Origin of the sequence: Streptomyces sp. NBC_00576, from assembly GCF_036345175.1 — a bacterium.
Lineage (GTDB): Bacteria > Actinomycetota > Actinomycetes > Streptomycetales > Streptomycetaceae > Streptomyces.
This window is the reverse complement of record NZ_CP107780.1, coordinates 7871956-8102641: the sequence shown is the minus strand read 5'-3', so window position 1 is coordinate 8102641 and position 230686 is coordinate 7871956. Positions and strand designations below refer to the sequence as shown.

At 69.2% G+C, this 230686-nt stretch carries 204 protein-coding genes, 1 tRNA gene, 1 other RNA gene and 7 pseudogenes (2 of these 213 running past the window's edge); 113 read left to right on the top strand and 100 right to left on the bottom strand.

Annotated features, from left to right (window positions below; translation table 11 throughout):
- The 4 genes from OG734_RS35280 to OG734_RS35270 all read left to right on the top strand — a co-directional run.
- Nucleotides 1-721: the 3' portion of a DUF262 domain-containing protein gene (locus tag OG734_RS35280; RefSeq protein WP_330291473.1), read on the top strand. Its footprint begins 1130 nt before the window's first position; 721 of the gene's 1851 nt are visible here — the last part of the coding sequence; the start codon falls outside the window, past its left edge; it ends in the stop codon at nt 719-721.
- 19 nt (nt 722-740) lie between these two features.
- The gene (locus tag OG734_RS48125) at nt 741-914 is read left to right on the top strand and encodes a hypothetical protein (RefSeq protein WP_443064979.1); all 174 of its coding nucleotides are present in this window, start codon (nt 741-743) and stop codon (nt 912-914) included.
- Nucleotides 915-1206: 292 nt separating this feature from the next.
- The gene (locus tag OG734_RS35275; RefSeq protein WP_330291472.1) at nt 1207-1599 is read left to right on the top strand and encodes a hypothetical protein; all 393 of its coding nucleotides are present in this window, start codon (nt 1207-1209) and stop codon (nt 1597-1599) included.
- 5 nt (nt 1600-1604) lie between these two features.
- On the top strand, nt 1605-2273 hold the full coding sequence (locus OG734_RS35270; RefSeq protein ID WP_330291471.1) for a nucleotidyl transferase AbiEii/AbiGii toxin family protein: 669 nt from the start codon (nt 1605-1607) through the stop codon (nt 2271-2273).
- A 281-nt stretch (nt 2274-2554) separates the two neighbouring features.
- On the opposite strand, the gene OG734_RS35265 is transcribed toward OG734_RS35270, so the two are convergent.
- Together OG734_RS35265 and OG734_RS35260 are read right to left on the bottom strand one after the other, a co-directional pair.
- Complete coding sequence (locus tag OG734_RS35265) at nt 2555-3100, bottom strand: hypothetical protein (protein WP_330291470.1); 546 nt, start codon at nt 3098-3100, stop codon at nt 2555-2557.
- Nucleotides 3097-4278 (bottom strand): ImmA/IrrE family metallo-endopeptidase, encoded by a 1182-nt coding sequence (locus tag OG734_RS35260; RefSeq protein ID WP_330291469.1) that lies wholly within the window; start codon nt 4276-4278, stop codon nt 3097-3099. The genes OG734_RS35265 and OG734_RS35260 overlap by 4 nt, the downstream gene beginning before the upstream one ends.
- Nucleotides 4279-4361: 83 nt before the next feature.
- On the opposite strand from OG734_RS35260, the gene OG734_RS35255 reads away from it, so the two are divergent.
- The 3 genes and pseudogenes from OG734_RS35255 to OG734_RS35245 all read left to right on the top strand — a co-directional run.
- Complete coding sequence (locus tag OG734_RS35255) at nt 4362-4613, top strand: type II toxin-antitoxin system Phd/YefM family antitoxin (RefSeq protein ID WP_330291468.1); 252 nt, start codon at nt 4362-4364, stop codon at nt 4611-4613.
- Entirely contained in the window at nt 4610-5038 is a 429-nt protein-coding gene (locus tag OG734_RS35250; protein ID WP_330291467.1) for a PIN domain-containing protein, read from the top strand. The genes OG734_RS35255 and OG734_RS35250 overlap by 4 nt, the downstream gene beginning before the upstream one ends.
- Before the next feature lie 311 nt (nt 5039-5349).
- Nucleotides 5350-5418, top strand: a pseudogene (locus OG734_RS35245) (adenylyl cyclase); the annotation flags it as partial.
- 111 nt (nt 5419-5529) lie between these two features.
- On the opposite strand, the gene OG734_RS35240 reads toward OG734_RS35245, so the two are convergent.
- Nucleotides 5530-7185, bottom strand: a complete 1656-nt coding sequence (locus OG734_RS35240; protein ID WP_330291466.1) for a serine/threonine-protein kinase — start codon at nt 7183-7185, stop codon at nt 5530-5532.
- Nucleotides 7186-8399: 1214 nt separating this feature from the next.
- Here OG734_RS35240 and OG734_RS35235 point away from each other — a divergent pair.
- The 6 genes from OG734_RS35235 (at nt 8400) to OG734_RS35210 (ending at nt 13088) form a co-directional block, all read left to right on the top strand.
- A complete protein-coding gene (locus OG734_RS35235; RefSeq protein ID WP_330291465.1) occupies nt 8400-8744 on the top strand; it encodes a hypothetical protein in 345 nt (114 codons plus the stop codon).
- 1 nt (nt 8745) lies between these two features.
- A complete protein-coding gene (locus tag OG734_RS35230; protein WP_330291464.1) occupies nt 8746-10917 on the top strand; it encodes an FG-GAP repeat domain-containing protein in 2172 nt (723 codons plus the stop codon).
- Nucleotides 10918-11064: 147 nt separating this feature from the next.
- On the top strand, nt 11065-11460 hold the full coding sequence (locus tag OG734_RS35225; RefSeq protein WP_330291463.1) for a hypothetical protein: 396 nt from the start codon (nt 11065-11067) through the stop codon (nt 11458-11460).
- 177 nt (nt 11461-11637) lie between these two features.
- Nucleotides 11638-11847, top strand: coding sequence for a hypothetical protein (locus OG734_RS35220; protein WP_330291462.1), 210 nt, complete (start codon nt 11638-11640; stop codon nt 11845-11847).
- A gap of 324 nt (nt 11848-12171) precedes the next feature.
- Nucleotides 12172-12522: a type II toxin-antitoxin system Phd/YefM family antitoxin gene (locus tag OG734_RS35215; protein ID WP_330291461.1), complete on the top strand. Its 351-nt coding sequence runs from the start codon at nt 12172-12174 to the stop codon at nt 12520-12522.
- On the top strand, nt 12519-13088 hold the full coding sequence (locus OG734_RS35210) for a Fic/DOC family protein (RefSeq protein WP_330291460.1): 570 nt from the start codon (nt 12519-12521) through the stop codon (nt 13086-13088). The genes OG734_RS35215 and OG734_RS35210 overlap by 4 nt, the downstream gene beginning before the upstream one ends.
- Before the next feature lie 466 nt (nt 13089-13554).
- Here OG734_RS35210 and OG734_RS35205 read toward each other — a convergent pair whose 3' ends face one another.
- The gene (locus tag OG734_RS35205; protein ID WP_330291459.1) at nt 13555-13995 is read right to left on the bottom strand and encodes a MarR family winged helix-turn-helix transcriptional regulator; all 441 of its coding nucleotides are present in this window, start codon (nt 13993-13995) and stop codon (nt 13555-13557) included.
- Nucleotides 13996-14065: 70 nt separating this feature from the next.
- Here OG734_RS35205 and OG734_RS35200 point away from each other — a divergent pair, with 70 nt between their 5' ends.
- Together OG734_RS35200 and OG734_RS35195 are read left to right on the top strand one after the other, a co-directional pair.
- A complete protein-coding gene (locus tag OG734_RS35200) occupies nt 14066-14440 on the top strand; it encodes a cupin domain-containing protein (RefSeq protein WP_330291458.1) in 375 nt (124 codons plus the stop codon).
- Nucleotides 14441-14606: 166 nt separating this feature from the next.
- Entirely contained in the window at nt 14607-14750 is a 144-nt protein-coding gene (locus tag OG734_RS35195; protein WP_330291457.1) for a hypothetical protein, read from the top strand.
- A gap of 41 nt (nt 14751-14791) precedes the next feature.
- Here the strand turns inward: OG734_RS35195 and OG734_RS35190 are convergent, their stop codons facing one another.
- The gene (locus OG734_RS35190) at nt 14792-15778 is read right to left on the bottom strand and encodes an AraC family transcriptional regulator (RefSeq protein ID WP_330291456.1); all 987 of its coding nucleotides are present in this window, start codon (nt 15776-15778) and stop codon (nt 14792-14794) included.
- Between the two features lie 158 nt (nt 15779-15936).
- Here OG734_RS35190 and OG734_RS35185 point away from each other — a divergent pair, with 158 nt between their 5' ends.
- Entirely contained in the window at nt 15937-16497 is a 561-nt protein-coding gene (locus tag OG734_RS35185; protein WP_330291455.1) for an NADPH-dependent FMN reductase, read from the top strand.
- Nucleotides 16498-16760: 263 nt separating this feature from the next.
- Here the strand turns inward: OG734_RS35185 and OG734_RS35180 are convergent, their stop codons facing one another.
- Together OG734_RS35180 and OG734_RS35175 are read right to left on the bottom strand one after the other, a co-directional pair.
- Nucleotides 16761-17396 carry a DsbA family oxidoreductase gene (locus OG734_RS35180; protein ID WP_330291454.1) on the bottom strand — a complete coding sequence of 212 codons (636 nt, stop codon included), beginning with the start codon at nt 17394-17396 and terminating at the stop codon, nt 16761-16763.
- A 28-nt stretch (nt 17397-17424) separates the two neighbouring features.
- Nucleotides 17425-18318, bottom strand: coding sequence for an alpha/beta hydrolase (locus OG734_RS35175; RefSeq protein WP_330291453.1), 894 nt, complete (start codon nt 18316-18318; stop codon nt 17425-17427).
- 154 nt (nt 18319-18472) lie between these two features.
- On the opposite strand from OG734_RS35175, the pseudogene OG734_RS48120 reads away from it, so the two are divergent.
- Nucleotides 18473-18859 (top strand): annotated as a pseudogene (locus OG734_RS48120) (hypothetical protein); the annotation flags it as partial.
- Nucleotides 18860-18943: 84 nt separating this feature from the next.
- Here OG734_RS48120 and OG734_RS35165 read toward each other — a convergent pair.
- The 7 genes and pseudogenes from OG734_RS35165 to OG734_RS35140 all read right to left on the bottom strand — a co-directional run bounded on the left by OG734_RS35165 (nt 18944) and on the right by OG734_RS35140 (nt 25009).
- Complete coding sequence (locus tag OG734_RS35165) at nt 18944-19594, bottom strand: class I SAM-dependent methyltransferase (protein WP_330291452.1); 651 nt, start codon at nt 19592-19594, stop codon at nt 18944-18946.
- 31 nt (nt 19595-19625) lie between these two features.
- On the bottom strand, nt 19626-20198 hold the full coding sequence (locus tag OG734_RS35160) for a response regulator transcription factor (protein WP_443064978.1): 573 nt from the start codon (nt 20196-20198) through the stop codon (nt 19626-19628).
- A 473-nt stretch (nt 20199-20671) separates the two neighbouring features.
- Nucleotides 20672-21089, bottom strand: an RNA gene (rnpB, locus tag OG734_RS35155) — RNase P RNA component class A.
- A 67-nt stretch (nt 21090-21156) separates the two neighbouring features.
- Nucleotides 21157-21987 (bottom strand): annotated as a pseudogene (locus OG734_RS48115) (DMT family transporter); the annotation flags it as partial.
- 19 nt (nt 21988-22006) lie between these two features.
- A complete protein-coding gene (locus tag OG734_RS35150) occupies nt 22007-22846 on the bottom strand; it encodes an AraC family transcriptional regulator (protein WP_330291451.1) in 840 nt (279 codons plus the stop codon).
- Nucleotides 22847-22869: 23 nt separating this feature from the next.
- Nucleotides 22870-23448 carry a Uma2 family endonuclease gene (locus OG734_RS35145; RefSeq protein WP_330291450.1) on the bottom strand — a complete coding sequence of 193 codons (579 nt, stop codon included), beginning with the start codon at nt 23446-23448 and terminating at the stop codon, nt 22870-22872.
- A gap of 112 nt (nt 23449-23560) precedes the next feature.
- On the bottom strand, nt 23561-25009 hold the full coding sequence (locus tag OG734_RS35140) for an RNB domain-containing ribonuclease (RefSeq protein WP_330291449.1): 1449 nt from the start codon (nt 25007-25009) through the stop codon (nt 23561-23563).
- Nucleotides 25010-25097: 88 nt separating this feature from the next.
- Between OG734_RS35140 and yaaA the strand changes: the two genes are divergently transcribed.
- Nucleotides 25098-25880: a peroxide stress protein YaaA gene (gene yaaA, locus OG734_RS35135; protein WP_330291448.1), complete on the top strand. Its 783-nt coding sequence runs from the start codon at nt 25098-25100 to the stop codon at nt 25878-25880.
- 155 nt (nt 25881-26035) lie between these two features.
- Complete coding sequence (eda, locus tag OG734_RS35130; RefSeq protein ID WP_330291447.1) at nt 26036-26671, top strand: bifunctional 4-hydroxy-2-oxoglutarate aldolase/2-dehydro-3-deoxy-phosphogluconate aldolase; 636 nt, start codon at nt 26036-26038, stop codon at nt 26669-26671.
- An 87-nt stretch (nt 26672-26758) separates the two neighbouring features.
- Here the strand turns inward: eda and OG734_RS35125 are convergent, their stop codons facing one another.
- The 3 genes from OG734_RS35125 to OG734_RS35115 all read right to left on the bottom strand — a co-directional run bounded on the left by OG734_RS35125 (nt 26759) and on the right by OG734_RS35115 (nt 29598).
- A complete protein-coding gene (locus tag OG734_RS35125; protein WP_330291446.1) occupies nt 26759-27925 on the bottom strand; it encodes a bifunctional RNase H/acid phosphatase in 1167 nt (388 codons plus the stop codon).
- A 72-nt stretch (nt 27926-27997) separates the two neighbouring features.
- Nucleotides 27998-28741, bottom strand: a complete 744-nt coding sequence (locus tag OG734_RS35120) for a zinc ribbon domain-containing protein (protein ID WP_330293909.1) — start codon at nt 28739-28741, stop codon at nt 27998-28000.
- Nucleotides 28738-29598, bottom strand: a complete 861-nt coding sequence (locus OG734_RS35115; protein WP_330291445.1) for a Nif3-like dinuclear metal center hexameric protein — start codon at nt 29596-29598, stop codon at nt 28738-28740. Before OG734_RS35115 ends, OG734_RS35120 begins: the two co-directional genes overlap by 4 nt.
- A 266-nt stretch (nt 29599-29864) precedes the next feature.
- On the opposite strand from OG734_RS35115, the gene OG734_RS35110 reads away from it, so the two are divergent.
- Nucleotides 29865-31121, top strand: coding sequence for a hypothetical protein (locus tag OG734_RS35110; RefSeq protein WP_330291444.1), 1257 nt, complete (start codon nt 29865-29867; stop codon nt 31119-31121).
- A 97-nt stretch (nt 31122-31218) separates the two neighbouring features.
- On the top strand, nt 31219-31410 hold the full coding sequence (locus OG734_RS35105) for a hypothetical protein (protein ID WP_330291443.1): 192 nt from the start codon (nt 31219-31221) through the stop codon (nt 31408-31410).
- Nucleotides 31411-31510: 100 nt separating this feature from the next.
- Here OG734_RS35105 and OG734_RS35100 read toward each other — a convergent pair whose 3' ends face one another.
- From OG734_RS35100 to OG734_RS35090, 3 genes are all read right to left on the bottom strand, one after another.
- Nucleotides 31511-32458, bottom strand: a complete 948-nt coding sequence (locus OG734_RS35100) for a 3-oxoacyl-ACP reductase (RefSeq protein WP_330293908.1) — start codon at nt 32456-32458, stop codon at nt 31511-31513.
- A gap of 18 nt (nt 32459-32476) precedes the next feature.
- A complete protein-coding gene (locus OG734_RS35095; RefSeq protein WP_330291442.1) occupies nt 32477-33553 on the bottom strand; it encodes a Zn-dependent alcohol dehydrogenase in 1077 nt (358 codons plus the stop codon).
- Between the two features lie 75 nt (nt 33554-33628).
- Nucleotides 33629-34489 (bottom strand): MaoC/PaaZ C-terminal domain-containing protein, encoded by an 861-nt coding sequence (locus OG734_RS35090; protein WP_330291441.1) that lies wholly within the window; start codon nt 34487-34489, stop codon nt 33629-33631.
- A 320-nt stretch (nt 34490-34809) separates the two neighbouring features.
- On the opposite strand from OG734_RS35090, the gene OG734_RS35085 reads away from it, so the two are divergent.
- Both OG734_RS35085 and OG734_RS35080 read left to right on the top strand, forming a co-directional pair.
- Complete coding sequence (locus OG734_RS35085) at nt 34810-36129, top strand: sensor histidine kinase (RefSeq protein WP_330291440.1); 1320 nt, start codon at nt 34810-34812, stop codon at nt 36127-36129.
- Between the two features lie 5 nt (nt 36130-36134).
- Nucleotides 36135-36767 carry a response regulator transcription factor gene (locus tag OG734_RS35080; protein WP_330293907.1) on the top strand — a complete coding sequence of 211 codons (633 nt, stop codon included), beginning with the start codon at nt 36135-36137 and terminating at the stop codon, nt 36765-36767.
- A 161-nt stretch (nt 36768-36928) separates the two neighbouring features.
- Here the strand turns inward: OG734_RS35080 and OG734_RS35075 are convergent, their stop codons facing one another.
- Both OG734_RS35075 and OG734_RS35070 read right to left on the bottom strand, forming a co-directional pair.
- Complete coding sequence (locus OG734_RS35075) at nt 36929-37789, bottom strand: hypothetical protein (protein WP_330291439.1); 861 nt, start codon at nt 37787-37789, stop codon at nt 36929-36931.
- Nucleotides 37789-38334: a SigE family RNA polymerase sigma factor gene (locus tag OG734_RS35070; RefSeq protein ID WP_330291438.1), complete on the bottom strand. Its 546-nt coding sequence runs from the start codon at nt 38332-38334 to the stop codon at nt 37789-37791. Before OG734_RS35070 ends, OG734_RS35075 begins: the two co-directional genes overlap by 1 nt.
- A gap of 225 nt (nt 38335-38559) precedes the next feature.
- Between OG734_RS35070 and OG734_RS35065 the strand changes: the two genes are divergently transcribed.
- The 6 genes from OG734_RS35065 to OG734_RS35040 all read left to right on the top strand — a co-directional run bounded on the left by OG734_RS35065 (nt 38560) and on the right by OG734_RS35040 (nt 44565).
- Complete coding sequence (locus OG734_RS35065; RefSeq protein ID WP_330291437.1) at nt 38560-40287, top strand: MFS transporter; 1728 nt, start codon at nt 38560-38562, stop codon at nt 40285-40287.
- Between the two features lie 189 nt (nt 40288-40476).
- On the top strand, nt 40477-41127 hold the full coding sequence (locus OG734_RS35060; RefSeq protein WP_330291436.1) for a class I SAM-dependent methyltransferase: 651 nt from the start codon (nt 40477-40479) through the stop codon (nt 41125-41127).
- A gap of 22 nt (nt 41128-41149) precedes the next feature.
- The gene (locus OG734_RS35055; protein WP_330291435.1) at nt 41150-42073 is read left to right on the top strand and encodes an N-acetylmuramoyl-L-alanine amidase; all 924 of its coding nucleotides are present in this window, start codon (nt 41150-41152) and stop codon (nt 42071-42073) included.
- Between the two features lie 150 nt (nt 42074-42223).
- Nucleotides 42224-43075 (top strand): hypothetical protein, encoded by an 852-nt coding sequence (locus OG734_RS35050; RefSeq protein ID WP_330291434.1) that lies wholly within the window; start codon nt 42224-42226, stop codon nt 43073-43075.
- A gap of 120 nt (nt 43076-43195) precedes the next feature.
- Entirely contained in the window at nt 43196-44206 is a 1011-nt protein-coding gene (locus tag OG734_RS35045; protein WP_330291433.1) for an LLM class F420-dependent oxidoreductase, read from the top strand.
- Between the two features lie 65 nt (nt 44207-44271).
- Nucleotides 44272-44565 (top strand): hypothetical protein, encoded by a 294-nt coding sequence (locus OG734_RS35040; protein ID WP_330291432.1) that lies wholly within the window; start codon nt 44272-44274, stop codon nt 44563-44565.
- A 19-nt stretch (nt 44566-44584) separates the two neighbouring features.
- Here OG734_RS35040 and OG734_RS35035 read toward each other — a convergent pair whose 3' ends face one another.
- From OG734_RS35035 to OG734_RS35025, 3 genes are read right to left on the bottom strand one after another with little or no spacing between them, the layout of a single operon-like run.
- Nucleotides 44585-45655 carry a prenyltransferase gene (locus OG734_RS35035; RefSeq protein WP_330291431.1) on the bottom strand — a complete coding sequence of 357 codons (1071 nt, stop codon included), beginning with the start codon at nt 45653-45655 and terminating at the stop codon, nt 44585-44587.
- Nucleotides 45652-46407 carry a class I SAM-dependent methyltransferase gene (locus OG734_RS35030; protein ID WP_330291430.1) on the bottom strand — a complete coding sequence of 252 codons (756 nt, stop codon included), beginning with the start codon at nt 46405-46407 and terminating at the stop codon, nt 45652-45654. Before OG734_RS35030 ends, OG734_RS35035 begins: the two co-directional genes overlap by 4 nt.
- Nucleotides 46401-47813: a glycosyltransferase family 4 protein gene (locus OG734_RS35025; protein ID WP_330291429.1), complete on the bottom strand. Its 1413-nt coding sequence runs from the start codon at nt 47811-47813 to the stop codon at nt 46401-46403. The genes OG734_RS35030 and OG734_RS35025 overlap by 7 nt, the downstream gene beginning before the upstream one ends.
- A gap of 264 nt (nt 47814-48077) precedes the next feature.
- Here OG734_RS35025 and OG734_RS35020 point away from each other — a divergent pair, with 264 nt between their 5' ends.
- A complete protein-coding gene (locus OG734_RS35020; protein ID WP_330291428.1) occupies nt 48078-48776 on the top strand; it encodes a TetR family transcriptional regulator in 699 nt (232 codons plus the stop codon).
- Between the two features lie 297 nt (nt 48777-49073).
- Here OG734_RS35020 and OG734_RS35015 read toward each other — a convergent pair whose 3' ends face one another.
- Together OG734_RS35015 and OG734_RS35010 are read right to left on the bottom strand one after the other, a co-directional pair.
- Nucleotides 49074-49307: a ferredoxin gene (locus OG734_RS35015; protein ID WP_329277623.1), complete on the bottom strand. Its 234-nt coding sequence runs from the start codon at nt 49305-49307 to the stop codon at nt 49074-49076.
- A 5-nt stretch (nt 49308-49312) separates the two neighbouring features.
- Nucleotides 49313-50770 (bottom strand): aldehyde dehydrogenase, encoded by a 1458-nt coding sequence (locus OG734_RS35010; protein WP_330291427.1) that lies wholly within the window; start codon nt 50768-50770, stop codon nt 49313-49315.
- A 195-nt stretch (nt 50771-50965) separates the two neighbouring features.
- Between OG734_RS35010 and OG734_RS35005 the strand changes: the two genes are divergently transcribed.
- A complete protein-coding gene (locus tag OG734_RS35005) occupies nt 50966-52003 on the top strand; it encodes an MBL fold metallo-hydrolase (RefSeq protein WP_330291426.1) in 1038 nt (345 codons plus the stop codon).
- 32 nt (nt 52004-52035) lie between these two features.
- Here the strand turns inward: OG734_RS35005 and OG734_RS35000 are convergent, their stop codons facing one another.
- Entirely contained in the window at nt 52036-52191 is a 156-nt protein-coding gene (locus tag OG734_RS35000) for a hypothetical protein (RefSeq protein ID WP_443064977.1), read from the bottom strand.
- On the opposite strand from OG734_RS35000, the pseudogene OG734_RS34995 reads away from it, so the two are divergent.
- The 3 genes and pseudogenes from OG734_RS34995 to OG734_RS34985 all read left to right on the top strand — a co-directional run.
- Nucleotides 52163-52870, top strand: a pseudogene (locus tag OG734_RS34995) (ECF transporter S component); the annotation flags it as partial. The gene OG734_RS35000 and the pseudogene OG734_RS34995 sit on opposite strands and share 29 nt — an antisense overlap.
- Before the next feature lie 233 nt (nt 52871-53103).
- Nucleotides 53104-53523: a transglycosylase SLT domain-containing protein gene (locus OG734_RS34990; RefSeq protein WP_330293906.1), complete on the top strand. Its 420-nt coding sequence runs from the start codon at nt 53104-53106 to the stop codon at nt 53521-53523.
- 119 nt (nt 53524-53642) lie between these two features.
- Entirely contained in the window at nt 53643-54356 is a 714-nt protein-coding gene (locus OG734_RS34985) for a YoaK family protein (RefSeq protein ID WP_330291425.1), read from the top strand.
- 203 nt (nt 54357-54559) lie between these two features.
- On the opposite strand, the gene mtnC is transcribed toward OG734_RS34985, so the two are convergent.
- Nucleotides 54560-55003 (bottom strand): acireductone synthase, encoded by a 444-nt coding sequence (mtnC, locus tag OG734_RS48110; protein ID WP_443065121.1) that lies wholly within the window; start codon nt 55001-55003, stop codon nt 54560-54562.
- 219 nt (nt 55004-55222) lie between these two features.
- The gene (locus OG734_RS34980; RefSeq protein ID WP_330291424.1) at nt 55223-56191 is read right to left on the bottom strand and encodes a DMT family transporter; all 969 of its coding nucleotides are present in this window, start codon (nt 56189-56191) and stop codon (nt 55223-55225) included.
- A gap of 74 nt (nt 56192-56265) precedes the next feature.
- Here OG734_RS34980 and OG734_RS34975 point away from each other — a divergent pair, with 74 nt between their 5' ends.
- Together OG734_RS34975 and OG734_RS34970 are read left to right on the top strand one after the other, a co-directional pair.
- On the top strand, nt 56266-56883 hold the full coding sequence (locus tag OG734_RS34975; RefSeq protein ID WP_330291423.1) for a TetR/AcrR family transcriptional regulator: 618 nt from the start codon (nt 56266-56268) through the stop codon (nt 56881-56883).
- A 264-nt stretch (nt 56884-57147) separates the two neighbouring features.
- Complete coding sequence (locus OG734_RS34970; RefSeq protein ID WP_330291422.1) at nt 57148-57369, top strand: hypothetical protein; 222 nt, start codon at nt 57148-57150, stop codon at nt 57367-57369.
- A 275-nt stretch (nt 57370-57644) separates the two neighbouring features.
- Here OG734_RS34970 and OG734_RS34965 read toward each other — a convergent pair whose 3' ends face one another.
- The 6 genes from OG734_RS34965 to OG734_RS34940 all read right to left on the bottom strand — a co-directional run bounded on the left by OG734_RS34965 (nt 57645) and on the right by OG734_RS34940 (nt 65877).
- A complete protein-coding gene (locus OG734_RS34965; RefSeq protein WP_330291421.1) occupies nt 57645-59915 on the bottom strand; it encodes a protein kinase domain-containing protein in 2271 nt (756 codons plus the stop codon).
- 305 nt (nt 59916-60220) lie between these two features.
- Complete coding sequence (locus tag OG734_RS34960; protein WP_330291420.1) at nt 60221-60874, bottom strand: class F sortase; 654 nt, start codon at nt 60872-60874, stop codon at nt 60221-60223.
- Nucleotides 60875-61132: 258 nt separating this feature from the next.
- Nucleotides 61133-61534 (bottom strand): sortase-dependent protein, encoded by a 402-nt coding sequence (locus OG734_RS34955; RefSeq protein WP_330291419.1) that lies wholly within the window; start codon nt 61532-61534, stop codon nt 61133-61135.
- A gap of 101 nt (nt 61535-61635) precedes the next feature.
- Nucleotides 61636-63726 (bottom strand): sensor histidine kinase, encoded by a 2091-nt coding sequence (locus OG734_RS34950; protein WP_330291418.1) that lies wholly within the window; start codon nt 63724-63726, stop codon nt 61636-61638.
- Entirely contained in the window at nt 63713-64483 is a 771-nt protein-coding gene (locus tag OG734_RS34945) for a response regulator transcription factor (protein ID WP_330291417.1), read from the bottom strand. Before OG734_RS34945 ends, OG734_RS34950 begins: the two co-directional genes overlap by 14 nt.
- Nucleotides 64484-64530: 47 nt before the next feature.
- Nucleotides 64531-65877, bottom strand: coding sequence for a glycoside hydrolase family 125 protein (locus tag OG734_RS34940; RefSeq protein WP_330291416.1), 1347 nt, complete (start codon nt 65875-65877; stop codon nt 64531-64533).
- Between the two features lie 222 nt (nt 65878-66099).
- Here OG734_RS34940 and OG734_RS34935 point away from each other — a divergent pair, with 222 nt between their 5' ends.
- From OG734_RS34935 to OG734_RS34920, 4 genes are all read left to right on the top strand, one after another.
- Nucleotides 66100-67113 carry a LacI family DNA-binding transcriptional regulator gene (locus OG734_RS34935; RefSeq protein ID WP_330291415.1) on the top strand — a complete coding sequence of 338 codons (1014 nt, stop codon included), beginning with the start codon at nt 66100-66102 and terminating at the stop codon, nt 67111-67113.
- Entirely contained in the window at nt 67110-68042 is a 933-nt protein-coding gene (locus tag OG734_RS34930; RefSeq protein WP_330291414.1) for an ATP-binding cassette domain-containing protein, read from the top strand. The genes OG734_RS34935 and OG734_RS34930 overlap by 4 nt, the downstream gene beginning before the upstream one ends.
- The gene (locus OG734_RS34925; RefSeq protein ID WP_330291413.1) at nt 68039-69088 is read left to right on the top strand and encodes an ABC transporter permease; all 1050 of its coding nucleotides are present in this window, start codon (nt 68039-68041) and stop codon (nt 69086-69088) included. Before OG734_RS34930 ends, OG734_RS34925 begins: the two co-directional genes overlap by 4 nt.
- Before the next feature lie 82 nt (nt 69089-69170).
- Nucleotides 69171-70151: an ABC transporter substrate-binding protein gene (locus OG734_RS34920; RefSeq protein WP_330291412.1), complete on the top strand. Its 981-nt coding sequence runs from the start codon at nt 69171-69173 to the stop codon at nt 70149-70151.
- A 65-nt stretch (nt 70152-70216) separates the two neighbouring features.
- On the opposite strand, the gene OG734_RS34915 is transcribed toward OG734_RS34920, so the two are convergent.
- The gene (locus tag OG734_RS34915) at nt 70217-72043 is read right to left on the bottom strand and encodes a serine/threonine-protein kinase (protein WP_330291411.1); all 1827 of its coding nucleotides are present in this window, start codon (nt 72041-72043) and stop codon (nt 70217-70219) included.
- Between the two features lie 232 nt (nt 72044-72275).
- Nucleotides 72276-73445, bottom strand: coding sequence for a steroid 3-ketoacyl-CoA thiolase (locus OG734_RS34910; RefSeq protein WP_330291410.1), 1170 nt, complete (start codon nt 73443-73445; stop codon nt 72276-72278).
- Nucleotides 73446-73713: 268 nt separating this feature from the next.
- Here OG734_RS34910 and OG734_RS34905 point away from each other — a divergent pair, with 268 nt between their 5' ends.
- Both OG734_RS34905 and OG734_RS34900 read left to right on the top strand, forming a co-directional pair.
- Complete coding sequence (locus OG734_RS34905) at nt 73714-74952, top strand: cytochrome P450 (protein WP_330291409.1); 1239 nt, start codon at nt 73714-73716, stop codon at nt 74950-74952.
- Between the two features lie 170 nt (nt 74953-75122).
- Entirely contained in the window at nt 75123-76064 is a 942-nt protein-coding gene (locus OG734_RS34900; protein WP_330291408.1) for a phytoene/squalene synthase family protein, read from the top strand.
- Between the two features lie 250 nt (nt 76065-76314).
- On the opposite strand, the gene OG734_RS34895 is transcribed toward OG734_RS34900, so the two are convergent.
- Nucleotides 76315-78366, bottom strand: a complete 2052-nt coding sequence (locus OG734_RS34895) for a bifunctional glycosyltransferase 87/phosphatase PAP2 family protein (protein WP_330291407.1) — start codon at nt 78364-78366, stop codon at nt 76315-76317.
- Nucleotides 78367-78694: 328 nt separating this feature from the next.
- Here OG734_RS34895 and OG734_RS34890 point away from each other — a divergent pair, with 328 nt between their 5' ends.
- Nucleotides 78695-79576, top strand: coding sequence for a metallophosphoesterase family protein (locus OG734_RS34890; RefSeq protein ID WP_330291406.1), 882 nt, complete (start codon nt 78695-78697; stop codon nt 79574-79576).
- A 62-nt stretch (nt 79577-79638) separates the two neighbouring features.
- Nucleotides 79639-80310, top strand: coding sequence for an O-methyltransferase (locus OG734_RS34885; RefSeq protein WP_330291405.1), 672 nt, complete (start codon nt 79639-79641; stop codon nt 80308-80310).
- Between the two features lie 36 nt (nt 80311-80346).
- Here OG734_RS34885 and OG734_RS34880 read toward each other — a convergent pair whose 3' ends face one another.
- A complete protein-coding gene (locus OG734_RS34880; protein WP_006378544.1) occupies nt 80347-80739 on the bottom strand; it encodes an FHA domain-containing protein in 393 nt (130 codons plus the stop codon).
- A 155-nt stretch (nt 80740-80894) separates the two neighbouring features.
- Between OG734_RS34880 and OG734_RS34875 the strand changes: the two genes are divergently transcribed.
- Entirely contained in the window at nt 80895-81317 is a 423-nt protein-coding gene (locus OG734_RS34875) for a J-domain-containing protein (protein ID WP_330291404.1), read from the top strand.
- Nucleotides 81318-81383: 66 nt separating this feature from the next.
- Here OG734_RS34875 and OG734_RS34870 read toward each other — a convergent pair whose 3' ends face one another.
- Both OG734_RS34870 and OG734_RS34865 read right to left on the bottom strand, forming a co-directional pair.
- Entirely contained in the window at nt 81384-81902 is a 519-nt protein-coding gene (locus OG734_RS34870; RefSeq protein WP_330291403.1) for a hypothetical protein, read from the bottom strand.
- 5 nt (nt 81903-81907) lie between these two features.
- Nucleotides 81908-82510, bottom strand: a complete 603-nt coding sequence (locus OG734_RS34865; protein WP_330291402.1) for a hypothetical protein — start codon at nt 82508-82510, stop codon at nt 81908-81910.
- Between the two features lie 184 nt (nt 82511-82694).
- Between OG734_RS34865 and OG734_RS34860 the strand changes: the two genes are divergently transcribed.
- Entirely contained in the window at nt 82695-83213 is a 519-nt protein-coding gene (locus OG734_RS34860) for a GNAT family N-acetyltransferase (RefSeq protein WP_330291401.1), read from the top strand.
- On the opposite strand, the gene OG734_RS34855 is transcribed toward OG734_RS34860, so the two are convergent.
- A complete protein-coding gene (locus tag OG734_RS34855; protein WP_330293905.1) occupies nt 83206-85263 on the bottom strand; it encodes an MDR family MFS transporter in 2058 nt (685 codons plus the stop codon). The genes OG734_RS34860 and OG734_RS34855 overlap by 8 nt on opposite strands.
- Before the next feature lie 197 nt (nt 85264-85460).
- Here OG734_RS34855 and OG734_RS34850 point away from each other — a divergent pair, with 197 nt between their 5' ends.
- On the top strand, nt 85461-86540 hold the full coding sequence (locus tag OG734_RS34850; protein ID WP_330291400.1) for a peptidoglycan-binding domain-containing protein: 1080 nt from the start codon (nt 85461-85463) through the stop codon (nt 86538-86540).
- A 48-nt stretch (nt 86541-86588) separates the two neighbouring features.
- On the opposite strand, the gene OG734_RS34845 is transcribed toward OG734_RS34850, so the two are convergent.
- Both OG734_RS34845 and OG734_RS34840 read right to left on the bottom strand, forming a co-directional pair.
- Nucleotides 86589-87260, bottom strand: coding sequence for an HAD family hydrolase (locus OG734_RS34845; protein ID WP_330291399.1), 672 nt, complete (start codon nt 87258-87260; stop codon nt 86589-86591).
- A gap of 195 nt (nt 87261-87455) precedes the next feature.
- Nucleotides 87456-88043, bottom strand: coding sequence for a TMEM165/GDT1 family protein (locus tag OG734_RS34840; RefSeq protein ID WP_330291398.1), 588 nt, complete (start codon nt 88041-88043; stop codon nt 87456-87458).
- 339 nt (nt 88044-88382) lie between these two features.
- On the opposite strand from OG734_RS34840, the gene OG734_RS34835 reads away from it, so the two are divergent.
- The 6 genes from OG734_RS34835 to OG734_RS34810 all read left to right on the top strand — a co-directional run bounded on the left by OG734_RS34835 (nt 88383) and on the right by OG734_RS34810 (nt 96650).
- On the top strand, nt 88383-89027 hold the full coding sequence (locus tag OG734_RS34835; RefSeq protein WP_330291397.1) for an HNH endonuclease family protein: 645 nt from the start codon (nt 88383-88385) through the stop codon (nt 89025-89027).
- 78 nt (nt 89028-89105) lie between these two features.
- The gene (locus OG734_RS34830; protein ID WP_330291396.1) at nt 89106-90764 is read left to right on the top strand and encodes an alkaline phosphatase D family protein; all 1659 of its coding nucleotides are present in this window, start codon (nt 89106-89108) and stop codon (nt 90762-90764) included.
- Nucleotides 90765-90978: 214 nt separating this feature from the next.
- A complete protein-coding gene (locus OG734_RS34825; RefSeq protein ID WP_330293904.1) occupies nt 90979-92919 on the top strand; it encodes an FAD/NAD(P)-binding protein in 1941 nt (646 codons plus the stop codon).
- 98 nt (nt 92920-93017) lie between these two features.
- Nucleotides 93018-93458 carry a DoxX family protein gene (locus tag OG734_RS34820; protein ID WP_330291395.1) on the top strand — a complete coding sequence of 147 codons (441 nt, stop codon included), beginning with the start codon at nt 93018-93020 and terminating at the stop codon, nt 93456-93458.
- A 226-nt stretch (nt 93459-93684) separates the two neighbouring features.
- A complete protein-coding gene (locus tag OG734_RS34815; protein ID WP_330291394.1) occupies nt 93685-94311 on the top strand; it encodes a DedA family protein in 627 nt (208 codons plus the stop codon).
- Nucleotides 94312-94661: 350 nt separating this feature from the next.
- Complete coding sequence (locus OG734_RS34810; protein WP_330291393.1) at nt 94662-96650, top strand: ricin-type beta-trefoil lectin domain protein; 1989 nt, start codon at nt 94662-94664, stop codon at nt 96648-96650.
- Between the two features lie 164 nt (nt 96651-96814).
- Here the strand turns inward: OG734_RS34810 and OG734_RS34805 are convergent, their stop codons facing one another.
- Nucleotides 96815-97057 (bottom strand): DUF2277 domain-containing protein, encoded by a 243-nt coding sequence (locus tag OG734_RS34805; protein WP_330291392.1) that lies wholly within the window; start codon nt 97055-97057, stop codon nt 96815-96817.
- Nucleotides 97058-97196: 139 nt separating this feature from the next.
- Here OG734_RS34805 and OG734_RS34800 point away from each other — a divergent pair, with 139 nt between their 5' ends.
- Nucleotides 97197-98153: a ketopantoate reductase family protein gene (locus tag OG734_RS34800; protein WP_330291391.1), complete on the top strand. Its 957-nt coding sequence runs from the start codon at nt 97197-97199 to the stop codon at nt 98151-98153.
- Between the two features lie 110 nt (nt 98154-98263).
- The gene (locus tag OG734_RS34795; RefSeq protein ID WP_330291390.1) at nt 98264-98602 is read left to right on the top strand and encodes a hypothetical protein; all 339 of its coding nucleotides are present in this window, start codon (nt 98264-98266) and stop codon (nt 98600-98602) included.
- A gap of 19 nt (nt 98603-98621) precedes the next feature.
- Here OG734_RS34795 and OG734_RS34790 read toward each other — a convergent pair whose 3' ends face one another.
- The 3 genes from OG734_RS34790 to OG734_RS34780 all read right to left on the bottom strand — a co-directional run bounded on the left by OG734_RS34790 (nt 98622) and on the right by OG734_RS34780 (nt 101845).
- A complete protein-coding gene (locus OG734_RS34790) occupies nt 98622-100178 on the bottom strand; it encodes a serine/threonine-protein kinase (protein ID WP_330293903.1) in 1557 nt (518 codons plus the stop codon).
- A gap of 172 nt (nt 100179-100350) precedes the next feature.
- Nucleotides 100351-101583: a DUF6215 domain-containing protein gene (locus tag OG734_RS34785; protein WP_330291389.1), complete on the bottom strand. Its 1233-nt coding sequence runs from the start codon at nt 101581-101583 to the stop codon at nt 100351-100353.
- Nucleotides 101584-101770: 187 nt separating this feature from the next.
- Nucleotides 101771-101845 (bottom strand) — tRNA-Val (locus OG734_RS34780).
- A 222-nt stretch (nt 101846-102067) separates the two neighbouring features.
- On the opposite strand from OG734_RS34780, the gene OG734_RS34775 reads away from it, so the two are divergent.
- On the top strand, nt 102068-102871 hold the full coding sequence (locus OG734_RS34775) for a DUF4097 family beta strand repeat-containing protein (RefSeq protein WP_330291388.1): 804 nt from the start codon (nt 102068-102070) through the stop codon (nt 102869-102871).
- Nucleotides 102872-103039: 168 nt separating this feature from the next.
- A complete protein-coding gene (locus OG734_RS34770; protein WP_330291387.1) occupies nt 103040-104488 on the top strand; it encodes a hypothetical protein in 1449 nt (482 codons plus the stop codon).
- A gap of 93 nt (nt 104489-104581) precedes the next feature.
- On the opposite strand, the gene OG734_RS34765 is transcribed toward OG734_RS34770, so the two are convergent.
- From OG734_RS34765 to OG734_RS34755, 3 genes are all read right to left on the bottom strand, one after another.
- Complete coding sequence (locus OG734_RS34765; protein WP_330291386.1) at nt 104582-105775, bottom strand: amidase domain-containing protein; 1194 nt, start codon at nt 105773-105775, stop codon at nt 104582-104584.
- Between the two features lie 158 nt (nt 105776-105933).
- Nucleotides 105934-107229, bottom strand: coding sequence for a hypothetical protein (locus tag OG734_RS34760; RefSeq protein WP_330291385.1), 1296 nt, complete (start codon nt 107227-107229; stop codon nt 105934-105936).
- Between the two features lie 41 nt (nt 107230-107270).
- Nucleotides 107271-109397 (bottom strand): transglycosylase domain-containing protein, encoded by a 2127-nt coding sequence (locus tag OG734_RS34755; RefSeq protein WP_330291384.1) that lies wholly within the window; start codon nt 109395-109397, stop codon nt 107271-107273.
- Between the two features lie 175 nt (nt 109398-109572).
- Here OG734_RS34755 and OG734_RS34750 point away from each other — a divergent pair, with 175 nt between their 5' ends.
- Together OG734_RS34750 and OG734_RS34745 are read left to right on the top strand one after the other, a co-directional pair.
- The gene (locus tag OG734_RS34750; RefSeq protein ID WP_330291383.1) at nt 109573-109791 is read left to right on the top strand and encodes an FmdB family zinc ribbon protein; all 219 of its coding nucleotides are present in this window, start codon (nt 109573-109575) and stop codon (nt 109789-109791) included.
- Nucleotides 109792-109870: 79 nt separating this feature from the next.
- Nucleotides 109871-110509: a DedA family protein gene (locus tag OG734_RS34745; RefSeq protein ID WP_330291382.1), complete on the top strand. Its 639-nt coding sequence runs from the start codon at nt 109871-109873 to the stop codon at nt 110507-110509.
- 121 nt (nt 110510-110630) lie between these two features.
- On the opposite strand, the gene OG734_RS34740 is transcribed toward OG734_RS34745, so the two are convergent.
- The 3 genes from OG734_RS34740 to OG734_RS34730 form a co-directional block, all read right to left on the bottom strand.
- Nucleotides 110631-111437, bottom strand: a complete 807-nt coding sequence (locus OG734_RS34740) for an HAD family hydrolase (protein WP_330291381.1) — start codon at nt 111435-111437, stop codon at nt 110631-110633.
- Nucleotides 111434-113929, bottom strand: a complete 2496-nt coding sequence (locus OG734_RS34735) for a phosphoribosyltransferase (RefSeq protein ID WP_330291380.1) — start codon at nt 113927-113929, stop codon at nt 111434-111436. Before OG734_RS34735 ends, OG734_RS34740 begins: the two co-directional genes overlap by 4 nt.
- A 71-nt stretch (nt 113930-114000) precedes the next feature.
- Nucleotides 114001-115173, bottom strand: coding sequence for an HpcH/HpaI aldolase/citrate lyase family protein (locus tag OG734_RS34730; protein WP_330291379.1), 1173 nt, complete (start codon nt 115171-115173; stop codon nt 114001-114003).
- 195 nt (nt 115174-115368) lie between these two features.
- Between OG734_RS34730 and OG734_RS34725 the strand changes: the two genes are divergently transcribed.
- The gene (locus OG734_RS34725) at nt 115369-116142 is read left to right on the top strand and encodes a TerD family protein (protein WP_330291378.1); all 774 of its coding nucleotides are present in this window, start codon (nt 115369-115371) and stop codon (nt 116140-116142) included.
- A gap of 112 nt (nt 116143-116254) precedes the next feature.
- Here OG734_RS34725 and OG734_RS34720 read toward each other — a convergent pair whose 3' ends face one another.
- The 6 genes from OG734_RS34720 to OG734_RS34695 form a co-directional block, all read right to left on the bottom strand.
- Nucleotides 116255-116992: a TerD family protein gene (locus OG734_RS34720; RefSeq protein ID WP_330291377.1), complete on the bottom strand. Its 738-nt coding sequence runs from the start codon at nt 116990-116992 to the stop codon at nt 116255-116257.
- Between the two features lie 118 nt (nt 116993-117110).
- Nucleotides 117111-118259 carry a DUF475 domain-containing protein gene (locus OG734_RS34715; protein ID WP_330291376.1) on the bottom strand — a complete coding sequence of 383 codons (1149 nt, stop codon included), beginning with the start codon at nt 118257-118259 and terminating at the stop codon, nt 117111-117113.
- Between the two features lie 50 nt (nt 118260-118309).
- On the bottom strand, nt 118310-118885 hold the full coding sequence (locus OG734_RS34710; protein ID WP_164314324.1) for a TerD family protein: 576 nt from the start codon (nt 118883-118885) through the stop codon (nt 118310-118312).
- Between the two features lie 102 nt (nt 118886-118987).
- Complete coding sequence (locus OG734_RS34705; RefSeq protein ID WP_330291375.1) at nt 118988-119563, bottom strand: TerD family protein; 576 nt, start codon at nt 119561-119563, stop codon at nt 118988-118990.
- Nucleotides 119564-119688: 125 nt separating this feature from the next.
- Nucleotides 119689-120147 carry a peroxiredoxin gene (locus OG734_RS34700; RefSeq protein WP_006382618.1) on the bottom strand — a complete coding sequence of 153 codons (459 nt, stop codon included), beginning with the start codon at nt 120145-120147 and terminating at the stop codon, nt 119689-119691.
- Nucleotides 120148-120330: 183 nt separating this feature from the next.
- Nucleotides 120331-120768: a DUF3052 domain-containing protein gene (locus OG734_RS34695; RefSeq protein ID WP_055524622.1), complete on the bottom strand. Its 438-nt coding sequence runs from the start codon at nt 120766-120768 to the stop codon at nt 120331-120333.
- A gap of 467 nt (nt 120769-121235) precedes the next feature.
- Here OG734_RS34695 and aceE point away from each other — a divergent pair, with 467 nt between their 5' ends.
- Nucleotides 121236-123968 (top strand): pyruvate dehydrogenase (acetyl-transferring), homodimeric type, encoded by a 2733-nt coding sequence (gene aceE, locus OG734_RS34690; protein WP_330291374.1) that lies wholly within the window; start codon nt 121236-121238, stop codon nt 123966-123968.
- Nucleotides 123969-124097: 129 nt separating this feature from the next.
- Nucleotides 124098-124853, top strand: a complete 756-nt coding sequence (locus tag OG734_RS34685) for a potassium channel family protein (protein ID WP_330291373.1) — start codon at nt 124098-124100, stop codon at nt 124851-124853.
- 35 nt (nt 124854-124888) lie between these two features.
- Here the strand turns inward: OG734_RS34685 and OG734_RS34680 are convergent, their stop codons facing one another.
- Nucleotides 124889-125203 (bottom strand): small hydrophobic protein, encoded by a 315-nt coding sequence (locus OG734_RS34680; protein ID WP_330291372.1) that lies wholly within the window; start codon nt 125201-125203, stop codon nt 124889-124891.
- 314 nt (nt 125204-125517) lie between these two features.
- The gene (locus OG734_RS34675) at nt 125518-127113 is read right to left on the bottom strand and encodes an MFS transporter (protein ID WP_330291371.1); all 1596 of its coding nucleotides are present in this window, start codon (nt 127111-127113) and stop codon (nt 125518-125520) included.
- A gap of 100 nt (nt 127114-127213) precedes the next feature.
- On the opposite strand from OG734_RS34675, the gene OG734_RS34670 reads away from it, so the two are divergent.
- The 3 genes from OG734_RS34670 to OG734_RS34660 all read left to right on the top strand — a co-directional run bounded on the left by OG734_RS34670 (nt 127214) and on the right by OG734_RS34660 (nt 130152).
- Nucleotides 127214-127882: a TetR family transcriptional regulator gene (locus OG734_RS34670; protein ID WP_330291370.1), complete on the top strand. Its 669-nt coding sequence runs from the start codon at nt 127214-127216 to the stop codon at nt 127880-127882.
- 112 nt (nt 127883-127994) lie between these two features.
- Nucleotides 127995-129239 carry an alpha/beta hydrolase gene (locus OG734_RS34665; protein ID WP_330291369.1) on the top strand — a complete coding sequence of 415 codons (1245 nt, stop codon included), beginning with the start codon at nt 127995-127997 and terminating at the stop codon, nt 129237-129239.
- Nucleotides 129240-129306: 67 nt separating this feature from the next.
- Nucleotides 129307-130152 carry a DUF4429 domain-containing protein gene (locus tag OG734_RS34660; protein ID WP_330291368.1) on the top strand — a complete coding sequence of 282 codons (846 nt, stop codon included), beginning with the start codon at nt 129307-129309 and terminating at the stop codon, nt 130150-130152.
- Nucleotides 130153-130316: 164 nt separating this feature from the next.
- Here OG734_RS34660 and OG734_RS34655 read toward each other — a convergent pair whose 3' ends face one another.
- Both OG734_RS34655 and OG734_RS34650 read right to left on the bottom strand, forming a co-directional pair.
- Nucleotides 130317-131339: an aldo/keto reductase gene (locus OG734_RS34655; protein ID WP_330291367.1), complete on the bottom strand. Its 1023-nt coding sequence runs from the start codon at nt 131337-131339 to the stop codon at nt 130317-130319.
- On the bottom strand, nt 131336-131866 hold the full coding sequence (locus OG734_RS34650) for a MerR family transcriptional regulator (RefSeq protein ID WP_330291366.1): 531 nt from the start codon (nt 131864-131866) through the stop codon (nt 131336-131338). The genes OG734_RS34655 and OG734_RS34650 overlap by 4 nt, the downstream gene beginning before the upstream one ends.
- A gap of 95 nt (nt 131867-131961) precedes the next feature.
- Here OG734_RS34650 and OG734_RS34645 point away from each other — a divergent pair, with 95 nt between their 5' ends.
- Both OG734_RS34645 and OG734_RS34640 read left to right on the top strand, forming a co-directional pair.
- Nucleotides 131962-132432 (top strand): GNAT family N-acetyltransferase, encoded by a 471-nt coding sequence (locus OG734_RS34645; RefSeq protein WP_330291365.1) that lies wholly within the window; start codon nt 131962-131964, stop codon nt 132430-132432.
- Nucleotides 132433-132451: 19 nt separating this feature from the next.
- Nucleotides 132452-133273: a serine hydrolase domain-containing protein gene (locus OG734_RS34640; protein ID WP_330291364.1), complete on the top strand. Its 822-nt coding sequence runs from the start codon at nt 132452-132454 to the stop codon at nt 133271-133273.
- A 118-nt stretch (nt 133274-133391) separates the two neighbouring features.
- Here OG734_RS34640 and OG734_RS34635 read toward each other — a convergent pair whose 3' ends face one another.
- Nucleotides 133392-134045 carry a pirin family protein gene (locus OG734_RS34635; protein ID WP_330291363.1) on the bottom strand — a complete coding sequence of 218 codons (654 nt, stop codon included), beginning with the start codon at nt 134043-134045 and terminating at the stop codon, nt 133392-133394.
- 60 nt (nt 134046-134105) lie between these two features.
- Between OG734_RS34635 and OG734_RS34630 the strand changes: the two genes are divergently transcribed.
- From OG734_RS34630 to fabF, 5 genes are all read left to right on the top strand, one after another.
- Nucleotides 134106-135311, top strand: a complete 1206-nt coding sequence (locus OG734_RS34630; protein ID WP_330291362.1) for a PucR family transcriptional regulator — start codon at nt 134106-134108, stop codon at nt 135309-135311.
- A gap of 89 nt (nt 135312-135400) precedes the next feature.
- Complete coding sequence (locus OG734_RS34625; protein WP_330291361.1) at nt 135401-136357, top strand: ACP S-malonyltransferase; 957 nt, start codon at nt 135401-135403, stop codon at nt 136355-136357.
- A 16-nt stretch (nt 136358-136373) separates the two neighbouring features.
- The gene (locus OG734_RS34620) at nt 136374-137369 is read left to right on the top strand and encodes a ketoacyl-ACP synthase III (protein ID WP_330291360.1); all 996 of its coding nucleotides are present in this window, start codon (nt 136374-136376) and stop codon (nt 137367-137369) included.
- An 83-nt stretch (nt 137370-137452) separates the two neighbouring features.
- Nucleotides 137453-137701 (top strand): acyl carrier protein, encoded by a 249-nt coding sequence (locus tag OG734_RS34615; protein WP_105971431.1) that lies wholly within the window; start codon nt 137453-137455, stop codon nt 137699-137701.
- A 177-nt stretch (nt 137702-137878) separates the two neighbouring features.
- Nucleotides 137879-139150, top strand: coding sequence for a beta-ketoacyl-ACP synthase II (fabF, locus tag OG734_RS34610; protein ID WP_330291359.1), 1272 nt, complete (start codon nt 137879-137881; stop codon nt 139148-139150).
- Nucleotides 139151-139256: 106 nt separating this feature from the next.
- On the opposite strand, the gene OG734_RS34605 is transcribed toward fabF, so the two are convergent.
- Nucleotides 139257-139751, bottom strand: a complete 495-nt coding sequence (locus OG734_RS34605) for a DUF3145 domain-containing protein (RefSeq protein ID WP_330291358.1) — start codon at nt 139749-139751, stop codon at nt 139257-139259.
- Nucleotides 139752-140021: 270 nt separating this feature from the next.
- On the opposite strand from OG734_RS34605, the gene OG734_RS34600 reads away from it, so the two are divergent.
- A complete protein-coding gene (locus OG734_RS34600) occupies nt 140022-140924 on the top strand; it encodes an SGNH/GDSL hydrolase family protein (RefSeq protein WP_330291357.1) in 903 nt (300 codons plus the stop codon).
- 10 nt (nt 140925-140934) lie between these two features.
- Nucleotides 140935-141921: an aldose epimerase family protein gene (locus OG734_RS34595; protein WP_330291356.1), complete on the top strand. Its 987-nt coding sequence runs from the start codon at nt 140935-140937 to the stop codon at nt 141919-141921.
- 106 nt (nt 141922-142027) lie between these two features.
- Here the strand turns inward: OG734_RS34595 and OG734_RS34590 are convergent, their stop codons facing one another.
- Entirely contained in the window at nt 142028-144505 is a 2478-nt protein-coding gene (locus OG734_RS34590; protein WP_330291355.1) for a beta-glucosidase, read from the bottom strand.
- A 128-nt stretch (nt 144506-144633) separates the two neighbouring features.
- On the opposite strand from OG734_RS34590, the gene OG734_RS34585 reads away from it, so the two are divergent.
- Complete coding sequence (locus tag OG734_RS34585) at nt 144634-145956, top strand: pyroglutamyl-peptidase I family protein (protein WP_443065120.1); 1323 nt, start codon at nt 144634-144636, stop codon at nt 145954-145956.
- Here the strand turns inward: OG734_RS34585 and OG734_RS34580 are convergent.
- Nucleotides 145929-146729 (bottom strand): EI24 domain-containing protein, encoded by an 801-nt coding sequence (locus OG734_RS34580; RefSeq protein ID WP_330291353.1) that lies wholly within the window; start codon nt 146727-146729, stop codon nt 145929-145931. The genes OG734_RS34585 and OG734_RS34580 overlap by 28 nt on opposite strands.
- A 183-nt stretch (nt 146730-146912) precedes the next feature.
- Here OG734_RS34580 and OG734_RS34575 point away from each other — a divergent pair, with 183 nt between their 5' ends.
- The gene (locus OG734_RS34575; RefSeq protein WP_330291352.1) at nt 146913-149537 is read left to right on the top strand and encodes a M14 family zinc carboxypeptidase; all 2625 of its coding nucleotides are present in this window, start codon (nt 146913-146915) and stop codon (nt 149535-149537) included.
- A 68-nt stretch (nt 149538-149605) separates the two neighbouring features.
- Nucleotides 149606-149809 (top strand): annotated as a pseudogene (locus OG734_RS34570) (EstA family serine hydrolase); the annotation flags it as partial.
- An 83-nt stretch (nt 149810-149892) separates the two neighbouring features.
- On the opposite strand, the gene OG734_RS34565 reads toward OG734_RS34570, so the two are convergent.
- The gene (locus OG734_RS34565) at nt 149893-150921 is read right to left on the bottom strand and encodes an NADP-dependent oxidoreductase (RefSeq protein WP_330291351.1); all 1029 of its coding nucleotides are present in this window, start codon (nt 150919-150921) and stop codon (nt 149893-149895) included.
- Nucleotides 150922-151051: 130 nt separating this feature from the next.
- On the opposite strand from OG734_RS34565, the gene OG734_RS34560 reads away from it, so the two are divergent.
- Nucleotides 151052-151489 (top strand): MarR family winged helix-turn-helix transcriptional regulator, encoded by a 438-nt coding sequence (locus tag OG734_RS34560; RefSeq protein ID WP_330291350.1) that lies wholly within the window; start codon nt 151052-151054, stop codon nt 151487-151489.
- An 883-nt stretch (nt 151490-152372) separates the two neighbouring features.
- Here OG734_RS34560 and OG734_RS34555 read toward each other — a convergent pair.
- The 4 genes and pseudogenes from OG734_RS34555 to OG734_RS34540 form a co-directional block, all read right to left on the bottom strand.
- On the bottom strand, nt 152373-152564 hold the full coding sequence (locus OG734_RS34555) for a hypothetical protein (protein WP_330291349.1): 192 nt from the start codon (nt 152562-152564) through the stop codon (nt 152373-152375).
- Entirely contained in the window at nt 152561-153004 is a 444-nt protein-coding gene (locus tag OG734_RS34550; RefSeq protein WP_330291348.1) for a hypothetical protein, read from the bottom strand. Before OG734_RS34550 ends, OG734_RS34555 begins: the two co-directional genes overlap by 4 nt.
- 144 nt (nt 153005-153148) lie before the next feature.
- Nucleotides 153149-154333 carry a helix-turn-helix domain-containing protein gene (locus tag OG734_RS34545; protein ID WP_330291347.1) on the bottom strand — a complete coding sequence of 395 codons (1185 nt, stop codon included), beginning with the start codon at nt 154331-154333 and terminating at the stop codon, nt 153149-153151.
- Nucleotides 154334-154492: 159 nt separating this feature from the next.
- Nucleotides 154493-154750 (bottom strand): annotated as a pseudogene (locus OG734_RS34540) (helix-turn-helix domain-containing protein); the annotation flags it as partial.
- 265 nt (nt 154751-155015) lie between these two features.
- Between OG734_RS34540 and OG734_RS34535 the strand changes: the two are divergent.
- On the top strand, nt 155016-156134 hold the full coding sequence (locus OG734_RS34535) for a S1 family peptidase (protein ID WP_330291346.1): 1119 nt from the start codon (nt 155016-155018) through the stop codon (nt 156132-156134).
- Nucleotides 156135-156321: 187 nt separating this feature from the next.
- Nucleotides 156322-157227 carry a hypothetical protein gene (locus tag OG734_RS34530; RefSeq protein ID WP_330291345.1) on the top strand — a complete coding sequence of 302 codons (906 nt, stop codon included), beginning with the start codon at nt 156322-156324 and terminating at the stop codon, nt 157225-157227.
- A gap of 190 nt (nt 157228-157417) precedes the next feature.
- On the opposite strand, the gene OG734_RS34525 is transcribed toward OG734_RS34530, so the two are convergent.
- The 6 genes from OG734_RS34525 to OG734_RS34500 form a co-directional block, all read right to left on the bottom strand.
- On the bottom strand, nt 157418-158254 hold the full coding sequence (locus OG734_RS34525) for an SCO2400 family protein (RefSeq protein WP_330291344.1): 837 nt from the start codon (nt 158252-158254) through the stop codon (nt 157418-157420).
- A gap of 215 nt (nt 158255-158469) precedes the next feature.
- Nucleotides 158470-159504 carry a galactofuranose ABC transporter, permease protein YjfF gene (yjfF, locus tag OG734_RS34520; protein WP_330291343.1) on the bottom strand — a complete coding sequence of 345 codons (1035 nt, stop codon included), beginning with the start codon at nt 159502-159504 and terminating at the stop codon, nt 158470-158472.
- Nucleotides 159504-160631 (bottom strand): ABC transporter permease, encoded by a 1128-nt coding sequence (locus OG734_RS34515; protein WP_330291342.1) that lies wholly within the window; start codon nt 160629-160631, stop codon nt 159504-159506. Before OG734_RS34515 ends, yjfF begins: the two co-directional genes overlap by 1 nt.
- Nucleotides 160628-162166 (bottom strand): sugar ABC transporter ATP-binding protein, encoded by a 1539-nt coding sequence (locus OG734_RS34510; RefSeq protein WP_330291341.1) that lies wholly within the window; start codon nt 162164-162166, stop codon nt 160628-160630. Before OG734_RS34510 ends, OG734_RS34515 begins: the two co-directional genes overlap by 4 nt.
- A 159-nt stretch (nt 162167-162325) precedes the next feature.
- Entirely contained in the window at nt 162326-163330 is a 1005-nt protein-coding gene (locus OG734_RS34505) for an ABC transporter substrate-binding protein (protein WP_330291340.1), read from the bottom strand.
- Between the two features lie 219 nt (nt 163331-163549).
- Entirely contained in the window at nt 163550-164566 is a 1017-nt protein-coding gene (locus OG734_RS34500; protein WP_330293902.1) for a LacI family DNA-binding transcriptional regulator, read from the bottom strand.
- A 487-nt stretch (nt 164567-165053) separates the two neighbouring features.
- Between OG734_RS34500 and OG734_RS34495 the strand changes: the two genes are divergently transcribed.
- The 10 genes from OG734_RS34495 (at nt 165054) to OG734_RS34450 (ending at nt 177765) form a co-directional block, all read left to right on the top strand.
- Complete coding sequence (locus OG734_RS34495) at nt 165054-166211, top strand: mandelate racemase/muconate lactonizing enzyme family protein (protein ID WP_330291339.1); 1158 nt, start codon at nt 165054-165056, stop codon at nt 166209-166211.
- Nucleotides 166208-167212, top strand: coding sequence for a zinc-dependent alcohol dehydrogenase (locus OG734_RS34490; protein ID WP_330291338.1), 1005 nt, complete (start codon nt 166208-166210; stop codon nt 167210-167212). Before OG734_RS34495 ends, OG734_RS34490 begins: the two co-directional genes overlap by 4 nt.
- 167 nt (nt 167213-167379) lie before the next feature.
- Complete coding sequence (locus OG734_RS34485) at nt 167380-168348, top strand: hypothetical protein (protein WP_330291337.1); 969 nt, start codon at nt 167380-167382, stop codon at nt 168346-168348.
- A 153-nt stretch (nt 168349-168501) separates the two neighbouring features.
- Nucleotides 168502-169608, top strand: a complete 1107-nt coding sequence (gene chvE / locus OG734_RS34480) for a multiple monosaccharide ABC transporter substrate-binding protein (RefSeq protein ID WP_330291336.1) — start codon at nt 168502-168504, stop codon at nt 169606-169608.
- A 32-nt stretch (nt 169609-169640) separates the two neighbouring features.
- On the top strand, nt 169641-171191 hold the full coding sequence (gene mmsA / locus OG734_RS34475; protein ID WP_330291335.1) for a multiple monosaccharide ABC transporter ATP-binding protein: 1551 nt from the start codon (nt 169641-169643) through the stop codon (nt 171189-171191).
- Entirely contained in the window at nt 171188-172435 is a 1248-nt protein-coding gene (mmsB, locus tag OG734_RS34470; protein WP_330291334.1) for a multiple monosaccharide ABC transporter permease, read from the top strand. The genes mmsA and mmsB overlap by 4 nt, the downstream gene beginning before the upstream one ends.
- A 26-nt stretch (nt 172436-172461) precedes the next feature.
- Nucleotides 172462-173580 (top strand): aldose epimerase family protein, encoded by a 1119-nt coding sequence (locus tag OG734_RS34465; protein WP_330291333.1) that lies wholly within the window; start codon nt 172462-172464, stop codon nt 173578-173580.
- A gap of 188 nt (nt 173581-173768) precedes the next feature.
- Nucleotides 173769-175499 (top strand): pyridoxal phosphate-dependent aminotransferase, encoded by a 1731-nt coding sequence (locus tag OG734_RS34460; RefSeq protein ID WP_330291332.1) that lies wholly within the window; start codon nt 173769-173771, stop codon nt 175497-175499.
- Between the two features lie 301 nt (nt 175500-175800).
- Nucleotides 175801-176541, top strand: a complete 741-nt coding sequence (locus OG734_RS34455) for a dienelactone hydrolase family protein (protein WP_330291331.1) — start codon at nt 175801-175803, stop codon at nt 176539-176541.
- A 474-nt stretch (nt 176542-177015) separates the two neighbouring features.
- Nucleotides 177016-177765: a transposase family protein gene (locus OG734_RS34450; protein WP_330291330.1), complete on the top strand. Its 750-nt coding sequence runs from the start codon at nt 177016-177018 to the stop codon at nt 177763-177765.
- A 72-nt stretch (nt 177766-177837) separates the two neighbouring features.
- On the opposite strand, the gene OG734_RS34445 is transcribed toward OG734_RS34450, so the two are convergent.
- Both OG734_RS34445 and OG734_RS34440 read right to left on the bottom strand, forming a co-directional pair.
- Complete coding sequence (locus OG734_RS34445; RefSeq protein ID WP_330291329.1) at nt 177838-177996, bottom strand: hypothetical protein; 159 nt, start codon at nt 177994-177996, stop codon at nt 177838-177840.
- Nucleotides 177997-178827: 831 nt separating this feature from the next.
- Nucleotides 178828-185082: an RHS repeat domain-containing protein gene (locus OG734_RS34440; protein ID WP_330291328.1), complete on the bottom strand. Its 6255-nt coding sequence runs from the start codon at nt 185080-185082 to the stop codon at nt 178828-178830.
- Between the two features lie 410 nt (nt 185083-185492).
- On the opposite strand from OG734_RS34440, the gene OG734_RS34435 reads away from it, so the two are divergent.
- The gene (locus OG734_RS34435) at nt 185493-188582 is read left to right on the top strand and encodes an FG-GAP-like repeat-containing protein (RefSeq protein WP_330291327.1); all 3090 of its coding nucleotides are present in this window, start codon (nt 185493-185495) and stop codon (nt 188580-188582) included.
- A 91-nt stretch (nt 188583-188673) separates the two neighbouring features.
- Here the strand turns inward: OG734_RS34435 and OG734_RS34430 are convergent, their stop codons facing one another.
- Entirely contained in the window at nt 188674-189168 is a 495-nt protein-coding gene (locus tag OG734_RS34430; protein WP_330291326.1) for an ATP-binding protein, read from the bottom strand.
- 159 nt (nt 189169-189327) lie between these two features.
- On the opposite strand from OG734_RS34430, the gene OG734_RS34425 reads away from it, so the two are divergent.
- The 5 genes from OG734_RS34425 to OG734_RS34405 all read left to right on the top strand — a co-directional run bounded on the left by OG734_RS34425 (nt 189328) and on the right by OG734_RS34405 (nt 192620).
- Entirely contained in the window at nt 189328-190176 is an 849-nt protein-coding gene (locus tag OG734_RS34425; RefSeq protein ID WP_330291325.1) for a helix-turn-helix domain-containing protein, read from the top strand.
- The gene (locus OG734_RS34420) at nt 190173-190421 is read left to right on the top strand and encodes a DUF397 domain-containing protein (protein WP_330291324.1); all 249 of its coding nucleotides are present in this window, start codon (nt 190173-190175) and stop codon (nt 190419-190421) included. The genes OG734_RS34425 and OG734_RS34420 overlap by 4 nt, the downstream gene beginning before the upstream one ends.
- A 14-nt stretch (nt 190422-190435) precedes the next feature.
- Nucleotides 190436-190738, top strand: coding sequence for a hypothetical protein (locus OG734_RS34415; protein ID WP_330291323.1), 303 nt, complete (start codon nt 190436-190438; stop codon nt 190736-190738).
- A gap of 82 nt (nt 190739-190820) precedes the next feature.
- Nucleotides 190821-191753 (top strand): hypothetical protein, encoded by a 933-nt coding sequence (locus OG734_RS34410; protein WP_330291322.1) that lies wholly within the window; start codon nt 190821-190823, stop codon nt 191751-191753.
- 105 nt (nt 191754-191858) lie between these two features.
- Nucleotides 191859-192620, top strand: a complete 762-nt coding sequence (locus OG734_RS34405; protein WP_330291321.1) for an intradiol ring-cleavage dioxygenase — start codon at nt 191859-191861, stop codon at nt 192618-192620.
- Between the two features lie 154 nt (nt 192621-192774).
- Here the strand turns inward: OG734_RS34405 and OG734_RS34400 are convergent, their stop codons facing one another.
- From OG734_RS34400 to OG734_RS34390, 3 genes are all read right to left on the bottom strand, one after another.
- Nucleotides 192775-193419 carry a DUF4360 domain-containing protein gene (locus tag OG734_RS34400; protein WP_330291320.1) on the bottom strand — a complete coding sequence of 215 codons (645 nt, stop codon included), beginning with the start codon at nt 193417-193419 and terminating at the stop codon, nt 192775-192777.
- Between the two features lie 328 nt (nt 193420-193747).
- Nucleotides 193748-196042, bottom strand: a complete 2295-nt coding sequence (locus OG734_RS34395) for a peptidoglycan recognition protein family protein (protein ID WP_330291319.1) — start codon at nt 196040-196042, stop codon at nt 193748-193750.
- 244 nt (nt 196043-196286) lie between these two features.
- Nucleotides 196287-196745, bottom strand: a complete 459-nt coding sequence (locus tag OG734_RS34390) for an RrF2 family transcriptional regulator (protein WP_330293901.1) — start codon at nt 196743-196745, stop codon at nt 196287-196289.
- Between the two features lie 109 nt (nt 196746-196854).
- Here OG734_RS34390 and OG734_RS34385 point away from each other — a divergent pair, with 109 nt between their 5' ends.
- Complete coding sequence (locus OG734_RS34385; RefSeq protein WP_330291318.1) at nt 196855-199857, top strand: beta-galactosidase; 3003 nt, start codon at nt 196855-196857, stop codon at nt 199855-199857.
- An 8-nt stretch (nt 199858-199865) separates the two neighbouring features.
- Here the strand turns inward: OG734_RS34385 and arfA are convergent, their stop codons facing one another.
- On the bottom strand, nt 199866-201374 hold the full coding sequence (gene arfA / locus OG734_RS34380; protein WP_330291317.1) for an arabinosylfuranosidase ArfA: 1509 nt from the start codon (nt 201372-201374) through the stop codon (nt 199866-199868).
- Nucleotides 201375-201556: 182 nt separating this feature from the next.
- On the opposite strand from arfA, the gene OG734_RS34375 reads away from it, so the two are divergent.
- The 5 genes from OG734_RS34375 to OG734_RS34355 all read left to right on the top strand — a co-directional run bounded on the left by OG734_RS34375 (nt 201557) and on the right by OG734_RS34355 (nt 206498).
- Nucleotides 201557-202159 carry a transcriptional regulator gene (locus tag OG734_RS34375; RefSeq protein WP_330291316.1) on the top strand — a complete coding sequence of 201 codons (603 nt, stop codon included), beginning with the start codon at nt 201557-201559 and terminating at the stop codon, nt 202157-202159.
- 14 nt (nt 202160-202173) lie between these two features.
- The gene (locus OG734_RS34370) at nt 202174-202833 is read left to right on the top strand and encodes a toxin-antitoxin system, toxin component family protein (protein ID WP_443065119.1); all 660 of its coding nucleotides are present in this window, start codon (nt 202174-202176) and stop codon (nt 202831-202833) included.
- Entirely contained in the window at nt 202830-204095 is a 1266-nt protein-coding gene (locus tag OG734_RS34365) for an MAB_1171c family putative transporter (RefSeq protein WP_330291314.1), read from the top strand. Before OG734_RS34370 ends, OG734_RS34365 begins: the two co-directional genes overlap by 4 nt.
- Nucleotides 204088-205485: an NAD(P)/FAD-dependent oxidoreductase gene (locus OG734_RS34360; RefSeq protein WP_330291313.1), complete on the top strand. Its 1398-nt coding sequence runs from the start codon at nt 204088-204090 to the stop codon at nt 205483-205485. Before OG734_RS34365 ends, OG734_RS34360 begins: the two co-directional genes overlap by 8 nt.
- Nucleotides 205486-205574: 89 nt before the next feature.
- Nucleotides 205575-206498: a phosphotransferase family protein gene (locus OG734_RS34355; RefSeq protein WP_330291312.1), complete on the top strand. Its 924-nt coding sequence runs from the start codon at nt 205575-205577 to the stop codon at nt 206496-206498.
- 46 nt (nt 206499-206544) lie between these two features.
- On the opposite strand, the gene OG734_RS34350 is transcribed toward OG734_RS34355, so the two are convergent.
- Both OG734_RS34350 and OG734_RS34345 read right to left on the bottom strand, forming a co-directional pair.
- Nucleotides 206545-207423: an SMP-30/gluconolactonase/LRE family protein gene (locus OG734_RS34350; RefSeq protein WP_330291311.1), complete on the bottom strand. Its 879-nt coding sequence runs from the start codon at nt 207421-207423 to the stop codon at nt 206545-206547.
- Nucleotides 207420-208193: an IclR family transcriptional regulator gene (locus OG734_RS34345; protein WP_330291310.1), complete on the bottom strand. Its 774-nt coding sequence runs from the start codon at nt 208191-208193 to the stop codon at nt 207420-207422. The genes OG734_RS34350 and OG734_RS34345 overlap by 4 nt, the downstream gene beginning before the upstream one ends.
- A 188-nt stretch (nt 208194-208381) precedes the next feature.
- On the opposite strand from OG734_RS34345, the gene OG734_RS34340 reads away from it, so the two are divergent.
- A complete protein-coding gene (locus tag OG734_RS34340) occupies nt 208382-208954 on the top strand; it encodes a hypothetical protein (RefSeq protein ID WP_330291309.1) in 573 nt (190 codons plus the stop codon).
- Between the two features lie 15 nt (nt 208955-208969).
- Here OG734_RS34340 and OG734_RS34335 read toward each other — a convergent pair whose 3' ends face one another.
- Nucleotides 208970-209845 (bottom strand): ATP-grasp domain-containing protein, encoded by an 876-nt coding sequence (locus OG734_RS34335; protein WP_330291308.1) that lies wholly within the window; start codon nt 209843-209845, stop codon nt 208970-208972.
- Nucleotides 209846-210063: 218 nt separating this feature from the next.
- Between OG734_RS34335 and OG734_RS34330 the strand changes: the two genes are divergently transcribed.
- Nucleotides 210064-211179, top strand: a complete 1116-nt coding sequence (locus tag OG734_RS34330; protein WP_330291307.1) for a MerR family transcriptional regulator — start codon at nt 210064-210066, stop codon at nt 211177-211179.
- A gap of 369 nt (nt 211180-211548) precedes the next feature.
- Here OG734_RS34330 and OG734_RS34325 read toward each other — a convergent pair whose 3' ends face one another.
- Nucleotides 211549-212262 (bottom strand): FadR/GntR family transcriptional regulator, encoded by a 714-nt coding sequence (locus OG734_RS34325; RefSeq protein WP_330291306.1) that lies wholly within the window; start codon nt 212260-212262, stop codon nt 211549-211551.
- 330 nt (nt 212263-212592) lie between these two features.
- Here OG734_RS34325 and OG734_RS34320 point away from each other — a divergent pair, with 330 nt between their 5' ends.
- From OG734_RS34320 to OG734_RS34305, 4 genes are all read left to right on the top strand, one after another.
- Nucleotides 212593-213942, top strand: coding sequence for an SLC13 family permease (locus OG734_RS34320; protein WP_330291305.1), 1350 nt, complete (start codon nt 212593-212595; stop codon nt 213940-213942).
- Nucleotides 213943-213997: 55 nt separating this feature from the next.
- Nucleotides 213998-215485, top strand: a complete 1488-nt coding sequence (locus OG734_RS34315) for an acyl-CoA synthetase (protein WP_330291304.1) — start codon at nt 213998-214000, stop codon at nt 215483-215485.
- A 100-nt stretch (nt 215486-215585) separates the two neighbouring features.
- Complete coding sequence (locus OG734_RS34310) at nt 215586-217172, top strand: carboxyl transferase domain-containing protein (protein WP_330291303.1); 1587 nt, start codon at nt 215586-215588, stop codon at nt 217170-217172.
- A gap of 170 nt (nt 217173-217342) precedes the next feature.
- Nucleotides 217343-218380, top strand: coding sequence for a rod shape-determining protein (locus OG734_RS34305; protein ID WP_330291302.1), 1038 nt, complete (start codon nt 217343-217345; stop codon nt 218378-218380).
- Nucleotides 218381-218582: 202 nt separating this feature from the next.
- On the opposite strand, the gene OG734_RS34300 is transcribed toward OG734_RS34305, so the two are convergent.
- Together OG734_RS34300 and OG734_RS34295 are read right to left on the bottom strand one after the other, a co-directional pair.
- Nucleotides 218583-219275 carry a pectate lyase gene (locus OG734_RS34300; protein WP_330293900.1) on the bottom strand — a complete coding sequence of 231 codons (693 nt, stop codon included), beginning with the start codon at nt 219273-219275 and terminating at the stop codon, nt 218583-218585.
- A 294-nt stretch (nt 219276-219569) separates the two neighbouring features.
- Nucleotides 219570-219944 (bottom strand): annotated as a pseudogene (locus OG734_RS34295) (RICIN domain-containing protein); the annotation flags it as partial.
- Nucleotides 219945-220524: 580 nt separating this feature from the next.
- On the opposite strand from OG734_RS34295, the gene OG734_RS34290 reads away from it, so the two are divergent.
- Nucleotides 220525-221619 carry a magnesium and cobalt transport protein CorA gene (locus OG734_RS34290; protein WP_330291301.1) on the top strand — a complete coding sequence of 365 codons (1095 nt, stop codon included), beginning with the start codon at nt 220525-220527 and terminating at the stop codon, nt 221617-221619.
- 73 nt (nt 221620-221692) lie between these two features.
- Nucleotides 221693-222175, top strand: coding sequence for a hypothetical protein (locus tag OG734_RS34285; protein ID WP_330291300.1), 483 nt, complete (start codon nt 221693-221695; stop codon nt 222173-222175).
- Here OG734_RS34285 and OG734_RS34280 read toward each other — a convergent pair.
- From OG734_RS34280 to OG734_RS34265, 4 genes are all read right to left on the bottom strand, one after another.
- Nucleotides 222172-222690 (bottom strand): DUF6174 domain-containing protein, encoded by a 519-nt coding sequence (locus OG734_RS34280; protein ID WP_330291299.1) that lies wholly within the window; start codon nt 222688-222690, stop codon nt 222172-222174. The genes OG734_RS34285 and OG734_RS34280 overlap by 4 nt on opposite strands.
- A gap of 119 nt (nt 222691-222809) precedes the next feature.
- Nucleotides 222810-223553 (bottom strand): type 1 glutamine amidotransferase, encoded by a 744-nt coding sequence (locus OG734_RS34275; RefSeq protein ID WP_330291298.1) that lies wholly within the window; start codon nt 223551-223553, stop codon nt 222810-222812.
- An 88-nt stretch (nt 223554-223641) separates the two neighbouring features.
- Nucleotides 223642-224217 (bottom strand): MarR family winged helix-turn-helix transcriptional regulator, encoded by a 576-nt coding sequence (locus tag OG734_RS34270; RefSeq protein ID WP_330291297.1) that lies wholly within the window; start codon nt 224215-224217, stop codon nt 223642-223644.
- A gap of 73 nt (nt 224218-224290) precedes the next feature.
- Nucleotides 224291-225238 (bottom strand): TIGR03619 family F420-dependent LLM class oxidoreductase, encoded by a 948-nt coding sequence (locus tag OG734_RS34265; protein ID WP_330291296.1) that lies wholly within the window; start codon nt 225236-225238, stop codon nt 224291-224293.
- A gap of 287 nt (nt 225239-225525) precedes the next feature.
- On the opposite strand from OG734_RS34265, the gene OG734_RS34260 reads away from it, so the two are divergent.
- The gene (locus OG734_RS34260; RefSeq protein ID WP_330291295.1) at nt 225526-226293 is read left to right on the top strand and encodes an NPP1 family protein; all 768 of its coding nucleotides are present in this window, start codon (nt 225526-225528) and stop codon (nt 226291-226293) included.
- A 15-nt stretch (nt 226294-226308) separates the two neighbouring features.
- Here the strand turns inward: OG734_RS34260 and OG734_RS34255 are convergent, their stop codons facing one another.
- Nucleotides 226309-227388 carry a LacI family DNA-binding transcriptional regulator gene (locus OG734_RS34255; protein WP_330291294.1) on the bottom strand — a complete coding sequence of 360 codons (1080 nt, stop codon included), beginning with the start codon at nt 227386-227388 and terminating at the stop codon, nt 226309-226311.
- A gap of 247 nt (nt 227389-227635) precedes the next feature.
- Between OG734_RS34255 and OG734_RS34250 the strand changes: the two genes are divergently transcribed.
- The gene (locus OG734_RS34250; RefSeq protein WP_330291293.1) at nt 227636-228727 is read left to right on the top strand and encodes a glycoside hydrolase family 5 protein; all 1092 of its coding nucleotides are present in this window, start codon (nt 227636-227638) and stop codon (nt 228725-228727) included.
- 227 nt (nt 228728-228954) lie between these two features.
- Here the strand turns inward: OG734_RS34250 and OG734_RS34245 are convergent, their stop codons facing one another.
- Nucleotides 228955-229494, bottom strand: a complete 540-nt coding sequence (locus OG734_RS34245; RefSeq protein WP_330291292.1) for a hypothetical protein — start codon at nt 229492-229494, stop codon at nt 228955-228957.
- Nucleotides 229495-229767: 273 nt separating this feature from the next.
- On the opposite strand from OG734_RS34245, the gene OG734_RS34240 reads away from it, so the two are divergent.
- On the top strand, nt 229768-230640 hold the full coding sequence (locus OG734_RS34240; protein WP_330291291.1) for an LLM class flavin-dependent oxidoreductase: 873 nt from the start codon (nt 229768-229770) through the stop codon (nt 230638-230640).
- Nucleotides 230641-230678: 38 nt separating this feature from the next.
- On the opposite strand, the gene OG734_RS34235 is transcribed toward OG734_RS34240, so the two are convergent.
- On the bottom strand, nt 230679-230686 hold the final stretch of the coding sequence (locus OG734_RS34235) for an expansin EXLX1 family cellulose-binding protein (RefSeq protein WP_330291290.1). It continues 1009 nt past the right edge of the window; 8 of the gene's 1017 nt are visible here — the last part of the coding sequence; its start codon lies off the right edge, out of view — the gene reads right to left on this strand; it ends in the stop codon at nt 230679-230681.

Below are 230686 nucleotides of genomic sequence, written 5' to 3'. Positions count from 1 at the left end.
TATCCGGGCGATTGACAGTTACCTCGTGCGCCGGGCGATTCTCAACCTGAGCACCCGCGACTACAACAATGTCTTCCGCGACCTCGTCATAGCCGCATCTCGGCAGCCCGAGCGCGCGGACGAAGTGATCATCAAAGCGCTCTCAGCCATGCAGGGCCATCACCGGCAGTGGCCCACCGACACCGATTTCCGTACCGCACTGGAACAAGACCCCATCTACACCCGCCTCTACCGCCACCGCGTCCGTATCCTCCTCGAAGCGCTGGAGGACGAGCTGCGCACGGACCACACCGAGCAGCTCACCGCCCCTGTCGGCGAGCACCTCGGGGCCAAGCTGACCATCGAGCACGTCATGCCGCAGAGCTGGCGCGAGAACTGGCCTCCCCTCGACGACGACCCCTCCGAAGGCGCCGACCGCGACGAACTGGTCCACACCCTCGGCAACCTGACCCTGGTCACAGCCCGCCTGAATCCCGCGCTGGGCAACATGGCATGGGACGACAAACGGCAGTGGCTCGGCGAGCACAGCCTCCTTCGGCTCACCCACGGCTCGCTGCTAAATCCGCCGCCGAATGCCGAGGTCAACGGCTGGACCTCTGCCTGGAACGAGCACCGCATCCACACACGAGGCGCTCATCTCGCGTCCTTGGCTCTGAGTATCTGGCCGTCAGCAGACCAACTGCTCGCCGCCCCAGTGCTATCAGAGCTCGACAGCAAGTGACGACGACGAACTCCGCCTCGTGCGCGTACGTGGGTGCGGCGGGCGCGAGACCGCCCAGTGGTGGGGTCTGGCCGACCCCGGCAAGCCGCACGGACAGCCGGCCGGTTTCTGGACGGAGACCTCCGAGGAACCGGCGACTCGACGCCGGTCGGCGGGACACGGGAAGTACGGAGGTTCCACCTGCCGTGCGTGATCGAGATTACGGAAGGCGGTAACCGACATCGACACGTCTCTTCGGCTCGCTCCTCGACTTGCCCTTGGGCGGGGCGGAGAACTACGTGCAGGTCATCTTGCGGGAGGTGTGCAGTTCCGCCCCCATCACGGGCTGCCGCTACTCGGCGAGGGTGCTCGGAGCGTCAAACGAGCGTAACGACCGACAATCCACCCTCACCTGTCAGCTCACCCAGCAGGGGTTCGTCTCCGTTTCCCCCGGAACCAGCTGCATCGTGACCCGCGCCACCACCCGTGGCCGCCATAATGAAGTCATGCCCTCCAGCCCACAGCACCCCGCTCCCACACCGAGGGACTTCTCGGGCGCGGAAGCCGAGGACCTCGCGTTGTACCGGGAGAAGTTCCGGCGGCGTCTGCCGGAGTCGCTGGACGAGTTGCAGGGCCCGGCCCAGGGGGTCGTGGAGCTGCCGCTGCACATGGCCTGGTCCGGGATGACCTCGTACGACATGAGCAAGCCTCGCCAGCGCATGGGCCTGTACCGCACCGTCCTGCACGAGGGCCTGCGCGACGACCTGCCCCGCTACCTCGACCAGGACTTGCTCCTCCAGATGTGGCCAGTACTGCGCACCCTCGTCGGTCGCACCGTGCGCACTCTGTGGGAGGACTCCTTCCCCCAGCTCGCCTCCCGCACTCGGGCAGCCGCGTGACGGACATGCCGGAGCTGCACGCGCGGCTCCTGGCGGATGTGATCGCCCTCGGCTCCCCGTATCCGCTGGTTCTCACCGGCGGGTATGCCGTGCGGGCGCACCGACTCGTGAACCGCCCCAGCCAGGACCTGGATGTCGCCACCGAGAACCCGGCGCCCATGGCCGACATCGCGGCCACGCTCCGCGCCGGCCTGGAAACCCGGGGCTGGCAGGTGCAGGCGCTGGAGACCGCCCCGCTGTCCGCCCGCTTCACCGTGTCCGACCCGGCCACCGGGCAGGAGTGCGAAGTCGACATCCTCAAGGAGATCTTCTGGCGGCCGGTCGCCCAGAGCCCGTACGGGCCCGTCCTCGCGGAAGAGGACGTGATCGGTACCAAAGTCCGCGCCCTGGCCGACCGCGGAGCCCCTCGCGACCTGATCGACGTGTTCGCGGCCTCCCACCGCTGGACCAATGCCGAACTCGAGGAGTTCGGCCGCCGCCACGCCCGCGGGCGATTCGAGCGCGAGGATCTACAGTCGAACCTCACGGGCGCCGAGTGGACCGACGACGAAGCCTTCGCCGCCTACGGCCTCGACGATGCCGCAATCGCCGCTCTCCGCACGTGGGCCGTGGAATGGGCCGACGACCTCGCGGCCCGCCTCCTCGAAGAGTCCGACGATCCGGACGTCGACTGATCGCGTCCGGGGAGGACCGCACCTGCGGCCTGCCTGCGAGAGCAAGAACCAGGAACTCTCACTCACGCGACTGCAGTCGCCCGGACGCCCGACGCTCGACCTCGAAGAGGTCGACGAACTGATCAGCGACATGAGCGCGCACCTGGCGAAGCTTCAACCGCATCCCGTTGAGGCCGGCCGGATCGGATCGCGCGGAACTCCGGCGCCCGAGGCAGTCTGCTGGGCTGCGCCAGGCGGCCGAGGCGAGGCGACGGCCGGTACGTGCACCCCCGCGGCCCGCCTCAGCGCAACAGGTCATCCGCCCTGTGCGGAACACCCCGCAGGTGACGTCCCGCCTGTTCCATTCCCAGGAGGAGGCGGTGGCCGTCGTCCGCCATGACGAGGCCGCCCACGACGGCCTCCCGCATGAGGTCGACCGTGTTCTTGACGCAGATGCCCTTGCGACGCGCATAGTGGCCGGCTTCGCCGTCGTCAGTGATCCACACGGAGCTTTCGAACCCGCGGCGGTGCTCGATGACGACCAGTGTCTCCGCCTCGCCCAGGTGCTGCAGTGGCCGGGACGGGGACCCCGCGAAGACAACGCGGCGCATACGGTCCACCAGGACGATTTCAGCGGGGTCGTCGATCTCGATTGGCTCGCCGAGCCATCCGTCGGCGAGTACTTGGCTCAGCTTTGGCCAGTACCGTTTCGACTGCTCGGCCTCGGCCGCGACGGCCTGTGTCCAACGGCCGCGGCCGTCGAGAACCTTCTCCAGAAGGCTCAGACGGTCGACGGCGGAAAAATTGCACAGCACGGTGTTGTCGGGAAACCAGCAGTGGCGCGTCATGGCTGGAAGACCAGGTCCCCTTCGCCCACGTCGGTGGTGGATGTCGCGCCCTCTGGTGGAACCGGTTCGGGTTCGAGCAACTCACGGATCTCGTCCACGTCCACGCCTGTGTACGCGGCCAGCGGGCGCAGGGTGGTGTCGCCGGCGAGGTATGCCTCGTACAGCAACTGCGCGGGGCGGAAGGGCAGTCGTCTGGCCAGTGCCCACGTCTTGTTGGCCTCGAAGAGGTCGCTCTGTCCGGTGAGCCAGTGGCAGGTCTGGGTCGTGAGGCCGCGCAGTCTGTTCGCCGTCTCCGGTGCGATGACGCCCAACTGAACGAGCCGTGCCGCGAGTGCGCTGGGTGACACCTGGAAGTGCACGACCAGTGTGGTGAGTTGCTCGTCCGTGAGGTCGTCTTCGCGTACCGCTGAACTGATCTCGCTCCGGGGCATCAGAAGGTTGGCGGCGAACACGTTGGCGCGCACTTCCGTCAGGTCCTTCTGGTGTCCCGGGGACAGATGCGTCTCCGTCAGGAGGTCTTGGGCGTCCCTGGCCAGGATGTGTCCGAGTTCGTGGGCGAGGGTGAAGCGCTGGCGCGTCGGCACGTCGGTTCGGGCGATCATGATGAGCCGGAATCCGTCCGCCTGCCAGGCAGCCCCGTCGATTCCCTCCGGCAGACCGATCTTCGCCACGTCGACGCCGAAGGTGTGCTCCATGGCCTGGAGCAGATCCGCGGTGTCCAGGCCGCCGACGGTGGAGGACCCTGTGGAGGCGAGTCTGGCGAGTGCGTCCTCCGCGAGAGCCACGCCCTGGTCGACGTATCGCTTGAGGTCCGTGCGGACCGGGGGCAGCTCCGGCAGGTCGGGCGAGAGGCCCAGGAGGTCGATCACCTCGTGTGCCGTGGTGAACCTTTCGACGAGGTCGTTGAGTCTTCCTCGGCCATGCTCGCCGACTGCCGGTGCGCTGGTGCGGGCCGCAACGGTGGGGCGCAGCGGTTCTCTGCCGGTCAGCAACCAGTCGACCGTGGTGCTGCCGAACTCGGCGATGCGGGCGAGGTCGAGGGAGGTGAACCTGCGGACGCCACCGAGAGACTTCGACAGCTTGTCGGGGGTCAGGCCGATCGTCTCGGCGAACGCCGCCTGGTTGACCGGAGCCGTCCCCATGACCTTGCGTACACGATCGGTCACAGTCTCAGTCATGGGTTCACCATATGAGCCAGATGCGAAAATCGCAACAGGAGCCGTTCCGCCCGCCCCGCTCGGTGCGTAGTACCGTGTAGTACATGGAAACCACCGCCCGCGAGTTCAATCAGAACGCCTCCAGGATCCTCGCCGCCGCAGAACGCGGCGAGCGCATCACGGTGACCAAGAACGGGCGACCGGTGGCCATACTCTCCCCGGTGGGCGACCAGGACGTACCCGCACATCCGACCGACCCCATGGGCGAGGACGACGACGCTCCCGTGTTCCACAGCGACTCCACCGTGGACTGGTCGGCCGGACGCGGCGACTACCTTGAGGGGTTCGGCGCGTGACCGTACTGATCGCCGACACCTCAGGGCTGTACGCGTACTACGACGGCGGGGACCCAGAGCACAAGGAGTGCCGTGAAGCAGTGGCCTCCGCCGCCCACCTGGTGGTGACGCCACTGGTCCTCGCGGAACTCGACTACCTCCTCAGCACGCGGATCAGCCCGGAAGCAGCTCAGGGGGCGCTGGCGCACGTCCGCGACCGCGTCGCCGTCCGACGGTACGCGGTCCCCGAAATCGAGCCGCACCTCTCGACCGCACTGGTGACGATGCGGCGGTATCCGCAGATCGGCCTCACGGACACCATGAACGTGGTCATGGCGGCCAAGTACCACACGGACGCGATCCTGACCCTGGACCGCCACCACTTCCGCATGGTGCGCCCCCTCACCGGGCACACCGCGTTCCGTCTGTGGCCGGATGGCCTCTGAACCGACGGCCCTGGACTTGCGAGCGGTCGAGGAGCAGAAGCAGACCGTCGCGGACGGCGGCACCCCTCGTAGCCGTAAGGAAAAGGGCTGAGCCCCCAGCACCGCACGATTCGCGCAGCGCCGGGGGCTCACCCCCTACAAGACCCGAAGGGAAATCAGGTCACCCAAACCCCAACTTCTCGTTCCACCCAGACCCAATAACCGTCTTAACCGGAGCGTTGGTGTTCGTAGCAGACGGATGATAAACGGCCATATGCCCGTCAGCCGCAAACCGAGCCTAAATATCCGGAATCCCGTCCCCGTTGATATCCGACGAGATCTACAAGAGCGAAGCCGGTCGCGACATCCTGGCCGAACCTACTCTTCTCTTCGCCGATGCTGACAGCCCGACGCTTCAGGGACCTTCGGCGCCGCAGCTCTACACCTGCGTAAACATGCAGGATGACCGACTCGCTGTCCACTTGCTTTTCGACCCTTTCCACAGCGCCGCATCACTGCTCTTCGACGTCGGCCGAGACAATCTCGCCATCCCGAACGGTGTACGTGCCGGCGAACAGCTGATGCGTTCCGTCCGTCTGCAACGCGTCGAGTTGCATGGCCACGGTGTCCCCCGAGACGGAGTCGACCGTGACCGTATCCGAGACGGTGTCGGAAAGGCCCTTGACGAAGGAGTCGTAGGTCCCGCCCAGGTTCTTCGCGCCGAGGTCCCATGCGCGTGCGTAGTCCCCGGCGTTGATGGCGGCGAAGTACTTCTCGATGACCTGTTGGGCAGGCGCGGCGGCGGCGGTGGTCGGAGGGGCTGATGTCGGTGCCGGGGTGGGTTGTGCCGGTGCCGGGGGCTCGTCGGCCTTGCTGGGTGGGCTTTGGGTGGCCGTCCGGGTGACGGTGGCCTCCGAGGTGACGGTGCTCTGCGAAGTGTCCGTGCTCTGCGAGGTGGTGGGTGCGGACTGCGGGGTGTCTCCCGAGTGGCTGGTCATCACCACGGCTGCGGCGCCGCCGCCCACCAGTGCCACCGCCAGCGCCGCCCCGGCGATCAGCAGCGACTTGCGGCGCCTGGGCCGGCCGTCGTCCCCGCCGTCCGCGCCGCCCGGATGGGCGTAGTGGTCGGCGGAGGGTACCCGTACGGTCGGCGGGGTGGGCGCCCAGTTCTCGTCGTAGGCCGCCGGGCCGGGCTCGGCTCGGTTGGCCGAGCCGTATGACGGCACCGGTGTGGGCGGTGTCGTCTGGGTCGGTTCCCGGGCGAAGCGCTCCTTGCCGGTGCTGGGGGTCGGCGGTGCCAGTTGCGTGGGCGGGTGCTCCTCTGTGCCGGGCGCGGGTGCGCTCACCGGCAGCCCGGCCGCCACGTCGGCCAGCATCCGCTGGGCCTGGTCAGCCGTCGCCCGTTCGTTCGGGTCCTTACGAAGCAGCGCTTCTATGACAGGGGCGAGCGGGCCCGCGTGTCGGGGTTCCGGAAGCTCCTCGGCGACCACCGCCTGCAGGGTGCTCATCGTCGTGGTGCGGCGGAACGGTGACTGGCCCTCCACCGCGGCGTACAGCGTCACGCCGAGCGACCACAGATCGGACTCCGGGCCCGGACGGTGACCCGTGGCGCGTTCCGGGGCGAGATAGTCCGGCGAACCGACGACGTCGCCGGTGCGGGTCAGGCCGCTGGAGCCCCCCATGACGGCGATGCCGAAGTCGGTGAGCACCACCCGACCGCCGCGCTCAAGCAGCACATTGGCGGGTTTGACGTCCCGGTGGAGAACCCCCAGCTGATGCGCCCGGTCCAGCGCCGCCAGCAACTGCGCTCCGAGTCGGGCCGCGTCCCGTGGCAGCAGCGTCCCCTCCGTGGCGATGACGTCGGCGAGTGACTGGCCGTCGATCAGCTCCATCACGATCCACGGTCGGCCGTCCTCTTCCAGCACGTCGAACACGGTGACGACCCCCGGGTGCTTGACCCGCGCCGCCGCCCGCGCCTCCTGCTCCATACGAGCGTGCAGCACCGAGAGCTCTTCGCGCGGCAGGCCGCTGACCGTCAGCTCCTTCACCGCCACCTCACGGCTGAGCAGCTGGTCCTGGGCCCGCCACACGGTGCCCATCCCGCCGTGACCGAGTTGCTCGACGAGGAGATACCGGCCGGCCAGCAGCCGCTCTTCGGCGCCGCTCATGGTGCTCCGGAGCCATGATCGGGCAGGCCTGGGCACCGTGCGGAAGGTGTACGCATCGTCATAGCTCCTCACTTCCGCCGTTATGCGGTCGAGGATCCCGCCTCTTTCCATGCTGTGCCGACTGCTCGGTGTTGTCGCGCCGAACCGTTTGGTGGCACCGCCCCAGACCCATTAGCCACTCACGGGGCACCTGAACGTCGGCGACGGTCCTGGAGCTCGCCCACACACTCGACGTCCGCACGGGCGCGACCCTGACGGTCACCTCCCGGAATATCGCCGAGGTGCTGCTGTTCCTCGCTGCCCGCGCGCCGACGTAACCATCGAACCGAAGGAAAATAGAGATCATGAAGCACGAGTACGAAGCCAAGTTCCTCGCGGCGCCCCTGGCCCGTCCGCGCTGGTGACCGTCGCCGTCTACGACGGCCTCCAGGTCTGGAACGGGTTCCTCTTCCCGCTGACCTCGAACGGTCGCCGGCGCCGCCCCGACTGCACGGTGGTGGAGGTGGACAGCCGGTTCAGGTGCGGCGGCAACGGCCTTGGGCGAGACTCGGGGCGGGGTGGGCATCGGTAGGGAAGATCCATTGCCTGGTGACCGACTACCAGCGTATTTCCGGCGTTTCAGCCGATTTTCTCTTGACAGTCACATGGTCCAGGAGTTGAGTCTCCAGCCTGAGCGGGGCGCACTGCACCCGTAAACGCTCAGGCAGCGGGGGCCGCCATGGTGCACCACTCGGATTTCGTTCACCGGGCACCTCGACGCCTGTTCCCTTCGCTCCGTACGGGAGTGCGCAGGATGCGGCGGACCACCGTCGCCGTGGCACTGACCGGACTGGTCGCAAGGACGATGAGCGCGGTGACACCACCCGCTTCGTCCACTGTGGCACCGATCCCCCGGAGCGCCGCTGTTCAGAGCCCTCTCCGGGTCGTTGCCAAGGCGGATGGCAGCGTGCTTCACAGTCAGGTCCACCTGGCTGCCCCGGTCGGGTGCCGGGGGCTACGAGGCACGGTTGTTCGGCCGGGGTGTCATCAACTGCGTGTTCACAACCGGCATCGGCGAACCGGGAAACGCCGCCCGCAACGACACGAACGGGACCGGCACTCGATTCCCGCCCATCGAGGGATCGGGCCTGTGCGGCGAAACGCCCGGTAGACGGAGCGACCACTGCGTCGTTGTACGCACGTCCGGCCTCCCACCCGGACTGAAGGGGGCGGTCATGGAAAGCACGGAGATCCTCGTCGTCGGCGACGACGGCGGCGCGGGGGAGGTCCGGTGGCCGGTGGTGGCGCGGGTACCACCGTGGATCACAGTGTTTCGCGCGAGCGCGGAGAGCCTTCGGGAACTGTCCGGAGGCGGCCGTCTTGCCATCGCTCGTTCACCGCGAGGAGAGATCACGAGCATGGGCGATGACGCCATCGTGCATCGGCTCGACGAGGGCGCGCTCCTGTTCATCGAGGCCTGGAAGTCGGGGCTGACCAGGAAATCACCGAGACGGGGTGACGGTCGGAACTGGGGTGACCCGGAATTCCGGCCGCCCGACCAGAAACCAAACGGAGTGTGAGATGGCAGGCGACATCAGCATCAACGAACGGGCCGTGCTCGGAGCGGACGCGGATCAGCGGGGCGCCGCTCCGTCCTGGCCCGGGGCGGGGCACACGATTCACCGGTACGGCAGGGTCAGCGTCGTCGCCGTGCCGGACCGGCCCACCACAGCGGTGCCCGGTCCCGAGCCCGGCGGCACCGACGGCCTCACCGAACTGGAGCAACTGGGACTCGCCGCACTGCGGCTGCGTGAATCCGCCGCGTACCGCGAGGTGAAGGCCCGGCGGCCGCGGGACACCGAGGCCTGGGACATGCCCGACTGCACCACGATCGTGACCCCGCCCTCGGCCAGGACCGCGGGCGCGGCCGCTGCGGCGCCGACCAGCGCCTACTTAGAGGGGACGGTCGCAGTCGGCATCGTCATCGTGCAGGGTCCGACCCCCGACCTGCAGTTCTCCAACGACGAGATACTCAAGGTCGTCGCGGAGGTGCAGAACGGGCTCAGTTTCTACCCCACGACCAACCCCGTCGCCGGAATCAGCTTCTCCTACGACATCCAGAACGTGGCCGTGTCGGTCCCCGCGAACCCGGCTGCCGCCGACCTGGAGGCTCTCTGGCGCGACCCCGCGATGGCCGCGATCGGATACAGCGCCGACTGGGCCGGTGTGGGCGCGTACGTCGAGGACCTGCGGGGCCGCTTCGGCACCCGCTGGACCTACTGCGGGTTCTTCACCAAGTACCCGCTCCAGCACTTCGCGTACGCGAGCATCGGCGGCCCCCGGGTGGTCATGCAGTACGCCAACGACGGCTGGGGGCCTGACAACATCGACCGGGTCTTCGCCCACGAGACGGGGCACATCTTCGGCTGCCCCGACGAGTACGCCGAGAGCAAGTGCGACTGCGGCGGCGCATGGGGAAGGTTCGGGCTGGTCAACGGCAACTGCGAGAACTGCGCGGGAGGCGGCGGCGTCGCCTGTCTCATGAAGGCCAACACCTTCGAGATGTGCGAGTACACCCCGGGCCACCTGGGCTGGGCACCACAGCTACTCGTCCGCAACTATGCTTATTCGGCCGGTGGTTGGCGCGTCGAGAAGCACCCCCGCTTCCTGGCCGACATCACGGCCGACAAGAGGCTGGACATCGTCGGCTTCGGGGACGCGGGCGCATACGTGTCTCTGGGGCACTCGGACGGCCGCTTCGAGACACCACGGTTGGCCATCAACAACTTCGGCTACGAGGCCGGGGGCTGGCGCGTCGACAAGCACCCCCGCTTCCTGGCCGACGTCACCGGCGACGGACGCGCAGACGTCATCGGCTTCGGCGACGCCGGCATGTGGGTCGCCCTCTCCAACGGCGACGGCACCTTCCAGCCCATGACCCTCGCCATCAACAACTTCGGCTACAACGCCGGAGGCTGGCGCGTCGAAAAACACCCCCGACTCCTCGCCGACGTCACCGGCGACGGACGCGCAGACGTCATCGGCTTCGGCGACGCCGGCATGTGGGTCGCCCTCTCCAACGGCGACGGCACCTTCCAGCCCATGACCCTCGCCATCAACAACTTCGGCTACAACGCCGGAGGCTGGCGCGTCGAAAAACACCCCCGACTCCTCGCCGACGTCACCGGCGACGGACGCGCAGACGTCATCGGCTTCGGCGACGCCGGCATGTGGGTCGCCCTCTCCAACGGCGACGGCACCTTCCAGCCCATGACCCTCGCCATCAACAACTTCGGCTACAACGCCGGAGGCTGGCGCGTCGAAAAACACCCCCGACTCCTCGCCGACGTCACCGGCGACGGACGCGCAGACGTCATCGGCTTCGGCGACGCCGGCATGTGGGTCGCCCTCTCCAACGGCGACGGCACCTTCCAGCCCATGACCCTCGCCATCAACAACTTCGGCTACAACGCCGGAGGCTGGCGCATCGAGAAGCACCCCCGCCTCCTCGCCGACACCACGGGCGACGGACGCGCAGACGTCATCGGCTTCGGCGACGCCGGCATGTGGGTGTCCAGGTCGCTCGGCGGCGGAACATTCGACCCGCCCAGACTGGTGATAAAGAACTTCGGCTACGACGCCGGGGGCTGGCGCGTCGAGAAGCACCCTCGGTTCGTCGCCAACATCACCGGTGACGGAAAAGCCGACGTCCTCGGATTCGGCGAAGCCGGCGTGTGGGTCAACCGCACCTAGGATCCCGGACCGGTAGATCGTTACCGTCGTCGAAGGCCTCGGGGAAAGGAGTGAGCCTCAGGCGCAGCGCGGCGCCTGAGGCTCACTCGTACAGACCTGAAGGCGGCCGGCGGCCTGCTGCGCCCGGGGGTGTACGGCGGTGTCCCGGTGATCCGCGACCTCGCACGCGCCAACTCCCTTCTGTACCGCCAGAGTACGGCCCTGCGCACCCGGTCGATCGTCGAGCGCTTCCAACGCGGTCAAGCCGCGGGCCCCGACGCGGCACTGCCACCGGGTACCCGTAGAGGAGTCCTCGTGGGCCTGGCCACCGACTTCCCCGACCAGGCTTCCAGCCGGCTGGACCAGTGGCGGGAGGCCTTCGCCGAAGACCGGACCTACGGCGGAGATGACCTGTCGCTGGTACCGACCGTCTTCGACCAGTTCGACGAGCGCCTGTGCCGGGCTCTGGTGTACCGCGGCTGGTGGCTCGCGGGCGCCGGGCTGGCGGCCTACCATCCCCATCGCCTGCCCGACATCGACTCCTTCGATCCTCCGCAGCATTGAAGCGCTTGTCCGGGACGGGAAGAGACCACACGTTCCGTCTGTGGCCGGACGACCTCTGACATGACGGCCTTGGACCGCGAGCGGTTCGCGGCCGGGATCCCAGTGGGGGCACAACACCGCCATCAAGGATGCGACGCAGAATTACGTCGCCAAGAAGATCCGAGATGGGAAGTGGTCGTGAGCGACGAGCGATCAACGTGGACCGGCGTGGTGACCGAGCGGCTGAGATGCTGCATCTGTGGCGGGTCGACCGACGATGCACCCGACTATGTGCTGATCGAGTTGACCGCACCTGCCAGCAACGCGAGTCAGTTCTTCGGTGCCCACGCCGGGCATTTGAATGACGCGCTCACGGAAGGGTTCGATGTCGAGGTGCACATGATGTGACCCTCAAAAGCCCCCTGACCTGCGATTTCACCGGTCAGCAGGCTTGGTCCTCCAGGGGCAGACGAGTCGGGCTGTACGCCGGGGAGAATCACTGCAACGCTATGACCTGCACAAACGTGCTGGGAAGGCGTTTCCGTGGCTACCTTGATGGCTACGCAAGGAGGCGCCGCACGTCGGAGCGGTCCAGATGGGGGCTTCGTCGTTCTCGTCCAACCGGCGCGATGTGCCGGTGGTCCGGTTCAACCCCGCCCGGGACGGGACACTCACCGGAATCCGTACTAGAATCTGTACAGAATCAAGCCTCTCTATGGGTACGGTGACAGCATGGAGATCCCTGAGGTCGTGACCGTCAGCGACGCACGCGCGGGACTGTCGCGGATCCTGGCTGACCTGTCGGAGTCCGGCGCGGATGCCGACCCGGTCCTGATCGGCGCCCACCGCAAGCCCCAGGGCGTCCTCCTGTCCGTCGAGGCCTTCGAGGCACTGAGCGGCCGAGCGGCACGACGTGCGGCCGTCGCCTCGGCCACCGGCTCCATCGAGGCCGAGGGGCTCCAGGCCTCCAAGGCCTCAGACCGCGACACCGAGGCATACGTGAAGGGCGACCTCGACGTGGACACCCTTGTCGCCCGCGCGATCGCCCGCCACCGACAGACTTCGGAGCGACGGGCAGGGTGAACGATCCGTACGCCATGCCCAACGGCGTGCTGCGCAACAAGCTCGGCATCACCGACCATCAGCTGCTCGCGGCAGCGGAGGCGGACATCACCCGGGCGCGCCTCGTCATGCTCGCCGAACGCCCCCTACCCGGCACGTACGACCTCGGCCATCTCCAAGCGTTCCACGCCGCGATCTTCGGTGACATCTATCCGTGGGCAGGCGAGTTACGCACCGTGAACATCGCCAAGCGCACACCGTTCTGCCCGGCGAGAAACCTGATGTCCTACGCCGGAGAGGTATTCGGCCGTCTCGCCTCATCCGGTCATCTTCGGGATCTCCCCCGGCAGGAATTCGTCATCCAACTGGCCACGTTGCACGGCGACCTGAACGTCCTCCACCCGTTCCGCGAGGGCAACGGCCGTGCCCAGCGGGCGTTCCTGGCCCAGCTGAGCGCCGACGCGGGATACGCCCTGAACTGGTCGGGCATGGACCCTCAACGCAACGAGGACGCCTCGGTGAAGAGCTTCCTCGGTGACAACAATCTGTTGGAGCAGCTACTCGACGAGCTGGTCACCACGAGTTGACGCCCCTCACTCCGGCCAGCAAGGAAGCCCGGAACAGGGCGTCGCCCCTTGGGAACAGCCAGAGATCTTCAGGTGGGGAATCCGCCGTGAGTCAGGCCGCGCTGGGAGGAGAACCCGCTCCTCGCCGAGCACGAGCCCTGGTTCATGCTCACAGAGAAGCCGACGCAGGCCGAAAGGTCGCGACGGCGGAGCGAGTTGCTGGAGGCGGGGGCCCGTACGGCGCTACATGCTGCGCGAGACGCGTGGCGCTCGCATCGGACGGTACTCCCCGCCCTCCCAGCGCCCTCACGCGTCGCCGGACCGCGCCGAGGACGTTCAGTACGGACCGGTCATTCAGCCTGTCCGGCTGGGGGTGCCTTGAGGTTGTGGGGCAGCTCGTCCAGCAGTGCCGTGTGGAAGACGGCGTTTTGTCTCCTCGCTCAAGGGGGCGAGGATGTCGTACGCGGTTGAGCGGTGGGCCATCGGCTCACCAGGCAGGGCGGATCGGTCCCGGCGGTGCAAGGAGTGTCAGGTCGGCGACGAGTTCGCTGAAGCGCGCCTCGCCCAGTACTTCTCGCCACGGTGCGACGGCAGCCCGGGCCGCCTGGTCGGCGGCGCGCGTGGCGGCCCAGCCGGTCTCGGTCAGCCCCAGGAGGCGGGCGCGGGCATCGTGCGGGTGTGGATGCCGCTCCACGTACCCCTTTCGGACCAGCTCCTCGACCAGCTGGGCGGCGGCCTGCTTGGTCACCCCCAGGTGCTCGGCCAGGTCGGCCGTGGTGGCGCCACCCACCGAGATCCGGGCGAAGGCGAAGCCGTGTGCAGGCCGTAGGTCCTCGAATCCCTGCTGGGACACGCTGGTGTGGATTTCCTGCACCAGCTGTCCGGAGAGTGCCAGCACGAGTGCGGAGAAAACCAGGGCGTCGTCCATGGGCTTGACTATAACTCGTCAAGCAGCTTGTCTATCTAGACAAGGAACCTGTCTAGATGGAGGCCGCAGTATGCCGTTCATTCGCAGTGCCGAGGCCGTCGTACACGAGATTCACGGTGGCCGTTTCGTTTCCTACGTCCGTCCGGACACCGGCAGCCGGGACCTCGCCGCCTGGCGCGTCGAGATTCCGGCCGCAATGGTGGGGCCGACCCACACGATCAGCGACGAGGAGACCTTCTACATCCTCTCCGGTCGTCTCCGACTCACCATCGACGGTGAGAGCGCCGAACTCCGCACAGGTGACGCGGCAGTGGCACCTGCCGGCTCCGAACTGGCGGTCGCCAACAGCACCGACCAGCCCGCCCACATGTGGGTCACCACACGTGTCGGGCTCACCGCCAAACTGGCTGACGGCAACACCATCACACCGCCCTGGGCTCACTAGCGTGCTGGTGACCGCGTAGGTTCGCCGGATTGGGTCAGGCGGCGGATGAGCCGCGGCACCTGGGCCTACGGCAAGGACGCCTACACCGTGTCGGGGCCCGGGACGCCCGCTGCCAGATACCGGACTCGCGTCACGTCGGCAACGGCAACGTGTGGCGGACGGGACGATGTCCACGCAGACCGACGGGCATATCGTCAGGGTTCTGGACAACGGAAACGGGACCTTCGACATCGTGGCGCGAGACCTGAGCGATCCCGGCGACGCGACGCAGAATTACGTCGACAAGCAGATCCTGTGCTGCCCGAGTTGACCGCACCCGCCCGCAACTCGAGTCAGTGATACAGCCCCGCGTCACCCACCCGGCCGCGGTGACGTGCCAGGCCTGGCCCGGGAGCGTCTCGGGCCGGCTGTGGCCTCCTGCCGGCGATAGGCGCTGGGGGCGATTCCGAACTCGCGCCGGAAGGCGGAGGAGAAGGCGAACTCCGAGGTGTATCCGACCTGTTGTGCCACCGAGCTCAGCGGCTCCTCCGTCTTTCGAAGCCGCTCTGCCGCGGTGTTCATGCGGACCCAGGTCAGATGGCCGAGCGGCGGTCGGCCGACGAGGTCGGTGAACCTGCGGGCGAACGCGGAACGGGACAGGTCAGCCACCGCGCCCAGCCTCTCCACCGTCCATGGTTCCCCCGGGTAGTTGTGCATGGAGCACAACACCCTGCTGATCGCCCGGTCGTTGAGCGCCGGACCCCAGCCCGTACCCGCGCCGTGTTCTCGGTACCACCAGCGCAGGACGTACACCAGCAGGGTGTCCAGCAACGTGCCGATCGCCAAGTCGGAACCCATGTCAGGGTGCTCCAACTCATGGCACAGCGAGTCCAGGACCGCCCTCAGGGAAGGTTCCTGCTGCAGCCGCGCCGGGAGATATATGGCCTCCGGCAGGTCGTTGAGTAACGGGTGGCACAGACTCCGATCGAAGGGGAACATCCCACTGAGCACAACCGTGGAAGCCGTCTGACCTGCATCCGCGCTCTCTCCCAGGACGAGAGTGCGCGGTTCGGCCGAGAACTCCTGCCGCGTACCCGCCGATCTCTCCGCAGCGGGTACGTCGGGGCCGTCGGCCACGCCGTGTTCGACCCCGCCGGGGAGCAGAGCGATACATCCGGCGCCGAGTGGGATCTTGTCGTCGGCGTTGGGCATCAGGACGGCGGAGCCTTGCAGGACCAGGTGGAACGCCGCCCCCGGGACAGACTGGAATCGCTGGCCCCATGCGCCACGCGCCTCAATGCGTACCCACCGCGGCCGACCGGATCGCATCGCGGCGGTGACCTGGCTGAGGAGATCCATCGCAGCAGTGTAGCGGTGCGGTCAGAACAGCAGCTCTGCGAGACGCACGCGTATGGATGGCGGACTGTGACGCATGGAACCTCTCAATCGATCTACGTACGCTGCAATTCTGTGGCGCCGGGGGCCCGTCTCCCACTTCGAACAGAGAGCGGCTATTCATGATCAAGGTCGGAATTGTCATCGCCAGTACCCGTCCGGGACGCGTCGGGGAGGACGTGGGCCGGTGGGTGCTCGACGTCGCCGAGCGGCATGGCGGCGCGGACTACGAGTTGGTCGACCTCAAGGACTACGACCTGCCGCACCTCGACGAGCCCGTGCCCGCCCTGATAGGCGGTTACAGCCAGCCGCACACGCGTCGCTGGGCCGAGAAGGTCAGCTCCCTGGACGCCTTCGTGTTTGTCACGCCCGAGTACAACCACAGTGTCCCGGGAGTGTTGAAGAACGCTCTCGACTTCCTGTACTCGGAGTGGAACGACAAGTCCGCGGGCTTCGTCGGCTACGGAATGGAGGGCGCCGGCCGCGCGATTGCACATCTGCGCAACACCATGGCCGCCATCGGCATCGCCGATGTACGCCATCACGCCGCCCTGCTGATGCACCACGACTTCGTCGACTTCAAGGAGCTCAAGCCGCAGCCCCACCAGGAGGACGCGGTGATCGCGATGCTTGACGACGTCGTCTCCTGGGGTACCGCCATGCGGACGGTGCGCGACAACTGACCACGCTCGACGCCTGGATGCCCCGGCAGGTTCCTGCCGGGGCATCCAGGCGTCGGTCATTGGCAGGTATCACCCCGGCGGACGGCGAAATCGCCGACCCTTGTGGAGTACCGCGATCTCGCGCGACCAGCGCGCCGCCCGGCTGCTGTTCCTGACCGCGGAAGGCCGGACGGGGCGGGCGGAGACCGGACCACTCGGCGTGTGAACCGTCGGATCCAGCACCGATCGCCGCCACGGGCAACCCGCTGTGCGGGCGGCTGAGTTCAGCCCCTGAGGGACGGATCCGGTTGCGTGGTGAGGGCCTGGAAATAGACGGCCTCCGGCTGCGCTCCGCCCAGGGCCGGCCCGCCGTCGAAGAGGACGAGAGGCACTGAGCCGATGCCGAGCGTGCGCACTCTGTCCAGTTCGGCGCGCAGGGCGGTGCCTCCGCCCTCACTGCGTACAACGCCGATCTCGTCGGCCAGCCGGGCGAGGGTGTGCGGATCACCGATGTTCGATCCATCCGTCAGGTAGGCGCGGAAGAGCCGCTCCGCCATGGCCTCGCCCAGGCCCTGCCCAGCCGCATCGGCGAGCAGCCGGTGCGCCTCGAACGTGTTGGTGTACACGGCCCGTTCGAAGTTCAGCCTCAGCCCGTCCTCGGCACCGAAGCCGGTGTCCCGGACGATGGCTCGGGCCTTCTCCTCGCCGAAGGCCTCCTTGTGGACCTCGAAGAGCGGCCTGCCGGTGGACGGGGTCTCAGGCGCGAGCTGGAAAGGGCGGAAGACGACCTCGACCTCCGCCCCGGAGTCGCGGAACCGCTTCGCCGCACGGGACCAGCGGGTTAAGGCAATGTACGAGTGGACGCAGATGAGATCGAGTACGAACTCGACTCGGCGTGGCGTCCGGGCAGTCAATTCCATGGTCAAGTCCTCCGGTTCCCAGAACAGTTCAGGTGACACCATTGTTGATCACTGCCTCGCGCGCCAGCAGACATTCCTCCAGAAATGCCAGCGCCCGCAAGTGATAGGTCCGGGCCGCCCAGCCGAGACTGATGTTGTGGCCCGCGTCGGGCTGGCGGGCCACCGTCACCTTCGGCGTGGCCAACAGATCCGTCAGCTCGGCCACCGCCTCGTCGTCGTGACGCCACCACTGTTCCTGTTCGGCGAAGGTGAAGCGCACCGGGGTGCGCACCCTGGCCGCGATGCCGGGCCAGAGCTGCGGCCACAACGGGCCTTCCTTTCCTTCCAGTCCCGGTACGGGAGCCAACAGCGAGCGGGCGAGCTGGAAGGCGCCCGGTGGATAGAACCGCGGCGCACCCCAGTGACGACGCCAGTCGCCCCGGCTCTCCGCGCAGGGCAACTGCGGTACCTCAACGGCGAACCGATGACCGAGCCCTGAGATGTCCAGCCCGAGCAGGGCGCGTCCGTGGTGGTCGGAGGCAGCGCCCAGTGCGAGCTTGCCGCCGTTGGAATGGGCCACGAGGAAGAAGCCGGCGCCGAGCTGGTTCCCGCGGGCGAAGTCGGCCAGTGCGGCGTGCAGGGTGGTTGTCTGTTCGGCCAGGGTCTGGCCTTCGGGCAGCAGGACGGAGGACGCCCCGTATCCTGGACGATCCACGGCGAGCACGGTGTAGCCCAGCTGCGCCCCGAGTGCCAGCAGGGACAGGCCGGGCTGGACCCTGCTGTCGAAGTAGCCGGCCCGCGTGCCTCCGCCGTGCACCGCCACCACCACCGCGCGTGGCGGCATGGTCCGGGGTTCGGCCAGCAGGCAGGAGATCGGTATGCCGTCGGCATCCAGGGTGATCCCGCGAACCCCCGGAGAACGAGTACTCAACAACTCAGCCATGCGATCGTCACTCCTGGTCCGGGAGCCCCTGCTGGGGGCTGTTGTTTCACGGCGGTGCGAGGCGTAGCCCCTTACCGGGGGTGCTGTCGCCGGTCCTGGCGGCACCGGATGGTCGCTGATCGAAGCGTGTCCGCCGACAGGCAGGGCTGCGTAAATGTGGCTGCCGGCTTCCGTTGCCTGGGCGCGTGACGGCCGCGTCACCTTCGACCAGCCGCTGCCAGGCGGCGAGCCCCCGCTGCGTGGCGGTGACCGTCGCCCGCGCTTGTGGATGCGACGTCGCCTGTCTGCCGGGCCTGTCGACGCGCCGGCCGGCCAAGTGCCGGGGCGCCCGGGAGAGATCCGCATCGCTGCGCTGCTGGAGGCCCACCCCCTCGCGAGGGTCCTGACCGCCATGCCCGAGGTCGCGGTCAGGACCGGTGCCCGCATCCTGGCCGAGGTGGGCGACGCCGGCGCGTTCGCCACCGCCGCCCACCTGACCTCCTGGCCTCCTGGCCTCCTGGCCTCCTGTGCGGGACCGACCCCCACCACGCGTCGTTCGGGAACCTCCAAGCCCTCCACCGTCCAGTGCCGGCCGGGCGGGCCCGACGGTCCCCACGGTGCTGCTCACCCGTCACCGCAGCTCAGGTCAGAGCCGAACGGCTGCCAGGCGCCAGATGGGGCGCGTCAGCCGTCCCGCTGTATCGAAGGTGAGCGTCCGGGTGTCCAGGCGGGGGAACTGCTCTCCTGCCTGCTTCTCGACATACTCCCTGGTGAACGCCGTGACATAGGTGTCGCGGTGCAGTTCGGCCAAGCGCCAGGCGGTCCCGGTGAAGGTGTTCCGCAGCTCGGCTTCGCCGATGCCATGCGGGTCCGGGAATTCGTCCTGGACCTCGTCGGAGAAACACAACAGGTGTAGGAGTGCGTTCGGCCGGCATACCTTCGGCAATGCTGCCGCGTACTCTGCGCGCTGCTGCCGTGCGAGTGAGTGGTAGAGACCGCTGTCCAGTACCGTGTCGAATTTCTGCGGCAGGTTGTCCAGCCGCATCGCGTCGGACTGTACGAACTCCACGTCGAAACCGAGTGCGTCGGCCCGCTGTTCGGCTTGGCGCAGTGCCGTGGCGGCGTAGTCGAAACCGGTGACCCGGTAACCGCGGCCGGCCAGGTACACGGCGTTGTCGCCGACCCCGCACCCGGCATCGAGCACGTCTCCGGAGAATGCTCCTGCATTCTCCAGTGCGACGACGGCCTGCTGGGGTTCGCCGATATCCCATGGCACGACGGCTTGTTTGTACTGCACCAGAGCCGGGCCCTGGTAGATCGATTCGAAGTCATATGGCTGATCCGTCCAGACAAACCTCCCGGGTGCGCGCGTCGATGCGCAGCGGGCCGCTGGTGATGACTTCCATCGTGCGTAGCTGCGGGCGGACCCGACGCATGACGGCCTCGATTCGGGCCAGTAACTCCAGGAAGCCATAGGGCTTGACCATGTAGTCGTCCGCTCCGGCCCGCAGACCGAGGACCCGGTCGAGTTCACTGCCGCGAGCGGTGACGGCGATGATGGGGGTGTCGGAGGAGGAGGCCCTGATTCCCTGACACACCTCGAGCCCGTCCAGATCGGGCAAGTCCAAGTCGAGCAGCAGCAGATCAGCGTGCCAGTGAGACTGGAGGGCCTTGGCGCCGGTGTCCACGCTCTCAGCTTCGTACCCGTGCCGGCGCAGGCCATTGACCAGACATTCGGCAGCAGGGGTCTTGCTCTCCACCACCAGCACGCGCAGCGTCGCGCGCATCCCTTCCGTGTCGCGGTCTTGGACTGCTGGCGTGACGGGAGTTCCCCGCCAGGAGAGTTGCCGCGACAGTATTCGGTGTTGGTAGCGATGGGCCGGCTTCTGCTGCTCCTGCACTTGGCGCGGTTTACAGACCGAGAGTTGACCAGCACTCGAGATTACAAACCGTCGCCCCGGTTTGTCAAAGAGTTAACTGTCCGGTGCACCCATGACCCAACACCGAAGGAGGGAATGCCCGACGCGAGGTGGTTCTCGACAGCCGAAGCACACTCCGAGCTGCGGAAACAGGATTCCCTTGACAAACCGGGCGAGCGCAGACAGCACAACGGGCCGCCCTCGCGGGGAAACCGGATTAAACCACACACCTGGAGCGATCAGTGAGACGTTTTCTGCCAATTTTTTAGCATATAACAGAACCTCAGGGACCGGCATTTACGCCATATTAACTCGACCGAAACTCGAGTTACAATTCAGCCACCTCGGGCACGCATCGGAATGACACGATCACGCAAAGTGGCACTGCGAGAGTAAAACCGGGAGTGCGGTCGGATACTCCGAGGAGATCGCCAAGGCGAAACCGCGGGTAGCGGCAGACGAGTCGGGCTGTACGCCGGGTTCTGTCGCCCGGTCGCCTCGCGGCGGCCGGGGAGACGGCCATCCATCTAGGGCCGGCGTTGCCGCCGGCCTCGTGCGGTCTACCCAAGGACTTGGGCGGGCAGCCCTCGAACGTCCTCGCAGGAGCGTCGTCCATATCCTTGGAGACGTTCCCTTTTGACCTTGCTCCGGGTGGGGTTTACCTAGCTGCCCAGGTCGCCCTGGGCACTGGTGGTCTCTTACACCACCGTTTCACCCTTACCGGGGGCCGGAGCCCTCGGCGGTCTGTTTTCTGTGGCACTGTCCCGCGGGTCACCCCGGGTGGCCGTTAGCCATCACCCTGCCCTGTGGAGCCCGGACGTTCCTCGGGGAGCGCCCCCGAAGGGGAGTCCACGCGGCCGTCCGCCCGGCTCGTCTGCCGTGTCGACCATGCTACCGGGCGTCCGCCCTGCCCCGGTCCAGTGGCCGTCGCCAGGACAGACCCCGCCAGGATCAGCGCGAAGGCGGCGAGGACGCCGGCCGTCAGCGGTTCGTCCAGGAACACGGCGCCCGCAGCCACCGCGACCGCCGGATTGACGTAGGTGAACACCGTGGCCCGGGTCGGCCCGACCTCCTTGATCAGCTCCAGGAACGCCACGAAGGCGAGGGCCGTGCAGACCATGCCCAGGACAGCCAGGGCCGCCAATACGTGTGCGGAGGGAAGTGTCGCCGGGCGGGTCACCACCGCCGCCGGGGCGTAGACCAGAGCCGCCAGCGCCAGGCACGGCGCCGTGAGGTGGAGCGACGGGACGTCCTTCAGATGGCGCGCCGCTATCAGCGGTGCCGTGGCGTAGCCGATCACCGTCAGCAGCACCTCCGCCAGCGACCGCGCGTCGCCGCCTGTCAGGTGCGGGACGGTCAGGACCGCGACGCCCGCCAGGCCCAGGGTCAGCCCCGTGAGCCGTCGGCCGCCCAGACTCTCCGTGCTGCCGAAGAAGCGGGCCAGGGCTAGCCCCACTATCGGCACCCCCGCGATCAGCAGGCCCGCCGTCGAGCTGGACAGGTGGCGTTCCGCGTCCGTCAGGGTCCACCACGGGCCGATGATCTCGATGACCGCGAAGGCCAGCATCGGGCGCCAGTGCGTTCGTATGGTGCGCGGGAGGCCGCCCTGGCGGATCGCGAAGGGGAGGAGGAGTGCCGCGCCCAGCAGACACCGCGTGAACACCACCGTCGACGGCGACAGGTCCGCCTCCACCGCCACCTTGATCAGCAGATACGGGATGCCCCAGACCACTCCCATCAGGGAGAACAACAACCAGCCGCGTGCAGTCATGCGGGCAGTGTCGGCCGGCTCAGCGTCCGCCGTCTTGAACGCTGTTGCGGTACGCCGCCGGGGTCACCCCCAGCACCCGCCGGAACCAGCGGGTCAGATGCGCCTGGTCGGCGAAGCCGACGAGGGACGCGACTTCGGCGGGCCGCAATCCGGTCTCCAGCAGACCCCTGGCCCGTGTCACGCGGTACTGGGCCAGCCAGGCGTACGGGGGTATCCCGACCGTCGTACGGAAGGCGCGCAGGAGCTGGTAGCGGGACAGGCCCAGGTCGGCGGCGAGGTCGGCGAGGGAGGGCGGGGTGGTGAGTTCGTCGGCCAGGCGGGTCCGTACGGCGTGGGCGATGTGGTCCGCGCCGGGGACGCTGTCGGTGGTCGGGCGGGCCGTGGAGTGGCGGCGGGCCAGCGCGGTGAGCAGCCAGGGGAGGCGGGACTCGGCCTCCAAGGGGTCCGGGCAGGTGCTCAGGTCGGTGTGTGCGGCGCGGAAGGCGGCGGCCAGTTCGGGGTCGTCGAGCAGCGGCTCGCGGAAGTAGGGGAAGCCGCCTGTGGTGCCGTCCGTGAGGAGGGAGGTGCTGGCGTACAGGGCTCGGTAGGCGTAGCCGTCGGCGGTGTCCGGGCCGCCGGTGTGCATCTCTCCGGGGTCCAGTACGACGATGGAACCGAGGCGGGGGCGGAGGCGGCCGCCCCGGTAGTCGATGACCTCGGAGCCGCCGACGCACAGGCCGACGGTGAACTCGTCGTGGGCGTGGGGGGCGTAGACGTGTCGGTCGAAGCGGGCGGTGAGGAGGTCAAGGGCGGGGCCGCAGCGGCCGAGCCTTGCTCTGGTCCACAGCGCCTGTTCCCGTGTGCCCCCGGCTGTCGTCACGGCTCCAGGTTAGTTCGGGGGCGTCAGAGGAAGTCGGTCGTGTCCAGTTCGAACGCGAAGGGCTCGGGGAGGGCCACCGGCTTGCCCAGCGGGAGGGTGCAGTGCTGGCGGTAGTCGTCCTTCTCCGGGTCACTGAACAGCGTGATCGACGAGGTGTCGCGGTCGACGAGGAGGTAGAGGGGGATGCCACCGCGGGCGTAGCAGCGGCGTTTGGCCTCGCGGTCGGCCCTAGGTTTCGTCGACGTCACTTCCATCACCATGGCAACGCCGTCACAAGGCATCCATGAGCCTGCGCTCGCGAAGACGTCCAGCTCAAGGGGAGCAAATGTGACATCCGGGATCACGTGGTTCTTCGGGCAGGCTTCCCCGCTCTTCAGCTTCAGCCCCTTGTTCCCGGAAAAATCCATGTCGGTCCGGGACCGCCTGTTCACTTGCCGCACAATCCGGCTGATGTAGCGCTCGTGTTCCCCGTCCGGCGGCGGCGTCACAATGATCTCCCCCTCGATCAGTTCTGCCCGGAAACCCTCCGGGGTGTCGAGGGCTAGAAAGCCCTCCAGCAGAACCTCTTCCCGCGTGAGCGGCTCATGGGCCATGGCAGTCATGTCACGCCCCTCCTTCGGTCGCTCGCCAGACTGGGACATCGGCTGATCACCTGTCCATGAGATCGGGAACCGTTCCCTCGATCGTGGCACACGATCGCGCCTGAAGTCCGGCTCACACGGGAGCGAACCGCACCCCCGCCACCCCCAGATCCGCCCGCGTCAACCGAACCCGCAACCGCTCCCCCAGTGGCAACGGAACCCCATCGCCCTCGATCCGCGCGACCACCGCCGGAGACTCCAACTGCACCGTCCCGACCGTGGGTTTGCGCTCCTCCACATCCACCACGCACCCCTCGAAGACCTCCCCCACCCGGTCCGCGAGCAGTGCCGCCTCGACGATGTCCACGCACCCCCTCTCCACCGTGCCCGCGCGTTTCCCACCCTCCGCCATCTCCTGGGGAAGCGCGTCCAGGGCCGCCAACACCCAGTCGGGCGGCGGCTGTTCGGCGACGGCGGCGAGGCAGAGTTCCGAGGCGTAGCGGTCGGCGAGGCGGCGCAGGGGGGCCGTGCAGTGGGCGTACGGGGCGGCTACGGCCGAGTGGGTCGTGATGTCCGGGAGGTCGCCGTCGCGGAAGACCGTGTAGCCGGCGCCTCGTAGCAGGGTCGTGCACTCCTGGAGGAAGGCCGCGTGGTGGGGGCGGTGCGGGTCCAGGGAGCGGATCAGTGCCGCGTACGAGACGTGGTGCGGCCAGGCGATGTGCAGGGCTTGCGCGGTGCGGCGCAGGCGGCCGACGGCGCCGTCGGGGGCGGCGGGGAGAGTGCGGAGTACTCCCGTGCCGTGCGTCAGCATCAGCTCGGCCGCCGCCATGCCTGTGAGGAGGGAGAGCTGGGCGTTCCAGCCTTCGGCGGGCAGCGGTGCGCGGTAGGTGAGTGAGTACGTGTGAGCGTCCTCGTCCTCGACGATCTCCTGCTCGGGGACGTTGAGGGAGATTCCGCCGCGTTCGACTTCCAGGCGTTCCCTCGCCTCGCCGATTTCCTTGAGGAGGGTCAGGGGCTCCTCCGCCGTCCCGGCGTCCAGTTGTCGCTGCACGCCCTCGTAGTCGAGTTTGGCGCGACTGCGGACAAGGGCCCGGTGGACGTCCACGGCGACCGTGCGGCCGTCCGTGTCGAGGTCGATCGTCCAGAGGGCGGCCGGGCGGGTCCTGTCGGGGAGGAGGCTCGCCGCGTCCTCGCTGAGTACCGGCGGGTGGAGCGGGGTCTTCTCGTCCGGGAAGTAGAGGGTGGTGACCCGGCGGTGTGTCTCCCTGTCCAGCACTCCGCCCGGTACGACGAATGCCGCCACGTCCGCGATGGCGTACCGGACGCGGAAGCCGCCGCCCGGGCGGCGCGAGAGGTGCATCGCCTGGTCCAGGTCCGTGGAGGTGGGCGGGTCGATGGTGAGGAAGGGAATGTCCGTGGCGTCCGTCTCCGGGAGGGCGGGGGCCTTCGCCGCCCTGTCCGCTTCCGCCAGTACCGCGGGCGGGAAGCTCTCGGGGACGCCTGGTTCGGTGCGTAGCGCGGTGAGGGCGGCCCGGAGGGGGGCTTCGGGGGCGCCGGTCACGCGTATGTGGCGGCGGGGCATGGAACGAGCGTAGGCACAATCCGGCCGACCCGCCTCACCACGTAATCTGACGCGGGTCGACCCCGCGTACCCGTTTGGAGAACTCACCGTGCTTGTCCTGCTGCCTCCCTCCGAAGGCAAGGCCGCTTCGGGGCGCGGTGCCCCGTTGAAGCTGGAGTCGCTGTCCCTGCCGGGGCTCACGGGTGCTCGTGAGGCCGTGCTCGGGGAGCTCGTCGAGCTGTGCGTCGGGGACGAGGACAAGGCTCGTGAGGTGCTGGGGCTGAGCGAGGGACTGCGGGGTGAGGTCGCCAAGAACGTCGACCTGCTTACCGCCGGAGCGCGGCCTGCCGGGCAGGTCTACACGGGGGTGCTGTACGACGCCCTCGACCTCGCCTCTCTCGACGCCGCCGCGAAGAAGCGGGCCGCGCGTTCGTTGCTCGTGTTCTCGGGGCTGTGGGGCGCCGTACGGGTCACGGACCGTATCCCCTCCTACCGTTGCTCGATGGGCGTGAAGCTGCCCGGGCTCGGCTCGCTGGCCGCGCACTGGCGTGCCCCGATGGCCGCCGCCCTTCCCGAGGCGGCCGGCGACGGGCTCGTTCTCGATCTGCGCTCCTCCGCCTATACGGCGGCCTGGAAACCCAAGGGTGAGGTTGCCGGGCGGACTGCGACCGTACGGGTGCTGCATGCGCCTACCCGCAAAGTCGTCAGCCACTTCAACAAGGCGACCAAGGGGCGGATCGTGCGGAGTCTGGTGAGTGCGGGTGCGGCGCCCTCCGGGCCGGGGGAGCTGGTGGAGGCGTTGCGGGATCTCGGGTATGTGGTGGAGGTTGAGGCGCCGAGGGGGTCTGGGGCGGCTTGGGGGTTGGATGTGCTGGTGGACGAGATTCACTGAGGAGGCGCTCCGCTGGTGGGGGCGCGTTGTGTCGTCTGTCGGCTGCGGCGCCGTCGTGGCTTGTCGCGCAGTTCCTCGCGCCCCTGTAGCGCGCTCCATTGCGACATATGCAACGACCTTTGCATGTACCGCAAGAGCCGGGCAGGATGAGGCGCATGCCGAGCTTCTCCGCGCCCTCTCCCTCCGTTCTCGATCTCGCCCCCGTCGTTCCCGTGGTCGTTGTCGAGGACCTGGCCGATGCCGTGCCGCTTGCTCGGGCGCTCGTCGCCGGGGGGCTGCCGGCTATCGAGGTCACCCTGCGTACTCCCGTCGCGCTCGACGCCATCCGGGCCATCGCCGATTCCGTGCCGGACGCGGTGGTCGGCGTCGGCACCCTCACCTCGCCGGCCCAGGTGTCCGACGCCCTCGCCGCCGGGGCCCGCTTCCTCGTCAGCCCGGGGTGGACCGACGTACTGCTGCAGTCGATGCAGGCGTCAGGTGTGCCGTTCCTGCCGGGGGTGTCGACGTGCTCCGAAGTCGTCGCACTGTTGGAGCGCGGCGTGCGGGAGATGAAGTTCTTTCCGGCGGAGGCGGCGGGCGGGACCGCCTATCTGAAGTCGCTGTCCGGGCCGCTCCCCCAGGCCCGGTTCTGTCCCACCGGGGGGATCAGCCCCGCGAACGCGCCCAAGTATCTCGCGCTGCCCAACGTCGGCTGCGTGGGCGGGAGTTGGATGCTCCCGGCGGATGCCATCACCGCGCACGACTGGGATCGGGTCGAGGCACTGGCCCGCGAGGCGTCCGCTCTCACATAGGCAGCGGCGCTCGGTGCGTGTTTTCGTGTCGTGATCTTCTTCATGGACGCGATCACATCATCGCGCGGCTCTGCCACAAGCTCAGACTCAGCGCAGGTGGGACGTGTCGTTGAAGAGCCGTACGCTCGCGTTGCCGTCCGCGTAGTACGCCACCGCCGAGAGGGAAGCGGCCGACAGCTCCATGCGGAACAGGGACTTGGCCGGGGCGCCCAGGGCCAGGCGGACGAGGGTCTTGATCGGGGTCACGTGGGTGACCAGCAGGACCGTACGGCCCGCGTGGGCCGCGATCAGCTTGTCGCGGGTGACGGCCATCCGGCGTGCGGTCGCCGCGAAGCTCTCGCCGCCGCCCGTCGGTTCGGCCTTCGGGTCGGCCAGCCAGGCGTTCATGTCGTCCGGGTAGCGCTCGCGCACCTCGCCGAACGTCAGCCCCTCCCACGCGCCGAAGTCCGTCTCGCGCAGGCCTTCGTCGATGGTCACGTCGAGGCCGAGTCGGGCGGCGACAGCGGCCGCGGTCTCCCGGGTGCGGGTCAGGGGGGAGGCGATGATCGCCTCGATCGTGCCGCGCCGGGCCAGGGAGGCGGCCACCCGCTCGGCCTGGTCCCGGCCCACGTCCGAGAGGGACGGGTCCGTTCCACCGCTGCCCGAGAAGCGCTTCTGGGGGGTGAGGAGGGTCTCGCCGTGGCGCAGGAGTACGAACGTCGCGGGCGGGCCGAGGTCCGCGGGCGCCGACCAGCCGACGGCCACCTTCGTGGCGGCGCCGGTGTCGGTGTCGGTGTCGGCCGCTGTAGCGCTGAGGCCTGCGTCCAGCTCCGCCGTCGACGTGGACGCCGACCACTGTTCGCCGCGCTTGCCCGCGTCCATCGCCTCGTTCGCCAGGCGGTCCGCGTGCTTGTTCTTCTCGCGCGGGATCCACTCGTACGTCACCTGCTCGGCGACCGGGAACACCCGGGCCGCCTCCGCCGCCAGCGGCTTCATGTCCGGGTGCTTGATCTTCCAGCGGCCCGACATCTGCTCGACGACCAGCTTGGAGTCCATGCGGACGTGGACGGTGGCGGCCGGGTCCAGTTCGCGGGCCGCGCGCAGGCCGGCGACCAGGCCCCGGTACTCGGCGACGTTGTTCGTGGCGATGCCGATGTACTCGGCCGCCTCCGCCAGCGTCTCGCCCGTGGTCGCGTCGATGACGACGGACCCGTAGCCCGCGGGCCCCGGGTTGCCCCGGGAACCGCCGTCGGCCTCGACGATGAACTCCCGCACGCCACAAGCTCCTTGCCGAACTAGCTGAACCAGCAGAACCAGCAGAACCAGCTGAACAGGACTGCTATCGGTCTACAGACCCGACTCCGACGTGCGGACCAGGATGCGGCGGCAGTTCTCGCAGCGCAGTACGGCGTTGCGGGGGGCCGCCTTCACCTCGTTGACCTCGGTGATGTTCAGCTCCAGGCGGCAGCCCTCGCAGCGGCGCTGGAAGAGGCGGGCGGCGCCGACTCCGCCCTGCTGCTGGCGCAGCTTGTCGTACAGCTTGAGGAGGTCGTCGGGCAGCGCACCCGAGATGACCTCGCGCTCCTTCGTCGCCGTGGCCACCTCGCCGGCGAGGGACTCGTACGCCGCCTCGCGCCGCGCGGTCGCGTCGTCGATCTTGCCCTGGACGGCGCCGACCCGCTCGGTCAGCTCGGCGACGCGCTCCTGCGCGGACTCACGGCGCTCCATGACCTCCAGGACGATGTCCTCCAGGTCGCCCTGCCGCTTGGCGAGGGAGACGATCTCGCGCTGGAGGTTCTCCAGGTCCTTCGACGAGCTGACGGCACCGGAGTCCAGGCGCTGCTGGTCGCGGGTGGCGCGCTGGCGCACCTGGTCCACGTCCTGCTCGGCCTTGATCTGCTCGCGGCCGCAGTCGCTCTCCTCGGTCGTCGCGGCCACCAGCAGGTCGCGCAGCTGCGTGAGGTCCTTGGTCAGCGACTCGATCTCGGCGTGCTCGGGCAGCGACTTGCGCTTGTGCGCGAGCTGCTGGAGGCGTACGTCGAGGGCCTGGACGTCGAGAAGTCGGATCTGGTCGGCGGGCTCGGCGTTCAGTTGGGGGCTCCCAGTGCTTCAGAGGTGGTGGTGGTGGACGCCGCGTGGGCCGTCCAGGGGTCGGTGACCGCGGCGGAGACGTGGACCCTCAGGCCCCATCCGTTCCGGTCGGAGATCTCGTCCAGCTGCGCGGCGGCCAGCTCGCACCAGGGCCACTCGGTGGCCCAGTGCGCCGCGTCGAGCAGCGCGAGGGGACTGTGAGCGCGCGCTTCCGAGGCCGGGTGGTGGCGCAGGTCCGCGGTGAGGAAGGCGTCCACACCGGCCGCGCGTACGTCGTCGAAGAGGCTGTCGCCTGAGCCGCCGCTGACGGCGACCGTGCGGACGAGGGCCTCGGGGTCGCCTGCGACCCGGATGCCCTGCGCGGTCGCGGGCAGCCGTTCGGCGGCGCGGGCGGCGAACTCGCGGACGGTCAGCGGGTGGTCCAGCTCGCAGACCCGGCCGAGGCCGCGTCGGCCGGCGGGGTCTGTGGGGTCCGGTACGAGCGGTCGTACGACCCGCAGGTCGAGGGCGCCGGCGAGGGCGTCGCTGACTCCCGGGTCGGCGCGGTCGGCGTTGGTGTGGGCGACGTGGAGGGCGATGTCGTGCTTGATGAGGGTGTGCACGACCCGGCCCTTGAAGGTGTCCGCCGCGACCGTGGTCGTACCGCGCAGGTAGAGCGGGTGGTGGGTGACCAGCAGATCGGCGCCCAGCTTCACCGCCTCGTCGACGATGTCCTGGACGGGATCCACGGCGAACAGCACCCGGGAGACCTCCTGGTCGGGGTCCCCGCAGACGGTGCCGACCGCGTCCCAGCTCTCGGCCCGCTCGGGGGGCCAGAGGGCGTCGAGGGCGGCGATGACTTCAGACAGACGGGGCACGAACGCAAGGCTACCTGGCCCCCCTCTGCGCCTGAACCGGCGCCGCTCTCGCGGAGGTGGTCACTCGCCGTCGTGGTTCCTCAATTATTGATCGCGGCAGTATTCGCAAGAGAGTTCGCGGCCGCCCGCTTGAGCCCCGGCCAGCACATGCGCCACCGTTTCCTCAGGCGAATCGTTACTTTGCCATCCTTATGTGTGAAATGGCCGCCAGCCGATCCCATGTCTGCACGGGCGAAACTACTTTCGTCGCCGGAGGTGACCGATCGATGACGGCCTGTGCGATCGAACCCACGGTGGTGTCCCCGCGTGCGGAGTGCGCGATCACGGCGGACGGTGCCTACGCGGCCCGGCTCGCCCGCAGCGGCGACTCCTGGTTCCCGGAGCGCTGGACGCTCGACGGGCCCGAGCCGTACGCCGTGCCGCTGCCCGGCAACCAGCCCGAGGAGCCCGGCACGCAGGTGCTGCCGATGAGCGACGGGCGCGTCCTCATCCACCGCCCGATCGACGGCCGCCACACCTTCGCGCTGCTCTACCCGACCGGCCCCGGCACCGGCGAACTCCCCCTCGGCGCCGTCGAGTGCCCCGACGCCGGGACCCCCCTGCGGCTGCTGCCCCCGGCTCCGGGCGGCGACCGTGCGTACGCCCTCGCCCTGGGCCGGCGTTCGACGACGGTGTGGCTGGTGGCGGGCGGCGCCTACGGGCCCGAGTACGTCGCGGAGGTCCCCGGCCGCTGCTCGGGCGGGGCCTGGCTGGACCGGACGGGGCGGCTGCTCGCCCTGGACCGGGAGGTCGGAGGGTGCACGAAGGCGGTCGTGGTCGACCTGGAGCGCGACGGCGAGGTGTCGCCGCTGCTCCAGATCTCGGCGGAGAGCAACGACCGGCTGCTGCTCGCGGACGCGGACAGCGGGCTGCTGCTGATCGGCTCGGACGCGCCCTCGCCCGGCGGGCAGGAACGGTTGGGCTGGGGAGTGCTCGGCAGCACCCTGCCGGTGCGTTTCCCGGAGTGCCTGCGGATCGACGGGTGCGCGCTCACGCCGTTCGCGATCCAGCCGGGGCAGGTGCTGACGCCGGAGAGCTGTGGGGTGGCGTTGCGCGTCGAGGGTTCGGCGGGGAACTGGGTGGGAGTGTGGCGGCCCGCCGCGCGACAGGTGCGGCACTTTTCGGCGCCGGAGGGGTGGCTGCCGGGGGTTGGGCTGTGGAGCAGGGACGGGGAGCTTCAACTGCCGTACGCGACGGGGGAGGTGCCGTGCGGGGTGGCTCGGGTGCGGGCCGAGGAGGCTGAGGGGTGCGAGGAGGGTGGGGAGGGTAGGGCTTCGGAGTCGGGGGCGGGGAATGGGACCTGGGCTGGGACTTGGGCTGGGGCTGAGGCTGAGACCGGGGCTCGGATTACCGGTCCGGAATCGGCCCCTCCTGCGCCTGTCGCCGTGGCCCGGCCCGTGCCGTTGCAGCAGGCTCCGTTGGGGCGGCTCGTGACGAAGATCGGGAAGCCCGGTAACGAATTGACGAAGCTTGTAACGAACTAGTTCCGGTCGGTGTGTGCGGCTCGTGTCGCCCCGAGGCACGCCGGTTAAGATCACCCGGCTGTTAGAAGGATCATGTTGACGGGGTGAACACTTTCCGATGAACGACGCAAGCACCATGCAGCCGCTGTCCGCCGATGCCCACGAGGCGACGGGCCACAGCAACGGCCACGGCACTAGCCACAGCGATGGCTATGGCAAGCACCGGGGTCCGGTCTCGGCGCACAACGACGAGGCGACCCCCCACGGCCGTCACCGCAAGCCGTCCGAGCAGGCCGAGAACAGGGCCTGACGGTACGTCAAGCAAAGTGCAGCCTCGCCCGGTATCGGTTACGGGCGGGGCTGCTCTTCTCTGCTGCATCAGCGGCCTGCCGTATCAGCCGCCTGCCATGTCAGCCGCGCTTGAGACCGAGCACCTCCGCCGCCGCGAACGTCTCCCCGGCGGGCCGCTCCGCATAGTGCGGGGTGAGGAGCGCGTCCAGTTCGTCGTAGGTGAAGGTGTCCTGCTTGCTGTCGAACTTGGCGGCCACCCGCGGGCGTTCGACGACGGCGACCATCCCACCGTGGACGACGAGCAGCTGTCCGTTGACGTGTTCGGCGGCCGGTGAAGCCAGGTAGCCGACGAGCGGGGCGACATGCTCGGGGGCGAGGGGGTCGAGGGCGCCGTTGCCGTTCTCCGGCTGCTCGAAGTCCCGGAAGACCTCCTCGGTCATACGGGTCCGGGCGCGGGGGCAGATCGCGTTCGCCGTCACGCCGTACTTGGCGAGGGCGAGGGCCGTGGAGGTGGTCAGCCCGACGATTCCGCCTTTCGCGGCCGCGTAGTTGGGCTGTCCCGCCGAGCCGGCGAGAAACGCCTCCGAGGACGTGTTCACGATCCGCCCGTACACCGGTGCGCCGGTCGCCTTGGCGCGCTCCCGCCAGTGCGCGGCGGCGAAGTGGGTCGTGTTGAAGTGTCCCTTCAGGTGGACCCGTATGACGGCGTCCCACTCCCCCTCCGTCATGGAGAAGACCATGCGGTCGCGCAGGATGCCCGCGTTGTTGACGAGGATGTCCAGTTTCCCGAACTCGGAGATCGCCAACTCGACCAGCTCACGGGCCTGTTGGTGATCGGCGACGTCTCCGGTGTGGGCGACCGCCGTGCCCCCCGCCGCACGGATCTCGGCGGCGACCTCCTCGGCCGGGGTGGCGGACGCCTCGCCGGAGCCGTCCCGGCCGGGCTGCCCGTAGTCGTTGACGACGACGGCCGCGCCGAGCCGGGCCAGTTCCAGCGCCTCGACCCGGCCGAGACCGCGCCCGGCGCCCGTGACGATCGCGGCGAGTCCCTCAAGTGGCGGTGACAGTGGTGACATCGGCGTCCCTCAGATCTCGATGCAGGTACGCAGCGCGGTTCCCGTGCGCATCTGGTCGAGGGCCTCGTTGATGTCGGCGAACGGTACGCGGTGGGTGATGAGGCCCGCGAGGTCGACGCGGCCGGCGCGCCAGAGGGCGATCGTGCGCTCGTAGGACCGCAGAACGTCACCGCCGCCGTACATGGACGGCAGGATGCGCTTCTCGTCGAAGAACAGCTCGAACATGTTGAGCTGGAGGTTGTCGTCCATCGCGCCCGCGCCGACGACGACCATCGTGCCGCCGCGCCGGGTGGCGTCGTAGGCGGTGCGGGCGGTGGCGGAGCGGCCGACGACCTCGAAGACGTAGTCGAAACCCTCGCCGCCGGTGACCTGTTGCTTGGCGTCGGCCAGCTCGTCCGGTGAAACGGCCCTCGTGGCACCGAACTTGAGCGCGGCCTCCCGGCGCGAGAGCACCGGGTCGACGGCGACGATCTCGGCGGCGCCCTGGAGTCGCGCCCCCTGTATCGCGGAGATGCCGACGCCTCCGCAGCCGATGACGGCGACCGACGAACCGGCCTGCACATCAGCGGTGTTGAGGGCGGCGCCGAGTCCGGTGGTGACTCCGCAGCCGATGAGGGCGGCGATGTCGAAGGGCACGTCGTCGGGGATGGGCACGGCGCAGCCTGCGTCGAGAACGACCTCCTCGGCGAAGGTGCCGGTGCCGGCCATGCCGAAGACATCTCCGCCGGGGCGGCGGAAGTTGGGGGTGCCCGCGTTCATGAACCCGGCGAGACACAGTTCGGTCTGGCCGCGCTTGCACGCGGGACAGACGCCGCAGGCGGGCAGCCAGCAGACGACGACCCGGTCACCGGCCTTCAAGTGGCTTACCCCCTCCCCCACTTCGAGGATCTCGCCGGCGCCTTCGTGGCCGGGGACGAAGGGCGCGGGCTGCGGCAGTACGCCGTTCATCGCGGAGAGGTCCGAGTGGCACAGCCCGGTGGCCCGTACCCGGATCCTCACCTTGCCGGGGCCGAAGCCCACGGCCTCGACGTCGTCCAGGACGTCGAGCTTGTCCTGCCCGATCTCGTGCAGTACGGCTGCGCGCATTGGTGCGGCTCCCTTCGGGGACCTACAGCGATGTACCGGATGTACAAGATGGATGTACAGAAACCTGTGCGTGGTTCATGAGTGTTCGACGACCGTGTCGGCCAGTACGGGCGCGTCCTCCCGCTCGACGGCGGTGACCGACACCTGGACGCGGTCCGGTTCGGGCGTCCACATCCGGATGCGCAGGGTCTCCCCGGGGAACACGACCCCGGCGAAGCGCGTGCGGTACGCGCGGACCCGGCCGACGTCCCCGCCGAGCACCGTGTCGACGACCGCCTTCAGCGTCATGCCGTATGTGCACAGCCCGTGCAGGATGGGCCGCTCGAACCCCGCGCGGGCCGCGAACTCGGGGTCGGCGTGCAGCGGGTTCCAGTCGCCGGAGAGCCGGTAGAGCAGCGCCTGGTCGTCGCGGACGGTCCGCTCGACGACCTTCACGGGCTCACCGTCGGGGGCAGGGAGCCGGTTCGAGGGCCCCCGGTCGCCGCCCCATCCGCCTTCCCCCCGTACGAAGATCTGCGCGTCGCTCGTCCACAACGGCCCCTCGGCGTCGGCGACTTCGGTGCGCATGACGAGGATCGCCGCGCTGCCCTTGTCGTACACGGCGGCGATGCTCCCGGTGGCGCGCGCCCTGCCCTCGACCGGGATCGGGCGGTGCAGCTCGATGCTCTGGCCGCCGTGCAGGACGTGGGCGAGGTCGACGTCGACGCCGGGCATGGAGAGACCGCTGATCACGTCCGGGGAGTCGTTGCCGGCGACGGTGGCGAAGCTGGGCAGGACGTGCAGCCGGGATTCGAGGGTGTAGCGCAGCTCGCCGGGATCGGTCGCGGGGACGCCGGCGCCGATGCCGAGGTGGTAGAGCTGGACGTCCTTGCGGCCCCAGGCGATCTCTGCGGACCGGGGTTCGGCGGCGACGGCCTTGGCGGCGTCAATGGGCATGAGGCTCCTGATCAACTGACGGACGGACAACTGGCGCTACTACTGGCCTCTCACAGGACGGACGACTCGCCGGACTGAGACCTCGGTACGACCGTCCGCACCGTCGGCCGTACCGAGGTCGATACGGGCCGATCTAGAACGCGTTCCAGTCCGGCGCCCCCTGTTGTATAGCCGAGCGGTCCCGAGTTGTGAATACTCCTGACGATGCGTCAGCTATGTGTTCCCGGGCCGGACGGCACGCCGGGCCGGGACATTTGTCCTGCCGGAGTCCGTACATCGGCATCTGCCCGGCGTGCCGCTCGCTTCGTACGCTGTCGTCCATGTTCTGGATGCGAAAGGCCGCCTGCCAGGTGGGCGAGTGGCGGGTCGAGCGGGCGCGCTGGCGGGCGGACATGGAGCGGTACAAGGCCGCCCGGCGCGCCGCGCGGAAGTCGGGCGGCCGGATTCCGGAGCCCGAGAACCCGGGCCCGCCGCCCACCGGTTTCTCCCTGCTGCCCTGGCTGCTGATGGGCCTGGGCTCCTTCTCCAACCTCCTCCAGGGCCGCACCCCGCTGCCCTGGATCGGCGCGGTGGGCCTGCTCACCTTCAACTCCCTCTACATCTACGTCACGTTCCGCGCCTTCACGAAGAAGACGCGGGACGCCAGGTCGACGCGGGTGGCGCTCGCCGTCATGGGGGCGGTGACCTGCGCGCTGGCGATCGTGTACGGCGGCAGCTGGCTGTACTTCTTCCCGCTGCTCGGGCTGGCCACGGGCGCGGTGATGCGGGGCCCGTGGCTGGGCCGCACCGGACTCTCGCTCACCGCTCTCGCGGCGGCGGTCTCGGCGGTGCGGGAGGGCTGGGACGCGCTGAACGTGGCGTACGGGACGTTCCTGTCGACGATGGTGACGGCGGCGATCCTCTCCCTGACCGAGGCGGTACGTGAACTGCGGGCGGCGCGTGAGGAGTTGGCGCGTCGCGCGGTCGAGGAGGAACGGCTGCGATTCTCGCGCGACCTGCACGATCTGCTGGGCCACACCCTGTCGGTGATCGTGGTGAAGTCCGAGGCGGCCCGTCGGCTGGCGCCCCGGGACATGGACGCGGCCCTGCTCCAGATCACCGACATCGAGTCGGTGGGCCGGCAGGCCCTGACGGAGATCCGCGAGGCGGTGACGGGCTACCGGCAGGGCAGCCTGGCCACGGAACTGGACCGGGCCGACTCGGTCCTGACGGCGGCGGACGTCACCCCGGTGATCCACCGCTCGGGCCCGCCCCTGTCGCCGGCGGCGGAGGCGCTGCTGGGGTGGGTGGTACGGGAGGCGGTCACGAACGTCGTACGGCACAGCATTGCCACCCGCTGCGAGATCACGGTGGAGGGTACGACCGGGGAGGGCACGGGCGAACGGGTGCGCCTGTGCGTCGCCGACAACGGCACGGGCCCGAAGCAGGCGCCCACGGGGTCCACCCGGCCGGGTGTCGGCGGCACCGGGCTCAGGGGCCTGACGGAACGACTGGCAGCGGCGGGCGGCTCACTGGAGGCGGGGCCGACACCCGGGGGCGGCTTCCTGCTGACGGCCGAGCTGCCACCGCAGTCGCAGGAGCCGCAGGAGCCGCCTTCTTCCCAGCTCAACGCCCACATCCGCCCTACCCTTACGCCGTGAACGAGATGCCCCGGAACCACCGTCCCGCGAAGTCCATCAGAGTCCTCCTCGCCGAGGACCAGCAAATGATGCGGGGCGCTCTCGCCCTGCTGCTCGGGATGGAGCCGGACATCACGGTCGTCGCCCAGGTCGCGACCGGTGACGCGATCGTCGACGCGGCTCTTCTGCACCGCCCCGACGTGGCGCTCCTCGACATCGAGCTGCCGGGCATCAGCGGCCTGGACGCCGCCGCCCTCCTCCGCGACGAGGCCCCGGACTGCCGGGTGCTGATCCTGACCACCTTCGGCCGCCCCGGCTATCTGCGCCGGGCCATGGAGGCGGGAGCCGCCGGTTTCCTCGTCAAGGACGGTCCCGTGGAGGAGCTGGCGGCGTCGATCCGGCGCGTACTGACCGGCGAGACGGTCATCGACCCGGCCCTTGCCGCGGCCGCGCTCAGCGCCGGTCCCAATCCGCTGACGGCGCGGGAGTGCGAGGTACTGAAGGCGTCGGTGGACGGGGCGACGGTCGCTGATGTCGCCGGCAAGCTTCATCTCTCCGAGTCGACGGTCCGCAACTATCTCTCGGCGGCCATCGGGAAGACCGGCACCCGCAACCGCATGGAGGCGGTGAGGGAAGCGCGCCAGCAGGGATGGCTGTAGGTGTCGGCGTCGGTGTCGGTCCGACGAATCTCGCCCCACCTCACCGCCCCTACCCGTCCAATCCTCGGGGACTCCGCCCCCGAACACCCCCGTATCGTGCTGAACGCGCTCGCCCTCAAGCTCCACCAGCGCCCAGGGAATCCCCGGACGGGCTGAAGGCCTCACCCAGTGACCTTCACCGACTTGTACTCCCTCCCCTCCCCCGCCAAGCACACGAACCAGGCAGCCTTTGAACCCGGGACCGACCTGATCGCCGGATCCTCGATGTTGTTCATCGTGGAGTACGGGACCTTGCGGGCGACCGTTGTCGTGCCGTCGTCCCAGGTGCAGGTGACCGCCCTGGCCGTGGGGGCCACCTGGCCGATCACCAGGCGGTTACGTGTGTCGGGATTTTCGGAGACGTCCGGTTCCAGAGGGAACGCGGCGGACTGCATGTCCTTACCGGACATGTCGTCGCTCTTGTCGATCTCGCCCAGCATGAGCGGCGACTTGACTCCGTCGAAGACTCTGTTGACGAAGAACGAGGCCTTGCCCACAAGCTCCTTGGGGGTCCTCGCGTCCGACGGCTTCACCCCGCGCTCAGCCATGGCGTTGAACTGCCGCCTTGCCTCCGCCTCGTTCCGTGGTGCTCCCCAGATGCCGATGTCGACCCACCACTCCCTGCCCCGGTCCGTGCCCGACGCGAGCGTGGTCCACAGCGGCACGTACACGCGCCGCTCCTCTGGCGACGGTGGCCGAGTCGCCGGCTGAGTCGCCGGAGCCACTCGGTCACCGTCGCCACCACCGATGCCCGCCAGGGCCAAGGCTCCCGTCGATGTGGCGATCACCAGTGCCGCCGCCGACGCCACCGCCCAGCGCCGGGCCCTGCGGCGTCGGCCGCCGCGGACCACCGCCTGGTAGGGGGCTATGCCGATCTCGACCCCGTCCGCCGCGCCGGCCAGCAGGAAGGTGATGTCCGGGTGTGCGGTGTCCCCGTGTGCCACCTGTGCCATGTCCTGATTCTTCTCCCGGTCCACGCTCATCACTTCCACCCTCCGTGTGTCACCGTCTCGACCAGGTCCGGTATGGCGCGGAGTTTCGCGATCCCCTTGGCCGCGTTGCTCTTCACCGCGCCCACCGAGCAGCCCATCGCCTGTGCGGCCTGCGTCTCGGTCAGGTCCTCCCAGTACCGCAGCACCACCGCCTCCCGCTGCCGGGGCGGCAACTGGGCCAGCGCCTTGAGCAGCGCCCCGCGGTCATCGGCCCTGGCGATGTGGTCGCCGGTGTCGGGCAGCTCGTGCGCCAGACCCTCGTCGCTCTTGGGCGCCAGGAACTCCTTGAGCCGCCTGCGGTGCTTGCGCGCGTGCGCGTTGATCATCACGCGCCGCACATACGCGTCCGGGGCGTCGGCCGAACCGACTCTCCACCAGGCCACATAGACCTGCTCCAGCGTCGACTGGACCAGGTCCTCCGCCGCGTGCTGCTCCCCCGTGAGCAGGAACGCCGTACGCAGCAGCCGTGGCCAGCGGCCGATGACGAAGCTCTGGAACTCCTCGTCCCGAGCCGCTTTCCGATCCCGTTCCCCCATGAGCACCTCCTAGATGTTCAAAGGAGTCCATGAACCGCCCGAACCGTTGCCCCGATCCCAGAACATCTTCCGCACCCCGAGCAGAAGGGCAGACGTGACGGAAGATCAGACTCCCATCAGCAGGTCAAGAATCAGTTAGTACGCCAAAACATCGGAATAGTTGCCCAGGCACACGGGTTCATCACACACGTACCCCCGCCCGGACCCGCCTGGAGGCCCCACCCCATGACGCACACGACGACCGACCGGCCCGCCGGCGAGACCGGCAGAACAGGCGGGGCCATAGTCCCGGTGCTCGCCTTCGCCGGCATTGTTGTCGCGGTCATGCAGACCCTGCTCGTCCCCGTCATCAAGGACCTGCCCCAGCTGCTGAGCACCTCGCCCAGCAACGCCACCTGGGTGCTGACCTCGACGCTCCTCTCCGGAGCCGTGGCCACGCCGATCATGGGCCGGCTCGGTGACCTGTACGGCAAGCGGCGCCTGCTGATCACGAGCCTCTCCGTGATGGTGGTCGGCGCCCTCGTCAGCGCGCTCACCAGCGACCTGCTGACCATGATCGCGGGCCGTACGCTCCAGGGCTTCGCCATGGGTGCCATCCCCCTCGGCATCGGTCTGATGCGCGACCTGCTGCCCCGCGAGAAGCTTCCCTCGGCGATGGCCCTGATGAGCTCCTCCATCGGCGTCGGCGGCGGCCTCGCCCTCCCCATCGCCGCGCTGATCGCCCAGCACTCCGACTGGCACGCCCTCTTCTACGGCGCCGCCGGCATCGGCGCCCTCGCCATCGTCCTCACCCTGCTCGTCGTACCCGAGTCCCGGATGCGCGCCGAGGGCACCTTCGACGTGCTCGGTGCCATCGGACTCTCCGTCGGCCTCGTCCTCTTCCTCCTCCCGATCACCAAGGGCAGCGACTGGGGCTGGACCTCCGGCACCACGCTCGGCCTGTTCGGCGCGTCCGCCGTCGTACTCCTCCTGTGGGGCGTGCTGGAGCTGCGCCTGAAGGCCCCGCTGGTGGACCTGCGGACCACCGCCCGGCCCGCCGTCCTCTTCACCAACCTCGCCTCGATCATGGTCGGCGTCTCCTTCTTCGTCGTCTCGCTCGTCCTCCCCCAGCTCCTCCAACTGCCCACGTCCACCGGCTACGGCCTCGGCCAGTCGATGGTCATGGCAGGTCTGATCGTGGCGCCGCTCGGCCTGACGATGATGTTCACGGCGCCCGTCTACGCCCGCCTGTCCGCCAAGTACGGCCCCAAGGTCACCCTCATCCTCGGCCTGCTGATCATCGCGATCGGCTACGGCGCCGGCCTCGGCCTGATGAGCGCCGCATGGCAGTCCCTGGTCATCGCGGTCGTCCTGGGCGCGGGCATCGGTCTCGCCTACTCCTCCCTCCCCGCCCTGATCGTCGGCGCGGTCCCGGCCTCCGAGACCGGTGCGGCCAACGGCCTGAACACCCTCATGCGCTCCATCGGTACGTCCGTGTCCAGCGCCGTCATCGGCATGGTGCTCGCCAACACCGCGAACCATGTGGGCGGCGTCGCCATCCCCACGATGCACGGCTTCCGGGTCTCCTTCCTGATCGCCACGGGCGCGGTGGCGGTCGGGCTGCTGCTGGCCCTGTTCCTGCCGGGACGGCCGGAGAGCAAGCCGCAACTGGTGGCGAGCAGCGAGGAGGACGCCGCGCTTGGCTCCGGGTTCCGGGGGCGGGTCCTGGGTGCCGATGGCAGCCCGGTCGCCCGTGCGAAGGTCACGTTGATCGACCGGCGTGGTCGTCAGGCGGGCGCCACCTTGTCCGGAGAGGACGGCAGCTACGCGCTTGCCGTCCCGGCCGACGGGGCGTATGTCCTGGCCGCGAGGGCTTCCGGCCATGGGCCGCTTGCCTCGTCGGCGACCCATGCGGGTGTTGGCGCGACGGTCGATGTCGACCTGTCGCTGCCTGGGGAGACTGTTGACGCGTAGGCGCTGCGCTCGCCGGGGCGCGGGGGTTGTTTTTTGGCTGCGGGCCGGCTGTGGCTGGTCGCGCCCACGCGGCGGAGTCGCATATAGACACAGCCCCGCGCCCCTATAGGGCGCCCCCCGTCATCAACATCGCCCGGGTTGTACGGCAGCATGGGGCGCCCGTATGCCCGTACGACCGAGAGGAACCCCATGTCCACGGCTCCCAAGCCCGAGATTCTGGCCGCTTTCGAGGCTGCCAAGGGGTTCATGCCCGCCGGTGAGGGGCTCGCGCTGTACGAGGCCGCCGTCGAGGCGGGGGCGCTCGGGCTGCCGTTGCTGGAGGTCGGTACGTACTGTGGGCGTTCCACGATTCTGCTCGCCGATGCGGCCCGGGCGGCCGGTGTCACCGCGGTGACCGTCGATCATCACCGGGGCAGCGAGGAGCAGCAGCCGGGGTGGGACTTCCACGATCCGGAGACCGTCGACCCGGAACTCGGCGTGATGGACACCCTTCCGGCCTTCCGGCGCACTCTCCACACCGCCGGGCTGGAGGACCACGTCATCGCGGTCGTCGGACGTTCACCGCAGGTGGCGCGGGTCTGGAACTCGCCGCTCGGCCTCGTGTTCATCGACGGTGGTCACACCGACGAGCACGCCACCGCGGACTACGAGGGCTGGGCCCCGCACGTCGCGCAGGGCGGCCTCCTCGTCATCCACGACGTCTTCCCCGACCCCGAGGACGAGTTCACCGGCCAGGCCCCCTACCGCGTCTACCTCCGCGCCCTCGCCTCCGGCGCCTTCACGGAGATCTCCGCGACCGACTCGCTGCGGGTCCTGCGGCGAACGGGAGCGGGGGTCTGAGGGCCCGGTTAGAGTCGCTGTCGTGTCCTACGCAGGCCCCGGCTTCGAGCCGCCCCAGCCCCGTTCCCCGCTGCGCCGTCCGCTGGTCGTCGCCCTCGCCGTGATGGTGCTGGGCGGGGGCGGGTGGTTCGTCTGGGGGGCCGTCGCCGACGACGGCGGGGGTGACGGCCAGAGCGGCGCCGACTCCCTCAGCAGCGGCAGTTATGAGCCCCTGTCGCCGGTCGAACCGCCCGACTTCTCCGTCCCCAGCGAACCGGCGACTTCCCTGGCGGGCAAGGTCGTCGTCATCGACCCCGGGCACAACCCCGGCAACTTCAAGCACACCGCCGAGATCGCCCGCAAGGTGAACATCGGTACGAACTCCAAGGAGTGCGACACCACCGGTACCGCCACCAACAGCGGTTATACGGAGGCCGAGTTCACCCTCGATGTCGCGCGGCGGCTGCGGACGGTCCTCGAACGGCAGGGCGCCACCGTGAAGTTCACGCAGGACGGCGACCGGTCCGACTACGCCTTCGGGCCCTGCGTGGACGAGCGCGCCCGGATCGGGAACGCCGCACACGCCGACGCCGTCGTCTCCATCCACGCCGACGGGAGCGCGCAGGGCAACCGCGGGTTCCATGTGATCCTGCCGGGGGCCGTGCACCAAGGGGCCGCCGACACCCGGCCGATCGTCGCCCCGTCCCGGCTTCTCGGCGAGCGCGTCAAGGCCGGGTTCGCCCGCGAGACCGGCTCCGCGCCCTCCAACTACATCGGTGACGGCACCGGGCTGGACACCCGCACGGACCTCGGCGGTCTCAATCTGTCAACGGTTCCGAAGGTGTTCATCGAGTGCGGCAACATGCGCGACAGCAAGGACGCGGCCCTGCTGACCAGCGGAACATGGCGGCAGGAAGCGGCACAAGGGATCTCTGAAGGAATCGTGAGTTTCCTGCGCGGGTCGTGATCAACGCGTGCATCCCGGCGGACAGCCCACACAGGCGGACGATAATGTCGTGCCCCTACGCACGATCGACTGACGGCCGACCGAGTACGGATGGGCCGACCGACCGAATGCCGACGACGACACGACCTACGAAGGACCTGAGGACCTGAAGTGAATATCCGCTCCCTCACTCGAGGCGACGGCGTGGTGATCGGAGCAGCGGTATTGCTGTTCATCGCGTCGTTCCTCGACATCTACTCCGTCGACGGTGCCACGGGCCTCGACATGCCGAGCGCCTGGGCCAGCGGCCCGGTCCTGCTGGGCGTCGTCCTCGCGGGCCTCATCGGCGCCGCGCTCGTCGTGCTGTCGCACGGTCTGCCGCAGATGCCCAAGGTCGCGGGCATCGAACTCGGCCAGTTCGGTGTCGCCTTCACCGTGTTCGCCGCCTGGAGCGCGCTCGGCAACGTCTTCGACCCGGCGGGCGGCTACGACAACGTCAGCGCCGGCGGCACCGGCCCCGACGCGGGCACCGGCCTGATCCTCTCCCTCGTCGCCACGGTCGTCATGGCTGCCGCCGCCGTCGCCACCCCGCTGGTCCCGGCCCTGAAGGGCGCCCTGGTCCCCGCCCCCAAGCCGCCCACCCCGCAGCCCTACGGCGGCCAGCCCTACCCCGGTGGTCCCGGTGGCCAGCCCCAGGGCGGCTACGGCTACCCCGGCGCCGGCGCACCGCAGCAGCCGTACGGCGCCCAGCCGCAGGCCGGTCAGCCCTTCGGCGCCGACGCCGGCGCGGGTCAGCCGCCGCAGCAGGCGCAGCCGCCGGCCGCGGACTTCTCCCCCTTCTGGTTCGCCGTGCCGGTGCCGCGTCCGCTGTTCGCGGAGGACGGTTCGCCGACGCCGATCGCCGAACTGGCCCCCGGTACCTGGTACTTGGCCGTCGAGCAGCGTGGCCAGGGCTTCGTCGCCCAGACGCAGGACGGCCGGCGGGGCGTGCTCCAGGACACCTCCGGCATCCAGCGCGGATAACACCGTTCGCGTGATGCGCGAGCTGCGGCCTCTTGCCCTTCCGGGCGAGAGGCCGTTGTCGTACAGTCGCCGCCAGTGTTTTCACATCTGACGTACCGTCAGTATCGTCAGGAGGCAGGCATGCGGCTCGGTCTCGCGCTCGGCTACTGGGGTCGCGGCCCCTCCCCGGACCACGTACCGCTCGCCCAGGAGGCCGAACGGCTCGGCTACGACTCGGTGTGGACCGCCGAGTCCTGGGGCTCGGACGCGTTCACCCCGTTGACGTGGATCGCGGCGCAGACGTCAAGGATCAAGCTGGGTACGGCGGTTGCCCAGATGGCGGCCCGCTCGCCGACGACCACCGCGATGCACGCCCTCACCCTCGACCATCTCTCCGGCGGACGCGTCCTCCTCGGTCTCGGCCTCTCCGGCCCGCAGGTCGTCGAGGGCTGGTACGGCCGCCCGTTCCCGAAGTCGCCGCTCACCGCGACCCGGGAGTACGTGGATGTCGTACGCCAAGTCCTCAGACGCGAGGCCCCCGTTGAGCTGTCCGGGCGGTTCCACAACTTCCCCTACGCCGGCCCGGACGGCACCGGCATCGGCAAGCCGCTCAAGTCGATCACCCATCCCCTGCGCGCCCAGCTCCCCGTGCTGCTCGGCGCGGAGGGGCCCAAGAACATCGCCCAGACGGCCCGTATCGCCGACGGCTGGCTGCCCCTGTACTGGTCACCGCTGCGGACCGAGCTGTACGAGGATCCGCTGAGCGGGGCCGGGGAAGGGTTCATGGTCGCGCCGATGGCGCAGGCCCGCGTCTGCGCCGACGTCTCCGAGGGGCTGCTGCCCGTCAAGACGATGCTCGGGTTCTACATCGGCGGGATGGGCCACGCGGCCCGCAACTTCCACGCCGATCTGATGGCCCGCATGGGGTACGAGGAGGAGGCCCGGCGGATCCAGGAACTGTTCCTCGCCGGGCGGCGCGAGGAGGCCGTGCTCGCCGTACCGGACGCCTTCGCCGACGAGATCTCCCTCGTCGGGCCGCGTGAACGCATCGCCGAGCGGCTGGAGTTGTGGCGCAAGGGACCGGTGACCGACCTGCTCGTCCTCTCCCCCGACCCGCGCACCCTGCGGGTGCTCGCCGAGCTCAACTCCTGACGGCAGGCTGACGACGGGCTTGGCGCCGGCTGGTTTCATCCCGGATTCCGGGGCACCCGAAGGACATGTCCCCCGTATCTCACCGTGGTGCCAATCAGGCCGGGACGATCATCGCGATCGTTGCCGACATCATGGCCGTCATCCTCGGCCTCTGGATCCTGATGTACCTGCTGGACGCCAACCGCGCGAACGACTTCGTGCAGGTCGTCCATGACGCGGCCGCCTGGCTGGCGGGCTGGTCGCACGACCTCTTCACGTTCGACGAGCAGTGGGCGCGGGTCGTCGCCGGGTACGGACTGGCCGCCGTCGTCTACCTGTTCGTGGGCCACGCGATCGCCAACCGCATCAACCGGCACTGAGGGCCGGCGCCCGGACGGGTCAGGTGCAGCAGTCGGGGTCCAGTCCCGTCGGCAGCAGCTCGCCGCCGAAGACCGTGCAGGTCGCCTCGTGGCCGCCGAGTGCGGCGACCGCGAGGAGCAGTGAACCCGCCGTCCAGGTGGTGAGTTCGCGCGGCCAGATCGCTTCCGCGTCGAACACGTACCCCGTCCAGTACAGGCCGCTGTCCGTATCGCGCAGGTGCTGGATCGACTGCAGGATCTCCAGGGCACGGTCGGACTCGCCCACCGCCCAGAGCGCCAGGGCCAGTTCGGCCGACTCGCCGCCCGTCACCCACGGGTTGGGCACGACACAGCGCACCCCGAGTCCGGGGACGACGAAGCGCTCCCAGCCCTCCTCGATACGGGACTTGGCCTCCGCGCCGGTCAACGCGCCGCCCAGGACCGGGTAGTACCAGTCCATCGAGTAGCGGGCCTTGTCGAGGAACCGCTCGGGGTGCCGGCGGATCGCGTGCCGCAGTGCGCCCACCGCCAACTCCCAGTCGGGCTGCGGCTCTTCACGTTCGTCGGCGATGGCGAGCGCGCAGCGCAGCGCGTGGTGGACGGACGAACTCCCGGTCAGCAGGGCGTCCTTGATGTCCGTGCCGTCGTCCTCGCGCTTCCACCCGATCTCACCGCCGGGCTGCTGCAGCTGGAGGACGAACTCGACGGCCGCGAAGACCGTCGGCCACATCCGGTCCAGGAAAGTGTCGTCGCCGGTGGCGAGGTAGTGGTGCCAGACGCCGACGGCTATGTAGGCGACGAAGTTGGTCTCCCGGCCCCGGTCGGTGACGGCGTCCGCGTCCCCGTCGGCGTACGCGGCGTACCAGGAACCGTCCCCGGCCTGGTGGGCCGCCAGCCACAGGTACGCCCGCTCGGCGGCCTCGTGCTCGCCGGCCGCGTCGAGGGCCATCGCGGCCTCGGTGTGGTCCCACGGGTCGAGATGGTGCCCCCGGAACCACGGAATGGCCCCGTCCTCCCGCTGCTCCGCGAGGATCCCGCGGACGGTGACGGCGGCCTGCTCGGAGGTGAGGACCCCGGGCAGGACGAGGTGTTCTGTCCGGGGGGTCGTCACTTCGCGGCCACCTCGGCTTCGGACTTGGAAAGGCTCGGGAGGTGCGGCTTGGTCGCGTACGCCACGAAGCTCTTGCCGATCAGCGGGTTCAGGGCCTGCTCGGCGACCCGGGTGACCAGCGGCTTCTTCATGATGTCCCAGACCAGCAGCTTGTGGTACGCGCGGACCGGCAGCACCTTGTCGTTGTCCACGCCGAACGCGCACTTCAGCCACCAGTACGGGGAGTGCAGGGCGTGGGCGTGGTGGGTGCCGTAGGGCTTCAGCCCCGCTTCCCTGATCTTCGCGAGGAGCTCGTCCGCCTTGTAGATGCGGATGTGGCCGCCCTCGACCTCGTGATAGGCGTCGGAGAGGGACCAGCAGACCTTCTCGGGACCGTAGCGCGGCACGGTGATCGCGATCCGGCCGCCGGGCTTAAGCACCCGGACCATCTCCGCGAGGACGCCCTTGTCGTCCGGGATGTGCTCCATGACCTCGGAGATGATCACGACGTCGAAGGACTCGTCGGGGAACGGCAGAGCCAGGGCGTTGCCCTCCATGGCCGTCGCGGTGGCCCCGGCGGGCGCCTCGCCCGCCTCCTTCATCGCCGCGAACCACTTGGCGACCTCGCGGATCTCGTCACCGTTCTGGTCCAGCGCCACGACCTGGGCGCCGCGCCGGTAGCACTCGAACGCGTGCCGGCCGGCTCCGCAGCCGAGGTCCAGGACACGGTCCCCCGGGGCCAGCGGGAACCGGGTGAAGTCGACGGTCAGCACGAAGTCCTGCTTTCGCGGTCGGGGGTCACGTTGGGGGTGGGCGTGGACTTGGGCGTGGACTTGCGTGCGGGCGTGGAGCGGGCGATCGCGTCGCGGTAGTGGGCTGCCGTGCCCTGCGCAGCTCGGGCCCAGGTGAAGCGGGTCAGTACGCGCTCGCGGCCCGCCCGGCCCAGGCGCGCCCTCAGTTCCGGGTCGGCGAGGAGGGTCGCCAGGGCGGTGGCCAGGGCTCCCGGGTCGCCGGGCGGGACGGCCAGGCAGGTCTGGCCGTCGGGGCCTGCGACCTCGGGGATCGCTCCGCCGGTGGTGGCGACCAGGGGCGTGCCGGTGGCCATCGCCTCCGCCGCCGGGAGGGAGAAGCCCTCGTACAGGGACGGTACGCAGGCGATCTCCGCCGAGCGCACCAGGTCGACGAGTTCCGCGTCCGAGATGCCCTTGACGAACTCGACGGCGCCTTCGAGGCCGTACCTCTCGATGGCCTGGGCGACGGGCCCGTCCTCGGCGCGCTTGCCGACGACCACGAGGTGGGCGCCGGGATGTTCCGTACGTACCTTCGCCAGCGCCTCGACGAGGAACACGAGCCCCTTGAGGGGAACGTCCGCGCTGGACGTGGTCACGATGCGGCCCGGTATCTGGCGCACCGCCGGGTCGGGTGAGAAGAGGTCGGTGTCCGCGCCGATGTGCACGACGTGGATGCGGTTGTCCCGTACGCCCAGATGGTCGACGATCTCCTGGCGCGACGTGCCTGAGACGGTGAGCACCGACGGCAGACGGCGCGCCACCCGCTTCTGCATGCGCGTGAAGCCGTACCAGCGCCGTACGGACATCCGGCGGTGTATGCCGTCGGCGGCGTCCAGTTCCAACTGCCGGTCCACGGTGATGGGGTGGTGGATCGTGGTGACGAGTGGGGCGCCGAGGTCACCCAACAGGCCGTATCCGAGCGTCTGGTTGTCGTGCACGACGTCGAACTCACCGCTCCGGGCCCGCAGTTGGCGACGGGCGCGGAGGGAGAAGGTGAGGGGTTCGGGGAAACCGCCGGTCCACATCGTGGCGACTTCGAGTGCGTCGATCCAGTCGCGGTACTCGTCACGCCCCGGAGTGCGGAAGGGGTCCGGGTGGCGGTAGAGGTCGAGGCTGGGCAGCTCGGTGAGGACGGGGTCGGGACCCACCTCGTACCCATCGGCTCCGTCGCGTCCGTCGAGTACGTCCAGCACGGGGTACGGCTGGGAGCCGATGACCTCGACGCGGTGTCCGAGCCGGGCGAGCTCGCGCGACAGATGGCGTACGTAGACGCCCTGGCCGCCGCAGAACGGGTTCCCCTTATAGGTCAGAAGTGCGATCTTGAGCGGTCGCTCGCCGTCCGCGGCAGGATCCCCCTGAGGGCCTGCCTCGCTGGCCTCGGCCGTCACTCCCGGCCCCCTTCTCCCCACGGTTTCCCGCGAGACTACGACGGGACGCTAATCTAGAACAAGTTTCAGACTTGATCGTTCAGGAGGCTCCGAATCTACCGGCAGGTACGTCGACTGTGAGCGGTGGATCAGGTGATTCGCGCCACGGCGGACGCACGATGCGGACGTGCCATGCTGACTGTTTGCTGACACACGACTGCCCGATCGCCGCCCGGTCGTCCACTCGATCACCGTGCGATCACCGACTGTCACGGAACGGGAACCATGCCTGCCGACGCGAAGGTGGAAGCACATACGGCACATACGGCGCGACCGAGTTCGTCGACCGGTTCGCTGCCGCCCTCCGCTCCGCTCACCGAGCGGCAGGAGGCCCGTCGGCGCCGGATCCTGCACGCGAGCGCGCAGTTGGCGAGCCGGGGCGGTTTCGACGCGGTGCAGATGCGGGAGGTCGCGGAGTCCTCGCAGGTCGCGCTCGGCACGCTCTACCGGTACTTCCCGTCCAAGGTTCATCTCCTGGTCGCCACCATGCAGGACCAGTTGGAACACATGCACGGCACACTGCGCAAGAAGCCCCCGACGGGCGAGACGGCCGCGGAGCGGGTTGCGGAGACCCTGATGCGCGCCTTCCGCGCCCTTCAGCGTGAGCCGCATCTGGCGGACGCGATGGTGCGGGCGCTGACCTTCGCGGACCGCAGTGTTTCGCCGGAGGTCGACCAGGTCTCCCGTCAGACGACGGCGATCATCCTGGACTCGATGGGGCTGGGCGAGGGCGGGCCGGGCGGGGGGCACCCGACGCCCGAGCAGCTGTCGGCGGTGCGCGTCATCGAGCACACCTGGCACTCGGCGCTGATCACCTGGCTGTCGGGCCGCGCCTCGATCGCCCAGGTGAAGATCGACATCGAGACGGTGTGCCGACTGATCGACCTGACCGACCCGGAGAAGGCCCGACCGGAGAACGCCTGACCGGAGAACACCCGAGCAGAGAAGGGGCCTGAGTGGCCCGAGCGCGCTCCGAGCGCGCGAAAGTGACCTACGAGACGGGTTTCCCTGCGCCGGTATTACCCGGATCAGGTCCCGGGGTCGCCTTCCGGCCCGAGCACTGCCGTCCGGCCTCTCAGCCCTACCGTCAACGTCGGCCCCAGCGGATGCCGAAGCGTCTCGCCAGAGTCGGCTACTACGGTTGAGCTCCCTCACTCGTCCCGTAGGCCTACTTCCACAATATGACTAATTGCCGGATATGGAACCACTTACGGGGGATTTTTACTCCTCCGGCGGAAACACCGGTTCCCCACCCCCCAGCAGCGTGATCATGATCGCCTCCACCGGACAGTTCTCCGCCGCCGCCAGCACCTTCTCGTTGGCGTCCGTGTCCGGTTCGACGGGGTGGGACTGCATCCCCGTGTCGAGGCGGAAACCGTCCGGGGCCCGGTGGACGCACTGGGCCGAGCCGATGCACAGCGAGCGGTCCACCTCCACGTGCCAGCGGTCGCCCATGCCCGTTACCCCTCCCAGCCGGCCGGGAGATGGATCATCTTGTGCTCCAGGAACTCGCTGTACCCCTCGGGCCCGAACTCCCGCCCCAGCCCCGAATTCTTGTAGCCGCCGAACGGGCCGAGCATGTCGAGGCTGAAGGTGTTCACCGAGTACGTGCCGGTACGGACCTGCCGCGCGACCTCGATGCCGTGCGCGACGTCGGCCGTCCACACGCTGCCGGAGAGCCCGTAGTCCGAGTCGTTCGCGATCTTCACGGCCTCGGACTCGTCGCCGTACGGGATCAGGCAGATGACGGGGCCGAAGATCTCCTCGCGGGCGATGCGCATCGAGTTGTCGACGTCGCCGAAGAGGGTCGGTTCGACGTACCAGCCGCGGTCGAGGCCGGCGGGGCGTCCACCGCCGGTGAGGATCTTCGCGCCCTCCTCCTGGCCGATGCGGATGTAGTCGAGGTTGCGCTGCTGCTGGCGCTTCGCGACCAGCGGGCCGACCTGGGTCGCCGGGTCGAGCGGGTCGCCGACCACCAGCGCGCTCGCGGCCTGGGTGAAAGCGTCCGCGAACTCGTCGTAGCGGGAGCGCGGCAGCAGGATGCGGGTCTGGGCGACGCACGCCTGGCCGTTGTTCATCCAGGCGGCGGCGGCGATGCCGGGGACGGCGGTGTCGAGGTCGGCGTCGGGCAGGACGACGGCCGCCGACTTCCCGCCCAACTCCAGCGTCACGCGGGTGAGATGGCGGGCGGCGACCTCCATGACGCGCTTGCCCGCGGCGACCGAGCCGGTGAAGGAGACCTTGTCGATGCCGGGGTGCCCGACGAGGTACTCGCTGACCTCGCGGTCGGCCGGGAGGATGGAGAGAACGCCGGGCGGCAGTCCGGCTTCCTTCGTTATCTCCCCGAGGATGTACGCGTCGAGGGGCGACTCGGGCGACGGCTTGAGGATCACCGTGCAGCCGGTGAGCAGCGCGGGCGCGAGCTTGGCCGCCGCGACGAACTGCGGGACGTTCCAGGGGGCCACGGCGGCGACGACGCCCACCGGCTCGCGCCGGACGAGGATGCGGCCGAGGACTCCGTCGCGCGACTCCTCGTACGTGAAGTCGCGGGCGACCGTGATCGCCGCGTCCCACACCATCATCGCGCCGAGTGCCTGGGCGAGGACGCTCCAGGAGTACGGGGAGCCGTTCTCGGAGGAGATGACGCGGCCGATCTCCTCGTACCGTGCGGCGATCCCGTCCTTGATGCGGGTGACGACGGCGATCCGCTCGTCGAGGGTCATCCGCGGCCAGGGTCCCTCGTCGAAGGCGGTGCGCGCGGTGGCGACGGCCCGGTCGACGTCCGCCGTCGAGGCGTGCGGCACGCGGCCGAAGACCTCTTCGGTGTGCGGGGAGATGACCTCGATGACGTCCTTGCCGAGGGGGTCGGTCAACTCCCCGCCGATGAACAGCTGTCCGTGTTCCACGAGCTCGGTCATGGCCGACTGCCTCTCGCCGACTGCCTCTCCGGGTACCGTCTCTGACGGATCGTCAGACAGATAGATACGGAGACAGTTACCAGTTCCCCTCCGAGGAGTCCACAGGTCTCGCACCACTGCGAAGTAAGTGACTCGGGCTCCCATTGAAACTGGTTCTAGTTATAGTTGGGCTGGCAACCGGCCACAGGGGAGCCCATGACACAGGTGTCGACGCAGGTGACCGATCACGGCGGGGGCGTACGGTCTCTCCGGGTCCCCATTCCGAACAACCCCCTCGGGTACACCCTGGTGTATGTCGTCGACACCGACAGCGGACCGGTGCTCATCGACACGGGCTGGGACGACCCGCTGTCCTGGGACACGCTCGCCGAGGGCCTGTTGGCGTGCGGCACGGCAGTCGGCGAGATCCACGGCATGGTGATCACCCACCACCACCCTGACCACCACGGCCTGTCGGGCCAGGTCCGCGAGGTGTCGGGCGCGTGGATCGCGATGCACGAGGCCGACATCTCCCTGGTACGGCGGACACGCGACAACCGTGCCGAGCGCTGGTTCACCTACATGACCGCGAAACTGGCGGCGGCCGGAGCGCCCGACGACCACCTGGCGACCCTGGGCGCGATCCCCCTCGGCTCCCTGCCCGGTTTCTCGCCGGCGCTGCCCGACCGCGAGATCGTCCCCGGCGAACTCCTCGACCTCCCCGGCCGCCGTCTGCGCGCGATCTGGACGCCTGGCCACACCCCGGGCCACGTCTGCCTCCACCTGGAGGAGGCCCACCCGGCCCAACTCCCGGGCAACGGCCGCCTGTTCTCCGGCGACCACCTGCTCCCCGGGATCACCCCGCACATCGGCCTGTACGAGGATCCGGACGACACGACCATCGCCGACCCCCTCGGCGACTACCTCGACTCCCTGGAGCGCATCGGCCGCCTGGCCCCGGCGGAGGTGCTCCCGGCCCACCGCCACGCCTTCCCCGACGCGACCGTCCGCGTACAGGAGCTCCTCGACCACCACGACGAACGCCTCGCCGGCCTCCGCGCCCTCCTCACCACTCCCCTCACCCCCTGGGAACTGGCGGTACGCATGGAGTGGAACCGCCCCTGGGCCGAAATCCCCCCGGGATCACGGAACATCGCGGTCTCGGAGGCCGAGGCCCACGTCCGCCGACTGGTCAAACTGGGCCAGGCGGAGGCGGTGACCGGCAGCGAGCCGGTGACGTACGTGGCGGTGTGACCCGCAGCCCTGAGCCATCTGTCCGGCGGGCTTCATGGCAGTAGCGTACGGATCAACTCCTCTGCCTCTCCCAGCAGTTCGACCTCGCCCCGGCTCATCGTCGGGTTCGCCGCGCGCCGCCTGCGCGCCTCCGGCAGCCCTTCCGCCGTCCGGCCCGCCTCCGGCACGGCGGACGGGGCTGTCAGCATGGCGGCCAGCATCGCGCGGGCAGGTTCGGCCAAGGGGTCGGCGGCCCTGCGCCCGCTGGGTGCCGGTATGGCCGGTCTGGAGCCGATGTTCTTCCCGATGGTGCTGAGCGGACGGGTGCTCGGCCCGGCTTCGGGTTCGTCCTCGGCTCGGTGACCATGTTCGCGTCCGCGCTGCTCACGGGCGGGGTGGGGCCCTGGATGCCGTTCCAGATGCTCGCGATGGGCTGGTTCACGATGGGCGCGGGCCTGCTGCCGGGCGCGGAGCGGCTGCGTGGCCGCGCGGAGCTGCTTCTCCTCGCCGGCTACGGCTTCCTGGCCGCCGTCGCCTACGGCACGGTCATGAACCTCGCGGGCCGGCCCTTCATGGGCGCGCCGGCCTCGAACATCGCGTCCGTGCCGGACGCGCCGCTCCCCACGAACCTGGCCCGCTTCGTCACGTACTGCCTGGCGACCTCGCTCGGCTGGGACCTGGGACGCGCGGTCTCACCGTCGTACTGACGATCACCCTCGGCGCGACCGTCCTCAAGGCGCTGCGCCGGGCGACGCGGAGGGCAGCTTTCGAGAGCCAGGTCACTTTCGACGCGTCCGGCGCGTGAAGCGGCCCACAGGACGTACATCACCTACGAAGCGAACTAGTAGGCCGATACCCATGTCATGCCCACACAGAAACCGCCTCTGACCTGCGCATTGAGAGCCAGATCACAAAGGGCTCCTAAACCCCACATACGACCACAACTAGCAAAAGGGGTGATTGCGGACGCCCGTCGATCCTGTTTCTCTGAAGCAGTCGCACGGCGCCGACGAGCCCTCACGGGTCGCGGCGCCGCCGCATGTCACCGCCACACACGCAGCAACGCAGCACGTGGCATCGACTTGCCCGCGACGGCCCTGACCCCGAAGAAAAGGTTCTCCGTGTTCGTCTCCCGTATCGCTCGTTCCATCGCCACCCCGAAGAAGGCCCTCACCACCGCCGCCGTGGCCGCCGCCACCGCCGGCATGGTCCTGGCCGCGGCTCCCGCCGACGCGGCGACCACCGCTTCCGCGTCCGACGCCAGGGCGATCGCGCACAAGCTGATCCCGAACGACGCGCAGTTCAACGCCTTCAGCAAGATCGTCGAGCACGAGAGCGGCTGGAACGTCAACGCCATGAACGCCTCCTCCGGCGCGTACGGCCTGGTCCAGGCCCTCCCCGGCTCGAAGATGGCCTCGGCCGGCTCCGACTGGAAGAGCAACGCCTCCACCCAGATCAAGTGGGGCCTGAAGTACATGAACGAGCGCTACGGCAGCCCGGTCGGGGCCTGGAACTTCTGGCAGGCCCACAACTGGTACTGAGCCGACCGTGCACGACACAACGTACGTACGCATGTGTGTACGAAGGCGACGGCCCCCGGTCTTCCGGGGGCCGTCGCCTTCGTACGTATGTCCCCGTACATCCGTGGTGGACTGACCCGATGAGCGCAGAGGCAACCGAGCCGGCCCAGCAGCCGCCGCCGTCGTCGTCGCACGATCCCGAATCGCGCGGGCTGCGGCTCGTGGCCGTTCTGCTGGTGCTGACAGTGGTCAGCGGGCTGATCGACGCCGTCAGTTATCTCGGGCTCGGCCATGTCTTCACCGCCAACATGACCGGCAACGTCGTCGTGCTCGGCTTCGCCGCCGCCGGGGCACCCGGCTTCTCCGTACCGCACACCCTGGTGTCGCTGGGTTCGTTCGTGGTGGGCGCGGTGGCCGGCGGGCGGCTCGCGGTGCGGCTGGGCGGCGGTTCGCGCCGGAGGTGGGCCCGGATCACCCTCGCCGTCGAGGCGGTGTTCCTGGGCGCGTCCACGGTGGTCGCCTTCGCGGCGCCGGACGCGACGGCCACCGTCTACGCGCTGATCGCGGTCACCGCCTTCGCGATGGGCCTGCGCAACGCGACCGTACGCAGACTGGGCGTCCCCGACCTGACGACCACCGTCCTGACGATGACCCTCACCGGTCTCGCCGCCGACTCCCGCGCGGCCGGCGGTACGGGCGTCCACTCCCCGCGCCGCTCGGCGTCGGTGGCGGCGATGGCACTGGGCGCGCTGCTCGGCGCGTGGCTGGTGGTCCATCACGGCCTGGGCATCCCGCTCCTCGTCGGCGCCGTGGCGGTGGCGGTGTTGGCGGTGAGCGCGTCGGGCCGGGAGTGAGCGGGGCCGCGGCCGCGTGCTGGCCGTCGATGAGGAGTCGTGCGGGGAGACGCTCAGAGGGGGCTGGGGCGGAGTGAGCGGCAGGCGCATGCCGGCTCGGGGGCGAGGGAAGCGAGGGTGGCCGCGAGTACGTCGCGAAGCCGCTCGGTGGTCCGGGCGAGGGCCGGCGGCGCGGCTCGCCAGGCGTGACGTGAGTGCCGGAGTCATGGTGCCTGCTCCCGTGCGAGGGACAACAGATCCGGGTGGCGGCGTGCGTGGCCACGCCCGGCCGGGGCGGGCCGAGGTGGTTCCTCCGGCCGGAGGACCAGCGCCGTCTTCCAGCCTGCCAGCCGTGCCGCGTCCAGTTCGGTGGGCGAGTCGGAGGCGAACAGGATGCCGTGCGGTGGCAGAGACAGCGCGGCGGCGATGGTCCGGTAGGAATCGACCGCCTCCTTCGGACCCGCGTTGGCGGTGTCGAAGTAGTACGTGAGCCGGCTGCGGAGATCTCCGTACGGCGTGTGCGCGAACCACAGCTGCTGGGCCTGGACCGATCCGGAGAAGTAGATGTGGACCGCCGCTCCCCCGCTCCGCCAGATGTCCAGTGCCTCGACGGTGTCGGGGTAGACATGAGCCGTCAGCTCGCCCTTCGCGTAGCCCTCCGCCCAGATCAGGCCCTACAGCCTCTTCAGGGGGCCGAGCTTGCGGTCTTCGTCGGACCACTGCTCCAGAGTGCGCACAGCGGAGCCCTCGTCGTCGGCAGCTCCGCCGTCCTTCAAGTGGATCAACTCCAGGGTGTCCGTGGAGTACTCGGTGCGATACGGGACGGACGCGACCTTGCCCGGTGTCCTTCAAAATTCATGCCTTTGATGAAAAGGTGTCGCGATTTGTCACGCCTTGGCTTGGCGCCTTGTGTCATCGCTCTTCACGGTCTCGGCCAAAGGCGCCGTGGCCGGTTCGGTGACCGTTCGCGCCTGAACCCGCTCCGAGTGCACCAACGCCACACCGCCGAGGCACACGGCGATGCCGAGGCCGCTCACCAGACTTATGGCGTCGCCGAACATGAAGAAGCCCCAGATCAGCGTGGCTGGTGCGGTCAGGTAGATAAGGGAGCTCACGTAGGTGACTCCATGGCTCTTCAGGATGATCCAGTACAGGCCGTAGCCGCCCAGGGTCGACAGGCCGATCAGCCAGGCGATGGCCAGCCACGCCTGCCCGGCCGTGGGCATGGCGGCCTGTCCTGTGCCCAGTCCGACCAGGGTGAAGAAGATCGCACTCGCGGCACACTGGACGGCCAGTGAGTCCATCAGGGGGGCTCGCGGCTTGGCCTTGCGTTCGATGAGGGTGGCCACGGTCAGCGCCACCATGCCGATGAAGGGGATGAGGTACGCCCAGGCCGGCACATCCGGACGCAGGCCGAGGTCACCGCTGATCACGACAGCGACGCCGACGAGACCCACACCCAGGCCCCACCACTGCCTGACCGAGGCGTGTTCGCTGAGCAGCAGCCCTGCCAGGACGCTCGCGCACACAGGCTGGAGCGCGTCGATCAGCGACACGATGCCGCTGGTCACGCCGAGTTGCACGGCCCCGAACATGCTGAAGAGGTACACGCTCTGCGAGAACAGCCCGAGCAGAACCTGGACGGCCAGTTCGGCCGGTCCCATCCGGTGTCGTCTGATGACGAACTGGAGCAGCAGCAGGATGGCCGCGACCGCTATGAACCGCCACATCAGGATGGTGACGGCACTGGCCACGGCCGTGCCGAGACCGGCGCCGATGAAGCCGGAACTCCACATGACGACGAAGAGTGCGGCTAGGACCGGCTCACCCCGCAGGGCGCCGCGAAGTCCGCTCATGTGATCAGCTCCCACGAGTAAACACACCGGTATAGCAACTGACGTAACCATACCGTTCGGTGTACCGTCAACACGTGACTGCTATCAGCAAGACTGTCGGCCGGGGCGGGAGGCGCGGAGATCCGCAGCGCCTCACTCCGGCCGGGGCGAGGATCCTCGAGACGGCCTCGCGGCTCTTCTACGACCAGGGGATCCGCGCCGTCGGCGTGGAGGCGATCGCCGAAGAGGCCGGCGTCACCAAGAAGACGCTCTACGACTGCTTCGGCTCGAAGGACGATCTGATCGTCGCCTACCTGCGCGCGCGTGACGCCCTGTGGCGCTCGACCTTGGAGACATACGTCAGCGACCACGGCGGGGCGCCCCAGGAGCGGCTTCTGGCCACCTTCGGGGCGCTGCACGCCTGGCTGCGCGAGCGCAACCCGCGAGGGTGCGCCTTCGTCAACGCACACGTCGAACTGCCCGAGAGTCACCCGGGTCAGGAAGTCGCCCGTGAGCAGAAGGTGTGGCTGCTGTCCTACATGGAGGTCCTCGCGGCGGAAGCCGGTGCCAGGCGTCCCGAGGCGCTTGCCGAGGAGTTGCTGATCCTGCATGAAGGGGCGTGCATCGCCAACTCCATGCGTTCCGTCGACGAGGCGGCCGTCCGGGCCCAGGAGTCTGCCGCGGTGTTGATCGCGCACGCTGTGGATCGATGACGGATTCCCGTCCGCACCCCGGGTCGGCAAGTCAACGATTCATAACTCTTGGCTATTACTCTGCGTGAGATCACGCTGCACGGAGGCCCGCCGCATGAGCTCGGCGCGGCCCCCGCAACCCGTGTGACCTGCGCAATGAGCGTCAACGAGCAAGACTTTTCCCCGTCCGCGAGCTCGTCGGCGGACCCGGCGCGGATGTGGCCGCCGAGAGTCGAGGGTGCCCACGGGGCCCACGGCGGGCCGGAGCGGAGCATACTGGCGTCAATGACAAAGACAGCGGTAACGCGGGCCCATCTGGCCACCAGCCCCTTCAAAGCCCCTGTGGCACCCCCTGCCAAGCTTTTCGCGGCAGGAGACCGGGTCACTCACGACGTCTTCGGCCTCGGCCGGGTGACCACCGTCGAGGATGGCATCGCAGTGCTCGTCGATTTCGGCGGGCGTCAGGAACGGATTGTCAGCCCGTACGCCAAGCTGACCGTTCTGTGAGATCTGCCATGCCCCATCGAGAATCAGGAGACCTTCCATCGAGCTGACTTCTCTGTTCTCCGCGCCGGAACCGACCACGTTCCACGCGAGGACCGATACGCCGACCCCGGAGATCGACCCCTTCCAGGCGCCGGCCTTCCGGGAGGGAACTCCCGGCGCCCCCGGCACCCTGACGGAGGACCCCGGAACCTGGGATCAGCTGTGAGCCGCGCCGTCGCAGCGGCGTGACCGCCGACCGAGTCGCCCAGTGACGGGTCGCGAACTCCAGGTGCCTGTCAGTTACGGGGCATCGGGAGGGCGTACACCTTGTCGAAATGCTGGGCGATCAGCGGATGGTCCGTGCCCGCGGCGGTGTCGCAGGAGAGCTGCCAGTCGTTGATGCCGGTGTCCCGGCCGTCGGTGAAGTTCCACAGCAGTTCGCCCTGTCGGGCATCGATCGCGTAGAAGCCGTCCTTGTTGGCCTCGGCCGTGACGAACACCGCGTCGGCGCCCGCGACCAGGGGGTTCTCCAGGTCCAGCCTGGGGGTTTCGCAGAACCAGCGCCTTGAGCCGGTGGCCGCGTCGAACGCCTCGACGCCGTGCGGGTTGCTCGTCGTGCAGTACACCGTGCCGTCCGCCACCGCGACGGAGGCGAAGCCGCCCTTGTCCTCCCGCACCCGCCAGCGCAGCGCACCGGTCTCCAGGTCCACGGCGATGAGCTCATTGTCGGCGGCGAACACGGTCCCGTCGAGCACCACCGGAGCCGACCGGGTTTCCGCTGCGGACGCCATGGGATGGCTCCACAGCACACCCCCGTTGCGACCGTCGCCGCCACGCGCCGTCAGCCGGTGCAGCCCGTCCATGTAGACGAAGCGTTCGGCATCGATGAACGGCTTCAGGTCGAGGCCGATGTCCTGCGGGCTGATCGGGATGACCTGGGCCAGGCGCGCCTTCAGATTCGTACCGAGGACGACGTTCGTGGACGTGGCAGGCCCCCGCGACCCGTCCGGTCTGTCCTGGCGGTCGAACCGCAGTCCGACGATGGTGACCGTGCCGATGGCCCCGCCGAGCAGCGTGTCGAACCGGAAGTCCGCCCCGAAGTCCAGCGAGTACCGCTCGGCGCCCGTGATCGGGTCGACGCCCAGCACGGTCGCGCCGGTGCCGAGGGCGACGACGACGTCCGAGACGATCAGGGGCGGGGTGGGCGACTGGCTGATGCCCCGGTAGGTCCACCGGGGGCGGGCGCCGTCGGTGAGACCGAGGCAGAACATGGTGCCGGACTGCGTCTTCAGCAGGGCGGTGTCGTTGTAGAACACCGCCGGTGCCTGGAGGAGCGGGGCGCTGCGGTACGTCCACAGCGGTTCCGGTGCCGGACCGGCGGGCGTCGCCACGCTGCCCGACCCGTCCTTCGATCCGTGGAGCAGTGCGGTGACGCCGGTACCCAGAGCGAGCGCGGCGACTGTGAGGACCCCTCGGCGGGAGAGGCTCGGCTGGGCGGGGCGCCGGGCCCGGTGGGTGCCCCGCTCGGGCGACTGCGCAGGCGGCTGCACGGGCGGTTGCTCGTGCGCCGGGCCGGGCTTCGGTTCCTCGGGGAAGACAACCTGGTGGGGGCTGCTCTGGCGGCGCTCCGTGACCAGTCGCTGGACGGCCGCCAGGCGCGGATCGACGCGGAGGCCGCCGGGGGCGGGGGCGCCCGTCAGGACGGCACTGGCCCGCTCCCGGCCGACAACGTTTGCCTGCTCTTCGAGCCCGAGGTCCAGGTCCATGAGGGCGGCGGCCTGTCCTCTTATCGAGGCGAGAACCGGTTCCGGCAGCCAGCCGTCCCAGTCCACCGCGTCGACTCCGCCGGGCGCGCACGCCGCCGACACCCGGTCCGGGCTGGGTCGGGCGTCCGGGGACTTTTCGAGGCAGCTCCCGATGATCGTGTCCAGGGGGGCGTGGACGCCCGACAGGTCGGGTGTGCCGTGCACCACCTGGTACAGCAGGGTGGCCGCCGACGCGCCGTCGAAGGGCGCCTGCCCGGTGGCCGCGTAGGCCAGGACCGAGCCGAGACAGAACACGTCGCCGGCCGGTCCCATCGGGTTCCCTGTGGCGTGCTCGGGGCACATGTATCGCGGGGAGCCCAACAGCACGCCGGACAGGGTGAGTTCGTAGCCGTCGGTGGCACGGACGATGCCGAAGTCGATGACGCGCGGGCCCTCGGCGGAGAGCAGCACGTTGGACGGTTTGAGGTCGCGGTGCACCAGCCCCGCGGAGTGCACGGCGATCAGCGCCTCGGCGAGTCCGGCGCCGAGGGCCAGTACCGATCTCGGCGGCAGCGGCCCGTACGCCTCGACCGCCTCGGCCAGCGTCGGACCGAGGATGTGCGTGGTGGCCAGCCAGGGGACGGGACCGTCCGGGTCCGCGTCCACGACGGACGCCGTGTAGGTGCCGCTCACCGCCCGCGCGGCGTCCACCTCACGGCGGAACCGGGTACGGAAGGCCCGGCCGGAGGCCAGCTCCGGACGGATGACCTTCACGGCCACTGTCTGTTGTCGGTCGTCCTTGGCGAGAAAGACCTCGCCCATCCCTCCGGCGCCGAGTCTCGCGACTGGACGGTACGGCCCCAACCGGTCCGGATCCGTGGGACGAAGTGGCTCCATTGTCCTCAGCTCGCCTGTTCCCCGTCTGTTCCCCGTCTGCTCCCCGTTGGATGTGTCTGGGGGGAGAGTAGGTGCTGTAGGGACAGTTGGCTGACGCAATCGAGCAACTCATGGCCATTACTTGAGACTTCAGGCAGGGATTGTCCGGACGTTACTCGTGACGACAGGACGAATCCGGCACGACTCGCCTTTCCTGCTCGCCTTTCCTGCCCGCCTGTCCTGTACGGCCATCAGCTCCGCGTCGCGTACACGATCAGGTTGTTCACCGGATGACCCTGGGCGTCGAAGTCGCCGTCGCACGTGATCAGCCGCAGGGCACGGTCCTGGGTCGGGCCGTAGACCTTCTCCGTGGGGAAGGCGTTCTTGCCGACACTCTCCGTGGCCGTGACGGTGAAGTGGACGGCTTCGCCCGTCACATCGGTGACGGTGATGTCCGCACCCTTGGTGATCTTCTTGAGGTCGTGGAAGACGGCCTTGCCGAAGCGGGTGTCGTTGTGGCCGATGATGACGGCCGCGCCGACCTCACCGGGCACGGCACCGCCCGTGTACCAGCCGGCGGTCATCCCCTTCTCGGCCGGCGGGACCTCGACCGTCCCGTCCGTGTTGAGGCCCAGGTCCATCAGCGAACTGGTGATCCCCACGGAAGGGATGGCGACCTCGGCAGGCGCCACCGGAGCCGCCGGAGCGTTCGGGGCCGCGGGCTGCTCGGACTCCGGGGCGCCGGGCGAGGCGGTGCCGACGGCGCTGGGGACCGCCTGGACCGTCGGGTCCGGGGTGGACGAGCAGCCGGTGAGCACGGTGATGAGGACGAACAGGGTGACGGTCGCGAGCAGGGCGACGGCGAGGCGGCCCCGGCAGAGGGCCGGACGGGGTGCAGTGGGCAACGCGAGCTCCAGGACAGGGTGCGGGGCTGGGGCCTGGTCGTCACATTCCCGTCGTCCGCCCGGAGGGCGGGCCTGGCGCCCGCCGCGGCAGCGGCCGAGTCCGAGCAGGTGCGTGCTCTCGGCGTGCCGGGCGGAGCGCGCATGGCGTCGCGGGGCAGGCGGGATGTGACGACAGGCCCCAGGGGTTCGGGGAACGCACAGGGCGCCGCCCGGTGAAGGGCGGCGCCACCGTTTCGTACGAGAGGTCGTGCTGCCGGGTCAGCTGTCGCGGCGGGCGGTGGTGCGGCGGCGCAGTACGTAGGTGCCGGCGCCCGCGAGGAGCAGCGCGCCCGTGGCCGAACCGATGAGCGTGCCGGTGTTGTCGTCCTGGGCGGGGGCCTCGCCCGCGGCGACACCGCCCCGCGGGAAGTCCTTGCCTCCGGCCTTCTGGGCTTCGGCGGCCTTCCGGGCCTCGGCCTCCTTGAGCGTCCTGGCGTCCTCGGCCTTCTTCTTCGCCAGGGCCTCCTTGTCGGCCGGGGTCGCGTCGGACGCGCCCGGCGTCGGAGTCGGGTCGGTGGCGAAGGCCGCGGTGGCCGGGACGAGCAGCGCGCCGGCCGCGACGCCGGTCAGGACGGCGATGCGAAGAGTGCTCAGCGGACGCAGGGTGAGACGGCGGGACATGTAAGGGCTCCAGTTCCAGCCCGGCTTGGTCGTTCCTGGTTGCCGATCCGCACCAGGTTCCGGGCATGGCCCCACCCTGACGGCCACTTGTGAGGAAACTGTCAGAGCGCTGTCGTCATCCCATCAGGGTCGGTGGAGGACCTCGCCGGCAACCGCAGGGTGAAGGTGGCCCCCTCCCCCTCGGTGCTCGCCACGTCCACCGTGCCGCCGTGGGCCTCGGCGAGCTTGAGGACGATCGCCAGGCCGAGGCCGCTGCCGCCGGTGCTGCGGTTGCGGGACTTCTCCGCCCGCCAGAACCGGTCGAACACGTACGGGAGATCGCCCGCCGGGATGCCGCTGCCGGTGTCGGACACCTCGACGGCGAGCTCGTCCCCGGCGTCGGTGACGTACCGGCGCAGGGTCACCGTGCCACCGGCCGGGGTGTGGCGTACCGCGTTGGAGAGCAGGTTGCTGACGGTCTGGCGCAGCCGTACGGGGTCGGCGTCGAGGAGCGGTGGGCGAGGGGTACCAGGCGGGGCCGGCAGGACGGTGAGGGTGACGCCCGCCGTCTCGGCCAACCCCTGGTGTGCGGAGGCGACCTGGCCGAGCAGTTCGTCGATCCGTACCGGCTTCCGGTGCAGCCGCAGGGCGCCCGCGTCGGCGGCGCCGAGGTCCTGGAGGTCGTTGATGAGGTGCTGGAGCTGCACCGCCTCCTCCAGGAGCGAGGAGACGAACGCCGGGTCCGGCACGGCCAGTCCGTCGTGGGCCGCCTCCAGCCAGCCCCGGATGTTGCTCAGCGGTGTCCGCAGCTCATGGGCGACATCGCTGACCATCACCTTGCGCTGCTCCTCCAGGCGGGCCCGGTGCGCGGCCATGTCGTTGAAGGCCGCCGTCAGCCGCCCGATCTCGTTGTCCGAGACGACGGGCACGGGCACCGGAGTCGCGTCCAGGCCGTCCCGCATGCGCTGAGCGGCGCCGGTGAGCGCGTGCAGCGGGCGTACGAGCCTGGCTCCCGCGAGTACCGAGGCGCCGACGGTGAGGGCGAGGACGAGGGCGGTGACGCCGGCGATGCGTGCGGTGTTGGCCCGGGAGAGGTCGAAGCCGGGCACGCCGGCGGCTCCTGGGCCGTCGATGAACAGCAGTGCGGGATCGGCGACATAGCCCGTGAGCTGTTCCCGGCGGGCGCTGTCGACACAGTTGGCCACGGCCCGGTCGTACGCGCTGTCGCGGATCTCGCCGGGGGCGTAGTCGAGTGCGCCGCCGGATGCCGCCTCGCGTTGGGCCGTCGCGGCGTCCTCCGCCTTCTTGGCGGCCAGGGCCTTCGCCTCCCGATCGCTGAGGCCGTCCTCGGCGACGGGGGCCGCGTCGTCCCGTCCGTACCCGTAACTCCGGTCCCAGGACAGGTCCAGGTTCAGTTTCACGGCGGTGCGGCCCTGTCGTTTCAGGCAGGCGTCGGCCAGTTGGTTGAGGGCGCTCAGGGCCTTCCGCTCGGTCGCGGTGGGACCGACCGGGTAGGACGACAGACACTTCGTTGCCATGTCACGGTCGGTCACGCTGTCGGTCCCGCCCTCGGTCTCGTCGCTCACGAACTGGACGCGGGGCCGTCCGCCCGGGCTCTCGACGATGTCGGCAGCGATACCCATCTGACTGAGGCACTCCACCCTCCGGTCGGAGGCCTTCCGCAGTGCGTCGCGTTCCTTCGCGGGCAGCCGGAAGGGCCCCACGGCCCGTGGATCGACGCGGTTGGCGCCGGCCCCGGCGGCGTCGGGCACGAGCTCGGTGTCGACGGCGCGGGGGTCCACGACCGCCGAGGGCTGCGGTGCGAGCGGAGCCGACGTGGAACTGCCGCCCGCAGAGCGCGAGTCGGCCGAGGCCGCCGAGTCCACGAACGGGCGTCGGTCCTCCGCGGTCAGCACGATCCGGCGCCCGGACTCACCGGCCAGCTCTCGCACGGTGGTGTCGACGCCCGCCCAGTCGGGGTGGGTGGCCGCGTATCCGAGGAGGGTGTCGTAGATCTTCGCGTCGGACCTGAGGTTCTGTCCTTGCTCCTGGCGGATCGCGACGGAGGTCGTCTGCACGGCCAGCCAGGCGGTCGCGGCGACCGAGCAGGAGGCCACCAGCGCCGACACGGTCAACAGCCGCCCGGCCAGGCTCTTGCGGAGCGGCAGTCGGCCCTTCGCACTCACCGGATCACCCTTGTCAGGACGACGCATGGCGCACGTTCCTCGCGGGGTCCGTCAGTTTGTAGCCGACTCCGAAGACGGTGACGATGCGGGACGGGCGTCGTGGGGCGCGCTCGATCTTCTTGCGCAGGTTCATGATGTGCACGTCGACGGTCCGGCCGCTGATGTACTTGTCGAAGCCGTGCAGTTCCTCCAGGAGCCGCGCCCGGGTGAAGACCCGGCCGGGCTGGGCCGCCATCGCCGCGAGGATACGGAACTCACCGGGCGTGCACTCGACGGGCGCCCCGGCGACCGACACCTCGTGCCGCGCCGGATCGACCCGGAGTGCGCCGACCGCCAACACCTCGCCGTCCGGGGCCGCTTCGGGCTCGGGGGCAGGTGCGGGGGCGGGTACGGTCACGGGCGCCGGATCGGTGCCACGCCGGTTGCGGCGCAGCAACGTCCGTACTCGGGCCGTCAGTTCGCGCGGGCTGAACGGCTTGGTCATGTAGTCGTCGGCGCCGAGGTCGAGGCCGAGCAGCAGATCGTCCTCGGTGCTGCGGGCCGTCAGCATCAGCACCGGCACCTCCCGGCGTTCGGCGCGCAGGATCCGTACGACGTCCAGGCCGTCGGCTCTGGGCATCATCACGTCGAGGACGACCAGGTCGGGTTCCTGGTGCCGGACCGTCTCCAGAGCGGTCCGGCCGTCCTCGACGACCGTGACGGTGTGACCCTCGTGCTCCAGATAGCGGCGCACCAGTTCGGCCTGCTTCGCGTCGTCTTCAGCGACCACAATGTTTGCGCACACGCCGGAGATCGTAGCGACCGTCGGCGCCGGAAGGACGGTAAGCGGCTTTACGGTGAGGGCAGTTCGGTGGTGGGCAGGTGAGGATGCAGGCGGGTCGTCGAGCGGCCCGTGAGGTCGAGGAGCAGCTCTGCGAAGAGGGCGTCGCCCCAGCCGAACCAGGGGCGCGTGAAGGTCCCGGGATCGTCGACGTGGAAGCTCTCGTGCACGGAGCCGGTGGCCCCGTCGGTGCGCAGCAGCAGCTCGGCGAGGCGGACCCGCTCGGCCGCGTCGTCGCTGGTCAGCGCCTGCATGGTGAGGGAGAGCGGCCAGACGTGGCCGGGCGGGGTGTGCGGGCTGCCGATGCCGGAGGCCGAACTGCCCGCGTAGTAGTAGGGGTTGCCTTCGCTGAGGACGAACTCGCGGGTGCGCAGGTAGAGCTGGTCGCCCGGGTCGCACCAGCCGAGGTAGGGCAGCGAGAGCAGGCTCGGGATGTTGGCGTCGTCCATCAGCAACTGCCCGCCGAGACCGTCGACTTCGTACGCGTACACCGTCGGGTCTGCCCCCGCGGTCACCCCGTGTGTACGTACCCCGGTGGCGATCTCGGCCGAGAGGGCCGTGGCGTCGGCGGCGAGGTCGGGGGCTTGGAGCGCCGTCGCCAGTTCGGCGAGGCCGGCGAGGGCCACGGCGGCCATGGCGTTGGACGGGACCAGGTAGCCGTGGTGGCAGCGGTCGTCGCTGGGGCGGAAGCCTGACCAGGTCATGCCGGTGGGCGCGACCGGCGCGCCCCGGCCGCCGCGCGGCAGCGAGTCGAACGCGTCGTCGCCGAGGCGCCGGAACTCGTACGGCGAGCGGTTCTCGTGGTCCTGCTCGACCCGCCACAGGGCGATGATCCGGCGGGCGGCGCGGACGAAGCGGTCGTCGGCGGTGAGGTGGCCGAGGCTGCCGGTGGCCCGCCAGATGCCGTAGGCCAGCTGGAGCGGGGCGCAGAGCGAGTCGACCTCGTACTTCTGCTCCCAGACCAGCGGGTCGGGGGTCGGCTCGTCGATGTAACCGGCGCCGGAGCCGTCGGGTTCGGCGTTGAAGGAGTTGGCGTACGGGTCGGCGAGGACGTACCGCAGCTGGCGGCGCAGGACGCCGGTGAGCGCGGCGGCGACGGCGGGATCGTCGGCGGCGAGGAGGTAGGGGCGGACCTGGGCGGTGCTGTCGCGCAGCCACATCGCGGGGATGTCGCCGGTGAGGACGAAGACCTCGCCGTCGGGCAGCGGGCGCATGGCCCTGCCCCAGGTGCCGGTCAGCAGCCCGGTGAAGCGGTCGGCGGCACGTGCGTCGAGGGAGCGCAGCTCGCGGTGCACATCGGCGCTCAGGGCGCGCAGGCCCTCCGGCAGCTCACCTTCCGGTTCGTCGATCGACCGCATGATCATCCTCTCGCGCACTTCCCGCCGTGCTTCTCACAGCACTTCTCACACATCGAGACAACGTTGTTTCGGAACAACGTTGTCGGACCCTACGCACCGTCCCCCGCATCGCGCAAGGGCGTGCAAAATCCCTGTTCCAATCCATTGACAACGTTGTTTCACGGAGGTTTGCTGTGCGGCACACAGCGACACCCAAGTGACCTTTTCGGAGTGATGCCGGACATGCGAACGCCCACCATGCGGGAGGTCGCCGCCCTCGCCGGGGTGTCGATCAAGACCGTCTCCCGGTTCGTCAACGGTGACGAGACGGTCTCCCCCGCGATCGCGGAGCGGGTGCGCGCTGCCATAGACGAGACCGGTTACCGGCGTAACGACCTGGCCCGGAGCCTGCGCCCCGGACAGCGCAGCACCACCCTCGCGCTGCTGGTCGGCGACCTGTCCAACCCCTTCTACGGCTCGATGGCCAACGGTGTCATGGGCGTGGCCCGCGCACACGGCCACAACGTCGTGCTGGCCAGCTCCGACGAGGACCCCGAGGCCGAGCGCCGGGGCATCGACGACCTGCTCGGGCAGCGCGTCGCCGGGCTGCTGATCGTGCCGGGCGCGATGGACTACGGCTACCTCGGCCGCGAGGTCGCACAGGGCACCCCGGTGGTCTTCCTGGACCGGCCCGCGCTGGGCCTGGACGCCGACACCGTGCTGCTGGACAACCACGGGGGCGCCCGTAAGGCCACCGAGCATCTGATCGCCGCGGGTCACCGGCGGATCGGCGTTGTGGTGGCGGCCAGCTACTACACCACCGGACGCCGTCTCGACGGCTACCTGGAAGCCATGCGCGCCGCTTTCGGCGAGGTCGACGAGGCCCTGATCGCCCGGCTGGAGCACGGCACCCGGGAGGAGGCCGAGCAGGCCGCCGCCGAACTGCTGGCGCTGCCCCCGGACCGGCGCCCCACGGCCCTGTTCACCACCACCAACTTCCTGACCCACGGCGCCCTGCGCGCCATGGGCCCGGGACTGGGCCCGGGTCAGGGACCGGCCCTGGTCGGCTTCGACGACTTCCCCTTCGCCGACCTGCTGCCCACCCCCGTGACCGTCGTGTCCGGGGACGCCTACGAGATGGGCCGCGAGGCCGCCCGACTACTGCTGGCCCGGATCGCGGGCGAGAGCGGACCACCCCGCCGGGTCGAGCTCGGCACCGTACTGACCCCCCGTGGAAGCGGAGAGCTGACGCCATGAGCACCCCTACTCCGGCCAACACGGCTCCGGCCGGCCCGACTCCGGGACCCGCCGGCCCGACTCCGCACGGGGCCACCGCTGCCGCCTCCCCCGTCCTCGAACTGACCGGCATCGTCAAGAGCTACGGCCAGGTCCAGGCGCTGCGCGGGGCCGCGCTCACCGTCTACCCGGGCGAGGTGGTCGCGCTGGTCGGCGACAACGGCGCCGGCAAGAGCACCACGATCAAGGTCATATCCGGGGTGATCCAGCCCGACGCGGGCGAGATACGGGTCGACGGCAGGCCGGTGACCATCCCGGACCCGATCGCCGCCCGCCGCCTGGGCATCGAGACCGTCTACCAGGACCTGGCCCTCGCACCCGATCTGGACCCCGCCGAGAACCTCTTCCTGGGCCGCGAGATCATGCGCCCCGGCCTGCTCGGCAAGCTCGGCTTCCTGGACCGGAAGGCCATGCGGACCAAGGCCGACGAGGCGTTCGGCTCCCTCGGGGTCGGCATCCAGGACACCGCCGCGCAGGTCGTCACGATGTCCGGCGGCCAGCGCCAGGGCATCGCGGTCGGCCGGGCGGTGAACTGGGCGGACCGGGTGCTGCTGATGGACGAACCGACGGCCGCACTGGGCGTCGTACAGACGAAGCGGGTCGGAGAGCTGATCCAGCGGGTCCGGGCCTCGGGCGTGGCGGTGGTCCTGATCAGCCACAATCTGCCGTTCGTCTTCGAGTACGCGGACCGTATCGAGGTGCTGCGGCTCGGGCAGCGGGTGGCCCGGCTGTCCGGCGCGACGGCCACCAGTGAGAACGTCCTCGGCGCCATGACAGGCGCACTCACCTTCGAGGACGCCTCCGATCCGCCCGTGGAGCCTGCAGCCCCGGCACCTCCAGCCCCAGACACGGCCGCCGATGGCTCCGACCGCAGCGAGGACCAGTCATGACCCCCGACACCGAGGTGAAGTCCGCTCCCGTCGGACCGGACAAGGACACCCCCCGCCCGCTGCGCACGGCAGCTCTCGCCGCCGCCTGGCGCAACATGAAGGGCACCCGGAGCCTGGCCCTGGTCGTCCTGCTGATCCTGCTGGCCGTCTTCGGCGCCATGTACCCCGACAACTTCCTCACCGCGTACAACCTGCGCAGCGTCGCCATCGAGGCCGCCTCCTACTGTGTGCTGGCCATCGGGATGACGTTCGTGATGACCACCGGGGGCATCGACCTGTCGGTCGGCTCGGTGCTGATCTTCTCCGGGGTCGTGGGCGTGAAGGTGATGTCGGCACTGGGCGGCGGCGGCCCGCTGACCCTGCTGGCAGGCCTGGCGACGACCATGGCGACGGGCCTCGCCTGGGGCGTACTGAACGGCCTCCTGGTCACGAAGGCCAAACTCCCGCCGCTGATCGCCACGTTGGCCACCCTCTCGGCGGCAGGCGGCGGCGCCCTGGTCCTCACCAACGGCCTGGACCTGCGCGGGGTCCCCGACTCCCTGGTCAGCGGCCTCGGCTTCGGCCGCTTCCTGGGCATCCCGTACACGGTGTGGCTGGCCATCGGCCTCACCATCGGCGGCGCGATCGTCCTGGGCCTGACCCGCTTCGGCACCTACACCCGCACGATCGGCTCCAACGTCGAGGCCGCCCGCCGCGCCGGAGTCGCCGTCGACCGCCATCTGATCAAGGTGTACGCACTCTGCGGACTCCTCGCCGGAATCGCCGCGTACGTCAACCTGGCCCGCTTCTCCACCACCACCGTCGGCGGCCACACCGGCGACAACCTCCAGGCGATCGTCGCCACCGTGCTCGGCGGCACCAGCCTCTTCGGCGGGGTCGGCAGCGTCCTGGGCACCGCCTTCGGCTCCCTCATCCCGGCCGTACTGAGCAACGGCCTCGTCATCATCGGCCTCCAGCCGTTCTGGCAGCAGGTGGCGGTCGGCGCGGTCCTGGCGGGGGTCGTGTACGTCGACCACGTCAACCGACGCCGCCGCACGCTGCGTTGAGCCCCTGCTCACCTCCCCCCTGGCACGCCTCCCCCTTGCACACCCCCCGCTCAACGCCCCGTCGCACCAATGGAGTTGCACCATGAAGACCGCCAACCTCACCCTCAGAGGCGCTGCCCTCGCCACCGTCGTCCTCCTCGGCGCCACCGCCTGCGGGTCCGGCGATTCCTCCTCCACCGCCAACCCCAAGGTGACCGTCATCCTCGGCACCGCGTCCGACTCCTTCTACAACACCCTCGGCTGTGGGGCGAAGGCCGAGGGCAAGAAGCTCGGCGCCACCGTGGACGTCCAGGGCGCGACGACCTTCGACCCGGCCACCCAGACGCCGATCCTCACCAGCACGGTGGCCAAGAAGCCGAACGCCATCGTCATCGCGCCGACCGACTCCAAGGCCCTGGGTACGCCGCTGAAGCAGGCCAACGAGGCCGGCATCAAGATCGTGACGGCCGACACCGGCCTCGACGACACGAGCTTCATCTCCTCCGCCGTCTCCTCGAACAACGTGGAGGGCGGCGCCGAGGCGGCCCGCACGCTGGCGAAGCTCGTGGGCGAGAAGGGCAAGATCGTCATTATCGGCGGCACCCCGGGTGTCACCACGGCCGACCAGCGGATCAAGGGCTTCGAGGACGAGATCAAGAAGTACCCGAACATCACCTTCGTCGGCGTCCAGCCGTCCACCCCGAGCGGCGGCGTCGTCGAGGCGGCCCGCCTCACCGCCGCGTCCCTCTCCAAGGACCCCGACCTGGCGGGCATCTTCTCCATCAGCACCCCGGCCAGCGACGGCGCCAACAACGCCATCAAGGACGCCGGCAAGGTCGGCAAGATCAAGGTCGTCGGCTTCGACGCGGGCCCCGCGCAGGTCGAGCAGCTGAAGAAGGGCACGGTCCAGGCGCTGATCGCCCAGAAGGCGGAGGAGATCGGCGCGCAGGCGGTACGGGAAGCGGTGAACGCGATCCAGGGGAAGAAGGTGACGAAGTCGATCGGGACGTCGTTCGTGTCGATCACGGCGGCCAACCTGGGGGACGCGAACGTGAGCAAGTACGTGTACCGGTCGACCTGCTGACGCTCAGTCAGAATTCCGTAGGTCCGCAACTGCCTTGGTGACCCCGCCCTGTTATCGGGACGGGGTCACTTCGTCGCTCGCAGGTTGTCCCAGGTCGCCCGCTTCACGATGCCGTCCACGGCCAGTCCCTTGTCGCTCTGGAAGCTCATCATCGCGGCCTCCAGCCCGTCTCCGAACGCCCCGTCCACGTCACCGCCGATGTCGTACCCGCGCTTCAGCAGGATGCACTGGACCTGCTTGACACGCTTGCCCGAGTCTCCGAGAGCCGTGCGCGCCTTGCCCGCGTAGTACGTGCAGTCGGTGACCCAGGGCGCGGTGGCGGGCTCGGTCGAGGAGCTGTCCGGAGACGGGGTGGCGGAGGGAGCGGGAGTGGTGCCGGTGCCCGTGCCGCCGGGCGTTCCGGTGCCTGTACCCGTGCCCGTACCTGTGCCCGTGGCTGTATCCGTAGGGGTGTCCGGGGCCGTGGGGTCCGTCTCGCCGTCGGCGTCACCGTCACCGTCGACATCGGTGGAGCCGGGGACCGGTGGCGGTGCGGCGGCGCCGTCGGCGGTCTCGGTGCCGCTGCCTGACATGGTCGGGGCCGACTTCCCGTCCGGTTTCCCCGGCGTCGGCGAGGCGCCACCCGCTTCGGCCCCGGTGTCGGCGGAGTCCGTCGCGGCAGGCCCCGTGGGCGAGGCGGTCGCGCGGTCCACCGGGCGGGCGAGTACGAAGACCAGCGCGGCCAGGGCACAGAGGGCGACGGCCGCCGCCGTGGCCGGTACCGGTCTGCGGGCCCAGGCGAGAGCTCCCGTCGGGCGCCGCTTCCCCGGGGACGTTTCGGCGGACGCCGCGGCCGGGGCCGACGGCGGGACAGGCGCCGCGTCCTTGGCCGGCACCGGCACCGGCAGCACCGGATTCGGGCGGTGGCCCGGGAAGCGCAGCTCCGCCGCCCGTTCGACGGGGAAGCGGTACAGCACGTCGTACGCCCGCTGCCGCTCCAGCACGTTGCCGAGCAGCGGTTCCGGCCATCCGGGCGCCCCCGCGGACGCACCGAAGTGCCTGCTCGCCGCCTCGATCAGCGCCCTCGGCGTCGGCCGTCGCTCGGGTTCCTTGGCGAGGCAGGCCGCCAGCAGCGCGCCGAGCGCCGGGTCGGTCGCCGTGATCTCGCCGATCACCTCGGCGTCGGGCTCCTCGAACGCGACCCGGTGCATCACGTCGACGCCGGTGCCGTCGCCGAAGGGGGCCCGGCCGGCCGCCGCGTAGATCAGTGTCCCGGCGAGCGAGAACACGTCGGACGACGCGTCGCAGTGGCCGGTCCTCAGGTACTCGGGGGACATGTAGGCGGGCGTTCCGACCCGGTTGCCGGTGCCGGTGATCGCACTCGCGTCGGCGGCCTTGGAGATGCCGAAGTCGATGACGTGGGCGCCTTGGACCGACAGCAGCACGTTGGAGGGCTTCAGGTCCCGGTGCACGATTCCCGTGGCGGCGAGGTCGGCGAGCGCCTGCCCCAGCTCCGCCACCAACCGCCAGACGGCGCCCGGCTCCAGGGCACCGCCCTCCCGTACGGCGTCCGCGAGATCGAGCGCGGCGAGATACTCCGTGGCCATCCACAGCAGCTCGTCCTGGAACCCCGTACCGCACAACCTGGGTGCGCGCGGCGTACGGACCCGGCCGTGCACCAACGCCTCCTGCTCGAACCGGCGCCGGAACGTGGGGTCCTCGGCGTACTCCGGCCGGATCACCTTGACCGCGAACAGGCCGGGGCTGTCGTCCGAGGGGCGCGCGAGATAGACCCGCCCCATGCCACCGCTGCCGAGCAGCGCCAACGGCACGTAGGGGCCGACGCGTTCGGGGTCGGCGGGGCGCAGCGGCGCGGCAGCGGTCTGCCGCAGCGCGGCAGCTTCGTCTGTCACGGAACCCCCGAAATCCTGTTCTTCATACGCCAGTTCGCCTCACTGGCACAACGAGGCTAACCCAGCCCACGCGTACGCACAGGATTTCGAACACTTCCGCACGGCAGAGCGAGAGGTTCCGGCCACTTCCCGCCCGGCTGCCCGCCCAGCCGCCCGCCCAGCTGCTGCGGGCTCTGCCCGCCCGCCCGCCCGCTCGAGCGAGCCACAGCCACGGCCGCGGCCACAACCGCCCTCACAACCGCTGGATGATCGTCCCCGTAGCCAGTGCCCCGCCCGCGCACATCGTGATCAACGCGAACTCCTTGTCCACGCGCTCCAGTTCATGCAGCGCCGTGGCGATCAGCCGCGCGCCCGTCGCGCCCACCGGATGCCCGAGAGCGATCGCCCCGCCGTTCACGTTCACCTTGTCCAGGTCCTGTTCGAAGACCTGCGTCCAGCTCAGCACCACGGAGGCGAACGCCTCGTTGATCTCGATCAGGTCGATGTCCTTCAGCGTCATGCCCGCCTTGCCGAGCACCGCCCGCGTCGCGTCGATCGGCCCGTCCAGATGGAAGTGGGGGTCGGATCCCACCAGCGCCTGGGCCACGATCCGCGCCCTCGGCCGCAGCTTCAGCGCCCGCGCCATCCGCTTCGACGCCCAGAGCAGCGCGGCCGACCCGTCGCTGATCTGGGAGGAGTTGCCCGCCGTATGGACAGCGGTCGGCATGATGGGCTTCAGGGAGGCCAGCGCGTCGATCGACGTGTCCCGCAGCCCCTCGTCCCGGTCGACGAGCCGCCACATGCCCTGCCCGGCGCCCTGCTCCTCCTCCGTCGTGGGCACCTGAACGGCGAACGTCTCCCTCTTGAACCGCTCCTCCGCCCAGGCGACCGCCGCCCGTTCCTGCGAGGCAAGCCCCAGCGCGTCCACGTTCTCCCGGCTCAGCCCCCGACGCCGGGCGATCCGTTCCGCCGCCTCGAACTGGTTGGGCAGATCCACGTTCCACTCCTCCGGGAACGGCTTCCCGGGGCCGTGCTTGGACGCCGATCCCAGCGGCACCCGCGACATGGCCTCGACCCCGCAGCTGATGCCGACGTCGATGACACCCGCCGCGATCATGTTGGCGACCATGTGCGAGGCCTGCTGGGAGGAGCCGCACTGGGCGTTGACCGTCGTCGCCGCGGTCTCGTACGGCAGACCCATGGTCAGCCAGGCCGTGCGGGTGGGGTTGGCGGACTGTTCACCGGCCTGGGTGACCGCGCCGCCGACGATCTGTTCGACACAGTCGGCGGGGATGCCGGTGCGGCCCAGCAGTTCGCGGTAGGTCTCGCCCAGAAGGTAGGCGGGGTGCAGGTTGGCGAGCGCGCCGCCGCGCCTGCCGATGGGGGTGCGTACGGCTTCGACGATCACGGGTTCCGCGGCCATGATGGGGAGTTCCTCTCCTCAGGTCACCCGCGCGGCGCGGGCGTCCCGGCCACCCGCCACGCAGAACTAGTACGCGTTCTAGTTCTGCTTGCAGTCTGCTGACGGGCCGTCCGACACCGCAACCCCCTTGCAGCGCCCGATAACACAAGCGGTGCCCGGAATTTTGGGTGTCGTGCCCCTTGCCTCTTCTGGAACCCGTTACTACCTTCGCGACACCCACTCTTTTCTGATGGACCGTCAGATACTGTTCGGATGACGGGAGTTTCCGATGGCACCCTGTCCCGCGCTGCCCGAAGGGTTCGACTTCACCGACCCCGACCTGCTCCAACACCGCGTACCTCTCCCGGAGTTCGCCGAGCTGCGCGCCACCGAGCCGGTCCACTGGGTGCCCCAGCACCCCGGTATCGCGGGCTTCGCCGACGAGGGCTACTGGGCCGTCACCCGGCACGCGGACGTCAAGTACGTCTCCACGCATCCGGAGCTGTTCTCGTCCACCACCAACACGGCGATCATCCGCTTCAACGAGCACATCGAGCGCGACGCGATCGACGCCCAGCGGCTGATCCTGCTCAACATGGACCCGCCCGAGCACACCCGCGTCCGCCAGATCGTGCAGCGCGGCTTCACCCCGCGCGCGATCCGCGCCCTGGAGGACAACCTCCGCAACCGCGCGCTCGCCATCGCCGCGAACGCCGCCGCCCGCAGCGGCCCCTTCGACTTCGTCACCGAGGTCGCCTGCGAACTGCCCCTCCAGGCCATCGCCGAGCTGATCGGCATCCCCCAGGAGGACCGTCTCAGGATCTTCGAGTGGTCCAACAAGATGATCTCGTACGACGACCCGGAGTACGCGATCACCGAGGAGGTCGGCCAGCAGTCGGCCATGGAGCTCATCGCGTACGCCATGAACATGTCCGCCGACCGCAAGCAGTGCCCGGCGAAGGACATCGTCACCACGCTGGTGGCCGCGACGGACGAGGGCAACCTCGCCTCGGACGAGTTCGGCTTCTTCGTGCTGATGCTGGCCGTCGCGGGCAACGAGACGACCCGCAACGCCATCACCCACGGCATGCACGCCTTCCTCACCCACCCCGACCAGTGGGAGCTGTACAAACGCGAACGCCCGGAAACCACCGCCGAGGAGATCGTGCGCTTCGCGACCCCCATCGTCTCCTTCCAGCGAACGGCCACCCAGGACACGGAGTTGGGCGGCCAGAAGATCAAAGAGGGCGACCGTGTCGGCCTGTTCTACTCCTCCGCCAACCGCGACCCCGAGGTCTTCGACTCCCCGGACGTCTTCGACATCACCCGCGACCCCAATCCGCACCTCGGCTTCGGCGGCGGAGGCCCGCACTTCTGCCTCGGCAAGTCCCTGGCCGTCCTGGAGATCAACCTGATCTTCAACGCCCTCGCCGACGCCATGCCGGGCCTCACCCTGGTGGGCGACCCGCGCCGGCTGCGCTCGGCCTGGATCAACGGGGTCAAGGAACTCCAGGTGAGCGCGGGCTAGCCCGCATCCCTGTCGCAAACTCGGGCCGGCGGCATCCCGGCGTCGCCGGCCCGTCCCGACGTGAGGCAGGGGCGCACACCCACGCCCCGCCCCTGCCTCCGCCCACCACCGGCCGTAGACTTCAACGGCAATTGCAACTACGACTGCAACTACGACGGTGAGGCGTGCCGGTGCGATCCTGGCAACGTTGTCTGGACGCGGCGGGAGTGACCAGCGGTACGGACCGCGCCGCCTATCTGAAGGCCAAGCAGTTCATGCTGAGCCGGGAACCCGCCGGCCACCTGGCGGTACGGCTGCTGATCCCGGCCCGTCTCCAGCCCCACATACTGGCCGGATACGCGTTCGCGTCGTTCACGGACGACCTGTGCGACCGGGGCACGGTGGAGGAGCGGACGCGTCGCTACGAGGGCTGGGCCGAGCAGGTGCGCACCGCCCTGGACACGGGAACCGCCCGGCACCCCCTGCTGCGGGCCTTCCTGCACACCGCCGAGAAGCGTGAACTGCCGCGCTCCTGGGTCGACTCGTACCTCGTCGGTGCCCAAGTCGACCTGGACTTCCCCGGGTTCACGACCGAGGACGACTACCAGGCGTACATAGAGAAGCTCACCTGGCCGTTCCTCATGATCACCTCGGGACTGTCGATGCCGGGCGGCGGCAGCCGGGCCTTCGCGGACAGCTGCCGCCTGCTCGCCGACGCCTGCCAGCGCACCGACTTCCTCACCGACCTGGCCGAGGACCTGCGCGACGGACGCCTCTACCTCCCCACCGACGACCTGGAAAAACACGGTGTCGTACGGGCCGACCTGGAGCAGGGCCGAGACCTCCCCAGCGTCCGTTCCCTGCTCTCCGCCACAGCGGCAACAGCCCACGCCACGCTCCGCGAAGCAACCAGGATCATCGCCGAACTCCCCGAGGAACAGCGCCCGTTGACCCGCTTCGTCATCCTCCTCCACGACCACCGCCTGCGCCGGGCACAGGCGATGGGCGCAGCAGTCACCCGACGTCCCGTACGGGACAACCCGATCGAGTGCCTGCGCATCCTGGCCGCCTCACACCGACGGACCCTGGACCTGCCCGCACTTCTGTCGAAGGGCGCGGACCCGCGCCCCTAGAGGGGCACGGGGCTGTATCAACCTGCGGCTCCGCCGCGCGGGCTCGCCCAACCCCCACCGGCCCGCATTCTGCCGAACGGCGGCCGACACGCGCCCCTAAAGGGACGCGGGGCTGTATCGGCCCGCGGCTCCGCCGCGCAAGCGCGCCCAACCCCCACCGGCCCGCACTCCTGTCGAACGATGCGGACACGCGCCCCTAAGGGGCGCGGGGAACTGCGCGACAAGCCCCCACCGGCCCGCGGCCGATGAACTACTTCAGCGCACCGTCTTTCACACTCTCCGGCCGCTCACCACTGACCTCGACAGCCCGGACCACCGACCGAGCCCGCGGCCCCATGAACACGTACGACAACCCGAACCCCGCAAGAACCACCGCACCCCCGCCGGCGGCATCCAGCACCCAGTGATTCCCGGTAGCAACAATCGCGGACACGGTGAACAACGGATGCAGCAACCCCAACGCCTTCATCCACCACTTCGGCGCGACGATCGCGATGACAAGCCCACACCACAGCGACCACCCGAAGTGCAGCGACGGCATCGCCGCGTACTGGTTGGTCAGCGCCGTGAGCGTGCCGTAGTCCGGCTTGGAGAAGTCCTGCACGCCGTGCACGGTGTCGATGATCCCGAGCCCCGGCATCAGACGCGGCGGCGCCAGCGGATAGAGCCAGAATCCGACAAGAGCGAGCAGCGTGGCGAAGCCGAGGGACGCGCGGGCCCAGCGGTAGTCGACGGGGCGGCGCCAGTACAGGACGGCGAGCACGCTCAGCGGCACGAAGAAGTGGAACGACGTGTAGTAGAAGTCGAAGAAGTCCCGCATCCAGCCGATCTTCACGACCGTGTGGTTGACCCAGTGCTCGATGTCGATGTGCAGGAACTTCTCGATGTCGTAAATCTGGTGGCCGTGCGCCTCGGCGGTGGCCCGGCCGCCCGAGTTCGTGCCGCCGGTCGCGGCGAGCCGGACCTTCTGGTAGGCCGCGTACGTGACCCGGATCAGCAGTAGTTCGAGGAGCAGGTTCGGGCGGGTGAGCACCCGGCGCAGGAAGGGCAGGAGCGGGACGCGGCTGAAGCGGGCGGGGACCGGCGGCGCGTAGTCCGTGGGGATCGGGGAGCGATAGTGCTCCGAGGTCCGGGACAGGAACGGTACGACGGTGGCGGCGGCGACGGCGGCCAGCAGCACGATGTTGTCGCGGACCGGGTAGAGGGCGCCCATGTTCGGGATGACCATCTTGGCGGGCAGCGTCATCACGATGATGACGGCGACGGGCCACATGTAGCGGTCCGACGCACGCCTGCCGACCCGGCCGACGACCGCGAGCAGCACCCACAGCAGCTGGTGCTGCCAGGTCGTGGGAGACACGGCGACGGCCGCGCAGCCCGTGATGGCGACCGCCAGCAGCAGCTGGCCGTCCTGGGCGTAGCGCACCGCCCGGCGCAGACCGAGGGCGGCGACGCCCGCGCCGAGCACCAGGAACAGGCTGATTTCGAGGGGGCCCTCGACGCCCAGCCGCAGCAGGGTGCCGTGCAGGGACTGGTTGGCGAGGTCGTCGGCGGCGCCGCCGAGCCCGGCCCCGCCCAGGTGGTGGACCCAGTAGGTGTACGAGTCGTCCGCCATCGCGACCCACGCGAGCGCGGTGCAGGTGGCGAAGGTGATCCCGGCGGAGACCGCGGCCCGGCGCCGGCCGGTGAACCACAGCAGCGGCGCGAACAGCAGGACGGTGGGCTGGAGGGCCGCGGCGAGGCCGATGAGGGCGCCGGCGGCCCGTTCCTCGCGTGCGACGAAGCAGCCGAGCAGGACCAACAGGACGGGGATGATGCTGGTCTGGCCGAGGTAGAGGGTGTTGCGTACGGGCAGCGACAGCATCAGCAGGCTGATGGCGACGGGCGCGGCGAGCAGCGAGGTGCGGCGGCTCACGGGCGCCGGCAGGGCGCGGGCGGCGACCATGCCGAGCGCGACGACCAGGAGCAGCGTGCCGAAGGTCCAGCCCCACCCGAGGGCCTGCTCGGCGGCCCGGGTGAGCGGCTTGAGGACGAGTCCACCGAAGGGGGTACCGGTGAACTGCGTCGAGTCGTAGAGCGACCCCTTCACATGCAGGACACCGTCGGGCCCGACCCAGGTCTCCAGATCGGTCAGCCGGTCCGCCTTCGGGGTGCTGAGGACGGCGGCCACCTGTCTGACCGCGAGGACGGCGACGATGAGCCAGAGCGCCACACGGGCCACCTTCAGCCGTGCCTGCGCCGTCCCGGCGGCGCCCCCTCCGAAGGCACCTCCCGCCCCACCACCGTGCTCTGCGTTCGCCACGCCTCGTAGGCCTCCTGCCCCATTCGCCCTGTAAACCCCATGGGTACCATTTGCCCCACGAGTTTCATCCTGTACGACTCCCCAGAGAATCGCACCGCCTCCTGTGTAAGACGCACGCAACCCCCTCTTCACCTGAGGGACTCCGGCCCTTTGGCCTGGCTTTTGCCAGCCTTTGTCCGGACGACGATAGTCGGCCCGGGGTCCGGTCCCCTCCCTCGGTCGCGGCCGGACCGCACAGGGACGGAAACCGGCCGGTTCCAGGCTGGATCGGACATCGGCCGCCCGAAGACGACCATGCTCTGTCCGGGCCCGGCGTAGCGTCGGCAGGATGCGGATCCTGCATCTCTCCGACACCCACATCAACCACGCCGGCGCGCCCAACCGCCACGGCGTCGACACCACCGGGTCGCTGCGCCGGATGCTCACCGACGTACGTCATCTCGCGGGCCTCTCGGCCGTCGTCGTCAGCGGGGATCTCGCGGACAGCGGGGCGCCCGAGGAGTACGCGGTCGTACGGGACCTCGTGGGTGCGTTCGCCCGGGAGCGGGGCATCCCGGTGTTCTGCACGACCGGCAACCACGACGAGCGCGGCGCCTTCGCGAAGGCGCTGGGCAGCGGGCACCTGGACCCGGCGGGCGGGGACCGCGCCGACTCCCGACTCACCTCCCCTGACGGCGAATTGGCGGCATCGAGCCTGGTCGACGGGCATCGCATCGTCACGCTCGACTCGCTCGTGCCGGGCAAGGTGTACGGATATCTCGGCGCCGCCCAACTGGACTGGCTGCGCGAGCTGTTGCGCACCCCGGCGCCGCACGGCACGACCATCGTCCTGCACCATCCGCCGATCACCCTCGACAACGCGCTCCAGCGGGCGCTGGGTCTGGGGAATCCGGCGGACCTTTCCGACGCCGTGCGCGGCAGCGACGTACGGCTGATCCTGTGCGGCCACTTCCACCTCCAGATCATGGGGTACCTGGAGTCGGTGCCGGTGTGGGTGACGCCGGGGGTGTTCAACCGGATCGACCTGACCGGCCCGACGGGCACGGGACGGGCGGTGCGCGGGGCCTCCGCCACACTCATCGACCTCGGGTCGCCGCACGGCCCGCTGTTCCACACGCTGCATGCCCGCGACCCCCGGGCCGGCGAGACGGTCAGCGAACTCGACGAGGCGCAGATCACCGACGTGATCGCCCGCGAGGGCTACAAATAACTCGGCACACCCCTCACACCCCGCACCTCACACCCCGGTCACTAACGGAAGGTACGGCTCTCATGAGCGAGTCCCAGCGCTGGGAAGACGTCGACGACTACTTCACCACCCTCCTGGCCCCGGCCGACGACGCCCTGGAGGCGGCGCTGCGCGACAGCGACGCGGAGGGGCTGCCGCACATCAACGTGGCCCCGAACCAGGGCAAGCTCCTCCAGCTCCTGGCCCAGATCCAGGGCGCCCGCCGCATCCTGGAGATCGGCACGCTCGGCGGCTACAGCACCATCTGGCTGGGCCGCGCGCTCCCGGCCGACGGCCGGCTGATCACCCTGGAGTACGACGCGAAGCACGCCGACGTCGCCCGCCGCAACCTCGCCCGGGCCGGCCTCGACACCATCACCGAGGTGCGGACGGGCCCCGCCCTGGAGTCGCTGCCCAAGCTGGCCGACGAGAACCCCGCGCCGTTCGACCTGGTCTTCATCGACGCCGACAAGGCCAACAACCCGCACTACGTGGAGTGGGCCCTCCGGCTGACCACCACGGGCAGCCTGATCATCGTGGACAACGTGGTGCGCGGCGGCGCGGTCTCCAATGCGAACTCCACCGACCCGAGCATCCGGGGCACCCGCACCGCTCTCCAACTCATCGCCGACCACCCGAGGTTGAGCGGCACGGCGGTGCAGACGGTGGGCAGCAAGGGGTACGACGGCTTCGCACTGGCGAGGGTCGTCTCCTGAGCCGGCCGGCGAGCCCCTGCTCCCCGGCCGTCGCCCTCAACCCTCGTGGTAGAAGCCCACGTTGACGCTGCGCGGCCCGGTGCGGTCCTGGACGATGATCTCTCCGGCACCGCCCCGGGGCAACGGCACGCTCCCTCCGTACGGCACGGTCTGGGCGTACTCGCCGACCACCAGCCGGACTTCGGAGGACGGGTCGGGCTGGGAGCCCTGCAGCCAGGAGAGATGCCAGGTGTTGTCGGGGCCGCACAGGAACTCCAGGTGGACCCGTGAGACGAACAGCCAGTCGTCGGGGGTCACGAGACGGCACACTGCCTTGTCCCGGCCCACCCGCATGATGGCCCCCGGTTCGCTGGGCGCCTCGGCCATGAGCATGCCGGCCGTGGCGCCGGCTTCCGTCCCGGAGACGGTAGCCATGGTGAGTTCGAGCACGTGCGCTCCTTCTGAACGGTCACCGGAGTGACCCGACCGGTCCTCACGGAACAGTCGTTGCTGAACAGTCCCTGTACGGCAGCCATGTTGCCGTACGCCGCCGCATGATAAATCGCCCAATCGTCGGGGTGGGCGAGGTCCGGCACAATGGACACATGACCGAACGCAAACCACCCGGTGTGAGTTTCGAGTCCTGGGTCGACAAACAGATCCGCGAGGCGGAGGCGCGCGGCGAGTTCGCCGAGCTTCCCGGTGCCGGCAAGCCGCTGCCCGACGGGGGCGCCACGTCGTACGACGAACTGTGGTGGATCAAGCAGAAAATGGCCCGCGAGGGGCTGTCGGTCCTGCCGCCGACACTGGCCCTGCGCAAGGAGGCGGAGGACGCGCTGGCGGCAGCGCAGAAGGCCCCCTCCGAGGGGGCGGTCCGCCGGATCGTCACGGAGATCAACGTCAAGATCCGCGACATGATGTTCAAGCCGCCGCCCGGCCCCCCGCTGGGCCTCAAGCCGTACGACGTCGACGAGGTCGTACGGGAATGGCGGGAGGCGCGGGCGGGTCGGGCCGGGCAGGTTGAGTAAGCGGAGCGGCAGCAGGAGCAGACAGGCGGTGCGGGTGCCCCAGGTGCCTCAGGTGCCTCAGGTGCCTCAGCTGTGGAGCAGCCGTTCTGCCAGTGCGCGGTAGTCCCGCAGGGCGAGCCGGAGTCGCTCGGTGTCACCGGAGTCGGCGCCATCGGAGGACTGCAGGGTCGCGCGTACGGTACGACGGCTGTGTGCCACCGCCTCCGTGAAGCGTTCGGTGACCTCCTCCAGGACGCGGTCGGCCTCCTCGACGGACTCCTGGGGACCGTCCACGAACCCGGTGACGGCGTGCTGGAGCCGCAGCGTCAGCTTGTCCCGCTCGTCCTGCGGGAGCAGCGCGAGCCCGTGGGACGCGCCGGCCTCGTGGGCACGGACGGGGGCCGGTGCGGCGGACGAGGGCGGCGGGACGGCGGGAGTACCGGCCGGCTTCCTGCCTTCGGGCCGCTCGCTGCCCACCTTCTCGGTGACCACCTTCTCGGTGACCGGCCTGTCGCTGCTTGCCCTCTCCGTGACCGGCGTCCGGTCCGGATCCGGTTTCTGGGTGGTGTACGGACTCTTTCCGTCCCGGTTCCCGATGTCCGTCATGTGGGTCAACTCCCCTTCAGCTGAAGCTTGTTGAGTCGTGACTTCGACTTCGGCCGGGGCCGCTCCCTCTCGCCGACCAACTCGTCGAAGAAGGCGCGGGCCTCGATCATCGCCGTGCGCATCTCCTCCGTGTCGGCCCGCTCCTCGTGGGCCGCGTGGTGCACGCGCCGGTAGCCGTGCACATGGTGGGCGTGGTGCACCGAGAGCGCGGCGAACTGTTCCTCGTACTGGCCGCCGTCGGGGAAGCCACGGGCGCCGGCCAGCTCGGCAAGGAGCAGGTCGGCATCGGCGACCGCCTGTTGCGGCGACTCGACGAAGTGTTCCTGGGCGGCCGCCCAGCGGGCCGCGAACTGTTCGCGCTCGGCGGGCTCCAGCGGCCGTTCCCGCAGGTCGCCGTGGCGTTGGACGCGCTCGGTGAGTTCCTGGTCGGCGGCCTTGGTGTCTCCGTCGTGCCGGGAGACGACCCGCTCGTACTCGGGTCCGAAGCGCCGTTTGAGGTTCCGTGGGCCGTGTGGGCCGGCGGCCCGCCGGTTCAGGGCGAGCGCGCCGATGACGACGGCCGCGACGACAACGATCACGATCAGAACGATGAGCACTCCTGTGGACATGAATGCCTTCCGGATTTCTCGACCGACTTCTCGACCGACCAGACCGACAGTCCGAACAGGCCGGTTAAGGCAGCGGGTTGCCCCGAAGTCGCTCCCCAAACAGCCCGGGGCTGGACTCGCAGGTCTCACCGGTGGCGCATATTCGGTTGCGCACCAGGTGGGGCGGCTCCCGAGAATGCGGGTCATGACCTGGACCATCGCCCCGGAGCCCTTCGACTCCCCTGTCGCCGCCGCGCTCTGGCGGGCGTACTACACGGAGGTCAGCGACCGCTGGTACGTCCTGCACCAGGGCCACCGCACGGAGCCCGGCGAGCTGGAGCGCGGCGTCGCGGCCGACTCGGGTGCCGAACTGGCGCCGCCTGACGGGCAGTTGCTCGTCGCCCGGTACGACGGTGAGCCGGCCGGCAGTGCGGGCGTACGGCTCCTCGACGCCACGACCGGCGAACTGACCCGCGTCTTCCTGTACGAGGGGATGCGCGGCAAGGGCGGCGCCACGCTCCTGGTGACCGCGGCGGAGGACGCGGCACGGACCCTCGGCGCCCGGCACCTGGTCCTCGACACCCGCTCCGATCTGATCGAGGCACGCGCCCTGTACGCGCGCCTGGGCTACACGGAGACCGAGCCCCACAACGACGACACGTACGCCGAGCACTGGTTCCGCAAGAGCCTGGACGGCCAGGAGAGGCCGGAGCGCGTCAACTGAGCCTGTTCGCCGAGCCGTTGTGCGGCTGCTCCGCGTCCGAGCCGCACAGTTCCTCGTTCAGGAGTTTCACCAGCTGGACCAGGTCGGTGGGGCGGTCGGGGCCCCACCAGTCGCCCAGCAGCTCGGACAGTGACTCCTCGCGGGCCCGCGCCAGCCGTTCGGCGGCCTCGTGGCCCTCGTCGGTGAGGGTCATGTCGAGGCCCTCGCGTACGGCGAGCCGGCGTTCCTCGACCTGCCGGGCGGCCTCGATGATCACGGTCAGCGGTACGAGGCTGCGCTCGGCCAGCACCGCGGGCTCCGCCCAGCCGTACCGCCGGATGCGCAGCAGCAGCCAGCTCGCCGCCGGGTACAGGTCGAGGCCGGCCCGTGCGGTGATCGTCCGGTAGATCTCGCGGCGCCCCTCGCGGGTGCCGAGCACGGACAGCGCGCGGCACACCTCGTCGTAGGACGACCGCTGGACCGGGTTGCTGGCGAGGGTCTCCGTGATGTCGGGCGCGGTCACCGAGCCGCGCAGCTTGTCCTCGCGCAGGAACCAGGCGAGGACGAAGCCGAGAACGGCGACCGGAGCGGCGTACAGGAAGACATCGGTGATCGCGGACGCGTAGGCGTGCAGGGCGGCCGGGCGCAGCGCCGACGGGAGGGCCGCGATGCCGCGCGGGTCGGACTCCAGCGCGTCCGCCGACACTCCGGCGGGCAGTTGTGCGCCCCGGAAGGCGTCCGTGAGTTTGTCGCCGAGGCGGCCGGCGAAGACCGTACCGAAGACGGCCACGCCGAAGGAGGCGCCGATGGAGCGGAAGAAGGTGGCGCCGGAGGTGGCGACGCCCAGATCCTCGTACGAGACCGCGTTCTGCACGATCAGCACCAGGACCTGCATGACCAGGCCGAGGCCCACGCCGAAGACGAGGAAGTAGGCGCTCATCTCGCCGGTGGAGCTGTGCTCGTCGAGCCGGTGGAGCAGGAGGAGGCCGAGGGCGGTGACGCCGGTGCCCGCGATGGGGAACACCTTCCAGCGGCCCGTGCGGCTGACGATCTGCCCGGAGACGGTGGAGGCGAGGAGCAGACCGAACACCATCGGCAGCATGTGCACGCCGGACATGGTGGGCGAGACGCCCTGGACGACCTGGAGGAACGTCGGCAGATAGGTCATCGCGCCGAACATGGCGAAGCCGACGATGAAGCTGATGACGGCGGTGAGGGTGAAGGTGCGCAGCCGGAACAGCTTGAGCGGGAGGACGGGTTCGGCCGCCCGCCGCTCGACGAGGACGAAGCCGACGGCCAGCACCACTCCCAGCAGCGCCAGGCCGACGATCCGCGCCGAGCCCCAGCCCCAGCCGTCGCCGAGGGAGGTGACGAGGATCAGGCAGGTGGCGACGGAGGCGATGAGGAAGGTGCCCAGGTAGTCGATGACATGCCGTGCGGACCGGCGCGGGATGTGCAGGACCGTCGCGATGACCGCGAGGGCGACGGCGCCGACGGGGAGGTTGACGTAGAACACCCAGCGCCAGCTGAGGTGTTCGGTGAAGAGCCCGCCGAGCAGCGGGCCGAGCACACTGGTCGCACCGAAGACGGCACCGAACAGGCCCTGGTAGCGGCCTCGTTCACGCGGTGGGACCAGATCCCCCACGATCGCCATCGACAGCACCATCAGCCCGCCGCCACCGAGCCCCTGCAACGCCCGGAAACCGATGAGCTGGGGCATGTTCTGCGCCATACCGCACAGCGCGGAGCCGATCAGGAAGATCACGATCGCGGCCTGGAACAACCGCTTCCGGCCGTACTGGTCGCCGAGTTTGCCCCAGAGGGGCGTCGCGGCGGTCGACGCCAGCAGATAGGCGGTGACCACCCACGACAGGTGATCCATTCCGCCGAGATCGCTGACGATGGTCGGCAGCGCGGTCGACACGATGGTCTGGTCGAGGGCGGCGAGCAGCATGCCGAGCAACAGGGCGCCGATGGAGACGAGCACGTTCCCGGGCACGTGTTCGGGCCCCGGAGTCGCCGGCCGCGCGTCCGCCACGTCCCCCGTCCCACCACGTGCTTCCCCGGCCATTTCCCCGGCCATGAAGACCTCCTGTGACTCTTGTGACACCCCCATCGTGGTCGGTGTGACCGGTTATGGCCTGTCGAATCCCCACGAGATTCGACGGAACCCCGGATTCCGGGGGCTTCCGGGAGAAGGTGTGAAGAGGCTTTGGATAACCTCGGAGATTCGTACGGGGGTTCGTACGGGGAAGGAACCGACGCGCAGTGAACGATCCGAAGGGGCATGTGTGTCCGGAGTGCGGCACGCCCCGGGGAGCCGACAACACGCCCTCCTGCGCCTGCGCCGAACGCGCGGCCGACGCCCACATCGAGAACCGCACGGCGGAGGCAGCGGCGGCGGAGGACTTCGACCCCCTGCGCATACGCCCGTACGTGGAACTGACACCGGAAACACCAGGGCCGTCACCCACGTCACCCTCGTCGCCCACGTCACCCCCGTTTCCTGAGCACCTGGCCACCGACCCGGCGGCCGAGGTCACGATGCCGATGCCGACGGTCCGGGAGCCCGGCCGGCCGGACGAGGCGGCCACCGCGGCGATACCCGCCGTACCGCAGCCCCCTGACCCCGCTCCCGCCTTTTCCACCGAGGACGAGCCGCCCAGCGGGTCGCTCCGCCGCCCCCGGGTCCTTCTCCTCGGCGCCGCCGGAGCCGTCGTCGTCATTCTGGCGGCGGGCGGACTGGCCGGCGGGATGTTCACCTACGACAAACCGGACCGGAACAACACGGCCGCGCAGGAGGTACGGGAGAGCGTCCCGGCGGCGACGACGCCCAGCTCGGCGTCCACGGCTCCGTCCGCCAGTCCTACGCCGTCCAAGTCGCCCTCGCCCACCCCCACCCCGTCCCGCAGCGCGAGCCCGACCCCCTCGCCGACCCGGACGGCCCCGTCTCCGACCGCGTCCAGGTCGGCCACCCCGACCCAGGCACCGACGACCGCCCAGGCAACCGGCACGGTCACCCCGGCCCCCGGTGGCGACGACGACAAGGAGACCGCCCCGGTCCTGCGGCTCGGCGACCACGGCGACGAGGTCCTCGAACTCCAGCTGCGGCTGAACCAGTTGGGCCTCTACCTCAACGACATGGACGGCGTCTACGACGACAACGTCGTGAACGCGGTGACCACCTACCAGACGACGCGCGGCATCAACGCGGAGGAGCCGGGCGTGTACGACCGGACGACGCGGGAACGGCTGGAGTCGGAGACGACAGAGCCGCAGTCAGCGCAGGCTCAGCAGGACGCCGACCTCGCCGTGACCGCCACCGGGGACTCCGCACCACAGCCCTGAACTGGGCGGGTGGGCGGGTGGGTGGGAATCAAGAAACAGGACCTGCGCTCAAAGACCGCCCACCCCGAAACTCACCCGCACCTCCCCGCCCCCCACGCCCTCGACCCGCACCCCCGTCAGATCCGCCACAACCACATCCGGCCGGTGACAGTGGGCCCGCGGCCCGACTCCCACCACCCGCATCCCCGCCGCGCGCCCCGCCGAGATCCCCGCCCCGGAGTCCTCGAACACAACACAGTCGGCAGGGTCGACGCCCAGTTCGGCGGCGCCCTTCAGAAACCCCTCAGGATCCGGCTTGCTCGCACCGACGGACTCCGCGGTGACGCGCACATCGGGCAGCCCCAACCCCGCCGCACCCATCCGCGCGGTCGACAGCGCGACGTCGGCAGAGGTCACCAGCGCATGCGGAAGCCCACTCAGCGACGCCAGGAACTCGAAGGCCCCCGGTATCGCGACGACACCATCCAGATCCGCGGTCTCCTCCGCGAGCATGCGCGCGTTGTCGGCGTAGTTCTGCTCCATGGGCCGCCCGGGCAGCAGTACGGCCATGGAGGCGTACCCCTGCCTCCCGTGCGCGACCTTCATGACCTCGTCGCCGTCCAGTCCGTGCCGGTCGGCCCACCGCCGCCAGATGCGCTCGACGACGGCATCCGAGTTGACGAGGGTCCCGTCCATGTCGAGGAGGAGGGCACGGGCGGTGAGCACGGTGGGGACCGTCATCGGCAGGCTCCAGAGCACAGGTGCGGGACCAAGGCGGCCCCGCCCGCCGGTCAGGGAAAACGGGCGGGAGCCACTTTGTTCCAACACGGTACAAAAGAATGGGCGCTTCCCGCTACCGCTTTCGACAACCGTTCACCAACCGGCCACTTCCCGACGCTCCGCCCACCACACATGCTCACCGCCCACCATGCCCCCTCACCCGGCCACCGCCTCCCAGAGACTCCACACCCCGAGCCCCAGCATCAGAACCGCCGCGGCCTTGGTGATCAGCTCCAGCGGCACCCGCTTCATCAGCGCCCGGCCACCCACGATCCCGAGCCCTGCCACCGCCCACAGCGCGAGCACCGCACCGAGGCCGACGGAGAGCGGGTCGTCGTAGCGGGCGGCGAGGTTGGCCGTCATGATCTGCGTGAGATCGCCGAACTCGGCGACCAGAATCAACATGAAGCCCGCCCCCGCGACCTTCCAGAAGGACTGGTTCTCGGGCCGCCGGACCTCCTCGTCACCATCGGCCGCCCCCTTCTGCATCAGCAGCACGGCAGCACCGCCCAGGAACAGCACGCCGGTCAGCCCGTGCACGATCTGCTGGGGCAGGAGGGTGAGGACGCTGCCCGCCGCGACCGCGAGCGCGACATGCAGCGCGAACGCGGCGGCGACGCCGGCGAAGACGTAGGAGGCCCGGTAGCGAGTACCGAGGACGAGGCCGGCGAGCGCGGTCTTGTCCGGGAGTTCGGCAAGGAAGACGACGCCGAAGACGACCGCCGTCACGGTGAAACTGATCAAGATTCCTCAATCGGTCGGGGCTGCCCCACCGAGAGTGTTTACCGCCAAACGACACCTCGGCACGGCAGCACACAGTCAGTGCACTACTGGCCGAAGGTCTCGCTGGCAGGTCACAGGTGACCTGCCTCCGGGCGCCGGCTCAGACGAGCTGAGCAGTATGTCGACGGTCCGGCGAAGAGCTACTCCCCTTCTGCACCGTCCACAATATCCGACCGTCCAGGGGTTGTTATGTCATGCGCACGTCACTAGCTTCTTACCAATCGCACATCTCACGGCAATCAAGCGACGCGACGATTCACTCGCTCGCGCTCAACGCCCCCATCCCCCGAGGGAGTTCGCATGCCGAAGTTCTACGCGCGTCGACGGCTCAGCATACTCGCCGCGCTCACCGGCCTCATAGCCTCGGTCGGACTGCTCAACGGTCCGACCGCCTCCGCCGCTCTCCCCACCCCGGTCAGCGCCGCCACCGCCCGTACCTACCTCGCCTCACTCACCGTTGCGACCGAGAACCGCACCGGCTACGACCGTGACCTCTTCCCCACCTGGATCACCATCAGCGGCACCTGCAACACCCGCGAGACCATCCTCAAGCGGGACGGTACGAACGTCGTCACCAGCGCCGCCTGCGCCGCCACCAGCGGCAGCTGGTACTCCGTCTACGACGGTGCCACCTGGACCGCCGCCTCCGACCTCGACATCGACCACCTGGTCCCGCTCGCCGAGGCCTGGGACTCGGGGGCCAGCGCCTGGACCACCGCCCAGCGCCAGGGCTTCGCCAACGACATCACCCGGCCGCAGCTCATCGCCGTCACCGACAACGTGAACCAGTCCAAGAGCGACCAGGACCCGGCCGAGTGGATGCCGCCCGTCGCCTCCTACGCCTGCACGTATGTGCGCGCCTGGGTCCAGGTGAAGTACTACTACGACCTCACGATCGACTCCGCCGAGAAGACCAAGCTGAGCTCGGTCCTCAGCGGCTGCTGATCAACTGCACTGTGCACGGAACCTCCCCACCCTCCTCCGGCGTCCGTACCGTACGGTGCGACGGAGGAGGGTGATCACATGGCGACACTTCGCCTGGGACCGCTACTGAGGTACGCCGACGGCTCGTCCGCGACCGTCTGGGTCGAGGCGAGCCGGCCGTGCACCGCCGAGGCACGCTGCGCGGACGGCGCCGGCGGTGAGACACACACCTTCCAGGTCGCGGGCCACCACTACGCGCTGATCCCGGTGACGGGCCTCGCCCCGGGCACGACGACCGCGTACGAAGTGCTCCTGGACGGCGTCCGCGTGTGGCCGCTGCCCGACTCGCCCTTCCCGCCCTCCGTCATCCGCACCGCCGACGACGGAGGGGGCGAAGGGGAGGCCGACGCGTTCCGGATCGCCTTCGGGTCCTGCCGCTGGGCGGCGCCGGCCGTCGACGCCAAGGACCCGGTGGGCGCGGACGCCCTGGACACCCTGGCCGCGCGTATGGCGGCCGACCCTACGGGTGAACGCCCGGACGTACTCCTCCTGTTGGGGGACCAGGTGTACGCCGACGAGGTGTCCGACGCCACCCGGGACTGGCTGGCCGCCCGCCGCGACCTGTCCGAACCGCCGGGCGCCGAGGTCGCGGACTACGAGGAGTACACCCACCTCTACTACGAGTCCTGGCTCGACCCCGAGGTCCGCTGGCTCCTCTCCACCGTCCCCAGCTGCATGATCTTCGACGACCACGACGTCATCGACGACTGGAACACCAGCGCCGCCTGGCTGGCCGACATGCGGGGGACCCCGTGGTGGCGCGAGCGGCTGCTGAGCGGCCTGATGTCGTACTGGGTGCACCAGCACCTGGGCAATCTCACCCCGGCCGAACTCGCCACCGACCCGCTGTACGCCGCCGTACGCGAGAGCCCCGACGGTACGGACGTCCTGCGCGCCTTCGCCGCCCAGGCGGACGCCGACTCCGCCTCGGTCCGCTGGAGCTACCGGCGCGACTTCGGCCGCGTACGCCTGCTGATGGTGGACAGCCGGGCGGCCCGGGTCCTCGACGAGGACAAGCGCGCGATGCTGGACCCGGGCGAGGAGGCCTGGGTGCGCGAACAGGCGCTGGCCGATCCCGGCTCGTACGACCACCTGCTCATCGGCACCTCGCTCCCCTGGCTGCTGCCCCACCTCGTACACGACGCCGAGGCATGGGACGAGGCCCTGTGCCGGGGCGAACGGGGCGCGCGCTGGGCCCGGTTCGGGGAGAAACTGCGCCGCGCGGCCGACCTCGAACACTGGGCGTCGTTCACCACCTCCTTCACCGCCCTGGCCGACCTGATCGCGGAGGCCGGCTCGGGCCCCGAGGCCCCGGCGACGGTGCTGGTCCTCTCGGGCGACGTCCACCACGCGTACGCGGCCGAGCCCACCTGGCCCGAGGCCGACCGCCCGGACGCGCGCGTCCTCCAGCTGACCTGCTCCCCCGTCCACAACGCCATCCCCCTCTACATAAAGGTCGGCTTCCGCCTGGGCTGGAGCGGCCTGGGCCGCGCCCTGGGCCGCCGCTTCGCCCGGCACGGCCGGGTCCCGCGCCCGCCGGTCACCTGGCGCAGAACGGGCGGCCCCTGGTTCGGCAACATGCTGATGACCCTGACCGTGCGCGGCCGTTCGGCCCGGCTGCGACTGGAGCGGGCCCGAGGGGAGACGGGCGGCGGCGCCCAGTTGGAGACGGTCACGGAGTCACAACTGAGCGGGTGAGCAACTGAGCGCGTGAGGCATCCCACACCGGCGGCGACCCACGTCCCCGGTGCTCGGCCTGTGTGGTCGCCGACGGCATGATGAGGCGGACCGTCCGCTTCCGGTAGGCGGTCTACTGCCAACGCGCCCCACACGCCCGGGAGTAACCGCCTTGTCTGCAGCGCCCGTCGAGCCGTCCAGGACCGCCTCCGGGGTCACGCCCGGACCCCTCTGCATGTCCGTCGCCCTGGTCGGCGCCGGGCCGCGCGGCACCAGTGTGCTGGAACGCCTGTGCGCCTCCGCGCCCGAACTCCTGCCGCCCGGGGCCCGGTTGACCGTCCACGTCGTCGACCCGGCGCCACCGGGCGCCGGCCAGGTCTGGCGCACCGCGCAGTCGCCCCGGCTGCTGATGAACACCGTGGCCTCACAGGTGACCCTCTTCACCGACGACAGCGTGGACTGCTCGGGCCCGATCCGCCCGGGCCCGAGCCTGTACGAGTGGGCGCGCAACACCTCCGGCGCAGAAGGCGAGTTGGGGCCGGACGACTATCCGACCCGCGCCCACTACGGGCGTTACCTGGAGTGGGTGTTCGCGAAGGTCGTGCGCGAGGCACCGCCCTCCGTACGCGTCGAGACGCACCGGGCACGCGCGATCCGCCTCGACGACGCCCCCGACGGCAGCCAGACCCTCACCCTCACGGGCGGCCACACCCTGTCCGACCTTTCGGCCGTCGTCCTCGCCCAGGGCCACCTCCCCCTCGTCCCGGACGACGAACAGCGACGCCTCACCTCGTACGCCGACCACCGCGGCCTGCGCCATGTCCCGCCCGCAAACCCGGCAGACATCGACCTCTCCCCGCTCGCCCCCGGCGAACCCGTCCTGCTGCGCGGCCTCGGCCTCAACTTCTTCGACCATCTGACCCTCTTGACGACGGGCCGCGGCGGCCGTTTCCTTCACTGCCGCGAGGGCGGGCTGCGTTATCTGCCCTCCGGACGTGAGCCACGGCTCTACGCCGGTTCGCGGCGCGGCATCCCGTACCAGGCGCGCGGCGACAACGCGAAGGGCCCGCACGGCAGGCACACCCCGCTCGTTCTCACCGACGAGGTGATCGCCTGCTTCCGCAAACGCGCCGACTCCGGCGAGGCACCCGACTACCGCACGGAGATATGGCCGCTGGTGGCGAAGGAGGTCGAGACGGTCTACTACGAAACCCTGCTGCGGACACGGAAGTTGACGAACCGCCCACTCGGCGACTTCCGGGACCGCTTCCTCGCCGCACCGCACGGCGGCCCCCAAGAGGCGGCGGTACTCGGCGAGTTCGGCGCGCCTGAGGCCGAACGCTGGTCCTGGGAGCGGATGCTGCGGCCGTACGCCGACGAGGTCTTCCCTGACGCCGCCGCCTGGCGGACCTGGCTGCTCGCCCACCTCCGCGAGGACGCCGCCCAGGCCGCGCTGGGCAATGTCGACGGGCCCGTGAAGGCGGCCCAGGACGTACTGCGCGACCTGCGCAACGAGTTGCGGCTGATCGTCGACCACGGCGGGCTGGCGGGCGACTCGCGCCGGGACCACCTGGACCGCTGGTACACCCCGCTCAACGCCTTCCTGTCCATCGGACCGCCCCGGCGGCGCGTCGAGGAACTGGCGGCGCTGGTGTCGGCGGGCGTGGTGGAGGTGCTCGGGCCCCGCCTTGAGGTACGGGCGGCGGACGAGGCCTGGGTGGCGCACTCCCCCGACGTGCCGGGCTCGGCCGTACGCGTGACCGCGCTCATAGAGGCACGGTTGCCGGAGCCCGACCTCCGCCGCACGGCCGACCCGCTCCTCGCCCGGCTGCTGCGGACGGGCGGGGCAAGGCCGCACGTGATCGACGGCTACGAGACCGGCGGGCTGGATGTGACGCCGCGCCCCTATTTTCTGATGGACCGTCAAGGTCTGGTACAGAAAAGGAGGTTGGCGTTCGGAGTGCCCACGGAGGGCGTGCACTGGGTGACGGCGGCCGGGGCCCGCCCTGGCGTGGATTCGGTCATACTTTCGGACGCCGACGCGATGGCGCGGGCTGTGCTGCGTATGCGCCCGACAGTGGCTCCACGTGCGGCGATCGGCGAATCGGAACGACAAACGGAGGCCAAACCGGGGGCAAAGGGGTGGCCAAATGTTGAACTTGTAAGCATCGATTAGGCCCCCCTACGGTGGATGAGCCGCTCGGTTCCGCCCCCGGACCGATTCGTCCTCAGTTCTCGGACGGAACGATCCCGACCGAAGGAGACATCCCCCACATGTCCGCTCGCCTCAACAACGCTCAGCCCTACGCCATCGGCCTCTTCCGGATCGTGGTCGGCCTGCTCTTCGCCTGCCACGGCGCCCGTTCACTCTTCGGCGTCCTCGGCGACGAACCGGCAGTGGCTGCCGGCACCTGGCCCGGCTGGTACGCGGCCGTGATCGAGCTGGTCGGCGGCACCCTGGTCCTGCTGGGCCTCGGCACCCGCGCCGCCTCGTTCATCGCCTCGGGCGCGATGGCGTACGCGTACTTCGACGTCCACCAGCCGAGCGCCCTCATGCCGATCCAGAACCAGGGCGAACTGGCCGCCGCCTTCTGCTGGGCCTTCTTCCTGCTCATCTTCACCGGCTCCGGCGCCTTCGGCGTGGACCGGCTCCTCGCGAAGCGCTCGTCAGGTGCGACGAAGGCCTCGAGGGAGAAGACACCGGTAGCGGCCTGATCAACAGGTCGCTCCGTCGTTCGCCGGTGCCCGTTCCCGTGTCCCGGGGGCGGGCACCGGCGTACGTCAGGGTGAACATCGTGTGGCGAACACATGCGCCCCCCGTGGATCTCCGGTCAGACCCCCCGCGTACGCTGTATGGCTGTCACAGGCCGCCCGCCGCTCCCCCGCGAGGTAGCGGCACGGATCGGGCCGACGGGGGAGTTTCGGTTTCGGGGAGTCTGCGGTGCTTGAGAGTGTGGGGTCCCTGACCGGGACCCCGTGGATCTACGCCCTGGTGGGTGTGTCCGTCCTGTTCGACGTCCTGGTGCCGGTACTGCCGAGCGGTGTCCTGGTCATCACGGCCGCCACAGCTGCCGCCGCCGGTTCGGGCGCGGCCACCGGACAGGTACCGCAGGAGGTCCCCGACATCCTCGCGCTCACCCTGTGCGCGGCCACCGCGTCGGTCCTCGGCGACCTGGTGGCGTACCGGCTGGCCTGGCACGGCGGGGCCCGCCTGGACCGCGCGATCGCCCGCTCCCGGCGCCTGACCAGCGCGCAGGAACGTCTCGGCCAGGCCCTCGCGCACAGCGGCGGCATCCTGGTCGTCGTCGCCCGCTTCGCCCCGGCCGGCCGCTCGGTCGTCTCCCTCGGCGCGGGCGCCGCCCACCGCCGGGTCGGCGAGTTCCTCCCCTGGTCCATCGTGGCCGGCCTGGCCTGGGCCGCGTACAGCGTCGCCCTCGGCTACTTCGGCGGCCAGTGGCTGGGCGCGACCTGGCTGGCAACGGGCGTATCCGTGGCAGCCCTCTTCGGAGCGGGCGCGGGGGCAGCCTTCCTGATGCGTCGGCCCGGGGTAACGGGCGCACCCGGGTAGGTGCCATGCGCAACAGCACCTGTTAACAGGCGCACAGGAGACGCGCCCTGAAGGGGCGCGGGGAACTGCGCGACAAGCCACAGCGCACCCGCACTCGCACTCGCACTCGCACTCGCACTCGCCACCTAACAGATCCCCCCGAGCTCATAGGCACCCCACCCCACCCCACACTCACCCGACAATCCCCGCCCGAAATCCCCCGGTTGGGAAAACCCCTTCTGCCACAACCGTTGACTTAACCCTCCCCCGGCTCTAATTTCAGCGCGCCCCCTCGTTCGGTTCGCCGATCGCGGTTCGAAATATCGACCCAACTCCGGGAATCGCAACGCCGCGCCCCGGAAAGGAGCCGCATGTACCCCCCGCCGCGCTCATCCCTCTTCAGACGCACCGCCATCCGCACCCTCGCCCTCGCCACCGCGGCGACCGCCGCCCTCCTCTTCGCCCAGCCGCAGGCCGAAGAGGCCAAGGCCACCCCCCTCGACAGCGCCCCCGTCGCTGCCTCCACCCGCCAGATACCGGTCCCCACCGCCCCCATGGGCTGGGCCTCCTGGAACAGCTTCGCGGCGGTGATCGACTACAACGTGATCAAGGGCCAGGTCGACGCGTTCGTCGCCTCCGGACTGCCCGAGGCCGGCTACAAGTACATCAACATCGACGAGGGCTGGTGGCAGGGCACCCGGGACAGTGCCGGCAACATCACGGTCGACAATTCCGAGTGGCCCGGCGGTATGAAGGCCATCGCCGACTACATCCACAGCAAGGGCCTCAAGGCCGGCATCTACACCGACGCCGGCAAGGACGGCTGCGGCTACTACTTCCCGACGGGCCGCCCCGCCGCCCCGGGCAGCGGCAGCGAGGGCCACTACGCGCAGGACATGCTCCAGTTCTCGCAGTGGGGCTTCGACTTCGTCAAGGTCGACTGGTGCGGCGGTGACGTCGAAGGGCTCGACGCGGCGACCACGTACAAGTCGATCAGCGACGCGGTGGCCACCGCGTCCGCCACCACCGGACGCCCGCTCACCCTCTCCATCTGCAACTGGGGCTACCAGAACACCTGGAACTGGGCCCCGGGCCTCGCCCCCATGTACCGGACCAGCACGGACATCGTCTTCTGGGGCAACAACCCCTCGATGACGAACATGCTGTCCAACTACGACCAGGGCCTGCACCCCACCGCCCAGCACACCGGCTACTACAACGACCCGGACATGCTGATGGTCGGCATGACCGGCCTCACCGCCGCCCAGAACCGCACGCACATGGGCCTGTGGGCCATCTCCGGCGCCCCGCTGCTCGCCGGCAACAACCTCTCGACGATGACCGCCGAGTCCGCCGCGATCCTCAAGAACCCCGAGGTCGTCGCCGTCGACCAGGACCCGCGCGGCCTCCAGGGCGTCAAGGTCGCCGAGGACACCACGGGCGCGCAGGTGTACGGGAAGGTGCTGTCCGGCACCGGCAAGCGTGCCGCCGTGCTCCTCAACCGCACCTCCTCCGCCCAGAACATCACCGTCCGCTGGGCCGACCTCGGTCTGACGAACGCGTCCGCGACCGTCCGTGACCTGTGGAGCCGTACGAACATCGGCTCGTACGCCACCGGCTACACCACCAGCGTCCCGGCCGGCGGCTCGGTCATGCTCACGATCACCGGCGGCACGGAGGCGGCGAGCAGCGCCTACGAGCCGGACTCGTCCGCCCGCTACACCGGCGTGAACGCGGCGAACACCGGTGTCGCGGTCGCCGACTTCACGTACACGAACAACACGAGCACCGCCCGTACGGCGACCCTCAAGGTCAACGGCCAGACGGCGACCACCGTGTCGTTCCCGCCGACCGGCTCGACCCCGGGCACGATCTCCGTCCAGGTCGCCCTCTCCAAGGGTGCCGCCAACACGCTCGCCGTCACCAACGGCCCGGCCCTGGGCACACTGACCGTCCAGCCGGTCCCCGGCACGAACGGCAACCTGGTCGTCGGCAAGCAGTCCGGGCGCTGCCTGGACCTCTTCAACAGCACGATCACCAACGGCACCCAGGCCGAGCTGTGGGACTGCAACGGCGGCTCCAACCAGGCGTGGACGTACACCTCCCGCAAGGAACTCGTGGTGTACGGCAACAAGTGCCTGGACGCCTACGACAGCGGCAAGACCAACGGCACGAAGGTCGTCATCTGGGACTGCCACGGCGGCAACAACCAGAAGTGGAACGTCAACACCGACGGCACGATCACGAACGTCAACGCGGGCCTCTGCCTGGACGCGTACGGCGCGGCCACGGCCAACGGCACGCAGATGGTGCTGTGGGCCTGCGGCACGGGCGACAACCAGAAGTGGACGGTCAGCTAGAGGCTTGGTGGCACAGGGGCTCGATGGCTCAGAGGTTCAGTGACCCACTGGCTCACCGACCCACTGGCTCACTGGCTCACTGGCTCACTGGCTCACTGGCTCACTGGCTCACTGGCTCACTGGCTCACTGGCTCAGCCAATAGCATCGCAGCCCGGTGCGCGTTCTACGACGCGTGCCGGGCTGTCGTCGTTCCACCCCCGCCGCGCACCTCGATACCGGCGAGCAACTCGGCCGTGGCCGCCGCGATGACGTCGACGGCGCGTTCGAAAACCTCACGGTTGTGGGCGGCCGGCGCCCGGAAGCCGGAGACCTTGCGGACGTACTGAAGGGCTGCGGCGCGGATGTCCTCCTCGGTGGCCTCTTCGGGGAGTACGGGCGGACGAAGGGTCTTGATGCTGCGGCACATGCCTCCAGTCTCGCGCGTACGGGGCGATCCGCGCCGCCCGCATGCTGAAAGGGGAGTGCCCTTCGTCCGCACCGGCTGCGATCATGCTCCGCGAAGCGGCCACCTGTCAGGGGCCGACCGAGGAGAGGTTCGATCGGACATGCAGAAGGATTCAGCTACAGCTACACGCACAGGCGTACGTCAGGACCCGCTCACCTTCGCCGTACTCGGCCCCGGCGGCGTCGGCGGCCTCCTCGCCGCCCTGCTCTCCCGCGCCGGCCACCGAGTGCTCTGCCTGGCCGGCGACGACACCGCGCGCACGCTCCGCGAAGGCGGAATCCGCGTCCACAGCGGCCAGTTCGGCGAGTTCACGGCGAAGGTGGACGCGGCGACCGAGCTCCCGGAGGCATCGGCGGCGTCCAGGCCCGTCGACGCCGTTCTCGTCGCCGTCAAGCACACGAACCTCGACGCGGCCCTCGAACGCGCCCCGGCGAAGGCGCTGGGCGACGCCCTGGTCGTCCCGTTCCTGAACGGCGTGGAACACCCGGCCGACCTGCGCGCCCGTTACCCCCACGACCGCGTCGCCCCGGCCGTGATCCGCGTCGAGTCGACCCGTACGGCACCCGGCGTGATCGAACACGCGAGCCCCTTCGTGGAGATCGACCTGGCCGGCGACCCGGTACCGCGCGAGCGCCTCGACGCGCTCTCCGCCGCCTTCACGGCCGCCGGACCGGCCACCCGCGTCCTGCCCGACGAGGCGGCGGCGCTGTGGGCAAAGATGTCGTTCCTCGCCCCCTTCGCCCTGCTGACCACGTTGCACGGCCTCCCGCTGGGCGACATCCGCACCCGCCACCGCGACGAGCTCACCGCTCTGGTCAAGGAGACGGCGGCGGTGAGCCTGGCCTGCGGCGGCCCGGCGGACCCCGGCCAGGCCCTGACCCGCTACGACGGCTTCCCCCCGGCCATGAGGTCGTCGATGCAGCGCGACGCCGAGGCGGGCCGCCCGCTGGAGCTGGACGCGATCGGCGGAGCCCTGCTGCGCGCGGCCGAACGCCACGGCGTGGACGTACCGGTGGCCACGCGGGTGGTGCGGGAGCTGGCGGCGCGGGGCCGCTGACCGCCCTCCCCGGTCGGTCCCTCCCTGTCGCTCACTCGTTCGCGTGAAGACAGGGAGGAAGTCCCCGGAGGAACTCGCATCTCAAAATCGAACAGGCGTACCATTACCGCGTGGCGACGACCTATGACTTCCCGAGTGACCTCCTGGCCGGTCAGGAGGAGCTGCATCAGGTCCGGGCCGAGCTGTCCACCCTGTTGAAGCGGCTCCCCTGGTCGGTCGAGCCGCTGGACGGTTTCAGTGACACCGGCGGCTGGCGCAAGGTGGAGCGCCCCGCCTCACCGGGCTGGACCGCCGACGAACAGGCCGAGGTGGAGAAGCTGCGGCGCCGGGAGCACGAGCTCGCGGTGTTCGTGAGCGGCCACCGGTTCTGGGCCGAGGTCACGGGAGCGGACCGGGTCGACGCACGTACACGGCTCAAGCACGCCCATGAAGGCACGGACGGGGCCTGAGGCCTCCGGCAGCCCGACCTCAGGACGTGGGTGCGACGCGGAAACCTTCCCGCACCCGGTCGAAGACCGGCCGGAAGGTGTCCCACTGCTCCTCGGGCGCCGAGACATAGATGTCGTACTCCCGGCCGCCCTCCTGCCCGAAGCCGAGGTTGATGGCGTGGAAGACCCGAGCCCGGCCCTTGATGGTGAACTCCCAGATGGCGGCCTTCTGGCCCCGGTACGTCGTGCGCTGCATGTAGAGCTTGCGGTATTTGTCCCCGGGGTAGTTGACCTTCGTGTTCGCCTCGATCTCCTTGAAGTGCGCCAAGGGATCGCCCGCGGGGTCCACCATGCCGATCTTGAGGCCGGCCAGCCGGGTCTCGTCGATGTAGTCGACCCCGTCGGACTTCCGCGTTTTCGGCGTCCAGCCGTCCGGCACCGGGAAGGCGATGCCGAGCTCCTTCTCCGTGACCAGGTGGTAGCCGTCGGGGACGGGCGAGGGCGCGTAGGTCGTCGGGGGGGGACTCGTCACCGAACCCGCGCTCTGCGTGTCCTCGCCGGACGAGTTCACGTAGTGGAGGCCGCCCGCGATGCCCCCGGCGACCAGAATCACCGCGACCGCGCTCCAGAGGACGGTACGGCGCCCGCGCGCGGGTCCAGGCCGCACGGGTGCCACTTGCCCCGCACCGGTCCTCCTGCGCGTGCCGCCGGTTCGGTCGGGATCCGGAGCCCGTCCCGGTATCGACAGCGGACCGGACGCCGTCCACGCGCGCGGTTCCGTGTCCTCGGTCACCGCTCGCAGCGCCAGTTCCGTCTCCTCCGCCGAGGGCCGCTCGGCGGGGTCCTTGGCCAGCAGGGCCGTGATCAGCGGCTCCAGCGGGCCGGCCTGCTTCATCGGCCCCACGGGGGCGGTGACGATGGAGTACGCCGTCTCGACCGGCGTGAGCCTGCGGAACGGCGGCTGCCCCTCCACCGCCTGATAAAGGGTCGCGCCCAGGGCCCAGAGGTCGGAGGCGGGGCCAGGAGTGTCGCCCTGGACTCGCTCCGGTGCCATGTAGTCGATGGAGCCGACGATCTCGCCGGTCCGGGTGAGGGTGCTGGTCCCGGTCGCCGTGGCGATACCGAAGTCGGTGAGGACGACCCGGCCGCCCTCGGTGAGCAGGACGTTGCCCGGCTTGACGTCACGGTGCAGTACGCCGGCCTCGTGGGCGGCCCGCAGCGCTCCGACCATGCCCCGGCCGACCCGGGCGGCCTCCTCGGGGGAAACGGTTCCGCCGCTCTTGAGCAGGGCGCCCAGCGTGGTGGACGGCACGTACTCCATGACGATGCAGGGCAGCCCGTCGTCCTCGACGACGTCATGGACGACGACCACGTTCGGATGCGCGATCCGGGCAGCGCTCTGCGCCTCGCGGCGGGTGCGCTCGTACATCAGGGCCAGTTCGTCGTCGGCGTACCGAGAGTCCTCGTGCAGCCGCTTGAGCGCGACGCGGCGATTGAGCATCTCGTCGGCGGCCAGCCAGACCGTGCCCATGCCACCACGGCCGATCTGCTCGGTCAGCCGGTACCGCCCGGCGATGAGCCGTCCCTCGTCCGACACGTCCGACACCGCAAACCTCTCCGTCCCACCGGCAAGCTGTGGCTCACGATATCCGGCGCACATGTGGGGCCGAGCCGAAGGTCGCGCTCACCACACCTCGTCACACGAAGTGACCACACGAAGTGGCCCCTCGGCGAAACCGCCGGGGCCGCTCGTCCGGTCCTGCGGTGTCCTATCGAACAGGCCGTTCGGGGAGCGTCGGAAGAACCTTCTCGGCGATGTCGCGGAGAGCGCTGTCGTCTGGGAGGGCTCCGGTGTCGCTCCACACGGTGATGTCGTAGTAGCCGCCCCGGTCGGCACGGTCGAGAGCCACGGTCAGCGTCCTGGCCAGGGGGCCGTTCTCGACCGGTCTGGCGGAGTTGCCGCCCCCGAGGTTGAACTCGATCTTCATCGTGTAATTCGAGGAGAGGACCGCGGGCCGGCCGAGAACCGTGAGGGTCTCGACGTCCTGCTCACTCCCGTACTTCATCAGCTTCACGTACTGGTCGGTCGTCATGTGGTTGTAGGTGGCCAGGAGCTGCACGGTGTACGTCTCGAACGCGACCTGGGCCTCCGGCGCGGCGACCTTCTCATCCGTCAGGGGAGAGGTGTTGTTGCTGCCGGAAGCAGAGGTCGCAGTCTCCTCGGGGGTTCCCAGGAGCGTGGCCAGGTCCGCCCGGTTGAGCGCCTCGCACAGCTCCTCGCCGGTCGCGGGCCGGGGCGCCTTCTTGTAGACCTGCGGCAGCTTCTCGTGCTCTGCCTCTCCGTCCGAACACGAGGCGGGCTGGGGGGTGTTGTTGACGTTGTCGGACGGAAGTACGTGCGGGGCCACCCACAGTACGGCCGCGATCAACCCGAGCACGGCCACGGCTGCGAAGACCTGACCCCACTCGCTGGGCTCCTTCTCCGGAGTACCCGGAGAAGGAGGCGGACCGGCCGGGCCCGGAGCCTGGGCCTGGACCGGAGCCTGGGCCTGGGCCTGGGCCTGGGCCTGGACCGGAGCCTGGGCCTGGACCGGAGCCTGGGCCTGGGCCTGGGCCTGGGCCTGGGCCTGGGCCTGGGCCTGGGCCTGGACCGGAGCCTGGGCCTGGACCGGAGCCTGGGCCTGGGCCTGGGCCTGGGCCTGGGCCTGGGCCTGGGCCTGGGCCTGGACCGGAGCCTGGGCCTGGACCTGGGCTGCGGCGCCGACCGCCGTCCCGGCCACGGAGACCGCCGGACTCGGGTTTCGGCGTGCGCGCAGGGCACTGACGACCCTGTAGCCGCTGATCGCGGCGACCAGGAGGAAGACCGCGCCGATACCGGCCAGGGCCAGATCCTGATCACGGACGGCGAAATACATGATGCGCACGCCGAAGAGGGACCCGATGACGACGAGCAAGGGTTCGCGGACCCAGAAGGGCAGGCGACGGATGAGGAAACCGAGCATCCCGTGATCACACCATGACAAGTCCGCGTTGACCATGTGGAAGTCACGGTTCCGTGCGGGGGTCGTCCGAGCCGCTCACGCAGCGACTTGTGCAGCGCTCACGCAACCAGCCCCGGACGCGCGGTCCGGGGCCGGTCGGGGGCAGGAAGCCGAGGCTTCGACTGCTGGTCAGACGCACTGACCATCCTGGTGGGCGCGGACGGTTTCGAACCGCCGACATCCGCCTTGTAAGGGCGGCGCTCTACCGCTGAGCTACGCGCCCAGGACGAGTCGTCAGCCTACATTGCCCGGGGCACTGCCTCGCAAACGCGTATCCGCCCCGGAGATCTTCGGGCCCGGATTCGGGGGTTTTCCCCACCCTGGATCGGGGAGCGTCCCGGATGCCCGGGCGAGCGCCGGCTCCGTACGGTCGAAGAGTGTCGCAGGGCCGGCTCCACCGATCGCCGATCACCGGTCCCGCGTTCGCCTCAGGGGGACTAGGACCATGGCCCGTTCAGAATTTCCGCGCATCCGCACCCGCCCTCGCGCTCGCACCCGTGTCATCGCCGTCACCAGCGTCGCCGTCGCGCTCGTCGCCACCGCGTCGGCCTGTGCCTCCGCCGGGGACGACAAGGATCCCGAGCAGCGTTCCTTCGCACTGCAGGGGCGCACGCTCACCGTCGACTCGAACGAGTCCGCGCTCGACATCGTCGCCGCGGACTCCGACAAGTCGGGCCGGATCGAGGTCACCCGGTGGTTCCAGGGCTCCGTCACCATGGGCAAGGACCCCAAAGTGACCTGGGCCATGGAGGACGACCGGCTCAAGCTGCGGGTGAGGTGCTCGGGCGTGGTCGCCGACTGCTCCGCCAAGCACCGGATCGAGGTACCGCGCGGTGTCTCCGTCGTCGTGCGGAACGGGGACGGACGGGTCACCGCGCGCGGCTTCGACCAGGCCCTCGACATCCGCTCCGAGGACGGCTCCGTCACCGTCAAGGACTCCACCGGCCCGCTGCGGCTGCGCACCGACGACGGTTCGATCCGCGCCCTCGGCGTGCGCTCCCAGCAGGTGCGGGCGCACTCCGAGGACGGCTCGGTACGGCTCGAACTCGCCTCCGTGCCGGACCTCGTCGAGTCGAGCAGTGACGACGGCTCGCTCACGATCGAGCTGCCCCGTGAGACGTACCGCGTGACGGCGGACTCCGACGACGGCTCCGTGAAGGTGTCCGTGCCGCGCGCCGAGAGCAGTGCGCATGTGGTGTCGGCGAAGACGAAGGACGGGAGCATACGGGTGCGGGTCGCCGGGGCGTGAGCCTCGCGGTGGCCCGGTGCGCGCTCGGTACGCGGCTCGATTCGTGACCGGGTATGTGACCGGGTATGTGACCGGGTACGCGCAGCGCGAACCGACCGGGCCGTGTGTTCGTCCTCAACCGGTGGGAGAATGAACCGGGCAGGGCAGATCACAGCACGGGAGAGGGATGTGACGGCGACTACTTCTGAGCCGTACACGCCGATTGCGCCGCGCGCGCACCAGACGTCCCACCCGTCACCGCCGCCCCCCTCACCACACCGCCCGGCCCAGGCCCGTCGTACCGGTGTGCGCGCCGCCGCCCGGGACGCGCTGACGCTCGTACTGCTCCCGTTGCCGCTGCTCCTCGCCCTGCCCGCCGCCTTCGCCGGTGGCGGTACGCGGCGGTGGTTCGGTGGGCGGGCCGAGAGCCAGCGTGCCGAGGCGCAGGCCGCGAAGGACGCCGCAGCTGCTGCCTTCTACGAACTGGACACCGCTCAGCGGGATCTGCGGATCTCCATAGAGACCATCAAGGCCGTCGACGACACCCCTGCGGCCCGGCGCGCGGTCGCCGACTTCGACGGGCTCGGGCGCCGGATCGACGAGGCCAGCGGCCAGTACATCACCGCCATCGACGCCCACGACCTCGACCGCGACGATCTGGAGGCCTCGGCCGCCACCCACGCGCGCTCCGAGCTGACGAAGGCCAAGGAGGAGCTGGGGCGGGTCAAGCAGGACCTGGACCGCTTCGCGGACGGGCTCGGGCCGCTGCTCGGCAAGGCGGAGACGCAGTTGGCCCGGCTCGCGCCCTCCGTGGAGCGCGCCCGCCAGTCGCTGCTGGCAGCCTCGAACGCCCTGGACGCGGTACGGGGATCGGGGCTCAGGGCGGACGACCTCGCCGCCCGGCTCGCCGCCCTCGGGCCCGAGCTGACCCGGCTCAACCAGGGGGCGGGGCAGCACGGCGTGCCGGAGACGCTGGAGCGGGCCGACCGGGTCGCGCGCGAGGCGGAGGGGGTGCGGGCGGAGGCGGAGCGGTTGCCGGAGCGGGCCGCCGAGATCGATCACCGGCTGGTGTCGCTGCGTACCCGCGCCGAGGCGCTGACCACCCGGTCGGGGCAGGTGGAGCCGGTGCTGAGCGAGCTGCGCAGACGGTTCTCGGCGGACTGCTGGCAGGACCTCCAGCACGTACCGGAACAGGCCACGGACCACGTGCGGCAGGCCGAGGCCAGGCTCAAGGAGGCGCAGACGGCGCGGGACGCCCAGCGCTGGCCGGACGCGACGGCGCTGCTGTCGACGGTGCGGGCGCTGCTGAACACCACCGACGAGGCGGTGTCGGCGGCCGGGGACCGGCTGCGGCGGCTGAACGCCGTACAGAAGGACCCGAAGAGCGAGATCGACCGCACGCGCTTCGCGATCCGGGACGCGCAGCGGCTGGCCATGTCGGGGCGCAACACCCCGGACCCGCGGGACGCCCGCCCGCTGGACGAGTCGGTGGCCCGGCTGGAGCGCGCGATCGCCGGGCTGGAGGGCCGCCACCCCGACTACTGGCACTTCCTGACGGAGGCGGAGGCCGTGCGGCACACGGTGGCCGACGTGGTCGCCCGTATCCGCGAGGAGCGCGGGACGACCGCCCACCAGTGAGCGCGCCCCGCTCCGGGGCTACGGGGCTACGGGGGACTGCAGGATCCGCCGCCCCGGCCCGGGGAAGGGCCGGAGCGGGCGGGACCGGGGCGATCAGGTGCGGTAGGCGTAGTAGTAGGAGTTCGGTTCCGACGCGATGATGCTCGCCAGCGACCTGCGGTAGGTGTTGGCGGAGTGGTAGGTCAGGTACGGCACGCCCTGGGCGCTGCGGTACGTGACGATCATCGTGTGGTCCTTGGACCCGTCCTTCTCGAAGTCCATCTGCAGCACGTCGCCGACGTCCATCTGGTAGACGTACGCGAGGCTGGTGGTGCGCTTCGAGTTCTGGGCGAACCAGGACCACTCGTTGACGCCGACGAAGGAGTCCGACTGGATCTCGGCGTTGCCGAACCACCGGGTGTAGTCGTACACATAGCCGGGGACGTGCTTCCAGCCGCCGGCCTTCAGGGACTGGCTGACGAAGTTGGTGCAGTCGCCGCCGGCCGCGTGCCCGTTGAAGTTCGGGTAGGCCGGATTGTAGGTGCTCCAGTACTTCTCCGCGTACGTGGCCATGGCCTTGTAGTCGAAGGTGCCGCCGGTGAGGGTCTTGGCCTTGGCCGGTGCCGTGCGGGTGGTGGCCGCCCGGGGGGCGTTGGGCATGGTGTCGTCGGCGACCGTGCCGACCCTGGTCGTGACGGACGGCTTGGCCGGCTGGTTGACCGCGACGTCGGCGGCCGCGTCGGTGTTCCGAATGCCCGTCAGCTGCCAGTGACCACGCGCGTCGGCGGTGAACGTCAGCGCGTGGTGGGCCTGGAAGCCGGTGGTCCCCGGCTCGTCGCCGCGGACCTTCTGGTAGGTCAGGGTCGTGGTCTCGGTGACCGCGACCTCGGCCTTGGCGCCCCGGACGCGGGTGCTGTTCAGGGTGACGGTGGTGTTGGCCTTGCTGTACTTCTCGCCCAGCGCCGCGAGGCGGTCCTTGCGCAGGTCCAGCGAGGACAGGGCGGCGTTCTCACTGCGGGCCAGCGCGGCGGACAGCCTGACGTCGCCGGAGAAGCCGGCGGTCAGCGGCTTCTTCCGGTCGCCCTGCGTGCCGTCGACCAGCGCGTCCGTGCGGTCGGTGAGGACCGCGTCGGCCAGGCGCTGGAAGGTGGCCCTGGTCTGCTGGCTCACCGTCGGGGCGGCGGAGCGCGCGGTTGCCGCGCTCGCGCTGGTGACCGGCAGCAGCGCCGCTCCCGCGGCGACCGAGGCAGCGGCCGCGACGACTATGGCGGCGCGGCTGCGCGTACGGCCCATGTTGCTTGACTTCACGAATGTTTCCCCTCTTGCCCCGGCGATGGGGGATGCCGGGTCGTGGAATTTTTGCATGCCATGTGGAGCTCCCGTGAACGGGGATACCCTTTGCTGGCAAGGAAGTTGACGAATCGTCAGATAACGGCAGTCAGTTCAGGACGGTCACTTCACAACGGTCACTTCGCGACCGTCGACCAGTCCGGCGACTGCGCCGGGTCCAGGCCGCGCAGCCGCTCCAAGGTCGCCGGGGTCTGTACGTCGAGCCAGTCGGCGAGTTCCTTGAAGGAGACGCACTTGACGTCCTTCTTCGCACACATCCTCGCCATGACCTCGTCGACGGCCTTCATGTAGATGCCGCCGTTCCACTCCTCGAAGTGGTTGCCGATGAACAGCGGGGCACGGCTGCCGTAGTACACCCGGTCGAAGCCGGCCATGTAGGCGTCGACGGTCTCCTGCTGCCACCGCGCGCGGTTGGCCACAGCGCCGTCGGTCTCGCCGTCGGACTGGTTGTAGAGAAAGTTGAAGTCCATGGAGAGGCCCTGGTAGTCGCCGCCCTCGTACGGGAGCATCTGCAGCGGGAAGTCCCAGATGCCGTCCTTCTTCGCCGGCCAGATCTGGAAGTCGCCCGCGGAACTCGCGTCGTAGCGCCAGCCGTAGCTCTTGGCGGCCTTCAGCAGGTTCTTCTGGCCCTCCAGGCACGGGGCGCGCCCGCCGGTGACCTCCTCCTTGAAGTCGAACGGCAGCGGCGCGAGGTCGGTGTAGCCGGTGTTGGTCTTCCACTTCTGCACAAAGGCGAAGAACTGGTCGATCTCGCTCTTCCACTCCGCGACGCTCCAGTCGTCGCCGCCCTTCTCGCCGCAGAAGTGGCCGTTGAAGTGGGTGCCGATCTCGTTGCCCTCCTGCCACGCCTTGCCGAGCTGGTCGAGGGTGGTGCGGATGTGGTCGTCGGTGGCGTAGCTGATCGCCGCCGATCCCTTGGGGTGCTGCGGGGGCTTGTAGAGGTCCGCCTTGCTCTTGGGCAGCAGGTAGATGCCCGTGAGGAAGTACGTCATGTGGGCGTTGTACTTCGCGGACATCTCCCGGTAGTGCGCGAAGAGTTCGTCGTCGCCCGCCAGCGCGCCGTCCCAGGAGAAGACGACGAACTGGGGTGGTTTCTCACCGGGCTTGAGCGGTACGGGCTTCAACCGGCCCTGCTGCGGGCCGGTGTAGGAGGTGGAGCCGTCCCCCAGGACCCTGGCCCTGCCGTCCCACTTCGGTTTGTCGGTCGCCTGTGCGGGGGCTTTCACGGTTCCCCCGGACCCCACGGAGGCTGTCGGTGCGGTGCGGTCCGTGCGGACCACCATCAGGTATCCGGCGGTCAAGGACGCGCAGGCCAGGGACAGGACGACGAGGAACGCCGCGATCCGCGGGCGGGGGTTGGCGGGCTGACGCGTTGCCGGGGCCTTGCGACGGCGGCCCGACGTTTGTCTCATGTCTTGCTCATTTCGAGGGGGGTGGGGGCCCCGTCCGGTGGTCAGCCGAGCGGGCCCATGGCGCCTGACCAGATCCCGTACGGGACGCTGTCGTCGGTGGTCCCGGCGAGGCCCTTCAACGGCAGCGGTTCGAGGCTCTTGGTCAGGTCGATGCGGTAGACGACGACAGCCGTGGACACGAAGTCGTGCGTGCCGACGTACCAGGAGGCGGTGTCGTCCGGGGTGGTCCCCGCCTTCCCGGCCACCTTCCCGTCGGCGGACGCGGCGGCGGCGGGGTGGGCGGTGCGGAAGGCGTCGGTGAGCGCCGAGGTGACCTCTTCGGCCGTGTCGGAGCTGATCACGCGGGTCGGGGTGGGGATGTGGAGGCCGATGCCGATTCCGTTGCGGGTGATCCTGCGCACCGAGTACGGCTCGGTGCGTTTGCCGCCCGCGATGAACGTGGTGTAGCCGCCGGCCATGCGGATCGCGCTGGGGGTGGAGGTACCCGTCGACAGCGCGGGCACCTGCGCCCCGATGCTGGCGGGCAGCAGGCCGGCGGCTTCGGCGGTCGCGCGGACGTTGTCCAGGCCGGTGTCCATGCCGAGTTGCATGAACGGCGTGTTCACCGACAGCTGCAGCGCCCGGTGCAGGGAGATCCGCCCGTAGGACCGGTCACCGTCGTTGCTGGCGGCCACCTTCTTGCCGCTGCGGTCCCAGTAGGGCCCCTCGGGCGTGGTCACGGGCACGTCGTCATTGCCGTCGTACAGGGACTCCCCAGTGACACGTGTCGGTTCGTCGTCCCGGCTCTCGTGGACGCCGTGCTCCAGGCCGGCGGCGTAGACGAACGGCAGGAAGGCCGAACCGGCGGGGACGGTGGTGGAGTTGGACTCGTTGTAGCCCTGCGTACGGTGGTCGGGGCCGCCGTACACGGCCAGGATCCGGCCGTCGGCGGTCACCGAGGCGGCGCCGTAGTGCGCGGTCTTCGCGGCGTTCGGATCGCCCTTCAGCGCCTGCTTTCGGGCCTTGACCACGGCGTCGGCGAGCTTGCGCTCCCGCGCGCGGTCGAACGTCGTGTAGACCTGGTAACCGCCGAGGTCGAAGTCCTTGTCGGAGATCCCCCCGGCCTTCTTGACGTACTGCGAGGCCACTTCCACCAGATAGTCGGTCTGCTCCCCGGTGTCGTACAGCGGGTTGCTCTTGAGCGGCTCGGGGAACTTCGTGTACGTGGCCCGCTCGGCCTTCGTCAGTTTGCCGATGTCGACCATCCGGTCGAGGGTCCAGGACCAGCGCTCGACGGCGCGGGCACGGTTGGCGCTGCTCAGGGTCGGGTCGTACAGGCCGGCGCCCTTGAGGAGGGAGGCGAGGAACGCGCCCTCGCCTGCGTCGAGTTGGCTGACATCCTTGCCGTAGTAGGCCTGCGCGGCGCGCTGGATGCCGTAGCAGCCGCGGCCGAACCAGCTGGTGTTGAGGTAGCCCTCGAGGATGTCGTCCTTGCTCATCCGGTTGTCGAGCTTGAGGGCGATCATCGCCTCGGTGAACTTGCGGCTGATCGTCTGGTTCTGGTTGAGATAGACGTTTTTGACGTACTGCTGGGTGATGGTGGATCCACCCTGGGTGTCACCCTGGCCGAGGGTACGGAAAAGGGCGCGACTGATGCCCTTGACGGAAATGCCGGAATCGCTGTAAAAACTCGCGTTCTCGGCGGCGAGCACCGCCCAGCGGACCCCCTCGGGGATCTCACTGAGCGGCATCGCCTGCCGTTGCACCCAGCCGGTACGGGCCATGGGCGTCCCGTCGGACCAGAAGTACACATTGTCCTGCTGGGTGGCGTACGTGTTGAGGTCGTCGGGAATGTCGGTGGCCGCGTAGGCGATGCCCAGGAGCAGGACGCTCAGCCCCAGGGACGACAGGACGCCCCCGCCCCACTGGCGCCAGGAGGGTATCCAGCGCCGCCAGCCGGTGCGGCCGGGTCGCGGGTACTTCGGCGCGTGGGACGCGACATGGGATCCGACCCGGGCCAGAAGCAGCGGGAGAGACAGTCTGCGCGCTTTACGAGCTAATCGGGCTTTACGCCTGCTTCCGGGCCCGGCATTTCCGGGTACAGGCGATTCTTTCCCGACGTCGGGAATGTCCAGATCAGATATCCGCAAATGCAGAGTGGCGTCCGATTCATCCGGTTCCTGGATCACGACACACCCCTCCGCACTCCGTGCAAACCCTGATTCCCCGACCTCACGGCTCATCGCGGCGAACACAAATTACCAGCGATCTTCGCATGTTCTCCACATGGGCAATGAACAGAAAGGGGCGCGATCGAAACCGTCGGGCTCCGCGCCGCGAGCAATTGGGGACTAACCTGTGCGCATGCCTCGCTACGAGTACCGCTGCCGCACCTGCGGCGACACGTTCGAACTGAGCCGCCCGATGGCCGAGTCGGCCGCCCCCGCGGACTGCCCCGCCGGTCATGACGACACCGTGAAACTCCTGTCGACGGTCGCGGTCGGCGGCTCGGCGTCCGCACCGGCGTCGGCACCGCGCGCGAGCGGCGGAGGCGGTTGCTGCGGCGGGGGCTGCTGCGGCTGAGGATCTGCACCGCAGGGCCGTTCAGGGGCCCTGCGGGCCCTTCAGGTTGGGTTCAGGTTGGGTTTCCTAGCCTGCCCGTATGACAGCTACGACGGCCGCACCCCAGTGGGTCACCGACCTCATGGACACGCTGGGCGCCCCCGGCGCGGGCCTCGCCATCGCGCTGGAGAACCTCTTCCCGCCGCTGCCCAGCGAAGTCATCCTGCCGCTCGCCGGTTTCGCGGCGAGCACCGGGCAGCTGAGCCTGCTCGCCGCGCTGCTCTGGACCACCGCGGGCTCGGTCGTCGGCGCGCTCGCGCTGTACGGGGTCGGCGCGCTGCTGGGCCGTGACCGCACCGTCGCCCTCGCCGCCCGGCTGCCACTGGTCAAGGTGGCGGACATCGAGAAGACCGAGGCGTGGTTCCTGCGGCACGGCACGAAGGCGGTGTTCTTCGGGCGGATGATCCCCGTCTTCCGCAGCCTGATCTCCGTGCCGGCCGGCGTCGAACGCATGCCCCTGCCCACGTTCCTCGGCCTCACCACCCTCGGCAGCGCTCTGTGGAACACCGCCTTCGTGTGCGCGGGCTATCTGCTGGGCGACAACTGGGCCGAGGTCGCGACCGTCGTCTCCGCGTACTCGAAGGTGGTGCTCATCGGGGCGGCCGTGGCGCTGGCCGCCTTCATCGCGGTACGAATCATCCGACCCGCACGGCAGCGCCCCATAGACGCGCGGGACTGAATCGATATGCGGCTCCGCCGCGATGGGGGTCCCCCCGGTCGAGCGAAGTCGAGAGTGGGGGAGCGACCAGCCACGACGGCGCCGCAGCAACCCGACAGCCCCTCACGCCGCCCCCAGCGCGTTAGCGCGTCTCTCGCAGGAACTCCCGCAGAATCCGCTCCCCGGCCGCGACCCCCCGCTCGGGAAGCGCGATGACCGTATCGGCCGCCCACTCCGTCTCCGCCAGCTCCCCATGCCCCGGGCGCCAGCCTCGGTCGGCGGCGAGGAGCAGGTCGGCGTCGAGGAGGGAGTCACCGGCGGCGAGAGTGAGGGTCGCGCCGGTGCGGCGGGCGACCTCGCGCACGGCCGCGCTCTTGGTGAGCGGCTTCGGCACGGCGTAGATCTTGCGGCCCTGGAGGGAGACCGTCCAGCCGCGGACCTCCGCCCAGACCGCCAGTTCCTTCACCCACTCCTCGGGGAGCAGTTCGCGCTCGACGACGAGATAGGCGAAGAAGTCCTCGGCGATGCGGTGCTTGCGTACCCAGAGCGGGTCGGCGGTGGCGGCGAGATGGTCCCGGACCTCGTCCAGGGAAGCGCACTCGTCCGCGAGCCGTGCCTGCACCCGCGCGTGCCAGTCCAGGTCGGCGACACCGTCGACGAGGATGTGGCCGCCGTTCGCACAGATCGCGTACTTCGGTGCCGGGCCCGGCAGGTTGATGCGCAGGTACTGCTTACGGGTCCGGGTCGTCGTCGGTACGAAGACGGCCGCGTCGCCGAGTTCGGTGAGCAGTGCGGCGGCCACCTCCGTCATGTACGACAGCGGCCGGCTCTCGTGCACCTCGACACAGAGCAGCCGGGGCGCGCGGGCGTCCGGCATGGTCAGCGCGAGGGCCGCGGCGGAGTAGATGAGCGTACGGTCGAGATCGCTGGCGACAAGAACGGGACTCATACCGACACCGCCCGACCGTCGGCGCCGGTCGCGCCCCGCGTGTACTTGGGGTGGATCAACCCCACGCAGGTGTACGGGAGTTCGGCCACCTCCTCGACGGGTACGCCCCGCTGCTCGGCGAGCAGGCGTACATGGTCGAGGTCGGCGCCCGCTCCGGCGCGGGCCAGGATCTTCCAGGGGACGCGGCGCAGCAGCACCCTGGTGGTCTCACCGACGCCGGGCTTGACGAGGTTCACGTCGTGGATCTCGTACTCCTCGCTGATCCGCTCAACTGCCGCCCAGCCCTCCCACGTCGGGGAACGGTCGGCGGCCAGCAGCTCCTTGACCGAGGTGTCGACGGCGTCCGAGACCTCCGGGAAGCAGGCGGCGACGGCGTCGAGGAAGTCCATCGAGACGTCGGCGCCGGCGAGTTCGCGGTAGAACTTGGCGCCGTGGAAGTCGTTCGGGCCGACCAGGTCCGTGCGCAGGACGGTCCGCGAAATCAGCCCCGACACCGTGGAGTTGAGGCAGGCGGAGGGGATGAGGAAGTCCTCGCGGGTGCCGTACGTACGGACGCAGGAGCCCGGGTCGGCCAGGACCGCGATCTCCGGGTCGAAGCCGATGATGCCGTCGGATGCCTCGAACTCCTCGATGGCGTCGGCGAGTTCGCGGGTGATGGCGCCCTTGCCGGTCCAGCCGTCGACGAACACGACGTCGGCGGGGTCGTGGTGGGCGGCCAGCCAGCGCAGCGCGTTGGCGTCGATGCCCCGGCCCCGGACGATCGACACGGCGTAGTGGGGCAGTTCGAGCCCGTGCCGGTGCTTGGCCCAGCGGCGCATCAGCGCCCCGACCGGCGTCCCGGCCCGCGCCAGCGAGACGAGCACCGGACGCGGCGATCGCTCCGCGAGCACCAACTCCGTTACGGCGCCGACGGCTTGGGCGATACGGGCGGCGGAGGTGTCGAGGGCGGCGCGGAACAGCTCCTGGTACTGGTCGCTGGGCTGGTACTCGACCGGCAGCGACTCGGCGTAGTGGGCGCCGCCCGCCTGGATCGCCTCCTCGCGCTCCTCGGTGGGCGCCTCCAGGCTGACGTCCGAGAGATCCCGCAGCAGCCAGCCGACCTCGTCCGGTGGGTACGAGGAGAACGCGGGTCCGCGGAGGGGCTCGGGCAGCATGCGGGGCCTTTCGGGTACGTGCGAACGTGCGGGTACGTAACTGGGGACGACGGCGAGCACGACGTTCGGCGTGTGTGCGGCGAGGGTGGCCAACAGGCCGTCGGGGGCGTGCAGTTCGGGCGTGTCGGCGGCGGAGTCCACGACTGCGACGACGGCGTCGAAGCCGGCGCCGGCCACGTTGTAGGCGTAGCGATCGCCGGGCCCGTCGGCCGGGTCGTCGTGGGCCGGGAAGACGAGGCGGCTGCGGATCGCGTACCCCGGGTCGTCCACCGCGAGGACGGGTGAACGGGTGGTCGTCGAGTAGCGGACCTCTGCGCCCTCCGTCACCTGCTCCAGCTCGCGGGCGAGGCGCAGCGGGGCGTACATCAGTTCCTCGAAGCCGAGGACGAGCACGCGACCGCGCAGGGCGGTGTCGGACAGCGCGTCGGCGACCCTGGCGGCCATGGCGGGGAGCGCGCTCTCCAGGCGTATGCGGTGCCCGGGCGTGAACCCGTGCCGCCCGCCGTCGGGCAGCCTGGCGGGCCAGCGCAGCTCGACGCGGGACACGAGCCCTTCGGCGCCCGGCCGGCCGGGCGGTACGGCACCCTCGTGGCCCTCGTGGCCCACGTGGCCCACGGGACTTTCGTACCGCTCGACGAGCTCCTGGCCCTTCGCCAGCACGCCCTCCGGCAGGCGCACCGTTCCGTTCGCCGTGGTGACCAGGTCGACGCGGGCGCCGATCTCGTCGGCGAACTCGTCCAGGCGGCCGGCATCGGCGGCGGAGCGCATGTCGACGAGGGCGACTATGACGTACCGCTCGCGCGGATAGCGCTCGTGCAGGGCGCGGATGGTGTTGAGGACGGTGTTGCCGGTGGAGAACTCGTCGTCGACGAGGACCAGCGGTCCTGGACCGGCCAGCAGCGCGGGGTTCTCCGGGAGGAGGAGATGGGAGGTGGCGTGCGAGTGGGACTCCTCGAAGCCGCCCGCCCGGGCGACGCCGTCGACCGGGCGCCGGGTGGAGTGGAGGTAGGGCGCGAGACCCACGCCGTCGGCGACACAGTGCCCGAGCCCGGTGGCCGTCTCGGCGTACCCGAGGACGACGGCGCGCCGGGACTCGTCGGCGCCCAGCAGCTCGCGCACCCGCTTGCCGAGGGCGAGGCCGTGCCCGTAGACGACGGCGGGCGACTGCGGGACGTGCTTGCCGAGCACGTTCGACACCAGCAGGTGCGCCCGCTTGGGGTTGCGTCGCAGGGCGAGACCGACCAGCTCGCGCAGCTCGTCGCCGCCGACCAGCTCGACCCCGAGCCGCTCGGCGACCCAGGTGCCGGACCAGACCCCGTTGTGCACAGCGTTGTTCATGAGTCCCTATGTGTGTTCGTCGGGGGTGCCAGGTCTGTCGTACGCGCGATCGATTTTATCGAGGTTGGGGATCAGTCGGGGATACCGGCGGTGAGCAGCTCCACGAAGCCGATGTCCTCGTTGGCGACGCCGAAGACCTCGGCGCGCAGCAGGGTCCTCTCCGCCCAGGCGCGGTGCGGCTTCACCTCGTTCATCTTGTTCGTGTACGCAGACCGCAGGACGCCTCCACCGCCGCGCTCTGGCCGCAGGATGTCCTGGGCGTCGCTGAACTCCTCGTGGCTGACCACGGACAGAGTGTGCACGGGAAGCACGTGCGAGGGGTGGATGCAGGTCTTGCCGAGCAGACCGTTGGCCTGGTCGAGGCTGATCTCGCGGAGCAGCCCGTCCATGGCGTGCTCGATGAGTGTCTCGCGCAGTTCCTCGGCCTGGCCCTCCAGGAAGGGGCTGCGGCGCAGCTGCGGCTTGAACATGCGCTCCTGGACCCGGAAGTACTCCCAGACGGGCCCGGTGACGGTGTACCCGGTGCCGTCGGCCCGCCCCAGCATGTTGACGACGTCGGCGATGACCGAGGCGACGACGTGGACGTCGTACGCGGTCATGTCGGGGGCTCTGCGCAGCCCGTACGAGGAGCAGAAGTCGGTGACGCCGAGGCGCAGGGCGAGGACGCGGTCGCGGTACTTGTCGACGGCGCGGGAGATGCCCTCCAGGGTCTCTACGCGCGTCTCCCGGTACATCAGCTCGGGGGATTCGAGCACCGGCATGCCGAACAGGCGTTGGCCGCTGGCAGCCTCGGCGTCGGCGAGGGCCTCCAGGAACGGCATCCCGCGTTCCTCGGTGAACTTCGGCATCACGAACCCGGACAGCAGCCGGACGGTGGGCCCGAGGCGCTGTACGAGGTCGGGGATCTGTTCGGGCGTACGGACCCGGATGAACAGCAGCGGCAGCCCGGTGGCGGCGTCGGGGCGCTCGGCGAGCACGGCGAACTCCCGCACCAGGTTCTCCTCGGCGTCCGCGACCTCCGAGTCGTCGATCGAGTCCTCCAGGCACAGCACCATCGAGACGACACCGCGGGCGACCTGTTTGACGATGGCGTCGGCGAGGTGCGGGCGGGTGGCCGGGCTGTACAGGGTGGCCCCCAGGGCTGCGGCGAGCAGCCGGGCCGGGGAGTCGGCGGAGAACTCGCACGGCTCCTGGTGGAACAGACGCTGTCGTACCTCAGGGGCGATGTGCCCGAAATGACGCATGAAACTCCCCCGTGGAGGCTGGACTGCCGGTCGAGTGGTGATCGAGTGTCCGTCGAGTGTTGATGGGTGGCCGGTAATAGTACGTAGGGATCCATGTCAGGGGTTCCCACTGAGAATGAAGTTCAGGTAACGCGGACACGCAGAATCGATGCCCCCGCGTTGTCGTGACCAGGACCGAGAAGGCAGGATGACCGCATGACGCACGCGATGCTGAAGGGGTCGAACGTCCCGCTCGAAGCCACGACGGTGCGCGCCGTGCTGCGCTGGACGCCCGGGCAGGGGGTTCCGGATGTCGATGTCTCGGCGCTGCTCCTCGGCCCCGACGGTCGTGTGCGCTCCGACGAGGACTTCGTCTTCTACAACCAGCCCCGCCACCCGTCGGGCAAGGTCTGGCGGCTCGGCAAGAAACGAGTGTCCGAGGGCCTGACCGACACGATCCAGACGGATCTGACCGGTGTCGAGTCAGGAGTCGGACAGATTCTGCTGGTCGCCTCGGCGGACGGCATCACCTTCGACCGCGTACGGTCCCTGCGCATCGTGCTGTACGACGGTGCGGTCACGGACGGCGAACCGCTGGCGTACTTCGACGTCAAGCCGGAGACGGGTGAGGAAACAGCGCTGATCTGCGGCGAACTGTACCGGCGCGGCGACAGCTGGAAGTTCCGCGCCCTGGGCGAGGGCTATTCGAACGGCCTGGAGGGCCTGGCGACGGACTTCGGTATCTCGGTGGAGGACCCGCCGGCCGAGGAACCGTTCCCGGACACCACGAACGCCCCGCCCACGGACCCCTCGGCGGCCACGACAGTCCAGCATCCGCCCACCCTCCCTCCCCAGCCGACCTACGGCTACCCCCAGCCCACCAGCCCCAACGCCAACCAGCCGGCGTACGGCTACCCCCAGCCGGTGGGAGCACCCCAGTCCCCGGACTTCCGCTTCCCGCCGCAAGGCCCACAGTTCATCGGACGGTAAGGGCAGGCGCCCCTTCAGGGGCGCGGGGAACTGCGCGATCAACCACACACGACCGGCAGTCGCCACTTCACAGAACCGCCCGAGCTCCAAGGCGCCCCCGCCCGGACCAGCGTCAGCGCTCCGCCTTGGTCTTGTATCCCCGCCCCCACTGCAACCCCCACCCGTACAACCGGTCAAGCTCCGCCTGAAACCCGTAGACGAACTTCACTTCCCGCTGAACGATCAACTCGTTCTTCACGTTCTCGATCAGCACCACCGCACACGAGCGAGCCTGGGAGTGCCGCTCGTCGAGGCCTATCTCGATGCGCGGCCCGTTGCTCGGGTAGAGCGTCACGATCGCGTGGGTCCGGTCGAACGCCGGCGTCTGGTCGTAGATGTACACGAACACCAGCAACCGCTTGATCTCGTCCCGGTGATCAAGATTGACGTACGCCGTCTCACCGGACGCCGACCCGAACCGGTCGTCACCGCTGAGCTTGACGTACGGCGGCGCGTTCGTGTCGCCGAGGAACCCGCCCAGGGGCTGTACGACGCCCTTGGTGCCGTCGGTGAGCTCGTACAGGATGCCCAGGTCGAGGTCGACGTTGACCATGCTCTGGGTGTGCCCCTGGACCTCCTCCGGCCTCAGCGCCTGGAAGGGGTGTCGCCACAGGCTCTGCCGCTTGGGGCCGCCGATGTCCGACGTACGCATCCGCCAGGACAGGTTGATGCGCAGATGCCCGGTCGCGGCGCCCTGCTTGGTGAGCGAGACCCGGTGGTGCCGCTTGGTCAGCTCGATGGAGTTGCTCGCGGCGCTGCCGGCGTCGAAGTCCGTCGTACGGCCGCGCCACAGATCGTCCCAGAAACTCATCCCGTCCCCACCCGTCCCGCCCCCGCGATTCCGTAACCGCCGTCAAAGCCGCGGGGCGGCCGACGAGGACGATTCCTCGTAGCCGCCCCGCTCAGAGCGTTCCTCACAGCGGAGGTTGTCACACCCCGGACGAGACCTCAGTCTTCTCGTCCGAGGCCGCCGCTTTTCCCTCGGCCGCTGCCAGTTTGGTGTTGCGGCGCACGGAGGACCAGAAGGACCAGGCGATCAGGACGACACCCACCAGGCCGGTGATGACCTCGTGGATCTGGTACTGGATGGTGACGAGCAGGATGCCGGCCAGGGCGCCGATCGCGTAGTGCGCGCCGTGCTCCAGGTAGACGTAGTCGTCGAGGGTGCCCTGGCGGACCAGGTAGACCGTGAGCGACCGGACGTACATGGCGCCGATACCGAGACCCAGGGCCATCAGCACGATGTCGTTCGTGACGGCGAAGGCGCCGATCACACCGTCGAAGGAGAAGGACGCGTCCAGCACTTCGAGGTAGAGGAACATGAAGAACGCGGCCTGTCCGGCGAGGACGATGGCCGGCTTCTTCGTGCCGGTGCGCTCGGCCTGTTCCTCCTCCTCGTGCTCGCGCTCCTCCTCTTCCTCGAGTTTGTCCTCGAAGTAGCCGGAGAGCCCGCCGACGATCATGTACGTGATCAGGCCGGCGATGCCGGAGATGAGCACCGTCTGCGCCTTGTCGACGTGGGCGCCACCGTGCTGGTGGGCGTTGGTCGCGAAGGTCATCGCGGAGATCATGAGCACGATGAGGGCGATGCAGACCGACAGCATGTCGACCTTGCCGAGCTTGGCGAGCGGGCGTTCCAGCCAACCGAGCCACTTGATGTCCCGGTCCTCGAAGATGAAGTCGAGGAAGATCATCAACAGGAACATGCCACCGAAGGCGGCGATCGACGGGTGGGCGTCGGTGACCAGCTGCTGGTACTGGTCCTTGTCGTTGAGCGCGAGATCGACCGCGTCTATCGGACCGATCTTGGCGCTGATGGCCACGATCACGACGGGGAAGACGAGCCGCATACCGAAGACGGCGATGAGGACACCGACGGTGAGGAAGATCTTCTGCCAGAAGGCACTCATCTTCTTCAGGATTCCGGCGTTGACCACAGCGTTGTCGAAGGACAGCGAGATCTCGAGGATGGAGAGGATCGCCACGATGCCGAAGCCGGTCCACCCCCCGTAGAAGACCGCCGCGACCAGGCCGAGCGCGGTGACCGCGAACGACCAGCCGAAGGTTTTCAGAATCACTGGCTACCCAATCGTGTATTTACGGGTCTCCCCCGCTGCCGTACTCGGCTTTACGAAACGTTGACTCCGAAGTCTAGAGCGATGCCCTTCAGACCCGACGCGTACCCCTGTCCAACTGCACGGAACTTCCACTCGCCCTGATAGCGGTACAGCTCCCCGAAGATCATGGCGGTCTCCGTCGACGCGTCCTCGCTCAGGTCGTAGCGCGCCAGTTCCTGGCCGTCGGCCTGGTTGACGACCCGGATGAAGGCGTTGCCGACCTGGCCGAAGGTCTGGCCGCGGTTGTCCGCGTCGTGGATCGAGACCGGAAAGATGATCTTGTCGCAGGCGGCCGGCACCTTGGGCAGGTCGACGATCAGCGACTCGTCGTCGCCCTCGCCCTCACCGGTGAGGTTGTCGCCGGTGTGCTCGACCGAGCCGTCCGGGCTCGTGAGCTGGTTGTAGAAGATGAACCACTCGTCGCCGAGCACCCGTCCGCCACCGCACAGCAGCGCGCTGGCGTCGAGGTCGAACGGTGCGCCGGTGGTGGAACGCGCGTCCCAGCCGAGCCCGACCAACACCTGGGTGAGGTTCGGTGCGGCTTTGGAGAGGGAGACATTGCCCCCCTTGGCAAGCGTGACGCCCATGCTGCTGGTCCTCCCCGAGGTGATGCGGAACAGATCTGCCGAGCGCGTCCGGCGCCGCACGGAGAGTGCGGCGCCGGACGACGGAGCCGGAGGGAGTCCGGCTCAGACGTTCACGCCGAAGTCCTGCGCGATACCGCGCAGGCCGGACGCGTACCCCTGGCCGATGGCGCGGAACTTCCACTCCGCGCCGTGCCGGTACAGCTCGCCGAAGACCATGGCGGTCTCCGTCGAGGCGTCCTCGGAGAGGTCGTAGCGTGCGAGCTCCGCCTCGCCCGCCTGGTTCACGACGCGGATGAACGCGTTGCGCACCTGACCGAAGGACTGCTGACGGCTCTCGGCTTCGTAGATCGAGACCGGAAACACGATCTTGTCGACGTCGGCCGGGACCGCCGCGAGGTTGACCTTGATCTGCTCGTCGTCGCCCTCGCCCTCACCGGTGATGTTGTCGCCGGTGTGTTCGACGGAGCCGTCCGGGCTCTTGAGGTTGTTGAAGAACACGAAGTTGGCGTCAGAACTGACCTTGCCCTCCGCGTTCGTCAGGATGGCGCTGGCGTCGAGGTCGAAGTCGGTGCCGGTGGTGGAACGCGCGTCCCACCCCAGACCGACGATGACCGCGGTGAGACCCGGGGCCTCCTTCGTCAGCGATACGTTGCCGCCCTTGCTGAGGCTGACTCCCACGAGTCCTCCATTGGTGTCTCGTCTGCTGCCGGGGGCGGTGTGTGCCCCGTCGTGCGCCGGTATCGGATCAACGTGTCGATCCTAGTAACGGGTTCCCGCCCCACGCAGGGCCTGGAACCGAAGAATCACAGGGTGTCGAGGGCCTTCACGTACTCGTTCAGGTCACGCGCGTCGGGCAGGCCGTTGACTACGGTCCACCGCACGACGCCCTCCTTGTCGATGATGAAGGTCCCGCGCACCGCGCAACCCTTGTCCTCGTCGAAGACGCCGTACGCGCGCGAAATGTTGCCGTGCGGCCAGAAGTCGGACAGCAGGGGGTACTCGAAGCCCTCCTGCTCGCCGAAGACGCGCAGGGTGTGGATGGAGTCGTTGGAGACAGCGAGCACCTGGGTGTCCCGGTCGGAGAACCTCGGCAGGTTGTCCCGCAGGTCGCACAGCTCGCCGGTGCAGACGCCGGTGAAGGCGAAGGGATAGAAGAGCAGAACCACGTTCTTCGCGCCGCGGAAGTCCGAGAGCCGCACGGTGGCGCCGTGGTTGTCCTTGAGCTCGAAGTCCGGGGCCTTGTCGCCGACCTCGATCGCCATGATCCTGCATCCCTTCGGTGGGCTGTTCGGGTGAGAACACCCTAGTGACCACCTAGTGAAAGCCATTGGACGGGCCGGATGAATCCGGCCCGTCCGGCGATTGAGGACGAGGCCGTTCAGGCCGATCGGGGGTCTGGGGGCAGAGCCCCCGGCAGACGCCCACACCGGCGAACGGTCACTTACTCACTTCTTCGACTTCGCTGCCTTGGGCGTCGCCAGACGACTCCCACTCCAGTCCTTGCCCACACTGACGCTCTTCGTCGCCGACAGACCCGCCGTCGTCGCGGCTTCAGAGATGTCGCTCGGCTCCACATAGCCGTCACGGCCCGTCTTGGGCGTGAGGAGCAGGATCGCGCCGCCTTCTTCGATGTACGTGGTGGCATCCACCAGCGAATCGGTCAGGTCGCCGTCGTCGTCGCGGAACCACAGCACCACGGCATCTGCGACGTCGTCGTACTCCTCGTCCACGAGATCGCTGCCGATGACTTCCTCAATGGCCTCGCGGAGCTCCTGGTCGACGTCGTCGTCGTAGCCGATCTCCTGGACCACCTGCTCGGGCTGGAACCCCAGCCTTGCGGCAGGGTTAGTCCGCTCCTCCGCGTGGTCCGCGGTCGCGCTCACGGGTTGCCTCCTGATCATGTTTCGAGAATTGTCCAGCCACGCGCGTGCGCGAAGCATTGGCCGTAGTCCACACGGGCGGGACGGATCGCGCAAGTACCCGGCCGTTGAGACCGCCGAAACGGTGACGATCCTGGCGGTGTCGCCGCAACTGCAGACAGCGGTTCCTGGGAACGAGTGACGCCCACCACACCATTCTGCCCGCTTTGCGGTTTTGCTGCTCCCGAGTGACTCCCGAACCTCTCACACATACGTGCTAGATCCGAATCGCTTTACGGAACACGTCACGGACTGGGCGTATCGTTGCGATTTGGCTGCGGACACCCAGCCCGGCGATCTTCACCGGGGCTACTTCTGAGTAGAGGTGACGTACCCGGTCTCGGGGTACACGATGGGGCCAGTGCATTCGCAGCCCCAGGGCAGGCCCACAGCGTGCCCCGGATCAAGCCCTCCGAGAGCGAAGGAACAGCGTGGCTTCCGGTTCAGATCGCAACCCGATCATCATTGGCGGCCTTCCTAGTCAGGTTCCTGACTTCGATCCCGAAGAAACCCAGGAGTGGCTCGACTCTCTCGACGCCGCTGTTGACGAGCGCGGCCGGGAGCGGGCCCGCTATCTGATGCTGCGGCTGATCGAGCGGGCCCGCGAGAAGCGCGTGGCCGTGCCCGAGATGCGGAGCACGGACTACGTCAACACGATCGCGACGAAGGACGAGCCCTTCTTCCCCGGCAACGAGGAGATCGAGCGCCGCATCCTCAACGCGACCCGGTGGAACGCGGCCGTGATGGTCTCGCGCGCCCAGCGGCCCGGGATCGGCGTCGGCGGCCACATCGCGACCTTCGCCTCCTCCGCCTCCCTCTACGACGTGGGCTTCAACCACTTCTTCCGGGGCAAGGACGAGGGCGACGGCGGCGACCAGATCTTCTTCCAGGGCCACGCCTCCCCTGGTATCTACGCCCGCGCGTTCCTTCTCGACCGGCTCAGCGAGCAGCAGCTGGACGCGTTCCGCCAGGAGAAGTCGAAGGCGCCGTACGGGCTGTCCTCGTACCCGCACCCGCGGTTGATGCCGGACTTCTGGGAGTTCCCGACCGTCTCGATGGGCCTCGGCCCGCTCGGCGCGATCTTCCAGGCGCGGATGAACCGCTACATGGAGGCGCGCGGGATCGCGGACACCTCCAAGTCACACGTGTGGGCGTTCCTCGGTGACGGCGAGATGGACGAGCCGGAGTCGCTCGGCCAGCTGTCGATCGCCGCGCGCGAGGGCCTCGACAACCTGACCTTCGTCGTCAACTGCAACCTCCAGCGGCTCGACGGCCCGGTGCGCGGCAACGGCAAGATCATCCAGGAGCTGGAGTCGCAGTTCCGGGGCGCCGGCTGGAACGTCGTCAAGCTGGTGTGGGACCGCAGCTGGGACCCGCTGCTCGCGCAGGACCGGGACGGCGTGCTCGTCAACAAGATGAACACGACCCCCGACGGTCAGTTCCAGACGTACGCCACCGAGACGGGCGCGTACATCCGCGACCACTTCTTCGGGGACGACACCCGGCTGCGCGCGATGGTTGAGGGCATGACCGACGACCAGGTCCTGCACCTGGGCCGTGGCGGCCACGACCACAAGAAGATCTTCGCGGCGTTCGCGGCGGCCAAGGAGCACAAGGGCCAGCCGACCGTCATCCTCGCCAAGACGGTCAAGGGCTGGACGCTCGGACCCAACTTCGAGGGCCGCAACGCCACGCACCAGATGAAGAAGCTGACGGCGGCCGACCTCAAGGGCTTCCGCGACCGGCTCCATCTGCCGATCTCCGACAAGGAGCTGGAGGGCGGCGCGCCGCCGTACTTCCACCCGGGCCGGAACTCGGAAGAGATCCAGTACATGCACGACCGCCGCAAGTCGCTCGGCGGTTACGTCCCGACCCGCGTCGTCCGCGCCAAGCCGCTGGCACTGCCGGAGGAGAAGACGTACGCGAGTGTGAAGAAGGGTTCGGGTCAGCAGTCGATCGCCACGACCATGGCGTTCGTCCGGCTGCTCAAGGACCTCATGCGGGACAAGGAGATCGGCAAGCGGTTCGTGCTGATCGCGCCGGACGAGTACCGCACGTTCGGCATGGACTCGTTCTTCCCGAGCGCGAAGATCTACAACCCGCTCGGCCAGCAGTACGAGTCGGTCGACCGGGAGCTGCTCCTCGCGTACAAGGAGTCGCCGACCGGCCAGATGCTGCACGACGGCATCTCGGAGGCCGGCTGCACCGCCTCGCTGATCGCCGCGGGCTCGGCCTACGCGACGCACGGCGAGCCGCTGATCCCGGTGTACGTCTTCTACTCGATGTTCGGTTTCCAGCGCACCGGCGACCAGTTCTGGCAGATGGCCGACCAGTTGGCGCGCGGTTTCGTGCTGGGCGCGACCGCCGGGCGTACGACTCTGACCGGTGAGGGTCTGCAGCACGCCGACGGCCACTCGCAGCTGCTCGCCTCGACGAACCCGGGCTGTGTGGCGTACGACCCGGCCTACTCGTACGAGATCGCGTACATCGTGCAGGACGGTCTGCGCCGGATGTACGGTCCGGACAGTGAGGACGTCTTCTACTACCTCACCGTCTACAACGAGCCCATCCGGCACCCGGCCGAGCCCGAGAACGTCGATGTCGACGGCATCCTCAAGGGCATCCACCGTGTGGGCGAAGGGACTTCGGGCACCATCCCCGCCCAGGTCATCGCGTCCGGTGTCGCGGTGCCGTGGGCGCTGGAGGCGCAGCGGATCCTCGCCGAGGACTGGAACGTGAAGGCGGACGTCTGGTCGGCGACCTCCTGGAACGAGCTGCGGCGCGAGGCGGTCGCGGTGGAGCAGCACAACCTGCTGCACCCGGAGGAAGAGCAGCGCGTCCCCTATGTGACGCGGAAGCTGAGCTCGGCCGAGGGTCCGTTCGTGGCCGTGTCCGACTGGATGCGTTCGGTTCCGGACCAGATCTCGCGTTGGGTGCCGGGGACGTACCAGTCGCTGGGCGCGGACGGCTTCGGCTTCGCGGACACGCGGGGCGCGGCCCGGCGCCACTTCCACATCGACGCGCAGTCGATCGCGGTGGCGGTGCTGACCGAGCTGGCCAAGGAGGGCAAGGTGGACCGCTCGCTGCTGAAGCAGGCGATCGACCGGTACCAGCTGCTCGACGTGGCCGCGGCGGACCCGGGCGCCGCGGGCGGCGACGCGTAGCGCTCCGCGGGAAGTGCGGTAGCTCGTCTGCGGGGTCGTTGTGGCTGGTCGCGCAGTTCCCCGCACCCCTGTAGAGCAGCCCCTTCGGGGCGCTCTACAGGGCACCTCCCGGCCCTTACGATGCGAAGCATGAAGAAAGCATCGGCACAGGCCCGTTGGGAGCGGCACACCCAGCGGCCCCTGATGGCGCTCGCGGTCGTGTTCACCGTCGCCTACGCGGTGCCGATCGTGGACAACCCCGCGAGCCGGTCCGTGTCGGTCGCGTGCACGATCGCGGAGTGGACGGTGTGGGGCGCGTTCGCGGTCGACTATCTCGCCCGGGTGGCTCTCGCCGACCGACGCCGGGAGTACGTACGACGGCACTGGCTCGACCTGTTCGCCGTACTGCTGCCGCTGCTCCAGCCGCTCAGGCTGCTGCGCGTCGTCTCCACGCTGCTGCTGGTGGGCCGACGCGCCCAGATGGCGTCCCAGGTACGCCTGACGACGTACGTCGGCGGGGCCGTGGTGGGGCTGCTGATGTTCGGTTCGCTGGCCGTGCTGTCGGTGGAACGCGCGTCACCGGAAGGGAACATCCGAACGCTGGATGACGCGCTGTGGTGGTCGTTCACCACGATGACGACAGTGGGGTACGGGGACCACGCGCCGACGACCGGAGTGGGCCGGATGCTCGCGGTCGGGCTGATGCTGTCCGGGATCGCGCTGCTCGGTCTCGTCACCGCGAACATCGCCGCCTGGTTCATCTCCCGGTTCGAGATGGACGACGTGGAGGAACGGCGCCAGACGGCGGCGATCGCGACACTCACGGACGAGGTACGGGCACTGCGCGCGGAGGTGGCCGCGCTGACCGGCACGAGGGAGCGGGTGGGCGAGGAGCAGCCCCATTAGGGGTCCCTCGTCAGGGTCAATCGTCAGGCGGACCGTCAGAAGAAGCCGGTCGTCGGGCCCGTGGCGCCCGCCAGCCAGATGATGGCCAGAAGCGTGTCGATCGCGCCGAGGACCACGGCCACCAGGGGCGGTATCGGGTGCGGGCCCTTCCAGCTGCGGCCCATCGCCAGCCAGCCGCAGACGATGGCCACGGGGCCCAGGATGATGCCGAGGACGAAGAAGCCGGCTACGGCGCAGATGAGCCCGATGATTCCCAGAGTCGCGCTGTCCGGGGCGGAGCGCTGCCAGGTCCTGCTGCTGCGTGTGCCGGGGTGCCTGCGGGTGGGGTGCTGTCGTCCGAAGGCCGCCATGTTCATCAACTCCCTGGAACTTGTCGGTAGTTCGGGGTCGATGGGGCGGGTACCCGCGTCGCGGGTTTCTAGCCTTCCGCTTGGCCTGCCCGCTCTTCGGCGGGCCCGCCGGCGCGCTGTCCCCCTCCGGCAGCGCGCCGCGGCCCGGCTGTCCTACCAGGCAGTACCGACCAGGTCGTACGGACCATGTCGTGCGGAGGACTTGACTAACTGTGACCTGTCCCGTGTCCCGAAGGGGAGGAATCTTTAGGGGAGTCACTCGGATAGGGGAACTTCCCCGCACGGGCCATAGATTTATGCGCGAAATATGCGCCTCAGATGTGCGCCGCCCCCGCGCCCGCCTCCGCGTTCTCGCCGCGCTTCGTCAGCAGCGCGACCACGACCGCGACCGCGGCCACGCCGGCCGCGACCAGACAGGCCAGGCTCATACCGGAGATGAACGTGTCGTGGGCGACCTTCGTGATCTGGGCGACGACCGTCTCCGGCGTGCCGGGCGCCACCGGCGGCACGCCGACCTGGACCGCTTCCGAGGCCTGGGCCTGCTGCTCAGGGGTGAGCTGCGGGAGGCCCGCCGCCGTCCAGTTGCCCGCGAGGTCGTTGTCGACCTTGGAGGCCATGACCGCGCCCAGGACCGCCGTACCGAGGCTGCCGCCGATCTGCATCGCCGCCTGCTGGAGACCGCCGGCGACACCGGAGAGTTCCATCGGGGCGTTGCCGACGATGACCTCCGTCGCGCCGACCATGACCGGGGCGAGGCCGAGGCCGAGCATGGCGAACCAGAGCGACATGATGCCGCTGCCGGTGTCGGTCTCCAGCGTGGACATGCCGAACATGGCGATCGCGACGCACGCCATACCGCCCGCGAGCGGGATGCGCGGGCCCGTCTTGCTGATCATCGCGCCGGCCAGGGGCGAGCCGACGATCATCATCCCGGTGAGCGGGAGCAGATGCAGACCCGCGTCGATCGGACTCATACCGTGCACGTTCTGCAGATAGAAGGTGACGAAGAAGAGGCCGCCCATGAAGGCGATGGCCATCAGGACCATCAGCACCACGCCCGCCGACAGCGGGACCGAACGGAACAGGTTGAGCGGGATCAGCGGCTCCTTGACCTTCTGCTCCCAGACGGCGAAGAGCCCGAAGCCCACCACCGACACCACCAGGAACAGCCACGTCTTGCCGTCGCCCCAGCCCCACGCCGGAGCCTTGATGAGCGCCCACACCAGGCAGAACATCGCGCCGGAGAGCAGGGCGATACCGAGGAGGTCGAAGGAGCGCGGGGCGTTCTCCGCGCGGTGGTCGACCAGGATCACCAGGCCGATGACGAGGGCCAGGACACCCACCGGCACGTTGATGAAGAACACCGACTGCCAGCTGACGTGCTCGACGAGCAGTCCGCCGAGGATCGGGCCGCCCGCGGTGGACGCGCCGATGACCATGCCCCAGATGCCGATGGCCATGTTCAGCTTCTCGGCGGGGAACGTGGCCCGCAGCAGACCGAGCGCGGCCGGCATCAGCAGCGCACCGAACAGCCCCTGGAACACCCGGAAGGTGACGACCAGGGCGATACTGCTGGACAGGCCGATGGCCGCCGACGAGGCGGCGAAGCCGACGATGCCGACGAGGAAGGTCTGCCGGTGCCCGAACCGGTCACCGAGCTTGCCCGCGGTGATCAGTGTGACCGCGAGCGCGAGGAAGTAGCCGTTGGTGATCCACTGGACCTGCGCGAAACTCGCGCCCAGGTCCTTCTGGATGGCCGGGTTGGCGATGGCCACGATGGTGCCGTCCAGGGCCACCATCATGACCCCGACGGCCACGGATATCAGGGTCAGCCACGGATGGCCGCGCAGCCCCTTGGCAGGCGTGGGGTCCGCCGGGGCGGCCATGTCGATGGTGGTCTGGCTAGTCATGCGTTCGAGGCTAATGACAGCCACTGACAATTGACAAACCGATTCACAAGTCGGTAACTGACACGTCACTCACCGAGTAGAACAAAGAGGCCTGATCGTCATGAGCGCTGCCGAAACCGAGGTGGGTCCGGGGTCCGGCCCCGGCCTGCGCGAGCGCAAGAAGCAGCGCACCCGGGACGCGCTCGTGCGCGCCGCCCTCACCCTGTTCACCAGCAAGGGGTACGAGCACACGACCGTCGACGAGATCGCCGAGGCCGTCGAGGTCTCGCAGCGCACCTTCTTCCGCTACTTCGCCGGCAAGGAGGACGCCGCCTTCGCCGTATCCCGCATCGCGGAGGCGCACTTCATCCAGGCCGTGCGCGAACGCCCGTCGCACGAGGCCCCGTTGGAGGCGCTGCGCCAGGCCGTGCTGGAGGGCTGGCACACCATCAACGAGGCCGTGGAGTCCGTCGTACCGGCGGAGTTGCAGATGCGCATGTACTACGTGATCGAGTCGACGCCGGTGCTGCTCGCCGCGCACATGCGCCGCTCCGCCGAGACGGAGGAGGCGGTGGCGCGGCTGATCGCCGAGCGCGAGGGCGTCGACGTGGACGGCGATCTGCGGCCGCGGGTCGTGGTGGCCCTGTTCAGCGGGCTGATGCGGCTGACGGAACGGCGGTGGGGCGCGGGCTCGGACATGAGCCTGACGGCGATGCGCGAGCTCACCAGCACCTATCTCGACGCGATGGGGCCGGCGCTGTCGGGGAACTGGCGCGCGGAGGGGTCGTAACGCCCCGTACGGGCGTGCGTACGGAGTGGCGTACCCAGCGCCGGTTATCGAAACGTGATCCCCGTCACTCGGTTAACGCGAGACCCTCTCGTTCTCCTAGTGTGTCCTTTCAGTGACTTCCTTCGACACCTCTCCGCAACTGAACGTCTGGCGCGCACTGCTCGCGCTGGCCGTGGTCTTCGTGATGCTCGCGACGACCGGCTGGACCGCGGTCCGCAGCCATCGCACACCCTCGCCGCTCCAGGCGTCGCTCTCCGCGTGGGAGCACGGACGGATAGGCGGCTACGCGCTGCCCGATCCGGACGAGGCGCCCGGCCGGCTGGGCCGGTTCTTCGCCTCGCTCACCGACCGCCAGCGCGACCGGCTCGTGCGTCGCTACCCGTTGGCGGTCGGCAACATGAACGGCGCGCCCGTCGACTTGCGTTTTCGCGCCAACCGCATCGCGCTGCACACGGCACGCGAGACCGAGCGGGTGCGCGTGCACGACGACCGGCTGTCGCCCGTCGGACAGCACGAGGCGGGGCGCCGCATGGAGCGCTTCGACGCGCTGCTGGAGAACGGCCGCCAGATCCTCGCCTTCGACCCCGAGGGCTCGGGCCGTGTCGCCGAGGTCTTCGGCGACCTCGACAAGGCGCAGCGCGTCTCGGTCGTGGTCCCGGGCGTGGACACCGACGTCCTCACCTTCCAGCGCACCAACCGCAAGTACTCGGCGCCCGTCGGCATGGCCTCGGCGCTGTACCGCGCGGAGTGGGAGACGAGCCCCACGACCCGTACGGCCGTGATCGCCTGGGCCGACTACACCGCGCCCAACGGGCTCGGCATGGACGCGGCGACGGCGATGCGCGCGAACTCCGGGGCGCTGCGACTGAACGCGCTGGTGCGCGGGCTGCCCGGCCGGGCGCCGGTCGCGTTGTACTGCCACAGCTACGGCTCGGTGGTGTGCGGGGTCGCCGCACACGCGCTGCCGCGCCGGGTGACCGACATCGCGGTGGCCGGCAGCCCCGGTATGCGGGCCGAGAACTCCGCTCAGCTGCACACCTCCGCCCAGGTGTGGGCGATGCGGGACGCCGACGACTGGATCCAGGACGTGCCGTACCTGGAGGTCGGCGGCCTCGGACACGGCGCCGATCCGGTGTCGTCGGCCTTCGGCGCACGCGTGCTGTCCGCGCGGGGCGCGAAGGGACACGGCGGCTATTTCGAGCCGGGTACGGAGAGTCTGGACAACTTCGCCGAGATCGGCGTCGGTGCGTACGACGCCGTGCAGTGCGCTCAGCGGGATCAGAAGGATCAGCAGGACCGCAAGGATGACGTGTGTCTGAAGGGTTTGTCCGACGGGGCTATGGCCGGACGCGCGTAGAGGACGCAGAATTCACGGTGTGCCCGGGGAGGGGACTATGAAGCTCGCGCCGCATACGATGAGCCGCATGGGTGACGTACTGGCCGGATTTCATGCCGCCTGGGAGTTCGATTCCGACTCCGTGCTCATCCGCTTCGAACGGGGCATCCGCACGCCCAAGCTCTTCCAGGCGCTCGGCGAACGCCGTATCCCCCTGGAGGCGATCGCGGGTGTGACGCTGACCCCGGGCAAGCGCGGAACGGTGGTCCTGCGCGCCGAACCCCGGCCCGGCGCCGACCCGTTGATGGAGGCGGCCGACGGCCAGCTGAAGGAGAACTGCGATCCGTACCGGCTGGTGCTGCCGGCCGAGCGGGAGACGCTCGCCGAGTACTACGCGGACGAGCTGCGCGCCCAGCTGACCCAGCGGGGGCCTGCTGAAAGGTTCCTGGTGGATGCGCCCGAGGTGCCGCGGGCGTTCAAGGCGTACGACGCGAAGGCGTCCTTCGACGGACGGGCCGTGTCCTTCCGGTGGTTCTGGACGGGCGCGTCGTCGGCGAAGTGGAAGGCGGGCGACCAGACGTTTCCGGTCGCCGACCTGAGTGGGGTGGAGTGGCGGTCGCCCGAGGTGTTCGAGGGGCATCTGCGGTTGGTGCGGCGTACCGATTCTTCTGTAACGCCGGTCGACCAGGACCCCGCCTCGGTGGTGTTCGGGCTGGGGTACGGGCCTGTGCACGAGTCGTTGCCGTTCGCGGCGGCGGTGTTGGCGGCGGTTCGCTCCGCGGGTGGGGCGGCGGCGGTTCAGCTGAACTCCGGTCGGCGTGATCCTGCGGATGTTGCTGAACGGATTCGGCATCTTGGGGAGTTGCACTCGGCCGGGTTGGTCACCGATGAGGAGTTTTCGGTGAAGAAGGCTGAGTTGTTGGCGGAGCTTTAGCTTTGGCTTGAGCTTTAGCGCCTACGGGGGGGGTGGGTTCTGTGCGTTTGCGGGTGCGGGCTGTGTGTGGCTTGTCGCGCAGTTCCCCGCGCCCCTAAAGGCACACCAGCCCCACCCTGTTACGAAGGAACCGTCCTCCCCGTACGGGAACCCGGAACCGCTGGTTACTCCCTGCCCGCTGATGCGAAGCGCATGTCCGCGTAGCGCGGGCCTGCCACCTTGGCCGCTATCGGGGTCAGCAGCGCCAAGTCCTCGTCGGTCAGGGTGATGGTTGTCGCCGCCGCGTTCTCCTCGATCCTGGACCGTTTACGTGTGCCCGGGATCGGGACGACCGGGAGGTCGTGGACGGTGGCCTGCTGCTGGACCCAGGCCAGGGCGATCTGGCCGAGGGAGGCGCCGTGGGCTTCCGCGACCGTCCTGATGGGGGCCAGCAGGGCCGCGTTCGTCGTGGCGTTCTCGCCCGTGAAGCGGGGCTGGGTGCGGCGGAAGTCGCCCTCGGTCAGGTCCTGGTCGGCGTTGGTGAATGAGCCCGTCAGGAAGCCTCGGCCGAGCGGGGAGTACGGGACCAGGGTGACGCCCAGTTCGCGGGCCGCCGGGACCACGGCCGCCTCGATGTCCCGGCTGAACAGGGACCACTCCGACTGGACGGCGGCGATCGGATGCACGGCCTGGGCCGCCCGCAGCTCCGGGCCCGTGACCTCGCTCAGGCCCAGCTGCTTGACCTTGCCCTCGCGGACCAGGTCGGCCATCACACCGACCGTGTCCTCGATGGGGACGTTCACATCGCGCCGGTGCATGTAGTAGAGGTCGATGACGTCGAGGTCGAGGCGCTTGAGGCTGGCCTCGACCGCCTGGCGTATGTAGGGCGCGTCGTTGCGGATGATCCGCCGGGTCGGCTCGTCCGGCGGGATCGCCAGGGCGAACTTCGTCGCGACGACGACCTCGTCGCGGTGGGCCTTGAAGAACGGGGACAGGAAGCGTTCGTTCTCGCCCTCGCCGTAGGCGTCCGCCGTGTCGTAGAGGGTCACGCCGAGTTCGAGTGCGCGTTCCAGCGTGGCGCGGGCCTCGTCGGCGTCCGTGGGGCCGTACGCGAAGCTCATGCCCATGCAGCCGAGGCCCTGTACGCCGACCTCGGGGCCGTCGGTGCCCAGCCGGGTCGTGCTGAGCCTGCGGTCGTCGTTCGTCATCGAACCCTCTCCATCTCACGGACATCGCGGGCAAGGCCCGCGTCAAGGTCCGCTTCCGCGTAGAAACTGATCTTCCGGTCCAGTACCGCGAGCGTGTCCTGGAGTTCGGCGATCCGGTCCAGGACCGCCCGGCGCGTCGATTCGAGCAGCTCGAACCGCTCGCCGTACGTGTGGTCGCCCTCGCGCACGAGTTCGGCGTACCGCACCATGTCCGCGACCGGCATACCGGTCAGCCGGAGCTTGCCGACGAGGTCGAGCCAGTCGAGGTCGCGGTTGCTGTAGCGGCGCTGGCCGGTGTGCGAACGGTCGATGTGCGGCATCAGCCCGATGCGCTCGTACCAGCGCAGGGTGTGCGCGGTCAGTCCGGTGAAGACGACGACCTCGCTGATCGTGTAGCGGTCCTGTCCGTCCGGGCGCCGGTCGGGCTGCCGCGGGCCCGCACAGCTGTCGGCCGTGGCGGGGACTGCGGGGGCAGTGGGGGCAGTGGGGGTGTCCGTGGTGGGGTTTGGGGTCTCCAGCACCGTCATGGCCCCCACGCTAAAACCTTGGAGTGCACTCCAAGCAAGCGGATCCCGCGATATTGCGGAGACTTGGCCGGTCCGGGCTCATTACCGTACGGATCATGACTCTCGTACGCCGTGCCACACCCGAGGATGCCGGAGAACTGCTCCGGCTGCGCCAGGTGATGATCGACTCGATGTCCGGGGCGAACACCGACACCGGCTGGCAGTCAGCGTCCCTGGCGACGGTATCCGCGAGGCTCGCGGATCCGGCTGGGGGCTTCGCCGCGTTTGTCGTCGACCATCCCGAGCGGCCGGGAGCACTCGCCGCCCTGGTCGTGGGGACCGTCGAGTACCGGATCGGGCGCGCGGGCAATCCGCACGGGCGGATCGGGTACGTCTTCAGCGTCGCCACCGACCCGGACGCGCGCCGCCGAGGATACGCGCGGGCCTGCATGGAGGCGTTGGTGGACTGGTTCCGGGAACAGGGCGTCGGCCAGATCGACCTCACCGCGTCCGCCGACGCGGTGCCGCTGTACGCGTCGCTGGGCTTCGTCCGGCAACCGGACCCCTTGATGCGGCTGCGGTTCTGAGGCTCCTAAGCTCGACCTCATGTCGTTGAAGAGCCTCACGCTGATCGAGAACTGGCCCGTGCCCACCGCCGCCGCGGCCGTCGTACGGGCGGACGGTGCCGTTCTCGGCAGCCATGGCCCCCTCGACCACCGGTTCCCGCTCGCCTCGGTCACCAAGCCGCTCGCCGCGTACGCCGCCCTCGTCGCGTACGAGGAGGGCGCCATCGAACTCGACGAGCCGGCCGGGCCGCCCGGATCGACGGTCCGCCATCTCCTCGCGCACACCTCGGGGCTCGCCTTCGACGAGCACCGGGTGACGGCTCCGCCCGGGGAGCGGCGGTTGTACTCCAACGCCGGGTTCGAGGTGTTGGGGGATCACGTGGCGAAGGCGACGGAGATTCCGTTCGCGGAGTATGTGCGGCAGGCGGTGCTGGAGCCGCTCGGGATGACCTCGACGGGGGTGGAGGGGTCGCCCGCGAAGGACGGTGTCTCGACTGTCGGGGATCTGGTGCGGTTCGCCGCCGAGGTGCAGGCTCCTCGGCTACTGGATCCGCGGACGGTCGCGGAGGCGATGACGGTCCAGTACCCGGGGACGAAGGGTGTCCTTCCCGGGTACGGGCACCAGAACCCCAATGACTGGGGGCTCGGATTCGAGATCCGGGGCGTGAAGTCGCCGCACTGGACGGGGAGTTCGTCGTCGGCCCGCACATTCGGGCATTTCGGGCAGGCGGGTACGTTTCTTTGGATCGATCCGGGGGTGGGGGTGGCGTGTGTCGCGCTCACCGATCGGGCGTTCGGGGCGTGGGCGGTGGAGGTTTGGCCGGGGTTCACGGATGCGGTGGTGGCGGAGGTGCGGGGCTGAGGTTCGGGGTTCTTCGCCCCCGCCGCCCCTACCCGTCCCATCCCTTCCTGGGGGCTGCGCCCCCAGAACCCCCTTCGGCCCTGAACGGGCCTTGTCCTCAGACGCCGGACGGGCTGGATCAGGGCTGCATCTCCCACAGCAGCAGCTCCGTCGCCGTTACCCCGGTCGCCTCCATGCCCGTCGCTCCGGTGATCCGTGCCGCGTCCCCCGGGCCGAGCTTCTCGGGGCCCAGGCGCACCTCGCCCCGTACGACGTGGACGTACACGTACGTCGCGTCCGGCACCGCCGTGCGCTCGCCCGCCGACAAGCGCCGTACGTGCAGCATCGCGCCCGCCTCGGGGACCGCGTACGGCGTGGAGTCCGCGATGCCGTGGACGGTCTCGTAGGACGGGGTGCCGCCGAGGGTCAGAGGGGCCAGCCACATCTGGATGAAGGTCAGAGGGGTGGGCCCCTCGTTGCGTTCCACGTGGCGTACGCCCCCCGCCGCGCTCAGGCGCTGCACGTCTCCCGGGCGCACCACCGTCTCGTGGCCCGTCGAGTCGCGGTGGGTGAGCGCCCCCTCTGTCACCCACGTCACGATCTCGGTGTGGCTGTGCGGGTGTTCGTCGAAGCCGGCGCCGGGCGCGAGACGTTCCTCGTTGCAGGCGATCAGCGCGCCGAAGCGCAGGTTGTCCGGGTCGTAGTGGGGGCCGAAGGAGAAGGCGTGCCACGATTCGATACCGGCCGCCGGGTCGCCCCCTGGATAGCGCTCGTGCGCACGCCGTACATCCATCACAGGCCCACCGTAGACCCGACGCCGCACGCTCCCGTCCCGATAAGGCAGTCTTGTTCCGTGCCCGAACCCGAATCCCACCACCCCGCGCCCACCGCACGTCCCGAACACCCGCACCCGGGGACCTTGAAGCGGCTGGAGAAGTCGTCCGGGAGTCTCGCCGCGCAGGCGATCACGCGCATGGACGAGACGCTGTCGTGGTACCGGGCGATGCCCCCGGAGAACCGTTCCTGGATCGGGCTGGTCGCCCAGGCCGGCATCGCCGCCTTCACCGAGTGGTTCCGGCATCCCGATGCTCCGCAGGCCATCTCCACGGACGTCTTCGGTACCGCTCCCCGCGAGCTGACCAGGGCGATCACCCTGCGCCAGACCGTCGAGATGGTCCGTACGACCATCGAGGTCATGGAGAGCGCCATCGACGAGGTGGCCGCTCCCGGTGACGAGTCCATGCTGCGTGAGGCGCTGCTCGTCTACGCCCGCGAGATCGCTTTCGCCACCGCACAGGTGTACGCCCAGGCCGCCGAGGCACGGGGTGCCTGGGACGCCCGGCTGGAGTCGCTCGTCGTCAACGCCGTGCTCAGCGGCGAGGCCGACGAGGGTGCCGTGTCGCGGGCCGCCGCGCTTGGCTGGAACTCGCCCGACCATGTGTGCGTACTGCTGGGCACCGCACCCGACGGTGACAGTGAATTGACCGTCGAGGCGATCCGCCGGGCCGCCCGGCACGCCAAGTTGCAGGTACTGACCGGTGTCCTGGGCGATCGGCTCGTCGTCATCGCGGGCGGCAACGACAATCCGATCGCCGTTGCCAAGTCGCTGATCGGGCCTTATGCCGCCGGGCCGGTGGTCGCGGGGCCCATCGTGCCCGATCTGCTCGCCGCCACCCGGTCCGCGCAGGCCGCCGCCGCAGGGCTCAAGGCCTGTTTGGCCTGGCAGGACGCACCGCGTCCGGTACTCGCCGATGATCTCCTGCCGGAACGCGCGATCGCCGGTGACCCGGGGGCGCGCGACCAGTTGGTGGAGGAGATCTACAGACCGCTGGAGGAGGCCGGGTCCGCACTTCTGGAAACCCTCGCCGTCTATCTCGAACAGGCGAGCAGTCTGGAGGGCGCGGCGCGCATGCTCTTCGTTCACCCGAACACCGTGCGCTACCGGCTCCGACGTGTGACTGACGTCACCGGATGGTCACCTTCAGATGTACGATCCGCATTCACACTTCGGATCGCGCTGATCCTGGGGCGCCTGGCCGATGGGGATCACCAGCCCTAGGGTCTTGTCGAGGTCCTACAAAACCCCCTGCTGTTCTTCGTCCCTGTCCCCACGGGCGGCCGTGCCCGTACCCAAGAGAGAGTGTGAGAGTGCTCGTACTCGTCGCTCCCGGCCAAGGCGCCCAGACGCCCGGCTTCCTGACTCCATGGCTCGAACTGCCCGGTGCCGCCGAGCGCGTCGCCGCGTGGTCCGACGCCATCGGGCTCGACCTCGTCCACTACGGCACCGAGGCCGACGCCGACGCGATCCGCGACACCGCTGTCGCCCAGCCGCTGCTGGTCGCGGCCGGGATACTGTCCGCCTCGGCACTGGGTGCCATGGACGGTGACCTCACGCTCGGCGCCGTCGCCGGTCACAGTGTCGGTGAGATCACCGCCGCCGCCCTCGCGGGCGTCCTCGACGACACGGCCGCCCTGACCCTCGTACGCAAGCGCGGTCTGGCCATGGCCGAGGCCGCCGCCGTCACGAAGACCGGGATGGCGGCGCTCCTCGGTGGTGACCCCGAGGTGACCGTGGCCCATCTGGAGAAGCTGGGCCTGACGCCGGCGAACGTGAACGGCGCCGGGCAGATCGTCGCCGCGGGTACGGTCGAGCAGATCGACGCCCTCGTCGAGGACAAGCCCGAAGGGGTGCGCAAGGTCGTCAAGTTGCAGGTGGCCGGTGCTTTCCACACGCACCACATGGCTCCGGCTGTCGATGTGCTCGCCGCTGCCGCCGCTTCGCTGACGCCGGGCGACCCGAAGATCACGTACGTCTCCAACAAGGACGGACAGACGGTCGCGGACGGGCCGGAAGTGCTCGCGCGACTGGTCGGGCAGGTCGCCAACCCGGTGCGCTGGGACCTGTGCATGGAGACGTTCAAGACGCTGGGCGTGACCGCGTTCATCGAGGTGTGCCCGGGCGGCACCCTCACCGGTCTCGCCAAGCGCGCACTGCCCGGCGTGAAGACGCTGGCCCTGAAGACCCCCGCCGACCTCGACGCCGCTCGTGAGCTCATCGCCGAGTCACTGGCCTCGACCTCCGCCGCCGACGCGGCAGGCGCCTGAAAGGAGCCCCGAGCAAATGTCGAAGATCAAACCCAGTAAGGGTGCCCCGTACGCGCGCATCCTGGGGGTGGGTGGGTACCGGCCGGTCCGGGTCGTGCCCAACGAGGTGATCCTGGAGACGATCGACTCGTCCGACGAGTGGATCCGCTCCCGCTCCGGCATCGAGACCCGGCACTGGGCCTCCGACGAGGAGACCGTCGCCGCGATGTCGATCGAGGCGTCCGGCAAGGCGATCGCCGACGCGGGGATCACCGCCCAGCAGATCGGCGGCGTGGTCGTCGCCACCGTCTCGCACTTCAAGCAGACCCCCGCCGTGGCCACCGAGATCGCCGACAAGCTCGGCACGGCCAAGGCCGCCGCGTTCGACATCTCGGCGGGCTGTGCGGGCTTCGGCTACGGCCTGACCCTGGCCAAGGGCATGATCGTCGACGGTTCGGCGGAGTACGTCCTTGTCATCGGCGTCGAGCGGTTGTCCGACCTGACCGACCTGGAGGACCGGGCGACCGCCTTCCTGTTCGGTGACGGCGCGGGCGCGGTCGTCGTGGGCCCCTCCCAGGAACCGCACATCGGTCCGACCGTGTGGGGATCCGAGGGTGACAAGTCGGACACCATCAAGCAGACCGTACCGTGGAACGAGTACGACAGTTCCGGCAAGTTTCCTGCGATCACGCAGGAGGGCCAGGCGGTGTTCCGCTGGGCCGTGTTCGAGATGGCGAAGGTCGCCAAGGAGGCGCTGGACGCTTCCGGACTTTCGCCGGACGACCTGGACGTCTTCATTCCCCACCAGGCCAACGAGCGCATCATCGACTCGATGGTGAAGACACTCAAACTGCCGGAGCACGTCACGGTCGCGCGCGACGTGCGCACCACCGGTAACACGTCGGCCGCCTCGATCCCGCTCGCGATGGAGCGGCTTCTGGCGACCGGCGAGGCGAAGAGCGGCGACACCGCGCTCGTCATCGGCTTCGGGGCGGGTCTCGTGTACGCCGCGACGGTCGTTACCCTCCCCTAGGCACCCCGCACCGGATCCTCGGAACCGGAACGGGGACAACTGCCAACCCTCTCTGGATAGATACACAAGAAGGAGCGCCTGCCATGGCCGCCACTCAGGAAGAGATCGTCGCCGGTCTCGCCGACATCGTGAACGAGATCGCCGGCATCCCGGTTGAGGACGTCCAGCTGGACAAGTCCTTCACCGACGACCTGGACGTCGACTCGCTGTCCATGGTCGAGGTCGTCGTCGCCGCCGAAGAGCGCTTCGACGTCAAGATCCCCGACGAGGACGTCAAGAACCTCAAGACGGTCGGCGACGCCACCGCGTACATCCTCAAGAACCAGGACTGATTCACCGGCCCTGATCATCAGGACTGGTCATCAGCACTGGTCATCAGGGCCGGTCGTCAGGGCTGGTCATGGGGACCGATCCCTGATCGGTCCCGCAGCCCCGCCACCCGGCGGTGGCGCCGTTCTCCCCGCCGACGCGGGGGTTGTCCTCCCGTATCCGTTGGAGAAGGAATTCCCGTGAGCCCGACCAATCGCACCGTGGTCGTCACCGGTATCGGCGCAACCACACCGCTGGGTGGTGACGCGGCCTCTACCTGGGAGGGTCTGGTCGCCGGCAAGTCCGGTGTCCGTGCCCTGGAGCAGGAGTGGGCGGCCGAGCAGGCCGTCCGCATCGCCGCGCAGATCGCCGTCGAACCGTCCGAGATCATTCCCCGGCCCCAGGCCCGCCGGCTGGACCGGTCGGCGCAGTTCGCGCTGATCGCCGCCAAGGAGGCGTGGGCCGACGCGGGCTTCACCGACCGCGCGGGCGAGGGCGAGAACCAGGCCGTCGACCCCGACCGGCTCGGTACCGTCATCGCCTCGGGCATCGGCGGAGTCACGACTCTGCTCGACCAGTACGACGTGATGAAGGAGAAGGGCGTACGCCGCGTCTCCCCGCACACCGTCCCGATGCTGATGCCCAACAGCCCCTCCGCCAACGTGGGTCTGCTCGTCGGCGCCCGCGCCGGTGTGCACACCCCGGTCTCCGCCTGCGCCTCGGGCGCCGAGGCCATCGGCTACGCCATCGAGATGATCCGTACCGGCCGCGCCGACGTCGTCGTCGCCGGTGGCACGGAGGCGGCCATCCATCCGCTGCCCATCGCCGCGTTCGGCAACATGATGGCGATGTCCAAGAACAACGAGAACCCGACGGGTGCCTCGCGTCCGTACGACACGGGCCGCGACGGCTTCGTGCTGGGTGAGGGCTCCGGCGTGGTCGTCCTGGAGTCCGCCGAGCACGCCGCCGCGCGCGGTGCCCGGGTCTACGCGGAAGCGGTCGGCCAGGGCATCTCGGCCGACGCCCACGACATCGTGCAGCCGGAGCCGGAGGGACGCGGTATCTCGGCGGCCCTGCGGAATCTGCTGGCCAGCACCGATCTGGACCCCGCCGAGATCGTGCACGTCAACGCGCACGCCACGTCGACGCCGGCGGGTGACGTCGCCGAACTCAAGGCGCTGCGCAATGTGTTCGGCGATGATGTCGACCACATGGCCGTGTCCGCGACCAAGTCGATGACCGGACACCTGCTCGGTGGCGCCGGCGGTGTCGAGACGGTGGCGACCGTGCTTGCGCTGTACCACCGGGTCGCCCCGCCGACGATCAACGTCGAGAACCTCGACCCCGAGGCCGACGCGGACATCGTGCGTGGCGAGGCCCGCAAGCTGCCGGTGGACGGTCGTATCGCCGCCCTGAACGACTCGTTCGGGTTCGGCGGCCACAACGTGGTGCTGGCGTTCCGATCGGTCTGACGGACGACAAGTACAGCTGCACGTACGCGCTGTACGTACGCGAAGGCCCCCACCGATCGGTGGGGGCCTTCGCGTATCGCTCATATCGCTCGACCGTTGGTGAAAGTCACACCACCTGGTGCAGCCATCTCACCGGGGCGCCCTCGCCCGCGTATCTGAACGGCTCGAGCTCGTCGTCCCAGGGTTTGCCCAAAAGTTTGGCCAACTCGGCCTCCAGGTCCGTCTCTCCGCGCTGGGAGCGGGTGAGGGCGGCGCGGAGGCGGTCCTCGGGGATGAGGATGTCGCCGTGGATGCCGGTGATCGCCTGGTAGATGCCGAGGTCGGGGGTGCAGCTGTAGCGCTCCCCCTCGGCGGTGGCGCAGGGTTCCGAGGTGACCTCGAAGCGCAGCAACTGCCAGCCGCGCAGGGCCGACGCGAGCTTGGAGGCGGTGCCGACCTGGCCCTTCCAGGAGAACTCGGAGCGCCAGGTGCCCGGTGCGGCGGGCTGGCGGATCCAGTCGAGGCTGACGCGCGTGCCGAGCACTCCGGCGACGGCCCACTCGACGTGCGGGCACAGCGCGCGCGGCGCGGAGTGCACGTACAGAACTCCACGTGTCGTCACTGGGACCTCCGGACAGAGCGGGACATCTTGCGAACTGGCTGAGCAGCGGTGGCGGGCAGCCGCGTTGATGGCGAGGCTACCGTGCGGCGGCGCAAGGAGTGTGACGTACCGTCGGTCCCGATGCCATGAAACGCCCGCCATTCACCCAGGGGGACGCTTGTACGGGTGTGCGACGTTGCACTGTGTGAGGCATTAGTTGTTTTCGGTTCGGGAACTTTCGTGCGTTGTTATGGGCGAGAGGCATTGCACACCGACCGAGGGGACCAAAGGATGCGGAAACGAAGTCACCGTTCGCGGGCCGTCGTCGCCGTCGTGTCGGCGGCCCTGCTGGGTGTCGCCGGGTGTGACGCCGCCGGTGGCGCGTCTCCGGCTCCGGACGGCACCCGGGCGAAGGCGAAGCCGTCGCCGACCCCGACGCCCGCCTGGGACAGCAGCCCGGCCTCCATGGCCGCCGTGGGCGACTCCATCACGCGCGGCTTCGACGCCTGCTCGGTGCTGTCCGACTGCCCCGAGGTGTCCTGGGCGACCGGCAGCGACAAGGCCGTGAACAGTCTGGCCGTACGGCTGCTGGGGGCGTCCGGGGCTGCGGCGCGCAGCTGGAACCACGCCGTCAGCGGCTCCCGGATGACCGATCTGCCCGCCCAGATGACGAAGGCCGCCGTCCACAAGCCCGCGCTGGTGACGGTGATGACGGGGGCCAACGACGCGTGCCGGGCGTCGGTGGGGGCGATGACGTCGGTGGCCGACTTCCGGGCGTCGTTCGCGCAGGCGCTGCGGACCCTGCGTAGGGCCGCGCCCAAGAGCCAGGTGTATGTGGCGAGCGTGCCGGATCTGAAGCGGCTCTGGTCGCAGGGGCGGGGCAACGCGTTGGGCAAGGCGGTGTGGAAGCTGGGGATCTGTCCGTCGATGCTGGGTGACCCGGACGCGGTCGACTCGGCGGCGACCGCGCGGCGGGACGAGGTGCAGGGGCGGGTGGAGGCGTACAACTCGGCGCTGAAGGAGGTGTGCGCCACGGACCGGCTGTGCCGGTTCGACGGGGGCGCGGTCTTCGGCTTCGACTTCGGGACGCGGCAGTTGAGCCCCTGGGACTGGTTCCATCCGAGCCGCAACGGGCAGGCGCGGCTGGCCGAGATCGCGTACCGCGGAGTCACCGGCAGGAAGGCGGTGACCTAGGGTTTTCCGCATGGCCCACAGATACGAACTCTTCGGCACACTTTCCGACGGCACCCCCGTCCACCGCTGGACGCTGGAGCGGGCCGGGGTCCGGGTGCGTGTGCTGACGTACGGCGGGATCGTGCAGTCGGTGGAGGTCCCGGACAGGGACGGGCGGCTCGTGGACCTGGTGCTGGGGTTCCCGGACGTGGCCGGATATCTGGCGCACCCCGAGCCGTACTTCGGCGCGCTGGTGGGCCGGTACGCGAACCGCATCGCGGGCGGCGCCTTCCCGCTGGACGGCCGGACGTACCGGCTCGCGCAGAACAACGCGCCCAACTGCCTGCACGGCGGCATCCACGGTTTCGACAAGCGGGTGTGGGACGCGGAGCCGGTCGAGGACGGGGTGCGGCTGTCCCGGGTGAGCCCGGACGGCGAGGAGGGGTTCCCGGGGCGTCTGGAGATCTCGGCGACGTACACGCTGGACGTGGACGGGGCGCTGCGGATCGCGTACGAGGTGGTCACGGACGCGCCGACGGTGATCAACCTGACGAACCACACCTACTGGAACCTGTCAGGGCCGGCCTCCGGCAGCACGTCCGGGCACGCCCTGCGCATCGGCGCCTCGCGGTACACCCCGGTGGACGCGGACCGGATCCCGACCGGCATCGAGCCGGTGGCGGACTCCCGCTTCGACTTCCGTACGGAACGGGAGGTGGGTGCCTGGTACGACCACAACTTCGCCCTCGACAAGGGACGGACGGCGGATTCGGTGGCGGTCGCCGAGCTGTACGACCCGGCCTCGGGGCGGTTCGTGACCGTGGCGACGACCGAGCCCGGTCTCCAGCTCTACACCGCCGACCACTTGGGCGAGCCGTTCGGCCCCAGGCACGGCGTCGCCCTGGAGACGCAGCACTTTCCCGACTCGCCGAACCGGCCCGAGTTCCCGAGCACGGAACTGCGGCCGGGTGACACGTTCCGCTCGGAGACGGTGTTCGGTTTCGGTGTACGGGGCTGAGGTGCGCGGCGTTTAGGGCGCCCGGTCCATACAGGCCGCCGGCGAGCCCCGGTCCGGGGGTCAGGTTCCCGGGCCGGGGCCGGCTGGTGGGGCGGACCGCCCTCGGCTAGACCGTAATCGGCGCGGTGAGTCGGCGGTCGGTGATCGAGCGGCCCACCTGGATTTCGTACGAACCCTTCACAAAGGCCCACGCGCCCGCGGACTCGTCCCAGATCTCGAAGGCACGGCGCGGGAGTTCGAGGGTCACCTCCACTGTTTCGCCGGAGGCGGCTTCGATCCCGGCGAAGGCGGCCAGCCGGCGAGCCGGGCGATCGGGGTCCGGGACGGTCGGTGCGAGGTACGCCTGTACGACCTCGCGGCCCGCGCGTGCGCCCGAGTTGGTGACCCGGACGGTGACCGTCACTCCGTCCGCCTGTGTCCCTTCCGCCTCGACCGTCTCGTACGTCCAGTCGGTGTAGCCGAGGCCGTGGCCGAAGGGGTACGAGGGTGTCCGGCCCTCCTTCTCCCAGGCGCGGTAGCCGATGAAAACGTCCTCCGTGTACGGGAGTTCGCCGTCTGTCGGGGCCACCCGGGTGACCGGGGCGTCGGTGAGCGCGCCCCAGGTGGTGGGGAGCCGGCCGCCGGGTTCCCGCGCGCCGGTGAGGACGTCCGCCAGGGCCGCGCCGCCCTCCTGGCCGGGGAACCAGGTCAGCAGCACGGCGGCGACCTCGTCGCGCCAGGGCAGCTCCACCGGGGAGCCGGAGTTGACGACCACGACGGTGTTCGGGTTGGCGGCGGCGACGGCGCGGACCAAGTCGTTCTGGCGGCCGGGGAGTTGGAGGTCGGTGCGGTCGAAGCCCTCGGACTCGACGCGGTCCGTGGTGGCGACCACGACGACGGCGGCGTCGGCGGCGCGGGCGGCTTCGGCGGCCTCGGCGATCAGTTCGTCGGGGTCGCGCCGCGGTTCCTGGTGGCACAGGCTGAAGCCGACGGACTTCATCGCGGCGTCGTCGGGGAAGGTGACGCCGTAGGTGAGGGACACCTCGACCGGTGTGTCCGCGGTCAGTTGGACCTCGGCGTGGGGTTCGGGGTCGCCGAAGAACGAGATGAAGGGGTCGTCGCTGTCGGTGGTCTGGACGTCGTCGTAGTACGTCGTGCCGTCGACGGTGAGGGTGAAGGCGCCGAGGCCCTTGATGCCGAAGGTGTGCGGGCCGGTGTCGCGCGGGGTGAAGGTGCCGGTGAGTTCGACGGTGTGGAGCCGGTCGTGGGTGACGCCGTCAGGGAGGTCCGCGCCCATCCAGTTGATCTGGCCGCTGGGCGCGGAGCCGGTGCCGATGAACGTGCCTGCGGTGTCGCGGCAGACTGCGCGCAGGACGAACCCCTTGTCGGCGACGGCGAGTTCGGTGTTGGGGTCGGCGCCGACGGCGTACGTCAGGGTGCCGTCGGGTAGGGCGGCGGTGAGGCCGTCGAGCGGGGAGACGACGCGGGCCGGGAAGACGGTGGCGGAGCCGCCGCCGAGGACGCGGGCGTCGCGGGCGGCGGCTCCGATGAGGGCGACGGTGTGTCCCGTCGGCAGCGGAAGGGCGCCCTCGTTGCGGACGAGGACGAACGAGCGGTGGGCGATCTCGCGGGCCAGTGCCTCGCCGTCGACCGGTGCGGGGAGGTCGGTGTGGGCCACCGCGGGTTCGGCGCCCGCCAGGATGCCGACGCGGGCGGCGAGGCGCAGTACGTTGCGTACGGCGCCGTCGAGGGTCGCCTCGGGCACGTGTCCGTCCCGTACGGCCCGGGCGAGGGGGGCGCCGTACACCGTCCTCGGGCCGGGCATGGCGACGTCGAGGCCGCCGTTGATCGCGCCGGTGGTGGAGCGGGCGGCCATCCAGTCGGAGACGTTGTAGCCGTCGAAGCCCCATTCGCCGCGCAGGACCTCGTTGACCAGATAGCGGTGCTCACTCATCGTCGTGCCGTTGACCGTGTTGTAGGCGGTCATGATGCCCCAGGGGTGGGCGTTCTTGACGATGGCCTCGAAGGGGGCCAGATACAGCTCGCGCAGGGCGCGTTCGGAGACCAGGTTGTCCACGGTGAAGCGGTCGGTCTCGGCGTCGTTGGCGACGAAGTGCTTGACGGTGGTGCCGACGCCGCCGGACTGGACGCCGTTCACATAGCCGGCGCCGATCCGCCCGGTGAGGTACGGGTCCTCGCTGTACGCCTCGAAGTGCCGGCCGCCGAGCGGGGAGCGGTGCAGGTTGACGGTGGGCGCGAGGAGTACGTGGACGCCCTTGCGGCGAGCCTCCTGGGCCAGCAGCACCCCTGCCCTGCGGGCGAGTTCGGGGTCCCAGGTGGCGGCGAGCGCGGTCGGGGACGGCAGGGCGACGGAGGGGTCGTCGGCGGTCCAGCGGGTGCCGCGGACGCCGATCGGGCCGTCGGACATGACCAGGGACCTCAGCCCGATCTCGGGCAGCTCGGGCAGCGACCACATGTCCTGGCCGGCCAGCAGCCGGGCCTTGGCGTCCAGGTCGAGCTTGCCGAGAGCCGCCTCGACGGCCGCCTCACGGGCCTTGTCGTTCGGTACCTGTGCTACCTGCGGGACCTGTGGTGTGTCCGTCACGTCGGCGTCTCCTCGTCGAGTCCATGAACGTCTCCCCGCCTCCCACTATGGCGTAGACCACTTGAGCCACGCGATACTGCGGCCTTCCGGCAGCACCCCACTGTTGTGTCCCCACGACGACGGAAGGTCTGACTCCTTTGAGTTCTCCACGTGCACGTGTACGGATCGGTGTCCTCGGACTCGCCCTACTGGCCGGGCTCGCGGCGCCCGCCCCCGCCTCGGCCGCCGACACCCCGGCCGCGCCGACCGTCGAGGAGCAGCGGCTCGACAAGGCGGCGCCGCAGGAGATCCTGCGGCGCTCCGGATTCGACTCCGTGGCACCGGAGTTCGCGCGGGTCCTCGGCGGGGCGCGCTCGTATGCGGACGCCCGCAGACTCGTCGTACGCCAGGGGGCGGCGCTGTGGCGGCGGGCCGTCGACCGGGCGCAGGGGCGCGGGCCGGCCGGCGGCGACCTGAGCCGGGACGACGACCGGCCGCTGTACTGGGCGCGGCTCGGGATGACCCGGGAACTGCGGGCGTGGGAGCCGTCGTTCGGAGTGAGCGCTGGCCAACGGGCGGCGCTGCTCGGTGAGTTGGAGCGGAACTCGCGCGGGCAGACGTCGATCCGGTATCCCTGCGGTGGGACGCTGAAGCGTGTTCTCGTCACCGGGTTCGATCCGTTCACGCTCGACCGTGACATACGGATCTCCAACCCGTCCGGGGCCACCGCGCTCGCCCTCGACGGCACGGTGATCGAGACGGCGGAGGGTCGTGTCAGGGTCGAGACCGCGGTGTTCCCGGTGCGCTGGCAGGACTTCGCGGAAGGCACGGTGGAGCGGACGCTGCGGCCGGTCCTGCCGAAGGTGGATCTGTTCGCGACCGTGAGTCAGGGGCGGGTCGGGCGGTTCGACGTGGAGCGGACCAACGGGGCCTGGCGGGGCGGCTTCCCGGACAACGAGAACATCGGCCGGACGGAGACCGTCCCGGTCGGTGACCCGGCATCGCAGCCGCAGTGGACGTCGACGACCTTGCCGTACAAGGCGATTGTCGCCGCGAACACCGGGCGCTTTCCCGTGTACGACAACACGAGCGTGACCGAGATACCGGCGGGCGGCACCGGTCCCGTCGTACGGGCCGACGGGCCCACCCCCGGGTCGACGGCGCGGGCCGGGGGTGGCGGGGACTATCTGTCCAACGAGATCGCCTACCGGGCCACCCTGTTGCGCGACCGGCTCGGGCTGGGCGCCACACTTCCCGGCGGGCATGTGCACACGCCTGTGCTGCAGTTCGGGACGGGCAACACCGACCCGGCGACCGGGGCCGTGACCGATCCCGAGTTCGTGCGGAACCGGCTGGACATCATCGCCCAGGTGCGGTCGATCCTGAGCGTCGCCGTCGACGCGTCCGGTGGCGCTTCCGGAGGCGCTTCCGGAGGCGCTTCCGGTCAGGAGGCTTCGCCCGACGTCGCCTGATCGTCGGTGTCCTCCGAGGATTCCCGGGTCTCCTCGCCGAGCAGGTCGCGGGCCATCAGTGTGGCGCCCGCGACCGCGCCCGGCATCAGGAAGACGGCGACGAACGGCACCACGAAGGCCAGCGCGAGCGGCGTGCCGAAGCCCCACACGAGCAGCTTGCGGGAGCGCAACAGGGCGAGCCTGTCCCGGAGTTCGACCTGGCGCCGCTGAAGGGCGACGGCGGTCAGTTCCTCGGTGAGGAAGAAGCCGGTGACGGCGAAGCCGATCACGGGTACGACGGTCTGCCCGATGACCGGGACGAAACCGAGGGCGAAGACGAGCAGCGCCCAGCACAGGGCCCGTACGAGGACCCTGAGGCTGTCGCGGGCCGAGATCCACAGTTCCTTGTGCAGCGGCAGGCCCGACTCGGGGGCCGTGCCGTCGGGGGACACGTCCCGGTCGACCTTCTCGGAGAGGTTCTCGTAGAAGGGCTGGCCGATGAGGAGGGTCATCGCGGTGAACGTGAGGACCGACAGGAGCAGGGCCAGCGCGAAGAGGAGGGCGGTGAGGAAGCCGCGGAAGAGGCCGAGCCAGGGGCTCGACCAGTCGTCGGCGAAGGGGGTGGCCCAGGCGGTGAGGTCGGTGCCGTAGAGGGCGAGGGAGGTCAGGGCGCCGACGTAGAGAACGAGGGTGAGGAGGCCGGGGAGCAGCCCGAATCCGTACTGCTTGCCGTGTCGGGCGACCCAGCGCTGGCCCTTCAGGAGGTAGCGGAAACCTGTCGCAAGATCACTCATGGAAGAACTCTATCGGCGGTGTACAGCAGGCACGACATGCGCCATCCGGGGCATCTGCGGCGCCGAGACCCTCTTGTTGGCGTTGAGTCGAGGAGGTACATCTCGCCGTACCGATCTCAGGAAGCCCAGGACACAAAGGCCCAGGAAGCAAAGGAAATACAGGAAGCAATGGAAGAGGTACGCGTGCGTCGCACAAGACCCGTTCCACCGAGCCCTGTTCTGCTCGCCGTTCTCGCCGTCACCACGGCGGGCTCGCTCCTGCTCACCCCCCACACCGCCACCGCCGACCGCAAACCCGTGACCCGTGAGGGGGTGGAGGGAGCGGGGGCGGAGGGAGGGCGGTCCGCAGCCGACTCGCGTGCCGCGACGACCCCCGCCGGCGCCGCCACCCGCGCCCTGACCGCCCCCGTCACCGACCTCACCGACACCGGTCGCGGCTACCCCCGCGAACAGATCCTCTCCCCCGACCCGGAGAACCCGGCCGACAAGTCCATCAAGCTGGGCCTGACCCCGTACCACGCCATCGCCCCGAAACTGAACGCCCTCCAGAAGCTGGGCGACCGGGTGAGCGTCGAGGTCGCGGGCCGTTCGGCGGGCGGGCACCGGCTCTACCTCGTCACGGTCACCGCGCCGGAGAGCGTGGCGCAGACGCGCGCCCAGGAGAACATGCGCGCGTTGATCGAGAACGTGTCGGCGGTCGCCGCCAACAGCCTGACGATCAAGCGGAGTTACAAGGCCCCCGTCTTCGTCAACAACAACATCCACGGCAACGAGTGGGAGGGCACCGACGCCTCCCTCAAGCTTGTCGAGCGGCTCGCGACCGCCACCGATGCCAGGACGCGGGACCTGCTCGCGCACAGTCGGCTCTACTTCAACATCACCGCCAACCCGGACGGCCGTATCGCCGGTACCCGTGCCAACGCCAACGGGTTCGATCTGAACCGGGACTTCGTCACCTCCTCGCAGCCCGAGGGGCGGGCGATGCGGCAGATCGAGATCGACAAGCAGCCGACCGTCATGCTCGACCTGCACGGATACGTCAACGGCACCCTCATCGAGCCCACCACTCCCCCGCACGGCGAGAACTACGAGTACGACCTGTTCCTGAAGAACACCTACGCCAACGCCCTCGGGATGGAGGCCGCGGTCAACGGCCTCGGCTACACGCCGGGGAAGGACGGCGTCGAGCCCGCCCAGATCCCGTTCCGTGATCAGCAGGAGGGCTGGGACGACTGGCCGCCGATCTTCACCCCGCAGTACGCGGCCTTCCACGGCACGGTCGCCGCGCACACCGTCGAGATCCCGATGACGGTCAACAACCGCGCCTACGACACCCTCCCGGTCGACGAGTTGCGCCGCCGTTCCGCGATCAACGTCGCCGTGGCCGACGCGGCCATCACCGCGACGCTCAACTACGTTCAGGATCATCGGACTTCACTGGTCGCCGACCAGATCGAGGTCTTCCGGCGCGGCGCTGCGGGGGCCGCCCAGGTGCCGGTGTCGGCGGCGACCGTCCCGGGCGTTCCGGGCATCGGGCCGGAGGACGTCTACACGACCGCCTTCCCCCGCGCGTACGTCATTCCGGCGGGCGCGTCGGCCCAGCGCTCCGCGCCTGCCGCCGCGCGGCTGGTCGACCACCTTCTCGCCAACGACGTCCAGGTCACCCGCGCGAGCCACGCCTTCCGGCTCGGCGGACGGACGTACGCGAAGGGTTCGTACGTCGTCGACATGCGCCAGCCGAAGCGCGGGCTCGCGAACGTGCTGCTCTCCGACGGGCGGGACATCAGCGACAAGGTGTCGGTGATGTACGACATCTCGGGCTGGAGTCTGGGTCGGTTGTGGGGCGCGACCGTTCAACCGGTCCGCAGCGGCAGTCTGTTGGGGGTGCCGCTGCGGGCGGTGGCTGCCGCGACGCGGGTCGGACATGTCGCGCCGCACGGCAAGCTGCGGCTGCGCCTGGACGACCCACGTGAGATCGCCGCCCTCAACTCCCTTCTGCGGGACGGGGTTCCGGTACGGCGGGCAGTGGACGGCAGTGCGATCGTCCCGGCGTCGGCGCGCACGAAGGCGGTCGCGGCGGCCCGTACGTACGACGTGGCCTTCGACGCGACGAAGGCCACCGGAGCCTCCGTCCTGCGTCGCACCCGGGTCGCGGCAGCCGTCACGCCCGGGGAGCTGTTCGCGCTGCGTGAGATGAACTTCGAGGTCACGCCGGTGTCGACGGCCGTCCTCAACGCCGGTTTCGACTGGGCCGGGGTGGATGTGCTGTTCGTGTCGCAGGACGTCGAGTACCAGGGCCTGAACCCGGCCGCCCGTACGGCACTTGACGCCTTCCTCGGCTCCCGGGGACTGGTCGGCCGGGGCGTTGCCGGGGCCGCGCTGAACTCCGCCGCCGGGGTGCTGGCGGCCGAGCCGGCCGAGGGGAACGGGGACGCCAACGGCGTGGTCCGGGTCGTGAATTCGGGCCTGAGCCCGGTCACCGGCGGGGCGCCTGAGCACGGATTCGTCTACGCGCCCGTCTGGTTCACGGACCTGGGGCCGGGCGTGCGGGTCGACCAGTCGTACGGGACCGGGAACCTCCTCGTCTCCGGGCACTGGCGGCCGTTCGCGGACGGTTCCGGCGGGCCGGCGGCAGCTGCGGGACAGCCGTCGGTGGTCAGCGGGCCGCACGCGGTGCTGTTCGGCACCGAGCCGTTGTTCCGGGACCACCCCAAGGGGGAGTTCGCGCAGGTGGCACGTGCATTGCTGAGCGTGCCGACCGCGACGATCGGTGTGACGATCGGTATGACGAGCAAGGAGATCGGATGACGCAGGAGACCACCGAGGCCGTAGGACGGCTCGTCCAGGGCACGGTCGCCGAGGGCTTCGAGGCGGTGCAGAAGACCGCGGACGTCGCCTACCCGTTCCTGGGCGCGGGCACCATCGGTCACAGTGGCGCGGGCGGCTCCCAGGCCTTCGCCGACCCGCACAGCGGCCTGGCCTACGGCTACACCCGCCGCCGGTTCGCCTTCCCGGGCGGAGCGGCGCCGGAGAACGAGCGGTTGGTGCGGGCCGTGCACATGGCGGCGCTGCGCGGCTGACGCACGCATCGGCCCCAACGGCAGAGGCCGCACCCCACGTCCAGGGGTGCGGCCGCTGCCGTATCGCCAAGAAGCCTGACGGCTCAGAACTTGACGATCATCTTGCCGGTGTTGTCGCCGCGCAGCACCCCGAGGAACGCCTCCAGGTTGTTCTCGATGCCCTCGACGACCGTCTCGCGGTACTTGAGTTCGCCGGAGCGGACCCACGCGCCGACCTCCTCGACGAACTGCGGCTGAAGGTCCTGGTGGTCGTTGACGAGGAGGCCCTCGATGCGGCCACGGGTGGCGATGAGGCGAGCGAGGTTCTTCGGGCCGGGGGCGGCCTCCGTGTTGTTGTAGACGGAGATCATGCCGCAGATGGCGATACGGCCGCCGTGCCTGAGGGCGCCGATGGCCGCCTCAAGGTGGTCGCCGCCCACGTTGTCGAAGTACACGTCGATGCCGTCGGGGGCCGCCTTGCGGAGCTGCTCGCTGACCGACCCGTCCTTGTAGTTGAAGGCGGCGTCGAAGCCGTACTCCTCCACCAGCAGCTTGACCTTCTCGTCGGACCCGGCGGACCCGATGACCCGGGAGGCACCCTTGAGCTTGGCGATCTGGCCGACCTGGCCGCCCACTGCGCCGGCGGCACCCGACACGAACACCACGTCGCCCTCCTTGAAGGAGGCGGTGCGCAGGAGGCCGACGTAGGCGGTGAGGCCGGTCATGCCGAGGACGCCGAGGTACGTCGACAGCGGCGCGGCCTCGGGGTCGACCTTGACGGCGTCCTTCGCGTTCACGGCCGCGTACTCGCGCCAGCCGAGGAAGTGCAGCACGTGGTCCCCGACGTCGAGTCCCTCGGCGTTGGAGGCGACGACCTCGCCGACGGCCCCGCCCTGCATGACCTTGCCCAGCTCGAAGGGGGCGACGTACGACTTGGCGTCGCTCATCCGGCCCCGCATGTACGGGTCCACGGACACGTACAGGTTGCGCACCAGCACCTGGCCCTCACGGGGCTGCGGGACCTCGGCCTCGACCAGGGCGAAGTCCTCGGCCTTGGGCCAGCCGACCGGACGGCTGAGCAGGTGCCATTCGCGGCTGACGGTGGGGAGGGCGGGGGTGGGGGCGTCGGACATGAGGGGGGCCTTCCGGTGCGGCTGAGTATCTACGTGATCTACGTGATCTGCGGCTCAGATGCTTCAGTACGTGAAACAATAATGCTCCTGAATATTTCAGGTTGTCAAGTAAAGGGGTAACCTGGAGAACATGGCCACACCCGAGAAGACCCGCCCCCGCGACCCCATGACCCTGGAGGTCGTCGACCTGATCGGCGCGGTCGTGGCCCGCTTCCACCAGGAGTACGAGGACGCGGCCACCCAGCACTCCCTCACCGGGGCACAGGCACGCCTGCTGAGCCTGCTCTCCCTGGGCCCCCTGCCTATGCGGCAGCTGGCCCGGAAGCTGCGGTGCGAGCCGTCGAACGTCACCGGGATCGTGGACCGACTGGAGTCCCGGGGCCTGGTCGAACGCCGCCCCGACCCCACGGACCGCCGGGTGAAGCTGGCCGCCTGCACGGACGAGGGGCACCGGGTCGCACAGAGCCTGCGCGACTCCCTGAACTTCGCCCGGGAGCCGCTGGCCGGGCTGTCGGAGGAGGAGCGGGTGCTGTTGCGGGGGTTGCTGGTGCGGATGGTGGAGGCGTAGCGCCCTACCCCCGAAGACGCGGCGCCGGTTCTTCACGTCCCGGCGACCGCGGCCGTGGCGCCGAGCTCGTTCTCTGTCAGGCTCGGCGCCACGGCCTTCACCACCGCAACACCCACCAACACCGCCCCGGAAAGGATCCTCAGGGCAAGGTTCCACTCCACGACTCCAGTCGCTTCCCGGCGGCGCGGTGGGACATCACGGCGTCTCCCCCTGTCGTCGATTCGGGCATCCAAAGTAGGGCAGCCACGACCCCTCGAACGGGGTCTGGTGCGTGCGGCCGGCCATCGTGTCCGACTCTTACGACCATCCGTCGGAGGTGTCAGCCGCAGCGCGTACCGCCTCGGGATCCGCGACGGCCACCGGAAGGCAGTCACGGAGGCTTACGAGCATGCTCAGTACATCCCGCCCGGTGAGTGTGCCGGTTTCCACACCCGCCCGTCTCGCGCGATCTCCCAGCAGACCCGGTACCAACTCGACCGGCTGGTAGGGCGTTGGTCATGACCGGGGCCCCTTCACCAGGATCAGGGGCAGGCGGTGGCAACAGCACGTGCACACCAGGTATCGCACTCCTGGAGTGCCGCTCTCGCGGGGCTCCGCGTCCCGGCACCGACCGTGGGTGCCGATCGTGCAGCGCCCGGACACGTAGGGGTGGTCCGGCGTCGAAGCCGAGCCGAGGGCGGGCCTCACAGCGCTGCCCGCTCTGTTGTGTGACAGGAACACGGGCAGCGGCGCATCAGCAGTAGGCCTCCGCCGTGCGGCAGGGGCACGTCCTCGGTCTGGCTGCACCGCCCGTGCAGAGCCTCGTAGCCGGCCCGTCGGCCGACTGCGCACTCAGCCGACAGGAACTCCACGTCTTCGCGCTGCGCAGCACTGGGGGCCGCGTTCATCGAGAACCCCCGGCATATGCGCGGCGGTAGGCGCCCCACAGTCCCTGGCCATTCTCACAGCCGTCCAGTGCCTTGCGGACGCTCTTGCAGCCGGCGCACTTGCGGGTGTGCTCGAACCACAACCGGTAGGCGCGCAGCATGGCGTCTTCGGCCAGCCTCACGGATGCTGTGACCCGCGCGCCGGTCATCGGGACCTCACCCCGTCCAGTACGGAATGGATGTCCCTGGTGTCGAGGTCGACCCCGAAGTCCGAGGCCAGCACCAGGGCCGTGCGCCTGCTCCATCGGGCGACCCGCTCACGTGCCGTGAGGTACGGGCGCACACGGGCCGCACACGGAACCACCGCCACCCCGGACATCATGTCGACGACCGTGGGCAGGTACGGCCGTGACAGGCGGGATGCCGCGCCGTCCAGGGGTGCGTGGTCGGTGCTGTACGGCGACCGATGCTGAGCAGGCACCCGTGCTGCCAGGTGTGCGTGATTCTCTGTGTTCTTGCCGGTCACGACGGTTCGCACTGCCGTCGGTGCCTTCCGGCGGGTGCCGGTCGGTGGGAACAGACGGGTGAGGCCCCAGAGAACCAGGGGCACCAGAAGCCAGTGCAGCGCGGCAGCGCTACGCTCGGCCATGTTCATCACTCCTCGAAGTGGTGGGCCACGCCCCCGGACCGGTCGCACGGTCGCGGGGGTCTTTGCACTTCCACATCGTGGGGACAACAGAAGGCCGGAACTATCAGACATCGCTGATAGCCCCAGCCTTCGCTTGACGCAGCGTCACATACCCAGCCAGGAACCGAAGTTGTTGAAGGTGTCCGGCATTCTGCGCCTGGCCGCTTCCAGTCCGGAGTAGGTCTCGCGCACTGTGGGGTGGTACCGGGTCTGCTGCGGGGCGAGCTTGCGTGCTCTCATCAGGCTCTTGAACGCCGCGTCCGTACGACCTGTCCACATCTCCGCCCGCGCCACCTCGGCATGGTGATGCGCCAGCCGGGACGGGGGCCACTCGTCCGGAATCGGGATCTCCTGCGCAGCCTGTACGGCCTCGGTGTACTGGTCGAGTTCCGCGAGCACGCTCACGCGGTGCACACCGACATTGGTCGGGCCGAACGACAGCCAGTGCACCTTCTCCGCCGGGCCCGTCCGCTCGGCGATGCGCTGTGCCTCACCGAGGTGTCCCTCGGCTGTCTCCTTGTCCTTGGAGCGGCCGGCCAATACGGCAGCGCCGAGGTGGAGTTGTCCGGTGAGGACATCCCGAACGCGGCCCGTCTCGGCCTGCTCCAGGGTGGCCATTCCCAAGCGGACCAGTCGCCCACCCGTGCGGTAGTCGCTCGCCCGGAAATAGGCCAGAGCCCGCAGATACTGACGCATCCCGCCCAGTACCGGGTCCGATGCCCGCTGCGCTGCCCAGTCCAGGCGGTCCAGAGCAACCGTGCACAGGTCGGAGAACCCGAGCTTCGTGGTCACGTCGTACGCGGTCCGGTACGCGCTCGCGAGCAGGCGCCAGTTGCGGTCAATCGGTGTGATGTGCGCGGTCGTTGTGGCCTCGTGGATCAGGGCCGGCAGGTCGGCGGCGACCTGTTTGATGTTCGTCGCGCGGACCATGGCGCAGAGCCTGTCCGCGTCGGCTTCCAGTTCCGTCACCGGGCGCGGGGTCACGTCCGGGTCGGGGCCCAAGTCGTAGATGTTCAGTGCCTCGCGGATCGGGTTGATCAGACCGTCCAGTTGGTCCTGTCGCAGTTCGTCGAGGTAGGGCTGCCCGGTCAGATCGGTCACCGCCACGGACAAGGCGCGGGCCAACGCCCCGGTAACCGACGGGCTAGCGGGCAGGTTGCCTTGCTCCACCTTGGTCAGCGTGCTGTACGAGACATGCGAGAGATCGGCCAACTCACGTTGCGTCAACCGGCGGGCTTTGCGCGCGCGTGCGATGCGTGCGCCCGTGTGCTCGTCCATATGCGGGGGCATACTGGGCTCCGTTCTGACTCGACACCAGAACGGTACCCGTGGCAGTGCCTGGGAACGATGCGATTGGCCCCCGCCCGCTCGACGCGACGGCCTGTCCGGGCTCGCTTGGAGGTGTCCGGGAAGTCCCGTTCAGGGCGGGGGCTTTGTCGTCTGGTGATCGTGATCCCTGTTTCCTTCGGCTGCGGACTTGGAGACGCCGAACAAGCGGGGCAAGCTGGTGCAGCGTCAAGTTCGTGCGCCAGTAGGCCGTGACCAGCAGCACCCGGTCTTCCAGCGACAGGCTCCATGGCCGGCCCCGACGGACCGCCCTGCTCCGTCGCGCTGCAACATGGTCACCAACTTGCCGAAACAGCGCGGACTCAGCCCGGCGAGCGGGGCTATCCAGGACGTCTCCGATGCGGTGATCACACTCACCACGCCGGGATTTGAACAGACCGGGGGAATCATGAACCGACCACTGCTGTTCCTCGACGTGGACGGGACACTCACCCCCCGTGCGGCCAAGCCAGAGAAGCGCCCCCACGGTGTCACTTCTGGCCGCAGCCCGCGAGTTCAGGTCAACGTACCGCCACCGCCGAAATTGTCGTGCCTGGTCCACCCCTCGCCAAACGCTGCTCCACTAGCCTCGCACTAAGCATTTCGATCACCAGAGGCCCATCATTCGAGAGGGTAAGGACCGTACATGCGAAGACGTCACGTGCACCGGGGAATGATCGCGGCGACGGTCGGCGGAGTACTCACGCTGACCACCACGACCGCCACCCAAGCGGCGCCGCCGCCACTCACCGATCCAGTCAAGGCGGCATCGATCGCCAGCCAGCTGGGTAAGGAGCGCGCAGCAGGCGTCTACTACCGCGACGGACGACTCGTGGTGGCGGTCACCGACCAGGCCTCGGCGGAAACCGTGCAAAGTGCCGGCGCAGTAGCGGAAGTCGTCCCCCACAGCACGGCCGACCTCGACTCCGCCAAAGCAAAACTGGATCAGCTGGCAGGGATCCCCAACACCGCCTGGAGCATTGACCAGAGCGGCAACCGGGTCGACGTACAGATCTACGACGGGGTTTCCGCCACCGACAGGTCCCGGATTGAGAATGCCGCCTCCGGGTTTGGAGATGCGGTCGACATAACGGAACGCTCTGGCAAGATCGAATCGACCGCCTACGCCATGCGCGGCGGTCTGGGCATATTATCGGACTACACCTCCGGCGGGATCACCCGGACTCGAGCCTGCAGTGCCGCATTCAACGTGCAGGACGACGACGGCAACAAGTACATGATCACTGCCGGACATTGCATGGCCAACGGCGCTGTCACCTGGCGCCGAAGGGGCGGGGAGGTTCCCCTGGGGAGGGCCACCGACTGGGCCTACGGAAACGACGTAAACCAGTCCGACTACGGCGTGGTGAAGTACACCAACCCCGATGTCACGCCGTACGGGACAATCCAGTACAAAGACGGCTCAGAAGGGCAGATTTCGCGTTCAGCCTCTGCGTTCGAGGGGGAGAAGGTGAAGCGCGTGGGGACCATGTCCCAGGACTTGGTGGGCATGGTGCTCTCGACGAACGCAACGGTTACCTACGACGAAGGCACCACGCTCAAGAACATGACCGAGGCGAGCAACTGCGATGTGTTTGGTGACAGCGGAGGAGCCCTCTTCAGCGGCGAAACGGCTCTGGGCATCACGTCGGGCGGCAGCTATGCCGACCAGCCCTGCGGAGATTCCGACTCTCAAGCGGACCGCAGCACTTGGTACGAGCCGCTGGGTCTCGTGCTCTCCTGGGAAGACCTGAAGGTCTATTAGCCGTGCGCCGTCCCCTCGCCATTTGCGGTTTGTCGAAAACGCCGCAAGCGGCGCGAGAGGCCATGCATGAACCCGTATGCCTCCCGCCGCGTCGAAGGTGTGGACCGGGCTGGCGCTAGGAGTTGAAGAGCATCAGCGCCATGCTTTCAGCAGGGAATCCGTCGTCGGTAGCCTCCAAGGGAACGCCATGAACACGCAAGCGAAACGCCTCGTCGGCCTGCTATTCGCACCCCTCTTGGGTGTCTGCCTCCTTGCCGGTTGCGGCGACAGCCCGCGCGCCGACGATGGCGATGCCCAGTCACTGCAGAAGCAGGAGAGGCGGGCCCGTCAAGTTGCCGACGCCTGGCAGGGGTCCGCGTCCGCCGCTGCATGGGGCGAGGGCTACTATCCGATGGCCGATGGGGTGCAGGTACCGGAATCCGGTTGGCGTAGCAAGGCAGACAAGCAAGCCTACGAGACCAAGAACTTCGTCCTGCGGGGCAAATTGCCGGCTGCTACCACCAAGCACGAGAAGGTGGACTGGGGAAACGGAGACACTCTGACCCGCCCACTGTCGGGAGCTAAGAAGGCGTACCAGTCATTCGCCCTCAACAACGGTGAGGGACCCCAACTGACCGTGGTGGGAGCGAGGCTCGGTGAAACGACGATCGCCACGAGCCGAGGCACGGCGACCGTTCCCGCTTGGCTGTTCACGCTGGAGGGCTACGACACCCCGCTAAAGCGGGTCGCAGTCACCCCGTCAAAACTTCCCAGGCCGCCAATCGAACAGGCTCAGCAAGGGGCTGTCGGCGGTCTCAGGCGTGTCACCCGGCTGGCCGGGACGGCGATGGACGGCCGGTCCATCACGGTGAAGGCCACTCACGGAGCCTGCGACGACGGCCCCATCGTGAAGGTGCTGGAGACGGACGAGAACGTAGTGCTATACGCCTCCATCGCCGGGGCACAGAGCGGCCCCTGCAGCACTGACATGACCGAACAGAGCGTGAAGGTTGAGCTGCGGAAGCCGCTCGCTGACCGCATCCTCCTGGACGCCCTCACCGGTCAGCCAGTGCCGTACGGAGAGCCCAACGGGCTGTCGCCAAGCTGGACCTAGGGTGCCGTTCACTCAATTCAGAGAGCGGACCGGCCTCGCAGATGGCGAGCGAATCTGAATGTAGGCCGATGACGATGACCGCCATACGGGCCAGCCGCACCAAGCAGAATCGATCGCCACTGCGAAGCGGCTCAGGGGCAACTCCACGCCCCGTAGAGTCGAGTGTGAGTGCCACCGCCGCCGCCTCCCCCTAGCTACACCACCAAAGAAACCTCTCGCACGTCTCCGAAGGCGACGGTTCCGGAGTCGGGTCCGCTGTGGTCGGGGCCGTGGACGGGGTCGTCGAGGGTGTCGGGGTCGGGGAGGAGTTCCCCCTGATCGGTGTCGGCGCCGTGCCGATCGGCCCGGACTGGGGGGCCTTGCTGCCGCTCGGCGAGACCGACGGGGACGGTGATCCCGAGCTCTCCGACGCTGACGGCGACGGGGGCGGGGACGCGTCCGGGGATGCCGAGTCCGGCGCGTCGGTACCCCCCGGGGCCGACGTGTCGGACAGGGGCGACCCCTTGTCGCCGGCCTCCTTCGTCGCCGTGTCGTCCGCCGTGTCGCCGTCTGCCGTCGCTGCGTTCGGGTTCGAACCCGGCGCGTCCGTGCCCAGCTCGGCGAGGCTCAGTCCGCCCGCCGCGAGCACGAACCCCGCAGCGACGAGCAGCGCCCGCTTCCGTCGCCGCCGGTGCGCCGCGGCCTTGCGGTCACGTCGGCTGCCGCTTGCCCGCCCGGCGTCCTCGGCTTCGTGCTCGTGCTCGTACTCGTACTCGGCCTCGTACTCGTACTCGTACTCGTGGGCGTCTGCGGCGGGGGCAGCGGCAGCCACCTCGCGTCCGCGTCCGCGACCCGCCTTCCGGGCCGCCGCCCGCCCAGGGCGCACTGCCTCGTCGACAGCACCGGTGGAGTCGACCGCGTCCGCCTCCGCATCCGGGCGGGCGTCGGTCTCCTCCGGGTACGTATGGAGAGGTGCGATCGATGAGCCGCACCCCGGGCAGGCGAGTGCGCCGTTGAGGTGCCGTTGGCACTGGTGGCAGTAGTCCATGACGCGGGAAGAATAAGTTCCGCGCAGGGAACGTTCCTAGGAGTCCCTGTGAAGATTCCGTGCGGGACTCGCGTTTCGCGTTTGCCCAGTTGAGGTCAAGCCCGACCAATCCGCGCCATCTTCTGACACGTTCTGGCACGCAGAAGCGGTCCGTCGCGCGGTGTACGCGCGACGGACCGCCCCGAGCCGGAGAGTTTCCCGTTCGGCTCGGACGCTCAGGTTTTCTTACGGGTCGTCATGGCCCGCTGGATCAGGATGAACGCGCAGAGCAGCACGCCCGTCGCGATCTTCGTCCACCAGGAGCTGAGCGTCCCCTCGAACTGGATGATGCTCTTGATCAGGCCCAGGACCAGGACACCGAACAGCGTGCCCAGGACATAGCCCGAGCCGCCCGTCAGCAGCGTGCCGCCGATGACGACCGCGGCGATCGCGTCGAGTTCCATGCCGGTCGCGTGCAGCGGGTCGCCCGACTGGATGTACAGGGTGAACAGCAGGCCCGCCAGGGCGGAGCAGAAGCCGCTCACCGTGTACACGGCGATCTTCGTGCCGCCCTGCGGGAGGCCCATCAGCATGGCCGAGTTCTCGTTGCCGCCGATGGCGTACACGCGCCGGCCGAAGCGCGTGTAGTGGAGGACGTAGAAGGCGATGGCCAGGACCACCAGCGCGATGATCGCGCCGATCGACAGGAAGCCCACCCCCAGCTGCGCCTGCGCCTGCGCCATGCTGCTCACCAAGGAGTCGTCGATGGCGATCGACTCCTTGCTGATGACCAGGCACAGGCCCCGGAAGAGGAAGAGGCCGGCGAGGGTCACGATGAAGGGCTGGATCTCGAAGTTGTGGATCACATAGCCCATCAGGAAGCCGCCGAACGCGCCCACCCCCAGCGCGATGGGGATGACGACCACGATGGGCAGGCCCTGCTTCTCCACCAGCCATGCCGTGAGCATGGTCGTGAAGCCGATCACGGAGCCGACGGAGAGGTCGATGCCGCCGGAGAGGATCACGAAGGTGGCGCCCACCGCGGCGACCAGCAGGTAGCCGTTGTCGATGAACAGGTTGAGGAAGACCTGCGGTTCACCGAAGCCGAAGTTCTGGTAGCGGCCGAGGCCCACGAGGTACATCGCGATGAAGAGCGCGGCGGTCACCAGGACGGGCAGACGCCGGTCGCCGAGCAGCCGCGCGGCCTTGGACGTCGTGGACGTGGCCTTGCCACTGCCCTGAGTCTTGGGCGTCTGTGTGGTCGTGCTCATCACGACACCTCCATCTTGGGGGCTGCCGCGGTGGTCGGGGCGGTGTCGGTCGGGGTGGCGGCCGACTTGCCGCTGCCCTTCGCGCCGGTTCCCGTTCCGGAGCCGAACTTGTTGCCGAAGACCTTGGCGCGGAACTTCGGGGACTGCAGCAGGCAGACGACGATGACGACGGCGGCCTTGAAGACCAGGTTGGTCTGGGTCGGTACGCCGATGGTGTAGATCGTGGTGGTCAGGGTCTGGATGACGAGGGCGCCGACCACCGTGCCGCCGATGGAGAACCGGCCGCCCAGCAGCGAGGTGCCGCCGATCACCACGGCGAGGATCGCGTCGAGCTCGATCCACAGGCCGGCGTTGTTGCCGTCCGCCGCCGAGGTGTTGGAGCTGATCATGAGGCCCGCGATGCCGGCGCACAGGGCGCAGAAGACGTACACCATGATCTTGATGCGCATGGACCTGATGCCGACCAGACGGCTGGCCTCGGCGTTGCCACCGACCGACTCGACGAGGAGGCCGAGGGCCGTGCGGCGGGTCAGGGCCACCGTGACGGCCACGACCGCCGCGACCACGAAGATCGAGAAGGGCAGGGTCAGCCAGTAGCCGCCGCCGATCAGCTTGTACGGCTCGCTGTTGATCGTGATGATCTGGCCGTCGGTGATCAGCTGGGCCACGCCTCGGCCCGCGACCATGATGATGAGGGTCGCGATGATGGGCTGGATGCCCATTCTCGCCACCAGGAAGCCGTTCCACAGACCGCACACGACCGCGGCCACGAGGCCGATGCCCATGGCCAGGAAGACTCCGGACAGGGAGTCCTGGTCGGCCTGGTCACTGATGTACGAGCAGGTCAGGGCGCCGGTGATGGCGACCACGGCGCCGACGGAGAGGTCGATGCCGCCGGTCGCGATGACCAGGGTCATGCCGACCGCCACCAGGATGAGCGGTGAGCCGAACAGGACGATCGAGACGAGGCTGCCGTAGAGGTGGCCGTCCGCCATCTTGATCGAGAAGAAGTCGGGGGTGAAAGGAACGTTGATCAGCAGCAGGACGACCAGCACGGCCACCGGCCAGAACAGGTGGTGCTGCGTCAGCGTTCGCCATCGGGGAGTGGGAGTGGGCGGGGTGGTCACTGGTGCTCTCCGCTCGCGATGGTCTCCAGGATCCGGGTGGGGGTGATCTCGGGCCCGTTGGCGATCTGGGCGACCAGCTTGCGGTCGCGCAGCACCCCGATGGTGTGACTGAGCCGGAGGACCTCCTCCAGTTCGGCCGCGATGTACAGCACGGACATGCCTTCCTCGGAGAGCGAGACCACGAGTTTCTGGATCTCCGCCTTCGCGCCGACGTCGATGCCGCGCGTCGGTTCGTCCAGGATCAGCAGCTTGGGCTGAGTGATCAGCCAGCGGGCCAGGAGGACCTTCTGCTGGTTGCCGCCGCTCAACTGGCCTACTCGGGCCTCCGGGTTGGCGGGGCGGATGTCCAGCGCCTTGATGTACTTGGCGACGAGTTCGTCGCGCTGGGCGACCGGGATGGGCCGGGTCCAGCCGCGGGACGCCTGGAGGGCGAGGATGATGTTCTCCCGTACCGTCAGGTCGGGTACCAGGCCCTCGGTCTTGCGGTTCTCGGAGCAGAACGCGACCCCGGCGCCGATGGCGTCGTTCGGGGCGCTCATCGAGACCTGCTTGCCGCCGATGGTGACCTTGCCGCTGTCGGGCTGGTCGGCGCCGAAGAGCAGCCGGGCGAGTTCGGTACGGCCGGAGCCGAGCAGGCCGGCCAGACCCAGGACCTCGCCCTTCTTGATCTCCAGGTCGAAGGGGGCGATACCGCCCGTCCTGCCGAGGCCTTCCGCCTGGAGCAGCGGCTCGCCGACCTCGGCGTGCAGCTGGTGCTCGTGGAGCCCCTCCAGCTGGTCCATGGCCTTGCCGATCATGAGCTGGATCAGTCCGACCTGGTCGAGGTCGCTGACCATGTGCTCGCCGACGAGGGTGCCGTTGCGCAGGACGGTCATGCGGTCGCAGATCTCGTAGATCTGGTCGAGGAAGTGCGAGACGAACAGGATCGCGACGCCTTCGTCCCTGAGCTGGCGCATCAGGCGGAACAGTTCGAGGACCTCGTCGCGGTCGAGGCTGGACGTCGGCTCGTCGAGGACCAGCACCTTGGTGCCGGCTCCGGCGCCGTCGCTGTCGCCGGTGCCCACCGCCCGTACGATCGCGACCAGTTGCTGCACGGCCAGCGGGTACGAGGACAGGGGCGCCGTGACGTCGAGGTCGAGGCCGAGCCGGTCGACCAGCTCCGCCGCGTCCTTGCGCATACGGCTCCACTGGATGCGGCCGTAGCGGGTGGGTTCACGTCCGATGAAGATGTTCTCCGCCACCGACAGGTTGGGGCAGAGGTTCACCTCCTGGTAGACGGTGCTGATGCCGGCCTGCTGTGCCTGGAACGGGCTGTCGATCTGCACGGGCTGCCCGTCGAGGGCGATCGTGCCGCCGTCCAGCGGGTAGACGCCGGTCAGCACCTTGATGAGGGTGGACTTGCCGGCTCCGTTCTCACCCATCAGGGCGTGGATCTCGCCGGGGAAGAGCCGGAAGTCGACACCCGACAGAGCCCGTACCCCCGGAAATTCCTTGACTATGCCCGTCATTTCCAGGACGGGCCGCGGCTCTGCCATGGCAGCGCTCCTCTTGAATCTTGTTCAGGCCCACGGTTTTTCCTCAGGCCCGATTCGTTCAGGCCTGCGATTTGTTCAGGCCCGCAGGGAGCCCCCTGGACCGCCCTCCGTGCGGAGGCTTCGGTCGGGTGGAGGCTCCCTGCCGATGGGTGCGGTCGGTCAGTACTTGCGGGTGGGGAGCGCGGCCTTCGCCTGGTCCTGCATGAAGTCGCCCTCCTTCGTCTTGATCCAGCGCTCGACCGTCTCGCCGTTCTTGACCTTCTTGACGACCTCCATGAGCTGGGGGCCGAGCAGCGGGTTGCACTCGACGATGGCGTTGATCTTGCCCTCGGACATCGCGATGAAGCCGTCCTTCACACCGTCGACCGTGACGATGAGGATGTCCTTGCCGGGCTTCTTGCCGGCCGCCTCGATGGCCTGGATGGCACCGATGCCCATGTCGTCGTTGTGCGCGAACAGCACGTCGATGTCCGGGTTGGACGTCAGGAAGGCGGCCATGACCTGCTTGCCGCCGGCGCGGGTGAAGTCACCGGTCTGGCTGACGACGATCTTCCAGTCGTCCGCGTGGTCCGCGTCCATGACCTCCTTGAAGCCCTTGGCGCGCTCGATCGCGGGGGCGGCACCGGTGGTGCCCTCCAGCTGGGCGATCTTGATGGGGCCCTTCTTGCCGGCCTTCTCCAGGACCTTCTCCAGGATCTTGCCGGCGCGGCGGCCCTCGTCCGTGAAGTCGGAGCCGACCAGGGCGACGAAAAGGGACTCGTCGGTGGTCTCGACGGAGCGGTCGGTGAGGACCACGGGGATCTTCTTGGCCTTGGCCTCCTTCAGGATCCCGTCCCAACCGGTGACGACCACCGGGGAGAAGGCGATGACGTCCACGCCCTGGGTGATGTAGTTGCGGATCGCGGAGATCTGGTTCTCCTGCTTCTGCTGCGCGTCGGAGAACTTGAGGTTGTAGCCGGCCTGCTTGGCGGCTTCCTTCACCGAGTCGGTGTTGGCGCTGCGCCAGCCGCTCTCCGAGCCGACCTGGGAGAAGCCGAGGACGATCTTGTCGTCGCCGCCGCCGGTGCCGGTGGAGCCGGTTTCGTCCTTCTTGGCACAGGCCGCCAGGCTCGTCGCAGCCGCCACGCCGACCGCCGCAGTGAGGAAGTTCCTTCTGTTGAGCATGTGTCTTCTCCTTTGAAGAGCCGCCGGCCCGGTGATGGGCCCGCTGGTACTCGTGGTGCTCGTTGGTACTCGTGGGGCTTGGTGGTGCTGGGTGGTGCCTTTTTGGTACTCGTGGGGCTCGGTGTGACAGGTCGGGATACGTCCAACCTGTCGATCATTGTTCGAGATATCGGCCGCGCCGATGGGGCGAGGACGGTCGTCGAACGGGTCGGTGTCGCGTCAGCCGGGAGCGGTCCCCGACTGAGGGGCGTACGGGAACGTACTGGCGCGGACGAGGAGTTGGGGCTCGATGGCGACCTGTGACGTCCCGGAGGGCGTCCGGCCCTCGATGAGGTCCAGCAGCAGGGCGATGCTCTGCTTGCCGACCGCCGAGAAGTCCTGCCGGACGGTGGTGAGCGGCGGGGCGAAGAACTCCGACTCCGGGATGTCGTCGAAGCCGACCACCGCGACGTCCTGGGGGGTGCGCACGCCCGCCTCACGCAGCGCCCACAGCACCCCCAGCGCCATCTGGTCGTTGGCGACGAAGACGGAAGTCAGACCGCGACCCACCCAGCCGGCGAGTTCCTGGCCCGCACGATAACCCGACAGCGGGCTCCAGTCTCCCCGCAGCGGCGACGGCGGTTCGACGCCCGCCGCTTCGAGGGTCGCCCGCCAGCCGTCGGCCCGGTCGACCGCCTCCTGCCAGTTCTCGGGCCCGGCGAGATGCCAGACCGTGCGGTGGCCGGTGGCCAGCAGATGACCGGTGGCCAGCCGCGCTCCCAGTTGCTGGTCCACGTTGACGCTGGGGATCTCCACGCCGGATCCGGTGCCCACGGCCACCACCGGGAAGGGGTGTCGCAGTTCGGTGAGGGCCTGGACCGCCGACCGCTGCGGGGCGAGGGCGATCACGCCTTCCACCCCGCCCTCACTGAGGCGGTGCAGGGCCTCGGACAGTGTCTTCACCGTCAGTTCGCGCAGGCTGACCGTCGAGACGAGGTACCCCTCGGCGCGTGCCGCCTCCTCCAGCGCGAACAGCGTACTGGCGGGCCCGTAGAGCGTGGTGTTGGAGGCGACCACACCCAGGGTCAGGGTGCGGCGGGTCGCCAGGGCCCGGGCGGAGGAGTTGCGGCGGTAGCCCATCTCCTCGATGGCCTGCAGCACCCTGGCCCGTGTCTCGTCCCGCACATTGGGGTGGTCCCCCAGTACGCGGGACACGGTCTGGTGGGACACGCCGGCCTGGCGTGCCACGTCAGCCATGGTGGGCGGCCGGAGCTGGGAGTTGGTCTGGGTGTGGGCCACGGCTGCACCTCCTTGGCGGTCTGCTGCGGATAAGTCGTGTGGTGTGGGCGGGTGTTTCCGCGCCGTCGGCTTCACGCCGGGATTCCGGAAAGCCCCAAGGCGTCGGGCGGAAGGGCGAGTTGGGGCACTGTCGACATAACGCTCATACCTCCTCGGATGCCATTGTCAGACGAACTGGTGAAGCGGAGGTCATTGTGAGCGCTAACAATCAGCGGCGGTCAAGAGGGCTGCGCCAGGGAAGCCGTCACGGTTGGATAACGCGGCAGGCAATGGGCGGGAGGGGTGTCGCTGCGGCATTGTGGGAACGGATGGCGGTAGTCCAAGAAGTGGCAAGGGTTGTGCGTTCACCCCATTGACACCCTGCCCGAAGCGTCCTTAGTGTCGCGACAGCATTTCGAACAAGTGACGAAATCTCGAACAGGCCACAGAGGACTTAGGGAGTACCGTGCGCATCACGGGAATCAGCACGCACGTGGTCGGGACGCCGTGGCGGAACCTGACCTACGTCCAGGTGCACACCGACGAGGGACTCACCGGCGTCGGCGAGACCCGCATGCTGGGCCACACCGACGCGCTGCTCGGCTATCTGCACGAGGCACAGACCAATCACATTCTCGGCTCCGACCCGTTCGCTGTCGAGGATCTGGTCAAGCGCATGAAGTACGGCGACTACGGCCGGGCCGGCGAGATCGTGATGTCCGGCATCGCCGTCATCGAGATGGCGTGCTGGGACATCAAGGGCAAGGCCCTCGGCGTGCCGGTGTGGCAGCTGCTCGGCGGCAAGGTGACCGACAAGGTCAAGGCGTACGCCAACGGCTGGTACACCACCGAGCGCACCCCGGAGGCGTACCACAAGGCGGCGCAGGGAGTCATGGAGCGCGGTTACAAGGCGCTCAAGATCGACCCCTTCGGGACCGGCCACTTCGAGCTGGACCACGCGGAGAGCATGTACGCGGTCTCCCTGATCGAGGCCGTGCGCGACGCCATCGGGCCGGACTCCGAGCTGATGCTGGAGATGCACGGCCGCTTCTCGCCCGCCACCGCCATCCGCCTCGCCAAGGACCTGGCGCCCTTCAAGCCCGCGTGGCTGGAGGAGCCCTGCCCGCCGGAGAACCTGAAGGCGCTGGAGAAGGTCGCCGCCAAGGTCGACATCCCGGTGGCCACGGGTGAGCGGATCCACGACCGGATCGAGTTCCGGGAGCTCTTCGAGAGCCAGGCCGTGGACATCATCCAGCCTGACGTCGGCCACATCGGCGGCATCTGGGAGACCCGCAAGCTGGCCGCGACCGCCGAGACCCACTACACGCTGGTCGCGCCGCACAACGTGGGCGGACCGGTGCTGACCGCGGCCTCCCTCCAGGTCGGGTTCACCTCCCCGAACTTCAAGATCCTTGAGCACTTCAACGACTTCGCGGACGCGGAGATCAAGAAGATCGTCTCGGGAGCCCCTGAGGTCGTGGACGGCTACTTCCACCTCTCCGACAAGCCCGGCCTCGGGGTCGAGCTGGACGTGGACGCGGCGGCGGAGTTCCCGCAGCAGCAGGCCCGCTTCGACCTGTGGGCCGAGGGCTGGGAGCAGCGCAAGCCCAAGGGGACCGAGTGAGCAGCGCCGTGGTGATCGAGGCTCCGGGCGAGCACCGTCTGGTGCCGCACGAGCCTCGTCAGCCGGAGGCCGGCGAGGCCCTCGTACGGGTCCACGCCGCCGGCATCTGCGGCAGCGACCGCGAGGTCTACCAGGGCAACAGGCCGGAGGGGTACGTCCGTTACCCCCTCATCCCGGGCCACGAGTGGTCCGGGACGGTGACGGCGGTCGGGGCCGGGGTGCCTTCGACTCTCGTAGGCCGCAAGGTGGTTGGCGAAGGTTTCCGCAACTGCCAGGTGTGCGACCGCTGTCACGCGGGCGAGACCACTCTGTGCACGGCGGGGTACGAGGAGACCGGGTTCACCGAGCCCGGTGCGATGGCCACCACGCTGACGCTGCCCGCCCGTCTGCTGCACGTTCTGCCCGAGGACGCGGATCTCACGGCGGCGGCGCTGCTGGAGCCGGCCGCGTGCATCGCGGCCGCCGCGCTCAAGGCGAAAGCCGTTCCGGGTGAGCGGGTCGCCGTGGTGGGCACGGGGACGCTCGGGATGTTCGCCATTCAGTTCCTGAAGGCGGGCTCGCCGTCCGAGCTGCTCGTCGTGGGGACGCGTCCGGACCGGGCCGAGCTGTCGAAGAAGTTCGGTGCCACGGACTTCCGTACCAAGGACCAGGAGCTCCCCGACGACTTCGACGTCGTCATCGAGACCGCCGGGTCCGCGGACGCCGCGCGTACCGCCGCCGCCCTGCTGCGGCGCGGTGGGCGGCTGGTCCTTACGGGGATCCCGGCGCCGGGTGCGGACGGGCTCGACCCGACGGATCTCGTCGTACGGCAGCTGGAGGTGCACACCGTGTTCGGTGCCGCGCCGGATGCCTGGGCGCACACGGTGCGGGTCTTCGGGGCCGGGCTCCTCGATCCGCTGCCGCTGGTCACGCACGAGCTCCCGTTGGAGGAGTTTCCGCAGGCCATCGAGTTGGTGGGGTCCGGCGACCCGAAGGTCGGAAAGGTCCTGCTGCGGCCATGACACACCCCTGAGCCGTACGCCGGTACGGGGTACCTGACGACTCCGTACCGGCGTACATCCAAAAGTCTTGTGCACCCAGAGCCGCGAACCATGTCCGAAATACCGAATGCGCCGGACCTGGCGAACCCGCCGAAACTGCCGGACCTGCCGACCCTGAAGGACAGATTGTGACCGACACCACCGCCTCCGCAGCCCGCCGCCCCGGAGAGCAGGCGCTCGCCGCGCTCGGCCTGAACGCGCCCGCCCTCGATCCCTCCGACGCCTCTCCGCACGCCTTCCCCGGCGGCGGCCGCTGGCGCACCGAGGTTCCCTCCGTGGAGGGGCCCGAGGCGCTCGGCGTGGTCCTCAAGGAGTCCTCGCGGCTCGATGTGCCGATCCACCGGGTCAGCCAGGGCAGCGGTGTCTGGATGCTCACCGACGCCGAGATCACCGAGATGGTGGAGGCGACGGCCGAGCGCGACATCGAGCTCTGCCTGTTCACCGGCCCGCGCGGCACCTGGGACATCGGTGGCTCCACCCGCACCGACTCCAAGGGCGGCGGACTGCGCGCCCGGGGTCACGACGCTGTCGCCGGGTGTGTCGAGGACGCCGTACGCGCGACCGAGCTGGGGGTGCAGTGCCTGCTCGTCGCCGACGAGGGCGTGCTGTGGGCCCTGCACCGGGCGCGGCTCGCCGGGATCATCCCGGCCGAGACGACGCTCAAGGTGTCGGCGCTGATCGGGCCGGTGAACCCGGCCGCGTACGCCGTGTACGAGAACCTCGGCGGCGACTCGATCAACGTGCCGAGCGACCTGACGCTCGATCACCTCACCGAGATCCGGCGGGTTTCCGCCGCTCCCATGGACATGTACATCGAGGCCCCCGACGATCTCGGCGGCTACATCCGGATGTACGAGGTCGCCGAGCTGATCCGGCGCGGCGCACCGCTCTACCTGAAGTTCGGTCTGTCGAAGGCGCCCGGGATCTACCCCTACGGGAACCACATGCGCGACCTGGCCCTGAACACGGCCAAGGAGAGAGTGCGGCGCGGCCGGCTCGCCCTGGACCTTCTCGCACGGCACGGAGCGGACGGCGACATGGCGCCGCTCGGCTCGCGACTGCCTGGCGCGCTGAAGCGGTTCGAAACGCCTGCATAACGTTACGGACAAACCCCCTTCACAAAACCCGACGCAGTCGCACAGACTCCGACACGACTCGTCTGTCCCATCTCTGTCCCACCCGCTCCACCTTCCGGGCGCCCGTACCGCAGACCGCTCCAGGCCCGCCCCAAGACATCAAGGATGATGATCATGCGTTCTCGCAGAGCCGTACTCTCCGCCATAGCCTCCTCCGCCGCCCTCGCCCTCTCCCTCTCCGCCTGTGGTCAGAGCGGCGAGGGTGGCAGCGACGCGAGCGCGGACAGCGCCAAGGGCGGCACCATCGGCATCGCGATGCCCACCAAGTCCTCCGAGCGCTGGATCACCGACGGCGCCAACGTCGTGAAGGACCTCCAGGCCAAGGGCTACAAGACCAAGCTGGTCTTCGGCGAGGACGACCCCGACCAGCAGGTCTCGCAGATCGAGAACCTGATCACCCAGGGTGTCAAGGCCCTGATCGTCGCGGCCATCGACAACAAGTCGCTGAACAACGTTCTCCAGCAGGCCGCCGACGCCAAGATCCCGGTCATCTCCTACGACCGCCTGATCCTCGGCACTAAGAACGTCGACTACTACGCGTCCTTCGACAACCAGAAGGTCGGCGAGCTCCAGGCCACCTACCTCGTGGACAAGCTGGGTGTGGCGAGCGGCAAGGGCCCGTTCAACATCGAGCTGTTCGCCGGCTCCAACGACGACAACAACACCAAGTACTTCTTCAACGGTGCGATGAGCGTGCTCAAGCCGTACATCGACAGCAAGAAGCTGGTGGTCAAGTCCGGCCAGACCGAGCTGACCAAGGTCACCACGCTGCGCTGGGACGGCGCCACCGCCCAGAAGCGCATGGAGGACATCCTCACCTCGACGTACACCAGCGGCCGGGTCGACGCGGTCCTCTCGCCCTACGACGGCATCTCCATCGGCATCCTCGCCGCGCTGAAGTCGGACGGTTACGGCGCCAAGAACAAGCCGCTGCCCGTCATCTCCGGCCAGGACGCCGAGCTGGCCTCGGTGAAGTCGATCATCGCCGGCCAGCAGTCGATGACCGTCTACAAGGACCTGCGCAAGCTCGCCCAGGTCGCCACGGACATGGTCGACGCCTCCCTCAACGGCAAGAAGCCCGAGATCAACGACACCAAGTCGTACGACAACGGCACCAAGATCGTCCCCGCCTTCCTGCTGCAGCCGGTGAGCGTCGACAAGAGCAACTACGAGAAGGAACTCGTCCAGGGCGGCTACTACACGGCGGACCAGCTCAAGTAAGCGTCGGCTCTTAAGGATAGGAAGGCACGACCATGGCGGGACCCGTCCTGGAAATGCGCTCGATCGTCAAGACCTTTCCCGGCGTAAAGGCGCTGTCGGACGTCACACTGACCGTCCGTCAGGGCGAGGTCCACGCCATCTGCGGTGAGAACGGTGCCGGGAAGTCCACCTTGATGAAGGTGCTCTCCGGCGTCCACCCTCACGGCAGTTACGAGGGCGAGATCCTCTTCGAGGGAGAGGAAGTCCGGTTCAAGGACATCCGGGCGAGCGAGCAGCACGGCATTGTGATCATCCACCAGGAGCTGGCGCTGTCGCCGTATCTCTCCCTGGCGGAGAACATCTTCCTCGGCAACGAACATGCCAAGGGCGGGTTCATCAACTGGCGCGAGACCCTGCGGCACGCCACCGAGCTGCTGCGTCGGGTCGGTCTGACCGACCACCCGGAAACCCGCGTCACCGACATCGGCGTGGGCAAGCAGCAGCTCGTGGAGATCGCGAAGGCGCTGTCGAAGAAGGTGAAGCTCCTCATCCTCGACGAGCCGACGGCGGCGCTGAACGACGAGGACAGCGACAAACTCCTCGATCTCATCCTGGAGTTGAAGAACCAGGGCATCACCTCGATCATCATCTCCCACAAGCTCAACGAGATCCGCAAGGTCGCGGACTCGGTGACGATCATCCGCGACGGGCACTCCATCGAGACGCTCGACGTGAAGTCACCTGAGACGACCGAGGACCGGATCATCAGCGGCATGGTCGGCCGCGACCTCGACCACCGCTTCCCCGAGCGCACCCCGCACGAGGCGGAGAAGAACGCGGCTCCGGCCCTGGAGATCCGCGACTGGACCGTGCACCACCCGATCGACCAGCAGCGCAAGGTCGTCGACGACGTGTCCATCCAGGTGCGGCGCGGGGAGATCGTCGGCATCGCCGGCCTCATGGGCGCCGGACGCACCGAGCTGGCCATGAGCGTCTTCGGACGCTCCTACGGCCGGTACGCGGGCGGCACGGTCCTCAAGGACGGCGAGGAGATCCGTACGAAGACCGTCGCGGAGGCGGTCGAACACGGGATCGCCTACGTCACGGAGGACCGCAAGCACTACGGCCTCAACCTCATCGACACGATCAACCGCAACATCTCCCTGACCGCCCTGAACAAGGTGGCCAAGCGGGGCGTCGTCGACGAGCAGGAGGAGCGGCAGGTCTCCGAGGGCTTCCGCAAGTCGATGAACATCAAGGCGCCCACCGTCTTCGAGCCGGTGGGCAAGCTGTCCGGCGGCAACCAGCAGAAGGTCGTCCTCAGCAAGTGGATCTTCGCCGGTCCCGACGTGCTGATCCTGGACGAGCCGACGCGCGGTATCGACGTCGGCGCCAAGTTCGAGATCTACACGGTCATCGACCAGCTGGCCGCCGAGGGCAAGGCGGTCGTCTTCATCTCCTCCGAACTGCCCGAACTGCTCGGAATGTGTGACCGCATCTACACGATGGCCGCCGGACGGCTCACGGGCGAGTTCCCGCGGGCCGAGGCCACGCAGGAAGTACTGATGCGCCAGATGACGAAGGACAAAGAGGTAACGCGATGAGCACGGACGTGACGGACAAGAGCCCGGCGGCCGCGCCGCCCGGGAAGGGCGGGGGCTCAGCCACCGGCGGCGGGCTGCTCCGGCTCGTGGTGGACGGCCTGCGCCGCAACATGCGCCAGTACGGCATGCTGATCGCGCTCGGCCTGCTCGTCGTCCTCTTCCAGATATGGACCGACGGCGACCTGCTGCTGCCGCGCAACGTCTCCAACCTGGTCCTCCAGAACAGCTACATCCTGATCCTCGCGATCGGCATGATGCTGGTGATCATCGCGGGCCACATCGACCTGTCGGTCGGCTCGCTCACGGCGTTCACCGGCGCCTTCGCGGCCGTACTGACGGTGCAACACGGTCTGTCCTGGCCCCTCGCGCTGGTGCTGTGCCTGGCCATCGGCGCGGTGGCCGGCGCGGCGCAGGGCTTCCTGATCGCCTACCTCGGCATACCCTCCTTCATCGTCACCCTCGCGGGCATGCTGATCTTCCGTGGTCTGACGGAGATGCTCCTGAAGGGCCAGACGCTCGGCCCGTTCCCCGACGGCCTGCAGAAAATGGGTAACGGCTTCCTGCCGGAGGTCGGCCCGGACACCAACTACCACAACATCACGCTGCTGCTGGGCTTCGCCCTGCTGACCTTCGCGGTTCTCCAGGAGGTCCGGGACCGCAAGCGTCAGCAGGAGTTCGCGCTAGAAGTGGTGCCCAGGAACCTCTTCCTGCTCAAGCTCGTCGCCATCGCCGCCGCGATCCTCACCGTCACCATGCTGCTCGCCAGCTACAAGGGCGCGCCGATCATCCTGCTCATCCTCGGCATCCTGGTTGTCGGCTACGGCTACGTGATGCGCAACGCCGTCTTCGGCCGTCACATCTACGCCATCGGCGGCAACCTGCCGGCGGCGAAGCTGTCCGGCGTCAAGGACAAGAAGGTCACCTTCCTCGTCTTCCTGAACATGGGCGTGCTCGCGGCCGTGGCGGGTCTGGTGGTCGCCGCCCGTCTGAACGCGGCCTCGCCGAAGGCCGGCCTCAGCTTCGAACTGGAGGCGATCGCCTCGTCGTTCATCGGCGGCGCGTCCATGAGCGGCGGTGTCGGCACCATCCTCGGCGCCATCATCGGCGGTCTCGTCCTCGGTGTGCTGAACAACGGCATGAACCTTCTCAGCGTCGGCACCGACTGGCAGCAGGTCATCAAGGGCCTCGCCCTGCTGATCGCGGTCGGGTTCGACGTCTGGAACAAGCGCAAGGTCGGTTCGTAGGAAGTCAGTTCGTCAGACGGCTTGTCATGGGTCCCGCGGGCAACCGCTCCGCGGGACCCTTCGGCTTTTCCCATGGAGGCAGGAACCCCGTGAACCCCGTGAAGGAACTCTTCGGCAAACTCGCCGACGGTACGCAGATCCACCGCTGGTCGCTGGAGAACGGCGGCACCCGTCTGAAGGTCCTGTCGTACGGCGGGATCGTGCAGTCCCTGGAGATCCCGGACGGCGAGGGCCGGTACGCCAACGTCTCCCTGGGCTTCGACACCGTCGAGGATTACGTCGCTTCCAGCCCCTACTTCGGCGCGCTGATCGGCCGGTACGGCAACCGCATCGGCGAGGGCCGGTTCACGTTGGACGGCACGTCGTACCAACTGTCCGTCAACGACGGCGAGAACAGTCTGCACGGCGGCAGCGAGGGCTTCGACAAGGCCGTGTGGGACATCGAGCCGTTCACGGAGGGTTCGGACGTCGGCCTGTACCTCCGGCACACCAGCGCCGACGGCGAGATGGGCTACTGCGGCACACTGAGCACGAAGGTCACGTACACCCTCACCGAGCACGGCGACTGGCGCATCGACTACGAGGCCACCACCGACCAGGTCACCGTCGTCAACCTCACCAGTCACGTCTACTGGAACCTGGCCGGCGAGGGCAGCGGCTCGATCAACGACCACGAACTGGAGATCGCCGCAGCCCGCTACACCCCCGTCGACGCCGGCCTCATCCCCACCGGTGAGCAGGCCGAGGTCGCGGGCACGCCCTTCGACTTCCGGGCCGGCAAGACGGTCGGCGCGGACCTCCGGGTCGCCGACCAACAGCTGCTGTACGCCAAGGGGTTCGACCACAACTGGGTGCTCGACAAGGGCGTCACTGCCCAGCCCCAGCACGTCGCCACCCTCAAGGACCCCGCGTCCGGCCGCACGTTGAGGATCGCGACCACCGAACCGGGCCTGCAGTTCTACTCGGGCAACTTCCTCGACGGCACCCTCGTCGGCACCGGCGGCGCCATCCACCGCCAGGGTGACGCGCTGTGCCTGGAGACCCAGCACCACCCCGACTCACCGAACCGGCCGGACTTCCCGTCCACGGTGCTGCGTCCGGGCCAGACCTATCGCACGACGACGATCCACTCGTTCGACGCGTAAACAGTGTTACCGAGGGTCACAGTGATGATCGGTTTCACAGGAGCTTCACAATTTTTCATCGAAACCACAGCACTTGAACAGCGACCCACAGCCATCCGTATCTAGGAGCGGCCCGTGCTCCCCCGCGCGGGCCACCCAAAGTCGGAGGGCCCGTCCTCCCCAACGGGTCCGCCACATACGGAGGTTCCATGGCCGACAACGTCACCTCGCTCTTTCGCAGCACGGCGGCGCACAGCCCCTCGATGGCTGCGCTTGCGCGAGAGAGCGACGGGACCGGCCCGGTCGACTTCTGTATCCCGTGCAACCCGTACTTCCCCACCCCCGCCATGATGGACACCATGGCGGCGCGGCTGCGTGACATCATCACGTACTACCCGAGCAGCGCCGACACGATCACCGCCGAGCTGTGCAATCTGCTCCAACTGCCGCCGCAGGCCGTGGCGATGGGCAATGGCTCGACCGAACTGATCACATGGATCGACCACTTGCTGGTCCGTGAATCCCTCGCCGTCCCCGTCCCCACCTTCGGCCGCTGGACCGACCAGCCCATGGAGACCGGCAAGCGGGTCGACATGTTCCCGCTCCAGGAGTCCAGCGGCTTCTCCCTCGACCTCGCCCAGTACGCCGAGTTCATCCGCGCGCGCGGCACCCGCGTCGCCGTCATCTGCAACCCCAACAACCCCGACGGCGGCTTCCTGCACAAGCACGCGCTCGTGCAGTTCATGGACGCGATGGCCGACCTCGACCTGATCATCATCGACGAGTCGTTCCTCGAGTTCGCCGACGCGGAGGCGGAACCCAGCGTCGTGCAGGAGGCGATGATCCGCCCCAACGTCATCGTCCTGCGCAGCCTCGGCAAGAACTTCGGCCTGCACGGCATCCGCTTCGGCTACATGGTCGCCAACCCGTCGCTCGCGGGCCGCGTCCGTTCGATGCTGCCGAAGTGGAACCTCAACGCCTTCGCCGAGTACGTGGTGTTCATGCTCAAGGAGCACGGCCAGGAGTACATGCAGAGCCTCCACCAGGTGCGCCGGGACCGCCTCGACATGGCGAGCCAGCTCTCCTCCCTGCCCGGCCTGACGGTCTACCCGTCACAGGGCAACTTCCTCTTCGTGCGCCTCCCCGTCGGCGCCGAGGGCACCGTGGTCAGGGACCGGATGCTCACCGAGCATCGCATCCTGGTCCGCGAGTGCGGCAACAAGATCGGCTCGTCCAGCCGCTTCCTGCGTCTCGTGGTGCGCCCCCAGGTGGATGTGCGTCGCCTGGTGTCCGGCCTGGAACAGGTGCTCTACGGGACCAGGAGGGGAGCCGCCGTACCCGAGCTGAGTACAGGGACCAACTACAGCTCGGGTACGGCGGCGGTGGACCGGCTGGTCAGTGCCACCAACGGGGGCGGTATGCCGGGCCTTGCCGCTCAGGCCCTCGGTACCGGTATGCCGGGGCTCACAGCAGCCGCGGCAGCCGGTACCGGCATGCCGACCCCGATGTCGGCCCCCATGCAGATGCCCACCCCCGTCCCGATGCCCGCCGCCATGCAGATGCCGGCGGCGATGACCGCGCAGAGCTACGGCGGCGCGGGGTCGCAGAGCTACGGGGGCGGGGGTGCCCAGAGCTTCGGCGGCCCCGGCACGCAGATGCAGCAGATGCCGCAGATGCCCATGCAGCCGCAACCGCAGCCGGTCCCGCAGCCTCAGATCCCCCAGCCGCAGATGCAGCAGCCTCCGATCCCCCAGCAGCCGCAGCCTCAGCAGATGGTTCCGCAGCAACAGCCCACCCCCTCCGGCGTCCCGGCCCGAAACGGCCTCACGGCCGCCCAGGTCCGCGGCACCACCGGCCCGGGCCTCGCCCCGGCCCCGGCGACGGGCTGGCCCGCCGCGCAGAGCTGGCCGAACGCGGCGGGCATGGGACAGGCGGGCTGATCACTCGCCCGGGTTCGGGACGGGACGGGGGGGCGACCAGAACGGCGGGCGTGATACTCGCCGCCACAGCCATGGTGACGGCCAAGACGGTCCTGCCCGCGCTCCAGTCCTGACCCGCCCTGCGTAAAAAACCCGTTGGCGGACCACGGCGACCACTGCTACTTTTCCGGAGGCCGTGCGAGAGAACGAGGAGGTGGTACCCGTGAACGCTGTATCGACATGGGTGCTCCCCTCCGGGGTCACGGTCGGGCGATAGGTCGTCCGGGAGCGCCGTTCACGAGCACTCCCGAAAGGCACGACCATGCGATTCACTTCAGAGCAGCGCCTCGACGACGGCGTCCTCGAACGCGAATTCACCCTCGGCGAGATCCCCGGCACCCTGTGGACGCCTGGCTCTGCTGGATCTTCCGGGGCCGCACCGGCCCCGCTGATCCTGATGGCCCACAACAACGGCCTTCCCAAGGCGGAACCCCGGCTGGTGGCCCGGGCCCGGTACACCGCGGCGCGCGGCTACGCGGTGGCCAGCATCGACGCCGCCGGGTGCGGTGACCGGCCCCGTTCCGCCGCCGACGAGCAGGCTCGCGCCGACCTCCGGCGGGCGATGCAGGCCGGCGAGCCGGTCGACGAGATCTTCGAGTCCCTCGTCGGCCCGCTGGTCGAAAAGGCGGTCCCGGAATGGCGGACCACTCTGGACGCCCTTCTTGAGCTGCCCGAGGTCGGCGGCCCGGTCGGGTACTCCGGGGGGTGGACCGCCCTCGGCATTCGGCTGGCGGCGGTCGAGCCGCGCATCGCGGCCGCCGGCTTCTTCGCCGGCGGGTACGTGCCCCGCGCCCAGCGCGAGGAGGCCCGGCAGGTCACCATTCCGCTGCTGTTCCTGCTGCAGTGGGACGACGAAGGAAACCCCCGGCAACGGGCTCTGGATCTGTTCGACGCCTTCGGCAGCAAAGAGAAGACGCTGCACGCCAACCTGGGCGGGCACACCGGCACCCCGTGGTTCGAGCTGGAGGACGGGTGCCGGTTCCTGGACCGCCACCTGAAGTAGGGCCGGGCCGCCAGGCCGGCAGCAGCCGGTAGGCGTTGTCGGCCTGGATGCCGCCATCGAGGACAGGTCCCGGCCCTTCTCGATGGCGGTGGCCGGCAGATGCGCAACCGCCCCGACCGGCCATCGGCGGTACCGGCCGGTCGGGGCGGCGCTCGGCCACCAGCGCCGCCATCAGCCGGGCCCACGCCGTGAGGCACTCGGCCCATACCTTGCGGATCGCCGGGGGGAGGGCCCCTACTCCCGTGCCAGCCTCTGGCGCCTCACCAGCGACCACCACCCCGGCACATCCACTTCGGCCCGCACCGTCTTCCCCGGTGGCTCCCGGTCCAGCACCTCCCACCGGTCCGCCGCCGCATCAGTGAGCTCTTTCAGAGTGGCCACTGATTGGGTGACGACGTCGGCGTCCGCAACGGACAAGGCTCCTGCCGTTGAGGGAGGTGTTCGACGTCTCAACTCATTGGCGCAGGAGCCTTGTTGGTTGCCTATCCTGCCGCACTCGACCTGCCTCATGCCCTGGTCGAGTGGGTCACCATGCTCATCGTCACCCGTGAGGGTGACCGCCGCTGCAAGCTCCCACCGCACCAGCGTGCCCTGGTCGGCCTGGTGTACCTACGCAAGCACGACACCCTCGCCCAACTCGCGGCAGGCTTCGGTATCTCCGTCGGCACCGCCCACGCCTACACGGCAGCCGTCATCGACCTGCTCGCCGACCGCGCACCCGGGCTCCTGCGGACCCTGCGCGAAGCCGACCCCGACTACGTCCTGCTCGACGGCACCCTCGCGGAGTGCGACCGCGTCGGCGACAGCCGGGCCGACTTCTCCCAAAAACACCGACGCCACGGAGTGAACGTGCAGGTGATGACCGATCCAGCCGGACGACTGCTGTGGATCTCACCAGCCCTGCCCGGCCGCGCGCACGACCTGACCGCGGCCCGCACCCACCGGATCATCCGGATCTGCGAACGCCAGGGCGTCCCGATCCTTGCCGACCGCGCCTACATCGGAGCCGGCCCATGGGTGACAACACCACGCAGACGCCCACCCGGCCGCCACCTCACACCAACCCAGCAAACCGTCAACCGCGCGCTCTCGGCGGCACGAGCACCGGTCGAGCGCGGCGTCGCACGACTGAAGTCCTGGCGCATCTTCCGCAAAGCCCGGTGCAGCCCGAACCGCATGTCGTCAATCGCAGCCGCCATCCTCACCCTGGAGCGGCACCGCTGAAAACGCTCAGTGATCACCAGCCCGCGCCCGGAATCCACCAGGGGCACGGCGCCCGTACGCCCGGTACGGGCGTCAGCCCTCGCCCCGCAGCAGACCCTCAAGCGTGTCGGCGTCCTGCTCACTGAGCAGGACGCGGACTTCTCCCTGCCCCGGAGCGGTATAACGCAGGTTGACCAGACCCGCCCGCCAGCTCTCCTCCCGGCGCACCCACTCGCTCCGGGGCAACTTCACTGGGTCCTTCCACCGACGAAAAAAGGCCAGTTCCCCATCGGCGCCGGCCACGACCTTGCCGTACACGAACTTCTTTCTTCCAGTGCCGGCCTTCCAAGACATCCGGCAGGGGAGCTTGGTCGAGCCGGATTCGGCCAGTTCGGCGCTGCGCCTGGCGGCGCGTCTCCGGATTGCTGAGCGGGTAACTGCTGCAGCCCCAAAGGCGATAGCACCAAGCAAGAGGAATTCCAATAGATACCACACGTTAAATCAACACCTCAATTCACAAAAACCAACGCAATCCACACATCAAGCCAATTCACCTCGGAAGGAAATCCCACGCCTCTGCTTAATCCGATATATCATCACCTGCAGATGATCACAAAACGGGACCCGAAAACTTTAGCAACAGATACGAGGGTGCACTGATCACCACCATCATCAAGAAATCAGGTCAACCACTCGCAAGGAGCTAGCGAGAGCCCCCAACGTACTACACCTGAACGTATGCCCCTTGATTTTTCGATAGAGGAATACTACAGCACACAGAGACGTGAAAATGATCAGAACAAGAACGCCAGCCTGCCAACCAACTAGAAATCCAAGCGCAAGTGCGGAAATAATCCATACGGCTACCCAAAAGCGACACGCGCGCAGCACCGAATAAACAGAGAGTCGCACATTTCTACTTGGCAGTTCACTATTTCTATCCACTTCAACATGATTACGCGTTGCACAATATTCTCTATCCGTCATCGACATTATTCCACTCCACCGTGTGCCCATATCACCGAAAAGTCGGGGACGGAGACAATGCCATCTCCGTCCCCGACTTTTAAATGTCACATCAGGCTACTTGAAGAGCCCCTTGGATTTCCAGAAGAGCGGTAGCCCTCCCTGTCGCGAGCCGAACACAATGCTATCAACTCTGGCATGTCCACCCTTTACTGCCCAGCGCGAGTAGAACATGTTGCCACCCTTGCGGGCAGCCCCAATCATGCCTCTACCGAAGAGCGTTCCATAGGCCATGCCTGTCACCTCGGCTTTTGCGGTTCGCAGCATGAATTGTGCCGCCCCTTGCCTTCGCTCCTCCTCAGTGGCGACTGCCATATGGGCCCCCATCCCTGCCACGAAGAGCCCTGCCGCCCCTACTGTGAAAAGTCCGGCACCGCAGACAACGGAGGCAATGCATGCTGCGGTTCCTGCTGTGGCAAGCATGCCGATGCCGATGTCGACCCCCTTATGTTTCCACCAGTCAGCACTGGTCACGTTCTCCTTGAACGAGTCGACTTTGTCCCCGATCCCGCTTGCAATCTTCCCGAAGATGCCGTCCTTCTTCCGCCGCTCGGCCTCCTGAGCCTTGCGCCGGGCCTCAGCCTGGGCCTTGAGTTGAGCGGCTGCTGCTTGCTGGTCCTGCTTCATCTGGTTCTTGTAGTAACTAGAGGAGTAGTAGCTGTTCCAGCTCCTGTTTTGCTCGGCAAGCTTCCTCTTGTACTTCTTTGTGGCCCGACCCTTGCTGTCGAGGTAGCCGATCCTCTTGTAGTGGTTCTTCATCACCTTGGCGTTGCCGTAACCAAGGCCGGTGACGTCGTCGTAGATCATCTGGCCGTCGGGGTCGGAGGCCGTGATAGGGCGGTTGTTCGCGTAGGCGTAGGCGTTCATCTGTAGCGGGTCATCGATGTCGATGATCGGGTCGACGGAGATGAACCTTCCCAACGCTGGGTCGTATTCACGTGCGCCCAGGTGTGTGAGCCCGGTGGGATCGTTGGTGCCGCCGACGAAGCCGCGAGTACCGGGGATCGCACCTCCGGTCTCGGATCGCACACTGCCGAACGGAAGTTGCTTGCGCCGGGTGACAGCCAGGGTGGTCATGGCAACGGCAGCCATGGCGCTGCCTTGGTGGTCGGAGATGAGGAAGGAGAAACCGCCACTGGTACGCACGGCGACAGTCTCGTCTCCGTGGGTGTAGTAGCGCACTCCTTGCTTCACCCCGTCCTTTGTGACCTTGAGTTCGTTGTCGCCCGGAAGCGTCAGTGTCTGACTGCCGTCCGCCTCACGCGTAATCATGCGGTTGCCATCGGCATCGTAGGCATAACTAGTTGTTCGGCCAGCCCCTGTGAAGGTCGCGAGACGGCCTTCAATGTCCCAGTCAAGTTCCTGGGTGCGGGTACCGATGACACGCTTGGTCGTGTTGCCTGCGTCGTCGTAGGTGAAGGTCGTGTTCTGGCCGTCGTTGGGACCGCCCTTCACCGTCGTTGTCTGCACGGCATGAGCCTGGGAGATACCGCTGTCGGGCGCTTCCAGTGAGTATGTGGTGGTGGCATCGGCGCCGGCCAGGGCACCTGTGCCATGCTCGGTGAGCTGCGTGCGGTTGCCAACGGCGTCGTAGCCGAAGGACTGCCAGTAGGCAGCCGGGCCGCCGACAGTGGTCGTCGATGGCGACGCCGCACAGTTGGTCTTCGCCGTCCATGCTTCAGTCAGCCTCTGGAGGGCGTCGTTGATGAAGCACTGCGTGTCCACGGTCTTTTCGGCGTCCTGACCGCTGGCCGTGGTGATGCCAGTGACATTGCCCGCTTCGTCGTACGCATAGGTCACGTCATCGATGCGCTGAGGAACGAGATCGCGGTCGGTAGTCTGGCGGGTCGTCCGGCCGGTGACCTCGTCGTAGACCGTTGAGTTGTAGACCTTCTTGCCGAGCGTCCCGTATTCGGTGCGCACAGGGCGGGAGAAGACGTCGTGCCACGTCGCGTTCACCAGAGTGACGGAACCGGCTGTGGTTTTCTGGGGCAGGTTACCCTCACCATAGACGGTGGTTTCGCGTTCGCTCGGCAGATTGCCGACAGCCGGATGCTTGATCCATTCCTGTTGACCTGTGTATGTGTTGTAGCCGAAGGTCCACGTGTAGGCACCGGCCAGGGCACCGGCCTCGGCTGGGATGGTCACCGTGGTGGACGTGGGTTGGTAACCATCGTTGTACGCATCAACAGTAGACGTGTACTCCTTGCCGTCGATGTACCGAATACTGCTGTCTTGCTGGCCCTTGGCCGCCTTGTCGTAAGTCCACATCGCCAGAAGAGTGTCCTCCTTCTTGAGGGTGGTCTTCCGGCCGATCTTGTCGTAGCCGGTCGTCAGCGTTATTTCGCGGTCGTCGGTGGTTTGCACCGCACGCCCGAGCTTGTCGTACGTGGTCTTGCTAATTCCCTTGTCCGGGTCATCTGCCTCCTTCTGCTGACCTCGGGCGTCGAAGGTGTACGTCCAGGTGTTTCCAGCTGGATCGATGACCTGCTCCGGCTCGTCCCACTTCCCAAACTTGTACAGGGTCTTCTGCGACTCAGTTCGAGCGACATTGGTGTACTCGATCCGCTCGACCGTGCGATCACGAACGTCGGTGACCGTGGTAGCTGCGGTGCCACCCTTAGGGGGTATGACCGTCGTACGATCACCTCCGTAGACGGTCTTGGTACGCCATTTCTCGTCGCCGAAGGTTCGAGTGAGGACGTCAGTCACCCGCCCCATGCCGTCGTACAGGTTCTCCGCGATGGAGGGCACCGTATTGTCTGCAGCCTTGTCCAAGCCTGCAGACGGGGCGCCGTTGGCGTAGTAGGCGGCGTACGACTTGTAGGCGAAGCCTCTGCTGTCGTACAACGTCTCAGTGATGATCCGGTTGGACGTGCCAATCGCCGGGGCCTGCGTCTCGCGCTCGCGCAGCAACCCGTCGTAGATCTGGTAGCTGGTGGCGTACGAACCGTCGTACTGCAGTGTCTTGGTGGCTACGGCATTCGCCGCACTCTTGGAGATGGTGTACGTGTACTCGGCTGACGGCTGAGTACCGTGGTCCGCCTTGGCCCAGCCGGGCAGCCACACCATGCGCACACGGCCGAGCCCGTCGTGAACGGCGTCAGTGCGCTTGTCGTTGGCGTCGATGGTGGCCGTGGTCACCCCGCGAGCCGGGTCGTACTCGGTGCGGGCAATGTGGCCTAGCACATTCGTCTCGGTCTTGGAAAATGGTGCTTCAATCGTTTTGGGAAAGTACTCGGTGGTGACGGTTGTGATGCCATCGGCATTAGTGTCGGTCAGCTCACGGCCGTGGATGTCGTACGTGTGAGTCGCAGTTGTCAGATAGCCAGTGCCCGTCTCATCCTGTTCGTCCAGCCGCGTGACATCACCCTTGGAGGGAGTGGTGTCCATGCTGGTGGCGTCGTCGTAGTAGTAGCGCGCGACGGAGATCAGGTCGTCCGGCAGGAGCGGACTCTTGTCGCAGGCGACCGCGACGTGCCGGATTTCTTTGGTGAGGTCAAGGATGTTCTTGCCGTCCCTGCGCGCGTACTTGGTTGTGGTGCATTCCTCGTCTCCAGCCTTCGCCAGGTCGCCGAGGTTGGATTCCGAGGTCACCTGTCCGTAGGCGTCAAAGGAACGTTTGGTCTGCGTGGAGCGCCATCCGACGCCGACAGCCGTACGTCTCTTCTCGCTCACCGTTCCGGTCGCGTAGGCATTGAGCGCCGAGAGTCCAGTTCTGGGCTGCGTGGCAGTGGCGGCTCCATGCCAGGGCTCATAGCTGATGGTTGTCTCCAACTTGCCGCCGTCGCCGTTGAACGTGGCCTCCTCGCGAGGCATGCCGGCAAAAGCTGGATGGTCGGTGACACCGATGCCCTCGTGGTCCTTCACATCAGCGCCGCTGATGCCACGGAAGTAGCGGTATTCCTTCAAGGTCTGCTTGTCCGAAGCCGGCGCACCGGTGCGGACTTGGACCCGGCCAAATCCTTGGCGGTCGCCATACGTGAGGTGCTTGGCCTTGGCGAACTCGTCCTCTTCTTTGCCCCAAGCCATGCCATCCAGGTATGAGTAGTCGGTCTGCTTGGTCGGGGCACCGCCCGTGTTGTCCGACTCCAGGACCTGGTCGACGACATAGGCGTGGAACCAGTCCAGGTAGGGCTCGTAGTCGGCGGCCGGGGCGTCCGGCGGTGACCACATCACCGGGTAGCAGCGGCGCTTGTTCGACGACGCTGTGAGTACGTCACCGGCCTTGCAGTCAGCGGCCGAGTATGTGACACCGATAGTTCCACCGGTCTCCGTGTCAATGCCATACACGCGGTAGCGCACCAGCGGCGGCACCGGGTCGGCCTTGCCGCCCGTAGTGGCACCCTCGACCCGGTTGGCCAACTGCTGGCCTCTGAAGGTGACGGCAGGCATGGCGACATCACCAGTGCCTGTGTGGCCGGTGCGAGCGAGGGAGGCCAACCACAGTGCCGGGTCCGTCCCGTCACCGGTGGGCGGGAAGGTCTGCGTCAGCTCCCATGTGTCGACGTTCTTGTAGTTACCTGCGGTCAGCACCGACGTGTCGACCTTCTTCAGGCGCATTCGGGTCCAGAACGAGGGCGAGTAGCGGTCCTTGCACTCATCGCCCTTCTTGCAGTACTGGTCGAAGGGTACGTCGGGCCAGTTCTTCGCATGCTCCTTGTCGAAGGTGGCACAGCCACTCAGGCACCGCTCAGAGGCTGTGAAGTTGACCTTGGCTGCCGCCTTCTGGCTGTAGACCGAGTCGGACCGCAGCCCGTACTCAATGTGATCCAGATAGCCACCGCGGTCGTACTCGGTAGAGGTGGAAGCACCAGTGTCCGAGTTCACGTTGAGCCCGTAGTAGTTGGACTCCTTGGTCCAGTAGTAGGCCATGGCATCTGAATGTGGATTGACGACATAGTCAAGGTTCCACCGCCAGGCCTGCTGGCACCAGGAGTCCTTGAACGCGTCCGCATGACACAGGTCGGTCTTGTGGTTGCCGAACACCGGTACTGTCCAAGTTGAGTTGGTCTCCGGCTTGCCATCGCTCCAGCCTGGCAGTCGGTTACGGCCGAACTGGTAGACGGTGCCGTCCGGTGTGGTGACCTTCCAGTACTCCCCGTCCTTGTCGCCACTGCCGGAAGCCGGGTTGAAGAACTTCTCGACCTTCGTGCCGTCGTCGTCCTCCAGATGCCACTCATCGGTGGTGGCATCGTGGACAAGCACGTTGGACTGGCCACCGAGGTTGAGAACGGCGTTGTCCTTCTTCCAGCAGAGATCGCCGCTCTTGTCAGTGCCGTTGCCGTCCTTGGCATCGTCGGCACAGGAGACGTAGCGGCGTTCGATGTAGCCGGGCTCCATCGACCAGCCGTCGCCTATCCAGTTGGACTGATTGTTGGAGGCGGCCGTGCGCCCGTCGACAGCCTGCGAAGAATAGGACAGGCTCAAGTCCGGCGCGACACCACCGGGTACTTCGGGAGTATCGATGTCATACGTCCACGTGAAAGCACCGCTGGATCCGCCGGCCGACCAAGCCGCGGACGGTGCAAGGGACGTGGCTTTGAAGTCCCCCGAGGCCCCGGAGGCGGCTGCGGTCGCAGCCAGTAGCACGGTACCGTCACTCGCGGCCATGCCGCTCGCGGAATGCGTGGCGGCCGCAGCCTTGGCTATGGGCATCTCTCGCCCCTCCATAGAAGAGGGAGCTGCGGGCAGAGCAACAGACGCTGACAAAGTCCCGGACTCGACATCGTTCTTCGTCCTGAGTTCCTCGCTCTTCCGGCAGCCCTTCTTGGCGGGGCTGGACAGAGCACACTGAGGTAGTTTTCTCAATGTCAGGCGAGATGCCCAATCGCCGCCGTAAGCATTCTGGAAATCGGCGTAGTCAAGTGTGATGTCGACCGCTCCCCCGTTCCCCTCAAGGGGGCGGATCGCTAGGACAACACCAGTGACGCCCATCGCCTTGGCCGTCTCCTGGTCCAGGACTTGAACCTGAGCTTGCTCAGGCCCTTCCCCTACCTCGGCAGTTTCGGTGGTGCGCCCCATACGGAAGGAAAGCGTTCCAGCCTCAGCCGCCGAGACTCCAGTTCCGGGGATGTCCAGTGCGACTGTGCCCGGTTTCGGAAAAACGGACTTCGGGTTCTCCTTCCGCGCCTGCTTGCGAGTCTGATCGGGTTTGAGATCGAGGCGTTCTTTGACCGCTGAGACAGGTACAGGGTTCGGCGTATTCAAATTTTCCAGGGCGAGTTCCGCAGCAGCCGCAACCGGCCCGCCCAGTAACCCGGCCACCAGATAGCCAACCAACGAAACCGCGATCCAACGCGCCCATCGCACTCGTCTCCTGACCGCACGGCTAGGTCTCGTTCTCTCCGCTTGCCAACCGAACATGGTTCCCCCCGCGAGAAGTCCAAGGAGTAAAGATCTTGCGGAACCTATCATCATGCGAAGTCATCTCAAAAGAACACGGTGCAGGATTGGCGAGTTCTCGCCGGGACGCCCGAACCACAAGCGGAATCATGCGACGCAATTCCACCCATCACCCCGAGTCGCGACTTTAGGCCAACCAAATCCAGCCGATATCTACTGGGCAACTCGGTCAAAATTCACTTTTCGCAACATTTAGATTGAGCAAAATCGGCCACAGTGGGTGTTCAAGGAAAACCCTTATAACCTTTCCTCGCGCCGCCTTGCCAGAGTTATATGGTGCGCACAAATCTGGTGCAGGAAACTAAAGGGGAGGCATAGTGAGAACCCATCGAAGACGGCGCAGGCCAGAAAAACTGCGCCACATACCCATCGCCGCCGTCATGGCGGCGGCGATGGTGGCACTGCTGACTACAGCCTTGCCCTCAGCCGCAGACGGCATCCGCTACTCCCCGCCAGTCGGGCAGCAGCACTCGGCCGAGGAGACGAAAGCACTGGCCCAGGCAGCGGACTCGGGGGAACCAGTAGAACTTGTCTCCCACCGCACGGAAACGTCTCAGGTGTTCGCCAACCCCACGGGAACCTTCACTGAGGAGCGCTACGCCACTGCCCAATGGGCGCGCCAGGCCAACAGGCTGGTGGACATCAACACCAGCCTGAGCGTTGGTGAGGACGGCAAGATCACGCCAAAGGCCACCACCGTGGGGCTTGAGTTCTCCGGCGGCGGCGAGGGACCGCTGGCAACCATCACCCGCGACGGCCGTAGCATCTCCTTGTCCTGGCCCAGGGCCCTCCCTGAGCCACAGATAGCGAATGACACCGTCATCTACCCTGACGTACTGCCCGATGTCGACCTCAAGCTGCGCGCCGGCGCTTCCGGTTTCGCCCAACTGCTCGTTGTGAAGTCCGCCCAGGCTGCGACGAATCCGGAACTGAAAACCATCGGCTACGAGATGTCCAGTGACGGCGTGACTGTCACAGCGGACAATGACGGCAATCTGAGCGCCGTCGATCCGGGCGGGCAGGAACTGTTCACGGCACCGACACCACGCATGTGGGACAGTTCAACCGACAGCACAGGTGGTGCGGGTCTCCGGTCAGCCACCGCCGCCGGCCCCAGAGCCATTCCGCCTCACGGTGACGAGTTCGAACCCGGCCAAGGGGCGCAACAGGCCGCCATCCCCATCGAGGTCACGGACGGCAGTTTGCGGCTCACCCCCAACGCGGGGCTCATGACCAGCGGCGAAACCACCTACCCGGTGTACATCGACCCATACGTCGAGGGCTCGCGCTACTCATGGACTATCGCGTACAAGAAGTACCCCAGCAGCTCCTTCTACAACGGCGCAGGTTGGGGCGGCTCAGGGTCCTCGACTGCAACAGCCCGTGTGGGATACGAGAACGAGACCAATGGACTGGCTCGCTCCTACTTCCGCATGAACACAAAAAACCTCTGGAACACGAAGAAACAGGTCATCAAGTCCACGTTCCGCATCAAGAACACCTGGTCCTGGTCCTGTACGGCCAAACCGGTCGAGGTGTGGCGTACTGACTCCATAGACTCGTCCACCACCTGGAACAACCGGCCGATCCGACGCGAGAAGCAAGCCACGGTCACCGACGCCAAGGGCTGGAGCTCCAGCTGTCCGGCAGGCAACCTTGCCTTCAATGTCACACCCGGCGCAACCGATGCCGCAGCGAGCAAGTGGAACACCATGACCTTCGAGCTCGCGGCCTCCAACGAGTCCGACGTGTACGGATGGAAGAAGTTCGACGCCAGGTCTGCGGTGCTGTCCACCGAGTACAACACCCTTCCCAACGCGCCAACTGCGCAGGACACATCACCAATCAGCACCCGCAATTCCAAGGGCTGCGGCGATGTCGCCCCATACGGCACGATCGGCAACACCGACTTCTACCTGACGGCGAAGGTATCGGACTCCGACGGTGGCACCGTAAAGGCGCAGTTCCACCTCTGGGCTACCGGCCACCACGACGACGGCCCTGGCGTCTTCTTCAACAAGGCCGTCTACGTCACGTCCGGCACCGTGGCAAAGGTGAAGATCACACGCGCAGAACTCAAGCCTCACCTGGGGGTAGCGAGCGGCAACTTCTCCTGGAAGGTCCAGGCTGAGGACAATAGAATCGGCTCAGCCTGGACCCCTGCCGGAGCCGGCTGCCGTTTCGTCTTCGATCCGAACCGGCCGAGCATCCCGCCCGGCATCATCTCCCCTCAGTTCCCCGACGGCAGCGAGGGGTGGCCCACCACTACCGGCCAGGTGCGCACCCCAGGCTCATTCACCTTCTCCAGCGGTGGCGTCAAGGATGTGAAGAAGTACGAGTACTGGACCGATACGGACCCCAGGGTCCGCACGGTCGCTCCCACGGCTGCCGGAGGTTCAGTCACAAAAACGATCACTCCGACAGCCTCGGGTGCCAATCACGTGTATGCCCACAGCGTGGATGGTGCTGGCAATAAGTCTGACCGAGCCGACTACCTTTTCTACGTCAATGGGCTCCAGCAAGCAGACGCAGCAGGTGACATCAACGGCGATGGGAATCCTGATCTGTGGGCCGTTGACAAGGACGGTGCCCTTCGCCGCTTCTATGGGGCAGGTGACGGCACCGTGACCGAAGCCAGTTCACACGCTTCCAACGCCACATGGAACGGCACCCGTATCACCCACCGCGGCGACTGGACCGGTGACGGATACGAGGACCTCATCGCCCTGGGCCAGGACGACACCACCGGATCTAAACGCCTTTGGATCCATCCCAACGACGGCGATGGGTTCGCGTGTACCGATTGCTCGGGAGACACCGGCAATCGCCAGGAACTCACCACCTACGGGACCGAGAACGACCACTGGCAGATCGCTGACCAGATTCTCGCCGTCGGCGACGTGGACGGCGCACAGGACCTCGATGGCGACGGCACCTCCGACATCCCCGGTTTCCCTGACCTCCTGGTCAAGGAAGGCAATCTCCTCTGGTTGTACTTCGGCGGTCCGGACTACCGTCTCGACGGCGACCGCGAACCTATCCTCATCGGCAACGACAACTGGAAGAACTACGACTTGTTCGCTCCGGGAGATACCAACGCCGACGGTCGTGTTGACCTCGGCGCCCGTGATCGCTCCTCTGGTGAACTGTTTATCTTCCGAGGCACTGGCGACGACGGTGATGGTCTGGCCGACCATTCAACGAAGGTGCGCACCGGACGCAACTTCACTCCGGCCGTCGCGCCAATGATCACTTCACCTGGCGACGCCGACCACAGCGGTCTCGCCTTCGACCTATGGTTCACCCTCAGTGACAACGCTCTGTGGACCTTCCTGGACATCAGCGGTGCGAACACCACCTTGTCCAAGGTCAGCGATGGCTGGGGCGGCTACCAAACCATCAGCTGACAACGCGAAGCGAAGAGAACGGCGGGGTTGTGCGGCGTCTCCTTGCGCTCGCCGCACAACCCCGACCCTGCACCCACAGCGGACCAAACGCTCAGGCGTCTACACCTTCCCCACCCCTCTGGCGCCTCACCAGCGACCACCACCCCGGCACATCCACTTCGGCCCGCACCGTCTTCCCCGGTGGCTCCCGGTCCAGCACCTCCCATCGGTCCGCCACCGCGTCGACGACGACCAGCCCGCGCCCGGACTCCGCCAGAGGCAACGGAGACCCTACGTCCCTCGGTCCCGGCGGGCACGGGCCGCTGCGGCTGTCGGTGACCTCGACGCGCACGCTGCCCGTGACGAGCCCGAGCCGCAGCTCGAAGTCCCGCCCCGGGACGCGTCCGTGGGTCACCGCATTCGCGCCCAGCTCGGCGACGATCACCGCGACGGCCTCGGAGACGTCCGAGCTGTACGGGATGCCCCAGGCATCCAGCTGCCCCACGGCAAGGTGCCGGGCGAGGCGGGCGCCACGTGGGGTGGAGCTCAGGCGCTGGGTGAACATACGTACGGTAACCGGGCATTGAGGGGCTGATGGTGCACTCATGATCCCAATGTGGCGGATGGGAGGCGCACTTCACCAGGTCGGAACCGTGTACGCCGGGGCAGCGTACGTGATTACGGACTGGACAGTACTCATCACTGTACGTGACCATGTGTGAATCGGGTGTGTGCAGCGGGGCGAGTGCGCGAGAGGTGGCCGACGATGGCTGAGAGCACGCAGGGGACGATGAGCGGCGAGCCGGAGTTCTCTGACAGTTTGCGGACGTTCGGGGCGGTGGTCCAGGCGTTGCGCGAGCACATGGGGTTGAGCAGGAGGGAACTCGCGCTGGCGGTGCGGTTTTCCGAACACACGGTGGCCTCGGTGGAGTTGGGGAGGCGGATGCCCGATCCGGAGTTCGTGGACCGGGCGGATGTGGTGCTGGGCAACACGGGGGCGCTGAAGAAGGCGGCCGAGTTCCTGAACCGGCAGCCGGGGTTGGCGGCGTGGTTCAGGCGGTGGGCGCAGTTGGAGGGTACGGCGATCAGCCTGTGCACGTACGAATGCCGCCTGATCCCGGGCCTGTTGCAGACGGAGGCGTACGCGCGTGCCGTGACGATGAGCGTGCCGCCGCTGCCCGTCGAGGAGGAGTTGAACAGGCGGATCGAAGCCCGTCTGGAGCGACAGAAGCTGCTCTCCGTGCAGCGGAATCCGCCGTGCTCGTTCAGCTTCATCCTCGAACAGGCGGTGCTGGAGCGGCACACGGGCGGCGAGGAGGTCACCCGGGAGCTGCTCGACCACCTGCTGGACGTGATCGAACGGCAGTGGAACGTGGAGGTCCAGCTCATGCCGCTGCGGCAACCCGTACACGCGGGGCTGGACGGCCCGTTGCGGCTGCTGGAGACACCGAAGAACAAGTGGTTCGCCTACTCCGAGGGGCAGAAGAACGGCCGACTCATCTCTGACCCGAAAGAGATCAGCGTCCTCCAGCAGCGGTATGCGAAACTGCGCTCACAGGCTCTGACACCGGAGGAATCCCGGAGCCTGCTGGAGCGGATGCGAGGAGCGCTATGAGGACGACGCCCAACCTGGCCTGGTTCAAGAGCAGTTACAGCGGCTCCGAGGGCGACGACTGCGTCGAGGTCGCCCTCGCCTGGCGCAAGTCCAGCTACAGCAGCGGCAGCCAGGGCGACTGCGTAGAGGTTGCCACCTGCCCCGGCACCATCCACATCCGGGACTCCAAGGACAAAGAAGGCCCCCAACTCACCCTCTCCCCCACCATTTGGGCCGGCTTCATCGCGTACGCCGTCAGGGCCTGAGACCGCCCTGACCCATGAAGAAGAAGCCCTATTGGCAGCCCTACTGGTACCGCCTGCGCATTCGTACGGACGACGAGCCGTGGGCCGGGTGGCAGGGGCTGGGCGGGCCGGAGTTCAGCCAGGTTCCGAACGTGGCGTTGCGGGACTCCTCGCTGCAGGCGTGGGCCGCCGCCTTCCTCGCGGAAGCCCAGAGCGAACTCGACGACCTGCGCGGCGAGTTGCTGATCGAGTGCTACGACGAGTCGGCCCCGGCCACGCACACCGAGCCGGTGTACTCCGCCCAGGTGCCGCTGGGCCCTGGGCGGCCGTTCACGTGACCGTCGCCCGGAAGCCGCAGGACCGAACGTAAGCCGGGTCCCCTGCGTCCCAGTCCCGACAGCATCAGCTCCGGGGGGACCCATGCGTACGTACACCACCCGCACCACGACCCGACTCGCTCTCGTTCTCACCCTCGCCACCGCCCTGTTCGCGGCCGGTTGCGGCAGCGAGAAGGCCGGGGACATCGGCACCTCGAAGCCCCGCGACCAGGACACCTCGTCGCCGACCGCAGGCCGCGCCCAGCAGGTCGCCGACGCCTGGGACGGTTCCAAGTCCGCCGAGGCATGGCGCAAGGGCTACTTCCCCATGGGCGACGCGGCCCCGCCGCCTGTCGGCGGCTTCCACAGCGCCGCCGACAGGACGGCCCACCAGCTGGAGAACTACGTACTGGACGGCGAACTCCCCACCACCGCGCCCAAGGAGGGGGAGGCGAAGTGGGCGGGCGGAAGCTCGCTCACCCGACCCCTGCTGGACGCGCGACAGGCGTACACCGCCATGAACCGCTTCAACAGCGCCGAGGAACCTCATCTCACCGTCACCGAAGCCAAGTTGGGTGGGATGACGATCGCGACGAGCCGGGGCCCGGCGGCCGTACCCGCCTGGCTGTTCACGCTGGAGGGGTACGACGAGCCACTGGGGCGCGTCGCGCTGCGCCCGTCGAAGCTTCCGCGGTCGCCGATCGGAGGAATCGGCGATGAGGTGCCCACCGAACTGATGCAACTCCCGCAGCTGGTGGAGGTGTCCGGGGACGGGCGGACCGTCACCGTGCTGGCGCACCACGGCTCCTGCGACGACGGTCCCCGTGTGAAGGTTCTGGAGACGGACGGCAGCGTGGTGCTCTCGGCGACCGTCGCCTACGTGGAGTCGGATCTCGCCTGCACCGCAGACATGCACAGCAAGAAGGTGACGGTCGAGCTGAAGCAGCCGCTGGGCGACCGGGTCCTCCTGGACGCCTACACGGGACGGCCGTTGCCGTACAACGAGCCGAACTGGTCCTCACCGAGCTGGAGCTGAGCCGTTGCAGCCCATCAACTCCCTTGTCCTACAAGTAACTTGACACTTGTTCAGTTTTCTGAGCCCACACACCTTCGGCGGTTTCCCCACTATCTTCCTGTGCTCATGACAGAGAAATGGGTAACGTTCCCCACCCAGGTCGGTCGCCGCACCGTGCTGAAAGCCACAGGTGCCACCGCCGCCGCCCTGGCCGTGACCTCAGCCTCCCCCGGAGCCCCCACTCCCCCCACCTCCCCCGTCGCCGCCGCAGCCGTCTGCACCCTCACGAGGGAGATGACCGAAGGCCCCTACTACCTCGACGGCCAGTACGTCCGCGCCGACATCCACGAGAACAAGACCGGCATCCCCCTCAAACTCACCCTCACCGTCGTCGACGACGACACCTGCGCGCCTCTCAGCAACGCGCTCGTCGAGATCTGGCACTGCGACGCTCTCGGCGAGTACTCCGGCTTCGTCGGCCAGAACGGCCACACCGAACCGGACAACGGCACCTTCCTGCGCGGCGGGGTGCTGACCAACTCCAGCGGCGTCGCCACCATAACCAGCGTCTACCCCGGCTGGTACCGGGGCCGCTGCGTCCACATCCACCTCAAGGTGCACACGAACGTCACGCTCACGCCCGACGGCTCGTTCACCGGCGGCCAGGAACTCCACACCGGCCAGCTGTACTTCAGCGAGACGATCACGAGGAGGGTCGCCGCACTCTCGACCTACGCGGTCAACACGGTTCCTCGCACCACCCTCGCCCAGGACTCGATCTACGACGAGGGCGGCGCCGCCTCCGGCCTCCTCACCCTTACCGCACTGGGGAGTTCGACCTCGGCGGGGTACGCGGGAACACTGACCGTGGGGGTGGAAAGCAGCTGACGTCGGCAGCACCGCCGTAACCACCACAGCGGGGTGCGGACACGGCCGGCCGTGTCCGCACCCCGTACACCCGCCGGCTCGCCGGACGGCACCCCGGTCGTGGGGCACCGTCCGGCCGGGCGGGGCTACAACTCCCTTACGGCTCCCACAGCCCTCACTTCGCGGGGCACTGCTGCCACGCCATGTGGTAGGTCGTGTTGATGTCGCCGTCCGTCGAGTCCATCGCCATGAAGCTGGTACCGGTCGACGTACCCTTGTTCACCCGCAACTCCGTGTTGATGTTGAAGTTGCGCTGAACTCCGCAGGGCGCCCAGACCAGTTGGGCCCAGTCGGTGCTGTCGGTGGCCTGCCAGTTGTCGTTGAGCGGGCCGTTGTACGAGTGGGTGCGGAACGCCGTGCTCGGCGAGCCCTGGAAGTAGTACGAGGCCCGCTGCATGGCGTTCGCGCCGCGCTGGAGAGCGGCGAAGCCCCGGTAGTCGACGCTGGCGATGGCGTACGTGAAGCCCGCCGGGACGTGCACCAGCAGGTTGATCTGGCAGTTCTTGCGGAACGCCGTCGGGTCGGAGTTGCCGCCGACCTGGGCGAGGTAGTCGCTGTAGGTGACGGTGAAGGCGGTGTTGTCGCCGGAGACGGCCACCGCGGCCGTACCCGCGGGACAGCCGGAGCCGTTCACCGTGGCGACCTTGATGACGATCTTGTCCGGGGGCGGGTCCTCGAAGGACGACCCGGCACCCTGTGCGGGTATCGCAGCGGCGAACAGAGCGGCAATCGCGCCGCTCACGAGCAGGCCACCAGCCATGGTTCTCCCTTTCAACGCAGTGTTGCAGTGGGGGGGTGAGAATCACGCATGCACGCAGAAGTCATGTACATGCCAAGCGCACGTACATGGCCACACTCAACCTGTGATTGAGCAGTGAAGGAACTGTGAAGGTCGAGCGGTCGCAGCATAGGTGGCCCGCCAGGTACCAGCCACGTCGATCCCCGGCCAATCCCCTCCCACGCGCGGCCTGTTTCACCCCTCGGTGTAACCCGCAGCCATCTCCGGGCCACCCGGAAACGCAAACAACCTGAGCACCGTACGAGGACGGCACTCAGGTTGTTCACGCGGAGAAGGAGAGCCGGGAGTACTACTTCAGGTAGACGAGGCCGTCCGTGGTGACCGCCGGGCGGCCGCTCGTGCCGACGACCACGATCTTGACCGTGTGCTTGGCGCTCGCGCTCCAGCTCTTCGTCCAGATCGCGTCGCGGTACTTCGTCGTCGCCGACTTCAGGTCCACCGTCGCGGCCTTGACGCCGTCCACGAAGACGTTGACCTGGCCGGACGTCGAGGCCCGCGACACCGCGAGGGCGGCCGAGCGGCCGGTGAACGTCCAGGTCAGCGCGGCGTTCTTGGCGGTGCTGGAGTACGACTTGCCGCCCAGGTAGCTGGTCGACGACTTCGTCGTCCAGGTGCCGGTGCGGGTCGCCGAGGACTCCTGGAGGATCACCGGCGTACCGGCGACCGAGGCCGCCCTGGTGTTGCCCGCCTGGTCGTACGCCGTCATCGACCAGGTCGTGGCCGCGCCGGACTTGGAGGTCAGGGCGGCGCTGGTGACCGTCGGGCCGTACGTCTTGGCGACCGGCGCCGTCAGGCGTACCTCCTTCAGGGCGGCCGAGTCCGTGGCCTTCCACTGCAGGGTGACCGGGACGGCCGTCGTGTTCACCGTGCCGGTGCGCAGGGCCAGGTTGGGCGCGGTGGTGAAGGTCGGCGCGGTCGTCTCGGCGACGACGGTCGCGGCGGCGGTGGTCGTCGTCTTGCCGGAGATGTGGGTGGCCCGTACGGACACGGAGTGCGTGCCGAGCGCCAGGTTGACCTTTCCGGAGGTCGCCGTGCCGGCGGTGGTGGCGGCGACCTTGCCGTCGACCAGCACCTCGTACTTCGTGATCAGTGCGGCCGGCGTGGTCGCCGCCCAACTGATCGTCGCGGCCGACTTGGTGTACGTCCGCGTGCCCGAAGTACCCGCTCCCGTCACCGATTTGAGGGCGAGACCGGTGACCGGGCCCGCCGCGTAGCTGCGGATGGTGGGCAGCGCGGCGTAGAGCTTGGTCCCCGGGCACTCGGTGGCGTAGCCGTCGCCGTGGCCGTGGATGGTCGGGAAGCTGAGCTGGTCGCCCGTCTTCCACGTCCTGGTGTTGTACTGGCTGGTCCCGGCGGCGCCCGCGGTGAGCGTGGTCGTCCCGGCCGGGTTGACGCCGTACTGGCCGAGCTTCCAGGCGGCGAGGCGGGCGACCGAGGTCAGCACTGCCGTCGGCGGGGCGACCAGGTTGTAGTTCCCGAGGACGGAGATGCCAGTGGTCTGGCTGTTGAAGCCGTAGGCGTGCGCGCCGAAGACCGGCTTGTCGATCCCGCCCTTGCGGCCCTCAAAGATGGTGCCGCACTTGTCGACGAGGAAGTTGTAGCCGATGTCCTTCCAGCCGTTTGTCTTGACGTGGTACGTGTAGATTCCGCGGATTATGGCCGGGGACTGGTCGCACGTGTAGTCGTTCGTCTCGGCGGTGTGGTGGACGACCACCGCCTTGATCCCGCCCGTCAGATACTCCGGCGCCTCGGGGCTCATCGACTCGTCCGCGCCCCAGCCCGCCCGCAAGGTGATCGGCGGCTTGGGGGCGGTGGACGGCGGGGCCGTGGGGCCGGTGCTCGCCGAGGCGGACGGTGAGGCCGAGGCACTCGCCGACGCGGACGTCGAGGGCGACGCGCTCGGCGACGCGGACTCGGACGGCGACACGGACGGGGAGGCGGACTCGGACTCGCTCGGGGACGCGGAGGCGGACGCCGAGTCCGTCGCTGTCGGCGAGGCGGAGTCCGTCACCTCCGGCGTGCTCGACGCGTCCGGCGACTCGGTGCTCGCAGCCGCCACATATCCCGCGGGCTCCAGGTCCGACACCGAACCGGTGCCGGGGTCGATCATGTCGACGCGCAGCCCCTTGGGCAGCTCGGCCGACGTCTTGCCGTCGACCCGGACCTCCACGCCGTCGGACGCGCCGACCCACGCGGGCTCGGTACCGGCGCGGGTCGCGCCCTCCTCGCCGGGGCCGCTGTCCGTGCCCAGCTCCAGCCAGGACGTCCAGTTGTCGGTGCCGGCGTCGCGGGTACGGACCTCGACCTTGCCCGCCATGGTGGCCGACGGGTCGGACCAGGTGACGCCGAGCATGCTGAACGGCTTGGTGTCCCGCTTGGCCAGGGTCGCCGAGTCGCCGTCGGCGGCGACCTTCAGCGCCGTCGCGTACTCCTCGGTCGCGATCGGCCCGGAGGCCGGCTTGCCGTCGTCGGCCGCGTTGTTCGTGCCGCCGCCGCTCACTGACTGCACGATCAGAACTCCGGACACTCCGGCGGCCACAACGGCCCCGATGCCCCACCCTCGACGCGATCTCAGCGATCTCATCCCCGTACGCACACCCTTCACATAGACCCCACCCGTTACATGCACATGCAGAGGTCAAGGTATCGGGAGAGTGAAGGTCGTCAACAACCAACCCGGAACTTCATCCGTCAAAGTGGTTTAGAAACACTCCGATGGAGCACAATAAACGGCCCTGAAAGACTGAAAATTTGGGCTCTTCCGGGCATACGGGTTTACTGGTTTATGGCTTCTTCCAGACCGCTTTATTGGGTACTCCCAGACCGCCTTACGGGTTCTCCCAGGCCGCCGGTTCCTCGGCCAGCCCCCGCACCGGCTCCGGCAGCTCCCCCGCCGCCAGATCGGCGAAGGTCACCCCCTCCAGCACCTTGCGGACGTTGGCACGCAGCGCGACCCACAGCGGGAGCAGCGGTTCGGCGGGGCCGGTGTAGGCGAGACCGGTCGGCCGTTCGCCGCGCACCGAAACGATGGGCCCGTCGACGGCCCGGACGACGTCCGCGACGGTGATCTCCGCGGCGGCGCGCGCCAGCCGGTAGCCGCCGTTCCCACCGCGCCGGGAGTCGACGATCCCGCCGCGCCGCAGATCGCCGAGGATGCCCTCCAGGAACTTGTGCGGAATTGCCTGGGCAGCGGCGACGGTCTCCGCCTTCACAGCACCCTCGTCCTGCCGTACGGCGAGCTCCAGCACCGCTCGCACCGCGTAGTCCGCCCGCGCCGAGATCCTCATGCGGCCATTGTCGGTCGTCACGGTGTGGACAATGACCGCACCCGCGCATCAGCGCACTCGCGTATCCCCTGTCCCCACGCGCGGGCCCCGTACGGCCGAGGAGACCACATTGGTGTTGAGCAGACGTACCTTCACCGCATTCGCCGGCACCGCCGCCCTCGGCCTCTCCCTCAACGCGAGCGCGGGCATGGACTCCGGCGGCCCGGGCGGATCGGCGTACGCGGGCCATACCGCGCCCACCGGACCGGCCCCCGACCCGCCCACGGCGGACGGCCGCCACCACACCGTCGGCTTCGACCGCTACTCCCTCCTGGTCGACGGCCGACGGCTCGTCCTGTGGTCGGGAGAGATGCACCCCTTCCGGCTGCCCAGCCCGTCCCTGTGGCGGGATGTGCTCCAGAAGATGCGCGCGCACGGCTACAACGCGGTCAGCATCTACGTGGCCTGGAACTACCACTCCCCCGCCCCCGGCCGGTACGACTTCACGGGCGTCCGCGACCTCGACCTGTTCCTGCGCCAGGCCGCCGAGACCGGCCTGTACGTCATCCTGCGCCCGGGCCCGTACATCAACGCCGAGGTCGACGCCGGCGGCTTCCCCGGCTGGCTGACCGCGACGAAAGCTCGCGCCCGTATCTCCGACCCGACCTACCTCTCGTACGCCGACGAGTGGCTGACGGCGGTCAACAGGATCGTGGCCCGCCACCTCTACACCCGGGGCGACGGCACGGTCCTGCTCTACCAGATCGAGAACGAGTACTACGCGTACGTCACGAAGCCCCCCGGCCGCGACTACATGGCCCACCTGTACGCCAAGGTCCGCGCCGACGGCATCGACGTGCCCCTCTTTCACAACGACCAGAGCAGACACGGCTACTGGACGCCCGGCTCCTTCGACACCGGCGGTGAGCGGGGGCGTTGGCTGTACGGCTTCGACGGTTATCCGGCGCCGGACGAAGTCCCGCCCGACTGGGGGCACTTCGGCATCGGCGGTAAGAAGGGCGGGGCCACGGCGAGTCCAGGAACCCCGGGGTTCGTGCCGGAGTTCGGGGGCGGCTGGTTCGATCCGTGGGGCGGGGCCGAGTTCGACGGGGCGGGGTACGCGGGGTCGGCGCGGACCCGGGACGCGGCCTACGAACGTCGCTTCTACCTCACCAACCTCGCCAACGGCATCACCGTCCACAACGTCTACATGACCTTCGGCGGCACCAGTTGGGGCTGGCTGCCCGCCCCGCAGGTGTACACGTCGTACGACTACGGTGCCGCCTTCGACGAGGGGCGCCTGGCGACACCGAAGGTCGTTCCGATGCACCAGTTCGGGCATCTGGTGCGGTGCGTACCGGAGTTGGCCAAGCTGGACCCGGCCGAGGACATAACTGTGGGGGGCGTGGCGGCGGGGGACGGCCGGATCAAGGTCTACCACCTCACCAACCCTGACACCGACGCCCACATCTACGTCCTGCGCAACGACTCCACGAAGTCGGTCAGCTCGGCCCTCCCGGTCGCCGGGACCTCGCTGCCGGTCACCGTCCCCGCCTCGGACGCCCGTCTCCTCGCCGCCGGAATCGCCCTGGGGCAAAGGAAGTTGGCGTACTCCAACGCCCAGCCGATGCTGTGGCTGACGGCAGGGGGCCGGGACGTCGCCGTGCTGACGGGACGCGCGGGCGAGACCACGGTGACTGCGCTGGAGTGCGCGAGTGAGCCGACGGTGACTGTACTGGCGGGGGACGCGGAGTCCTCGTACGCGGACGGGCGGGTGCGGGTGACCGCCCGACTCGGCGGTCTCACCAGGGTGTTGGTCGAAGGGGGCGGAATATCGGCTCCCCTCCTCCTTCTCCTCGCCGACGACGAGACCTCCGCGCGGCTCTGGCCCCGCGAGACCCCGTCGGGATCGGTGCTGGTGTACGGGCCGGCGCTGCTGCGGACCGCCGAACTGCGGGGCGACGCCGTGCGGTTGACCGGGGACACCGTCGAGGCCGCCGAGCTGGAGGTGTGGGCGCCGCACGGGGTGCGTGAAGTGGTCTGGAATCAGGGCGCGTTGCAGATGTCAGCCACCGACTCCGGGAGCCTGCGGGCCGAGCAGCCGTTGGCGGGGGTCCCGGCGGTCGCGCTGCCCGTGCTGGGCGGCTGGCGGCGGCAGGTGGAGAACCCCGAGTCCGCGCCCGGGTTCGACGACTCCAAGTGGCTTGTCGCCGACCGGACTTCGACGTTCAGTACGACCGCCGTGCCCGACGGGCAGCCCGTGCTGTTCGCCGACGACTACGGCTTCCACTACGGGGACGTCTGGTACCGGGGCTCCTTCACCGACGCCACGGGCATGGAATCCGTGTCCCTCGGCTACAGCACCGGGACGCAGGGGCTGCTGATGGCGTGGCTGGACGGTGAGCCGCTGGGCACGCACCGGATGCCGGTGCCGGACAAGGAGACGGTACGAAAGGGGAGTTGGACAGCGACGACGACCTTCGGCGTGCCGGAGAGGGTGCGCACGCCCGGCGGGCATGTGCTGTCCGTGCTGGTGCGGCGGATGCAGCACGACATGGACGGGAAGACGCAGGACACGCACAAGGTCGCGCGCGGACTGACAGCGGTGACCTTCACGGGTGCCTCTCCTGCGGTGAGGTGGCGACTGCAGGGCGCGGCTGCGGCGGCGGCCGATCCGGTACGTGGGCCGCTCAACACCGGTGGTCTGTACGGGGAACGGTCGGGCTGGCATCTGCCGGGGTACGGGGACGGCGGCTGGCCCGTGGTCGAGCTGCCGCGTGCCGAGCGACGACGGCAGGGGGTGGCCTGGTACCGGACCGGGTTCCGGCTCGACGTCGGTCCGGGCGTCGACGCGTCGATCGGGCTGGTGCTGGAGGACGATCCGGTGCGCGCGTACCGCGTACAGATCTTCCTGAACGGCTGGAACATGGGCCAGTACGTCAACGACGTCGGCCCCCAGCACACCTTCGTCCTCCCGAACGGCATCCTGCGCACCCGGGGCGCCAACACCCTTGCCCTGGCGGTGCTTTCGGACGGTACGACGGAGTCGGGGCCGGGGGAGGTACGGCTGACGCTGCTCGGGAGTACGGCCGGGGGAGTTCCGGTGACGGTCGTCCCCTCCCCCGGCCGTTAGTCGGAGATCTACGCCAGTCGGATCACGTTCCACGACAGGGGCTCCAGGACGGCGGTCAGCCTGCCGTCCTGGAGGGTGGTGCCGGTGGCCTGGTGCGGGGTGACGCGCTCCGGGTCGTCGAGGGTGTTGCGGGCGTCCGGGTCGGCGTCGGCGATCGTGCTGTGCTCGACGACCGACGTCAACTCCAGGCCGTTCAGGACGACTTCGAGCGGCAGCGACTGGGTGCGGTCGCGGTTCACGGCGAAGACGGTGACCGTGCCGTCCTCGGCGCGTACGGCGGTGGCGTGCAGCAGGTCCGTCTCGCCGTACTTCTTCGTCTCGTACGTCGGTGAGTCAACTCGTACGTCGAGGACCTCGCCGCGTCCGTACTTGCTGGCCTGCGCGAACGGGAAGAACGTCGTCTGACGCCAGGCCGGGCCGCCGGGCTCGGTCATGATCGGCGCGATGACGTTGACGAGCTGGGCGAGACAGGCGACGGTGACGCGGTCCGCGTGCCGGAGCAGGGCGATGAGGAGCGAGCCGAAGACGACGGCGTCGGTGACGGAGTAGACGTCCTCCAGCAGCCGTGGGGCCTCCGCCCAGTCCTCGGCCGGCAGTGAGCTGGGCCGGGTGGTCATGTACCAGACGTTCCACTCGTCGAAGGAGAGGTTGATCTTCTTCTTCGACTTGAGGCGGGCGCCGACGTGGTCACAGGTCGCGACTACGTTGTCAATGAACGACTCCATGTCCACGGCGGAGGCCAGGAAGGAGTCGATGTCGCCGTCGTGGGGCTCGTAGTAGGCGTGCAGGGAGATGAAGTCGACCAGGTCGTACGTCTCCTGGAGGACCGTCGACTCCCACTCGGCGAACGTCTCCATGCCCTGGCTGGAGGAGCCGCAGGCGACGAGTTCCAGGTCCGGCTCGATCTGGCGCATCGCGCGGGCGGTCTCGGCGGCGAGGCGGCCGTACTCCGCGGCGGTCTTGTGGCCCGTCTGCCAGGGGCCGTCCATCTCGTTGCCGAGACACCACATCTTGATGCCGAACGGGTCCTTGTCGCCGTGCGTGACGCGCAGGTCCGAACGGGCGGTGCCGGCGGGGTGGTTGGCGTACTCCTGGAGTTCGAGGGCCTCGGCGACCCCGCGCGTGCCGAGGTTGACGGCCATCATCGGCTCGGCCTGCGGGCCGACCTTCTTGAGGAAGTCGATGTACTCGGAGAGCCCGAAGCGGTTGGACTCCGTGGAGCGCCAGGCGAGGTCGAGCCGGCGGGGGCGTTCGTCGACCGGGCCGACCGAGTCCTCCCAGTTGAAGCCGGAGACGAAGTTGCCGCCGGGGTAACGGATGGTGGTGACGCCGAGTTCGCGGACCAGTTCCAGCACGTCCGTGCGCAGGCCCGCCTCGTCGGCGGCGGGGTGGCCGGGCTCGAAGACGCCGGTGTAGACACAGCGGCCGAGGTGTTCGACGAAGGATCCGAAGAGACGGGGATTGACCTCGCCGACGGTGAAAGCGGGGTCGATCGTGAAGCGGGCGGTGCGGGACATGAATTCCTCTCGGTCGCCACTGCGCTGTTCGGTATATCGGTGGCCACTCGTAACTTCGAACAGGACCGTAATTTTGGAGTGTCCGCACGTCAATGGCGGGTGCCCCCAACGATCGTTCCGTGACCTCCAACGATCGTTGGATTTTCCTGGTGCGCAGAGGTCCGGACACGTAGAGTCGGCCCGTGAGTGAGCCCCTCTCAGAGACCCTCGCCCGCCTCGACGAACGCATCGCCGAGGCGCGTCTCGATCGCGCCGAAGTCCTGGACGTACGAGTCCTGTCGGCCCGTACCGCTCTCACCGAGGGCGAGATCCAGGCGCTGCTGACCGAGGGCGCGCAGTCGTCGGCCGACGACATCGAGGGCCGTATCCGGCGCCGGGTGCACACGCTCCACGAGACGCGGCTCGCGGCGAGCGGCAGGAAGCGCGCCGAGGTCTGCAAGGAGGTCGCGGGCGCCCTGTCGATCAGCCCCGAGTGGGCCCGCCAGCTGCTCCTCGGCAAGAAGATGCCGAACGTTCCCGATCTCACCGCGCTCGCCGCGTACTTCGGCGTCGAGCAGGGCACCGGCTTCTTCACCGACCCCGCGCCCATCGTCCTGAACCGTGAACTCCGCCGCCTGCTGGAGGAACTCGGCGGCGCCGAGGAGGGCCCGCTGGTCCGGTTCGCGACCCGGCACGGTGTCGTCACGCTGGCCCTGCGCGGCCGGCAGCTGACCCCGCGCAAGCAGGAGGCCCTCGCGGTGATGCTCGAAGGGCTGCTGAGCGGCGGCGAGGAGACCGAGCGATGACGACAACGGGAGCGATGCGGGGGATGAGGGAGGCGACGAGGGGTGTGCTGGCGGCTCTGCTGCCCGCCCGGGCCGCGCACCGGTTGCGGACCCGGGGTGCGATGCGCGACCTGACCGGCGCCCTCGACACGGCACTGCGGAAGCAGGAGCGGGATCAGGCGTCACGGGATCAGGCGCGGGATCAGGACAACAGCCCCTCGGGAGTGCGGGAGTTGTGCCGGGCGCTGTGCGAGGAGATGAGTGCGCGGCGCGGGCGGCGCGTCGAGCTGCGTTTCGAGCGTTTCCCCGACGAGATCGAAGTCACCGGCCTGTGGGTGGAGTTCCACGACTTCGACCTTGTGATCGTCGAGGAGCGGGCCGAGGCGGTGCAGCAACTCGTCATCCTGGGACACGAGTTGTGGCATCTGCACGCCGGACACTGCCACCACCACAGCGTCGGCGCGACCGCCGCCCGCGTACTCGCCGACGAGCAGTCCTGGCAGGGCAGCGCGCTGACCGTCGCCGCCCGCAACGGCTCCCGTGAGGCCGACGAGGCCGACGCCGAGGAGTTCGGCCACCGCCTCGCCACCGTCTTCCGGCCGTGGGTGGAGGGGCGTTCGGCGAGCACCGGCAGCAGTGGCGTGCAGGCCTCCCTGGGGTATCGCGGCAGAGGAAGCGGAAACGCGCGGCGATGAACCCCTCCGGCTTCCCCGGCGAGCCGTACTCCGTCCTCGTCTTCGGGACACCGATCGTGGCCCTGGCCGCCGCCCTGGTGTTCAAGCTGCCCAGCATCGTCAGGCTGTGGCGGGATCCGCTGCGCCGCGCGGTCGGCGGTCTGCTGCTGCTCGCCTGCGGCATCTTCGTCTTCGCGGCGCCGCCGGCCGTCTCCTGGGCCAACCGTGTCACTGGCGTGCCCAACATCGCGGCGCCCCTGGTGTACAGCTTCCTCGTCGCGTTCTGCGGAGCGAGTCTGCTGCTGATGATCGCGTGGCGCGGCGGCCTCGCCGGTCACCCGGCCCGCTCGGCGAGGGCACGGCGCGCGATGCGGTGGGTCGCCGTCGGTCACACGGGCGTGATCGTCGCGCTGTGGGCGTTGTTCGGGCTCGCGGACGTCCCCGTGGAGCGTCGGCGGGACCTGGACACGTACTACGCCCGTACGCCCTTCATGCGTGAGCTCATCGCGCTCTATCTGCTCGCGCACACCACGTCCTGTGTCCTGACGTACCGGCTGATCCGGAACTGGATCCACACCGCCGGACTCGACGTGTGGCTGCGCCGGGGCCTGAAGTCGCTGGCCGTCGGCTACGCCGCCAACCTGGTGTTCGACGCGGCGAAGGGCACGGCCGTCGTCGCCCGCTGGACGGGCGGCGACCTGGACCCGCTCTCCACGGAACTCGCCCCACTCGCCGGCTGCGTCGCCGCCGTCCTGATCGCGACGGGGTTCGTGCTGCCGCACGTCGGTCAGTATCTGCGCGACCGCTGGCAGCTCCGCCGCGCCCACCTCCGCCTCGCCCCGCTGTACGACCTGCTGCGCACCGCCACCGGCAGGGGCGTCCCCTTCTCCCTGCGGGCCACCCCGGAGCTGCGGCTGACCCGCCGCGAGACGTTCATCCGCGACGCCCTGCTCCAACTCGCCCGCCACTTCGACGAGGAACTGCGGCGGCGGGCGTACGAGGCCGCTGTGGACCTGGGGTACGGCCGTGGCCGGGCGGAAGCGCTGGCGGCGGCCGTGACGATCCGGGACGCGATCGAGGCGCGCGCCCTGTCCCGTCACCCCTCTCGCCCCTCTGGCCAATCTCCCCAGTTTCCCCAAGTCAAGGACCACGCCACGGACTTGCTCCCGGAGCTGCTCCAGGGCATCGACGCCGTGTCCCAGGTCCTGAGTCACCCCGATGAGATCGAGGCGGTGCGCGCCCTCGCGTCCGCCACAGTAGAGAGCCTGCACGTATATGAGTGATCAGTCGTCTCCCGTCAGATCCGCCGTGGTCCTCGGCGGTTCGCTCGCCGGGCTGCTCGCGGCCCGCGCGCTGGTCGGGTTCGCGGACCGTGTGACCGTCGTCGAGCGTGACGTCCTGCCGGACGGCCCCGAGCCGCGCCGGAACCTGCCGCAGGCCCGGCACGTGCATGTGCTGTGGTCCGGAGGTGCCCGAGCCGTCGAGGAACTGGTGCCGGGCGTGGGCGAGTTGCTGCTCGACGCCGGTGCGCACCGGCTGGCGGTCACGACGGACATGGTGGCGCTGGCGCCGCAGGGCTGGTTCCGGCGGTGGCCCGAGTCGCACCACGTGTTCCTGTGCGGCAGGGACCTGCTGGACGCGACGGTCCGCGCCCAGGTCCTGGACGACGACCGGATCAAACTGGTCGAGCACGCCGAGGTGTTGGGCCTGGAGGGCACCGCCGAGGCCGTCACCGGCGTACGGCTGCGGGGCGCCGACGGCAGCCGCCGCACCCTCCACGCCGACCTGGTCGTGGACGCCACCGGCCGCGCCTCGCGCGCCCCGCACTGGCTGCGCGAACTCGGCCTGCCCGAACCGGCCCACCGCGTGGTCGACTCCGGGCTCGCGTACGCCAGCCGGATCTACCGGGCGCCCGAACCGGCACGGCAGGGCTACCCGGTGGTCACCGTCCAGGCAGACCCGAGGGCGGGTGGTCCGGGCCGGGCGGGCGTCCTCGCACCCATCGAGGACGGCTGCTGGCTGGTCTCCCTGTCGGGCACCCGGGGCAGCGAACCCCCCACGGACGGCGCGGAGTTCACGCGGTTCGCCCGCGAGGAGCTGCGTCACCCGGTGATCGCCGACCTGCTCGCGGGAGCGGAACCCCTGACGGACGTGTCCATCACCCGCACGACGTCGAACCGCCGGCACTACTACGAGCGGATGCCCGCCTGGCCGGAGAACTTCACGGTGATCGGCGACGCGCTGGCCGCGTACAACCCGATCTACGGCCACGGAATGTCGGTGGCGGCCCAAAGTGCCGTCGCGCTGCGGGATGTGATCCGGCGTCAGGGCTGGGGCACGCCCGGTCTGTCCCGCCGTATCCAGAAGGCGGTGGCCCTCCCGGTCGCCGCTGCCTGGGACCTGGCGACGAGCCAGGACATCTTCTATCCCGGCGCCACCGAGAAGGGCCCCACCCTGCGGGACCGCATCCTCGCGGCCTACGTGGGCCGCCTGATGCGCACGGCCACGGGCAACGGCCGTATCGCCCGCCGGGTGACGGACGTGACGTCCCTGGAACGCGGCGCGGAGGTACTGCTGACGCCAAGTGTCCTGCTGGCGGCGGCGATCGGCCCGCTGAAGCCGCCGCTGAGCGGGCCGCCGTTGCTGCCGGAGGAGTGGAAGGCTGCGGAGTAGGAGTGGCGGACCAGGAGTGGCGGAGCAGGCCACCCGTTGCCGCCAAATGCCGTTGCCTGTCCGCCGGTAGCCGCCGTACGGTCCGGATCATGCTTCCTGTGGTCGAGACGGACGAACAGTGGGACGCGGTGGTCCCCGACGAGACGGTGATGCGGGCCGGGGCGGCGGAGCTGTGCGCGCGCCTCGGCCTGCGCGGCGCCCCGCTCACCCGGTTCGCGGACGGTTCGCAGCCGGTGTACGCGGTCGGCGACGAACTCGTCCTGAAGCTGTTCCCCGGGGCCGCCGCCCAGGACGGCAGGGCCGAGGGCCGGGTCCTGTCGTATCTGCGGGGCCGGCTCCCCGTACCGACCCCGCAGGTCCAGGACTTCGGCCCGTACGAGAACGGCTGGCAGTACGTCCTGATGTCCCGCCTGCCCGGCGTGAACCTCGCCCATGTCTGGGGCCACGTCCCGCGCGCCCACCGGGAGCGCCTCGTCACCGAGATCGGCGAGGCGCTGGCCGTCCTGCACGCCCTCGACCCCGCGTCCCTCGACGATGTCCTCGGTCCGGAGAACTGGGGCGCGTTCCTGGACGGGCGGCGCGAACGCGCGGTGGAGCAGCAGCGCGGTCACGGTCTGTCGGCGGCCTGGCTGGAGCGGATCCCCGACTTCCTCGCCGCGAACCCGCTCCCCCGCACTCCGGCCCGCTCCCTGCTGCACACCGAGGTGATGCAGCAGCACTTCCTGATCGACCCTGACACCTGGCGCCTGACCGGCCTCTTCGACTTCGAGCCGGCGATGATCGGCGACCGCGCGTACGACTTCGTGGGCGTCGGCCTGTTCGTCACCCGGGGCGAGACGGACCTGCTGGCCCGCCTGTCCCGCGCGTACGGCCACACCTTCGCCCCGCGCCAACTCCTCGCGTACACACTGCTGCACGTGTACAGCAACCTGCCCTGGTACATGCGCGAACTGCACATACCCGCGGAGGGGACCTGGGAAGCGGTGGCGGAGGCGTGGTTCGGTACGGAGTGATTCGGCCCGGTAACCGTGACTCGGCTCGGTAGCGGGTGTGGCGCGCTCAGCCCGCGAACGCCGGCTGGGCGACCCCCTTGCCCGCTTCCGGTACGACCAGGAGCGAGCCCGACATCGGGTGGGGGTCGGACAGGCCGACGCGGGCCGTGGTGATGTACAGGTCCGTGAGGTTCGGGCCGCCGAAGGCGCAGGCCGTGGGGCGGACCGTGGGGAGGGTGATCGTGCGGTCCAGGGTGCCGGCGGGGGTGTAGCGGCGTACCGCTCCGCCGTCCCACAGGGCGACCCAGACGCAGCCGTCCGCGTCGACCGTCAGGCCGTCTGGGAAGCCCGCGCCCTCCTCGATCAGCGCCAGTTGGCGGCGGTTGGTGACATTCCGCCCGTCGGCCGACACGTCGAAGACGTCGACGCGGCGGGTCGGGGAGTCGATGTAGTACATCAGGCGGCCGTCCGGGCTCCAGCCCGTGCCGTTGCTCACCGCCACGTCGTCCAGGACGGTCGTGGCCTCGCCGTCGCCCGTCAGGCGGGACAGCGTGCCGCCGCCCGGCGCCTCGTCGTAGCGCATCGTGCCGGCCCACAGGGAGCCGTCGGGGGCCACCGCCGCGTCGTTCGCCCGGCGGCCGGGGGTCGGGTCGTGGTGCAGCCAGCGGAAGCCGGTGGCGGGGTCGGCGCCCTCGTCGTCGTACAGGGCGACTCCGTCGCGCAGGTTCAGGACCAGGCCGCCGGTCGCACGCGGCTTGGCGGCGCCCACGTGCTGTTCCGTCGCCATGACCGTGCGACGGCCGGTCGACGGGTCGTAGGTGTTGACCCGGGAGCCGAGGATGTCGATCCAGATCAGCCGGGACTTCGCCGCGTCCCAGGTCGGGCCCTCACCGAGGGTCGCCTGCGCCTGGACCGCCACTTCGAGGGCGGGTTCGTACGTCGTCATGCCACACTCCGGTGACCGAGGCGCTCGGAGAGTTCGGCGGCGCCCTTGGCGGCGAGCTGCTCCAGCTCCGAACGGTGGTCGTCGCTCCAGCGGATCATCGGGACGGAGATCGACAGCGCGGCGACCACCCGTCCCGTGCGGTCCTGCACCGGAGCCGCCACACAGCTGACGTCCGGGTTCGACTCACGGTTCTCCACGGCGACGCCCCGGCGGCGGATCTCCGCGAGGGCCTCGCGCAGGGCAGCCGGGTCGGTGATGCTGTTCGGCGTCATCGCGGGCAGGGGGACGTTGTCGGGGACCCGGGCGGAGAGCTCGTGGTCGGGCAGCGAGGCCAGCAGCATCTTGCCCACGGAGGTGCAGTGGGCGGGCAGGCGGCGGCCGGCCGCCGACACCATCCGTACCGCGTGGGTGGAGTCCACCTTGGCGATGTAGATGACGTCCGTGCCTTCGAGGATCGCGACGTGCACCGTCTCGTCACACGTCTCGGCGACGGAACGGGCCACCTGCAGGCCCTCCGCGGCCAGGTCCAGCTGCTCGGCGTAGCGGCTGCCGAGCTGGTACGGGCGCACGCCCAGGCGGTAGCGGCCCGGCTGGCCGGGGACCTGCACAATGTACGAACGGGCGGCGAGCGTCGTCACCAGTTCGTGCACGGTGGTGCGTGGCAGCTGGAGTCGGCGCACTATGTCCGGGGCGGAGAGCGTGCCGTCTCCATCCAGGAAGAGCTCAAGAATGTCGAGAGCCCGGGTCACGGCAGGTACGAGGCGTCCCATGACGGCCCCCTCTCTTGTGTTCAGGGTGTATTCGATCTCGACGCATCGCGACGACGTTCGAGATTTCAACAGACGATCGGCATGACGAACAGAGGACAGGCTAGCCACAAGGGCCCGGACGGGCAATGGGCGTGCGATGGCTTCGTTGCCGTCCGTGACCGTCCTCGTCTCCCGGCCGGTACGAGACGATGGTTCACATGTTCACGGTTATCGACTTCCAGCTGGTGCTGCTGCGCCGCATGGCCGACCACAACCCGGACCTGGTGGAGGACGCCCGTCACGAGCTGGGCGTGTCGATCGCGGACATGCGCGAGGCCAACAAACGCTGGCAGGCGATGCTGCGCTCCCCACGCGCCCGCGCCGCCGCCGGCCGGTACCGCTCGGTCCTCGGCGCCCCCGAGTCGGTGACGCCCCGCAGGATCGGCGACCTGGAGTGCGAGGCCTGGCTGTGGCCGGTCCCCCTCTGGCCCGACCTGCGCTTCGAGGTGCTCGTGGCCCCGAACGGCGTGGCCTGGAACGAATGGCTGGTACGAACGCCGGGCGCCCCCGCCCCCGAACTCCACACGCCTGCCGACCTGCGCCCATGGTCCTGCACGGTCGACGAGGTCGCCCGCGCGTTCACCCCCGCGCGCCCCCTGGAGGGAACGGCCCCGACCCGCTGGGGTCTGGCGTTCACCGCGCCGGACGGGGCGGGGCTGCGGCGGGAGTACGTGGCGGAGTTCACCTGGGGACTGCTGCAGCGGGTGGCGGTCAAGGACTGACGGGTCCGACGCTCCCTACCGGCCGACGGCGGCCCGCAGGACAGCCTGCACGACCACTGGTACGGAGTCCGGGTGGAGATCGAGAAACAGGTTCGGCTCGATCAACTCCAGTTCCATGACCCGGGGTTCACCATCATCGCCGAGGACGAGGTCGACACGGGCGTACAGGAGACCGGAGTTGTCCGGCACAGCGGCCAACGCCCTTTCGGCTACGGCGAGTTCGGCCGGGGTGGGCGTCCAGACCTCAAGGTCGGGATGGGCGACCTTGTCGTCGTCGTACGCCGTACCGGCAGCCAGTACGGCCCCCTTGCGGCTGGCGTGCAGAAAACGACCGCCGAAGAACTGCAGGGCACGCTCCCCGGTGACGTCGATGCTTCCGACATACGGCTGCACCATCGCGGTGAACCCCTCGGCGTGCATGCGCGCGAGATGCCGTACGGCCGTCTCCCGGTCCTCGGGTGTGTAGCGGGCGGCGTAGCGGGCGCCGGCGCCGGAGGTGGGCTTGACGACGTACTCGCGGTCGTCGGGGAGGTCGGGGGCGTCGCCGGGGGCCAGGTAGCTGGTGGGAACCGTGGGGACGCCGGCAGCGGCCAGTTCACCGAGGTACCGCTTGTCCATGTTCCAGCGCAGCACACCGACCGGATTCGCGACCCGCGTGACCTTCCCGCACCGCTCCAGCCAGCCCGCGAACTCCTCCGCCCGCCAGCTGTAGTCCCAGGTGGACCGGACCACGGCGAGATCGAAGGAGGCCCAGTCGACCTCGGGGTCGTCCCAGAAGACGCCGGCCGCGTCGGCCCCCGCTGCGACCAACTCCCGTACCAGGACCGGCAAATCCCGGTCCTTGCTGGTCTCCGGACGGGGGTCGTAGGTGACGATCGCGATGCGGACCACGGGGACTCCCTCGGTAAAGCGTGCTGTAAGGCGTGTTGTAAGGCGTGCTGTAAGGCGCGTACTGCTGGTTCACCACTGAAAGCGATATCGGGTGAAGGTTAACAAGCGCTTGACCTTCACCTTCGGTGAAGCCGCAGCATCGGTGGCGGAACGAGGAACCCGGCGGAAAACCGGGACCAGGAAACCAGGAAACGGGGTGCTTCACGGTGAAGCCGGAGATGCTGACCATCGGGGCATTCGCCAGGGCGTGCCGGCTGTCGCCGAAGGCGCTGCGGCTCTACGACGAACTGGACCTGCTCCGCCCTGCCCACGTCGACCCCGACACCGGATACCGCTACTACGCGCCCGAGCAGTTGGAGCAGGCCCGGCTGGTGGCCTGGCTGCGCCGGCTGGGGATGCCGTTGGCCCGTATCCGGCAGGTCAGGGCCATGGAGCCGCCGGCCGCCGCCCAGGAGATCCGCGCCTTCTGGGCACGGGTCGAGGCGGAGACCGCGACCCGGCGGGATCTCGCCACGTTCCTCGTCGACCACCTCTCGACACCGCCGAGGAAGGACCCACATCCCATGGCAAGCACCAATCTCCTCGAACTCCGTTACGCCGCCCGCACCGACATCGGTCTGGTCCGCACGGCCAACCAGGACACGGCATACGCCGGTTCACGCGTCCTGGCTGTCGCCGACGGCTTCGGCCCCGGGGGCGCACCGGCAGGCGCCGCCGCGGTCGAGGCCCTGAAGTTCCTGGACGCCGAACCGCTCACCGCCGGCAGCGTCCTGAACCTCCTGGAGGACGCGGTCCAGGGCGCCACCCAGGCGGTCCGGGACATCGCCGAGACCGAGCACGAGAAAACAGGGGACGAGAAGACGGACGACGTCGGTACCACCCTCACCGCGATGGTGTGGACCGGCTCGCGCCTCGCCCTCGTACACATCGGAGACAGCCGCGCGTACCTCCTGCGCGACGGCGAACTCTTCCTCATCACCCACGACCACACGCTGGTCCAGTCGCTGATCGACGAGGGTCGGCTGACCCCCGAGGAGGCCGCCACCCACCCCCAACGCACCCTGCTCGTCAAGGCGTTGACACGCGCTCCCGCTTCCCCCGACCTGCGCCTGCACGACGCCCAGGCCGGCGACCGCTACCTCCTCTGCTCCGACGGCCTGACCAGGGCCGTACCGGAGAACACCATCCAGCACCTCCTCACCACCATCGGCGACCCGGACGCGACCACAGCCGCCCTCATCGAGGCCGCGAACGCCAACGGGGGTCCTGACAACGTGAGTTGCGTGGTGGCGGATGTGGTTCGGGGCGGCGGAGGCCGGATGCAGGTGCAGTAGAGCGGGAGCGATGGGCGATGGGCAGGGCCCGGCTGCACTGGCTGGACTTCCGGGCGGCTACCCGGTCTCGCCGAGAGCCGCACTCACCAAGGGAATGCGCCCGACCCCTGGAAGGAGACCATGGAAAAGATCACCAGAGGTATGAGGACAAGGAGAACGATCACAGCGAGGACCTTCGCCCACACCGCTGTCTCACCACGGCCTTCAGTCGGCATGATCGCTCCGGATGAAACGCCCAGGCGCAGACGGTTGACGACGCCGTGGAGATGGTAGCTCTCACTGCTGTCTCAACGCCCGTGGTAAGCAGTCCTGTTGGGGGGCGGGGTCCCCGGCCCCCAATTACTCCCCGAGGAGCAGGGTCATCACGGGCTACGAGTCGTCGTCCTCCGGATCCCAGTCCAGCAACCGCACCTTCGCCACCGTCCGCACATGCCGTCGCATCGCAGCGGCGGCCTGCCGCGGCTGTCCGGCCTCGATCGCGTCGAAGATGGCCATGTGCTGGGCCAGGGAGCGTACGGGGCGACCCGGTTGGCGCAGGGACTCGTGGCGACTCTCGGTGATCTGGTCGGCGATCGACCGCATGAACTCGGCGAGGATGCCGCTGTGCGCCGCGGCCGTGACCGCAGCGTGGAAGCGGCGGTCCCCCTCCACGCCGTCGGCGCCCTGGTCGATCTCCTCCCCCATGACGCCGAGTGCGGCACGCAGCTCGTCGATGTCCTCCTGCGTGCGGCGCTCGGCGGCCAGTTCGGCGAGCTTGGTCTCCAGGGCCTCGCGGGCGTCGAGTACGTCGGGCAGCCGGCGCCGACGCTCGACGAGCCGTTCCACGGGTTCGACGTCGAGGCTGTCCCGCACGAGATACGTACCGCCTCCGTGCCGAACCTCGACCAGCCCCTGAACCTCCAGCACGACGATGGCCTGCTTCACGGAGGCACGACTGACGCCCAGCCGGGCAGCCAGATCACGCTCGGGGGGAAGCCGGTCACCGGCCCCGAGACCTCCCTCGACGGCATAGTTGCGCAGCCGGTCGAGCACCTGCTCGTACAGGCGCGTCTTGGCTTCCACCGGGCGCAATGCGTCAGTCATGCCCATTCCCCCTCACGTCGGCCGCAGCGTAACACTGGGTAGCCGCCAGTTCGGATGCTCTGTGGATGAGTGGCTCAGTGGTCTTGTGGCTGAGTGGTCTTGTGGCTGAGTGGCTGAGTGGCTGCGTGGCTGCGTGGCTGAGCCAATTTGCGTCAGGTCTCTTGACGCTGGCCGAGACCGACACTCAATGTGGTTCAGCCACTTAGCCACTGAGCCACTTACGGCTGGACCACTCAGCCACTTCCTGACGTCGCCCTACCAACACCCCATCACCCCCATCACCCCTCATCGCCCCCTCGTCGACAAGGGACCCAAGGACGGGAAGCCCGTATGTCCGCCGAACTGATTTCGATCCTCGTGCTGGTCGTGGTGTTCGTGATCGCCACGACCCGCTCCATCAACATGGGCGCGCTCGCGTTCGCCGCCGCTTTCGGGGTGGGCGAGCTCGTGGCCGACCTCGACACCGACACGATCTTCGCCGGGTTTCCCGGCTCCCTCTTCGTCGTGCTGGTCGGAGTGACCTATCTGTTCGCGATCGGCCGGGCCAACGGCACCACCGACTGGCTCGTGCACGCCTCGGTCCGGCTGGTGCGCGGCCGGGTCGTACTCATTCCGTGGGTGATGTTCGTGCTGACGGGGGCGCTCACCGCGATCGGCGCGGTCAGTCCGGCCGCCGTCGCCATCGTGGCGCCGATCGCGCTGAGTTTCGCCGCGCAGTACGGCATCAGCCCCTTGCTGATGGGCGCGATGGTCGTGCACGGGGCCCAGGGCGGCGGCTTCTCGCCCATCAGTATCTACGGGTCGATCGTCAACGGGATCGTCGAGAAGGAGAAGCTTCCCGGCAACGAGATCACCCTCTTCCTCGCCTCCCTCTTCGTCAACCTCGCGATCGCGGCAGTGGTGTTCGTGCTGTTCGGCGGGCTGAAGCTGAGCCGCGCGAGCGTCGGGGACAACCGTGGCAGCGAGGATGTCGGGAGCGGGGAAGGCGGCGGGGTCGGCAAGGACCGCGCCGTCGACGGGGGCGGCGGCGTCTCCGTCCGTGCAGAAGGCGGAGTCTCCGTACGGGCGGAGGAAGCCCTTCTCCTCACCCCCGCCCGCATCGCCACCCTCGCCGGGCTCGTCGCCCTCGTCGTCGCCGTGCTCGCCTTCGACCTCGACGCCGGGCTCACCGCCATCACGGTCGCCGTCGTACTCGCCGCCTGCTGGCCCGAGGACAGCCGCAAGGCCGTGGGACAGATCGCCTGGACGACCGTCCTGGTGATCTGCGGTGTCCTCACCTACGTCGGCGTGTTGCAGGAGATGGGCACCATCACCTGGGCCGGCGAGGGTGTCGGCGACATCGGTGTGCCGCTGCTGGCAGCGGTGCTCCTCTGCTACATCGGCGCGCTGATCTCGGCGTTCGCGTCCTCCGTCGGCATCATGGGGGCGCTGATTCCGCTGGCGGTACCGTTCCTGGCGCAGGGAGAAATCGGGGCGGTCGGAATGGTGGCGGCACTGGCGGTGTCGGCGACGGTCGTGGACGTGAGTCCGTTCTCGACGAACGGCGCGCTGGTGCTGGCCTCGGCACCGGATGTCGACCGCGAGCGCTTCTTCCGGCAGCTGATGGTGTACGGAGGAATCGTGGTGGCCGTGGTTCCTGCGGTGGTGTGGCTGGTGCTGGTGGTACCCGGCTGGGCGTGACCGCCGAGCACCACGGCGCCTGTACGACGATGTGACGAGTTAAGGAGTACGACGCGTGTCCTCTCTCTTCCCCGGACTGACCGATGACCCGACCGGTGACTCGACCGACACCGCCGAGCGGCCCGCCCTGCGGTTCGGCGCCCGCTCGCTGACGTACGCCGAACTCGCCGCCTCGGCCGGAGGCCTCGCCCAACGGATCTCCGGGTCGGGCGGCCCGGTCGCCGTCTGGGCGACACCTACGCTGGAAACCGCCGTCGGCGTCGTTGCCGCGCTGCTGGCCGGGGTCCCGGCGGTGCCGCTCAACCCGAAGTCGGGCGAGAGCGAGTTGGGGCACATCCTGAAGGACAGCTCACCCACGCTCGTACTCACCACCCCTGGCGACCAACTCCCCACCGCTTTCGGCTCGTTGGAGCGCATCGAGGTCGAGGTCGAGGTCGACGTACGTCCCTCCTTCGGGGCGCCCAGGACGACGTACGACCCCTCCCCCGAATCCCCCGCCCTGATCGTCTACACCTCCGGCACCACCGGCCCGCCCAAGGGCGCCGTCATCCCGCGCCGGGCCGTCGCCGCCACCCTGGACGCGCTCGCCGACGCCTGGCAGTGGACCTCCGAGGACGTGCTGGTGCACGGACTTCCGCTCTTTCACGTGCACGGTCTGATTCTCGGCATCCTCGGCCCGCTGCGGCGCGGCGGCTCGGTACGGCACCTCGGGCGGTTCGGGACGGAGGGCGTGACCCGTGAGCTGAACGACGGGGCGACGATGCTGTTCGGCGTTCCGACGATGTACCACCGGATCGCGGAGGCGCTCCCCGGTGACCCGGAGCTCGCCGCGGCGCTCGGCCGGGCCCGTCTGCTCGTATCGGGTTCCGCCGCACTGCCCGTGCACGACCACGAGCGGATCACCGCCGCGACCGGCCGGCGGGTCGTGGAGCGGTACGGCATGACCGAGACCCTCATGAATACGAGCGTTCGCGCGGACGGGGAGCCCCGCGCGGGCACGGTCGGCGTACCGCTGCCGGGCGTCGAGCTGCGGCTCGTCGAGGAGGACGGGGCGCCCATCACGGCGTACGACAGCGAAACCGTGGGCGAGATCCAGGTGCGCGGGCCGAACCTGTTCACCGAGTACCTGAACCGGCCCGACGCCACCGCCGCCGCCTTCACCGCCGGCGGTTGGTTCCGTACCGGGGACATGGCGGTGCGCGATCCCGACGGCTATGTCCGTATCGTCGGCCGCAAGGCCACCGACCTGATCAAGAGCGGCGGTTACAAGATCGGCGCGGGCGAGATCGAGAACGCCCTGCTGGAGCACGCGGGGGTGCGCGAGGCAGCCGTGACCGGGGAGCCGGACGCCGACCTCGGTGAGCGGATCGTCGCCTGGATCGTCCCCGCCGATCCACAATCCCCGCCGGACGCCGACGAGTTGGCGAACCATGTCGCCGGCCGTCTCGCCCCGCACAAGCGCCCCCGGGTCGTGCGCTACCTGGACGCCCTCCCACGCAACGACATGGGGAAGATCATGAAGCGGGCCCTGCCCGGTGAGTGACCGAGCCAATGACTCAGCGGCTGACCGAGTGGCTGAACCAGCGACTGGCCAAGTAGCTGAACCAGTGACCGGTCGAGTGGCTGAACCAGCGACTGGCCAAGTGGCCGATCCTGTGACCCACCGGGCGCCCTGGCGCCGCTCCGCCCGCGAGCTCATCGCCCTGCTCTCCGACGGCTCCACTGATGGCTCCACTGATGACACCGCTGGCCGCTCAATTGATGGCTTCAGCGAACTCCCCCACCCCACCCGGGAGTTCCGGCCCGACGGGCCCCTCTCCTGGCAGGGTTACGACGCCTCGCGCGCCCGCGCCGCCACCCGCACCGGCGAGGAGGAGTCCGTCGTCTGCGGCACCGCGCGTATCGGCGGCACCCCGGCTGTGCTCATCGCCTTCGAGTTCGGTTTCCTCGGTGGCTCGCTCGGTGAACGCACCGGAGACCGTCTGGAGTCGGCGTACGAGTACGCGCGCACCCACCGCCTGCCCGTCGTCCCGCTCGTCGCGACGGGCGGCAGCCGGATGCAGGAGGGCATGCTCGCGCTGACCCAGCTCCAGCGCGTGGCACGCCAGTCGGCGCTCACGCGCGAGGCCGGCCTGCCGCAGATCGCGGTCCTCCGGGATCCGACGACCGGCGGCGGTTGGGCGACCCTGGGCGCGGGTGCCGACGTCGTGCTGGCGCTGCCCGGCGCCCAGGTGGGCTTCGCGGGTTCCCGGGTCCGGCCGGCCGACGCGGACCCGGCGGCGTACACGGCCGAGGCGCAGGTGGCGGCGGGCGCGGCAGACGCGGTCGTACGTCCGGAGGCGCTCCGGGAGACGCTGGCCCTGTGGCTGCGCCTGCTGTGCGCCGATGCGCTCGGCACCGGCCCGAACGCCGACCCGAGCACCGGCCCGACGCAGGCAGCCCCGCCCCCGGCCCTGCTGACCGCGGACGCCATCGACGCCATCGACGTCATCGATGCCGCCGATGCCGCCGACGAGGGCCCGACGGGGGGCGCTCCTCCACGGCCCCTGCCCCCGCCCTTGCCCCCGCCCTTGCCCCGCCCTGCATCCCTCCCCGCCACCGGGTGGGACGCCGTCCGGCGCGCTCGCGCCCCCGAGCGCCCACGCGCCGAGGCCTACTTGGACGCGTACTTCACCCGGCGCGCCGCGATCAGCGGTGACCGCTGCGGCGGCACCGACGCCGGGATGGCGTGCGGGTTCGGTGAGCGGGCGGAGGACGGGCGGACCGTCGCGTACGCCGCGCAGCTCGGCACGGCCACCCGCCCCGCCGGCTATCGCACCGCCGCCCGGCTGATCCGCCTCGCGGACCGGCTCGGCATCCCCGTGCTGACCCTGGTGGACACCCCGGGCGCCGCCAACGACGCCGCCGCCGAGCGCCAGGGCGCGGGCGCCGCGATCGCGGACCTGTTCGGCGCGGTCGCCACCGCACGCACGCCGGTCACCACACTGCTGATCGGCGAGGGCGGGTCGGGCGGCGCCCTGGCACTCGCCGCCCCCGGCAACACCTGGGCCACGCCGGACAGCTACTTCTCCGTCATCGCGCCGGAGCTCGCGGCGGCCATCCTCAAGCGCCCGGAGAGCGAGGTGGAAGCGACGGCGGACCAGCTCCGGATCCGGCCGCAGGACCTGGTGGAGCTGGGGGTGGTGCGGGGCATCGTGGGCCGCCCGGACCCCACCCCGGACCTTCCATAGCGCCCGCGGGTGTCTTGGCCCGACCTCGAGAGAAGGGGATAAATTACCCATACGGCGGCACCCCACCCGGCCCCCTACAACAGGCGCCCCCTCCCCCGCCCCCCGCACGATGCCAGTGGAGGCCCACCGACCGGCGGGCCCGTACGGTCTGCGCTCTCGGAGGATCTGCCATGACCGTCAGTCTGGAACAGATGCGCCGCTGCCACTTCGCCGTCGACCTCGGGGCCGCGCGGACCCGCGTCTACGTCAAGGGTGCCGGGCTCGTGGTCGACCAGCCGTCCGTCGCCGCCGTGAACACCAGGACCGGGGCGCTGATCGCGGTCGGGGAGTTCGCAGAGAAGATGACGGGACGCACACCCGACTACATCCGGGTCGTGCGACCCGTGTCCGGTGGGACCGTCGTCGACATCGAGATGGCGCAGCGCATGCTGCGGCACCTGATCGGCGACAAGGTACGGCGAACGCTGCGCCGCAAGCCCTTCCTACGGGCCGCCGCCTGCTACCCGCACGACGCCGACCCGCTCGCGCAGCGCGCGGCCATCGAGACGCTCGTCGGGCTCGGCGCCCGGCGCGTCGAGCTCGTCGACACGCTTGTCGCCGCCGCCGTGGGGTGCGGGCTGCCCGTCGAACAGCCCGAGGCGACCATGGTCATGGTGTGCGGCGCCGCCGCCACCCAGCTCGCCGTTCTCTCCCTCGGCTCTATCGTGACCGCCGAGCGGATCCCGGTCGGGGGCGAGGCCGTCGACCACGCGATCGTGCAGCATCTGCGGCACGAGCATGAGCTGATGCTGCCCAGCCAGTCCGTACGTCCACTGCAGCTCGCCCTCTCCGGCAACGGGCTCACCGCTCACGGCCCGTCGTCCACCGAGATCCACGGACGGGACGTCGCCACCGGCCTCGCCCGCTCCGTCCAGGTCGACACCGCCGCCGTGCGCGACGCCATCCAGACGCCGCTGACGGCCGTACTCGACGGGATCGGAAAGGTGCTGCGGGACTGCCCGCCCGATCTGGTGGCCGACCTCGCCGACCGCGGGATCATGATGGTCGGCGGCAGCGCGCTGCTCCCCGGCTTCGACCAGATGCTGCGGCAGGCCACGGGCATGCCGGTGCACATCGCCGAGCGGCCGGACGTGTGCGCGGTACAGGGCCTCGGGTACATGCTGGAGGGCAAGATCGAGCCGATGGTGCTGGATCCGCTGGCCACCTGAGGCCGGCCCCGGGCACGACGGCCTTGTGGAGATCCGCAAGGCCGATCTGGGGCGCGCCGAACGCGCGGGCATCACCGTCGACGCGACGGCGGTCGGCTGTCTGCCGCAAGCTGTCAGCTGTCAGCTGTCAGCCAGATACTGCGTTCCTGACCTGGAGGCCGCCGGACGCGCGGGCTGGGTTGGATCACCTGAATCACCTGAATCACCTGTACGTGATGTCCGAACTGCTGTAGCGGCAGTGCGTACCGTCCGGGCCGCTGCCGAGGGACGGCGGTTCGGCGCCGGAGGAGTTGCCCTGGAAGCGCTCGCAGATGGTGATCTTCCTGCTGCTGTCGCCGATGACCGTGACCCCCGAAATCGTGGCCGTGTCCCCGTAGTTGGCGTTGATCCCGACCAGAGCCTTGCCCGGACCGGTCGCCCGTACGTTCTTCACCACGATGTGGCGCTCGTACTGCGTCTTGCAGTTGCCGCACGAGCGGGCCAGCTTGCCGAAGTCGGCGACCTGGAAGTTCTGCACGGTCAGCGTGCCGGCACCGTTGAACTGGAAGACCTTGTCGTCCGCGTTGCGCGCGCCGCCGCCGGAGACCAGGTAGGTCGCCGAGGCCGACTTGCCCTTGAACGTGGCCGCGTCCTCGCCGACGTCCTCCCACCACACGTTCTGCAGGGTGCAACTGCCCAGGCAGTGAACGCCGTCGGCGGCCGGAGCCCCCAGGACCACGTTCTTCAGCACCGCACCGTCGGCGAGTTCGAAGATCGGGCCCTGGTTCTCGTCCTGGTCGGCACTGCCGAGGACACCGGAGCCGTAGAAGCGCTTGAGACCGCCGTCGTACGTACCTGAGACCTCGATGCTCGCGGTGACCGCCTTCACGCCGGCGACAGTGGGCCACCCGCCCAGGGTCGTGCTGCCGGCCGAGTCCGTTCCGGAAGCCTGGCTGGCGGAGGCGTCGGACCTGTTCGCCGCCGCGGAGGCGGACACGGAGGCGGACGGGGAAGCGGACGGGGAAGTCGAGACCGAAGGTGAGGCGGACGCCGAAGGTGCGGCCGAGACAGAGGGGGACGCGGACGGGCTCCCCGAAGCCGAGGCCGGCGTCGAACCGGACGTCGAACCCGACGGTGCCGTCGTCGCCGACGAGTCGCCCACCGCGACCAGCTTCCAGCTCTTGCCGCTCGCCTTGTCGCAGGAGTTCTGCTGCGCCAGCGCGTCCCTGACGCTCAGGCACTCGGCGCTCTTGGCATTGACCAGGTGGTACGCGCTGTTCACCGCGGTCAGTTTCCACACCTGGGACGAGCCGCCGTCGCAGGTCTGCTGCTGCACCGCCTCACCGGCGGACGCGGACGCGCCCTTGACCCCGGCGCACAGTCCGCCGACGGTGCCCTTGACCGTGAACCCGCCGCCGCTGTCGGCCAGTTGCCAGGTCTGTCCGGCGGCCGAGCTGTCGCACGCCGCCGTGCCCAGTTGCGCACCGCTCTCCGTGGTCGCCGGTGCCCCGGTCAGACAGGTGCTGTCGGCGGCGTTCACCAGACGGTACGTTCCGGCGCCCGGACTGGACGCGGACGCCGACATCAGCATCCCTCCGGCGACCACGGCCCCGCACAGAGTTACGACCAGCGCACCGATCAGCACCCCCCTGCGGCGGGTCGTTCTCTTGCCGCGCGGCCTGCGCCCCAGTGCTCTCTTGCCCACGTCATCGCTCTCGTTCGGGAGTTCGCGTCGCTTTCCGTTTTCGACACCCTTCTGTCGCCACCACCGACGCAAAGGTTGCCGCTACCACGGAACTTTGTGCTCCCTGAGTCACATCCGAGTGGTCAGCGCTCACCCGCCGAACCGCATTGGTCCGCCACCACCACCGCGTCCCCCTCCCCCACGCTGCCCGAGCCCTGCCCGAATGCACAGGGGGCGAAACGGGTATGTCCGGTGCGGGGCGTTTGTCCGGCCTGCACCATCCGGCCCGTCTGGGGTCCCCTCTCTGGGGGAGTTCGAGGACAAGGCCCGTTCAGGGCCGTAGGGGGTTTGGGGGCGCAGCCCTCAGGTACGGGATGGGACGGGTAGGGGCGGCGGGGGCGAGATCCCTCCGGCGTCTCCCCTGACCGCACCCTTACCCCCACCTGGCACACTGTCCGCACCCGTAGAAGGAGCAAACCGCATGTCGATGGTCGGCAGCCTGCGCAAAGTGGCCCGCCTGGCTCGGCGTGGGCGGCGCGTGGACCTCAGTCACCCCGCCCGCTCACCGCTCGGCTCGACCGTCGTCAACTGCGTCATCTACCGCGACGGTGTACGCCAGCCCACCGCCCCGACCGTCGAGGAGTCCGTCGCCCGCGTACGCAAGCACGACCGCGGTTTCGTCTGGCTCGGGCTGCACGAACCCTCCGCGACGGAGTTCGCCCGCGTCGCCGAACTGTTCGGGCTGCACCCGCTCGCCGTGGAGGACGCCGTCCAGGCCCATCAGCGCCCCAAGGTGGAGCGGTACGGCGCTGTCCTGTTCGCCGTGTTCAAGACGGTCTGCTACGTCGAGCACGAGGAGCTCACCGCGACCAGCGAGGTCGTCACCACCGGCGAGATCATGGTCTTCGCCGGCCCGGACTTCGTCGTCACCGTCCGGCACGGCCGGCACGGCTCCCTGGGCCCCCTGCGCGAGGACCTGGAGTCCGACCCGGAGCAGCTCAGCAGGGGTCCGGCCGCGGTGCTGCACGGCATCGCCGACCATGTCGTCGACGACTACCTGAACGTCACGGACTCCGTCCAGGACGACATCGACCAGGTCGAGTCGGACGTGTTCTCCCCGCAGAGCCCGCGCACCGCCGACGCCGGCCGTATCTACCAGCTCAAGCGCGAGCTCCTCGAACTGAAGCGGGCGGTGGTCCCCCTCGGCCGCCCTCTCCAGCAGCTGGCCACCGAGCCGATGCCCTCCGTCGAGCCGTCGATACAGGCCTACTTCCGCGACGTGTCCGACCACCTCATCCGCGCCACCGAGCAGATCCACGCCTACGACGCCCTGCTCGACTCGATCCTCCAGGCCCACCTCGCACAGGTCACCGTCGGCCAGAACGAGGACATGCGGAAGATCACGGCGTGGGCCGCGATCGTCGCCGTACCGACGATGGTCTGCGGGATCTACGGCATGAACTTCCAGCACATGCCCGAACTGCACTGGCGCTACGGCTACCCGCTCGTCCTCTCCGTCATCGGCACCGTCTGCTTCTTCGTCCACCGCGGTTTCAAGCGCAACGGCTGGCTGTGAACGGGGCCCGGCGCCCGTCCGTACCTTCTGTCGAGTCGTACGTCCGCCGTACCACCCGACCTGGAGAGGCGCAGTGTTCCAGCAGCAAACCCGGCGATCGCCGCGAAGGGCCGTCGCACTCGCCGCACTCCTGACGGCCGTCGCCCTCCCTCTGGCCACGGCCTGTACGTCGGACTCGGATACGGATTCGGGCTCCGGGAAGAAGGCGTCGCCGTCCGCTTCCGAGTCCATGCCGCCCGCTCCCGTGGCCGCCGTGGTCGCGCCGGCCAAGGTCGAGGTGATCGCCAAGCTGACGGGCTGCGAGGTGACGATCCGCACGGACGCGAAGGAACTGCGCGAGGGTGTCTGCCACACCGCCGACGGCGACTACCTGATCACGACGTTCCCGGAGGAGAAGTACAAGCTCGTCTGGCTGGACAGCGCGGCCATCTACGGCGGCAAGTACCTGGTCGGCACCAGGTGGGTCATCAGCGCCCCGCCGAAGCTCCAGGAATCGCTGCGCCAGAAGGTCGGCGGCACGTTCGAGGACCTGAACGACCACGACGCCCAGAACTAGGACTGATCCCCCGCAGGCGCTGGAACCGGCTTGTAGCCGCTGATGACGTACGACTCCTCGTCGTCGACCGCGTTCTCCTCCGGGTCCAGGGTGATCCGTACGGGGTGCCCGTCGGGCGCGTACTCCGCCTCCGCCGTGTCCGCGCCCTCGTGGTGGGCCCGGGCCAGCTGGTCCAGCAGCCCCTTGATGGTGGGCACTTCCTCGGGCGCGCGCTCCACCGCGCCCCGCGCGCTCTCGTCGAGCCCGACCGCCTTGGCCACCTTCCCGTCCCGAACGGTCACCCGGAACGTGCCGATCAGGCTGCGCTCACCCTCGCTCGACGTCAACGTGTAGACGTACGAGGCGGGTTCCTTCCAGGACTCCCCGAATGACGAGAACGAGGACGAGGGGGTGGGCGACGACGTCGACGAGCGCTCCCCCGACACCGAGGCCCCGGAATCCGCGTCACAGCCGACGGCCGCGCACATCAGCCCCCCGGCCAGCACGACGGACGACAGCAATCGGACCGAAGCCATGGTGATCCCCCTGAACAAGTGAACGAGTACCGACTACTGCCAGGGCCTGTCCACCGGACAGGCCCTATCCGGTACGACGCGACTCCACCGGAAAACGTTCACTCGAGAACCGAAAGCTCTCAGGCCGCGCGCCCCCGCCCATCGGCGATCGGGCCCGTCACCACCCCGGCGATCTGCGCGAGAAACGCGTCCACGAGGTCGTACGCCCGTTGCCGTGACTCCTCGCGCCGGGCGCGGGTCTCGGCGAGCAGCTGATCCGGGTCCTCACCGTGCGCCCTCGCCTCGCGCCGGCCGCCGGAGTCCAGCCACTGGAGCAGCGTCTCCTCGTCGAGCTCGGGATGGAACTGGACCCCGAGCGCCCGTCCGGCCCGGAATGCCTGCGGACCGACGGCGCTGCGGGCGAGCTCCACCGCGCCCGGCGGGACCACGAACCGGTCGAAGTGCCACTGGAACCACGGCCCCGCCGGAATCAGCCCAGGCAGGTCCGACTCGACGGCCGTCCAGCCGATCTCGTGCCGGGGCGCCGCCTCCACGCTCCCCCCGAGGGCGGTGGCGAGCGCCTGCGCCCCGAAGCAGATGCCGAGCACGGGCAGCTCGGCGGCGTGGGCGCTGCGCAGCAGTTCCAGTTCGCCGTCGATCCAGGGCGCGACCGAGTCCCTGTCGTAGACCGACCAGGGCGCCCCGAGCAGCACGATCAGGTCATAGCCGGCCGGGTCGGGGAAGTCGAACTCCACACCCGGGGTGTCGTACCGCTCGGCCGGTACGACGGTCAACTCATCGATTTCGTAGCCGAGTTGGGCGATGCGGTCGCCGACGGGACCGGACAGCGAGAGATGGTCGTGACGTATGAGCAGGGCGCGCACGGGAGTTCTCCACTTCGAACGACATGGTGACGGCAGGGTGACGACAGAGACGCGACGTGGCTGGGCTGGGCTGGGCTGGGCTGGGGGATCAGCTCTTGGGCCGGCGTCCGCTGCGGCGCGGCGCGGGTTCGGCGCCGTCGAGCAGCTCCAGCCGGCGGTCCTCCCCATGGGTCTCGACCTGGACGACGATCCTGCGCAGCGCGTCCGCGGTGGCCCGGCACTCCTCGGCGCTCAGCGGCGCGGCGACGAACGCCTCCTCGGCGTTGAAGTCGGGAAACAGCGTCCGCATCAGCGCCTCACCCTCATCCGTGAGCCCGAGCAGCACCCGCCGCCCGTCCGAGGGGTGCTCGATACGCCGGACCAGCCCACGCGACTCCAGTGTCCGGGCCACCCCGGTGAGTGTCCCCTTGGAGATCCCGGCCTCCTCGGCCACGAGCCGCGTCTCGGTCTCCCCGGAGATCCAGACGACCCACAGCACGACGAACCCGGTCCACGTCAGATCCACGCCACGCAGCACGGAGTTCTCGACATGCTGGCGCACGGCGGAGGCGGCCCGGTGGATGTTCGCGACGACGGCCATCTGGTCGTGCCGGATCGGAATGTCCCCGAGCTTGGCCTTGACCAACTGCTCGGTCTCGACGATCGGTCGCTGCGTCAACGGCATTCCCCTCCATGGCACCGGTCGTTCGGCACCAAATTGTACGAAGGCCGCGGGCCTGTGACATTGCCGACCGACCTCACACGGCAGACGCTCCGCCCGATACCCGCCGCATCACATCCCGGCAGAACCCTCCGACCCCGTCCGGATCATCAATGAACTGGGAGGGTTTCACACAAAACGTTGTAAAACCCAACTCCATCTGCTCCGGGATCGAAGCCAATGCCGCCCCAAGATCCGCACAGGACCGGTCATCAGGAAACACCGCCCGCGTCCCCCCGATCATCTCCAGCTCGGAAACGTCCCGCCCTCCCTCCTTCATCGCCTCCCCGAGCACCCGCATCTCCTCGGCGGTCGGACGCCCCAGCGGATTGAAGGCGTGCCCGTACCGCACCAGCCTCCGCACCATCGCCGCGTGCATCCCGGCCCCGCCGAAGCACAGCCGGGGCCCGTCCGCCCGATACGCCTTGGGCTCGAAGTAGACGTTCTCGAACCGGTAGTGCTCGCCCTCGTGGGACACCGGCGACGGCCCCCACAGCTTCGCCCAGACCTCCAGGTGTTCGTCCAGCAGCCGGCCCCGTCGGGCGAAGGGCACCCCGAGCGCGTCGTACTCGTCCCGGCTCCAGCTGACATTGGGCAGCACCATCAGCCGCCCCTCACAGAGCAGGTCGAGCGTGCCCAACTCCCGCGCCAGCAACAGGGGATGACGCAGCGGAGCGATCACCGCCGAGGCGGCCAGCCGGACCCGCTCGGTCACCGAGGCGATCGCGGCGAGCAGTATCAGGGAGTTGGGCCAGGGCATGTACGGGTCCTGGTTGCCCGGCAGGGCGTAGTCGCGCGGGTTGCCCATGATGCCGTTCGCGCCGGCGTCGGGGCCGAGCACGATGTGCTCGCTGAGCATCACCGAGTCGAACCCGGCGTCCTCGGCCTCTCTGGCCCAGCGCACCAGCAGTGGCAGGTCGACACGTCCGCCGGTCATGGTCCAGTTCTCGCTGAGGACCAGTTGCATTCGAGGAGCTGCGGTCATGGTCGTACGCACTCCGTTCTTTTTGTTTGAGGCCAAACAATAAATGGAGCGGACCCGAACGGCAAGAGGGCCCGCCAACGCCCGGCCGGCCCGCCGACACCCTTGACCTCAACTCCCCCACGCGCACTATTGGTTGAGTTTTCATCACAGTGACACCTGTCAACGATCAGACCGTCGGGCAACGGGGCAACTTTGATCCGAGCACGCCAACCGGACTCTCGCCTTCCTCACCCCCAACCCCCCACTCCCACCCCCGCTTTCACCCCCACGGTCAAACAGGAGCCGCAGTGAAGATCACCTCGCGCGTCCGCAGAGCCTCGCTGGTTCTCGGCAGCGCCGTCGCGCTGGTCGTCGCCGTTCCCGGCAGCGCGTTCGCCGCCCCGCCGTCCGCGCTGCCCGCCAACGCCGACACCCTTGAGAACACGTGGCAGCCGGCCTACGACTACGACACCGACGGCTGCTACCCCACGCCGGCCATCGGGCCCGACGGAACCGTCAACGGCGGTCTCAACCCGTCCGGTTCGGTCAGCGGCGAGTGCCACGACACCTCGGACCTCGACAACACCAACGGCTACTCGCGCGAGAAGTGCAACAACGGCTGGTGCGCGATCATGTACGCCCTCTACTTCGAGAAGGACCAGGCCGTCGCCGGCAGCAGCATCGGCGGGCACCGGAACGACTGGGAGCACGTCGTAGTGTGGGTGCAGGACGGCCAGGCAAAGTACGTCGCCACGTCCGCGCACGGCGAGTTCACGGTCCAGAGCAGCAGCGCGGTCCGCTGGGACGGCAACCACCCCAAGATCGTCTACCACAAGGACGGGGCGCTCACCCACACCTTCCGCATCGCCGGCTCGAACGACGAGCCGCCGGAGAACGCCTACGGCACCTGGCAGTACCCGGACCTGGTCGGCTGGAACGGCTACCCGGCGGGGCTGCGCGACAAGTTGAGCGCGTACGACTTCGGCAGCGCCAACTTCGGCCTCAAGGACGCCAACTTCGCCGCCCACCTCACCAAGGCCATGCCCTCGGGCATCTCGTTCGACCCGAACGCCTGACGGACCAGGGGCGGGTCAGACAGCGGCCGCCGGGGCCTGGGCCGCCAGGGGTCGGAAGGTGGAGTCCTGGTCCTGGCAGCCGCACGACGCCCGGAGGACCAGGCGGGACGGGAAGCGCCGGGTGCGGTCCGTCCCGCCGGGCGTCGCCGCGTCCAGTTCCGGATCGAGCGCGATGTCCACGGCCTTACGGGCCATCGCCTCGCGGTCGGAGGCGACCGTCGTCAGCGGCGGGTCGGTCATCGCCGCCTCCTTGACGTCGTCGAAGCCCACCACCGCCAGCTCGCCCGGTACGGCGACGCCCAGTTCGCGGGCTGCCCGCAGCAGGCCGATGGCCTGGTCGTCGGTCGAGCAGAACACGGCGGTCGGCCGGTCGGGGGCGGCGAGCAGGCGCAGGGCGGCGCCGTAGGTGTCATACCGGTTGTAGGGGGCGCGGAAGAGGAGCCCCTCGGTGGAGTGGCCGGCGTCCGCCATCGCCTTGCGCCAGCCCTCGACATGGTCGGCGACGGGATCCCCGGCCAGGGGAGCCGACTCGGGTCCGCCGAGGCAGGCCACGGCGGTGTGTCCGTGCTGGAGGAGATGCCGGGTGGCGATCCTGGCGCCCTCGATGTCGTCCGTGACCACGGCGAACTTCCGTACCGACGCGGACCGTTCGTGCATCAGCACGACCCTGGTGTCCATGCCGTCGAGCTCCGCGGCGATCCGGTCGCCGATCCCCAGACTGACCAGGATCAGTGCCGACACCCGCATCCCCAAAAAGGCGTGCAGGTAATGGATTTCGCGCTCCTCCTGGTAATCGGAGTTACCGACGAGCACCATTTTTCCCCGGTCGGCGGCGGCACGTTCCAACGCGTGGATGATTTCCCCGAAGAATGGCTGACGGGCGTCCGGAACGATCAGCCCCAGCAGGTCCGTACGGCGACTGGCCATGGCCTGGGCCACCCGGTCGGGCCGGTAACCGAGTTCCCTGACGGCTTCGAGAACGCGTCTGCGTTTCTCCGCGGAGACGGGCCGGGGGCCATTGTTGACGACGTAACTGACAACCGCGCTGGAAGTTCCGGCGAGTCTGGCGACGTCGTCCCGTGTCACCTTTGTCACCGGGTGAGTCTACGGGCGTCAAATACCCTGCCGGAAAGGAACGTTGCCTTTCGGCCAGACGCTGTCCGAACTGGCGGTGCCGCTCCGCCGCCCGCTGCCGGGCCCTGTCACGTTCGGCATGTCGCCACTCGTTCCGTCCGGCGGACGTGTTACGCGTCGGAAACCTTGACGATCTCTGTGGTGGGTGCCACGATTCCGGCGCCGCGATGTTTACGTAAACATCGCCCCCCATCGGACCCTGTCCGGCATGCGAAAGGGCAAGTTGATGCGCAACGTCCTCGGCGGCACCCGCCCATCTCCCCGGCTGCGCGCCGCCCTCGTGGCGCTCGCGCTCGCCGCGACCAGCGGTACGGCGGTCGCCGCGAGTCCCGCCTCCGCCTCCACTCCCGCCCACGGCGCGCCGAGCAAGGACACGACCCAGTTCAAGGGCGTCAACTGGGCCGACCCGCGCGACAACTTCGCCGACGACCTGCTCCACCTCTCCGGCCTGTCGACGTCCGACAACTACGCCCGGACCTACGCCAAGTCGAGCCGGATCATCTCGGCGTTCCGCGCGAACCTCGGTGCCAACACCGTGCGGCTGCCGATCAACCCGTACACGGTCAACGGCTCCTACTGGAAGTCGTACCGCGCGGTCGTCGACGCGGCGTCCGACAAGGGCTTCAAGGTGATCCTTTCCTACTGGGAGGGCACCGGCGCCCAGAAGGACGGCTTCATCGACGACACGGCCACCTACTGGCCCATGTGGGACAGGGTCGTCAAGGCGTACAAGAACGACAAGCACGTCTACTTCGAGCCGATGAACGAGCCGCACGGCTACACCGACACCGAGTGGGCCGACATCGCGGCGAAGTGGCTCGCGAAGTACAAGTCCGTTGCGCGGGGCCAGGTGTTCGTCAGCGGCGCCGGCTACAACGACCACGTCACGTCCGTCTGCGCCGACCCGCGCCTGAAGGGCACGTACCTGTCGCTGCACCACTACGGCTTCTGGAAGGAGTACGCGACCTACGACCAGTGGGTGGCCGACCTGAAGGTACGCATCGGTGACTGCGCCAACCGGACCGTCGCGGACGAGTTCGGGGCCTTCATGACCACGGGCTTCGACTACAACAAGAAGACCCCCGACAACAACTTCATCAACTACATGCAGGCCGTCACCGACACCTTCCGCAAGCTGAAGATGGGCTCCGTCTACTGGCCCGGCCTGCGCACGGACGACATGTACTCGATCCAGACCCTGACGGGCACCACCGACCGCCCCTGGCTGGCCACCACCAACCAGTCCGGCGCCGACCGCCTCGCCTGGGGCTGGGGCCGCGGCAAGCCGGTCAAGGGCTGAGGTTCAAGGCTGACGGTCAGTAGTTGGCGCATACGGACAGCACCAGTTGTCGTTCGGGAAGGCGTCACGGCGACGCCTTCCCGAACGCTGCGGCCCGGAACTGCGGACTGGCAGGGGCCAGGCCTGCGCGTTCGCCTTCACCGGTGTCTGACTACCGCAAGGCTGTCACCGACGCGAGGTCTGACGGGTCTTCGGTGGTGGCGAGGCCGCCGCCGATGAGCGGTGGCTCAGTTCCAGGGGTTCGCGGGCTGGTCGTCGATGGTGGTCCAGAAGCGCGTGTTCTCGGGGAGGTAGCCGTGGGCCCAGAACGACCAGCCGCCACTCGACTCCAGGTTGCTGCCGTAGCGGCCGTCATGGAACTCGGCGAAGCGCCAGCCGGTTCCGTAGTACTGGGCGCAGAGGCTGTTCGCGACGGAGAGGCTGGTCAGCGTTTTGCCCTGGACCGGGGGCGTGGCGGCGACGGTGCCGCGAGCCCAGCCCGCGTAGAAGTCCGGGGTGATCCCGCTGGGTACGCCGGTGCCGGTGACCCTCAGGCACAGCAGCGGCAGCGTGGCCGTGGCCGGGGTGTCGCCGTTGTACGGATCAGTCCCGGAGTCCGACCCCACTCTGACGGTGCCGTTCGCCGCTCCCTCGGCGAGCACGGTCCAGGTCATCCCGGACGGGATGGCGGACGGGGCAGCTTGGGCGTGGGTGGCGGCTGTCGGCAGCAGGGCGAGCGAGGCGGCGACGGAGAGGCCGACGATGCCCTGGCGCAGGAACTTCCTCATGGTGCTCCTTCTGGCAGGCGCGACGAATGAGTGTGCCGGTCGGTGGTACGGGGCCCCGGGCCGGAGCCCGAACCAGCATCCGACACACACACGAGTCCGTCACGAATCCTTCACATTCATGGCGGCATGCAGTCGCAGATCGGCTTGAATGACCTCTCTCGCTCCCCTGCGCATCGGTGATCGCCCCGGCGACCGCCAGGGCCGGACCGGAAGCGAGACTTTCAGGGCTTTGAGTGAAGGTTGATCCACCGTGGCTCACGTAGGTTCGGGAGCATGACGAACCTTCGGATCGGTGTGATGTACGACCGCGACTGGGCCCCGGAAGGGCTGCCCGGGTTCGCGCGGCAGGCCGAGGCCCTCGGTGTGGACGACCTGTGGGTGGTCGAGGACCTCGGCTGGAACGGCGGTGTGTCGGCGGCCGCCGTGGCGCTGGGCGCGACGGAGCGGCTGCGGGTGGGCATCGGGATCACACCCGCTCCGTTGCGCAGCCCGGCGCTGCTGGCGATGGAACTGGCCACGCTGGCCCGGGTGTTCCCGGGCCGGCTCGTGGCCGGGATCGGGCACGGGGTACGGGAGTGGATGACGTCGGTCGGCGTCGCTCCCCGTTCACCGCTGGCCCTGCTGGAGGAGACGATCACCTCCGTACGCGCCCTGCTGCACGGGGAGCGGGTCGAGCTGGAGGGGCGCGAAGTGCACCTGGACGGCGTCCAGTTGGTGCACCCGCCCGCCGAACCGCCGCCCGTGGTCGCGGGGGTGGTGCGCGCCCGCTCGCTGGAGCTGTCCGGCCGGGTCGCGGACGGCACCCTGATCGCCGAGGGCCACGGCCCGCGCGACCTGGAGAACACCCGGGCGCTGACCGCGAAGGGCGGCGCCGGTCCCGAACACACTCTGACGGTGCTGGCCTTCTGCTGCGTGGGCGACGACCCCGGCGAGGTCGCGCGGACCCTGCATCCGCACACCGAGGGTCACGGCGGCTGGCTGGGCCGCCCGCAGGAGGACGTGTTCACCGTGTCCGGCAGTGCCCCGGAGGCCGCCGGGGACATCGGCGCGCTGTCGGCGGCCGGAGCGGACACCGTCGTACTCCGGATCGTCGGCGCCGAGCCCCTGCGTCAACTCGAGGCCGTGCTGCGGGCGTTGGGCCGCTGAACGGCTCCTGACGGCTCACGCACGCAGACGGCGGCCGGTCAGTGTG

Coding starts and splice junctions, on each gene's coding strand:
- OG734_RS35275 (WP_330291472.1), top strand. CDS start 1,207: ATGCCCTCCAGCCCACAGCACCCCGCTCCCACACCGAGGGACTTCTCG.
- OG734_RS35270 (WP_330291471.1), top strand. CDS start 1,605: ATGCCGGAGCTGCACGCGCGGCTCCTGGCGGATGTGATCGCCCTCGGC.
- OG734_RS35265 (WP_330291470.1), bottom strand. CDS start 3,100: ATGACGCGCCACTGCTGGTTTCCCGACAACACCGTGCTGTGCAATTTT.
- OG734_RS35260 (WP_330291469.1), bottom strand. CDS start 4,278: ATGACTGAGACTGTGACCGATCGTGTACGCAAGGTCATGGGGACGGCT.
- OG734_RS35255 (WP_330291468.1), top strand. CDS start 4,362: ATGGAAACCACCGCCCGCGAGTTCAATCAGAACGCCTCCAGGATCCTC.
- OG734_RS35240 (WP_330291466.1), bottom strand. CDS start 7,185: ATGAGCGGCGCCGAAGAGCGGCTGCTGGCCGGCCGGTATCTCCTCGTC.
- OG734_RS35235 (WP_330291465.1), top strand. CDS start 8,400: ATGGAAAGCACGGAGATCCTCGTCGTCGGCGACGACGGCGGCGCGGGG.
- OG734_RS35230 (WP_330291464.1), top strand. CDS start 8,746: ATGGCAGGCGACATCAGCATCAACGAACGGGCCGTGCTCGGAGCGGAC.
- OG734_RS35215 (WP_330291461.1), top strand. CDS start 12,172: ATGGAGATCCCTGAGGTCGTGACCGTCAGCGACGCACGCGCGGGACTG.
- OG734_RS35205 (WP_330291459.1), bottom strand. CDS start 13,995: ATGGACGACGCCCTGGTTTTCTCCGCACTCGTGCTGGCACTCTCCGGA.
- OG734_RS35200 (WP_330291458.1), top strand. CDS start 14,066: ATGCCGTTCATTCGCAGTGCCGAGGCCGTCGTACACGAGATTCACGGT.
- OG734_RS35195 (WP_330291457.1), top strand. CDS start 14,607: ATGTCCACGCAGACCGACGGGCATATCGTCAGGGTTCTGGACAACGGA.
- OG734_RS35190 (WP_330291456.1), bottom strand. CDS start 15,778: ATGGATCTCCTCAGCCAGGTCACCGCCGCGATGCGATCCGGTCGGCCG.
- OG734_RS35185 (WP_330291455.1), top strand. CDS start 15,937: ATGATCAAGGTCGGAATTGTCATCGCCAGTACCCGTCCGGGACGCGTC.
- OG734_RS35180 (WP_330291454.1), bottom strand. CDS start 17,396: ATGGAATTGACTGCCCGGACGCCACGCCGAGTCGAGTTCGTACTCGAT.
- OG734_RS35175 (WP_330291453.1), bottom strand. CDS start 18,318: ATGGCTGAGTTGTTGAGTACTCGTTCTCCGGGGGTTCGCGGGATCACC.
- OG734_RS35145 (WP_330291450.1), bottom strand. CDS start 23,448: ATGACTGCCATGGCCCATGAGCCGCTCACGCGGGAAGAGGTTCTGCTG.
- OG734_RS35140 (WP_330291449.1), bottom strand. CDS start 25,009: ATGCCCCGCCGCCACATACGCGTGACCGGCGCCCCCGAAGCCCCCCTC.
- eda (WP_330291447.1), top strand. CDS start 26,036: ATGCCGAGCTTCTCCGCGCCCTCTCCCTCCGTTCTCGATCTCGCCCCC.
- OG734_RS35110 (WP_330291444.1), top strand. CDS start 29,865: ATGACGGCCTGTGCGATCGAACCCACGGTGGTGTCCCCGCGTGCGGAG.
- OG734_RS35105 (WP_330291443.1), top strand. CDS start 31,219: ATGAACGACGCAAGCACCATGCAGCCGCTGTCCGCCGATGCCCACGAG.
- OG734_RS35095 (WP_330291442.1), bottom strand. CDS start 33,553: ATGCGCGCAGCCGTACTGCACGAGATCGGGCAGGACAAGCTCGACGTC.
- OG734_RS35090 (WP_330291441.1), bottom strand. CDS start 34,489: ATGCCCATTGACGCCGCCAAGGCCGTCGCCGCCGAACCCCGGTCCGCA.
- OG734_RS35085 (WP_330291440.1), top strand. CDS start 34,810: ATGTTCTGGATGCGAAAGGCCGCCTGCCAGGTGGGCGAGTGGCGGGTC.
- OG734_RS35080 (WP_330293907.1), top strand. CDS start 36,135: ATGCCCCGGAACCACCGTCCCGCGAAGTCCATCAGAGTCCTCCTCGCC.
- OG734_RS35075 (WP_330291439.1), bottom strand. CDS start 37,789: ATGAGCGTGGACCGGGAGAAGAATCAGGACATGGCACAGGTGGCACAC.
- OG734_RS35070 (WP_330291438.1), bottom strand. CDS start 38,334: ATGGGGGAACGGGATCGGAAAGCGGCTCGGGACGAGGAGTTCCAGAGC.
- OG734_RS35065 (WP_330291437.1), top strand. CDS start 38,560: ATGACGCACACGACGACCGACCGGCCCGCCGGCGAGACCGGCAGAACA.
- OG734_RS35060 (WP_330291436.1), top strand. CDS start 40,477: ATGTCCACGGCTCCCAAGCCCGAGATTCTGGCCGCTTTCGAGGCTGCC.
- OG734_RS35045 (WP_330291433.1), top strand. CDS start 43,196: ATGCGGCTCGGTCTCGCGCTCGGCTACTGGGGTCGCGGCCCCTCCCCG.
- OG734_RS35040 (WP_330291432.1), top strand. CDS start 44,272: ATGTCCCCCGTATCTCACCGTGGTGCCAATCAGGCCGGGACGATCATC.
- OG734_RS35020 (WP_330291428.1), top strand. CDS start 48,078: ATGCCTGCCGACGCGAAGGTGGAAGCACATACGGCACATACGGCGCGA.
- OG734_RS35015 (WP_329277623.1), bottom strand. CDS start 49,307: ATGGGCGACCGCTGGCACGTGGAGGTGGACCGCTCGCTGTGCATCGGC.
- OG734_RS35010 (WP_330291427.1), bottom strand. CDS start 50,770: ATGACCGAGCTCGTGGAACACGGACAGCTGTTCATCGGCGGGGAGTTG.
- OG734_RS35005 (WP_330291426.1), top strand. CDS start 50,966: ATGACACAGGTGTCGACGCAGGTGACCGATCACGGCGGGGGCGTACGG.
- OG734_RS35000 (WP_443064977.1), bottom strand. CDS start 52,191: ATGCTGACAGCCCCGTCCGCCGTGCCGGAGGCGGGCCGGACGGCGGAA.
- OG734_RS34985 (WP_330291425.1), top strand. CDS start 53,643: ATGAGCGCAGAGGCAACCGAGCCGGCCCAGCAGCCGCCGCCGTCGTCG.
- OG734_RS34980 (WP_330291424.1), bottom strand. CDS start 56,191: ATGAGCGGACTTCGCGGCGCCCTGCGGGGTGAGCCGGTCCTAGCCGCA.
- OG734_RS34970 (WP_330291422.1), top strand. CDS start 57,148: ATGACAAAGACAGCGGTAACGCGGGCCCATCTGGCCACCAGCCCCTTC.
- OG734_RS34965 (WP_330291421.1), bottom strand. CDS start 59,915: ATGGGCGAGGTCTTTCTCGCCAAGGACGACCGACAACAGACAGTGGCC.
- OG734_RS34955 (WP_330291419.1), bottom strand. CDS start 61,534: ATGTCCCGCCGTCTCACCCTGCGTCCGCTGAGCACTCTTCGCATCGCC.
- OG734_RS34950 (WP_330291418.1), bottom strand. CDS start 63,726: ATGCGTCGTCCTGACAAGGGTGATCCGGTGAGTGCGAAGGGCCGACTG.
- OG734_RS34940 (WP_330291416.1), bottom strand. CDS start 65,877: ATGCGGTCGATCGACGAACCGGAAGGTGAGCTGCCGGAGGGCCTGCGC.
- OG734_RS34935 (WP_330291415.1), top strand. CDS start 66,100: ATGCGAACGCCCACCATGCGGGAGGTCGCCGCCCTCGCCGGGGTGTCG.
- OG734_RS34930 (WP_330291414.1), top strand. CDS start 67,110: ATGAGCACCCCTACTCCGGCCAACACGGCTCCGGCCGGCCCGACTCCG.
- OG734_RS34925 (WP_330291413.1), top strand. CDS start 68,039: ATGACCCCCGACACCGAGGTGAAGTCCGCTCCCGTCGGACCGGACAAG.
- OG734_RS34920 (WP_330291412.1), top strand. CDS start 69,171: ATGAAGACCGCCAACCTCACCCTCAGAGGCGCTGCCCTCGCCACCGTC.
- OG734_RS34910 (WP_330291410.1), bottom strand. CDS start 73,445: ATGGCCGCGGAACCCGTGATCGTCGAAGCCGTACGCACCCCCATCGGC.
- OG734_RS34905 (WP_330291409.1), top strand. CDS start 73,714: ATGGCACCCTGTCCCGCGCTGCCCGAAGGGTTCGACTTCACCGACCCC.
- OG734_RS34890 (WP_330291406.1), top strand. CDS start 78,695: ATGCGGATCCTGCATCTCTCCGACACCCACATCAACCACGCCGGCGCG.
- OG734_RS34885 (WP_330291405.1), top strand. CDS start 79,639: ATGAGCGAGTCCCAGCGCTGGGAAGACGTCGACGACTACTTCACCACC.
- OG734_RS34875 (WP_330291404.1), top strand. CDS start 80,895: ATGACCGAACGCAAACCACCCGGTGTGAGTTTCGAGTCCTGGGTCGAC.
- OG734_RS34870 (WP_330291403.1), bottom strand. CDS start 81,902: ATGACGGACATCGGGAACCGGGACGGAAAGAGTCCGTACACCACCCAG.
- OG734_RS34865 (WP_330291402.1), bottom strand. CDS start 82,510: ATGTCCACAGGAGTGCTCATCGTTCTGATCGTGATCGTTGTCGTCGCG.
- OG734_RS34860 (WP_330291401.1), top strand. CDS start 82,695: ATGACCTGGACCATCGCCCCGGAGCCCTTCGACTCCCCTGTCGCCGCC.
- OG734_RS34855 (WP_330293905.1), bottom strand. CDS start 85,263: ATGGCCGGGGAAGCACGTGGTGGGACGGGGGACGTGGCGGACGCGCGG.
- OG734_RS34845 (WP_330291399.1), bottom strand. CDS start 87,260: ATGACGGTCCCCACCGTGCTCACCGCCCGTGCCCTCCTCCTCGACATG.
- OG734_RS34835 (WP_330291397.1), top strand. CDS start 88,383: ATGCCGAAGTTCTACGCGCGTCGACGGCTCAGCATACTCGCCGCGCTC.
- OG734_RS34830 (WP_330291396.1), top strand. CDS start 89,106: ATGGCGACACTTCGCCTGGGACCGCTACTGAGGTACGCCGACGGCTCG.
- OG734_RS34825 (WP_330293904.1), top strand. CDS start 90,979: ATGTCCGTCGCCCTGGTCGGCGCCGGGCCGCGCGGCACCAGTGTGCTG.
- OG734_RS34820 (WP_330291395.1), top strand. CDS start 93,018: ATGTCCGCTCGCCTCAACAACGCTCAGCCCTACGCCATCGGCCTCTTC.
- OG734_RS34810 (WP_330291393.1), top strand. CDS start 94,662: ATGTACCCCCCGCCGCGCTCATCCCTCTTCAGACGCACCGCCATCCGC.
- OG734_RS34805 (WP_330291392.1), bottom strand. CDS start 97,057: ATGTGCCGCAGCATCAAGACCCTTCGTCCGCCCGTACTCCCCGAAGAG.
- OG734_RS34800 (WP_330291391.1), top strand. CDS start 97,197: ATGCAGAAGGATTCAGCTACAGCTACACGCACAGGCGTACGTCAGGAC.
- OG734_RS34785 (WP_330291389.1), bottom strand. CDS start 101,583: ATGCTCGGTTTCCTCATCCGTCGCCTGCCCTTCTGGGTCCGCGAACCC.
- OG734_RS34775 (WP_330291388.1), top strand. CDS start 102,068: ATGGCCCGTTCAGAATTTCCGCGCATCCGCACCCGCCCTCGCGCTCGC.
- OG734_RS34760 (WP_330291385.1), bottom strand. CDS start 107,229: ATGAGACAAACGTCGGGCCGCCGTCGCAAGGCCCCGGCAACGCGTCAG.
- OG734_RS34750 (WP_330291383.1), top strand. CDS start 109,573: ATGCCTCGCTACGAGTACCGCTGCCGCACCTGCGGCGACACGTTCGAA.
- OG734_RS34745 (WP_330291382.1), top strand. CDS start 109,871: ATGACAGCTACGACGGCCGCACCCCAGTGGGTCACCGACCTCATGGAC.
- OG734_RS34740 (WP_330291381.1), bottom strand. CDS start 111,437: ATGAGTCCCGTTCTTGTCGCCAGCGATCTCGACCGTACGCTCATCTAC.
- OG734_RS34735 (WP_330291380.1), bottom strand. CDS start 113,929: ATGAACAACGCTGTGCACAACGGGGTCTGGTCCGGCACCTGGGTCGCC.
- OG734_RS34730 (WP_330291379.1), bottom strand. CDS start 115,173: ATGCGTCATTTCGGGCACATCGCCCCTGAGGTACGACAGCGTCTGTTC.
- OG734_RS34725 (WP_330291378.1), top strand. CDS start 115,369: ATGACGCACGCGATGCTGAAGGGGTCGAACGTCCCGCTCGAAGCCACG.
- OG734_RS34720 (WP_330291377.1), bottom strand. CDS start 116,992: ATGAGTTTCTGGGACGATCTGTGGCGCGGCCGTACGACGGACTTCGAC.
- OG734_RS34710 (WP_164314324.1), bottom strand. CDS start 118,885: ATGGGCGTCACGCTTGCCAAGGGGGGCAATGTCTCCCTCTCCAAAGCC.
- OG734_RS34700 (WP_006382618.1), bottom strand. CDS start 120,147: ATGGCGATCGAGGTCGGCGACAAGGCCCCGGACTTCGAGCTCAAGGAC.
- OG734_RS34685 (WP_330291373.1), top strand. CDS start 124,098: ATGAAGAAAGCATCGGCACAGGCCCGTTGGGAGCGGCACACCCAGCGG.
- OG734_RS34680 (WP_330291372.1), bottom strand. CDS start 125,203: ATGGCGGCCTTCGGACGACAGCACCCCACCCGCAGGCACCCCGGCACA.
- OG734_RS34675 (WP_330291371.1), bottom strand. CDS start 127,113: ATGACTAGCCAGACCACCATCGACATGGCCGCCCCGGCGGACCCCACG.
- OG734_RS34670 (WP_330291370.1), top strand. CDS start 127,214: ATGAGCGCTGCCGAAACCGAGGTGGGTCCGGGGTCCGGCCCCGGCCTG.
- OG734_RS34660 (WP_330291368.1), top strand. CDS start 129,307: ATGGGTGACGTACTGGCCGGATTTCATGCCGCCTGGGAGTTCGATTCC.
- OG734_RS34655 (WP_330291367.1), bottom strand. CDS start 131,339: ATGACGAACGACGACCGCAGGCTCAGCACGACCCGGCTGGGCACCGAC.
- OG734_RS34650 (WP_330291366.1), bottom strand. CDS start 131,866: ATGACGGTGCTGGAGACCCCAAACCCCACCACGGACACCCCCACTGCC.
- OG734_RS34645 (WP_330291365.1), top strand. CDS start 131,962: ATGACTCTCGTACGCCGTGCCACACCCGAGGATGCCGGAGAACTGCTC.
- OG734_RS34640 (WP_330291364.1), top strand. CDS start 132,452: ATGTCGTTGAAGAGCCTCACGCTGATCGAGAACTGGCCCGTGCCCACC.
- OG734_RS34635 (WP_330291363.1), bottom strand. CDS start 134,045: ATGGATGTACGGCGTGCGCACGAGCGCTATCCAGGGGGCGACCCGGCG.
- OG734_RS34620 (WP_330291360.1), top strand. CDS start 136,374: ATGTCGAAGATCAAACCCAGTAAGGGTGCCCCGTACGCGCGCATCCTG.
- OG734_RS34615 (WP_105971431.1), top strand. CDS start 137,453: ATGGCCGCCACTCAGGAAGAGATCGTCGCCGGTCTCGCCGACATCGTG.
- OG734_RS34600 (WP_330291357.1), top strand. CDS start 140,022: ATGCGGAAACGAAGTCACCGTTCGCGGGCCGTCGTCGCCGTCGTGTCG.
- OG734_RS34595 (WP_330291356.1), top strand. CDS start 140,935: ATGGCCCACAGATACGAACTCTTCGGCACACTTTCCGACGGCACCCCC.
- OG734_RS34580 (WP_330291353.1), bottom strand. CDS start 146,729: ATGAGTGATCTTGCGACAGGTTTCCGCTACCTCCTGAAGGGCCAGCGC.
- OG734_RS34565 (WP_330291351.1), bottom strand. CDS start 150,921: ATGTCCGACGCCCCCACCCCCGCCCTCCCCACCGTCAGCCGCGAATGG.
- OG734_RS34560 (WP_330291350.1), top strand. CDS start 151,052: ATGGCCACACCCGAGAAGACCCGCCCCCGCGACCCCATGACCCTGGAG.
- OG734_RS34555 (WP_330291349.1), bottom strand. CDS start 152,564: ATGACCGGCGCGCGGGTCACAGCATCCGTGAGGCTGGCCGAAGACGCC.
- OG734_RS34550 (WP_330291348.1), bottom strand. CDS start 153,004: ATGGCCGAGCGTAGCGCTGCCGCGCTGCACTGGCTTCTGGTGCCCCTG.
- OG734_RS34545 (WP_330291347.1), bottom strand. CDS start 154,333: ATGCCCCCGCATATGGACGAGCACACGGGCGCACGCATCGCACGCGCG.
- OG734_RS34535 (WP_330291346.1), top strand. CDS start 155,016: ATGCGAAGACGTCACGTGCACCGGGGAATGATCGCGGCGACGGTCGGC.
- OG734_RS34530 (WP_330291345.1), top strand. CDS start 156,322: ATGAACACGCAAGCGAAACGCCTCGTCGGCCTGCTATTCGCACCCCTC.
- OG734_RS34525 (WP_330291344.1), bottom strand. CDS start 158,254: ATGGACTACTGCCACCAGTGCCAACGGCACCTCAACGGCGCACTCGCC.
- yjfF (WP_330291343.1), bottom strand. CDS start 159,504: ATGAGCACGACCACACAGACGCCCAAGACTCAGGGCAGTGGCAAGGCC.
- OG734_RS34510 (WP_330291341.1), bottom strand. CDS start 162,166: ATGGCAGAGCCGCGGCCCGTCCTGGAAATGACGGGCATAGTCAAGGAA.
- OG734_RS34505 (WP_330291340.1), bottom strand. CDS start 163,330: ATGCTCAACAGAAGGAACTTCCTCACTGCGGCGGTCGGCGTGGCGGCT.
- OG734_RS34500 (WP_330293902.1), bottom strand. CDS start 164,566: ATGGCTGACGTGGCACGCCAGGCCGGCGTGTCCCACCAGACCGTGTCC.
- chvE (WP_330291336.1), top strand. CDS start 168,502: ATGCGTTCTCGCAGAGCCGTACTCTCCGCCATAGCCTCCTCCGCCGCC.
- mmsA (WP_330291335.1), top strand. CDS start 169,641: ATGGCGGGACCCGTCCTGGAAATGCGCTCGATCGTCAAGACCTTTCCC.
- mmsB (WP_330291334.1), top strand. CDS start 171,188: ATGAGCACGGACGTGACGGACAAGAGCCCGGCGGCCGCGCCGCCCGGG.
- OG734_RS34465 (WP_330291333.1), top strand. CDS start 172,462: ATGGGTCCCGCGGGCAACCGCTCCGCGGGACCCTTCGGCTTTTCCCAT.
- OG734_RS34460 (WP_330291332.1), top strand. CDS start 173,769: ATGGCCGACAACGTCACCTCGCTCTTTCGCAGCACGGCGGCGCACAGC.
- OG734_RS34455 (WP_330291331.1), top strand. CDS start 175,801: ATGCGATTCACTTCAGAGCAGCGCCTCGACGACGGCGTCCTCGAACGC.
- OG734_RS34430 (WP_330291326.1), bottom strand. CDS start 189,168: ATGAGTGCACCATCAGCCCCTCAATGCCCGGTTACCGTACGTATGTTC.
- OG734_RS34425 (WP_330291325.1), top strand. CDS start 189,328: ATGGCTGAGAGCACGCAGGGGACGATGAGCGGCGAGCCGGAGTTCTCT.
- OG734_RS34420 (WP_330291324.1), top strand. CDS start 190,173: ATGAGGACGACGCCCAACCTGGCCTGGTTCAAGAGCAGTTACAGCGGC.
- OG734_RS34415 (WP_330291323.1), top strand. CDS start 190,436: ATGAAGAAGAAGCCCTATTGGCAGCCCTACTGGTACCGCCTGCGCATT.
- OG734_RS34410 (WP_330291322.1), top strand. CDS start 190,821: ATGCGTACGTACACCACCCGCACCACGACCCGACTCGCTCTCGTTCTC.
- OG734_RS34405 (WP_330291321.1), top strand. CDS start 191,859: ATGACAGAGAAATGGGTAACGTTCCCCACCCAGGTCGGTCGCCGCACC.
- OG734_RS34400 (WP_330291320.1), bottom strand. CDS start 193,419: ATGGCTGGTGGCCTGCTCGTGAGCGGCGCGATTGCCGCTCTGTTCGCC.
- OG734_RS34395 (WP_330291319.1), bottom strand. CDS start 196,042: ATGAGATCGCTGAGATCGCGTCGAGGGTGGGGCATCGGGGCCGTTGTG.
- OG734_RS34390 (WP_330293901.1), bottom strand. CDS start 196,745: ATGAGGATCTCGGCGCGGGCGGACTACGCGGTGCGAGCGGTGCTGGAG.
- arfA (WP_330291317.1), bottom strand. CDS start 201,374: ATGTCCCGCACCGCCCGCTTCACGATCGACCCCGCTTTCACCGTCGGC.
- OG734_RS34370 (WP_443065119.1), top strand. CDS start 202,174: ATGCGGGGGATGAGGGAGGCGACGAGGGGTGTGCTGGCGGCTCTGCTG.
- OG734_RS34365 (WP_330291314.1), top strand. CDS start 202,830: ATGAACCCCTCCGGCTTCCCCGGCGAGCCGTACTCCGTCCTCGTCTTC.
- OG734_RS34360 (WP_330291313.1), top strand. CDS start 204,088: ATGAGTGATCAGTCGTCTCCCGTCAGATCCGCCGTGGTCCTCGGCGGT.
- OG734_RS34355 (WP_330291312.1), top strand. CDS start 205,575: ATGCTTCCTGTGGTCGAGACGGACGAACAGTGGGACGCGGTGGTCCCC.
- OG734_RS34350 (WP_330291311.1), bottom strand. CDS start 207,423: ATGACGACGTACGAACCCGCCCTCGAAGTGGCGGTCCAGGCGCAGGCG.
- OG734_RS34345 (WP_330291310.1), bottom strand. CDS start 208,193: ATGGGACGCCTCGTACCTGCCGTGACCCGGGCTCTCGACATTCTTGAG.
- OG734_RS34340 (WP_330291309.1), top strand. CDS start 208,382: ATGGTTCACATGTTCACGGTTATCGACTTCCAGCTGGTGCTGCTGCGC.
- OG734_RS34330 (WP_330291307.1), top strand. CDS start 210,064: ATGCTGACCATCGGGGCATTCGCCAGGGCGTGCCGGCTGTCGCCGAAG.
- OG734_RS34325 (WP_330291306.1), bottom strand. CDS start 212,262: ATGACTGACGCATTGCGCCCGGTGGAAGCCAAGACGCGCCTGTACGAG.
- OG734_RS34320 (WP_330291305.1), top strand. CDS start 212,593: ATGTCCGCCGAACTGATTTCGATCCTCGTGCTGGTCGTGGTGTTCGTG.
- OG734_RS34305 (WP_330291302.1), top strand. CDS start 217,343: ATGACCGTCAGTCTGGAACAGATGCGCCGCTGCCACTTCGCCGTCGAC.
- OG734_RS34290 (WP_330291301.1), top strand. CDS start 220,525: ATGTCGATGGTCGGCAGCCTGCGCAAAGTGGCCCGCCTGGCTCGGCGT.
- OG734_RS34280 (WP_330291299.1), bottom strand. CDS start 222,690: ATGGCTTCGGTCCGATTGCTGTCGTCCGTCGTGCTGGCCGGGGGGCTG.
- OG734_RS34270 (WP_330291297.1), bottom strand. CDS start 224,217: ATGCCGTTGACGCAGCGACCGATCGTCGAGACCGAGCAGTTGGTCAAG.
- OG734_RS34265 (WP_330291296.1), bottom strand. CDS start 225,238: ATGACCGCAGCTCCTCGAATGCAACTGGTCCTCAGCGAGAACTGGACC.
- OG734_RS34250 (WP_330291293.1), top strand. CDS start 227,636: ATGCGAAAGGGCAAGTTGATGCGCAACGTCCTCGGCGGCACCCGCCCA.
- OG734_RS34245 (WP_330291292.1), bottom strand. CDS start 229,494: ATGAGGAAGTTCCTGCGCCAGGGCATCGTCGGCCTCTCCGTCGCCGCC.
- OG734_RS34240 (WP_330291291.1), top strand. CDS start 229,768: ATGACGAACCTTCGGATCGGTGTGATGTACGACCGCGACTGGGCCCCG.